The organism is uncultured Serinicoccus sp. (genome assembly GCF_947500995.1).
GTDB lineage: Bacteria > Actinomycetota > Actinomycetes > Actinomycetales > Dermatophilaceae > Ornithinicoccus.
Window position 1 is genome coordinate 343023 of record NZ_CANMUA010000001.1, and the last position, 229594, is coordinate 572616.

The window sequence follows — 229594 nt, forward strand, 5'->3', positions numbered from 1 at the left end:
GTACCGGTGGCCCTCGGGGTCGGCGCCGTCCTGGTGGTCGGGATCGGGGCGATGCAGTACTTCTTCTTCGCAGCACCGTGGGTCCGGCGCCCCGATGCGTCGGTCGAGAGGGTCGAGGTCCTCCAGTCGACCACCACCGGACATGGTGCACAGGCCGTCACGCTCGGCAACGGACGAGCGCGGGTACGGGTGGGGCTGTCACGCACGACTCCGATCTTTGGGGTGGGAGACACCGTCTTCGTCTCCCCGTGCCTGCGCCCACACGGCTCCATGGGCCTGGTGATGCCCGAGAACGTCAGCAGACTGCCGCGCGTGCTCGCCGTCAATGGCGACCCCGCCTGAACGACCTGCACGCCTACCCCTGCGCACCTCCGTCCGTGGGGCTTGCCGCTCGTCCTTGATACCCCCATGGGGTATACGATGGGGCCATGCAGCACGACAGCACGCACCACACCGCACCGGGCGAGGACGCTCCGGCCACCCAGGGCCACGACGGCCACGGTCACGGGGGTGGCCACGGCGGTCACGACGATCACGTCGGGCAGTACCGACGGCTCTTCTGGGTCATGCTGGTCCTCTCGGTGCCCACCGTGCTGGCCAGCCGTATGTTCGGGCACCTGGTGGGCTACGAGCTGCCCGACCTCCCCGGGCTGACCTGGGTCTCCCCCGTTCTCGGGACGGTGATGTACGCCTGGGGCGGGCGGCCCTTCCTCACCGGCGCGGTCTCGGAGATCCGTGACCGCCGACCGGGGATGATGCTGCTCATCGGCATGGCCATCACCGTCGCCTTCCTCGCGTCGTGGGGGTCCACCCTGGGGGTGCTCGACGAGCGGCTCGACTTCTGGTGGGAGCTGGCGCTGCTCGTCGTCATCATGCTGCTGGGCCACTGGGTCGAGATGCGGTCGCTGGCGGCCACGAGCTCGGCGCTGGACTCGCTGGCGGCGCTGCTGCCGGACGAGGCGGAGCGGGTCGAGGGCGACGGCACGGTCACCGTCGCCCCTGCCGACCTGCAGGTCGGCGATGTGGTGGTGGTCCGGCCGGGCGCCTCGGTGCCGGTCGACGGCAGCATCGTCGACGGCTCGGCGAGCATGGACGAGTCGATGGTGACCGGGGAGTCCACCCCGGTGCGTCGCGAGCAGGGCGACGACGTCGTGGCCGGCACCGTGGCGACCGACTCCGGCCTGCGGGTCGAGGTCACCGCGACCGGTGAGGAGACCACGCTCGCCGGCATCCAGAAGCTGGTCTCGCAGGCGCAGTCCTCCTCCACCCGCACCCAGCGGCTCGCCGACCGGGCGGCGGCGTGGTTGTTCTGGTTCGCCCTGGGAGCCGCGGTCGTCACCGCGGTCGTGTGGTCCTCCTTCGGTATGCCCGACGCCGCCGTGGTGCGCGCGATCACCGTCCTCGTCATCGCCTGCCCGCACGCGCTGGGTCTGGCGATCCCGCTCGTCGTCTCGATCGCCACCGAGCGCGCGGCGCGGGGCGGGGTCCTCGTCACCGACCGGATGGCGCTGGAGTCCATGCGCTCGGTGGACACGGTGCTCTTCGACAAGACGGGGACGCTCACCCGGGGTGAGCCGACCGTGACGGCTGTCGAGCCCGCCGGGAACCGCAGCGAGGAGGACGTCCTTCGCCTGGCGGCCGCCGCCGAGGCGGACAGCGAGCACCCCCTCGCCCGGGCGATCGTCGGCACCGCGGTCGAGCGCGAGCTCGACGTGCCCCGGGCGGAGGACTTCGTCTCCTCCCCGGCGGTCGGCGTCCGTGCCCTCGTCGACGGGGTGGTGGTGCAGGTGGGCGGCCCCTCGCTGCTGGAGCAGGAGGAGGTGCGCGAGCTCGACGTGGCGCAGGGGTGGCGGGCGGACGGGGCGATCATCCTCCACACCGTCGCGGACGGTGAGGTGGTCGGCGCCCTGCGGCTCGCCGACGGCATCCGGGACGAGTCCCGCGAGGCCGTCGACGCCCTGCACGCGGCGGGTGTGGACGTGGTGATGATCACCGGTGACGCGCAGGCGGTGGCCGACGCCGTGGCGCAGGAGCTGGGCGTCGACCGCGTGTTCGCCGGCGTCCGCCCCGAGGACAAGTCGGCGAAGGTCGCCGAGCTCCAGGCCGAGGGGCGCACGGTGGCCATGGTCGGCGACGGCGTCAACGACGCACCGGCGCTCGCCCAGGCCGACGTCGGCCTGGCCATCGGCGCCGGCACCGACGTGGCGATCGGGTCCGCCGGCGTCGTGCTCGCCGGCTCCGACCCCCGCTCGGTGCTGGCGGTGATGGACCTCTCCCGGGCCAGCTACCGGAGGATGAGCCAGAACCTCTGGTGGGCCGCGGGCTACAACCTGCTCGCCGTCCCCCTCGCGGCCGGCGTGCTCGCGCCCGTCGGGTTCGTGCTGCCGATGAGCGTGGGAGCCCTGCTCATGTCGGCCTCGACGGTGGTCGTCGCCCTCAACGCCCAGCTGCTGCGACGCCTCGACCTCTCCCCCGAGGCCAGCACCCGTCGCGCTCTCGGCGCCGGCTGACGCCGCTCAGCCGCGGTAGAAGATGCGGCGCATGCCCCCCAGGGCGAGCGCCACGGCGGCGACGCCGCCCAGGGCGGTGGCGAGCCGGTCATACCTCGGGTTGCCGTCGGCGTCCAGGGTGGCGCTCTCGACCTTGCCCTTGATCGTCGCGATCGTGTTGGCCTTGATGGTGTCCGGGCTGACCCGGTAGGTCAGCTCGTCGACGGTGCGCGCGAGGCGGCTGCGGGTCGCGGCGATGTCGGCCTCGATCTCCTTGACGGAGCGAGCAGGCTGCGTGTTGGCCATCAGCGGTGGGTCCCTTGGGTCGTCGGACGGTGGTCGTGCCTCCCGCAGACGATAACGCACCGGGGCACCGCGGGCGCCGCCGAACGACCCGGCACCTCACAACCATCCGGACCGGCGGAAGGCGCGGTGCAGCAGGGTGACCGCGAGCGCCATCAGCCCGAGCACCAGCGGGTAGCCGAAGGTCCAGTGCAGCTCGGGCATGTGGTCGAAGTTCATCCCGTAGATGCCCGCCACGAGGGTCGGGACGGCGATCATCGCGGCCCACGCGGAGATCCGTCGCATGTCGGCGTTCTGCTGCACCCCGATCTGCGACAGGTGCGCCCCGAGGATGTCGCTGAGCAGGGTGTCGAAGCTCTCGACGTCCTGCAGGACGGCGGCCAGGTGGTCGGCCACGTCCCGGAAGTGCAGCCGCAGCTCCCGGCTGCGCACCAGCCCGTCCTTCTGCGTCAGCGCCTCGAGCACCGGGCCCAGCGGGGTCGCCGCGCGCCGGAACTCGAGCACCTCGCGCTTGAGCCGGTAGATCGTGGTGGAGTGGGTCCGGTTGCCGCCGCCGAAGACGTCGCGCTCGATGGTCTCCAGGTCGTCCGCGACGGCGTCGTCGATGGCGCTGTAGGTGTCGACGACCGTGTCCAGGACGCCGTGCAGGACGCTGAGGGGGCCGTAGGAGAGCAGGGCCTGCCGGCGCTCCTGCTCCATCCGCTGCCGCACCCCGCGCAGCGGGGCGACCTCGCCGTGGCGCAGGGTGACGGCGACGTGCGGGCCGAGGATGACGCTGACCTCCCCGGTCTCGATGTCGGAGGTGGCGGGGTCGTAGTCCAGGGTCTTGACGACGGCGTAGATGCCGGTGTCGTAGACCTCGAGCTTGGCCCGCTGGTCGCCGTCGAGGGCGTCCTCGACCGCGAGCGGGTGCAGGTCGAGGGCGCGCCGGACCACCTCGAACTCCTCCGGCGTGGGGTCCTTGAGCCCGATCCAGAGGAAGTCGTGGTCCGGAGCCCCGTCGGCGCGCAGCCGCTCCAGCTCGTGAGCGAGCGTGTCGACGTCGCAGGACTCTCGGACGCCGTCTCGGTAGACGGCCTGGTCGACGATCACCTCGGTGGCATCCTCCCGGTCGGGGTCGCGGTCTGAGACGATCATCCAGCACGCCCGCCCCGTCCGAAAGGTCACCATGACGCGCCTCGAGCCCGGTCAGCCCGCCCCCGCCTGGACCCTGCCCACCGCCGACGGCTCGCAGCTCAGCCTCGGCGACCTGGCCGGGCGCAAGGTCGTCCTCTACGTCTACCCCGCGGCCATGACGCCCGGGTGCACGACGCAGGCCTGCGACTTCCGCGACAACGAGGCGGTCTTCACCCGCGAGGGGTATGCCGTCGTCGGGGTCTCCCCCGACCCCGTCGAGAAGCTGGCGCGCTTCGCGGAGAAGGAGGGACTCGCCTTCCCGCTCGTCTCCGACGAGGACAAGGAGATGCTCACCGCCTACGGCGCCTACGGCGAGAAGAAGAACTACGGCAAGACCGTGGTAGGCGTCATCCGGTCCACCTTCGTCCTCGACAAGCAGGGCGTCGTCGAGGTGGCGAAGTACAACGTGCGCGCCAAGGGCCACGTCGCCTCGCTGGCCACGCAGCTCGGGGTGGAGCTCCCGGGCGGCCCGGCCTGAGGCAGACCCGCACCGGGGCCGCCGCGGTGTGGTCGCTGGTGCGCCCGGCGGGACTCGAACCCGCACACCGTGAGGCACAGGAACCTAAATCCTGCGTGTCTACCAGTTCCACCACGGGCGCGCGCGAGCCAGCCTAGCGAGCGGCCCCGACCCTGCCGCGGACCCGTCGTCGGAGTAGGTTGACGGGATGAGCACCCCCACCCGGCTGGCCGTGGCCGCCCTGGGCACCGTGGCGATGGGGATGGGTCTGACCCTGGCCGCACCGGCCACGGCCGCGCCCGACGAGGTGGTCTACGACGCTCTCGGCGACTCCTACGCCGCCGGGTTCGGCGCCGGCGCGGTGCTCCAGGACACCGGCGGGTGCTCGCGCACCGACGCGGCCGCCCCGCTGCGCCTGGACGGGCGCCAGCGGATCGCGCTGGACGACTTCGTCGCCTGCAGCGGCGCCACGACCGCCGACCTCGCCGGGCAGCTGCCCGCGCTGGATGCCGACACCGACCTCGTCACCCTCACCATCGGCGGCAACGACATCGGCTGGACCCAGGCGATCGGCGCGTGCCTGCTGCTCGACGACCCGACCTGCGCGCAGGCCCTCGCCGGCTCCCGGCTGCTCGTCCAGGGGCTGCTCCCGGCCCGGTTGGACGCGGCCCTCACCGCGGTCGGGCGGGCGGCCCCGGACGCTCACGTGGTGGTCACCGGCTACCCGCACCTCTTCACCCCGGAGGCCGGCGGCTTCGTCAACGCCTCCCCCGAGGAGCAGGAGGCGCTCAACGAGGGTGCCGACCTGCTCAACGCGACGGTCGCGGCCGCCGCCCAGCGCCGGGGCTTCGACTACGTCGACGTGGTGCGCAGGTTCGACGGCCACGGCGTCAACGCCCCGGACCCGTGGGTCGACCCGACCACGTTCCACCCGACCGTGGCGGGGCAGGAGACCTACGCCGCGGCGCTGACCGCCGCGGTGGCGCCGCAGCGCCGGCGCTGAGGCGGGGTCAGCGCGGCTCCGGTGCGGCCGGGACGTGCAGGCCCCGCCCAGGTATGCCGGGGGTCAGGACCCGCCAGCCACGGCCCCACGTGCGGGCCTCGGCGACGACGGTGGGGGCCAGGTCGGTCGTGGTGAGGCAGAGCACCGTCGGACCGGCGCCGGAGACGACGGCGGCGTGGCCCAGCCCGCGCAGCGTGTCGACCGCGCCCATGGTCACCGGGTACGCCGCCCGCCGCTGCTCCTGGTGCAGCCAGTCGCTCGTCGCGTCGAGCAGCAGCGCCGGCTCGGTGGTGAGCGCGTGCACGAGCAGCGCGGCCCGACCCGCCTGGCGCACCGCGTCCGGCCGGGGCACCGTCGGGCCGAGCACCGCTCGCGCGGTGGCGGTGTCGAGCCGCTGGTCGGCGGGCACGAGCACCACCGGCACCACGTCGGGGTGCACGGCCGGCCGGGCGGTGCGCACGACCTGCGGGCCGGGCATCCACGACACGGTGAGGCCGCCCCACACCGACGCCGAGGAGTTGTCCGGGTGCCCCTCCGCGACGCCCGCGTGGGTGTTGACCAGGCCCAGGTCGGCATCGGTGAGCCCACCCTCGCGGACGAGGGCGAAGCCCAGCCCGAGGCCACCGACGATGGCCGAGGCCGAGCTGCCCATCCCCGCCGACATCGGGATGGTGTTGGCGCAGGTCAGCCGCAGCCCGTAGCCCTGCAGCCACCCCACGCCGCACGCCTCCAGGGCCTCCCGCAGCCGGGCGGCCACGAGGTGGCGCCCGTCGGTGGCCAGCTCCCCGGCACCCTGCCCGGCGAGCACGACCTCGAGGCGACCGGCCTCGGGGAGGACCTCGACGGCATACTCGTCCCAGAGGCCCAGCGCGAGCCCGACGCTGTCGAAACCGGGGCCGAGGTTGGCGCTGCTCGCGGGGACCCGCACCCGGGCGGCCGCGCCCGGGGTCAGCGCGCCCATCACTCCAGCCCGAGGGCGTCGGCGACGCTCACGACGTCGACCGACACGCGCACCGGGTCGACGTCGCTGCCGTCGGCGCCCTTGAGCGCCCACTGCGGGTCCTTGAGGCCGTGGCCGGTGACCGTGCAGACGATCGTCGCTCCGGTCGGCACCTGGCCCGCGGCGTGCCGCTTCAGCAGCCCGGCGACCGAGGCCGCCGACGCCGGCTCGACGAAGATCCCCTCGCGCGAGGACAGCAGCCGGTGCGCCGCGAGGATCTCCTCGTCGGTGACCGCCTCGATGACCCCGCCGGACTCCTCGCGCGCAGCTTCCGCCTGCGACCACGACGCCGGGTTGCCGATGCGGATGGCGGTGGCGATGGTCTCCGGGTCGTCGACCGGGTGGCCCCTGACGATCGGGGCCGCGCCCGCGGCCTGGAAGCCCCACATCCGCGGACGCCGGGTCGCGGGGGCGTGACCCCCCGCCCCGGGGGCGTGCGGGTCGGCGTACTCCCCGTAGCCCTTCCAGTAGGCGGTGATGTTGCCCGCGTTGCCGACCGGAAGGCAGTGGATGTCCGGCGCATCCCCGAGCGCGTCGACGACCTCGAAGGCGGCGGTCTTCTGCCCCTCGATGCGGGCCGGGTTGACCGAGTTGACCAGCTCGACGGGGTAGGCCTCGGCCAGCTTGCGGGCGAGGGTGAGGCAGTCGTCGAAGTTGCCGCGCACCTGGATGAGGGTCGCGCCCCCGGCGATGGCCTGGCTGAGCTTGCCCATGGCGATCTTGCCGTCCGGCACGAGGACGCCGCACTCCATCCCGGCCTTGGTGGCGTAGGCCGCGGCGCTGGCGCTGGTGTTGCCCGTCGACGCGCAGATCACCGCCTTCGCGCCCTGCCGCGCGGCGTCGCTGATGGCCGCGGTCATGCCGCGGTCCTTGAACGAGCCGGTGGGGTTGAGCCCCTCGTACTTGACGTGCACCTGCGCTCCGACGAGCTCGCTCAGGTGCTCGGCGGGGATGAGCGGGGTGCCGCCCTCGCGCAGCGTGACCACGTGCTCGGTGATCGACGCGGGCAGACGGTCGGCATACTCGGCGATCACGCCGCGCCACTGGTGGGGCATGGAGGTTTCGTTCCTTCGTCCTTGACCACGGGTCAGGGGACCAGGGTATGGGGTGGCCGGGTCGTCGCCGACCGCGGTCAGGTCAGGAGGTCGGCGAGGTCGCGGCCCAGGGCCCGGAAGGCCTCGCCGCGGTGGGAGATCGCGTGCTTCTCGGCGCTGGTGTGCTCGGCCAGGGTCCGTCCGTCGGGGCGGACCAGCAGCGGGTCGTAGCCGAAGCCGCGGGTCCCCCGGGGCTCCCGACCGATCACGCCGCGGCACCGGCCCTCCCGGACCCACTCGACGTCCGGGAGCTGCGGGGCGGTGCCACCGGCGGCGACGACGTCCTCGGGGGTGCGGGCGTCCGGGAGCACGAGCGCCGCGGCGCAGACGAACCCGGCGCCCCGGTGCTCGTCGGGCACGTCGGCGAGCTGGGCGAGCAGGAGGTCGTTGTTGGCCTCGTCCGTGGTGCGCCCGGTGGCCTTCGCGAGCGGGCCGGACCAGCGGGCCGAGAAGATCCCCGGGGCGCCGCCCAGGACGTCGACCGCGAGGCCGGAGTCGTCGGCGAGCGCGGGGAGGCCGGTGGCGGCCGCGGCGTACCGGGCCTTGAGCAGGGCGTTCTGCGCGAAGGTGACCCCCGTCTCCGCGACGTCCTCGAGGTCCGGGAAGGCGTCCAGCCCGACGAGCTCGAGCCCGGCCCGGTCGAGCGCGTCGGCGAGGATGTCGCGCAGCTCGCCGACCTTGCCCGCGTTGCGGGTCGCCAGGACGATGCGGCGGTCCGGCTCCGCAGGGGTCGTGGACCCGTTCACCACGTCGGCGGGCCCTGGTCGACGTCCGCCCCCGCGGCGTGGCTGTCGGCACCGCCGATGTCGTCGGCGCCGAACGCCGCGGCCTGGCGGGCGGTGAGCTCGGCGCAGCCCTCGGCGGCGAGGTCGAGCAGGGCGTCGAGGAGCTCCCGGTCGAAGGGGGTGCCCTCGGCGGTGCCCTGCACCTCGATGAACCGCCCGTCGCCGGTCATGACGACGTTCATGTCGGTCTCGGCGGTGGAGTCCTCGGGGTAGTCCAGGTCCAGCACCGGCTCCCCGTCGACCACCCCGACGCTGACGGCCGCGACCGAGCCGGTGATGGGCTCGGCCTTCTTGGCGATGAGGCCCTTGGCGCGGGCGGTCTCGACCGCGTCGACCAGGGCGACGTAGGCACCGGTGATCGCCGCGGTGCGGGTGCCGCCGTCGGCCTGGAGGACGTCGCAGTCGAGCTGGATGGTGTTCTCCCCCAACGCATCCAGGTCGACGACCGCCCGCAGGGAGCGGCCGATGAGCCGGCTGATCTCGTGCGTGCGGCCCCCCAGCCGGCCCTTGACCGACTCGCGGTCCGAACGGGTGTGGGTGGAGCGCGGGAGCATGGCGTACTCCGCGGTCGTCCAGCCCTTGCCGCTGCCCTTGCGCCAGCGGGGCACGCCGCCGGTGAACGACGCGGCGCACAGCACCCTGGTCCGCCCGAACTCCACCAGGACGCTGCCCTCGGCGTGGTCGAGCCAGTTGCGGGTGATGCGGATCTCGCGGAGCTGGTCGGCGCTGCGGCCGTCGTGGCGTGAGGTCATGCCAGCCAGGGTATGCCGAGCGGGGGACGCCCGGGGTCAGGCGTTGTGCTCGTCCCGCCAGGTGAGCCAGGCGTCCAGCTCGTCCAGGGGGTGGTCGGGGCCGCTGGTGTGCACCGTGAACAGGCGCGCGCCCGCGGCGTACTTCGCCTCGGCGTCCTCCCCGGGGCCCTGGTCCAGGGACCCGGCGGCCGCGACCGACACCTCGATCTCGCCCGGGTCGCGCCCGACGTCCGCGCAGTGCCGGCCCAGGACCCCCAGCTTGTGCCGCAGGGTGTCGGCGTCGCCGAAGGAGTGCCAGATCGTCGCGTGCTCGGCCACGATGCGCAGCGTCTTCTTCTCCCCGCCGCCGCCGATCATCACGGGGATCGGCCGGGTCGGCGCCGGGTTGAGCCGCGCCCAGCGCTCGCGGATGCGCGGCATCGCGGCGGCCAGGTCGTCGAGCCGCGAGCCGGCGGTGCCGAACTCGTAGCCGTACTCGTCGTAGTCCCGCTCGAACCAGCCCGAGCCGATCCCCAGGATGAGCCGCCCCTCGCTGACGTGGTCGACGGTGCGCGCCATGTCGGCGAGCAGGTCGGGGTTGCGGTAGGAGTTGCACGTGACGAGCGCGCCGATCTCCACCCGCGACGTCTGCTCCGCCCAGGCGCCGAGGGTGGTCCAGCACTCGAAGTGCAGGCCGTCCGGCTCACCGTTGAGCGGGAAGAAGTGGTCCCAGTTCATGACGACGTCGACACCCGCCTCCTCGAGGCGGGTGACGGTGTCGCGGATCTGCTGGTAGGTCGCGTGCTGCGGCTGGACCTGCACGCCGAGACGGACCGGACGGTCGGGGGTGTTCGCCATGCGACCCAGCCTGGCACGGCATACCGTCGGGCGCATGGCAGGTGAGAAGAAGACCGAGGACCCGGGCCCGAGCGTCAAGGACCCCGAGGTCTACGAGGCCGTCCGCGAGGACGGCGCCAGCAAGGAGAAGGCCGCGCGGATCGCCAACGCGGCCGCCGCGTCCTCACGCTCGGACGTCGGCGAGCGCGGCGGCGAGGCCGAGAACTACGAGGACCGGACCGTGGACGAGCTGCGCGAGCGCGCGGCCGAGCTCGACATCGAGGGTCGGTCCTCGATGACCAAGGACGAGCTCATCGACGCCCTGCGCCACCACTGAGGCAGGTCTGCCCCGGGCCGCGCCGGCCGGCGCGCCTACCGCACGTCCGGCGCAGAGAGGTCGACCGTGAACCAGGGCAGCAGCGCCTGGGTCAGCGGGCCGATCGCGACGGCGTAGAGCACCGTCCCGACGCCCACGACCCCGCCGAGCAGCCAGCCCAGGGCGATGACCGTGACCTCGATGCCCGTCCGGACCACCCGCAGCGACCAGCCGGTGCGGCGGGCCACGCCCGTCATGAGGCCGTCGCGGGGCCCGGGGCCGAGCTGGGCGCCGATATACATCGCGCTCGCCACCCCGTTGAGCAGGACCCCCCCGGCCATGAGGGCCACCCGCTCGAGCCACCCCTCCCCGGGCGGGACGAGCCACAGCGTCGCGTCGGCCGCCACCCCCACGAGCAGCGCGTTGGCCACCGTGCCCAGGCCGGGCGATTGCCGCAGCGGCACCCACAGCAGCAGCACGACGACCGACGCGACCACGATGATCGTGCCCAGGCTCAGAGGGACGTGCCGCGCGATGCCCTGGTGCAGGACGTCCCACGGCATGTTGCCCAGCACGCCACGGACCATGAAGCCGATCGACGCGCCGTAGAGCGCGAGACCGAGGAGCAGCTGGGCGACCCGTCGCCCGAGGCGACCCGCACGCAGCTGCTCCACCGGGCCGAGGGCAGCCAGCTGGCGGCGGGGGTCGCGGGCCCGGGTCCTGGCCCCCTGGAGGGCACGACGACCGGTCTGTCCCATCTTGCTGCTCGAGATGCTCACGCTCTTCAGCATGCGACCAGGTGGTCCCTCCATCCATAGCCACCTGACCCCGGGTGGACACCAAGTGGCTATGGACGAGAGGGCCACTCCACGGTCACAGTGGGGTATGCCTTCTCTCGCCCCCGCCTCCCGCGTCGCCGACCTCGTGCTGCCGGCGCTGGCCGGGGACGGCCCCGCCTACGCCCGGCTGGCGGAGGCGCTCCGGCGCACGATCGTCGACGGCCGGCTGCCGCAGGGCGTGCGGCTGCCCAGCGAGCGCGACCTCACCGGACCGGTCGGACTGAGCCGGACCACGGTGACCCGGGCGTACGCCGAGCTGCGGACCCAGGGCTATCTCGCCACCCGCCGCGGCTCGGGCAGCGTCGTCCAGGTGCCGCGGGTGCCGGGGGGCCGGGTCGACCACCTCCTCACCCCGGCGGCGCTGGACGAGGGGGCGCTGGACCTCACGATCACCGCCCCGGGCGCCCCGGCCGGCATCGCGGACGCCTACGCCCGCGCGGCGGAGGACCTGGGGGCCTACCTGTGCGGCACCGGCTACTACCCCAGCGGCCTGCCGGTGCTCCGGCAGCGCATCGCCGACCGCTTCACCACCCGGGGACTGGCCACCACACCGGACCAGGTGCTCGTCACCCCCGGCGCCCTCGCCGCGGTCGCCATCGCGCTGCGCGCGCTGATCCAGCGACGCGACCGGGTGCTCGTCGAGACTCCGACGTACCCCAACGCCATCGCCACCCTGGAGGGGGCCGGGGCGAGGATCGTCCCGCACCCGATCGACCACGTGGACCACGACTGGGAGGTCGACGCCCTGGCGCGGACGGTGCAGCAGTCGGGCGTCCGGGCCGCCTACCTCATCCCCGACTTCCACAACCCGACCGGCGCGCTCATGAGCAGCGCCCAGCGCGGGGAGGTGGGTCGGCTGCTGCGGCGCCACGGTGTCGTGCCGGTCATCGACGAGTCACCCGCCGAGCTCGCGCTGGAGGGTCAGCACATGCCGGAGCCGCTGGGGGCGCACGTGCCGACCGCGGTGACCGCCGGCAGCGCCAGCAAGTCGTTCTGGGGCGGGCTGCGGGTCGGCTGGCTGCGGGTCCCGCGCTCGCGGATGGAGGAGATGGCCGCCAGCCGGCTGCGGCTCGATCTGGGGGTCCCGGTCCTCGAGCAGCTGGTGCTCGTCCACCTGCTCGACCGCGCCGACGACATCCTGCTCGAGCACCGGGCGCGGCTGCGCGAGCGGCGGGACATCCTCCTGCTGGCCCTGCGCGCCCAGCTGCCCGACTGGCAGGTGCGGGTGCCGGCGGGTGGGATGTCGCTCTGGTGCCGGTTGCCGGAGGGGTCCTCGACCGCCCTGGCGGCCGCCGCCCGCCGCTACGACGTGGCGCTGGCAGCCGGGCCCAACTTCGCCGCCGGCGGCGGGCTGGACGGCTGGATCCGGCTGCCCTTCGTGCTGCCTCCCGAGCAGCTGGAGCAGGTGGTCCCCCGCCTCGTCCTGGCCTGGGAGGACGTGCTGGCCGGCCGTTCGGGAGGTGGAGGGGTCGACGCCTCGGACCGTGGCGGCCGGCAACGTCGGATCATCACCTGACCGCTGCGGCTCGCTCCGCCCCGTCGCACGGCGGCTCCGGGGGTCGGGGCCGGGGTAGGATGGAGGTGCTTGACAAGGGTTCTGCGCGCCGGGTGGCTGGGACGGCGCGCACGTCCGTGCAGACGGACCGATGCGAGAGGCATACCCCTTGTCCCCCGTGCAGTCCTACCGTCGTCTCTTCGCCCTGACCGGGCCCCTCTACGTCGTCATCGCCTTCCTCGGCCGGCTGCCGCTGGCCATGTCGCAGATCGCCGCCCTGCTGGCGGTGTCCGGGGCGACCGGGTCGTATGCCGCCGGCGGCGCCACCGCCGGTGCCGTCGCCGTCGCCAACGCCGTCGGCTCGCCCCTCGCGGGAGCCCTCACCGACCGGGTGGGCCAACGACCGGTCCTGCTGGTGCAGAGTCTCGTCGGCACCGTCGGGCTGCTCGTGCTGGCCGCCCAGACGTGGGCCCTGGCCCCGGGGCAGGCGTGGTGGCCGCTGCTGGTCACCGCCGCCTGGACGGGGGTGTTCCTGCCGCAGGTCGGGACGATGGCGCGGGTGCGCTGGCGGCCGATCAGCACGGCGACCCCCGGGTCGGACCCGCGCGTCATGGACGCCGCGTTCTCCTACGAGGGGTCGGCGGACGAGGCGTCCTTCGTGCTGGGCCCGGCCCTCGTCGGTGTCATCGTGGCCGTGGCGGCGCCGGTGACCTCGCTCGTCGTCGCGGCCCTGCTGCTCGGGGCGTTCGGCACGTGGTTCGCGCTCCACCCGACGGTGGCGCTCGTCGGTGCGGCCCGCTCGGCGGGGGTCCGCCCGGCCCGCCTGCTCACGCCGGCGCTGCTGGTGCTCGCCGGGACGCAGCTGGGGATCGGCATGGTGTTCGGGTCCATCCAGACGGGCACCTCGGTGCTCGCGACGCAGGCCGGTCAGCCGGGCCTGACCGGGCTGCTGCACGCGCTGCTCGGGGTCGGGAGCGTGCTCGCCGGGCTGGCCGTCGTCGCCCTGCCGGAGAGCGTCGGGCACGTGCGCCGGCTGCGCGTCTTCACCAGCGGGATGGTCCTGCTCTCCCTGCCCCTGCTGCTCGTGGGCTCGCTGGGGTCGCTGGCGCTCGCCCTGCTGTGCCTGGGGGTGGCGATCGCGCCGTCGATGATCACGACCTTCACCCTGGCCGAGCGCACCACCCCCGCCCGCCGGCTGGGCGCCGCGATGACGATCCTCGCGGCGATGACCGGGACCGGGTATGCCGTGGGCGCCGCCCTCGCCGGCCGTCTCGCCGACCTCGGCGGCCACCAGCCGGCCTTCGCGGTGACCGTCCTCGCCACCCTCGTCGCCGCCACCCTGGCCTGGGCCGGCGCCCGCCCGGTGCGTCGCGCCCTCACCACGGCCACCACCACCACACGCACCGGACGTCTCGTCGAGCCGCACGGGACGCGTCCTCAGGACGCACCGAACGCGCGGTAGGACACGACAGGACGGCCGGTCCGCGTCGACCGGACGTCCGCCACGCACACCCGACGGGTATGACGTGCCGCTGTGTGCCTGGCGCGCCCGAGGTCGGCCCGACGCGCGCCCGGAGTGCGCTGACCACGCGTCCGGTGCGGCCGGACCACGCGCCCGGAGTGCGCTGACCACGCGTCCGGTGCGGCCGGACCACGCGCCCGGAGTGCGCTGACCACGCGTCTGGTGCGGCTGGACCACGCGTCCGGAGTGCGCTGAGGGCGCGTCCGGTGCGGTCAGGCGACGGAGAAGTCGACCGTGTGCCAGCCGCTGGCGCCGTTCGGGGCCGGGGCGGCGGTCTGCTCGGTCTGGGTCTCGCCGGTCGCGTCGGTCGCGCGCACGCGCACCTGGTGGTTGCCGGGGACGGCGTCGGACCACGTGTAGGTCCACAGCCGCCAGGAGTCCACGCTCGGCTCGGCGAGCAGGGTGGCCTCCTGCCACTCCCCGTCGTCGACCTGCAGCTCGACCCGGTCGACGCCCCGGTGCTGCGCCCAGGCGACCCCGGCCAGCGTGACCGCGCCGTCGGCGTCCGGCGCGAGCTCGCCGCCGGAGCGCGGCACGTCGATGCGCGAGGCCGTCTTGATCGGGCCGCGCTCGGACCACCCTCGGGGGGTCCAGTAGCCCTCGTCCTCGTCGAAGCGGGTGACCTTGAGCTCGGTGACCCACTTGGTGGCCGAGACGTAGCCGTAGAGCCCCGGCACGACCAGCCGTACCGGGTAGCCGTGCTCGGCCGGGAGGGGCTCACCGTTCATGGCCACGGCCAGCAGGGAGTCGCGGTCATCGGTGAGCGCCTCGATCGGCGTGCCCGCGGTCCAGCCGTCGACGCTGCGCGAGAGCACCATGTCGGCCTCCGGCCGCACCCCCGCCCGGGCGAGCAGCTCACGGACCGGCCAGCCCTGCCAGCGCGAGTTGCCGACGAGGTCGCCGCCGACCTGGTTGGACACGCAGGTCAGGGTCACCAGGGCCTCGACGTGCTCCTCGGCGAGCAGGTCGTCGTAGCTGATCTCGATCTCCTCGTCGACCATGCCGGTGACCCGCAGGGTCCACCCCTGCGCGTCGACCCGCGGCACGCGCAGGGCCGTGTCGATCCGGTAGAAGTCGGCGTTGGCGGTCAGGTAGTCCGAGTGGCCGGTGATGTCGCTGGACGCGTCGGCAGGAACGCTCACCGTGCTCACGGGGGTGGGCAGGCCGATGGCCTGCGCCGTCCGGGTCGCGGCCTGCCCGACGGTGCTGAGCAGCTGCCCGGCGAGGACGCCGAGCGCCCCGACGCCGGTGACACCTCCGGTCGTCAGCAGCACCTGACGCCGGGAGGCCCCGCCCGCACGGGTGGCGGCCGGGTGGGGCGGGCTGCCGGGGGCGGCCGTCCGCAGGCCGGCCACCATGCCGGTGAGCCGGCGCAGGACTTGGATGCCGACCACGACGCCGATCGCGGTGGGGACGAGGTCGACCACCCCGGTCGCAGGGCGGCTGAGCACGGCCAGCAGCCCGACGACGCCCACCGCCGCGAAGGCGCCCACCCCGAGCGTGGGGCGGCGCCAGGCGAGCACACCCAGCAGCGCGCACGCCACGGTGAGGGTGATCGCCATACCCACCCCGAGGGCCAGCTTGTCGGCCGTGCCGAAGGTCGCGACCGCCCAGTCCTTGAGCCAGGGCGGGGTGCGGTCGACGAACGCGCCCCCGACCGCCAGCAGCGGTGAGGACGTGCCGGCCGAGCCGAGCCACCGGGTCCAGAGGGCGGCCAGCAGCTCGGCCGTGCCGAGGGTGGCGGCACCTGCGGCCACCCCGGCGAGAGCGGCGAGCGGGCCGCGCCGGACCGGTCGTCGGTCGCCGGTTCCGGTCCCCGCCTCGGGGTCGCGCGTCATGACCATGCCTCCATCATGCGCGCCGACCCCGGCGCCCGCCCGCCCGAGCCGGACATCGTCATACTCTCGTAACCACGGCCCGACGGGCCTCAGCCCGCTCCGACCTCCCACTCCTGGCCGGGGGCCGCACACGTGTCGGTGTCGCCGGTGTAGGCGAGCACGGCGTCACCGCAGGCGAGCCGCAGCCCGAAGGCGGGGACCGGGTGCCGGACGGCGTACGGCGTGACCACGAACGGCCCGATGCGCAGCGGTGATCCGTGCGACAGCTCGCCGAAGCGGAACCCGGGCAGGGGCTCCGCCTGCCGCACCCCGTGCACCCGGGCCATCCGCTCGGCCACGCCCGGAGGACCCCACACGGGGAGGTCGGTCGTCGCCGGCACCGGGCCGTGCCGGCGCAGCACGGACAGCCCGCTGAGGTCGAGGCAGTGGTCCGGGTGCAGGTGGGACAGCAGGACGGCGTCGAGGGCCAGCGGGTCGGTATGCCGTTGCAGCGGCCCGAGCGCGCCCGACCCGAGGTCGAGCAGCACCCGCCAGCGACGCTCCCCGTCGTCGGCGGTGACGAGGTAGCAGCTGGCCGCGGCCTCCGGCCCGGGCACCGACCCGGAGCAGCCCACGACGGTGAGCCTCACTGCGGCTGGCGCTCCCGGGGCAGCACGCGATGCATGATGTCCGCGATGCTCACCAGCCCGGTCAGCCGCTCGTCGCTGCGCAGCACGACGAGCTGCTCGCCCGACCCGCGCATGAGGGTGAGCGCCTCGTAGACCGGGGTGGCGGCGGGCAGGACGAACGCGGGGCGCGCCACCGGCTCGGCCGGCTCCTCGCCGCGGTGCAGGAGGGTGTCGCGGACGTGCACGACGCGCGGGTCGGTGGTGTCGTCGTCCAGCATGAGGATCCGCTTGTGCCCGGTGCGCGCCGCGACCGCCTGGACCTGCTCGACGGAGGCGTCGGAGCCGACGGCGGCCAGGTCGACGTGCTCGGGCGCCAGCTCGCCCAGGGTGAGGTCCTGCAGCTCGAGAGCATCGGAGATCTGCTCCTGGTAGCTGCTCTCCAGCGCACCCTCGGCGGCGGACTGCTCGACGAGCACCCGGATGGTGTGCGCGTCCTGGCCACCCACCATCGCGCGGTCGACCGGGGTGATGCCGCTGGCGCTGACCAGCCGGTTGGCGAGGGAGTTGACCCAGACCAGGAGCGGCCGCACGACGGCGATGAAGCCGCGCATGGGCAGCGAGACCAGCTTGGCGGCGCGCTCCGGGTGGGCGATCGCCCACGACTTCGGCGCCATCTCCCCCACCACGAGGTGCAGGAAGGTGACGAGCAGCAGGGAGATCGCGAACGACATACCTCCGGCGATCCACCCGGGCAGACCCAGGTCCGCCAGGACCGGTCCGAGCCGGTAGTCGACGGCCGGCTTGGTGACCGCGCCGAGCGCGAAGGTGCAGGCCGTGATGCCGAGCTGTGCACCGGCCAGCATGACCGTGAGCTCGTTCATGCTGCGCAGGGCGGCCCGCGCGGACGGCGAGTGCTCGGCCTCGTGCTCCAGCCGGCTGCGCCGCGCGCCGAGCAGCGAGAACTCCACGATGACGAAGATCGCGCTGAGGACGATGAGACCGATGGTGACGAGGACGACGGTGAGCGCGTTCATCGCTGCTCCTCCCTGCTCCCGGCGTCGCCGTCCCGGAGCCGGTCGTCACCGCCGTCGCCGTCGTCGTCGTCACGGTCGTTGCCGTCGTCCTCCGACGAGGGCTCGTCGGCCTCGGCCTCGTCCAGCGAGCGCTCGACCAGGCGGACCCGCAGCAGGCTCGGCACGTGGCGGTCGATCTCGAGGACCTCGATCTCGACGCAGCGCGTCACCCGCTCCTCCAGCACGAGCTCGCTCGGGTTCTCGGCGAGGTCCACGACGACGGTCTGCCCGATGTCCGGCAGGGCACCGAGCTCGGCGATGACCAGACCCGACACGGTCTCGTAGTCACCCTCGGGCAGGTCGTGGCCCAGGGCCCGCTGCAGCTCGTCCACGTGCACGTCGCCGTCCATGCGCCACACGTCCTCCCCCTCGCCGACGATGCCCTCGGGCACCTCGTCGTCGTGCTCGTCGGTGATCTCGCCGAGCAGCTCCTCCGCGAGGTCCTCCAGGGTGAGGACCCCGGCGAAGCCGCCGTACTCGTCCACGACGCAGGCCAGCTGCTGGCCCGAGCCGGTCAGCTCGGCCACCGCGTCCGGCAGCGGCATGAGCGTGGGCACGATGACGGGCTCGCGCATGATCTGGTCGGCCCGTCCGGCCGCGGGGTTGCGCAGCAGGTCCACGAGGCTGACCACGCCGACCGGTTGTCCGTCGCCGTCGACGACGGGATAGCGGGTATGCCCCTGGGCCATGAGCTGACGCAGCTCCTCCACGGGGGTCTCGGGGTCGATGACGTCGACCCGGGAGCGCGGCACCTGGGCGTGCTCCACGTCCTGGTCCGGGAAGTCGAGGATCCGGTCGAGGAGCACGGACAGCTCGGCCGGCAGGTCGCCGCTGTCGCGGGAGTCGGCCACGATCCGCTCGAGGTCCTCGGCGGTCGCGGTGGTGTCGAGGTCGTGGATGGGCTCGATCCGCACCAGCCGCAGCAGGGCGTTGGCGGACCAGTCGAAGACCTTGATGAGCCAGCCGAAGACCGCGAGGTAGAGGAGCGTGGACCGGGCCAGGGCGCGGGCCAGCGGCCCGGCGTTGGCGATGGCGAGGTTCTTGGGGTAGAGCTCGCCGAAGACCATCTGGACCACGGTCGCGATGGCCAGCGCCGCCACCGTGCCCACCGTGATGCTCAGGGCCTCGGGCACCCCGGTGCCGCCGAGGATGATCGAGAGCCCGCGGCCGACGAGCGGCTCGGCGACGTAGCCGACGAGCAGACCGGTGACGGTGATCCCCAGCTGCGCGCCGGAGAGCATGAAGGACGTGCGCCGGGTGACCTTGAGGGCCCGCGCGGCCGCCTCGTCACCGGCGTCGGCCTCGGCGGAGAGCCGCAGCCGGTCGACCGACATGTAGGCGAACTCCTGCGCGACGAAGTAGCCGTTGGCCGCGATGATGACGGCGATCGCCAGGACGCCGACGAGGAGCAGGATGATGGCGGTGGTCACGACTCACCCCTCCGCCCGGTGGAGCGTGCGGGTGAGCCGTAGGTACAGCCAGGGTCCATGGGTCCGTTTCTCTGGGTATGCAGCGGGTGGGGCACGAACCTCCAGGATACGGGACCCGGGCGAGGGGCCGGTGCGTCGCGCCGCGCGCAGGCCGCTAGACCGCGGCCTCGCGCGGGCGCGACTCGAGCGGGAAGGACTGGTCGTGGAAGAGCACGGCGCGCGCCGCAGCCCGGCCGGCGGGGGTGCGCAGCAGCGCGAACCCCGCCTCGTGGACCCAGGGCGCGCGCAGGTGCGCGAGCACGGTCCGCAGGCCCAGGCGGCCGGTGAGGCGACGGCGCAGGGCGCGTCCGTCGTAGCCGTCCAGGGACCCGCGCCCGCCGGCCCGCAGGGCGTCGTCGAGGGACTCGACCGCCCGGTCGGACAGCCGCAGGCAGGGATCGAGCCCTCCGGCGGTGAGCGGGGAGACGGCTCCGGCGGCGTCGCCGACGAGCAGCCCGTCGGGCCCGCTGATCCGACGCAGCAGACCCCCGACGGGGATGGGCCCGGCCCGCTGCTCCACCGGACCGGTCCTGCGCACGCCGGCCAGGCCCGGCGGGTCGGCCCGCAGGTCGTCCAGGGCACGCCGCAGACCACCCTCGAAGCGGGTCGGGTAGCCGGCGGTGCCGAGGTGCACGTGCTCACCGTCGTCGACCACCCAGGCGAGGTACCCCGGGGCGAGGCGCGGGTCCAGGACGCAGTGGAAGGCCGGCGTCGACCCCGGCCGCGCAGCGATCGGGTAGACCTCCTCCGCCCCGACGAGCAGCTGCCGGTTGCGGTCCAGCCCGAGGTCACGGGCGACCCGGGACCTCGCCCCGTCCGCGCCCACGACGTAACGGGCGCGGACGCGCAGGTCACCACGCGGACCCTCGAGGTGGCAGACCCCGCCGGCGCGGCCGGCATACCGGGTCGACAGCCGCAGGTCGACGCCCGCACGCAGCGCCTGCTCCCCGGCCGCCTCGTAGATCAGCCCCATGCGGCCCACGCGGAACTCCTCGCGGGCGCTGACCAGCTCGACCGGGCGCCGCCGACCGGGCGGGTAAAGGACCATCCGGCGGATCGGGGGGCCGAGGGTGCCGTCCGGGAAGCTGTAGTCCTGCAGCGTGCGGTGGACGAAGATGCCGGTCGTGCGGATGTTGGCGGACAGGCTCGGCCGGGCCTCGGCCAGGAGGACGTCGTGACCGCGCCGGGCGAGCCCTGTCGCGACCCGCAGCCCGGCCAGCCCGGCTCCCACCACGAGGACGTCGAGGTCCGGTATGCGCGCGGCGCCCACCCGTCACCCGCTCCGGGTCTGGTCGGCGGGCTGTCGTCGGTCGCCGGCGGAGTCGGTGTCGTCGGTGTCGTCGGTGTCGTCCTCCCACCGCAGCAGGTCGCCGGGCTGGCACTGCAGGACCTGGCAGAGGGCTTCCAGGGTGGTGAAGCGGACCGCCTTGGCGCGGCCGTTCTTGAGGACCGCGAGGTTGGCCGGGGTGATGCCGACGCGTTCGGCGAGCGTCCCGACCGCCATCTTGCGCCGCGCGAGCATGACGTCGATGTCGACGACGATGGGCATCAGATGACCTCGTCGAGCTCGGACTGCAGCGAGCGGGCCTCGACGCCGAGCGAGATGGCCTGCGCGAGCAGCGTTTGCATGACGTAGACCAGCAGCGCGACGCCGCCGACGACCAGACCGGCCCCGCCGATGAGGCCCACCACGCCGGGGGCGACCGCATCCCCTTCGACGGCGTGGTTGGCGTTCCTGGCGACGACGGCGAGCGCCAGGAGGAGCAGCGCACCGGTGCCGATGGCGCCGATGGCCACGTCCACCCAGCGGAACGCCGCAGGGCTGAAGACGGTGTGCCGCGACACCATGGTCAGCAGGCGCCAGACGCAGACACCGACGACCTGCAGCGTCAGCACCCCGAGCACGCCGATCACCGCGAGGCTGGTCCGGATCCCCGGAGGCGCGCCCTCCAGGTCCAGCCACAGCAGCGGCACGATCACCAGCTGCACGACGAGCGAGCCCAGCAGCGCCACGGCGATCACGCCCTGCAGCACCCGGACGACCCAGCGGTCCATGGTTCCTCCCAGATGTCGACCAACGAGAAGAATCTATCGCATATCGATACAGCGGGCAAGGACGGACCCGCAGCCCTCATCCGTCGCACCTGCACCAGCAGTCACACCGTGCGGAGAAGATGACGCATGCCGGAGATATACCGCGCGCCGGCAGACACGTCTCCGCAGTCCGTGACGGACGGGGCCTCCGGGAGAGGAGTGACCTGTCCGCGCTGGACCGTCAGCCCGCCGAGACCCGTTCCTCCGGCCGGCCGACGAAGGCCCGGTGGACCTGCTCGACCTCGGGCCCGAGGAAGCGCCGGGCGAGGTAGTGGAAGCCGTCCGGGTCGCCGGTGGTGAGCCACTGGTGCACCGGCACGTTGCCCTGGGCGGCGAGCAGCCCGCCGTCGGTGAGGACCCGGAAGAGGTCCGCCGCGGTCGCCGCGGCCGAGGAGACGAGCTGCACCTGCTCCCCCAGGACGTACTGCAGCGCCTGCGTGAGCAGCGGGTAGTGGGTGCACCCGAGGATGAGGGTGTCGATGTCGCGCTCCTGCAGCGGCGCGAGGTAGGCCTGCGCCACCTCGATGACCTCCGGCCCGCTGGTGACCCCCGCCTCGACGAGCTCGACGAAGCGCGGGCAGGGCTGGCTCGCCACCCGCACCGACGGCGGGGCGGCGACGAAGGAGTCGACGTAGGCCCGAGACTGGTGGGTCGCCGCAGTCGAGATGACGCCGATCTGGCCGTTGCGGGTCACGGCCATCGCCCGCCGGACGGCCGGCCGGATGACCTCGACGACGGGCACGGCATACCGCTCGCGCGCGTCGGCGAGCACCGCGGCGGAGGCGCTGTTGCACGCGATGACCAGCGCCTTCACCCCGTGCTCGACGAGCCGGTCCAGGCACTCGAGGGAGAACTCGCGGACCTGCGCGATCGGCCGCGGCCCGTAGGGCGTGCGCGCGGTGTCGCCGAGGTAGAGCACCGACTCGTGCGGCAACTGGTCGAGGACCTCGCGCGCGACGGTCAGCCCGCCGAAGCCGGAGTCGAAGACCCCGATGGGCGCCTCGGTCATCTCAGAGGTCGTCGTCCGCCGCCACGAACGGGTTGGCGAGCGCCCCGATCCCCTCGACCTCGACCTCGCAGCGCTGCCCGGCCGTGATCGGCCCGACGCCGGCAGGGGTGCCGGTGAGGATGACGTCCCCGGGGAGCAGGGTGAAGGCCGCGGACGCGTGCGCGATGAGCTCGGGGATCCCGAAGTGCAGGTCGGCGGTCGTGCCGTCCTGGCGCAGCTCTCCGTCCACGGTCGAGCGCACCGACAGGTCCGCGGTGTCCAGGTCGGTCTCGATCCAGGGTCCGAGCGGGGTGAACGTGTCCATCCCCTTGGCCCGCGCCCACTGCCCGTCGCCGCGCTGCAGGTCGCGCGCGGTGACGTCGTTGGCGCAGGTGTAGCCGAAGACCACCGAGCCCGCGTCCTGGGCCGGGACGTCCTTGCACATCCTCCCGATGACGACCGCGAGCTCGGCCTCGTAGGAGATCTCGGTCGCGAAGGACGGGATGACCACCGGGTCGCCGGGCCCGCAGACCGAGGTGTTGGGGATGAAGAACATCATCGGCTCGGCCGGCAGCTCGCTGCCCATCTCGCGCGCGTGGTCGGCGTAGTTGCGGCCGATGGCCACGACCTTGCTGCGCGGGATGACCGGCGCGAGCAGGCGCACGTCCGCGACGTCGAAGGTCTGCCCGGTCAGGTCGATCTTGGTATAGAGCGGGTCGCCGGAGATCTCGGCGATCCGCTCCCCGGCCCCGTCGACGAGGCCGAAGCGGGGGTCGTCACCGTCGGTGAAGCGGCAGATACGCATGGCGCCAGGGTATGCCGTGCCCCCCACCTCGTCCGAAGTGGACATCGGCTTCCGGGCCTCGGCCCCCGGAAGACGATGCCCAGGACGTCAGTGGGCGCCGCCCGAGGTGAGCTTGAGACCGACGATCCCGGCGATGATCGCGACCAGGCACAGCACGCGCGCGACCGTGGCCGGCTCCCCCAGCGCGACGATGCCGTAGGCCGCGGTGCCCACGACGCCGATCCCGACCCACACGGCATACCCGGTGCCGAGCGGGATCGTGCGCAGCGACCACCCCAGGCCGGCCATGCTGAGGGCCAGGGCCACCCCGAAGACGACGCTCGGCCACAGGCGGGTGAACCCCTCGGAGCGGGTGAGCGCCCCGGCCCACACGGCCTCGAGGACGCCGGAGACGACGAGAACGATCCATGACAGCGCAACCATGATGACGCCCTCCCTGGGGCGTGCCACGTCGTCGTCGGTGCCGGGTACGACGTGCCTCGTCCGGGGATCCGCCCCTGCCGGGCGGCCACCTCCAGGTTCTCACAGGCGGGGCGCCCGGGCCAGCCTCGCGGCAGGCGCCGGGGCGGGGGCGAGCGCGGTTAGGCTTGCTGGTCGTGCAGACCCCGGCGACCGTTCTCAAGGTGCTCGACGCACCGGTATGGCGCGCCCGCGCCGCCGCGCACGCGCGCACCGTCGAGGCGCTCACCGCGGACCGGTTGGCACGCCGGGTCGAGGGGCGCACGCACCCGGTCGACGACTTCCTGTGGGAGTACTACGCCTTCCGCCCCGCACAGCTCGCCCGCTGGCACCCCGGGCCGGGCGTCGGCCTGGCGGACGGGCACGAGCGCGAGGGGTGGAGCGGCTACCTCGTCGACGGGGCGGGCACGGCATACCTCGACCTAGAGCGGTTCGTGCAGCGGCGTGGACGCACCGTCGCCTTCGTCCGTGACCTGCTGCGTGCCACGCTGTCGCGGCCCGGCAGGTTCGGCTGCTTCGGGCTGCACGAGTGGGCGATGGTCTACCGGGCCGACCGCGAGGACGTGCGCCACGACTGGCCGTTGCGGCTCGGCGCCGAGGGCACCGACGCGGTCGTCGAGAGCCACCAGGTCGCCTGCTCGCACTTCGACGCCCACCGGTTCTTCACCCCCGAGGCCGCGCCGCGCAACACGCTGCGACCGACCAGGGAGGGCCAGCTCGACCTCGAGCAGCCGGGGTGCCTGCACGCGGGGATGGACCTCTACAAGTGGTGCTTCAAGCTCGCTCCGGCGGTGCCGAGCGACCTGACGCTGGAGGCCTTCCACCTGGCCCGCGACATCCGCGAGCTGGACATGCGCGCCGCCCCCTACGACCTGCGCGACCTCGGCTACGAGCCGGTGCGCATCGAGACGACGGAGGGCAAGCGGGAGTACGCCGAGGCCCAGCGCGCGTTCTCCCGCCGCTCCAACGCGCTGCGCCGACGGCTGCTGGAGGTGCTCGACCCGCTGGCTCAGACCAGCTGGTAGAGCCAGCCGTGGCGGTCCTCGGCCCGGCCGTACTGGATGTCGAGCAGCTCGGAGCGCAGGTCCTCGGTGACCTTGTGCTCGTCCGGCATCTCGAGCTCCCCGCCGCTCCACGCGAGCCGGCCGACGGGGGTGATGACGGCCGCGGTGCCGCAGGCGAACACCTCGGTGATCTCGCCGGAGGCCACCCCGTCGCGCCACTCGTCGATGGTGAAGCGGCGCTCCTCGACCTGGTGGCCGCGCTCGCGCAGCAGGTCGAGCAGGGAGGAGCGGGTCACGCCGGGCAGGATCGTGCCGGTCAGCTCGGGGGTGACCACCCGACCGTCGGCATACAGGAAGAAGAGGTTCATGCCGCCCAGCTCCTCGACGAACCGGTGCTCGACCGCGTCGAGGAACACGACCTGGTCGCACCCGTGCTCGATGCCCTCGGCCTGGCTGGCCAGCGACGCCGCGTAGTTGCCGCCGCACTTCGCCGCGCCGGTGCCGCCGGCGGCCGCGCGGACGTACTGGTCGCTGACCCACAGGCTGACCGGCTCGAGCCCGCCCGGGAAGTAGGAGCCGGCCGGGGAGGCGATGACGCTGAAGAGGTAGCGGTTGCTCGGGCGCACCCCCAGCGCCTCCTCCGTGGCGATCATGAAGGGCCGCAGGTAGAGCGACATCTCACCGGCGTCCGCGGGCGGCACCCACCCCTGGTCGAGGGTGACGAGCTCCTTGATCGCGTCGAGGAACAGCGTCGGCGGCAGCTCGGGCATGGCCAGACGACGGGCCGAGCTGTTGAAGCGCTCGGCGTTGCGCTCGGGGCGGAAGGTCCAGACCGTGCCGTCCGCGTGGCGGTAGGCCTTCATGCCCTCGAAGATCTCCTGGGCGTAGTGGAACACCGCGGCGGAGGGGTCGAGCGGGATGGGGCCGTAGGGCACCACCCGCGCGTCGTGCCACCCCTGCTCCTTGTCCCACTCCACCATCACCATGTGGTCGGTGAAGATGCTGCCGAAGCCGGGGTTGGCGAGCAGCTGGGCGATCTGCTCGGGGCCGCGGCGCTCGGGCGCCTCGGTGACGGCGAAGGAGGTGGACGTCGCTGTCTGGCTCATGGCCGCAGCGTAGCCGCCTGACGCCTCGTCACCGCCAGGGGTGGACCTGACGTCGTGGCAAGGACGAGGGGTATGCAGCGGCGCGCCGGCGCGAGCACGAGCACGAGCACAGAGTGGAGGCGGACCCGCGTGCCTGTGGGCCGGACGCGGGTGTGGACGGCGTGGCGCTGTTCGAACACGTGTGCTAATATGGGTCAACGACACATCACCGGGGGGTGAGGGGTAGTGAGCACGACGGAGGCCGAGGGGCGACCGAGACCTGACGAGGGGTCGGGTGGCGGTTCGGGCCTGGCGACGCTGGACGACGAGCAGCTGCTCGCCCTGACCCGCCGCGCCGCCTCCGGGACCACCGACCTCAGCCCTGAGGACTGCCTCGAGACGATCGAGGCCCTGCACCTGCTGTCCCGCCGGCTGGAGGGGATCCGGCTGCACGCCACCCGCGAGCTGGCGGCCCGGACCGGCGAGGAGCTCCTGGCGCGGCAGGACGTGGCCGATCCCGCCGAGCTGTCCCGGACCGCGCGGGACCGGTGGCGAGCCCGGGCGAAGTCGGTGACGGCGACCGAGATCTCCGTGCTCACCGGCATGGGCCGCGGGGCGGCGCGGCAGCTGGTGGCCGTGGCCCTCGCCCCCGTCAGCACGGCTGGTCCGGTGCGTGATGCCCTGGCGGCGGGCGTGGCGACGTGGGCGCAGGTGGAGCACTTCTGGCGCAAGGCGTCCCAGCTGCCGCACGAGCAGGCGGGGACCGTCTCGCAGGCGCTCTTCACGACCACACGGAGCCGGCCCAGGGAAGGCGCGGGAGCTGAGGACCAGAGTTCCGGGGACGGGGAACAGGCAGCGGGTCAGGCCGACGACGACCCGGGCGCGGCAGCGCTCGACGTCGCCGTGGAGCGCCTGGACCCCGAGGGCAGCCTGACCGACACACCGTGGCACGCCCAACAGTTCGTGCAGGCGGTCCAGCGGGAGGTCACCCGAGCCCGGGCGAGGGACCCGGAGGCCGAGGCGGCGGAGCGTGCGCAGCACCACCGCGCCCGGACCGCCTACGGCCTCGTCGACGACGACGGCACCGGTCAGATCGTCATCACCGGCGACGCCGTCTCGACCTCGGCGTGCCTCGACCGCCTCTACGTCCTGGCCAGGCGGGCGCGGGCTGCGGGCGACGAACGCTCCGAGAGCCAGCTGCGCTCCGACCTGGCCACAGCCCTGCTGCTGCACGGCACGCTGCCCCTGCCCGCCGGCCTGCGACCAGGCCCGGGCACTCCCTCGTCGGAGACCACCGTCGACGCACCGGCTCGGCCCACGACCGGCTGCTCCACGACGCCGGACGAGTTGGCCGATCTGGTCACACCCGACGACATCTCCTCCCTGGCGCAGATCCTGGCCGGGGCCCCCAGCTGCGAGCTGCAGGTCGTCGTTCCTTGGACGACGCTCATCCCGGGCACGAGCACGGGCACGGGCACGGCCACGGGCATGGGCTCGGCAGGCTCGGGGCCAGCAGACCCTCCCCTGCCCCCCGGCGTGAGTCGGGTGGTGGGCCGGGCCCCCCACTTCCTGACGCCGCAGGCGACCCGTGACCTCCTCAGGACGCCGGGGACGACGATGCACCGGCTGCTGACCGATCCGCGCGACGGCCGCTGCGTCGAGCGCTCGGTCGCGAGGTACCGGCCCGATGCGGCGATGAGGGCCCAGGTGCGGGCCGCCGACCTGCTGTCGCGCGCACCGGACGGCACCCTGCCGGTGCGGGACGCCCAGCTGGACCACGTCACCGAGTACCTCCTGGGCGGCGCGACCGCGGAGACCAACCTGCAGGGCGTCGACACCGTCTTCCACGCCCTCAAGACGCAGAAGTTCTGGGACGCCGAGATCGACGCCACCCGCACCGTCACCTGGACGTCGTTGTTCGGGCGGAGCTACCGCACCCGCCCGCACGACTACCGGCAGTACCTCGGCTACCCCGAGCCCGGTTCCACCAGTGCTACGAGCACCTCGGGGTCCGGGGCGCCCAGCGTGGCCGAGCGCCGGCACCTCGCCTCACTGCTCGTGTATGCCGCACTCGCGCACCGAGCCGTCCGGGGCCGCCTGGAGGCTCCGGACGACGACCCGGACAGCGACAGCCACCTCCTCGACGACGGTCACCGCGCCGTCTGGGTCAGGCATACCCGGCAGCGCGACGGCCGCCGGGTCACCGGAGCTCGACCCGGCACGCCCAGCCCCGACCGGCTCCTGCGTACCCCTCACGGCGCCGTGCTGAGGTCCGCCCACTGGACCGACCCGTTCACCCGCCCCGCCCCCGAGAGCGGCGCCCGGCCGCCGGTCCGCGAGGACGAGGACGATGCACCGCCGTTCTGAGCTCGACCGATCCACCCGCTCGCCGCCCGTGCCCACGCTCCCACCCGGTCGCCGCCCGTGGCCACGCTCCCACCCGGTCGCCGCCCGTGGCCACGCGTCCACCGGTCGATAGGCTGTCGACGTGAGCACCCTGGACCCGAGCAGCGCCGATCTGACCCTGCTGCAGGACCGCCAGGTGGCGGTCCTGGGCTTCGACGCCATGGGCGCCGCGCACGCGCTCAACCTGCGCGACAGCGGCGTGGACGTCTGGGTGGGCACGGACCCCGACAGCCGGCTCGCGGCCCGCGCGGAGCTCGAAGGGCTGCCCGTGTCGCCGCCGGAGGAGGCCGTCGGGCGCTGCGACATCATCCTCGTCCCGGGCACCGGCCGGGGCGAGAACGATCCCCGCCGGGTGACCGCCCTGGTCGAGGACCACACGGAGCCCGGCGATCTCGTCATCGTCACCAGCGCCACCGCCGTCCGCGAGGGCCGGCTCACCGTCCCCGAGGGCGTGGACCTGGCCATGCTGCGCAGCATCGGCAGCGGCGAGCGGGTGCGCGAGGAGTACCTCGACGGTCGCGGCTGCCCCGCCCTCGTCGCGGTCGCCCACGACCGCAGCGGCGCCGCCTGGGCGACGCTCACGGCATACGCGGCGGCGATGGGGGCCCTGCGCTCCGGTGCCGTCGTCACGACCGTCGAGCACGAGAGCACGGCCATGGCGACCGCGCGCGACCGCATCCAGGTGCCGCTGCAGAAGGCCCTGGAGACCACCTTCGAGGACCTGGTGGGCCGTGGCGTGGAGCCCGAGGTCGCCTACGTCGCCCTGGTGCACGAGCTCAAGACCCAGGTCGACCAGATCTACGCGGCGGGTTTCGCCACCCAGCACGGGCCGTCCGGCCAGGCGGGGGGCGACCCTGCGGCGAGCAGCCGTCGCGAGGCGGCGGCCGGAGCCCACGCCCTGGAGCACGCAGGACGCCAGGTCCGCGCCATGACGAGCTGGCTGCGCTGACCCGAGCCCGCCCGCTCAGCGGAGGAAGAGCGCGCGCAGCCGCAGGGTGGTCAGCACGAGGCCGACGAGCGTCATGCCGACGAAGTAGAGCGCGTGCACCCCGCTCAGGGCGTCGAGGTGGCCGACCGACAGCTGCCGCATGAGCTCCACCCCGTGCCACAGCGGCATCGCCATGATGACCCACTGGATCCACTCGGGGTAGACCGCGATCGGGTAGAGCGTCGCGGAGAAGAGGAACATCGGCAGCAGCGCGAAGTTGATGAGGTCCATCTGCTGGAAGCTGGTGAGGTAGCTCGTCACCCCCATGCCCAGCGCGGCGAACCCCAGCGCGATGAGCACCGCGGCGGGCACCATGAGCAACGACCACCACGACGTCACCAGGCCCAGGGCCGCGATGACGCCGAGGAAGCCCAGGGCGTAGAGGAACCCGCGGAAGAGCGCCATGAGGATCTCGCCGAGCGCGACGTCCAACGGCCCGAGCGAGGTCTGCAACATCGCCTGGTAGAGCTTGGCGAAGCGCAGCTTGAAGAAGACGTTCCACGTCGAGTCGTAGATCGCCCCGTTCATCGCCGAGGTCGCGAGGAGGGCGGGGGCGATGTAGGCGGCGTACTCCACCGGCTGGCCGCCCGGCCCGGTGACCGTCCCGACCAGCGACCCCATCCCCACACCCATGGCCAGCAGGTAGAACACCGGCTCGAAGAACCCGGAGGCGAGCACCATCCAGTTCTGGTTGCGGACCACGGCGAGGCCACGCTCCAGGACGGCGCCGACGTTGCCGGACGCCGACGACGAGAGCCACGCGGGCCGCGGTATGCCGTGCCTCGGCACCGCGAGGTCGCGGCCGGGCTCACCGGCACCTCCACCGCCGGGCGCGAGGCCCCGCCCCGGCGCGCTCACGAGTGCAGCCTGCGGGTGTAGGAGCGGGTCGCCCAGACGACACCGCCGACCGTGCAGGCCAGCAGGAAGGCCAGGTGCACCGCGATCATCACCGGGGACACGTCCGCGCCGTAGGACGCCACCCGGGCGAGCTGGGTGCCGTGCCACACCGGGCTGACCCACCCGATCCAGTGCAACCACACCGGCATCGCCGAGAGCGGGAAGAACGTGCCCGCGAAGAGGAACATCGGCATGACGACGAAGCGCTGGATGAAGGCGAACTGGTAGGCCTCGTCCTCGATGGTCGAGGCGTAGGCCTGCAGGGGCGTGCCGAACGCGGTCGCGGTCAGCACCCCGACCGGCACGACGAGCACGGACTGCCACCACCCGGACGGGGCGGCACCGAAGGCCTCCATGATCACCCAGAAGACGCCGCCCTGGAGGACGAAGCGCAGGACCACGGCGAGGAGGTGGCCCCTCGCGATCTGCCCCGGCTCCAGGGGCGAGGCGGCGGGGCCGTAGTAGAGCCGCTGCCACGTGAAGCCGCTCATGACGGGGTAGGTCATCTCGGCGGTCACCGACATGACGACCGTCGACACGAGCAGGGCCGGCGCGACGAAGGTGAGGTAGTCGACGCCGTCGACGGGTCCGCTGCCCCGGTCGACGAGCTCGCCGAGGCCGACCCCGAGGGCGACCATGTAGAGCAGCGGCTGGAGCACGGCATACACCGCGATCGGGAGCGCGAAGGCGCGCATGCCGCGCAGCGTCGTCTCGGCGTAGAACCAGGAGCCGGACCGCCGGGTCCGCGCCGCCATCTCGGTGTGGGGCGGCACCCGGCCCGAGGCGACGAGCCCGGCGGCGTCGAACTCCGGCGCGTCGAGGCCGGTGCCGTGGGTGGGGTCAGTCAACGAGCGACCTCCCGGTGAGCCGCAGGAAGACGTCCTCGAGGGAGGCCCGCCGCACCAGGGAGGTGACGGGATGCAGGCCCCGGGAGGTGACCTGCTCCAGGGCGGCCTCGCCGTCGTGGGCGTAGACGAGGATACGGTCGGGCAGCACCTCCTGGCGCTCGCCCACGCCCTCGAGCTGGGCCACGACGGAGGCGTTGCGGGCCGAGCCGAACCGCAGCTCCAGCACCTCCCGGGTCGAGTGCTCGCGGATGAGCGAGGCCGGGCTCCCCTGCGCCATGATCCGGCCGTGGTCGACCACGATCAGGCGGTCGCACAGCTGCTCGGCCTCGTCCATGAAGTGGGTCGTGACGACGAGGGTGGTGCCGGCCTCCTTGAGCCGGAAGAGGCGGTCCCACAGGATGTGGCGGGCCTGCGGGTCCAGGCCCGTGGTGGGCTCGTCGAGGAGCAGGATCCGCGGCTCGTTGACCAGGCCCCGGGCGATGGTCAGACGACGCTTCATGCCGCCGGAGAGCGCGCTGACCTTGTCCTTCGCCTTGGCCTCCAGCTGGGCGAAGGCGAGCAGCTCGGCCGACTTGTCCCGGAGGTAGTCGCGCGAGAGCCCGAAGTAGCGCCCGTACATGACGATGTTCTCGCGGACCCGCAGCTCCTCGTCGAGGTTGTCCTGCTGCGGCACGACGCCGAGGTGGGCACGCACCTGCGGCCCCTGGGTCCCCGGGTCGAGCCCGAGCACGGCGAGCTCGCCGCCGTCCCGGTCGAGGGTGCCGCCGATCATCCGCATGGTGGTCGACTTGCCGGCCCCGTTGGGCCCGAGCAGGCCGAAACTCTCACCCGCCTCGACCTCGAGGTCGATCCCGTCGACGGCGGTGAAGTTCCCGTAGGTCTTGCGCAGGCCTCGGGCGGTGATCACGGCAGGCACGAGCCGAGACTCTACGTCCTCGCCGAGGGCCCGCCAACGGCTTATCCGGTATGCCGTCCCCCGCCCCGTGCGGGGACGCTCAGCGTCCGCGCAGCACCGTCCCGACGGTCGCGACACCCGGCCCCATGTCGGACCAGGGCACGGCCAGGTCGAGCACGGCCGCGGCCCCGGTGGGGAGCCCTCCCTGCAGCGCCTCCCGACCCTCGTCGTGCTCCCCGGAGTCGGTCAGCTCCCACGCGGTGCTCGACAGGACCGGCTCGTGGCCGACGACCCAGAGCACCCCGACACCGTCGGGCACCTCCCGGACCGCCTCGAGGACGCCGTCGATGCCGCCGTCGTAGATGCGGCGGGTGGGCCACGTCTCGACCTCCCGACCAGCGAGCGCGTGCTCGAGGGTCTGGACGGCACGGGCCGCGGTGGAGACGAGCGCCAGGTCCGGCGCCCACCCCCCGTCGGTCAGAAGACCCCCCAGGGCCGCGGCGTCCCGGCGACCGCGCGAGCTCAGCTCACGGGCGTGGTCACCCCCCGGCCCGGGGGGAGCGACCTCGGCCTTCGCGTGCCGGACGAGCACCAGAGTGGGCATGCCTCCGACCTCCTCGTCCTCATCGACCCCGTGGCGCCGGGACGGCGTCGTGGGTCCGCGTGTCGTCAGGTGACTCCCCGAGACTAGCCGGGACGGCCGCAGGGCCGGGCGGCTCTCGCCACCACGGCCCTGCGTCCGATCTGGTCGTGCCGGTCGTGCCGACGCTCAGGGCTGGGCGTCCACCCAGTCCGGGTAGTAGTCGTTCAGCGCGTCCTCGACGTCCTGGGACACCGCGTTGGTGCCACCGAGGATGACGACCCGCTCCGGGCTGAGCCGCTCCAGCTCGGCCAACGTCGCGTCCGGCAGCTCACCGGGCTTGGTGAGCAGCACCGGGACACCCTGGTGACCGGCCAGGGCCGAGCCCGCCAGCGCGTCCGGGAAGTTGCGACCCGAGGCGATGTGCACCAGCGGGACGTCCGTCCCGTGGACCTGCGAGACCGCGACCGCGGTCTCGTAACGGTCCCCACCCGAGACCCGCTCGTCCGCGCCCAGCGCGATGAAGGTGTCACCGTCGACGGCCACGGACCCACCGAGCACCACGACCCGGTCGGGGTCCAGCTCGGCGAGCGCGTCCGCCGTGGCGCCGGGCACACCGTCCGGACGCGTCAGCAGCACCGGGGCGTTCTCCATGCCCGCGCGGGCCGACCCGGTCAGGGCGTCGGCGTAGGCGCGGTCCTGCCCGGAGGCGACGTAGACGACCTCAGGGTCCTCGAACATCATCGCCAGGTTGGCCGCCGTCTCGTAGCGGTCTGCCCCCTCGACGCGGGACACCTCGCCGTAGGCCTCCAGGTCACCCGCCACACCCGAGGACACCGCACCGGTGCCGCCCAGGATGACGATGCTGCTCGGGTCCACGGCCTCCAGGGCCTCCCGGGTGTCCTGGGGCAGCCGGTCGTTCTTCACCAGCAGCACCGGGGCCGGGTCACCCTCAGGCGTGTTCATCGTGCCGGGGAGCAGGCCGCGGGACGCGGCCGGCGAGCCGGACATGGCGTCGGCGAACCCGGTGCCCGAGGCGATGTAGACCGTCTCCACCCCGTCGGGGTAGAGGCCGGAGATCGCCGCGGCGGTGCCGTAGCGGTCCGGGCCGAACACGCGCTCGACCTCGGGCTCGGGCTCGTCGTCGGCGACCTCGCCACGGGCGAGCACCGGGATCGCGGCGACCACGTCGCCGGAGGTCCAGGCGATCTCGCCCTGCTGCCACACGTCGGTGGCGGCGCCGGTGTTGGCGACCGTGATGGTCACCTCGGCGGAGCCGCCCGCCGGGACGGTGACGCTGGCCGGCTCGACCGTCACGGACAGGGTGTCCGGGCCGGTGACGGAGGCCGCGAAGGTCGAGTCCGCCGCACCGGGGTTGGTGACGGTCCGGGTCAGCGTGGTCGGCTGGGTGCCGAGCGCCGGCACCGAGACGTAGGCCGCGTTGAGGTCGTAGCCGGTGCTCGGGTCGGCGAGGAAGGCGTCCCAGTCGGCCTCGGTCGAGTCGAACACCAGACCGGGCTCGAGGAAGGCGCGCGGCTCGACGAAGCCGGTGCCGCCGACCACGGCCTGGTTGCTCTGAGCGTCGACGTAGTCGGTCGTCGAGGTCTGCAGGGCCGACTTGATGGCCATCGGCGACCACTCCGGGTGCGCCGCGGCGAGCAGCGACCCCAGGCCGGCGACGTGCGGGGAGGCCATCGAGGTGCCGGACAGGTAGCCGTACCGCGGCTCGCCGCCCTGGCTGGCGACAGCCGCCAGGACGTTGACGCCGGGCGCGCCCAGGTCGGGCTTGAGGATGGTCTGCTCGTCGGCGTCGACGTCCACCGGGCCGCGGCCGGAGAACGGCGCGATGGAGGGCACGGGGCCGTCCTCGGGGCGGTGGAAGGAGGCGGCGACCGTGGTGTGCCAGGGGCCGATGTGGGCGACGGCGACCCCGTCCTGCGCGGAGTTGCCGGCCGACGTGGCGTTGAAGACACCAGCGGCCGCGGCGTTCTTGAAGGCCAGGTCGACCGGGTCCACGTAGGTGGAGGGGTCGCCGCTGACGGAGAAGTTGATGACGTCGACGCCGTCGACGAGGGCGGCCTCGACCGCGGCGATGGAGTCGTCGGGGTGGCACCCGCTCACGCCCTCGAAGTCGAAGCAGGCCTTGTAGGCCGCGACGTGCGCCCCCGGTGCCATCCCGGCCAGGTCGTAGGTGTTGCCCTCGCCGTCCTCCAGGGACACCTCCCGCCCGGCCGCCGTGCTGGCGACGTGCGAGCCGTGGGCGTCGGTGTCCAGCGGGCTGACGCTCTCGGCCTCGATGGGCTCGTAACCGTCGGCGCGGGCCCCCTCGACGAAGTAGCGGGCGCCGACGATCTTGTCGGTGCAGGCCGAGGCGGGGAAGTCGTCCGCGTCGTCGCCCTCACCCGTCTCGCACTCCCCGGCCCAGCCGGCCGGCGGGGCCGGCATGCCGTCCGCGGCGAAGGAGGGGCTGTCGTAGGCGATGCCGGAGTCGATGACGCCGACGACCGTGCCCTTGCCGGCCTCCATCGGCCCGCCGAGCTGGGACCAGACGCCACCGGGACCGCGCAGGCCGAGCAGGTCGGGCGACAGGTCCGTGTCCGGGTCGGCCGGCGCACCGTCGGGCTGACCGACGATGTCCGAGTCCAGCTGGCGCAGGGTGGAGCGGGTGATCGACACCACGTCGTCGCGCTGGGCGAGGGCGGAGGCCTCCGCGGCGGTGAGCTGCACCGCGAAGCCGTTGAGGGCGACCGTGTATCGGTAGGTCGGCTCGGCGGCCACCCCCTGCAGCACGCCGTCCTGCTGGGCGAGCAGCTGGTCGGTGTAGCCGAGCGCCTGCGCGGAGGTCGTGTCGACCTTCTGCAGGGCGGACCCGGCCGTGCCCGGGTGGGTGGCCAGCGGCAGCCGGTCCAGCACCACGACGTAGGCACCGTCCTGGAAGTCGCCGGTCGCGCTGACCGGTCCGGCCACCGCCGGTCCGTCGGTCGCGGAGGCGGCCACCGGCGCGAGCCCGGCCACGAGGCTGAGTCCAGCCACGGCGGCCAGGGCGCGACGAGCCCCCGATGTCGAGCGATAGGTCACGATCGATTCCCCTGATTCCCTGTGAGCACGCCCGAGGACGAGCGCGCAGATGACGCCGCACCTCCTGCAGGTCCGGCCTCTGGAGCCTATACCGAGCGCAGTAGGTTCGCGCAAGGGTGCGCGGTGTTCGTCGCCTGATGTTCACCAGGACGACGAAGCAGCAGGTCAGGCCGGATGTGCGGCTGGTCCGGCCACCTGGTGCAGGATCTGTCCCTCGTCCCGGTATGCCGTCAGCTGAGACGTCAGGTAACTTCCCATCCGCGGCAGCGAGGCGGGCGAGGCTCCCCCGACGTGCGGCACGACGAGCACCCCGGGGGTGGAGAGGGCGGGGTGCCCGTCCGGGAGCGGCTCGGGGTCGGTGACGTCCAGGGCGGCCCGCAACCGGCCGGCCGCGCACTCGGCGAGCAGGGCGTCGTTGTCGACGACCGGTCCGCGCGCGACGTTGACGACGAGCGCCTGGTCGGGCAGCGCGGCGAGCTCCGCGGCGCCCAGCAGCCCGCGGGTGCCCTCGGTGAGCGGCAGGGTGAGCACGACGGCGTCGGCCCGCGGCAGCAGCTCGGGCAGGCGGTCGACGCCGTGCACCCGCTCCACCAGGCCGTCCCCGGGGCGGTCCGCGCTGGCCACGGCGAGGACGTCGCACTCGCAGGCCAGCAGCCGCCGGGTCAGTGCCGTGCCGATGCCCCCGTAGCCCACCACCAGGACCGTGGAGTCGGCCAGCGAGCGCCACGGGCCGGGGACCGATCGGTCCCACACCCCGTCCGCCTGGCGCAGCACGTGGTGCGGCAGGTTCCGCTGCGCCGCCAGGAGCAGCGTCAGGGCCAGCTCGCTGGTGGCGGTGTCGTGCACGCCGACGGCGTTGGCCAGCCGCACCCCGTCCGGCAGGAAGGGCAGGGCGTGCTCGTAGCCCGCCGAGGCCAGGACCACCGCCCGCAGCCCCGGCACCTCCCCCATCCGGCGCAGCCACGGCCCGGCGATCATCGACAGCGCCAGGAGGTCCACGTCCCGACCCCCGCCGGGCAGGGCGTCGCCGTCGGTGTGGTCGTACGCCAGCACCTCGACCCCCTCGACCGGCCCGAGGTGCACCAGCAGCTCCTCGGGGACGGCCGCGACGGGCGCGCGGCGGGGCGCGGCCCCCTCAGGGGTGGACGACGGCATACCGGCGATCAGCCCTGCACGCCGAGCGTCTCCAGGATGAGCTCACGCGCGCGGCCGGCGTCGGCCTGGCCACGCATCTTCTTCATCACCTGGCCGATGAGGGCACCGACGGCCTGCACCTTGCCGCCGCGGATCTTCTCCACGACGTCGGGGTTCTCGGCGATGACCTCCTCGACCGCGCCCTGCAGGGCGCCGTCGTCCTGGACCAGCTCGAGGCTCCGGGCGTCGGCGACCTCGGTGGGGGTGCCCTCGCCGGCGAGCACGCCCTCCAGCGTCTGTCGGGCCATCGAGTCGTTGAGCCTTCCGCCGGTGACGAGGGAGTCCAGCTCGGCGACGTGGGCGGGGGTGACCCCGAGATCGAGCAGGTCGACCGCGCCCCCGTCCTCTCCCGCGGTCTTGGCCCGGCGGGCCAGCTCGCCCATCCACCACTTGCGGGCCGCGGCCGGCGAGGCCCCGGCCGCCACGGTCGTCTCGATGACCTCCACCGCGCCGGCGTTGACGACGTCGCGCATCTCCAGGTCGGAGTAGCCCCACTCCTCCTGCAGCCGACGGCGTCGCTCGGCGGGGTTCTCCGGCAGCGTGGCCCGCAGCCGCTCGACGTCCTCCCGGGTGGGGGCGACCGGCACGAGGTCGGGCTCGGGGAAGTAGCGGTAGTCGTCGGCGTCCGACTTGGGACGGCCCGAGGTGGTGACCCCGGTGTCCTCGTGCCAGTGCCGGGTCTCCTGCACGATGGACTCCCCCGCGTCGAGGACGGCGGCGTGCCGGGTCATCTCGTAGCGCACCGCCCGCTCGACCGAGCGCAGGCTGTTGACGTTCTTGGTCTCGGTGCGGGTGCCGAAGCGCTCGACGCCGGTCGGCATGAGCGAGACGTTGGCGTCGCAGCGCAGCGACCCCTGCTCCATCTTGACGTCCGAGACGTCGAGCGCCCGCAGCAGGTCGCGCAGCGCCGCGACGTAGGCCCGGGCCACCTCGGGTGCCCGCTCGCCGGCACCGGTGAGCGGCTTGGTGACGATCTCGATGAGGGGTATGCCGGCGCGGTTGTAGTCCACCAGGCTGTGGCTGGCCCCGTGGATCCGCCCGGTGGCGCCGCCGACGTGGGTCGACTTGCCGGTGTCCTCCTCCATGTGGGCCCGCTCGATCTCGACGCGGTAGGTGAAGGGTTCCTCGTCGACGCCCTCCCGGGGCGGCACCTCGACGTCCAGCCAGCCGTCGACGGCGATCGGCTCGTCGTACTGGCTCGTCTGGAAGTTCTTCGGCATGTCCGGGTAGAAGTAGTTCTTCCGGGCGAACCGGCACCAGTCCGCGATCCCGCAGTTCAGCGCGAGGCCGATGCGGATGGCCGACTCGACCGCCGTGCGGTTGACCACCGGCAGCGCCCCGGGCAGCCCGAGGCAGACCGGGCAGGTCTGGGTGTTGGGCTCGGCGCCGAAGCCGGTGGCGCAGCCACAGAACATCTTGGTGGCGGTGCCCAGCTCGACGTGCACCTCCAGCCCCAGCACCGGCTCGTAGCGGGTCAGCAGGTCGTCGTAGGCGACGGTCCGCTCGGGACCGGCCGTGGTCCGGGTGCTCATGCCCTCACCTCGATCTCGGGAGCCTGCTCGATGACGTAGCCGCCCTGCCGCTCGCGCAGCCGGGCCTCCAGGGCCGCGCCCACGGCATACAGGCGCTGGTCCTGCATCGCGGGGGCGAGGACCTGCAGCCCCGTGGGCAGACCGTCCTCGTCTGCGGTGCCGGACGGCACCGACATGCCGGGGACCCCGGCGAGGTTGGCCGGGATGGTGGCGATGTCGTTGAGGTACATCGCCATCGGGTCCTCGGTCTTGTCGCCGATGCGGAACGCGGTGGTCGGCGAGGTCGGGCTGACGAGCACGTCGACCTGGTCGAAGGCGGCCTCGAAGTCGCGGGCGATGAGGGTGCGGACCTTCTGCGCCTGGCCGTAGTAGGCGTCGTAGTAGCCGCTGGAGAGCGCGTAGGTGCCCAGGATGATCCGGCGCTTGACCTCGTCGCCGAAGCCCGCGTCCCGGGAGGCGCCCATGACCTGCTCGGCGCTCGGGCTGCCGTCCGGGGTGACCCGCAGGCCGTAGCGCATCGCGTCGTAGCGGGCCAGGTTGCTGCTCGCCTCGGAGGGCAGGATGAGGTAGTAGGCCGCCATCGCGTAGGCGAAGTGCGGGCAGGAGACCTCGGTGATCTCCGCGCCCAGGTCGCGCAGCGCGTCCAGCGCCTCCTCGAACCGGGCCTGCACGCCGGGCTGGAAACCCTGGTCGGAGCCGCTGATCTCGCGGACGACCCCGACGCGCAGCCCGGCGAGGTCGGTGGTCCCGGCTGCGCCCACGACGTCCGGCACCGGGGCGTCGACCGAGGTGGAGTCCATCGGGTCGTGCCCGGCGATGACCTCGTGCAGCAGCGCCGCGTCGGCGACGGTGCGCGCGCAGGGGCCGATCTGGTCCAGGCTGGAGGCGAGCGCGATGATGCCGTAGCGGCTCACCGCGCCGTAGGTCGGCTTGGTGCCGACGGTGCCGGTGACCGCGGCCGGCTGCCGGATCGACCCGCCGGTGTCGGAGCCGATGGCCAGCGGCGCGAGGTATGCCGCGACCGCCGCGCTGCTGCCGCCGCCGGACCCGCCGGGGATCCGGTCGAGGTCCCACGGGTTGCGGGTCGGCCCGAAGGCGGAGTGCTCGGTGGAGGAGCCCATGGCGAACTCGTCCATGTTGGTCTTGCCGAGGATGGGCATGCGGGCGTCCCGCAGCCGGGTGACGATCGTCGCGTCGTAGGGCGGGACGAAGTCCTCGAGCATGCGGCTGCCCGCGGTCGTCGTCAGCCCCTGCGTGCAGGCGATGTCCTTGACCGCGACCGGCACCCCGGCCAGGCGGGGCAGCTCCTCGCCGGCGGCCCGGGCGGCGTCGACCTCGCGGGCCGTCGCCAGGGCGCCCTCGGCGTCGACGAGGAGGAAGGCGTGCACGGTGGGGTCGAGCCGCTCGATCCGGTCCAGGTGGGCCTGCGTGAGCTCGACCGAGGTGAGGGTTCCGGCGGCGAGGCGGTCGGCCATCTCCACCGCGGTGAGCCGGGTGAGGTCGGCGTCGGCCGCCCCCGCGGCGGACGCGGCCTGGGTGGTGTGGTCGCTCATGTCACTCCTCGTCCAGGATGCGCGGCACCGCGAAGCGGTCGTCCTGGGCCTGCGGGGCGTTGGCCAGGGCCTGCTGCACGGTCAGGCTCTCCCGCACCTCGTCGGGGCGGGTGACGTTGGCCAGCGGCATGGGGTGGGACATGGGCGGCACGTCGGCCGAGGCGACCTCACCGACCTGGCCGACCCAGTCGACGATCTGGTCGAGCTGGGCGGCGAGCCGGTCGAGCTCGGCGTCCTCGAGCTGGATCCGGGCCAGCATGGCGACGTGCGCGACGTCCTCGCGCGAGAGGTGGGACATGGGCCCAGTCTAGGTCGCGCGCGTCGCCGTCCAGGGCATGGTGGTGCCCTGGTGCGATCACGACGAATTCGCGGGCGCCACCCCGGCGTGGACCGGTAGCGTCGCCGGGTGAGCACCGACCTGACCCACACCCCGGACGCGGAGGACTTCCGTGCCCTGGCGCGCAGCGCGCCGTGGCGCTTCGTCACGCTGCACTGGACCCACCGCGCCCACGACGGCGGGACGGCGGCTGGGCGCGAGCCGGCGCAGGCCTGGCTGGACCGGGCCGAGCCGCGGCTCACGGTGCGACAGGGGCGGGACGTCTTCACCGACACCGAGGTTCCCTACGGCGGCTCGACGCAGGTCACGCCCGCACGGGACGATGGCGTGTCCTTCCGCGCGGACGGGCTCGTCTCGGCACGGCCGCAGGGGTGGGCGTGGGACCACTCCGACCCCTTGTGGGGCGACTACCGCTGGACCGCCATGCTCGACCCGGTCGAGCTCGCCGACGGCGTGCGTCTCGACGAGGACGACGGCCTGGACGTGCGGGTGGAGGGCGTCGAGGTCACCGAGGTCACCCAGGTGGAGCTGCGGGGGCGCCGGACCTGGCAGGCGGTGTGCCGCCCGACCGTCGGCGCCTACGACCCCCGGTGCGGATGCTGCCCGCTGCTGGACAGCGTGGCCAGCCGGCTGCTGGAGTACGGCCCCGACGACCCCACCCTGGCGACCGGGCGGGAGAGCCTGCCGACGGCATACCTCGTCAGCCTCGACGTGCGCACCGGGATCGTCGTCGACGTCTCACCGCAGGACGGCGACGGGGCGGGCAGCAGCTTCGGCAACGAGATCCACGCCGTGGACGAGCCGCTCAGGCCGCCAGCGGCTCGCGCACCAGCCGGCCGATGAGCTCGGCCACCTGTCCGCGCACGTCGTCCGCGAGGTCACCGCTCTCGAGGGCTGCCGGGGCCGAGGCCAGACCGACCGTCTGCTCGAGCGGCCGCGCGCCCGCGACCTGCAGCACCCGCACCGCGTCCTCGCGCGCCCACTGTGCGGCCTTCGGCGAGGCGGAGGCACCGAGCACGGCCACCGGCTTGCCGGCCAGGGCGGCCGCCCCGCGGGGCCGGGAGGCCCAGTCGATGGCGTTCTTGAGCACGCCGGGCAGCGAGCCGTTGAACTCCGGCGTCGCCACCACGAGCGCGTCGGCGGCGGTGACCTGGTCCCGGAACGCGCGCACGGCCTCCGGAGGGCTGTCCGTGTCGAGGTCCTGGTCGTAGTGCGGCAGCGAGGGCAGCAGCGTGCTGATGTCGCCGTCGACGCCCTCGGGCAGCGCGTCGAGCGCGGCCTGGGCCAGGCGACGGTTGGTCGAGTCGGGCCGCAGGCTGCCGACGAGGACGAGCACGGTGGGACGGTCGGTGGCAGTAGTCACGTGATGCGTCAACCATCAGCGCCGTGCCGGTATTCCCCGCTCGGTCCCGTGGGACCCGGCACCGTGCCCGATCGGCACGGGACGCTCATCCGCGGGCGAGCCGCTCCTTGACCGTGCCCGGCTTCGGGTTGGTGTGGGGTATGCCGTCCATCACCACGGTGGGGACGGTCTCGTTGCCGTCGTTGACGCTGCGGACGAAGGCGGCACCCTCCTCGTCCTCCCAGATGTTGACCCAGGTGGCCCGGTCCTTCAGCCCGCCCAGCCGCGCCTTGAGCATGGCGCAGAAGCCGCACCCCGGACGCCAGTAGATGACGACGTCCCCGCGCGGGTCGTCCTGCGCCATGTCCTCGACCTCCTGCTGCGTCGTCCCGCCTCGGCGGCCACGCCAGGGGGAGGTCCACCAGGCGATGCCGAGCGCCAGCACACCGTAGCCGACCGCCCACGCCGCACGCCCGTCGAGGACGAGGTCCACGACGACCAGACCCAGGACGACGACGAGCGCTCCCCACAGCCACGGTGACCTCATACCCCCATGGTGGTGCGGGAGCGCGGCTCCCGCCTCCGCCATCCGGGGGAGATCGTGCGAGGGGGCCTACGCTGGTGCGGTGACCGCTCGTCCGCAGGAGGGATACCTGGACCGTCGCTCGCCCCGCGGGCGGACGATGCTGGCGGCCGTCACCCTCGGGTCCGGCGTCGCGATCCTCGACGGCTCCATCGTCAACGTGGCCCTGCGGACCATCGGGGAGGACCTCGGCGCCACGCTCCCGCAGCTGCAGTGGATCGTCGGCGGCTACCTGCTGTCGCTGGCCTCGCTCGTGCTCGTCGCCGGGGCGCTGGGCGACCGGCTGGGTCGACGACGCGTCTACCTCGTCGGCATGGCGTGGTTCCTCCTCGCCTCGGCGCTGTGCGCGCTCGCGCAGGACCCGGCCCAGCTCATCGCGGCCCGCCTGGTGCAGGGCGTGGGCGCGGCGCTGCTCACCCCCGGTGCGCTCGCGCTCATCCAGGCGAGCTACGCCCCCGGCGACCGGGCCCCGGCCATCGGCACCTGGGCGGGCGTCTCCGGCATCGCGGCGGCGGTCGGTCCGCTCGTCGGCGGCGCCATCGTCGACACCACCAGCTGGCGGTGGATCTTCGCCATCAACATCCCGCTGTGCATCATCGTCATCGCGCTGGCCGCCTGGTCGGCGCCGGAGAGCAAGGACGTGGAGTCGACCGGGAGGTTCGACCTCGTGGGCTCCGCGCTCGTCGTCATCGGGCTGGCGGCCTCGACCTGGGCGCTCACGACCGCCGCCGAGGCACCGAGGGCGGCGCTCGTGCTCGCCTGGGTGGTGACCGCCCTGGCGGCGGCCGGCTTCCTCTGGTGGAGCCGGCGCGCGGCGCACCCGCTCGTGCCGCTGCACCTCTTCGGCTCCCGCGTCTTCTCCGCCGCCAACGCCATGACCCTGCTGGTCTACGGCGCCCTCGGCGTGGTCATGCTCTTCGTCGTCATCCAGCTGCAGGTGACCGCGGGCTGGTCGGCGACCGCCTCCGGGCTGGCCGGGCTGCCGGTCACCGTCGCGCTGCTGCTGCTCTCCACCCGGGCCGCCGCGCTCGCCGACCGCATCGGGCCACGGGTGCCCATGACGGTGGGGCCGCTGGTGTGTGCCGTGGGCACCCTGCTCATGGTCGGGATCGGCCGGGACACCGGCTGGGGCGGGGTGCTGCCGGGCATGGTGGTCTTCGCCCTCGGGCTGGCGCTGCTGGTCTCCCCGCTCACCGCCGCGGTGCTCGCCGCCGTCGCCGACCGCTACGCCGGCCTCGCCAGCGGCATCAACAACGCCGTCGCCCGCACGGGGTCGCTGCTCGCGGTGGCCGCGCTCCCGGCGCTGGTGGGTCTGTCGGGCACCGACTACGCCGACCCGGTGGCCTTCACCGGCGGCTACCGCTGGGCGATGCTCATCTGCACCGCGCTGCTCGCCGGCGGCGGCGTCATCAGCTGGTTCGGGCTCCGGCCGGGGCCCGCGCGGGACCGAGCCGGCGTGGCCTCACCGCCCCTCGACTGAGCCGACCGCGGGACCGCCGCCCCGGCGGCAGACCCACGGTCACCTGCAGCCCGGAGCACGGTGCGGCCCGCCGGTCAGGCCTCCCCGGTGGCCAGCAGCCGCACGAACCCCTCCTCGTCGAGCACGGGCACGCCCAGCTCCTCGGCCTTGGCCGCCTTGGACCCGGCGTTGGCCCCGACGACGACGAAGTCGGTCTTCTTGCTCACCGAGCCGGAGGCCTTGCCGCCACGGCTGATGATCGCCTCCTTGGACTCGTCGCGCGAGAACCCCTCGAGCGAGCCGGTGACGACGACCGTCCGGCCCTCCAGGGTCCGCTCGATCGACGCGTCGCGCTCGTCGGCCATCCGCACCCCGTCGGCGGCCCACTGCTCCACGACCTCCCCGTGCCAGTCGACCTCGAACCATGCCACCACCGACTCCGCGATGATCTGACCCACGCCCTCGGTGGCCGCGAGCTCCTCGACGGACGCCGACCGGATCGCCTCCATCGACCCGAACTCGGTCGCCAGCGCCCGGGCGGCCGTCGGGCCGACGTGCCGGATCGACAGGGCGACGAGCACCCGCCACAGCGGCTGGTCCTTGGCCCCGCGCAGGTGGGTCAGCAGGCGCTCCCCGTTGGCCGACAGCACGCGGCCGTCCACGACGCCCTCCGGCGGGTCCGACTTCTTGGCCGTCCGGGTGAACAGCGGCACCTGAGCGAGGCGCTCGCGGTCGGCCCGCTCCTCCTCGGGCGTGGGCGGCTGCGCCGCCGTGCCGTGGGCGAGCCCGAACAGCCCCGCCTCGTTGCGGATCACCCCGGCGTCCAGCAGCGCGGTGACCCCCTCGTAGCCGAGCGCCTCGATGTCGAAGGCGCCCCGGCCGGCCAGGCTGAAGAGGCGCTCGCGCAGCTGGGCGGGGCACTCCTTGCTGTTGGGGCAGCGGATGTCCTTGTCGCCCTCCTTCTGGGCGGCCAGCTCGGTGCCGCAGGACGGGCAGTGCGTCGGCATGACGAACTCCCGCTCCTCCCCGGTGCGCAGGTCGGCCACCGGCCCCAGGATCTCGGGGATGACGTCGCCGGCCTTGCGCAGCACCACGGTGTCGCCGATGAGCACACCCTTGCGCCGGACCTCGTGCTGGTTGTGCAGGGTGGCCCGCTCGACGGTCGACCCGGCGACGAGCACCGGCTCCATCAACCCGTAGGGCGTGACGCGCCCCGTGCGACCGACGTCGACCCTGATGTCGAGCAGCCTCGTCGTGACCTCCTCGGGGGGGTACTTGTAGGCGATGGCCCACCGCGGGGCCCTCGAGGTCGCCCCGAGCTGGCGCTGCACGGCCACCTCGTCGACCTTGACGACCACCCCGTCGAGCTCGTGCTCGACGTCGTGCCGGTGCTCGCCGTAGTAGCGGACGATCTCGTGCACCTCGGTCCGGGAGGAGACGACCCGGGCGCGCGGGCTGACGGGCATCCCCCAGGCGCCGAGCACGGCATACGCCTGCGACTGGCGGGTGATGTCGAAGCCGGTGCGCGCACCGATCCCGTGCACGAGCATGCGCAGGGGGCGGCTGGCCGAGACCCGGGGGTCCTTCTGCCGCAGCGACCCGGCCGCCGAGTTGCGCGGGTTGGCGAAGGGCGCCTTGCCCGCCTCGACGAGGGAGGCGTTGAGCTCGGTGAAGCCCTCGAGCGGGAAGAAGACCTCGCCGCGGATCTCCACCAGAGCCGGTATCGGGACGTCCTCCCCCTCCGGCTGCTCGGTCGGCGGCGTCAGCCGGTGCGGGACCCCCTCGATGGTGCGGACGTTGAGGGTGACGTCCTCGCCGGTCCGGCCGTCGCCGCGGGTGAGGGCCTGGGTGAGCAGGCCGTCCTCGTAGAGCAGGTTGACCGCGAGCCCGTCGATCTTGAGCTCGCACAGGTAGTGCACCTCGGCGCCCCCGGCCTCCCGCTCGACCCGGTCGAACCACTCGTCCAGCTCCTCCGGCGAGAAGGCGTTGTCGAGGCTGAGCATCCGCTCGCGGTGGTCGACCGCGGTGAACTCGGTGGAGAAGGTGCCGCCCACCTGCTGGGTGGGACTCTCCGGGGTCCGCAGCGTGGGGTAGGCCTCCTCCAGCTCCTCCAGCTCGCGCAGCAGCCCGTCGAACTCGCCGTCGCTGACGGTGGGCGCGTCGCGGACGTAGTAGGCGAACTGGTGGCCCCGGATCTGCTCGGCCAGCTCGCCCGCCCGGCGACGGACGTCCTGCGGGGGCTCGGGCTGCTCGGCGGGGCCGTCGGGACGCGTCGAGGGGCTGGTGTCGGTCACGTGCTCATTGTGCTGCACGCCACCGACACCAGCCCCTCGTGCTGGACGGTCAGCCCCGGCTCAGCGGGTGGCCTTGAAGTAGGCCGTCGACTCCTTCTTCCACAGGAAGAACAGGACGACCGCCGCGATGACGGCGGAGACCGCGTTGAGCAGCATGACGAACGTCCCGCCGCCGGCACCCGGGATCATGCTGCTGCCGAGCAGCCCGACCAGGAAGCTGATGACGTTGAGGACACCCAGGACCGTCGCGACGATGCGCGCCCATCCCTTGCCCTTGCCGCAGAAGCGACCGATGAGGAACCAGAGCAGCGCGGCGATGAGACCGGAGACCAGGGCGCTGGCGGGCGCGGCGGCCACCTGCTGGTCGATCACGTCCTGCGACAGGGACGTCCCCATGGCGTCCGAGGCCTGGGTCAGCCGGTCACGGATGCTCTCCTCGCTCTCGAAGAAACCGACGAGCCCGGTGACGAGGGAGACCACACCCCCGGCGTACATGAGCTTCTCCGCCAGGCCCACCGGCTGCGGCTTCGTGACCGCCCCCGGGGCACCGTCGTGCGCGGCGTGGGTGTCGTAGCTCGGCGCCGCCTGGTAGCCGCCCCCGTGCTGGGGTGCGCCCGCGTCGCTCTGCGGCTGGTCGGCCTCGTGCTGCGGTGCGTTCGGATCGTGGTGCGGGTCCTCGTGACCCGGGTTCTGTGACATGTCTCCCCTTCCATGGGCGTGCTGGACGCACGCGTGACGCGGACACCCTAGCGGGGCTGGAGTGACTTATGCGACAGCCGCCTCGGCGAGCCTGAGCGCCGCCTGGGAGAGGGCCCGGGTGGTCTTCAGCGCCCCGGCCGGGCTGGCGGACGCCAGCCCGCAGGCCGGGGTCAGGCCGACGTCGGCGAGCGCGGCGGCGGGGAGTCCGGCCTCGTGCCAGCGCCGCAGCAGCGGCTCCAGCGGGTCGGTGGCTCCCGCCTCGACCCCCGCCCAGAGCCGGCGGCCGTCCTCGACGGCCGCGGCGACCTGCTCGAAGCGTGCGCGACCGACCTGCGCGAGGTCCAGCGCGAGGAACCCCGCGCCCGACTCGGCCAGCACGCCCACCGGCGGGTCGGCGGCGCAGGTGTGGACCCCGCATACCTGTGCGCCGGGCTGGTCGAGCACCTGCCGCAGCGCGGTCACCGCCTCTCCCCGTTCGGGCGTGCGCAGGACGCGGTAGCCCGACTCGGAGCGGATCCTCCCCAGGAGCACGGCGGTGAGCGACGGCTCGTCGACCTGCAGGATCAGCTCGGCGCCCGGGACCAGGCGCTGCACCCGGTCCAGGTAGGCCGCCACCCCCTCGGCGAGCGAGACCACGACGTCGCGGGTCGCGCCGGCGTCGTCCAGCACGCGGTCCCCCAGCGGTCGCCAGAGCGAGGCCGCCAGGGTCCAGGGACCGGCGACCTGCACCTTGAGCGGCCCCGCGTAGCCGTCCATGGCCTCGGCGAGCTCGTCGAGGTCCTGGGCCAGCAGCGAGGCGGCGCGCTCGGCGTCCCGACCCGGTCGGTCCACCAGGCGCCAGCCCTGCGGCTGCAGGTCCACCGGCAGGTCGACGAGCAGGTGCGCCGCGCGGCCCACCAGGTCGGCCCCCGGCCCCCGGGCGGGCAGCTCGGGCAGGTACGGGACGGCCCGCACCCCCTCGGGCGCGCCGCCGGCGAGCTCGCCACCGACCACGCGCAGCGCCTCGCGCACGTCGGTGCCGGGCCAGGATCCGATGCCGGTGACGTCGACCACGCCGCTCACTGTAGGCGGTGGCGCCGGGCGGCAGGGACGGTGCGTGGTTCAGGCCCGCCCGGTGGAGGCGATGGTGGCCGACCCGACCACGCGCGTGCCGTCGTAGAGCACGACCGACTGGCCGGGAGCGACCCCCCGGACCCGCTCGGCCAGGCGCACCGTCACCCGCTCCGGTATGCCGTCGCTGCCGCCGTCCGCGTGCACCTCCACCCGGGCCGGGTACTCCCGGCCGTGCGCCCGGATCTGGGCCCCCAGGTCCACCTCGCCGACCGGCGCCGGGCCGCACCAGCGCAGGTGGTCACCCTCGACGACGTCGACCCCGAGCAGCTCCTCCGGGCCCACCACGACGGTGTTGGAGCGGGTGTCGGTGGACACGACGTAGCGGGGCCGGCCGTCGGCGGCGGGGACCTTCAGCCCCAGCCCGCGGCGCTGCCCGACGGTGTAGCCATGGGCTCCGCCGTGCTCGCCGACGACCTCGCCGTCGCTGTCGACGATCGGGCCGGGGGCCGTCCCGAGGCGCGTCGCGAGGTAGCCGCGGGTGTCGCCGTCGGCGATGAAGCAGATGTCGTGGCTGTCCGGCTTCTTCGCGACCGAGAAGCCCCGCTCGCGCGCTTCCTCACGGATCTGCGGCTTGGTGGTGTCGCCGAGGGGGAAGAAGCTGCGGGCGAGCTGATCGGCGTCGAGCACCCCGAGCACGTAGGACTGGTCCTTGGCCGGGTCGACCGCCCGGTGCAGCTCGCGCCGCACCCCGCCGGGCGCCCCGGCGTCGGTGACCTCCTCGACCTGCGCGTAGTGGCCGGTGGCGACCGCGTCGAAGCCGAGCGCGAGCGCCTTGTCCAGCAGCGCGGCAAACTTGATCTTCTCGTTGCAGCGCAGGCACGGGTTGGGGGTGCGGCCGGCGGCGTACTCGGCGGCGAAGTCCTCGACGACGTCCTCCCGGAACCGCTGCGCCATGTCCCAGACGTAGAACGGGATGCCGAGCCGGTCGGCGACCCGGCGGGCGTCACCGGCGTCCTCGAGGGTGCAGCAGCCGCGGGCCGACTCCCGCAGGGTGGCCGCCGACTGGGCCAGCGCCAGGTGCACCCCGACCACCTCGTGGCCGGCGTCGAGCATCCGGGCGGCGGCGACCGCCGAGTCGACCCCGCCGCTCATCGCGGCGACGACGCGCATCAGGCGCTCCTGCGCGTCCGCGAGCCCGAGGCCGCGGCATGGGCGCGCTGGGCGCGCTCGAGGGCCGGCGGCAGCGCGGCGAGGACGGCGTCGACGTCGGCGCGGCTGGAGCCGTGGCCGAGGGTGAGCCGCAGCACGCCGGCCGCCTCGTCCTCGGGCACCCCCATGGCGAGCAGCACGTGGCTCGGTCGGGGCACCCCGGCCTGGCACGCCGAGCCGGTCGAGCAGGCGACCCCCGCCGCGTCCAGCAGGTAGAGCAGCGAGTCCCCCTCGCAGTCCGCGACCCGCAGGTGGACGTTGCCGGCGAGGCGGCTGGTCGTGTCGCCGGGGCTCCAGGGCCCCGAGACGGTGATGCCCGGGTCGAGCGCGAGCGCGCCGGTCACGAGGGCGTCGCGCAGCTCCCCGAGGTGTGCCGCGTGCTCGGCCTGGTGCTGCGCGGCGTGGGTGACCGCGACCGCGAGGCCGGCGATCGCCGGGGTGTCGAGGGTGCCGGAGCGCAGGCCGCGCTCCTGTCCCCCGCCGTGGGTGAGCGGCACGGGGGCCTGGTCGCGGCCGGCGGTGAGCACCCCCACCCCGAGCGGCCCGCCGACCTTGTGGCCGGTGACCACGCCCAGGTCGACCTGGGAGAGGTCCAGCGGGACCTGGCCGAGGGCCTGAACGGCGTCGGAGTGGAACGGGATGCCGTGCTCCCGGGCCACCGCGGCGAGCGCGGGGACGGGCGCCACCGTGCCCACCTCGTTGTTGGCCCACATGACGCTGACGAGGGCCACCGTGGCGGGCCCGCCGTCCGCCGCCAGCGCGGCGGCCAGCGCGTCCGGCGTGACGAGGCCGTCCCCGTCCGGCTCCACCCAGGTCACCCGCGCGCCCTCGCGGGCCACGAGGTGCTCGACGGGGTCGAGGACGGCGTGGTGCTCGGTCCCGGCGACGACGAGCCGGTCGCGCGCCGGGTCGACGGAGCGGCGAGCGGCATACGTCCCCTTGACCGCGAGGTTGTCGGCCTCGGTGCCGCCGGAGGTGAAGACGACCTCCGAGGGCCGCACCCCGAGGGCCTCGGCGACCTGCTCCCGCGACTCCTCGACGACGCGGCGCGCGCGGCGACCAGGGTCGTGCAGCGAGCTGGCGTTGCCGGTCTGCCGCATCTCGCGGGCGACCACCTCGACCACCTCGTCCAGGACGGGCGTCGTGGCGGCGTGGTCGAGGTAGACGCGGGCAGGTGCGGGCACAGACATGACGGGACCCAGTCTACGAGCGGCCCCACAGCGCTCGGGCACCGCGGACCACCGGCGGCCGGGGGCTCAGCCCTTGTTCTGCTGCACCTTGTCGGCCGCCTGCGGCAGGATCGTGAAGAGGTCGCCGACCACGCCGAAGTCGACGAGCTCGAAGATGGGCGCCTCGGCGTCCTTGTTGACCGCGACGATCGTCTTGGAGGTCTGCATGCCGGCGCGGTGCTGGATCGCGCCGGAGATGCCGGCCGCGACGTAGAGCTGCGGGCTCACCGAGACACCGGTCTGGCCGACCTGATGGGAGTGCGGGTACCACCCGGCGTCCACGGCCGCGCGCGAGGCGCCCACGGCCGCACCGAGCGCGTCGGCGAAGGCCTCGACCGGGCCGAAGTCGCCGCCCGTGCCGCGCCCGCCCGACACCACGATGGCGGCCTCGGTGAGCGAGGGGCGGCCGGACTTCTCCTTGGCCGTGCGCGAGGTCACCCGCGCCGCCCGGGCGACGTCGGAGACCTCGGTGGTCACGGTCTCCTCGGTCGGGCTGGCCGCCGACTCCTCGGCGGGGATGCTGTTGGGCTTGACGGTGATGATGGGGGTGCCGGTGCCCACCTGCGCGGCGACGGTGTAGCTGCCGGCGAAGACGGACTTGGTCACGCGCAGGCCGGCGTCGCCAGTCGCGACGTCGACGGCGTCGGTGATGAGGCCCGACCCGGTCTTGATCGCCAGCCGGCCGGCGACCTCCTTGGCGTCGTTGGTGGAGGCGACGAGGACAGCGGCGGGCGAGGTGCGCGCGACCAGGTCGGCCAGCAGCTCGGCCACGGGGGCGACGAGGTGGTCGGTGTAGACCGCGTCGTCCGCGACGTAGACCTTCGCCGCGCCGTAGCGGGCCAGCGTCTCCTTCGCCGCGGCATACCCCTGACCGACGAAGACGGCCGACGGCTCGCCGAGGCGGCGCGCCACGGTGAGCATCTCGGCGGTGGTCTTGCGGACGTCACCGTCGACGTGGTCGACCAGGACGAGGACTTCACTCATGTCTGCAGGCTCCTTGGTATGTCGTGTCGGCCGGGTCAGGCGAGCCGGCGCGCGGCCAGGAAGTCGGCGAGCGCCTCGCCACCCTGGCCCTCGTCGGTGACGACCTCGCCGGCCTCGCGCGGCGGGCGGGCCTGCGTCTCCTCGACGCGCGCCCAGGCCGCGTCCAGGCCGACCTGGGAGGGGTCGACGCCGAGGTCGGCCAGGCTCCAGGTCTGCACGGGCTTCTTCTTGGCCGCCATGATCCCCTTGAACGAGGGGTAGCGCGGCTCGTTGATCTGGTCGGTCACCGACACGACGGCCGGCAGGTCGGCCTCGACGGTCTCGGAGAAGGACTCGTTGTCGCGGCGGATGCGCACGTGGCCGCCCTCGACGGTGAGCTCGGAGGCGAAGGTCACCTGGGGCAGGCCGAGCCGCTCGGCGAGCATGGCCGGCACGACCGACATCACCCCGTCGGTGGAGGCCAGCCCGGTGAGGACGAGGTCGACCTCACCGCACTTCTTCACCGCCTCGGCCAGCACGAGCGAGGTCGCCACGGCATCGGAGCCGGCGATGGCCTCGTCCAGCACGTGGACCCCCTGGTGGGCCCCCATCTGCAGGCTCTTCTTGATCGCGGTCGCGGCGTCCTCGGGGCCCATGGTGAGCACCGTCACCTCGCCCTCGCCCGCCTCGACGATCTTCAGCGCCTCCTCGACGGCATACTCGTCCAGCTCGGAGAGCAGGCCGTCCACCCCCTCGCGGTCGGTGGTGCGGTCGGACTCGAAACCGCGCTCGCCCTGGGCGTCCGGCACGTACTTCACACAGACGACGATGTTCACTGCTCACGTCCTCGTGGTTGTGGGTGGGTCGTTGGCCCCATCTTGACACTTGACGCTCGCGTCAAGCCAACCGGGAGGGTATGCCGTCGGCCCAGCGACGGGACCGGGTCAGCCGAAGAGGCTGGGGACCCAGCCCATCAGCACCAGGAACACCAGGAGTACCGGGTAGAGGAGCGCGAGGGTCCAGCGCCGCCGGGCGGCCCCGGGGGCCGCGGCCTCGCCCGGCGCCCGGAGAGCGCCGTCGCGGAACGTGCGGTAGGCGATGACGCTGGAGGCCAGGAGCGCCGCCAGGCCCACCAGCGTCGGCCCGAGCACCGGGAGGGTGAAGAGCTCCTCGGGCCACAGCAGCTGGACCGCGACGAACCCGCCGATCATGAGGATGGGCGCCACCACGACGACCCGGCGCCTCCCGACGAGCACCCGCAGCGTGGCCTCCGGCGCGGCCAGCAGCAACGTCGTCAGGAGTCCGAGCAGGGCGGCCGAGCCGAGGTCGCCGCCGGTCACCGTCAGCCCGTCGCCGCGGAGCCAGCCGGTGAGCGCCCACGCGGTGAGCATCAGGCCGGCCAGCCCCAGGCAGATGTGCGCCACGTCGGTCCGGCGCAGACCGGTCTCGCGGTCGGCACCGACCGGCAGCTCCCGCGCGTAGGCCACCGGGTCGCCGAAGACCTCCTGGGCGCTCTCCCCGGACTCGCGGACGTGGCTCTCGACCGTCACCACGTCGTCGCCCAGCCGGTCCGGCCGCACACCGAGGAGGTTCCGCTCCAGCAGGAAGGCGTCCAGCCACCGCCGCTCCACCGTCGGCGCCAGGTGGCGCGGGTCCATGGCCTCGTCGGCGGTCCTCGTCATCGCACGCTCCTAGCGTCGGCCGGCGCACCCTCGGTGAGTCGGCGGGTGGTGGTGGTGAAGGCGGCCCAGCGGTCGGCCTGCTCGTCGGCGTGCCGCCGCCCCTGGGGGGTGAGGGCGTAGAACTTGCGCCCGGGTCCGCCCTCCCCCGGGCGCCACTCGACCTCGACGTGGCCGGCCTCCTCCAGCCGCCCGAGGAGCGGGTAGAGGGTGCCGCCCTTGACGGTGCCCAGGCCGGCCTGCGCCAACCGCTGGGTGATCGCGTAGCCGTAGCTGGGCCCCTCGAGCAGGACCCGGAGCACGCATACCCCCAGCACGCCGCGCAGCCACTCGCTGGGCCACTCGTCCGCCGTCATGACTAAATCGTATGCCTAACTAGTCAGGCACGTCAACTAGAGCGGGTGCCAGACGAGCGGGAACCCACCACAGGCGACGCCCGGTGGGGTCAGGGGCCACCGAGCGCCGTGAGTGGTTGCTCCTAGACCGACCAAGCGCCGGGTGTGGTTGCGCCAGCAACCACACCCGGCGCTCGGTCGGCGAGGAGAGCGACAGGGACGAGGGGTCAGCGGCCGGTGAACTCCGCCTTGCCGGGCCCCTGCTCGACGAAGGAGCGCATGCCGATCTCCCGGTCCTGCGTGGCGAAGACGCCGGCGAACTGCATGGCCTCGATGGCCAGGCCGGTCTCGAGGTCGCCGTCCAGACCACGGTCGATGGCCTCCTTGGCGGCCCGCAGCGCGAGGCTCGGGCCACCGACGTACCCGCGCACCATCTCCAGGGCCGTGGCGTGCGCCTGACCGGGGTCGCACACCCGGTCGACCAGGCCCATCTCGATCGCCTCGGCGGCATCGACCATGCGGCCGGTGAAGACGAGGTCCTTGGCCCGGGCCGGTCCGACGAGCCGGGCGAGCCGCTGGCTCCCTCCCGCGCCGGGGATGACGCCGAGCAGGATCTCCGGCTGCCCGAGCCGGGCGTCCGAGGCGGCGACGCGGAAGTCGGCGCAGAGCGCGAGCTCGTTGCCGGCGCCGAGGGCATACCCCTCGATCGCGGCGACCACCGGCTTGGGGATGCGCGCGACGGCGGAGAAGCACTCCTGGATGACCGGGGCGCGCCGGACCATGTCCGGGTAGGACATGTCCTGCATCTCCTTGATGTCGGCGCCGGCGGCGAAGACCTTCTCGCCGCCGTAGAGCACGACGGCCGCGACCTCCTCGTCGTCGCCGACCAGGCGCGCCGCCTCGCCGAGGGCGTCCTGCACCTCGATCGACAGCGGGTTCATGCTCGGCCGGTCGATGCGGACGGTGGCGACGCCGTCCTCGACCTCGACGCGGACGAGGTCGCTCGCCGTGGCGAGGGTGCGGCTCACGCCTGGTCTCCCGGCGCACCGCCCCCGTCGGCGTTCCCGTCGGCGTTCCCGTCGCCGGGGGCCTGCTGGCCCCGGGAGCCGACGCTCAGCCACGGGCCGACCTCGGTCCCCTCGGGGGCGCCCTCGGGGAGGTCGGGCTCCTCGCCGCGCTCGACCTGCGCCTTGGCGATGACGTTGCGGTGCCAGAGCTGCAGCGCCTGCAGCAGCAGGCCGGTGGCGATCTGGACCTTGGGCTTGGGCGGCTCGGAGCGGGCGATGATCTGCTCGACCGCCAGCACGAGGTTGCCGCTGGCGATGCCGGCCTTGACGAGGTTGACCCCCAGCGTCACGTCGTTGCACCCGTTGAGCCGGGTGAAGAGCTCCTCGGGGACGCTGCTGGCGATCTGCCACTGGCCGTAGATGCGCATGATGTCGAACTGCTCGCCCTCGATGACCTTGACGAACAGCTTCTGCCCCTGCACCTCGAAGGCGACGTCGCCGGCCTTGTCCAGGTTGGGCGACATCTGCAGGTCCTGCAGCGCGTCGAGGACGCGACCGGTCAGCGGGTGCTCCTGCGGGGGCGGCGGGAAGTTGGGCAGCGAGGTCGGATCACTCATGGCTCCAACGTAACGGCTCGGCCCAGGTCCTGCGCAGCCCCGCCCGCCGGTGGCCCTACGCTGGGCCACCGTGCCCCCTCCCTCCCGGCCCCGCCGCAGCCTCGACCGCCCGCCGCCGCTGGGCGTGACGACCACGGCGGAGGGCCCCGAGATCGCCGTGCTGGCGCGGCACGCCACCGCCGTCGAGCTCTGCCTGTCCACCCCCACCGGCGAGCGCCGGGTCCCGCTGACCCGCTCCGCCCACGGGATCTGGTGGGACCTCGTGCCCGAGCTGGTGCCGGGGACGCGCTACGGCCTGCGGGTGCACGGTCCCTGGGCGCCCGACCAGGGCCACCGGCACAACCACGACAAGCTGCTGCTCGACCCCTACGCCGGAGCCGTCGAGGGGGAGGTGACCTGGCGGCCGGAGGTCTACGGGCACGTCGCCGGCGACCACGGCTGGACCGACCCGGAGGCCCGCGACGACCGGGACTCGGCCCCGTTCGTGCCCCGCTCGGTGGTCGTCGACCACGGCACCTTCGACTGGGGCGGGGACGTCCGGCCCCAGGTGCCCTGGACCGACACGGTGCTCTACGAGGCGCACGTGCGCGGCCTGACCCGGCTGCACCCGGAGGTCCCGCCGGAGCAGCGGGGCACCTACGCGGCGCTCGGCCACCCCGCGGTGGTCGAGCACCTGACGAGCCTGGGGGTGACGACCCTCCAGCTGCTCCCCGTGCACGCCTTCACCTCCGAGCCCTCGCTGGTCCGGCGCGGCCTGACGAACTACTGGGGCTACAACTCCCTCGGCTTCTTCGCCCCGCACGCCCCCTACGCCGCCGCCCGCGACCCCCAGGGCGTCGTCGACGAGGTGAAGGGGGCCGTCCGCGCCCTGCACGGGGCGGGCATCGAGGTGGTCCTCGACGTCGTCTACAACCACACGGCCGAGCAGTCCTCCTGGGACGGCCCGACCCTCGGCCCGCGCGGCCTGGACAACCGCACCTACTACCGCCTCGACGACCGCGGGCGCGACATCGACGTCACCGGCTGCGGCAACACCCTGGACCTGCGGGACCCGCAGGTGGCGCGGCTGGTCCTGGACTCGCTGCGGCACTGGGTCCAGGAGTTCCACGTCGACGGCTTCCGGTTCGACCTCGCCCCCGCGCTGGCGCGCGGACGCGACGACGCCTACGACCGCGAGCACGCCTTCCACGTGGCGCTCGAGACCGACCCGGTCCTCTCGCGGGTCAAGCTCGTCGCGGAGCCGTGGGACGTCGGGGTGCACGGGTGGCGGACCGGGCAGTTCCCCGCCGTCTTCGCCGAGTGGAACGACCGGTTCCGCGACACGGCCCGCACCTTCTGGCTGGCCGACGTCGGCCGCCGCCTGCACGGGCACGGCGGCCACGGGGTGCGCGAGCTCGCGACCCGCCTGGCCGGCTCGGCCGACCTCTTCGGGCACGGCGGCCGGGGCCCCCTCGCCTCGGTCAACCTGGTCACCGCCCACGACGGCTTCACGCTGGCCGACCTCACGGCATACGAGCACAAGCACAACCACGCCAACGGCGAGGACAACCGGGACGGCCACGGGGACAACCGGTCGTGGAACCACGGGGTCGAGGGGCCGACCGACGACCCCGAGGTGCTGGCCCGCCGCCGGCGCTCGGTCCGCAACCTGCTCGGGACCCTGCTGCTCGCCCCCGGGGTCCCGATGCTCGTGGCCGGTGACGAGGCGGGGCGCACCCAGCAGGGCAACAACAACGCCTACTGCCAGGACTCCGAGCTGACCTGGCTGGACTGGGACCTCGAGGAGTGGCAGTCCGCGCTGCTGGCGGACACCCGGTCGCTGCTGGCCCTGCGCCGCGACCTCCCGCTGCTGCGCACGACCGACTTCCCGACCTTCGACGCCCTCCCCGGCCGCACGCGGTTGCGCTGGTTCGCCGAGGACGGCCACGTCCTGGGCGAGCACCAGTGGAACGACCCGCACCGCAGCACGCTCACGGCCCTCTTCGACACCCTGCACCACGACACCCCGGACGACGGTCGCCGCGCCGTCGCGGTGCTCCTGCACGCAGGCACCGCGCCGACCTCCCTGCGGCTGCCGGAGGTCGAGGACGTCCGGTCCTGGAACGTGCGCTTCACCAGCGGGAGCGCGGTGCCGGCAGGGTCGCGGGTGGACCCCGGCGGTGCGGTCGAGGTCGGGCCGACGAGCCTCACCGTGCTCACCGCGGCGCTCGGCGAGGCGGGCGACGGGGACCCGGCGACGCGCGTGGTTTCCGACGCGGAAGCCCGGTAGGTTGGTGCGGGTGACCGAGCACTCGACCACGCCCACCCCGTCCGCCCCTGCGTCCGGACGCCCCGCCTCCTCCTCGATCGACCGGTCGGTCCTCGCCGCCGTCGGCCAGGAGCCGCTGGGCCGGATCCCCGTCCTGGACGTCGAGCCCGTGGTCGACGGCGGACGCCGCCCCACCAAGTCCGTCGTCGGCGAGATCTTCACCGTCACCGCCACCGTCTTCCGCGAGGGGCACGACGCGGTCAACGCCACCGTGGTGCTGACCGACCCGGACGGCGGCGAGCACCACGTGCCGATGACGTGCACCAACCCGGGGCTCTCGCACTGGCAGGCGCAGGTGCACGCCGACCGCGAGGGGGTCTGGACCTTCCGGGTCGAGGGATGGTCCGACCCCTACGCCACGTGGGAGCACGACGGCACCATCAAGGTCGAGGCCGGGGTGGACGTCGAGCTCATGCTCGAGGAGGGTGCCCGCGTGCTGGAGCGCGCGCTCGACGACGGCGCGCACGACGACGCCGACCGCCAGGTCCTCGAGGAGGCCGTCGACACCCTGCGGCGCAGCGCCCTGCCGGTCCCCGAGCGGCTGCACGCCGGCACCTCGCCGCAGGTCGAGGACGTCCTGGCCCGCACCCCGCTGCGAGAGCTGGTCAGCCCGTCCCCGGCCGTCACCTGGCTGGTCGAGCGCCCGCTGGCGCTGACCGGCGCGTGGTACGAGATCTTCCCGCGCTCGGAGGGTGCCACCCGGGACCCGGACACCGGCCTGTGGACCAGCGGAACCTTCACCACCGCCCAGGAGCGGCTGCCGGCGATCGCCGACATGGGCTTCGACGTGGTCTACCTCACCCCGGTGCACCCGATCGGCAGCACCAACCGCAAGGGGCGCAACAACACCCTCGACGCCGGCGAGCACGACCCAGGCTCGCCCTACGCCATCGGCTCCGCCGAGGGGGGGCACGACGCGCTGCACCCCGACCTCGGTGACTTCGCGGACTTCGACGCCTTCGTCGACCGCGCGCAGGGCCTGGGCCTGGAGGTGGCGATGGACATCGCCCTGCAGGCGTCCCCGGACCATCCGTGGGCCACCGAGCACCCGGAGTTCTTCCAGATCCGCGCGGACGGCTCCATCGCCTACGCCGAGAACCCCCCGAAGAAGTACCAGGACATCTACCCGGTCTTCTTCGACAACACCCCGGACGAGGTGTATGCCGAGATCCGCCGGGTGGTCCAGGTGTGGATCGACCACGGCATCCGGATCTTCCGGGTCGACAACCCGCACACCAAGCCGGTGGACTTCTGGCAGTGGCTCATCGCCGACGTGGCGAAGGACCACCCCGACGTCATCTGGCTGGCCGAGGCCTTCACCAAGCCGATGATGATGCGCACCCTGGCCAAGGTCGGCTTCCAGCAGTCCTACACCTACTACGCCTGGCGCAGCACCGCCGCGGAGCTCGCGGAGTACGTCACCGAGCTCGCCACCGAGACGGCGCCCTACATGCGCCCCTCGTTCTGGCCGACGACGCACGACATCCTCACGCCGTACATGAGCAACGGCGGGGTGACCGCCCACCTGGTGCGCTCCGCGCTGGCCGCGACCCTCGTGCCGACCTACGGCATCTACGCCGGCTTCGAGCACGTCGAGGACGTGCCGCGCACCGGCGCCGAGGAGCACGTCGACAACGAGAAGTACGAGTTCAAAGACCGCCGCTGGGGCGAGCCGGTCCACGGCCGGCCCGACCTCACCGGCTGGCTGACGATGCTCAACCGGGTCCGCGCCGAGCACCCGAGCCTGCACTGGCTGCGCAACGTCACCTTCCACCACGCCGAGGACGAGAACCTCCTCGTCTTCTCCAAGCACGGCGGGGGCGCCGGGGACGGCTCGGGGCAGGACACCGTGCTCGTCGTCGCCAACCTCGACCCCTACACCGTCCGCGGGAGCCGGCTGCACCTCGACCTGCCCGCGCTCGGGCTCTCCTGGGGCGACCGCTTCCACGCGCACGACCTCGTCACCGGGTCCACCTGGACGTGGGACGACGCGCCCTACGTCGAGCTCGGCCCCGGCTACGGCCACGAGCCGGTCCACATCGTCCACGTCACCACCGCCTGAGAAGGAGCACGATGCGCGGGCTCAACCTCCATCAGCCTGGACTGAAGAACGACCCCGACTGGTTCCGCAAGGCGGTCTTCTACGAGGTCCTCGTGCGGGCCTTCGACGACTCCACGGGGTCCGGCTCGGGCGACTTCACCGGGCTGATGAACCGGCTGGACTACCTGCAGTGGCTCGGGGTGGACTGCCTGTGGATCCCGCCGTTCTACGCCTCGCCGCTGCGCGACGGCGGGTACGACGTCGCGGACTACACCGCGGTCCTGCCCGAGTTCGGCACCCTCCCGGACTTCCGTGAGCTCATCAGCCAGGCGCACGCGCGCGGCATCCGCATCATCACCGACCTCGTGATGAACCATACGAGCGACCAGCACCCGTGGTTCCAGGCCAGCCGCTCGGACCCCGAGGGCCCGTACGGCGACTTCTACGTCTGGTCCGACACCGACGAGAAGTATGCCGACGCCCGGATCATCTTCGTCGACACCGAGACGTCCAACTGGACCTTCGACCCGGTCCGGCGGCAGTTCTTCTGGCACCGCTTCTTCTCCCACCAGCCGGACCTCAACTTCGAGAACGAGGCCGTCGCGGAGGCGATGTTCGACATCGTCCGGTTCTGGATGGACCTCGGCATCGACGGCTTCCGGCTGGACGCCGTGCCCTACCTCTTCGAGGAGGAGGGCACCAACTGCGAGAACCTCCCCCGCACCCACGAGTTCCTCGCCCGGCTGCGCGCGATGGTGGACGAGGAGTACCCGGGCCGGGTCCTGCTGGCCGAGGCCAACCAGATGCCGGCCGAGGTGGTCGACTACTACGGCACCCCCGAGGCCCCGGAGTGCCACATGTGCTTCCACTTCCCGGTCATGCCGAGGCTCTACTACTCGCTGCGCGAGGAGAAGGCCGAGCCGATCGTCCGGGTCATGGAGGAGACACCACGCATCCCCGAGGGGACGCAGTGGGGCACCTTCCTGCGCAACCACGACGAGCTCACCCTGGAGATGGTCTCCGGGGAGGAGCGCTCGGCGATGTACGGCTGGTACGCCCCCGACCCGCGGATGCGCGCCAACATCGGCATCCGGCGCCGGCTGGCCCCGCTGCTCGACAACTCCCGCGAGGAGATCGAGCTCATCAATGCCCTGCTGCTCTCGCTCCCGGGGTCCCCGTGCCTCTACTACGGCGACGAGATCGGCATGGGCGACAACATCTGGCTGAGCGACCGTGACGCCGTGCGCACCCCCATGCAGTGGACCCCGGACCGCAACGCCGGTTTCTCCACGGCGGACCCGGGCAAGCTCTACCTCCCCGTCATCAGCTCGCTGGTCTACCACCACAACAGCGTCAACGTCGAGGCCGAGATGGCCAGCGGGTCCTCGCTCCTGCACTGGACCCGCGGCATGCTGCAGGTGCGGGCCGCCCACGAGGTCTTCGGCACCGGGGAGTACCTCCCCTGCGAGACGGACAACGACGCCGTGCTCGCCTTCGCCCGCGCCCTGCCGCCTGGCAGCGACGAGGAGGAGCGCGAGGGCTACCCCGCGGTGCTGTGCGTCAACAATCTGTCCTCCCGGCCGCAGGCCAGCACCATCACCCTGCCGGAGCGCCTGCACGGGGCCGATGCGCGCGACCTCTTCGGTGGGCACAACTTCCCCGACGTCGGTGCCGACGGCACCGTCACCCTCAGCATGGGCTCGCGCGGCTTCTACTGGCTGGGCCTGACCCCGAAGGAGGAGCAGCGATGACCGACCTCACCCCGTCGTTCGAGGACTTCCTGCCGGCCTGGGTGGCCCGCCAGCGCTGGTTCCGCGGCAAGCAGGCCGGCGACGCGACGCCGCGGCTGCGCCGGGTCTCCGGCATCCGCTGGCAGGACCCCTACGGCGAGGTCGGGATCGAGGACCACATCGTGCTCGACGAGTCGGCGTCGTCGTCGGGCGAGGGGCCCACCGTCTACCAGATCCCGCTCACCTACCGGGCCGAGGCGGTGCCCTTCCTCGCGCACGCGCTGGTGGCCACCGCGGAGCACCCCGAGCTGGGCACCCGCTACATCTACGACGCCACCCACGACCCGGTCTTGGCCGACGTGCTGCTCTCGGAGATGGCCGCCGACCACGAGGTGCCCGCCGCCCGCTCGCGCCGGGTGGCGCCGCAGGGGGAACGCCCGGCGCTGGCCACGGCCCGGGTCCTGTCGGGCGAGCAGTCCAACACCTCGATCATCGTCGAGACCCACCGCGGCGGACGGCCGCTCATCATCAAGCTCTTCCGCGTCCTGCACGAGGGGGACAACCCGGACGTCTCGGTGCAGACCGCCATCAGCCGCGGCGGGTCGGGCCACCGCCTCGTGCCGGAGCCCTTCGGCTACGTCGAGGGACGCTGGCCCGGCGAGGACGGCCGGGAGGTCCACGGCCACCTGGCCTTCGCGCAGGAGTTCCTCACCGGCACCGAGGACGCCTGGCGTCAGGCCCGGGTGGCCGCCGACGCCGACGACGACTTCAGCGGGCGCGCCCGCACCCTGGGGGCGGCCACTGCCGCCGTGCACGCCGCGCTGCGCGAGGCCTTCGGGGCCCGCCCGGCCGACGAGCGCCGGGCCGAGCTGCTGACCCAGATGCGCGACCGTGCCGAGCAGTCCTTCCGGGACGCGCCGGGACTCGCCGAGCACCGGGACGCCGTGCTCGGGGTGTATGCCCCGCTGGAGTCCGCGGACCTGCCCGACCTGCAGCGGGTCCACGGCGACTACCACCTGGGCCAGGTCCTCGACGCCCCGGGCCGGGGCTGGGTGCTCCTGGACTTCGAGGGCGAGCCGCTGCGGCCGCTGGCCGAGCGCACCGAGCCCGACCTCGCGCTGCGCGACGTCGCCGGCATGCTGCGCTCCTTCGACTACGCCGCCGCCGCGGCCGCCGACGACCGCAGCCGGTGGGCGGACGCCGCCCGCGAGGCGTTCCTCGAGGGGTATGCCGAGCAGGCGGGGGCCGACCCCCGCGCCGAGGCCGCCGGCACGGTGCTGGCGGCCCTGGAGCTGGACAAGGCCCTCTACGAGGTCAGCTACGAGGCCCGCAACCGCCCCGACTGGCTGCCGATCCCCCTGGGGGCCGTGCACCGGCTCCTGGGCCGCGCCTCCGCTCCCGGCGAGACCCCCGACGCCGGACCCGCCGCGCCGCCGGCCGAGGGCCGTCACCGCGACACCCCGCAGGAACAGGACCACGAGCAGGAGCACGAGGCGGGGTCCGCCGAGGAGGCGTTCCCCACCGAGGCCGGACGCCACCGCAGCGCCGCCGCGGTGCCGTCGCCGCAGTCCGAGCAGACGGGTGCGCCCGGCTCACCGCAGGACGCGCACGACACCACCGAGGAGACGACCATGGGTGACGACGACGTGCAGCAGGACGCCCCGACGGCGCAGGAGCAGACCGCCCCGGAGCCGGGCCCGGCACCGGTCGACGACGACTACGGCTCCTCGCTCATCGAGGTGGAGCGGCACGACGGCCCGCTGTCCCACCCGCCGACCGGCGACCCCCGGGCCGCCAGCGGCAGCACGGCCGGCGCCTCCGGCGGGCCGGGCGGTGCGAGCGGCGGCTACCCGCACGCCCCCATCCCCCCGCCCGAGGACATGGTCATCGAGACGGTGCCCCCCGGCCGGCGGACCGGTGAGGACGTCGAGCTCGCCCCCCGCCCCCGGGCCGCCGCCAGCGGGTGGTCCGGGCAGCCGCAGGGCGACCCGGAGGTGCTGCGCGCCACCGCGTGGGAGGACGCCAGCGAGGGCGTCGTCACGGCCCGCCCGACGGGGCCGCGGCGCTCCCTGAGCGAGCCGGCGGAGCCGGCCGGACCGCATACCCTCCCGCTGGACCTGGACGAGGCGACCGACGTCGTCGAGGGGCTGCACCGCAACCCGCACGCCCTCCTCGGCGCGCACGTCTTCGACGACCACGTCACCGTCCGGACCCTCCAGCCCGAGGCGCAGCTCGTCGAGATCGTGCTGGCGGACGGGGTCAGGGTGCCGATGACGCACGAGACCGGCGGCATCTGGGTGGCGGTGCTGCCGACCGCGACCGTCCCGGCATACCGGCTCAAGGTCGACACCGGGCGCGGCGCACACCTCGTCGACGAGGCCTACCGGCACGGACCCAGCCTGGGTCAGACCGACCTGCACCTTATCGGCGAGGGCCGTCACGAGGAGCTGTGGCGGGCCCTGGGGTCCCGGGTCATGACGGTGCGCGACGAGCTCGGCGAGGTCACCGGCACGAGGTTCGCCGTCTGGGCCCCGCACGCCTCGGCCGTCCACGTCGTCGGCGACTTCAACGGCTGGAACGGCGCGACGCACGCGCTGCGCGCCCACGACGAGGTCGGCGTCTGGGAGCTGTTCGTCCCCGGCGTCCGCGAGGGCGCCCACTACAAGTACGACATCACCGGCCCGGACGGCGTCCGGCGGGCCAAGGCCGACCCCATGGCGCGCGCCAGCGAGGTCCCCCCGTTCACCAACTCGGTGGTCACCGTCAGCACGCACCGCTGGGGGGACGCGGAGTGGATGGCGGCCCGCGCGGCCGGCGACATCCACCACGGGCCGATGAGCGTCTACGAGGTGCACCTCGGCAGCTGGCGCAAGGGGCTGGGCTACACCGAGATCGCCGACCAGCTCGTCCCCTACGTCGCGCGGATGGGCTTCACCCACGTCGAGCTCATGCCGGTCATGCACCACCCCTACGGCGGGTCGTGGGGCTACCACGTGACCGGGTACTACGCCGCGGACAGCCGGTTCGGCCACGAGGACGGCCTGCGCTACCTCATCGACCGCCTGCACCAGGCCGGGGTCGGGGTCATCCTCGACTGGGTGCCCGGGCACTTCGCCACCGACCCGTGGGCCCTCGCCCGCTTCGACGGCACCCCGATCTACGAGCACCCGGACCCGCGCAAGGGCTGGCACCCGGAGTGGGGGTCCTACATCTTCGACTTCGGCCGCCCGGAGGTCCGCAACTTCCTGGTCGCCAACGCGACCTACTGGCTGGAGGAGTTCCACGCCGACGGGCTGCGCGTCGACGGCGTCGCCTCGATGCTCTACCTCGACTACTCGCGCGACGACGGCCAGTGGATCCCGAACCAGTACGGCGGACGGGAGAACCTCGAGGCCGTCGCGCTGCTGCAGGAGGCCAACGCCACGGCATACCGCCGCTCCCCCGGCGTCGTGATGATCGCCGAGGAGAGCACCTCCTGGCCCGGCGTCACCGCGCCCACCGACGAGGGCGGGCTCGGCTTCGGCTTCAAGTGGAACATGGGCTGGATGCACGACACGCTCGGCTACCTCGGCGCCTCGCCGTTCAGCCGGGCGCACAGCCACCACACGCTGACCTTCTCGCTGGTGTACGCCTTCAGCGAGAAGTACATCCTGCCGATCAGCCACGACGAGGTCGTGCACGGCAAGGGGTCGCTGGTGCGCAAGATGTCCGGCGACGCGTGGCAGAAGTTCGCGACCACGCGGGCCTTCCTGGCCTACCAGTGGAGCCACCCCGGCAAGCAGCTGCTCTTCATGGGCAGCGAGTTCGCCCAGGCCCGGGAGTGGGCCGACGACGGGAGCCTGGACTGGGAGCTGGCCGAGCGCCCGGAGCACGCCGGCGTGCAGTCGCTGGTCGCCGACCTCAACCGGCTCTACGCCGAGCTGCCGGCGCTCTGGGAGATCGACCACCACGAGCACGGCTTCAGCTGGCTGGACGCCAACGACGCCAGCCGCAACCAGTACTCCTACCTGCGCTGGGGCAACGAGGGGCCGGACGGGCTGCGGCCGGTCGTCGCCTGCGTGGTCAACTTCAGCGGGGTCCCGCACCACCAGGTGCACATCGGCCTGCCCTACTCCGGCCGGTGGCGCGAGGTGCTCAACACCGACGCGCAGACCTACGGCGGGTCGGGCGAGGGCAACCTCGGCGCGGTCGAGGCGGTCGACGAGCCGCACCAGGGCCAGCCCTTCTCCGCGCTCGTCACGGTGCCGCCCCTGGGTGCCGTGTGGTTCGTGCCCGACCCGGTCGAGGACGACGGCACCGGCGCGACTGACACCGGGGCGGCCGAGGCGGACTCCGGCGAGGGCGGTCGCCACCCCCGCGCCGGTCAGCCGGCCCAGGAGTCGGACCTGACGGACATCGACGCGCTGGTCCGGGCCTACACCGAGGTCGTGCCGGACCCGGACGACCTCGACCAGCAGGTCGCCTTCGGGACCTCCGGGCACCGGGGCAGCTCGCTGGACGGCGCCTTCAACGAGCACCACATCCTGGCGACGACCCAGGCGATCTGCGACTACCGCGCCGAGCAGGGCACCGAGGGCCCGCTCTTCCTGGGCCGGGACACCCACGCGCTGTCCGAGCCGGCCTGGCGCAGCGCGCTCGAGGTGCTCGTCGCCAACGGCGTGGACGTGCGGGTCGACGAGGGCGACGGGTGGACCCCCACGCCGGCGGTCTCGCGGGCGATCCTGGCCCACAACAGGGAGACCGAGGGTGCGGTCGGCGAGGCCGACGGCATCGTCGTGACGCCCTCCCACAACCCGCCCCGCGACGGCGGCTTCAAGTACAACCCCCCGCACGGCGGCCCGGCCGACACCGACGCCACCGGGTGGATCGCCGACCGGGCCAACGCGCTGCTACGTGCCGGCCTGGACGGCGTGCGGAGGGTGCCGGCGGACGACGCGGTCGCCGCGGCCGGTCGCTACGACTTCATGGGCGAGTACGTCCGCGCCCTGCCCCGCGTCATCGACGTGGACGCCATCCGGGAGGCCGGCGTGCGCATCGGTGCCGACCCGCTGGGCGGGGCCGCCGTCGACTACTGGCAGGCCATCGCCGAGACCCACGGGCTCGACCTCACCGTCGTCAACCCGCGGGTGGACCCGGCGTGGTCGTTCATGACGCTGGACTGGGACGGCAAGATCCGGATGGACTGCTCGTCCGCCGACGCCATGGCCTCGCTCATCGAGGTGATGAGCGGCGGGGCCGACTACGACGTCGCCACCGGCAACGACGCGGACGCCGACCGGCACGGGGTCGTCACCCCCGACGGCGGGCTGCTCAACCCCAACCACTACCTCGCCGTCGCGATCGACTACCTCTACGGCGGAGCACGGCCGGAGTGGCCGCAGGGCACCGCCATCGGCAAGACCCTGGTGAGCTCGTCCATGATCGACCGGGTCGCCGAGGGTCTGGGCCGCGAGCTCACCGAGGTGCCGGTGGGGTTCAAGTGGTTCGTGCCCGGGCTGCTGGACGGCTCCATCGCCTTCGGCGGCGAGGAGTCGGCCGGCGCGTCCTTCCTCTGCCGCGACGGCTCGGTGTGGTCGACCGACAAGGACGGGATCATCCTGGCCCTGCTCGCCGCCGAGATCATCGCGCGGACCGGCCGCTCACCCTCGCAGCGCTATGCCGAGCTCGTGGCCGAGGTGGGCGGCGGCCAGACGCCCGCCTACGCCCGCGTCGACGCACCGGCCGGCCGCGAGCAGAAGGCGCGGCTCAAGAAACTGTCGGCGCAAGACATCAGCGCCACCGAGATCGGCGGCGAGCCGATCACGGCGATCCTCACCGAGGCCCCGGGCAACGGGGCGGCGATCGGCGGGGTCAAGGTGTGCACCGACAGCGCGTGGTTCGCGGCCCGCCCCTCGGGGACCGAGGACGTCTACAAGATCTACGCCGAGAGCTTCCGCGGCCCCGAGCACCTCGCCCAGGTGCAGGCCGAGGCCCAGCAGGTCGTGGACGCCGCCCTCGGCGGGTAGTGACTGACCTCTCCCGCACCGGACGCGCGTCCGGTGCGGGAGAGGGTCCTCAGGGGTAGAGCGCGGTCACGGGCAGGGAAGTCAGTAGAGGGCGCTCATGAGGGCCTGGCGGGCCTTGGCGACGCGGGGGTCCTGGGCGCCGACGACCTCGAAGAGCCCCAGCAGGTGGGTGCGGGCCCGGTCGCGGTCCTCCCCGGCGGTGCGGCGCACGGTCTCGACGAGCCGGCCGAAGCCGTCCTCCACGTGCCCGCCGACGAGGTCCACGTCGGCCGCATCCATCTGCGCCTGCACGTCGTCGGGCCGGTCGGCGGCAGCCTGCCGGACGGCGGCGAGGTCCATCCCGGAGGTGCGCTCCAGCAGCCTGACCTGCCCGAGGCCGAGACGGGCCAGCTCGTCGGAGGAGTCCTGGGCCAGCGCCTGCTCGTAGGCCGTGATCGCCGCGGCCCAGTCCCCGCGGTCGATCGCGTCGTAGGCCTCCTGGTGCAGCGGCGGCAGCTCGGCAGCCCCCTCGTCCTGCCCGTCGGCCTCGTCGCCCTGCTCCCCGGTGCCGTCGTCCTCGCCGACCTCGACCCGACCGGTCACGGCGTTCTGCACCGCCGCCTCGAGGAACTTCTCCAGCAGCTGGTCGACCTGCTCCATCGGCTGCACGCCGAGGTAGAACGGCATGGGCTGACCGCTGAGCAGGCCCATGACGACCGGCAGGGAGGAGACCTGTCCGAAGACCTGCTGCAGCACGGGGGTGAGGGCCTGCAGGATGCCCGGGCTGCCGGCGACGTCGACCCCGGCCACCTGGAAGCGACCCCCCATGGTGCGGGCCCGCTCAGCCAGGTCGCGCAGGTGGGTGAGCGACTCCGGCAGCTGCGGCGTCCACAGCACCAGCACGACGGGCGTGGTGAGGCTGGCGTTGACGACCGACTCGAAGGTGTCGTCGCTCACCTGGACGAGCGCACCGCTGCGGCCGGGGACACCGCCCGCGGGTGCCCCCGCGGGCGCACCACCGGGCTGCTGCCCGGCAGCCGCGGTCGGGGCACCGGGACGGGAGGACAGCGCGGAGAGGTCGACGGCACCGCGCAGGGCGGCGGAGGAGAAGGGCTGCTGGCTCATGTCTCCAGGGTATGCCGTGGGCGCCCGGGCCCCGAACGCCCCGGGGCCGACCTCACTCGCCGGAGGCGTCCACCAGCTGCTCGGTCGCGGCCAGCATCTCCGGCTTGAAGTCGACGTCCTCGGACGGCGCCCGCATCCCCACGAAGACGGAGGTCCGCAGGGTGGCCTGCTCGGTCAGCACCTCGCTGTCCTGGAAGACCCGGAACTCCTCGGGCGTGGTGAGCTCGCTGCCCTGGTTGACGACGAACTGGGTGTCGCGCAGCAGCGAGCCCATGACGAAGCCGCTGCCGTCCTCGAAGAGCAGGGTGACGACGTCGTCGGAGACCAGCCAGTTCTTCTCCCGCAGGCTCGCCTGGCCCGAGAGGGCGTCAGCCTGGTCCTCGGCGGCCTGGCGCACCGACGGCGCGTAGCCGTGGGTGCGGTAGTCCGGCACCTCGTCCGGCTGGGGCCACTCGGTGTAGGCGCCCACGGACCGGAGCAGCTCGCGCGGCTGCATGGTGAGGTCGCCCTGGTCACCGCGCAGCACCGGGCTGCCCTCGGAGCGCGGGTCGAAGGTGGGGACCTGGGTGTCCGGCAGCATCGGCGCCTCCCAAGTGATCCGGAAGTCCCCGCTCTCGCCGCTCTCGCTGGAGAGCAGGTGCAGGACGGGCGCGCCGTCCTCGGGGACGGTCTGCACGAGCAGGTATGCCGCGTCCTGGTCGTCCTCGCGGCTGATGGCCAGCACGTTCGGCTCGACCGGGGTCTCCTCGAGGTCCACCTCGGCCGGCTCACCGGTCACCGGCTCGAGCCGGTCGGCGGCCCGGTGGGCCCGCAGCACGCTGCCGGCCATGGACGCCTCCTGGGCCTCCTCGATGTCGTCACCGTCGCCCTGGTCGGCGCGGACCCGCTGGGTGAGAACCTCGGTGGCGACCTCCTCGGCCTCGTCCAGCGGCAGCGCGGCGGTCTCGGCGTCGGTGGTCATCTCCACCGTCTGGCCGGTCGCGTCGGCGGTGCCCGACCCGGCGTCGTCGGTCGACGCGGCGTCGTCGGCGGTGGCGCTGGAGTTGCCCCCGGCGGCGTCGGTGGTGGCGTCGCCGCCGGTGTCGTCACCGGAGCAAGCGGCAAGAACGAGGGCCGAGCTCAGCGTGGCGGCGGCGGTGATCCTGGAGAACTTCATAACGATATGGTAAACATCGGGGACAGGTGGGGGGAAATCAGCGATCTCCCAGGCTCGTGCCTGCGTCGGCGGCCCGACGGTCGCGCACCCGCACCCCGTCGTCGTCGGCCGGCCCGCTCACGACCCGCTCCAGGACGAGGTAGAACGCGTAGATCGCGAGCAGCGCCGCCGTGACGTGCAGCAGGAGCGCCAGCGCGACCCCGACGATCACCCCGGCCGGCCAGTACCGTCCCCAGGACACGGCGAGCACGCTCGGCACCACGACCGCGAAGAGCGCCCCGAGCGCCAGCTCGACCGGCCACGGGCGGTCCCCCATCCACGGCACGACCGAGACGAGGTCGAAGAAGTCGAGGGTCGCGGCCGTGCCGAGCAGGGTGACGAGCCCCAGCAGGCCGACCAGCTGCCCCCGCTGGCGCAGGGCGCGGCTGGCCCACAGCGTGCCGATGGTGACGGCCGCCCACATCAGCCAGGCCCGCACCCGTCCGGTGCCCAGCCCGATCATCGCCGTCCGGAACACCCGGTCCGCCTCGTGCCGACCGATCTCGGGTCCCTCGAAGCTCCCGGGGCAGACCAGGGCGTCGTGCAGGACGGCGGCCGGGAGGAAGTCACCGCTCGTGGGCACCAGCCAGGTGAAGAGGTGGGGCACCGACGCGAAGTCGGTGGTGAAGCCGGCGGGCACGACGAAGGTCGCGCCGCCCTCCTCGACGTAGCCGACCGGCTGCAGCAGCACGAAGTCGCGCCCGTCCACGCTGCGCACCTCGAGGCGCAGCGGTCCCCCGGTCTGCGGGTCGACGAACTCCCCCATGGGGTCTACCTCCTGCTGGTCGCGAACCTGTCGGTCGCCCGGACGAGGGCGTCCAGGGTGCCCGGCTCGGAGAACGCGTGCCCCGCGTCGGGGACCACCGTGAAGTCGGCGTGCGGCAGCCGCGCGGCGAGGTCGAAGGCCGTGCGCGCCGGCGTGCACATGTCCAGCCGGCCCTGGACGATCACCGTGGGGATGGGGGCCAGCGCCGGGGCCTGGTCGAGCAGCGCACCCTCCCGTAGGAAGCCGCCGTGCACGAAGTAGTGGTTCTCGATCCGGGCGAAGGCCACCGCCTGCTGCGGCTCGGTCGCCTTCCGGAAGGCCTCCTCGTCCGGCTCCACCGTGATGACCCGTGACTCCCAGCCGCTCCACGCCACGGCGGCGGGGACGTGGACCGCGGGGTCGGGGTCGAAGAGCAGCTCGTGGTAGGCCAGCTGCATCTCGTGCCGCCGCTCCGGGGCCACCGGCGCCGCGAAGTCGGCCCAGTGGTCGGGGTAGACGTGCTCGAGGTGGCCCCGCTCGTACATCCAGGACAGCTCGGACGGGCGCAGGGTGAAGATGCCGCGCAGCACCAGCTCGCTCACCCGGTCGGGGTGGGCCTGCGCGTAGGCCAGGGACAGGCAGGACCCCCACGACCCGCCGAAGACCTGCCAGGTCCCGATGCCGAGGTGCTCCCGGATGTGCTCCATGTCGGCGACGAGGTGGCCGGTCGTGTTGGTCGCCCAGACGGCGGGGTCCACCGTGGTCGACGCGTGCGGGGTGGAGCGCCCGGCCATCCGCTGGTCGACCAGGACGATGCGGTAGCGCTCGGGGTCGAACACCCGGCGCTGCTTCGGGCTCGTGCCGCTGCCCGGGCCGCCGTGCACGAAGATGACGGGCTTGCCCTCCGGGTTGCCGGACTGCTCGACGTAGACCTGGTGACCCTGCCCCACGGCCAGCATCTCGGTCCGGTAGGGCTCGATCTCGGGGTAGAAGGTCCGCCGCTCGCTCATCCCCCGACGGTAGCGCTCCCGTCGGCCTGAGCAGAGAAACAGGCCCGGCGCAGGGGTTGCAGCACCTGCCTCGGGCACGTCTCTCTGCTCAGGCGCAGGTGAGGGCGCGCTTCTCTGCTCAGGCTCAGGCGCAGGTGAGGGCGTGAGGGCGCGCTTCTGTGCTCAGGCCGGGTGGCGCACCATGCGCAGCTCGACGACCCCGTCGTGGCCGTCGAGGTTCTCCGCCCCGTCCAGGGCGAACCCCTGCCGCTCGTAGAAGCGGACGGCCCGGTGGTTGCCCCGCGCCACCCAGAGGTATGCCGACCGCTCGCCGAGGGTGCGCAGGAGCAGCTCCTGCGCGAGGCCGCTCCCCTGGTGCTCGGGGGCGACGTTGAGCGACCAGACCTGGTGCGGGACCGGCGCGTCCTCCTCGCGCGCCGGGCCGTGCATGCAGAAGCCGGCCGGCTCGCCCCCGACCAGGGCGACGAGGAAGCCGCGCCCGTCGTCGGCGACCCGCCCCTGGGCGTACGCCGCGGCGACCTGCTCCCACAGCGGCCGGAACTGCTCCGGCTCCAGCGCGTCGACGACCTCGTCGGCCATGATGCCGCGGTAGGTCTCCCGCCAGACCCGGGCGTGCAGCAGGGCGAACGGCTCGGGGTCCCCGAGCCGCGGCTCCCGGATCTCCCAGGCACCGGGCACCCCGTCCGCGACCCCGGCGTCCCGGGCGGGCGGGACGCCGTCGTCGTCTGGCCCCGTCACCGGGACGGCACGGTGACGAGGAGGGCGTCGCCCTGGCCTCCGCCCCCGCAGAGCCCGGCCGCGCCGGTGCCACCGCCGCGGCGCTGCAGCTCGAGGGCGAGGTGCAGCAGGATCCGCGCACCGGACATGCCGATGGGGTGACCCAGCGCGATGGCGCCGCCGTTGACGTTGACCCGCTCCTCGTCGAGGCCGAGCTCCTGCACGGAGGCCAGCCCGACGGCCGCGAAGGCCTCGTTGATCTCCACGAGGTCCAGGTCGGTGGGCTCGATGCCCTGCTTGGCGCAGGCCGCGGCGATGGCGCGGGCGGGTTGGCTCTGCAGGGTCGAGTCCGGCCCGGCGACCATGCCGTGCGCGCCGATCTCGGCGATCCAGTCCAGACCGAGCTCGGTGGCACGGGCCTTGCTCATGACGACCACCGCGCAGGCGCCGTCGGAGATCTGCGAGGCCGACCCGGCGGTGATGGTGCCCTCGGGCGAGAACGCCGGCCGCAGCCGGCCCAGGGACTCCACGGTCGTGTCGGCCCGGATGCCCTCGTCGGCGGAGACGGTCAGCGGCTCACCCTTGCGCTGCGGGATGTGGACGGGCACCACCTCGTCGGCGAAGACGCCGTTCTCCCAGGCGGCGGCGGCGCGCTGGTGGCTGCGCGCGGAGAAGGCGTCCTGCGCCTCCCGGGTGAAGTGCCCGGCCGCGTCGGCCTGGTTGGCCCCTTCGGTGAGCCCGCCCATCGCCTGGTCGGTGAAGGCGTCCCACAGCCCGTCGTGGGCCATGTGGTCGCGCATGGTGACGTCGCCGTACTTGAACCCCGTGCGCGAGCGCTCCAGCAGGTGCGGCGCCTGGCTCATCGACTCCTGGCCGCCGGCGACGACGACGTCGACCTCCCCGGCGCGGATGAGCTGGTCGGCCAGCGCGATGGCGTCGATGCCGGACAGGCACACCTTGTTGATGGTGAGGGCGGGGACGTCCATCGGGATCCCCCCGGCGACCGCGGCCTGACGGGCCGGGATCTGGCCGGCGCCGGCGGTGAGCACCTGGCCCATGATGACGTAGTCGACCTGGTCACCGCGCACCCCGGCCCGCTCGAGGGCGCCGGCGATGGCGGCACCGCCCAGCTGGGCGCCGGACAGCGAGGAGAGCGAGCCGAGCAGGCGTCCCATGGGCGTGCGGGCGCCGGCGACGAGGACCGAGGTGGTGGGTTCTGACATCTGCGCGGACTCCTCCAGCGACGGTGACGGGTATGCAGCCACTCGCCACTGTAGCGGCGCGGCACCCCTTCCCCGGGGTCAGCCGCCGTGCACCACCTGACCGTCCAGAACCGTCGCGCTGACCACCGTGTAGCGGAACCGTCGGGCCCGTTCGGCGCTGGTGGGCGCCGCCACGAGCGGGTCGTGGTCGAGCAGCGCCAGGTCGCCCCGGGCACCGGCCCGGACGCGCTGCCCGTCCACCGAGGCGGCGAGCGCCTCCCTCGCGCCGATCTCCTGCTCGGGGTGCCAGCTCTCCCCGTCCTCAGGACCGCGGTGCACCGCCGCCGCCATCGCCAGCCACGGGTCCAGGGGCGAGACCGGGGCGTCCGACCCCATGCTGAGCTCGATGCCGGCGTCGAGAAAGCTGCGCAGCGTGAAGGTGCGGGCGGTCCGGTCCGGCCAGCAGCGCTCGGTCACCGGGCGGTCGTCCAGGAGGTGGGCGGGCTGCACGCTCGCGACGACGCGCTGCGGCAGGGCGGCCCACCGGCGGACGTCGGCGGGGGTGATGAGCTGGGCGTGCTCGATCGACCCGGAGGCCCCGGTGGCCTCGAAGGCGTCCAGGACGGCGCCGACCGCGGCGTCGCCGATCGCGTGCAGGGCGGCCTGCAGCCCGGCCCCCCGGGCCCGCTGCAGCAGCGAGATGAGCTCGTCCACCGGGTAGTTCGCCGCGCCCGCCGGCTCCTCGAGCAGGTGGCCGTCGGCGTAGGGGTCGCAGCACCAGGCGGTCCGGGTGTTGAGCGAGCCGTCGGTGATGACCTTGAGCGGGCCCATCGTCACCAGACCGTCGGTCGCGCGGATCGGGTCGCCGGTGCGCAGCCCCGCGGCGTTGACGGTCTCCAGACCTTCGGGGTAGACCCCGGTGCGGGCGCGCAGCGGGGGCGTGCCCTCCGCGCTGCGCTCACGCCACTGCTCCCAGGGCTGCCCGAACTCTAGGTCGACGATCCCGACGACCCCCCGGGTGTGCGCGTCCTGGATGGCCCGGGCGACGGCATACTCGGACTCCTCCTGGGCGCCGTGCAGCCGCTGCAGGCGGTCGTAGAGCGGGAACCAGTCGGCCTCGGCCACGACCCCCTCGACGATCGGGCCGCCGAGCAGCCGGAGGGCCCGGGTGTTGAGCCAGCCGTGGTGGCCGTCGCCGCTGATGAGGGCCACCGGCACCTCGCCCGTCACCGCGTCCAGCTCGGCCACCGTCGGCTGCTGCAGCCACCGGCCGGTGCGGTGGCCCCACCCGACGAGCACCCCGGTGGGGCTGTCGAACCCCCAGGTCAGCCGGTCGACGACCCGGGCGAGCACCTCGGCGGGGCTGGCGGTGCCGGAGGTGTCGAGGCGGGTCTGCCCGAGACCCCACTGGACCATGTGCACGTGGGTGTCCCACAGGCCGGGGATGACGTGCCGTCCGCCGCCGTCGAGCTCGGGCACGGCCGGACCCTCGGGGCGCAGGCGTGGCCCGACCGCCTCGACCACCCCGTCCCGGACGAGCACGTCCACCGGCTCGGTGGGCGGGCCGGCGTCGATCGCGACGACGCGCACGTCGCGCAGCAGCAGGTCGCTCATGCACGGATGCTAGGCGACATACCGCAGTGGCTCCGCAGGGTGGGTCCGCGCCAGCCCTACGGTGGACCCATGAGCCCGAGCGCGCCCAGCCACGAGCCGGCGGGAGGCGAGGCCCTGGCCCCCTTCCTGCTGGCGGTCGACCACGTCGGGCTGGCGGTGCCCGACCTCGACGCCGCGATCGCCTTCCACCGCGACGTCCTCGGGCACCGTGTCGTCCACGAGGAGACCAACGCCGAGCAGGGGGTGCGGGAGGCGATGGTCGCGGTCGGACCGGCCGACCCGCACGGCGGCGACCAGCCGACCATGCTGCAGCTGCTCGCCCCCACCGACCCGGGGTCGACGATCGCCCGGTTCCTCGAGCGCCACGGCCCCGGGCTGCAGCAGCTGGCCTACCGGGTCAGCGACCTGGAGGCCGCGAGCGCCGTGCTCCGCGGCCGCGGGCTGCGGCTGCTCTACGACCAGCCGCGCCGCGGGACGGCGGGGTCGCGCATCAACTTCATCCACCCCAAGGACGCCGGCGGGGTGCTCGTGGAGCTCGTGGAGCCCGCCGGGTGACGACGCAGCGCACGCAGGACCCCACGGCCCGGGCCGCGCGGCTGCGCGCGGCCGCGCGGGCGGTCCACCCGACGGCCGTCCCCCGGGCGGGGGTGCGAGCCGTGCAGCGCTGGCGGGACTTCCGGGTGCGCCAGCGCGAGCTGCTGGACGAGAGCAACCGGCTGCAGTCCGAGCTCTGGGCGCAGATCCACGCGGACCACCCGGAGGCGGCGGCCGCCGTCCACGCGGGCCCCGCCGCCGGCCCCCAGCCGCCGCTCCCCGCCGGCGTCGAGGGACAGCCCGCCCGGGTGGGTGGGTCGCCGCGGCGACCCACGCTGCTGTCGGCCTCGGCCTTCTCCATCGGCTTCACCGGGGCGCTCGGGGTGCTGCTGGCCTGGCTGCTGCTGCAGAACCTCACTCGGCTGTCCTCGGTGCTCACCTACCTGCTGGTCGCCGTCTTCCTCACCCTCGCGCTGAACCCACTCGTCGAGTGGCTCACCCGCCGGGGGGTGAGCCGGCCGAGCAGCGTCTTCTGCGTCTTCATGAGCTTCGTCACGGTCGTGGGGGTGAGCGCGGTGACCCTGCTGCCGGGGGTGGTCGGGCAGGCGGTGACCCTCGTCGAGCGGGCCCCCGTGGTCCTGGACGAGCTGTCCGGCACGCCGTGGATGGTCGAGCTCGACCGGCGCTACGCCGTGAGCGAGCGCGCCACGACCGAGGTCGACCGGCTGCTCACCGAGAGCGACACCTGGACCGCGCTCTTCGGGGGCGTGCTGGGCGCGGCCGGGTGGGTCGCCGGCAGCCTCGTCGGGCTGCTGACCTCCGCCATCCTCACCCTCTACCTCTTGGCGACGCTGCCCTCGGTCAAGGACGCGGCCTACCGGCTCGTGCCGAGCAGCCGCCGTCCGGGTGTCGTCCGGCTCGCCGAGGAGATCATGCGCCGGGTCGGCGGGTATGCCCTCGGCCAGGCCACCGTGGCGACGATCAACGCCGTGTGCTCGTGGCTGATGATGCAGGTCCTCGGCATCCCCTACGCCGCCATCCTGGCCGTCTCGGTGGGCCTGCTGGGCCTCATCCCGCTCATCGGCGCCACCCTGGGCGCCGTCATCGTGGCCGTCTCGGCCCTGGCCGTGTCACCGACGGTGGCGCTCGTCGTGCTCGTCTACTACGTCGTCTACCAGCAGCTCGAGAACTACTGGATCGTCCCCCGCATCATGAAGCGCACCGTCTCGGTGCCGGGGGCCGTCACGGTGGTCGCGGTGCTCGCGGGCGGCACCCTGCTGGGGGTCCTCGGCGCCCTCATCGCCATCCCCGTGGCCGCGGGCCTGCTCCTCATCTACGAGGAGGTCCTGGTCCCGCGCCAGGAGCGTCTCTAGGACCCCACCGAGCGCCGCGAATGGTTGCCTGACACCCCACCGAGCGCCGCGAATGGTTGCCTGACACCCCACCGAGCGCCGCGACTGGTTGCCTGACACCCCACCGAGCGCCGCGAATGGTTGGCCTCACCAACCATCCGCGACGTCCGGTGAAGGAACGTCGGTCAGGCGAAGGAGCCGCCGAACGACGAGGGCTAGGACTGGGGCCACGAGCGGTAGCCGAGCAGCTCGGCGTCCCGCACGTAGCCGAACCCCTCGTAGAGCGCGACGGCGGGCGCGTTGGCCTCGTCCACGACGAGATTCACCGTGCCCTGCCCCGAGCGCTGCAGCAGCGCCCGTGAGATCGCGGCCAGCAGCCCCGGCGCGAGCCCCCTGCCCCGGTGGTCCGGCGCGAGGGCCAGGAAGTCGAGGTAGCCGGCGCCGTCGGCCTGGATCTCCCCCGAGGCGTAGCCGGTGAGCTCGCCGTCGTGCTCGAGCACCAGGGTGGACCGCGCCTCGTCCGCCAGCAGCTGGCGGGCGGTGGCGTAGGTGCCGGGGAAGGCCGCGTCGTGCAGCGCGGTGATCGCGGGCAGGTCGGCGGGCGTGGCGACGCGGGCGTCCGGCGCGTCGGCCGGCCAGCGGTGAGCCGTCGCAGGCGTGGCCTGGTAGGCGATGCTCATGCCCGTGGCGTGCCACCCCAGGTCAGCGGCGAGCCGCGCCATACCGATGTGGGCCGGGGCCGCGCTCAGCTCGTGCTGCTCCACCCCCGGCGGTAGCTGCTCGAGGGCCGCTCGGACGAGCGGGGCGGCATGCGCCGACCAGGTCTGCTCGTCGAGGGTCCACGGACCGTGGATCCAGCTGCGCATCGTCTCCTCGGGGTCGACGTCGTGCAGCACCGCGCCGACGACCCGGCCGGAGGGTTCGACCGCCACCCGCAGAGTCTCCTGCCAGGGCGTGTCGAGGTCGTCGAGCTCGGCCCGCACTCCGTCGGCCTCGGTGCCGAGGTAGGCGCACGCCGTCGTCGGCGAGCTCTGGGCGGTCACGATGAGCGCCAGGGCGGCATCCTGGTGGTCCGCGTCGGCCCTGGTGATGGTCATGAGGGCAGGCTAGCGACGGCCGGGGCGGCCGGGCCAACCATTTCCAACGCTCGGTCGTGCCGCAGCCAACCATTCGCGGTGCTCGGTCGGTGAGAAGCCAACCATTCACGACGCCCGGTCGGTGACAAGCCAACCATTCACGACGCCCGGTCGGTGACAAGCCAACCATTCACGACGCTCGGTCGGTGACAAGCCAACCATTCACGACGCCCGGTCGTGCCACTGCCGACCATTCACGACGCCCGGTCGGGGAACGGGGTCAGGCGAAGGAGCCGCCCGGCCGGCGGCGCTCGCGGGCGGACCAGCAGACGGTGTGCCAGTGGCGGCGGTTCTCCGCCTGCTGCATGCCCGCGGTGGGCCAGGCCACGGTGTGCGCCACGTCGGCGCGCACCTCCTGCTGGCACCCGGGGCACCGGTAGGACCGGCCGCTGTCGTTGGGCCGCACCCGACGCACCGCCCACACCTGACCGGCGTAGCGGACCTCCTCGACCCCGCGCCGCAGCGGGTCACCCACGCCGGCCGGTCCCCCGCCCTGCCGGGCCCGCGGCCGGCCGCCCCGTCGAGGGCGGTTGGACCGGGGCACCGGCTCAGGCCGTGAAGGGCCGGTCGAGCAGGACGTGCTCGATGAGCAGCGGGGAGGGCGCCACGGACTCGCGCGGCAGCCCGCCGGCCTCGGCCAGCTCCTCGCAGACCGTGAGGACCTCCTCGGCCCCGATCTGGTCGATCATGGCGAACGGCCCGGCCGGGTAGCCCAGCCCGTGCCGCAGCGCCGTGTCGATGTCGTCCACGCCCGCGTAACCCTCGTCCAGCATCCGCACCGCGTCCATGAGGTGCGGCATGAGCAGCGCGTCGACCACCAGCCCGGGGCGGTCCCGGCAGACGACCGGCTCGGCGCCGATCGTCCGGACCAGGGCGCGCAGGATCTCGACGGTCTCGTCGTCGGTGGCGCTGGAGCGCCCGATCTCGACGACCTGCCCGTGGCCCGTCGGGGCGTGCACCCGCAGCACCGCCGCCCGCTCCGGCCGGCCCGAGAGCGCGCCGATCGCCACGGCGAGGTCCTCGCCGACGGTGGTGAGGACCGTGCGCTCCCCCACGACGTCGGCCAGCAGCTCCCACAGCTCCTCCTGCACCGGCGTCACCGGCGCCGGCTCGGCGTCCGCGAGCTCGCTCTCCGGCGTCGCCGTGCCGGCCTCGACCACGACGTCGACCCCCGCCAGACCGGCCAGGTCGTCCCGGTCCGCGGGGTCGGGGACGTGGGTGACGGCATACCCTCCCTCGCGCAGGCGGGAGACCAGCTCGTCGGCGATCTCGCCGCCGCCCACGACGCCCACGGCGCCGACCTCGGGCACGCTCGCCTCCGCCCCCGGCTCGTCGACGACCTGCCCGCTCCCCGGCCGGGCGTAGGTGTAGAAGCCCGCGCCGCTCTTGCGGCCGAGCAGACCGGCGGTCACCATGCGCTCGAGCATCGGGCTCGGGGCGTGCATCGGGCTGCGGCTGTGGGCGTAGATGACGTCGCCGATGTGGTGGCAGACGTCGAGCCCGACGAGGTCCATGAGGGTGCACGGGCCCATCGGCAGCCCGGCGCCGACCCGCATGGCGGTGTCGAGGTCGGCGCGCGAGACGTGGCCCTGCTCGAGCATGCGCAGCGCGGAGACGAAGTAGCCGAAGAGCAGGTAGTTGGCGACGAACCCGGCCCGGTCCCCCACCACGACCGGCCGCTTGCCGACGCGCCCGGCCAGCTCGACGACCGCGTCGCGCACGGCGTCGTCGGTGCGCAGGGTGGTGATGACCTCGACCAGCTGCAGCACGGGGGCGGGGTTGAAGAAGTGCATCCCCACGACCCGCCCGGGGTATGCCGTGCCCGCGGCGATGGCGGTGATCGACAGGCTCGAGGTGTTGGACGCGAGCACGGCGTCGGGGGCGACGATGTCGTCGAGGGCGGAGAAGACCTGGTGCTTGAGGTCCAGCACCTCCGGGACCGCCTCGACGACGAGGTCGGCCGGGGCGAGGTCGGCCATGGCGGTGGTGATGGTGACCCGGTCCAGGATCTCCTGCTGCCCGGCCTCGTCGAGCCTGCCCTTGGCGACCGCCCGGTCGGTGGAGGCCCGCAGGATGCCGCGCCCGCGCTCGGCGAGCTCCTCGGTCGTCTCGACTCCGACGACCTGCAACCCTCCCCGGGCGAAGACCTCGACGATGCCGGCACCCATGGTGCCGAGCCCGATGACCCCGACGGTGGTGATCTGACGCATACCGGGCATCCTCTCATCACCCCCGGCTAGGGTGAGGCCCGTGCGTGTCGTGATCGCCCGGTGCTCGGTGGACTACCACGGAGCCCTCGAAGCCCACCTGCCCCTCGCCACCCGCCTGCTCATGGTCAAGGCCGACGGGTCGGTGCTCGTGCACTCCGACGGGGGGTCCTACAAGCCGCTGAACTGGATGGCCCCGCCGTGCTCGATGGCGCAGACCGACCCGGACGAGGTGGAGGCCGAGCAGGGCGTCACCCAGGTCTGGCAGGTCTCGCACGGCAGGCGGGAGGACACCCTGCGGGTGAAGATCCACGAGGTGCTCTCCGACACCAGCCACGACCTGGGGGTCGACCCGGGGCTGGTCAAGGACGGCGTCGAGGCCCAGCTGCAGGCGCTGCTGGCCGAGCACATCACCACCCTCGGCGAGGACTGGACGCTGCTGCGCCGGGAGTTCCCCACCGCCATCGGCCCCGTGGACATCCTGTGCCGAGACGCGGCCGGCACGACGGTGGCCGTGGAGATCAAGCGGCGCGGCGACATCGACGGCGTCGAGCAGCTGACCCGCTACCTCGAGCTGCTCAACCGCGACCCCCACCTCTCCCCGGTCCAGGGCGTCTTCGCCGCGCAGCTCATCAAGCCGCAGGCCAGGGTCCTCGCGACCGACCGCGGCATCCGGTGCGTCACGCTGGACTACGAGGCGCTGCGCGGCATCGACGACGCGGAGGCGCGGCTCTTCTGAGCTAGCGTGACCGCCATGCCCGCCCTGTCCGTCGTGGTCCCGTGCTTCAACGAGCAGGGCACCCTCGCCGAGCTGCACGTCCGCCTGGGCGACGTGGCCGACGAGCTGGGCGTCGGCGACTCCCTCGAGCTGGTGCTCGTCGACGACGGCTCGACCGACGACACCCTGCGGGTGGCGCGCACGCTGGCCGCGCAGGACCCTCGGGTCGTCGTGCTGCGGCTGTCCCGCAACTTCGGCAAGGAGGCGGCCATGCTCGCCGGCCTCCGGCAGGCCCGCGGACAGAGCATCGCGATCATGGACGCCGACCTGCAGCACCCCCCGGAGCTGCTGACCTCGATGTACACCCTGCTGCGGACCACCGAGGTCGAGCAGGTCGTGGCCCGCCGCGACCGCGCCGACGACCCCTTCGTCCGCTCCCAGCTCTCCCGGCTCTACTACCGGCTGGTCAACGGGCTCATCGAGACGGTCCGCGTCCAGGACGGCGTGGGCGACTTCCGCGTCATGAGCCGCGCGGTCCTCGACGCCCTGCTGGCCCTGCCCGAGCGCAACCGCTTCTCCAAGGGCCTGTTCTCCTGGGTCGGCTTCCCGACCGGCACGGTCAGCTACCGCAACGTGCAGCGCGGCAGCGGGCGCTCCGGCTGGACCCTGCGCTCCCTGCTCAACTACGGCATCGACGGGGCGCTCGCCTTCAACACCCGCCCCCTGCGACTGCTCATGCACCTGGGCGGCTGGGCGGTGCTCGCCGCGCTGGGCTACCTCCTGTGGCTGCTCGTGGGCTACCTCCTGCACGGGGTCACCCAGCCGGGCTACATCACCACCATCGCGGTCATCACCGGGTTGTCCGGCGTGCAGCTGCTCGCCGTCGGCGTCATGGGCGAGTACGTCGGCCGGATCTACCAGGAGGTCAAGGCGCGACCCAGCTATCTCGTCCACGAGGTGATCCGGGGAGGCGAGGGGGACGGACCAGGTCCTGACGGGACCGGCGCCACCGAGGCGCGATGAGGAGCCTGCTGCGCTTCGTCGTCGTCGGGGTGGCCAACACGGCCGTCTACTACCTCCTCTACCGCCTGCTGCTGCTCGGTATGCCGTACGTCCCGGCCCACCTGCTCGCCTGGTCCGGGGCGGTGGTCTTCTCCTTCTTCGCCAACAGCCTGTTCACCTTCGGGGTGCGGCCGACCTGGCGGCGCTTCCTCGCCTACCCGGCCACGACGCTGGTCAACCTGGCCTTCACGACGGTCGGCTCGGTGCTCCTCGTCGAGGCGGCCGGCCTGGACGAGCGCTACGCCACCCTCGTCATGGGCGTCGCCGCCGTGCCGGTCACGTTCCTGCTCACCCGCACCGTCCTCACCGCCGGTCGGGAGCCTGCTCCGCCGCGCGGGTGAGGGTGCGCTGCCAGGTCGTCTCGCACCCGGTCGTGGTGTCGGTGGTCCGGTCCTCGCGCCGCTCGGTGTCGGTGAGCACCACCCCGTCGGGGAGGTCGTAGAACTGGCGCAGGTCGCAGGCGTAGCGCGCGAGGTAGAAGGCGCGGTGGTAGGCATACCCCTCCTCGGGCAGCTCCGGGACGACCACCTCCCCGGCCCCCGCGACCCGGGCCGCCTCGACGTCGTCGACGAAGGTGTCGTAGGCGTCGGCGTTGCGCGCGGCGTGCTGCGACGTGACCGCCACGTAGCCGACCGACGCGACCAGGCTGGCGGCCAGGGTGGCCACGGTGAGCACGTCGGCCGCCCGCGCCTGACGCGGGCCCGCGCCGGCGAGCGCGCCCAGGACCAGCCGCAGGGCGCAGGCCACCGCGAGGACGAGCGCGGTGACCGGGAGGAAGAAGGCACGCTGCCCGCAGACGGAGGCCACGATGGGCACCCCGGCGGAGACGACGCCGGCGGCGGTGAGCGCCACGACGGGGTAGGCCGCGACCGCCCCCCACGCGTCCACGACCAGCACGAGCACGCTCACGACGAGCACGACCGCCGCGGCGACGACGGCGAGGGCGAGCAGGCTGGCCGGGACGGCGGTGTCCGGGTCGGCGCACAGGTCCGCCAGGCGCGGCCAGCGGCGGCGGGCCACCAGGAGCAGGACCCAGGCGGCTGCGCCGGCCACCACGGCGACCCGGCGGGGTGCCCGGCCGGACAGCCGGACCGCGACGACCGCCAGGACCCCCAGGGCCAGCCACCACCCCAGGGTGAGCGAGGCGAACATCAGGGTGGTGCGCGAGAGCGCCTGCAGCAGCGGCAGGGCGAGGTCCTCCTCGGTGGTCCGGCGCCACAGGCCAGGCGCCGTGGCCAGCACGACGAAGCCCAGCGCGGAGGCGCCGACAGCCGCCCAGGTGGACCGGGCGCGCCCGCCGGCCGGTCGCCGCAGGGCGAGCGCGAGCACGGTGACCACGAGGGTCGCCACCGCGGACACCTCGTGCCCGAGGTGGGCATACACGACGACGGGCAGGACCAGCCAGGTCACCCGAGGTGGGAGGGCGCCGCTGACGGCGGCGCCGGCGACGAGGAAGGCGAGCGTGGAGAGCGGGTAGTTGGCCATGCCGGACACCCAGAGCAGGCCCTCCCCGGTGAGCCAGGAGTGCGCCTGGACGGCGAGGAAGGGCACGCCCAGCCCGAGCACCGCCCAGACCAGCGGCCGGGTCCGGTGCGGGGCAACCATCCGCAGCCAGGGCCAGGTCGCGATCCCGGTCAGGACCATGAGCGCCACCCCGACGACCAGCGCCCCGGGCCGCCCGCCGAGCAGGACGAGCCGCGCGGCCGCGTCCGCGGCCCTGCCGTTGCGGTAGGTGTAGTCGAACTGCCAGGTCGCGAGCCAGCCCCGCAGCGTGCGGGCGTCCCCGGGCTGCTCCCCCGCCATGGCGTGCAGCCAGTCGTCGCCGGCGGGGAAGCCGTGCCGCAGCACGAGCCCCCAGCCCACGGCCGCCAGGGCCACCGCGAGGACGAGCACCACCGCCGCGGACCGGGAGGAGACGACCGGTCGGGGCCGGGTGGCGGCGTTCATCACCAGGACACGATGCCAGAGCAGCGCTCCGGCTCGCGCCCCAGGGCGGGCCGCTGCGGCACAATCGTCCCGTGACCCGCTCCGCCGCCATCGCCGCGCCCAACACCTACGCCACCGAGGCGGCCGCGCAGGCCCTGTCGGCGGGGGGCAACGCGGTGGACGCCGCGGTGGCCGCGATGCTCACCGCCACCGTCACCGAGCCCGGTGTCATCTCCACCCTGGGCGGGTGCTTCGTCAACGTCTGGGCGCCCGGGGAGGACCCGGTCGTCGTCGACGGCAACGTCGAGATGCCCGGCCGCGGCATGAGCGCCGACCGCCGCGGGGGCGGTCTCATCGAGGCCGCGTCGGACTACGGCGGCGGCATGGTGACCTACGTGGGGCCGGGGTCGGTCGCCACCCCCGGGATGCTCGCCGCGATGGGCTGGGCCCACCAGCGCTACGGCCGGGCGCCCTGGGCCGAGCTGCTGCAGCCCGCGGCGGACGTCGCCCGGGCGGGGTACCCGCTCAGCCGCACCGCGCAGTCCTACCTCGTCCTGGTCACCGACACCATCCTCGCGTGGGACCCGGCCACCCGGGCGCTGCTCACCGTGGACGGCGCCGCACCCTCCGTCGGCCACCGCGTCGTCGACCCGGTGCTGGCCGACACCCTCGAGCACATCGGGGCGGACGGGGCCGGCACCGCCTACCACGGCGACGTCGCGCGGGCGATCGACGCCGACATGCGCGCCCGCGGCGGGCTGCTCTCGCTGGTCGACCTCGAGGCCTACCAACCGGTCGTACGACGGGCGCTGCGCAGCCGGCTGGGCCCCTGGGACCTCGCGTGCAACCCTCCGCCCTCCATCGGCGGGCCGGTGCTCACCGCGCTGCTGCGCCTGCTGGGGGCGGTCGACGGGCCGATCGAGCCGGCGCAGGCGGCGCAGGTCATGCAGGAGGTGCTCGACATCCGCCTCGACCGGATCGACACCGCGCACGACCTCGAGGCGGCCGGCGCCGAGCTGCTGCAGACGCTGCACCACATCGGCGCCACGGGGCTGCCGACCTCCCCCTCGACGGCGCACGTCTCGGTGGTCGACGCCGACGGCCTCGCCTGCGCGCTCACCGCGTCGGCGGGCTACGGCTCGGGGATGACGATCGCGGGCACCGGCCTGGTGGCCAACAACTCCCTCGGTGAGCTGGAGCTCAACCGGCACGGGCTGCACGCCCTCGCACCGGGCACCCGGCTGGCCTCCAACATGGCGCCGACCACGGCCCGCCGGGAGGACGGTGCGGTCCTGGCCATCGGCACCCCCGGTGCCGACCGGATCACCACCGCCCTGGCGCAGGTGCTCACCCACCTGGCCCGCCACGGCGAGGACCTGCAGACGGCCGTGGACCAGCCGCGGATGCACCCGCGCCGGCTCGAGGACGGCACGACGCGCATCGACCACGAGCAGGACGCGCAGATCGCGGCCAGCCTGGACGCCGCCGGGCTGCCCCGCCACGAGCACCCGCCGAGCTCGATGTACTTCGGCGGGGTGGGCGCGGCGCTGCGCGAGCCGGACGGGACCCTGGAGGCGGCCGCGGACGCCCGTCGGGTCGCGGCGACCCTGGTCACCTGAGCGGGCGACGCCCGCGCATGGCAGCATGCAGGGCATGGTCAACCTCACGCGGATCTACACCCGGACCGGCGACGACGGCAGCACCGCCCTGGGCGACAACGGCCGGACCCGCAAGACGGATGCCCGGCTGGCGGCGTATGCCGACACCGACGAGACCAACTCGGTCATCGGGGTGGCCGTCGCCGGCGGCAACCTCCCGGTCGAGGTGCAGGAGACGCTGGCCCGGATCCAGAACGACCTCTTCGACGTCGGTGCCGACCTGTGCATGCCGCTGCGGGCGAGCTATGAGTGGGAGCCGCTAAGGGTCAAGGCCGAGTGGGTGGAGGAGCTCGAGGCCGACTGCGACCGCTACAACGCCGACCTGCCGGCCCTGCGCTCCTTCATCCTGCCCGGCGGGACCCCGGCCGCCGCGCTGCTGCACCAGGCGCGCACCGTCGCCCGTCGGGCCGAGCGCTCGACCTGGGCCGCCCTGGAGGAGTACGGCGACCAGCCCGCGGACGAGGACGCGACCAAGGGCGTCGGCGGGGTCAACCCGCTCACCGCGACCTACCTCAACCGGCTCTCCGACCTGCTGTTCATCCTGGCCCGGGTGGCCGGTCGGGCCGGCGAGGGCGACGTGCTCTGGCAGCCCGGCGGCGGCAGGGAGCAGCCCTCGCGCTGAGGGCGGGCCCTGACCCCCGGTTGGTCAGGCGACGTGGGAGTTCCAGCCGGGCGGTACCGCCTCGACCCAGGAACGCAGCGCCGTGTAGTGCTGCTCGCCCAGCGCCAGCTCGAACCGCGCCGTGCCGTAGCTCACCGGCACCCGGATGAGGGCGGCCCCGCCCAGGTCGGCGGCGTCGGCGGTCCCCAGCGGGCCGGCCACCCCCAGGTCCAGGTTGCCCCGCATCCACGGACCGACGGACGGACCGCCTCCTCCCCGCAGGGAGAGGCGGTCCTCGGTGAAGCGCAGGGTGCCCCGGCGCCAGAGGCGCTCGGCGTCCCGGTAGGCCGCGGGCATCGGTGGGCACATGCTCCCGCGGTCCCCGGCGATCCGGAACGAGAGCAGCCCGAGGCCCAGGATGACCAGGGCCCCGACCAGGGCCATGAGCACCAGGACGATCGCACCGGCGCCGGTCATGAACGGTGGCGTGCCCGTCAGCCGGCGGCGGGGGCGGACAGCGAGCCGGCGTCGACCCGGTCGGCCACCACGACGACCTTGTCCTCGTCCACGGAGAGGAAGCCCCCGTCGATGGTGACCGCCTGCGGCGTGCCCCCCGTGTAGATGGTGACGTCCCCCTCGACGAGCACCGCGAGGACCGGCGTGTGACCGGGCAGGATGCCCAGGTCACCGTCGATGCTCCGGGCGCTCACCATCGTTGCCTCGCCCTCCCAGACCTTGCGGTCCGCGGCGACCAGCTCGACCTGCAGTGCACTCACGAGATGTCCCTTCGATGACGGTTCAAGGATCGAGTCTACCGGCCCGCCCGGAGGACCCGGAACGCGACCGGTCCCGCTGCGCCGGGGCGACCTCGACCGCCCCGGTACGACGGTTGATCGCCGACATGCCGTGGTAGACGAGCAACGCCGCGCCGGTGCCGAGGGCGATCCCCTCGAAGCTCAGCGCACCCGCGTCCCACGTGTAGTTGGCGATGCCGACGACCAGGGCCACCGCCGCGGTCGCCAGGTTGATCGGGTTGCCGAAGTCGACCCGGTGCTCGACCCAGATGCGGACCCCCAGGACCCCGATCATGCCGTAGAGCACGGTGGCGGCCCCGCCGAGGACCCCGGCCGGCACGGTCTGGATGAGGGCCCCGAACTTCGGCAGGAAGGCCAGGGCGACCGCGGTGAGGGCGGCGACCCAGTAGGCCGCGGTGGAGTAGACCCGGGTGGCCGCCATGACCCCGATGTTCTCGGCGTACGTCGTGGTGCCCGAGCCACCGCCCGCCCCGGCCAGCGTGGTCGCCAGGCCGTCCGAGAGCAGCGTGCGGCCCAGCAGGTGGTCCAGGGCGTCCGCGGACTCGCCGGTCATCTGCGCCACCGACTTCACGTGCCCGATGTTCTCCGCCACGAGCACGAGCACGACGGGCAGGAAGAGCCCGACGACGCCGAGGTGGAACTCGGGCGCCATGAGCGGCGGTGCCCCCAGCCACCCCGCGTCGGCGACGACCGCCAGGTCGACCTCGCCGCGGACCAGCGCCACGGCATACCCGACGAGCACGCCGAGCAGGATCGACAGCCGGCCCAGCAGCCCGCGGAAGAGCACCGTGCAGAGCAGGATCGCGACCAGCGTCGCGAGGGCGGTGACCGGTGCCTGCTCGACGTTGCCCCACGCCGCCGGCGCGAGGTTGAGGCCGATGAGCGCCACGATCGCCCCGGTCACGGTCGGGGGCATGAGGCGGGCGATCCAGCCGTGGCCGGCGAGCTGCACCACCACACCTACCAGGGCCAGCCCGACCCCGGCGATCACCACCCCGCCCAGCGCGCCCGCGGGTCCGTGCTCGGCCTGGGCGGCGGCGATGGGGGCCAGGAAGGCGAAGCTGGAGCCGAGGTAGGAGGGGACCTGGTTGCGGGTGACGAGGAGGAACAGGACCGTCCCCAGCCCGCTGAAGAGCAGGGTCGTGCTCGGCGGGAACCCGGTGATGAGCGGGACGAGGAAGGTCGCGCCGAACATCGCGACGACGTGCTGCATGCCGATCCCGACGGTGGGCAGCCACGCGAGCCGCTCCCGGGGTCCGACGACCTCCCCCGGCGTGATCCGACGGCCGTCTCCGTGCACGGTCCACATGACTGGTCTCCTCGCTGGTCTCGCTTGGTCCTGCACCGGACGCGCGGTCAGTACGCACCGGACGGGCGGTCAGCACGCACCAGACGCGTCTGCGTCGGCGCACGCAGTCAGGCCCCGGTGCCCGCGGACGCGGGTGCCGGGGCCTGACTCAGGCGACGGGCGTGCTCAGCTGTTCTTCTCCAGCTCGGCGGCCTGGCGCTCGACGTCCTCGAGCCCACCGCACATGAAGAAGGCCTGCTCGGGCAGGTGGTCGTAGTCGCCGTCGGCCACCTTGGTGAACGCCTCGATCGTGTCGGACAGCGGGACGGTCGAGCCCTCGATGCCGGTGAACTGCTTGGCGACGTAGGTGTTCTGCGACAGGAAGCGCTGGATCCGGCGGGCGCGACCGACGAGGATCTTGTCCTCCTCGGACAGCTCGTCGATGCCGAGGATGGCGATGATGTCCTGCAGCTCCTTGTAGCGCTGCAGGATCGACTTCACCCGGACGGCCGTGTCGTAGTGCTCCCGGCTGATATAGCGCGGGTCGAGGATCCGGCTGGTCGAGGTCAGCGGGTCCACGGCCGGGTAGATGCCCATCGAGGCGATCGGGCGGGACAGCTCGGTCGTGGCGTCCAGGTGGGCGAAGGTCGTCGCCGGGGCCGGGTCGGTGTAGTCGTCGGCCGGCACGTAGATCGCCTGCATCGAGGTGATGGAGTGACCGCGGGTGGAGGTGATCCGCTCCTGCAGGGTGCCCATCTCGTCCGCCAGGTTGGGCTGGTAGCCCACGGCCGAGGGCATCCGCCCGAGCAGCGTGGACACCTCGGACCCGGCCTGGGTGAAGCGGAAGATGTTGTCGATGAAGAGCAGCACGTCCTGCTTCTGGACGTCGCGGAAGTACTCCGCCATCGTCAGCGCGGACAGCGCGACCCGCAGGCGGGTGCCCGGCGGCTCGTCCATCTGGCCGAAGACCAGGGCGGTCTGGCCGAGGACCCCGGCCTCCTCCATCTCGACGATGAGGTCGTTGCCCTCGCGGGTCCGCTCGCCGACGCCGGCGAAGACGGACACACCGCCGTGGTCGCGGGCGACACGGGCGATCATCTCCTGGATGAGCACCGTCTTGCCCACCCCGGCGCCGCCGAAGAGGCCGATCTTGCCACCCAGCACGTAGGGGGTCAGCAGGTCGATGACCTTGATGCCCGTCTCGAACATCTGGGTCTTGGGCTCCAGCTGGTCGAAGGCCGGCGCCTGGCGGTGGATGCCCCACCGCTCGTTGACCTCGAGGGTCTCGCCCTCGGGCAGGTCGAGCACGTCACCGGTGGCGTTGAAGACGTGACCGAGGGTGACGTCGCCGACCGGGACGGTGATGGGGCCGCCGGTGTCCTGCACCTTCGCGCCGCGGACGAGGCCGTCGGTCGGCTGCAGAGAGATGGCGCGCACCATGTTGTCGCCGATGTCCTGGGCGACCTCGAGGTTGACGGTCTTGGTCTCCCCGCCGATCGCGACCTCGGTCTTCAGCAGGTTGTAGAGCGAGGGCATCTGCCCCGGGGGGAACTCGACGTCGACGACGGGGCCGATGATCCGGGCCAGGCGACCCACGGCGCCCTGGGTCTGCTCCGTGGTGGGAGCCTCAGTGGTGGCAGTCATGGCTGCGTGCTTCCTCTCACTTGGCGTCGGCGAGGGCGCTCGCGCCGCCCACGATTTCGCTGATCTCTTGGGTGATCTCGGCCTGACGGGCCTGGTTGGCAAGACGCGTGTAGGTCTTGATGAGCTCCTCGGCGTTGTCCGTCGCCGACTTCATCGCCCGCTGGCGGGCGGCGAGCTCGGAGGCGGCGGACTGGAGCAGGGCGTTCCAGATCCGCGAGGTGATGTAGCGCGGGAGCAGGGCGTCGAGCACCTCGGCGGCGTCCGGCTCGAACTCGTAGAGCGGAAAACCGTTCTCCGGCGTGCGCGGAGCGGCGTCCTCGACGACCTCCAGCGGCAGCAGGCGGGTCACCTGCACCTCCTGGGTCACCATGTTGACGAACCGGGTGTAGACGAGGTGGATCTCGTCGACCCCGCCCTCGTCGGTGCCCTTGGTGAACTCGCCGATGAGCCGCTCGGAGATCTCCTGCGCGACGTCGAAGGTCGGGGAGTCGGAGAAGCCGCTCCACGAGTCCTCGAACGGCCGGTTGCGGAAGGAGTAGTAGCTCTCCGCCTTGCGTCCGGTGAGGAAGGGGACGAACTCCATCCCCGACTCCTCCACGAGCTCGCGCAGCTGCTCGCTTCGCTTGAGCACGTTGGCCGCGTAGGCACCCGCGAGCCCTCGGTCGGAGGTGACGACGAGCACCCCCGCGCGGCGCGGCTGCTCCCGCTTGGTGGTCAGCGGGTGGTCGACGTCGGCATGCGTCGCGACCGCCGAGGCGGCCCGGGTGATCGCCCGGGCGTACGGCGTGGTCTCCGCGACCCGCTGCCGGGCCTTGACCACCCGGGAGGCGGCGATGAGCTCCATCGCCCGGGTGATCTTCTTGGTCGACTGGACGGACCGGCTGCGCTGGCGGTACTCCCGCTGCTGCGCTCCCATATCTCGCCTCTCTCGTTGGCTCTGGTGGTCGGTCGGATCGCTGGGGTATGCCCGCGCTCAGCTGCGCTGGACGGTCAGCTGCTCCTGGTCGACCTCGTCGTCTCCCATGGCCTCGACGGGGTCGTCCTCGGCGGAGCCGACGCCGACCTCGGCGCTGTCGTCGGGGGCGAACTCGGACTGGAAGGCGCTCATGGCGTCGCCCAGCGCGGCGGCGGTGTCGTCGCCGAGCTTGCCGCTCTCGCGGATACCGGCGAGGAGCCCGTCGTGCTCCCGGCGCAGGTACTCGACCCACTCGTTCTCGAAGCGACGCACGTCGCTGACCGGCACCTCGTCGATGTGGCCGTTGGTGCCCGCCCAGATGATCGCGACCTGGTCCTCGACCGAGACCGGGGAGGACTGCGGCTGCTTGAGGATCTCGACCATGCGCGCACCCCGGGCCAGCTGGGCCTTGGACGCGTCGTCGAGGTCGGAGGCGAACATCGCGAAGGCCTCCATCTCGCGGAACTGCGCGAGGTCGACCTTGAGCCGGCCGGAGACCGACTTCATCGCCTTGATCTGCGCGGCGCCGCCGACCCGGGAGACCGACACACCCACGTCGATCGCCGGGCGGACGTTGGAGTTGAAGAGGTCCGCCTGCAGGTAGATCTGCCCGTCGGTGATGGAGATGACGTTGGTCGGGATGTAGGCCGAGACGTCACCCGCCTTGGTCTCGATGATCGGCAGCCCGGTCATCGAGCCGGCGCCCACCTCGTCGGACAGCTTCGCGCAGCGCTCGAGCAGCCGCGAGTGCAGGTAGAACACGTCGCCCGGGTACGCCTCGCGGCCCGGCGGGCGGCGCAGCAGCAGCGACACCGCGCGGTAGGCCTCGGCCTGCTTGGACAGGTCGTCGAAGACGATGAGCACGTGCTTGCCGTCGTACATCCAGTGCTGGCCGATGGCCGAGCCGGTGTAGGGGGCGAGGTACTTGAAGCCGGCGGCGTCCGAGGCGGGCGCCGCGACGATGGTGGTGTAGTCCAGCGCGCCGTTCTCCTCCAGCGTGGCGCGCACCGAGGCGATGGTGGAGCCCTTCTGGCCGATCGCGACGTAGATGCAGCGCACCTGCTTGTCCGGGTCGCCGGACTCCCAGTTGGACTTTTGGTTGAGGATGGTGTCGATGGCGACGGCGGTCTTGCCGGTCTGCCGGTCGCCGATGATGAGCTGGCGCTGACCGCGGCCGATGGGGATCATCGCGTCGATCGCCTTGATGCCGGTCTGCAGCGGCTCGTGGACCGACTTGCGGGCCATGACGCCCGGGGCCTGGAGCTCGAGGGCCCGACGGCCATCGGTCTCGAGCTCGCCCATGCCGTCGATCGGCTGCCCGAGGGGGTTGACGACGCGGCCGAGGTAGCCGTCACCGACCGGGACGGAGAGGACCTCACCGGTGCGCCGGACGTCCTGACCCTCCTCGATGCCGGAGAAGTCGCCCAGCACGATGACGCCGACCTCGTGCACGTCGAGGTTGAGGGCCAGGCCGAGGGTGCCGTCGGCGAACTCGAGCAGCTCGTTGGTCATCACCGAGGGCAGGCCCTCGACGTGCGCGATGCCGTCGCTGGCGTCGACCACCCGGCCGACCTCTTCGCGTGAGGCCGCACCCGGCTCGTAGGACTTGACGAACTGGTCCAGCGCGTCCCGGATCTCCTCCGGACGGATCGAAAGCTCCGTCATGATTCTTCTCCTCGTCGTGGCCCTGGGCTTGGGGTCGGGCCGGTGCTGTGGGGGTAGGTGGTGGGCTCTGGTCAGCCGGCCATGAGGCGGCGGGCCTGGTCGAGACGATGGCTGACGGTGCCGTCGATGACCTCGTCACCGATCTCGACCCGGATGCCGCCGACGACGTCGGGGTCGACGACCACGTTGGTGTGGACGGTGCGGGAGTACTGCCGGCTCAGCGTCGCGCGCAGGGCCTGCTCCTGCTCGTCCGTGAGCGGCACGGCGGTGGTCACGATCGCGGTGAGCTGGTCCTGGACCTCGGCGGCCTGCTCGAGGTATGCCGCGAGCGTGCGCTCGAGGCGGCTGCCGCGCACCCCCACGGCCGCCTGGGCGGCCAGGCTCACCGTCTCGGGGGCTGACTTCACCGACAGCAGGCGCTCCACGAGGGAGCGCTTGGCGTCGGCCGGGGCGCGCCGGTCGGCGAGGGCCGCCTGGAGCTCGGACGCGGACTGCACGATCCGGGAGAACCGGAACAGCTCGTCCTCGACCTGGCCCAGCCGGTCGTGCCGGTAGGCGTGCACCAGGTGCGCCTCGACCGAGAGCCGCTCGAGGGCGGTCGCGAGGTCACCGGTCCCCGCCCAGCGCTGCGTCACGACCGCCTTGACGACGTGCAGCGCCGGGTCGCTCACCTTGCCGCCCAGGAGCTGCTGGGCGATCGCGGCCCGCTCCTGGCCCTCGCGGGAGGGGTCGGCCAGGGTGCGGGCGAGCACCTTGTTGCCGTCCACGAGGCGGGCCACGGCCCAGACCTGGTCACCCACGCGGGCCGGGTCAACCGACCCGCCCTCGTGCTGGAGCACCTGCTCCAGGCCCTCGCGGGCCTCGTGGTAGGACCGCCGGAAGGCGCTGTCCATCAGCGGACCTCGTCGTGGGCGCCGAGCTGCTCGGGCTCGATGGCACCGGACTCCAGGTCCGCGAGGAACCGGTCGACGATCCCCCGCTGGCGTGCCTCGTCCTCGAGGGACTCCCCGACGATCTTGCTGGCCAGGGCGGTGGAGATCTGCCCCACCTCGCCGCGCAGCTGGACGAAGGCCTGCTGGCGCTCGGCCTCGACCTGCTTGTGCGCGGTCTCGGTGATCCGGTTGGCCTCGACCTGGGCCTGCTCGCGCATCTCGGCGATGATCTGCGCGCCCTGTTCCTTGGCCCGCTCGCGGATCTGGGCGGCCTCGGCCCGCGCCTCGCCGAGCTGGTCCTCGTACTTCTTCTTCGCGGCGGCTGCCTCGGCCTCGGCCTTCTCGGCACGCTCCATCCCGCCCTCGATGGCCGACGTGCGGTCGGCGTAGGCCTTCTCGAGGTTGGGGACGATCTTGCGCTTGACGAAGAAGTAGAAGATGCCGAAGACGATCAGACCGAAGATGAGCTCCGGCATGTAGGGCAGGATCGGGATGGCTCCCTCACCGGCCCCGATGGGCTCGGAGTGGTCCTCCTCGGTCGCGGCCTTCAGCGCGCCCGCAACGATCGTGGTGTAGTCCACGAGCGGCTCCTCACGTGTACGTGTCCGTCACCGGTGGACCGGTGCTGCGGACGGGTCTGGGGAAGGGGCAGGGCGGGTCAGCCGACGAAGAACGCGATGAAGAAGAGCACGAGGCCGAAGATGGCGAGGGCCTCCGCGAGCGCGAAGCCGAGGATGGCGATCGGCTGCAGCTTGCCCTGCGCCTCGGGCTGGCGGGCGACGCCGTTGATGTAGGCCGCGAAGATCAGACCCACGGCGATCGCCGGGCCGATGGTCGACACGCCGTAGCCGAGGAGGGTGATGTCACCAGACACGTCAGTTCTCTTTCCTGTTGAGGTCCCGGCAACCCGTCGGGCGCCGGAGGCTTCTAGTGCGTATTCAGTTGTGGTCGGGGATGGAACCGGGGCAGGTCAGTGCTCGTCCGCCAGGGCCCCGCCGATGTAGGACGCGGCGAGGAGGGTGAAGACGTAGGCCTGCAGGAACTGGATCAGTGCCTCGAACACCGTGAGCAGGGCGCCCAGGATCCAGGCGGGCAGGGCCACCAGCATGAGGCCCGGCTCGAAGGTCTTGAAGAGGTACCAGCCGCCGACGATGAAGACGACGAGGAGCATGTGCCCGGCGAACATGTTGCCGAACAGTCGCAGCGCCAGCGTGAGCGGACGGGTGATGAAGAAGGTGATGAGCTCGAGGAAGAGGATGAACGGCTTGATCCACCCCGGCAGGCCCGCGGGGAGCATGCCCCCGATGTAGGCGCCCAGACCGCCGGCCTTGCGCAGCCCCACCCAGTGGTAGACCACGTAGACGATGAGGGTGAGGCCGATCGGGAAGCCGATCCGCGCCATCGTGGGGTTCTGGAACGGCGGGATGATCCCGAACACGTTGTTCAGCAGGATGAAGACGAACAACGAGAACAGGAACGGCACGAAGGGCATGAAGTCCTTGCTGCCGATCATGTCGCGGGCGATGCCGTTGCGGGCGAAGTTGTAGACCTGCTCGGTCAGCCACTGACCCTTGCCCGGGACGATCGCGGCCCGGCGGGTCGTGACGAACAGCGCCACCATGAGCAGCCCCGTCGCGATGGCCATGAGCAGCATGGGCCGGGTGAAGTAGTACTCGGTCCCGGGGATCGCGAAGAGGGGCTGCCAGAAGTCGCCGGGGGTGGGGGGGAAGTGGCTCCCCTCACCGGCCGTCGGCAGGACGAGGCCAGCGGCCGTCGTGGTCGCGTTCACGCGTTCTCCTCCACACAGTCTTTGTCGGACGTCGAAGCCCCTGGGCGGACAGGGACAGGACCCGGCTCCGAGGTCATGACCTACCGTACCTGAGCCAGATGACGTACATCGACGCCACCATCCCGAGGACCACGCCGACCGGGAGGGCCACGACGGTCCCCCACCAGTGGTCCAGCGCGAACCCGACCAGCCCGAAGCCGGCCGGCCCCGCGAGGAGGTAGGCGAGGGCACCGTTGGCGACGTCGGTCTGGGCGCTCATGCCCTCGACCTCCGGCTCGTGCCCGCCGTGCGGGGACGGCACCCTCATGCCCCACCCCCCGGGGTCGGCAGGGTCAGCGCGGACCGCGACCGCAGGTAGCCGACGACCAGCCCGGCCTGGAAGACGAGGCCGACGAGCACGAAGGCGACGACCAGGGGCACGATCTGGAGCCAGGTCGTCTGGGCCAGGGCCCAGATGACCGCTCCCAGCGCCGCCATCTGCAGCACGAAGACCCCGAACGCCCCGGCCATCGTGGTCGCCGTCGGGCCGGCCAGGACACCGCGGATGCCGACGACCCCCAGGGCGAACACCACCAGCGACAGCGCGCTGCCGACGAGGGCGGAGACCGCGCCCCAGCCGCCCACGGCGGCCCACGTCAGCAGGGGCACGAGCACGGCCACCGGGACGCCCGCCACCAGGGCGCCGCGCATCATCGTGCGCGCCGCCGGGCGGGCGGTCGCGGGGGTCACGGTGGGGGTCATGGCGTCGATGCTCCGGACGGGGGAAGGAGGGTCGGTGCGCTTGTGAAAACTATCACAAGCGCTCTGGGCTGGACCAATCCGCACGTGGGCGGGGCGGACGGACCAGCCGGGGCCCCCACGCTACCGCCGTCCGCCCGCGAGGTCGGGCGCCGACCGCAGGGTGAGCGCCACGGCCAGGGCCAGCAGCCCGGCGATGCCGGTGAGCGACACCCAGGCCGGCAGGTAGGCGAAGGACACGCTCCCGGCGGCGATGAGCAGGGACCACAGGTAGAGCAGGACGACGGCCCGGCGGTGGCTGTGGCCGATGTCGAGCAGCCGGTGGTGCAGGTGCCCGCGGTCCGGCTTCCACGGCAGCTGGCCGGCCCGGGTGCGGCGCAGGATGGCGAGCACCATGTCGAGGAAGGGCAGCGCCAGGATGGCCAGGGGGATGACGACCGGCAGGAGGATGGCGGTCACGGCAGAGACGCTGGCCACCGAGGAGCTCGGGTCCACCGAGCCGGTCATGGAGATGGTCGCGGCGGCGAGGAGCAGCCCCAGGAGCAGGGCCCCCGCGTCCCCCATGAACAGCCGCGCCGGGTGGAAGTTGTGCGGCAGGAACCCGAGGCACACGCCGACGATCGCGGCGCTGATGAAGGTCGCCTCGGAGAAGACGTTGGGCGGGTCGAAGCTGCGGCTGACCAGGTAGGTCCAGCTGAAGAACGCACCGGCGGCGATGAGGACCACCCCGGCGGCCAGCCCGTCCAGGCCGTCGATGAAGTTGACCGCGTTGGTCGAGATGACGACGACGAGGATGGTGAGCGTCACCATGACCGGCTCGGGCAGGTAGGTGACCCCGAGAATGGGCAGCGAGAGCAGCCGGACGCCGTAGAACGCCATGATCCCACCGGCCAGGATCTGACCGGCCAGCTTGGTCAGCCAGTCCAGCTCCCGGACGTCGTCGACGGCGCCGAGCGCGGTGATGAGGACCGCGGCCGCGAGCACGCCGAAGAGGCGGGGCGTCGCCTCGAAGAGCTGGCCGTGGTAGGGCAGCTGCGAGCCGAGCACCACCGCCGCGGCGAAGCCCGCGAGCATGGCGACCCCGCCCAGCCGTGGGATCGGCACGGAGTGCACGTCGCGGTCGCGGACCGCCGTGATGGCGCCCATCCGCAGCGCGAGGCGACGCACCAGGGGGGTCGCGAGGTAGGTGACGACCGCTGCGGTCAGCAGCACCATGAGGAACTCGCGCACTGGTCTGTCTCACCCCTCCCGGCGGTCGGTCCCGTCGAGGTATGCCGTCGGCGGCGTCGCTGCCCCGCGGCCCGTCAGCCGGCCGTGGGCTCGGGGTAGGCGGGGTAGGCCGTGAGCAGCTCGCCGGCGGCCTCCCGGATCTCCCTCGCGACCGGGTGGTCCGGGCTGCCGTCGGTCTCGGTGACCGCCCGGTGGATGAGGTCGGCGACGACCGACATCTGCTCGGGACCCATCCCCTGGGTGGTGACCGAGGGGCTGCCCACGCGGATGCCGGAGGCCACGTTGGGCTTCTCCGGGTCGAAGGGGATGGCGTTCTTGTTGAGGACGATCCCGGCGGCGTCGCAGCGCGCCTCGGCGTCGACGCCGGTCACCCCGACGCCGCGGAGGTCGTGCAGGGACAGGTGCGTGTCGGTGCCCCCAGTGACCGGTCGGATGCCCCGCTCGTCCAGCGCTCCCGCCAGGGCGGAGGCGTTGGCCAGCACCCGCTGGGCGTAGTCCTGGTAGGCGGGGGTCATGCACTCGGCGAAGTTGACGGCCTTGGCCGCGACGCCGTGCATGAGCGGCCCGCCCTGCATCATCGGGAAGACCGCCCGGTCGATCTTCCTGGCGTGCTCCTCGGTGCAGACGATCGCGCCGCCGCGCGGCCCGCGCAGCACCTTGTGGGTCGTGAAGGAGACGACGTCGGCGTGCGGCACCGGGGAGGGGATCACCTGGCCGGCCACCAGCCCGATGAAGTGCGCCGCGTCCACCCAGAAGATCGCGCCGACCTCGTCGGCGATCGCCCGGAAGCGCGCGAAGTCGATGAGGCGGGGGATGGCCGAGCCGCCGGCCAGGATGATCTTGGGCCGGTGCTCCTTGGCGAGCGCCTCGACCTGGTCGTAGTCGATGTGCTCGGTGTCCGCGGCGACGCCGTAGTGGACGGCGTTGAACCACTTGCCGGAGAAGCTCACCTTGAAGCCGTGGGTGAGGTGACCGCCGTGGTCCAGCGACATCGCGAGGATGGTGTCGCCGGGCGAGGCGAAGGCGCCGTACACGGCCTGGTTGGCGCTGGCGCCGGAGTGCGCCTGGACGTTGGCGTGGTCGGCCCCGAAGAGCTGCTTGGCCCGCTCGATCGCGAGCTTCTCCACCTTGTCCACCTCCGAGCAGCCGCCGTAGTAGCGGGCGTCGGGGTAGCCCTCGGCGTACTTGTTGGAGAGCGTGGACCCCAGGGCGGCGAGGACCGCCGGGCTCGTCTGGTTCTCGCTGGCGATGAGCTGGATCCCGGCCCGCTGCCGGTCCAGCTCGGAGACGAGGAGCTCGGCCACCTGCGGGTCCTGCTCGAGCAGGGCCCCGAAGGACGGGCCGTAGTAGGAGTCCGGGGTCACGCGCGTCGTCATGCGGCCCACTCTATGGGGTGGGTGCGCTCTCGTCGGCCCGCGGCGCGGCGACCGTGCGCACGGCGTCGGCCGGCACCCGCACCCCGCTCGGGGTGACCGAGCCGACCAGGCTCGCCCGCTCCCCGTCCCCCGGGTCCGCGGGGCCCGGCTCGTCCGCCTCCTCGGGGGTGCTCGTGGCGGCGTCCTCGGGGGTGCTCGTGGCGGCGTCCGCCGCCTCCGGGGAGTCGTGCAGGACGGTGGTGCCCAGCACCCCGCGGATCTCCTCGGCCCGCAGCGCGCCGAGCCGCAGGACGACGGGCTCCTCCCCCGTGCAGTCCAGGATCGTCGAGGGCTGCCCACCGGTGCGCGGCCCGCCGTCGAGGTAGGCCGCGACCGCGCCGCCGAGCTGGTCCAGGGCTTCCTGAGCCGTGGTGGCGGCGGGGTGACCGGTGACGTTCGCGCTGGTCACCGCCAGGGGGCCGACCTCGGCGAGCAGCTCCAGGGCGAGCTCGTCGTCGGGCATGCGCAGCGCGACGGTCCCGTTGGTCTCGCCGAGGTCCCACTGCAGCGACGGCTGCGCCTGCAGCACGAGGGTGAGCGGCCCGGGCCAGAAGTGGCGCATGAGGATGCGGGCGTACATCGGCACGTCGGTCGCCAGCCCGTCGACCGTCCGCGGGTTGGGCACGAGGACCGGTGGAGGCATCTCCCGGCCGCGGTGCTTCGCCGCGAGCACCATCGCCACCGCGACGACGTCGAAGGCGTCGGCCCCCACGCCGTAGACCGTGTCGGTCGGCAGGACGACCACCTTGCCCTCGCGCACGACCGCTGCCGCACGCGCGAGGGCGTCCTCCCGCTGCTGCTCGTCGACGCAGTCGAGCAGGCGGTCCTGCAGCGGCGCGGTGCCGGACATGGGGCCTCCGTCGGGGTGCTCGGTGTGGGCGGGACCCATCTTCCCACGTCAGGCCGGAGGCGGTTCGACTTGCACTGCGCCTGCGGAACCAGTTGGGTGAGGTGTTGCCCACGGCGGGCGCACCCGACGCGCCCGCCTCGACACAAGGAGAGTGACCCGTATGCGCGGTAGCGGCCTGATCTGGACCATCGTGGGCGTTCTGCTCATCATCGCCCTGCTGATCTTCATCTTCTGATCACCCCCGACCTCTGACGTCGGTGCCCTTCGGGGCGCGTCCGACGATCCGCACGAGCCCCGGCGCCGACGGCGCCGGGGCTCGTGCGTGTCCGGCGCGTCCCGGGGGCCGTCAGCCTCGGCGGCGGGTCGCGGCGACGACCCGTGGGCGACCGGCGAGGTCGGCGTGGTCCGTGACGTCCGACCACCCGGCCCTGGTGAGCAGCTCGACGACCGCCCCGGACTGGACGTCGGCGTGCTCCATGAGCAGCACCCCTCCGGGGCGCAGCAGGACCATCGCCCGCGCGGCGAGCAGGCCCGGCAGCAGCAGCCCGTCGGCTCCCCCGCCGTAGAGCGCCAGCTCCGGGTCGTGGTCACGGACCTCGGCGTCCACCGGCACCGCGTCGGGCGGGATGTAGGGAGGGTTGGTCACCACCAGGTCCACCCGGCCGAGCCGGTCCTCGAAGGACTCCTGCGCGGGGCCGAGCCGCAGGTCGACCGCGAGCCCGGTGCGCCCGAGGTTGGCCTGGGCGTAGCGGTGCGCGTCCGGCGACAGCTCGACCGCCCCGATGTGGGCGTCCGGGCGTCGGTGCGCCAGCGCGAGAGCGATCGCCCCGCTGCCGGTGCAGAGGTCCACCACGGTGGGGCTCGCCAGCGGCTCCAGCGCCGCCAGCGCCAGGTGGACGAGTGTCTCGGTCTCCGGGCGGGGCACGAAGACCCCGGGTCCCACGAGCAGCTCGAGGCCGCCGAACCAGGCGGTCCCCGTGAGGTGCTGCACCGGCACCCGCTCGGCGCGGCGCACCACGAGGTCCAGGAACGCCCGGTGCGCAGCCGGCGGCACCTGCTCGCGCATCACCCTGGCCCGCCGCAGCTGCGGACCGTCCAGCCCCATGGCGTGGGCCAGCAGCAGCTCGGCGTCGACCTCCGGGCTGGCGACCCCCGCCTCGCGGAGGCGGCCGGCGGCGGCGCGGACGAGCTCGTCGACGCTCACCGCACCGCTCCCCGCCGGGCGCGGGGTGGGTGCCTGCCATCCTGACGGCCCGGGGCCGAGACGGCAGCCGGGATCCGCGTCACTGCTCCCCCGCGGCGGCCAGCCGGGCGGCCTCGTCCGCCTCGACCGCCGACCGCACGACCGGGTCGAGGTCGCCGTCCAGGACCTGGTCCAGGTTGTAGGCCTTGAAGCCCGTCCGGTGGTCGGCGATGCGGTTCTCGCCGAAGTTGTAGGTGCGGATCCGCTCGCTGCGGTCCACCGTGCGGATCTGGCTGCGCCGGGCCACGCTCGCCGCCTCCTCCGCCTGCTCGACCGCGATCTGGTGAAGACGGGCGCGCAGGACGCGCAGCGCGGACTCCTTGTTCTGGAGCTGGCTCTTCTCGTTCTGGCAGGAGACGACCAGGCCGGTCGGCAGGTGGGTGATGCGGACGGCGGAGTCGGTGGTGTTGACCGACTGGCCCCCCGGCCCCGAGGAGCGGAAGACGTCGACCTTGAGGTCGTGGGGGTCCAGCTCGACCTCCGCCGGGTCCTCGAGGTCCGGCATGACGAGCACCCCGGCGGCCGAGGTGTGCACCCGACCCTGGCTCTCGGTCACGGGCACGCGCTGCACGCGGTGGACGCCACCCTCGTACTTCAGCCGCGCCCAGGGAGCCTCGCCCGGCGCCGGCGTGCCGGCGGCCGTCACCGACAGGCGGGCCTCCTTGTAGCCGCCGAGGTCCGAGGGGGTGGCGTCCAGCAGCTCGGTGCGCCACCCGCGCCGCTCGGCGTAGCGGAGGTACATCCGCAGGAGGTCGCCGGCGAAGAGCGCGGACTCCTCACCGCCCTCCCCGGCCTTGACCTCGAGGATGACGTCACGGTCGTCGTCGGGGTCCCGGGGCACCAGCTGGCGCCGCAGCCGCTCGGCGGCGTCCCGCTCGGCGGCCTCGAGGGCGGGCAGCTCCTCGGCGAAGCCCGCGTCCTCGGCGGCGAGCTCGCGCGCCGCCGCCAGGTCGCCGGTCGCGGCCTCCCACGCCCGGTATGCCGTGACCGTGGCCGTGAGCGCGGCATACCGGGTGTTGAGGCGGCGCAGCGCCGCCGGGTCGCCGTGCACCGCCGGGTCGGCGAGCCGGCGCTCGATGTCGGCGTGCTCCTGGAGCAGCGGCCGGGCGGAGTCGAACACCGTGTCCTCCTGAGGACGAGCCGGGGCGGGACGACGAACGCCGGCCCCGCGAGCTCTCGCGGGACCGGCGGGACGTGGCTGCTAGTTGGCGGCCTTCTTGCCGTAGCGCTCCTGGAAGCGGGCGACGCGCCCACCGGTGTCCAGGATCTTCTGCTTGCCGGTGTAGAAGGGGTGGCACTGCGAGCAGACGTCGGCGCTGATGCGGCCCGACGTCGCGGTGCTGCGGGTGGTGAACGACGCACCGCAGGTGCAGGTGACCTGGGTCTCGACGTACTCCGGGTGGATGTCCTTCTGCATGTCTCTCCTTGGGTGGCGTGGTGTCCCCGGGTCGACCGCGCGGGAGCGGGGTCGTGAACCGGTGGGCCAGCGGATCAGTCTACGCGACCGAGGTCGGTGCCGTGCACCGCTCAGTCGTCGTCGTCCAGCCGGACCGAGCTGGTCTGCTGGACCTGGGTGAGGAACTCGTAGTTGTGCTTCGTCTTCTTCAACCGGTCGAGGAGCAGCTCGATTCCCTGCTGCTGGTCGAGCGCGGACAGCACCCGGCGCAGCTTCCACATGATCTTGAGCTCCTCGGAGGACATGAGGATCTCCTCGCGCCGCGTGCTCGAGGCGTTGACGTCCACGGCCGGGAAGGTCCGGCGGTCGGCCAGGTGGCGCGAGAGCTTGAGCTCCATGTTGCCGGTGCCCTTGAACTCCTCGAAGATCACCTCGTCCATCTTGGACCCGGTCTCCACCAGCGCCGTCGCGAGGATGGTCAGGGAACCGCCCTCCTCGATGTTGCGCGCGGCACCGAAGAACTTCTTCGGCGGGTAGAGCGCGGCGGAGTCGACACCACCGGACAGGATCCGGCCCGAGGCCGGGGCCGCCAGGTTGTAGGCGCGGCCCAGGCGGGTGATGCCGTCGAGCAGCACCACGACGTCCTGGCCCAGCTCGACGAGGCGCTTGGCCCGCTCGATCGCCAGCTCGGCCACCATCGTGTGGTCGCTCGCCGGGCGGTCGAAGGTCGAGGAGATGACCTCGCCCTTGACGCTGCGCTGGAAGTCGGTGACCTCCTCCGGACGCTCGTCCACCAGGACGATCATCAGGTGGACCTCGGGGTTGTTGGTGGTGATGGCGTTGGCGATGGACTGCATGACCATCGTCTTGCCCGCCTTGGGCGGGCTGACGATGAGACCGCGCTGCCCCTTGCCGATCGGCGTCACCAGGTCGATGACCCGGGTGGTGAGGTTCTTCTGCTCGGTCTCCAGCCGCAGCCGCTGCTGCGGGTAGAGCGGGGTCAGGCTGGAGAAGTCGGGCCGACGGCGGCCCTGGTCGGGCTCCTGGCCGTTGATGCTGTCCAGCCGCACGAGCGCGCTGAACTTGCCCTTGTCCCGCTTGTTGCCGGTCGAGGAGACGGTGTGCTGCCCGACGTCGCTGCCGTCCTGCGGGGCCTTGATGGCCCCCGTGACCGCGTCGCCCTTGCGCAGCCCGTGCTTCTTGACCAGGCCCATCGGGACGTAGACGTCGGTCGGGCCCGGGAGGTAGCCGGTGGTCCGGATGAAGGCGTAGTTGTCGAGCAGGTCCACGACGCCGCCGACGGGGACGAGCACGTCCTCCTCGGAGTAGCTCTCGGGGGAGTCCTGCTGCTGCTGGCCACCGGACGTGGGCTGGGCGCCACGGCCCCGCTTGCGGTCGCGGTTGCGGTTGCGGCTGCGCCGACGTCCGCGCCGGCCTCCCTCGTCGTCGCCCCAGTCGCCGTCGTTGTCGCGACGCTGCTGCTGCTGGTCGCCCTGCTGGCCGTCCCGGTCGGGCTGGCGGCGGTCGTCCTGCCGGCCCTCGCGGGTCTGCTGGCCCTGGCGGTCGTCCTGGCCGCGCTGACCGCCCTCGCGGCGGTCGTCCTGGCCGCGCTCGCGGCCCTGCTGACCCTGACGGTCGTCCTGACCGCGCTGACCGCCCTCGCGGCGGTCGTCCTGGCCGCCCTCGCGGGCCTGCTGACCCTGACGGTCGTCCTGGCCGCGCTGGGTGTCCTCACGGCGGTCCTCGCCGTTCTGCGCGGAGCCACCGCCGGACGGGTCGCCCCCGGAGCGCTCCTGCCCCTGAGCAGCCTCCTGCTGGTCGGCCTGCCGGTCCTGCTCGCTGCGGGGCGCGCCGGCGCTGGAGCCGCCGCGGCGGCTGCGCCGCGTGCGCGAGCCCCCGGCGGTGCCGGTGGTCTCCTCGCGCTCGGCCTGCGCGCGGTCCAGGGCTGCCTCGATGGCGTCCTGACGACCGGCGGAGCCGTTGGTGCTGGCAGCGCCCCCGCGCTGCTCCCGGATGGCGGAGACCAGGTCGGCCTTGCGCATCTTGTTGTTCACGGTGATGCCCATGCCCGACGCGAGCTCCTGGAGCTCGGCCAGACGAAGGGTGCTCAGCGCGCCCGTGCGGGTCGCGCCGGCGTCGGTGATCTCAGTCACGTGGGATTCCTTCCCCCTCGGTCGCAACCGGTTCGGGGCCTAGGGTGTCGCGGTGCACGGAAGGTGGCACCGCTGTCGGACTCGGCACGGGGACGACCGGTGCAGCGGCCTCAGTATCAGGACACGTCGCGAAGCCGACGGCCCGTGCGTGGAGTGCCTCGGAGCCGTTCACCGATGTGTCCGGCCGTGTCACGAGGCGCCCTCACGATAACACGGGGGCGGGCCCGGACCATACCCGCCGCGGGGCCCTCACCCCACCCGCGTCGCCCGGGACGCCCGGACCAGGTCCCCCAGCACGGCCGAGGCGGTCTGGTCGCCGCCGGCACCCGCGCCGGTGAGCCGCACGGTCCCCGCCAGCACGGCCTCGACCTCCACGACGTTGGTGCCGCCGCGGGCCTGCGCCAGCGGGTCGGCGGCGGGGAGCGCGGTGGGGGCGACCCGGGCCCGGACCCGGCCGTCGGCGTCCCTCCTCGCGTCCGCCACGAGCTTGAGCACCTCGCCCCGACCGGCGGCGCCCGCGAAGTCGGCGTCGGTCAGTCCCGAGATCCCCGTCGTCCCGACCTCCTCCAGGGGCACCGGCACCCCCCAGGCCGTCCGGGCCAGGATGGCGACCTTGGCGGCGGCGTCCAGACCCTCGAGGTCCTCGGTGGGGTCCGCCTCGAGGTAGCCCAGCTCGCCGGCCTGCCGGACGGCGTCGGCGAAGGGCACGCCCGCGCGGGCCACCAGGTCGAGCACGTAGTTGGTGGAGCCGTTGACGATCCCCCGGATCGCCGTGATCTCGTCGCCGGCCAGCGACTCGCGCACGACCGCCAGGACCGGCACCGCAGCCATGACCGCGGCCTCGTAGTGCAGCCCTCCCCCGTGCTCCCGGGCGAGCGCGTGCAGGCCCTCGCCCCGGCGCGCCACGAGCTGCTTGTTGGCCGTGACCACCTGCGCACCCCGTCGGAGCGCGGCCTCGACGAGCGACCCGGCCGGCTCGATCCCGCCCATGAGCTCCACGACCACCTCGGCGTCCGGGTCCGCGGCGAGCGCGGCGGCGTCGGTGGTGAGCAGCTGCGCCGGTATGCCGTCACGCACCCTGGTGGCGTCGCGCACCGCGACCCCGGTGAGCTCGGGGCGCCGACCCAGCGTCGCGGCATACCGGTCGGCGTGCTCCAGCAGGTGACGGGCGACGGCGGCACCCACGGTGCCGCCACCGAGCAGGGCGACGCGCAGGACGGAGGAGGGGGCGGGAGAGGGCACGGGCGGCTCCAGGGGTCGGGGGCGGGGCGGTCCGGCGCCGGCACGGAGGTGCCCGGCGCCCTCGGTCACATGCGCTCGGGCGCGCTGACGCCGAGCAGCGTCAGGCCGTTGGCCAGCACCTGGCGGGTGGCGTCGTTGAGCCACAGGCGGGAGCGGTGCAGGTCGGTGATCTCCTCCTCGGCGCTCATCGGTCGGACCCGGCACTCGTCGTACCACTTGTGGAAGTGGCTCGACAGGTCCTCCAGGTAGCGCGCCACCCGGTGCGGCTCGCGCAGCTGGGCGGACTGGGCGACGACCCGGGGGAAGTCACCGAGGGCGGCGAGGAGGACCGACTCGGTGGGGTGGTCCAGCAGACCGGGGGCGAAGCCGTCCTCGCGGCGCACCCCGTCCTCGCCGGAGAGCCGGGCCACGTTGCACGTGCGGGCGTGGGCGTACTGCACGTAGAAGACCGGGTTGTCGTTGGACCGCCGGCGCAGCTCCTCGCCGTCCAGGTCGAGCGGGGTGTCCGCGGGGAACCGGCCCAGGCTGTAGCGGATGGGGTCGGCGCCGATCCACTCCAGCAGGTCGGAGAGGTAGACCGCGTTGCCACGCCGCCGCCCCATCCGCTCCCCGCTGATGTTGATGAGCTGGCCGATGAGGACCTCGATGTTGATCTCCGGGTCGTCCCCCGCGCAGGCGGCGATGGCCTTGAGCCGCCCGACGTAGCCGTGGTGGTCCGCCCCGAGCATGTAGACCTTCTCGGTGAACCCGCGGTCCTTCTTGGACAGGTAGTAGGCGCAGTCGGCCGCGAAGTAGGTCGGCTCGCCGTTCGCCCGGATGAGGACACGGTCCTTGTCGTCGCCGAAGTCGGTCGTGCGCAGCCACACCGCGCCGTCGGCGTCGAAGACGTGGCCCTGCTCGCGCAGCCGGTCCACGGCCTGCCCGACCGCACCCGCGTCGTGCAGGCTCTTCTCGCTGAACCACACGTCGAAGGTCACGTGGAAGGCGGTCAGCGTCTGCTCGTTGGCCGCGATCTGCAGCGCCATGCCGGTCTCCCGGCACACCTCGAGCGCCTCCTGCTCGGGCAGCGACAGCAGGTCCGGACGCGCCCGCTGCACCTGGGCGGCGAGCGCGTCGACGTAGTCCCCGGCGTAGCCGCCCTCCGGGACCTCCTCGCCCCGGGCGCGGGCCAGGACCGAGGACGCCAGCCGCACCGTCTGCGCGCCCGCGTCGTTGGTGTAGTGCTCGGCGGTGACGTCCGCGCCGCTGGCCGCGAGCAGCCGGTGCAGCGCGTCACCCAGGGCGGCCCACCGGGTGTGGCCGATGTGCAGCGGCCCGGTCGGGTTGGCCGACACGAACTCGAGGTTGATGGTGCGCCCGGCCATGGTGTCGTTGTGGCCGTAGACGGCGCCGGCCTCGACGATGTCCCGGGCGAGCGCGGCCGCGCTCGCGGCGTCGAGGGTGATGTTGAGGAAGCCCGGCCCGGCGACCTCGACCCCGGCGACCCCCTCGACGGCGCCCAGCCCGCCGGCCACGACCTCGGCGACCTGGCGCGGCGGCATACCCGCGCGCTTGGCCAGCTGCAGCGCGACGTTGCTCGCCCAGTCGCCGTGCTCGCGGCTGCGCGGCCGCTCGACGCGCAGCGCCTCCACGGCCGGCAGGTCACCCTGCGCCAGGGACAGGTCGCCGGCCTCCACGGCCTCGGTGAGCACGGCATGGATCGCTGCAGCGAGCTGTTCGGGGGTCACCCGCTCCAGTCTAGGGCCGCCGCCGACCGCGCCAGCACGGGGATTTCAGCCACCCCTGCGACGCTGCTAGAGTTGTCCGCTGTTGCCCCCGTAGCTCAGGGGATAGAGCACCGCCCTCCGGAGGCGGGTGCGCAGGTTCGAATCCTGCCGGGGGCGCTCCCCTCCTTCGGGAGGAGGCGCAGGCAACACTCCTGCGAGGGAGGTGTCAGGGTTCCTGGTGGGCCCCCCGGGTTTCAAACCCGTGGAACGGCGACTCGTCGTCGTTGGCAGGTTCGATTCCTGTCCGCCTCCGCCGAGGCCCAGGGTCTGCGCCGGGCCCACCACCTCCGAGCGACCGGGGAGGCCCGCCATGGCCGGTGACCCACCCCGCCCCGCACCCGACCCGCGCCGCGGCATACCCCCCGTCGACACGGTCCTGCGCGATCCCGAGGTGGTGGACCACGTCGCCCGGCTCGGCCGGCAGCGGGCGCTGGGGGTGGCGCAGGAGGTGCTGGGCCTGGCCCGCCACGGCGCCCTCCCTCCCGCGGCGGTGGTCGACGAGGTCGCGGCCCGGCTGGGCGACCTCGACGCGCCCCGCGGCACCCGGCCGGTCCTCAACGCCACCGGCGTCGTCGTGCACACCAACCTCGGCCGGGCCCCGCTCGGCGAGGCGGCCACCGCGGCGCTCGTCGCCGCCGCGGGGTATGCCGACGTCGAGCTCGACCTCACCACCGGGCGGCGGGGACGCCGGGGCGGGTCCGTGGTCGACGCCCTGCTGCGGGCCGTGCCCGAGGCCGAGGACGCCCTGGTCGTCAACAACGGCGCGGCCGCTCTCCTGCTCGCCATGACCGCGCTCGCAGCGGGCCGCGAGGTGCTCGTGAGCCGCGGCGAGCTCGTCGAGATCGGCGACGGCTTCCGGCTCCCGGACCTCGTCGGGTCGAGCGGTGCCCGCCTGCTCGAGGTCGGAACCACCAACCGGACGCACCGGGCCGACTACGAACGCGCCCTGGCCGACAGGGCTCCGGCGGGCGGGGCGGGCCAGGACCGGGGTCCCGGTGCGCGCCCCGACGTGGCTGCCGTGCTCAAGGTGCACCCGGGCAACTACCGCGTCACCGGCTTCACCTCCGCCGTGCCGGTGGCCGAGCTGGCGCCGGTGGCGCGCGGGGCCGGCCTGCCGCTCGTCGTGGACACCGGGAGCGGCCTGCTGGAGCCGGACCCTGCACTGCCCGACGAGCCGGACGCCCGCTCGGCCCTGCGTGACGGGGCCGGCCTCGTGGTCGCCAGCGCCGACAAGCTGCTCGGCGGCCCGCAGGCCGGGCTCGTGCTCGGTGACGCCGTCCTCGTCGAGCGGCTGCGCCGGCACCCGATGGCCCGGGCCCTGCGCGTGGACAAGCTCACCCTGGCCGCGCTCGGGGCGACCCTGCGTGACCCGGCCTCGGCCCCGGTCAGCGTGGCCCGACGGGCCCCGGCGGACGAGCTGCTCGCCAGGGCGGAGGCCCTGCGGGCGACGCTGGCCCGGCGTGGCCTCGCCGCCGAGGTGGTGCCGCACGACGGCCGGGTCGGCGGCGGCGGGGCCCCCGGGGTGCCGCTGCCCGGCTGGGCGCTGGCGCTGCCCGAGGGCCTGGCCGGCCCGTTGCGCCTCGGCGACCCCGCCGTGCTCGCGCGGGTGCACGACGGGCGCTGCCTGCTGGACCCACGCTGCGTGCCGTCCGCGCAGGACGCCGTGCTGGCCGGGGCCGTCCTCGCCGCGGCCGGCCGGGCCGGTGACGTCGCCAGCGGGGTGCCGCCGACGGGTGGGCGCCCGGCGCGATGAGCGTCGTCGCCACCGCCGGTCACGTCGACCACGGCAAGTCGGCCCTGGTCCGCGCGCTCACCGGCATGGAGCCGGACCGCTGGGAGGCCGAGCGCCGGCGGGGCCTCACCATCGACCTGGGGTATGCCTGGACCACCCTCCCCGAGGTCGGTCCGGTGGCCTTCGTGGACGTCCCGGGGCACCGCCGGTTCATTGGCAACATGCTCAGCGGCATCGGGCCGGCGGCGGGGGTGCTGCTCGTCGTGGCCGCCGACGGGGGCTGGAGCGCGCAGTCCGAGGAGCACCTGCGGGCCGTCCACGCCCTGCGGCTGCGGCACGGCGTGCTCGCGGTCACCCGCACCGACCTCGCCGACCCCGGGCCGACGCTCGCCACGACCCGCGACCGCCTGCGCGGGACCAGCCTGGAGGGCATACCGGCGGTCACGGTGTCGGCACGCACCGGTGCCGGTGTCCCGCGGCTGCGCGAGGAGCTCACCGCGCTCGTCCGCCGGATGCCCGCGCCCCCGGCCGACGCCCCCGTGCGGCTGTGGGTGGACCGCAGCTTCAGCGTGCCCGGCGCCGGGACCGTGGTCACCGGCACCCTGGCCGCCGGACGGGTGGGCAGCGGCGACACCCTGGTCCTCGTCCCCGCCCGGGGTGGGCGCGGACGGCCGGTGGTGGTGCGTGGCGTGCACAGCATGGACCGCGCCGTCCCGGCGGCCCGGGGCCCCGCCCGGGTGGCGCTCAACCTGCGTGGCGTGGAGGTCGCCGAGGTGGGCCGGGGGCAGGCGCTGCTCTCGCCCGAGCACCCCTGGTGGCCCTCGACCGGGGTCGACGTGCTCCTCGACGACGACCGGCTGCCGGCCGAGGTGAGCCTGCACGTCGGCACGGCCGCGGTCCCCGCCCGCGTGCGGACGCTCGCCGGGCCCCACGCGCGCCTCTCCTGGGACCCGCACCTGCCCCTCGCGCCGGGCGACCGGCTCATCCTGCGCGAGCCCGGTCGGGAGGGCGCGCTGGTGGGTGCGCTGGTCCTCGACGCCGTCACCCCGCCGCTGCGCCGCACGGGGGCGGCGCGGCACCGCGCGGCCGCCCTCGGTGCGGCAGCGGGCCGGTCCGTCGTGGTCGCGGGCCGGGCCGTCTCGTCGGCCACCGCGGGCGCCTGGCGGGAGGCGCTGGTCGAGCTGGTCTCCCGCCAGGCCGCCCGCGACCCGCTCACCCCGTGGGTGGACGCCGACGCCGCGCTGGCCGAGCTGCGCCGCCGCGTCGGTATGCCGGACCTCGCCACCCTGCGCGCCGTCGCGGCGGGCGCCGGGCTCACCGCGGAGGGCGGGCGCCTCCTCCGCGACGGACCGGCGCAGGGGACACCGGACGGGCTGGCCGTGGTGCTGGCCCGGCTGCGGGCGGACCCGCTGGACTCCCCCACCCGACCCGAGCTGGCGCAGCTCGGGCTGGGCCCGCGCGAGGTCGCGGCCGCGGCGCGCGCGGCCGGCGTGCTGCGGCTGCCGGGTGACGTGCTGCTGGGCGCCGACGCGGTCGAGGAGACCCTGCGCCGGCTGGACGGGCTGCCGCAGCCCTTCACCCCCGCCCAGGCGCGGGCCACCCTCGGCACCAGCCGTCGCGTGCTCATCCCGCTGCTGGAGCACCTCGACGCGCGCGGGTTCACCCACCGGGGGGCCGACGGCCGCCGCCGGGTCACCGGCCGCCCGGGCGCCCAGGGGTGACCCCGGGCGCGGGCCCGGCTGGCTACGCTGCCGGGATGACGGGGAGCACCAGCACGGCACGACCGCGCCTCACCACCCTGGCAGCCGGTGGGGGCTGCGCCTGCAAGATCCCGGCCGAGCGGCTCGAGCGCCTCGTCGCGGGTCTGGAGGCACCGACCGAGGACTCCCTCGTCGTGGGGCTGGAGCACGGTGACGACGCCGCCGCCGTGCGCCTCGACGAGGCCTCCGGCGTCGCGGTGCTCTCCACCGCCGACTTCTTCACCCCGGTCGTGGACGACCCCTTCGACTGGGGGCGCATCGCGGCCGCCAACGCGTTGTCCGACATCTACGCCATGGGCGGCCGGCCGGTCCTCGCGATCAACCTGCTCGGCTGGCCGGCCGGGCTCGACGACGACCTGGCCCGCGAGGTGCTCCGCGGCGGCGCGGCCGTGGCCGCAGAGGCGGGGTGCCCGCTGGCGGGGGGCCACTCCATCACCGCCCCCGAGCCGACCTACGGCCTCGCCGTCACCGGCACCGCCCGCCTCGACGCGCTCGTCCGCAACGACGCCGCGACCCCCGGCCTGCCGATCACCCTCACCAAACCACTGGGCACCGGGATCCTCAACAACCGGCACGGGCGCACCGGTGAGGTGCACGCGGAGGCGGTCGCGACGATGACCGCCCTCAACCGAGCGGCCTCCGAGGCCGCGGTGGACGCCGGCGTCCGAGCCGGGACCGACGTCACCGGCTTCGGCCTGCTCGGCCACCTGTGGAAGCTGTGCCGCGCCTCCGGCGTCGGTGCCGAGCTCGAGGTCGAGGTCGTCCCGACCCTCACGGGCGCCCGCGAGAGCCTCGCAGCGGGCTACCTGCCCGGCGGCAGCCGCCGCAACCTGGAGTGGGTGCGTCCGCACCTGCAGGTGGGGCCCGGCGTGACCGAGGACGACCTGCACCTGCTCGCCGACGCCCAGACCAGCGGTGGCCTGCTGCTCGTGGGCGAGCTCCCGCCCGGGGTCGGCACGGTCGTCGGCCGCACCCTGCCCTCCCCCCGCCCGACACTCACCCTGCGCTGACGGCAAGGCCCGCCCCGGAGGGGCGCGACTGCACCGGGTATGTCGTGAGATCGCCCTGGCGGGCGACATAGCCGCTGCAGTCGCGCACCTCCGGACGCGCGACCCGGCCGCGTCGGGCGCCGCGCCCTACGGTGGGGGTATGCCCGAGCTCACCCTCCCCCTCGTCGCCGGATCCTCCCTCGCGGTCGGCGACACCTACGACAACGTGGACCCGGCCGACGGCTCGGTCATCGGGCAGGTCGCCCGCGCGGGCGCCGCCGAGGTGGACCAGGCCGTCAGGGCCGCGGCGCGGGCCCAGCCCGGGTGGGCGGCGACCCCCACCGAGCAGCGGGCCGACGCCCTGACCCGCCTGGCCGCCCTCGTCGACCGGGACCGCGAGCAGCTCGCCCGCACCGAGTCCCAGGACACCGGCAAGCCGCTGTCCCAGGCCCGCGCCGACGCCACCGTCGCCGCCCGCTACTTCCGCTACTACGGCCGTGTCGTCGAGGCGGTCTACGGCGACACCATCCCGCTCGGCCCGGACACCCACGTCTACACCCGGCGCGAGCCCTACGGCGTCGTCGGCAGCATCGTGGCCTGGAACTACCCGCTCCAGCTCGCGTCCCGGTCCATCGCCGCCGCCACCGCCACCGGCAACGCCGTCGTGCTCAAGCCCGCCGACGAGACCCCGAGGACGGCGGTGGCGCTGGCCGCCCTGGCCCTGGAGGCGGGGCTGCCGGCGGGCGTCGTCAACGTCGTCCCGGGTCTGGGCGCCGAGGCGGGCGCGGCCCTGACCGCCCATCCCCAGGTGGCCCACCTCGGCTTCGTGGGGTCCACGCAGACCGGGCGGCAGGTGGCGCACGCCGCCGCGGAGCGGGTGGTCCCCGCGGTGCTGGAGCTGGGCGGCAAGTCGGCGCACGTCGTCTTCCCGGACGCCGACCTCGACGCCGCCGCCGAGGCCATCACCCGCAGCATCCTGCAGAACGCGGGCCAGACCTGCTCCGCCGGGTCCCGGCTCGTCGTGCACGAGGACGTCCGGGCGGAGCTGGTCGCCGCGGTCGCGGACCGCTTCCGGGCGACCACCCTCGGCTCCGGCCTGGACGACCCCGACCTCGGGCCCCTCGTGTCCCGGCGCCAGCAGGAACGCGTGCGCGGCTACGTCGAGGGCGCCTCCAGCGGCGACGTCGTCGTGGGCGGCACGGCCCCGACGCAGGACGACGCCCTCGCCGGCGGGGCGTTCTGGCTCCCCACGCTCATCGACGGGGTCGACCCGCGCGACCCGATCGCCCAGGAGGAGGTCTTCGGGCCGGTGCTCGTGACCCTGCCCTTCGAGGACGAGACCCAGGCGCTCGCGCTCGCCAACGGCACGGCATACGGGCTCATCGCCGCGTTGTGGACCCGCGACCTGTCGCGGGCGCACCGCCTGGCGGGTGCGCTCGAGGCCGGTCAGGTCTTCGTCAACACCTTCGGTGCCGGCGGCGGCGTCGAGCTGCCGTTCGGCGGGGTCAAGGCGTCCGGCTACGGCCGAGAGAAGGGGATCGAGGCGCTGGCCGGCTTCACCCACACCAAGACCGTGGTGGTCCGGCTGGGCTGAGCCCTCCCCCCGCAGGATGAGTCGGCGGTCCGCACGGATCCCTCCACCGGTGGATGTCCGGGCGGGCGTCGGCTGGTTGACTGACGCCCATGACGACACCACCTGCGCCGTCGCCGTCGGGGACCGGCATCAGCGTCCGCGGCCTCACCAAGACCTTCGGCTCCTTCACCGCCGTCGACGACCTCAGCTTCGAGGTCGCGCCCGCCCGGGTGACCGGTTTCCTCGGTCCCAACGGCGCCGGCAAGACGACCACCCTGCGCATGCTGCTCGGCCTGGTGCGCCCCACCTCCGGTGAGGCGCTCATCGGCGGCCGGAGGTATGCCGACCTGTCCGCACCCATGGTCACCGTCGGCGCGGCCCTGGAGGCCACCGGCTTCCACCCCGGCCGCAGCGGCCGCAACCACCTGCGGGTGCTCGCGGCGAGCCACGGGATCCCCGACCGCCGGGTCGACGAGCTGCTCGAGCTGGTGGGCATCCCCGCCGCCGCCCGCAAGAAGGCCGGGGGCTACTCGATGGGGATGCGCCAGCGTCTCGGTCTCGCGGCCGCGTTGCTCGGCGACCCGGACGTGCTGCTGCTCGACGAGCCGGCCAACGGCCTGGACCCCGAGGGGATCCGCTGGATGCGGGGCTTCATGCGTCACCTGGCCCAGGAGCAGGGCAAGACGGTGCTGGTCAGCTCCCACCTGCTCGGCGAGGTGGAGCAGACCGTCGAGGACGTCGTCATCATCGCCAACGGGCGGATGGCCCGCCAGGGCACCATCGACGAGCTGCGGGGCGAGCCGGCGGTGCTGGTCCGGGTGGCCGACCCGGCCGGGCTGGCCGGGGTGCTGCAGGAGGCAGGGCTCGAGGTGCAGCCCGAGGACGGCGGCCTGCGGGTGTCCGGGGCCGACGGTGCCCGCATCGGGGAGGCCGCGCACGCCGCCGGGCACGCGGTGCACGAGCTGCGCCCGCTCCGCACGGACCTGGAGCGCCTCTTCCTCGAGCTCACCGAGTCGCCCGAGCACCGCAACCGCAACCTCGCCACCGGGACGGAGGCCGCCTGATGATCTCGCTCGTGCGCGCCGAGCTGCGCAAATACTTCACCACCCGCCTGTCCTGGTCGATGCCGCTGGCCATGGCCGTGCTGGGCGGCCTCTTCGCCGCCCTCCAGGGCCTGTTCCTCGCCGTCATCGGTGAGTTCCCCGGCCCGGACGGCTCGATGATCGTGCCGTCCGAGATGTTCGGCGAGGACGTCGTGGCGCGCCTCGTCTACACCGGCGGCGTGCAGATCGGCTACCTGCTCGCGCTCGTGCTCGGCATCCTGTCGATGAGCGGTGAGTTCCGGCACAAGACGATCACCGCCACCCTGCTCGCCGCCCCCCGGCGCGGCCGGCTCATCGCCGCCAAGCTCGCCTCGGTCGCCGTGATCGTCGCCGTCAACGCCGTGGCCTTCACCCTCGGCAGCGTCGTGGGCGGCGGTCTCACCCTCGCGCTCGGTGACGTCAGCCTCTTCCCGGACCTGGCCGGCCTGCTCGCGACCTTCGCCCGGATGATCCTCGTCCTCGTGCTCTGGGGGCTCATGGGCTTCGGGTTGGGGGTGCTCATCACCAACCAGGTGGTGGCCCTCTTCGTCGGCGTCGGCGTCACCCTCCTCGTCGAGCCCCTGCTCGGGTTCGGCCTCACCTTCGTCGAGCGGCTGGCGGACGCCTCCAAGTTCTTCCCCAGCCAGGCGAGCACGAGCGCCCTCGACCTCTTCGCCGGGGTCGACCCCGGCATGGCCCAGTCGCTGGGCGGTGCACCGGACGCCCTGTCGTGGGGCTGGGGGACGCTGGTGCTGCTCGGGTACGCCGCGTTCATGGCCGCCCTGGGCTGGCTGCTCACCTCCCGGCGCGACGTCGCCTGACCTCGCCCCTGCCCCTGCGGCCGGAGGGGCAGGGCGATAGGCTGGGCGGCGCACATGCAGCGGACGCATGCTGGTGATCCCCGGACGTGAGATGAGGCGCTAACCCCGTGGCCAACCCGCCGAGCAGCGACACCACCACCGACTTCGGAGCCAACGAGTGGCTCGTGGAGGAGATGCGTGAGCAGTTCGACCAGGATCCGGGATCGGTCGAACCGTCCTGGAGACGCTACTTCGAGAAGGGCGAGACGGGCCCTGGCAGCAACGGCTCGGGGCCGTCCGACCGCGCGCAGGACGGCGCGTCCGGCGCGCGGGACCGGGCGGGCAGCAATGGCTCGGACCCGGCACGCGGCTCCACCGAGACCCGCCCGGCCCCCTCCTCCGGACCGAAGGTGGCGCCGGCGCCACCCCGCAGGTCCTCCGGTGCCCGCGGGACCGGCACGACGTCCGGGAGCGGCACCAGCGGCGCCGACGGGCCCGGGAAGAAGGACACGTCCGGCAGCACGACGGACGAGGCGTCCGGCACCGCGGACGCGACCGGGGGCACGCAGCACAAGAGCGCCCCGTCGACGGAGGGGTCGGGCGAGTCCGGCGCCACGGACGAGAGCACCAGCACCAACCAGAAGGCACCGATGTCCCGCGAGGCACCCGCCCCGAAGAAGACCGGCCCCCAGGAGGAGGTCACCCTCACGCCGTTGCGGGGAGCCGCGGCCCGGGTGGTCTCCAACATGAACAGCTCGCTGGAGGTGCCGACCGCCACGAGCGCCCGCAACCTGCCGGCCAAGCTGCTCATCGACAACCGGACGGTCATCAACAACCACCTCGCCCGCAGCCGCGGCGGCAAGGTGAGCTTCACCCACATCATCGGTTACGCCATGGTCCGGGCGCTGCGCGCGATGCCGGCCATGAACAACGGCTTCGCGCAGGAGAACGGCAAGCCCCAGCTCGTCGAGCCCGCCCACATCAACCTCGGCCTGGCCATCGACGTGCCGAAGCCGGACGGCACCCGGCAGCTCCTCGTGCCCAGCATCAAGAGCGCCGAGGAGATGAGCTTCTACGAGTTCTGGAGCGCCTACGAGAAGGTGGTGCGCAAGGCCCGCGACGGCAAGCTCACCCTCGAGGACTTCCAGGGCACCACGATCAGCCTGACCAACCCCGGCGGGATCGGCACCCTGCACTCGGTGCCGCGGCTCATGCAGGGGCAGGGGGCCATCATCGGCGTCGGGTCGCTGGACTACCCGGCCGAGTGGCAGGGCGCCGCGACCGAGCGCATCCTGGCCAACGGGGTCAGCAAGATCCTCACGCTGACCTCCACCTACGACCACCGCATCATCCAGGGTGCCCAGTCGGGGGAGTTCCTCAAGATCATGCACCAGCTGCTGCTGGGGCAGGAGGGCTTCTACGACGACATCTTCACCTCGCTGCGGATCCCCTACGAGCCGATCCGCTGGAACCCGGACATCGCGGCCACGCACGACGACGACATCTCCAAGCCGAGCCGGATCCAGGAGCTCATCCACGCCTACCGGGTCCGGGGCCACCTCATGGCCGACACCGACCCGCTGGAGTACCGGCAGCGCCGGCACCCCGACCTCGCCATCGAGAACCACGGCCTCACCCTGTGGGACCTCGACCGCGAGGTCCCCACCGGCGGGTTCGGGGGCAAGCCACGGCTGAGCCTGCGCCGCATCCTCGGGATCCTGCGCGACACGTACTGCCGCACGGTCGGCATCGAGTACATGCACATCCAGGACCCCGAGCAGCGTGAGTGGTTCCAGAAGAAGCTCGAGGTGCCCTTCGAGAAGCCGGCCCCGGCCGAGCAGCTGCGCATCCTGCGCCGCCTCAACGCGGCGGAGGCCTTCGAGACCTTCCTGCAGACCAAGTTCGTGGGGCAGAAGAGGTTCAGCCTCGAGGGTGGCGAGTCGGTCATCGCCCTGCTGGACAAGGTGCTCAACCGTGCGGCGGACGACGGCCTCACCGAGGTGACGATCGGTATGCCGCACCGCGGCCGGCTCAACGTCCTCGCCAACCTCGCGGGCAAGTCCTACGGGCAGATCTTCCGCGAGTTCGAGGGCAAGCAGGCGGCCGGCTCGGTCCAGGGGTCCGGCGACGTGAAGTACCACCTCGGCACCGAGGGCGAGTTCACCACCGAGGACGGCAAGACCACGCGCGTCTACCTCGCGGCCAACCCCTCGCACCTGGAGGCGGTGAACCCGGTCCTGGAGGGCATCACCCGGGCCAAGCAGGACCGTCTGGTGCGCGAGACCGACGCCGACCTCAGCACCGTGATGCCGGTGCTCATGCACGGTGACGCGGCCTTCGCCGGACAGGGGGTCGTGCTGGAGACCATGCAGATGTCCGAGCTGCCGGCCTACCGGACCGGCGGGACGCTGCACGTCGTCATCAACAACCAGGTCGGCTTCACCACCGCCCCGCAGCACTCCCGCTCCTCGGTCTACTGCACCGACCTGGCGCGGACCGTGCAGGCACCGATCTTCCACGTCAACGGGGACGACCCCGAGGCCGTGGTCCGGGTCGCCGAGCTCGCCTACGAGTTCCGTCAGAAGTTCGGCAAGGACGTCGTCATCGACCTGGTGTGCTACCGGCGCCGCGGTCACAACGAGGGGGACGACCCCTCGATGACGCAGCCGCTGATGTACGACCTCATCGAGGCCAAGCGCTCGGTCCGCAAGCTCTACACCGAGTCGCTCATCGGTCGCGGCGACATCTCGGTCGAGGACGCCGAGGCGGCGCTGCGGGACTACCAGCGCCAGCTCGAGAACGTCTTCACCGAGACCAAGAAGGCGCTCAAGGGTGAGAGCGACGACGGCGGGGGCGGGCTGGAGCGACCGCACGCCCAGGAGGAGGGCGACGCGGCGGCCCGGCCGCGACCCACCGCGATCTCCGACCAGGCCGTCCGGGACATCGGGGACGCCCTGGCCTCCCCGCCGGAGGACTTCACCGTCCACAGCAAGCTCGGCAAGCTGCTGTCCTCCCGTCAGCAGATGACCCGCGAGGGCGGGATCGACTGGGCCATGGCCGAGCTCATCGCGTTCGGCTCCCTGGTCACGGAGGGCACCCCGGTCAGGCTGGTCGGCCAGGACAGCCGACGCGGCACCTTCGTGCAGCGGCACGCCGTGCTGACCGACAAGGACACCGCCTCCACCTGGACGCCGCTGGACCATCTCACCGACGACCAGGCCCCCTTCGAGGTCTACGACTCCCTCCTGTCCGAGTTCGCGGCCATGGGCTTCGAGTACGGCTACTCGGTGGAGAAGACCGACGCGCTGGTGCTCTGGGAGGCGCAGTTCGGCGACTTCGCCAACGGCGCGCAGACGGTCATCGACGAGTTCATCAGCTCCTCGGAGCAGAAGTGGGACCAGCGCAGCTCGGTCGTGCTGCTCCTGCCGCACGGCTACGAGGGGCAGGGGCCGGACCACTCCTCCGCCCGCATCGAGCGCTTCCTGCAGCAGTGCGCCGAGGACAACATGAGGGTGGCCTACCCCTCCACCCCCGCGTCCTACTTCCACCTGCTGCGCTCGCACGCCGTCGCGCGGCCGCGCCGTCCGCTCGTGGTCTTCACCCCGAAGGCCATGCTGCGCCTCAAGGCGGCCGCGAGCGCGGTCGAGGACTTCACCGAGGGCACCTTCGAGCCGGTGCTGCCGGACCGGGTGGAGCTCGACAAGGCCGCCGTGGACCGGGTGCTCATCGCCTCCAGCAAGCTCGTCTACGACCTGGAGGACGAGCGCACCAAGCGGGAGGACCAGCGGACCGCGATCCTGCGGGTGGAGCAGCTCTACCCCGTCCCCGGCAAGCAGCTGGCGGCGCTCACCGAGCAGTACCCCGACGCCGAGCTCGTCTGGGTGCAGAACGAGCCGAAGAATCAGGGGGCGTGGCCGTTCATGGCCCTCAACCTGCCGGAGGCGCTGCACCAGCACGGTGAGGAACGCCCGTTGCGGGTGGTCAGCCGCCCGGCCTCCGCCTCGCCCGCGACCGGGTCGGCCAAGGTCCACGCCGTCGAGCAGGCTGCCCTGCACGACGAGGCCTTCTCCCGGCGCGCATGAGCACGGCCACGCACGTCCCGGCACCCCTCCCCGAGGGCATGTCGGCGTCGACACCGACCGAGACGGACCTGGACGACCTGGTCCGGCTGTTGCGCCGGCACGAGCGCGAGGCCCGGGGGTGGCCCGGGGCGCAGAGCGACTCGGTCCGCGCCGAGGTGAGCGGTCGGGGCGCGAGCACCCACCGTCACGAGATGGTGCGGGACGCCGACGGCACCGCCCGCGCGTGGCTGAGCCTGCACGACCGGGCCGCCGGGCGGGTCCTGGTGGGGGTCACGATCGACCCCGACCTGCCGGACGAGCAGGCGGACCCGCTCGCGGACTGGGCCTTCGACCGCGTCCAGGAGCTGGGACGCGAGCTGCTGGAGGAGCGCGGTATGCAGCGCACCCAGCTCGACTCCGGCGCCTTCGCCGACGACGAGCGCCAGCAGCGGTGGTTGCGGGCGGCCGGTTACGAGCACGTCCGGGACTGGTGGCAGATGACCCGTCCGGTCGACCCGGCCGCGGACGACGAGGCCCCCGAGCTGCGTGAGGGCGTCCAGATCTTCCGGGTGCGCCAGGACGAGGGCGCCGGGATGCCCGACGAGGACGACCTGCGGGCGGTGCACCTGGTCCTGGAGGAGTCCTTCGCCGACCACTTCAACTCCTACCGGGAGACCTTCGAGGAGTTCGTGTCGCGGTTGCGCGAGGACCCCGGCCACCGCTGGGACCACTGGTGGCTGGCCACGGTGGACGGTGAGCCCGCCGGAGCGGTCGTCGCCTCCATCAGCCGAGGCAGCATCGGTGCGGACGGCACGGCGTCACCGGACAGCTCCTACATCGACTACATCGGGGTGCACCGCCGGGCCCGCGGCCGCGGGGTCGCCAAGGGCCTCCTGCGGACCGTCGTCGCGGATGCCGCGGCCCGGGGCCGAACCTCGGTGGGCCTAGAGGTGGACGCCGACTCCCCCACCGGCGCCGACGGGCTCTACCGGTCGATGGGCTGGGAGACCCGCTACGTCACGCAGTCCTGGCACCGCATGGTCACCCTCGACGCGGAGGCAGAGCAGTGAGCCCGGCCGACCAGGGCGGACGCGTCGAGCTGGAGTACGCCCCCAGCGCCGACTTCCAGGTCGCCGACGGACCTCGTGACATCGGCCTGTGCTTCATCGGCGACGGGTTCGTCGCCGGCTACGGCGACCCCAAGGCCCTCGGCTGGGTCAACCGCGTGGTGGGCCGGACCGACCGGGGCGGGACGGACACCGACATCACCAGCTACAACCTCGGGGTCCGGGGCGCCAGCTCGGCCGACGTGATGAACCGGTGGCGGGGCGAGTGCCCCGCCCGGTGGCAGGGTCGCGGTGAGCGGCGCCTCGTCATCGGCGTCGGGGCGGAGGACGTCGACCAGGGGATCACCACCGCACGCTCCCGGCTCAACCTGGCCAACGTGCTCGACGAGGCGAGCTCGACGGGCATCGCGACCTTCGTCGTCGGGCCCACCCCCACCCTGGACGCCGAGGTCAACGCCCGGCTCCAGACGCTCGCCGATGCGCTGGCCGACGTGTGCTCGCGGCGGGGGGTGCCGTTCGTCGACTGCTTCACCCCGCTGCTCGGTCACGACCAGTGGCAGTCCGACCTCGCCGCCGGCGACACCGTCCACCCCGGCCAGGCGGGGTACGGGCTCATGGCCTGGCTCGTCCTCAACGGTGGCTGGGCCACCTGGCTGCAGCTGGACGGCTGAGCCCCGGACGCGCCGCCGGTCCTCGGGCGGTGCCGCGCCGGAGGGCGGAGGGGGTCAGAGCCCCTCGAGCCAGGAGCGCGCCTCTGCGTAGGCCTGCTCGTCGGCGTGGACGGGCACCGGTCGGGTCTGGCCGTCGGCCCGGGGGTAGGACCCCAGGAACCGCACGTCCCGGCAGGTGCGACGCAGCCCCAGCAGGGCCTCGCCCATCCGGGGCTCGGAGAGGTGGCCATCGGCGTCGATCCAGAAGCAGTACTCCCCCAGTCCTTCCCCGGTCGGACGGGACTCCAGCCGGGTGAGGTCGATCCCCCGCACGGCGAACTGCTCGAGCAGCTCCAGCAGGGCCCCGGGCCGGTTCTGCCAGATGAGCGCGACGAGGGTCGTGCGGTCGGCGCCCGTGGGCGCGGCCGCCGGGGCCTCGTGCCGCAGCACGACGAAGCGGGTGAGCGCACCGGCCCGGTCGGCGATGTGCTCGGCCAACCGGTCCAGGCCGTAGGACCGGGCGGCCTCGGCGGAGGCGATGGCCGCGTCGTAGGTCCCCTCGGCCACGGCCTGCGCGGCCCGGGCCGTCGACGACTCCGGCACGAGCTGCACCTGTGGCAGGTGCCGGGCCGTCCAGTCCCGCGTCTGGGCGGCCGCGTGGGGGTGCGTGGCCACGACCCGCACCTCGTCCCGCGTCGTCCCGGGGCGGGCCAGCAGGTCGAACTGCACCTCGACGAGCACCTCCTCGACGATGCGCACCCGGTCCTGGTCGAGGAGGGCCTGCAGGGTCGCGGGGACCGACCCCTCGACGGAGTTCTCGAACGGCACGACGGCGGCCTGGGCCTGCCCCGACACCAGTCGCTGCACGGCCTCGGCCACCGTCGGCACCGGCGTCGCCTCGTGCTCCTGGCGGACGTCCCACTGCCGCACCGCCTGCTCGGTGAAGGTGCCGGCCGGGCCGAGGTAGGCGATGCGCGAGGTCACCCCCGGAACCCTAGCCGAGCGCCGGTCAGTAGGCCCCGCTGTCCGTGCTCACCACCACGCGCGCCGTGCGCCACATGATCATGAGGTCCAGGATGGGGTTCCAGTTCTCGACGTAGTAGAGGTCGAGGCGGACGGCCTCGTCCCAGGACAGGTCGCTGCGCCCGCTGATCTGCCACAGCCCGGTCATGCCCGGTCGGACCAGCAGCCTGCGGTGCGTGTCCTCGGCGTACTCCGCCACCTCCCGCGGCAGCGGCGGCCGCGGCCCGACGAGGCTCATCTCGCCGCGCAGCACGTTGAGCAGCTGCGGCAGCTCGTCCAGGGAGTAGCGACGGATGAAGGCGCCGACCTTGGTCACCCGCGGGTCGTGCTGCATCTTGAACAGCGGACCCGCACCCTCGTTGGAGGCGGTCAGGTCGGCGAGGCGCTCCTCGGCGTCCAGCACCATGCTGCGGAACTTGAACATCGAGAAGCTGCGGCCGTCCTGGCCCACCCGCTCCTGCCGGAACAGCACCGGGCCGCGGTCCTCGATCTTGACGGCCAGCGCCACGGCCAGCATGACCGGGCCGAGGAGCAGCGTGACGGCCAGCGCGGCCAGCCGGTCCATGACGTTCTTGAGCACCCGCTCGGGGCCCACGAAGCGTGGAGCCTCGACGTGGATGAGGGGCAGCCCCTGCACCGGGCGGGTGAGCACCCGCGGGCCGGCGACGTCCATGATGCCCGGCGCGACGACGAGGTCGATGTCGGTGGCCTCCAGGGCCCATCCGAGCTGGCGCAGACCGGTCGTGCCCAGCCCCGCCGAGGAGGAGACGGCGACGACGTCCACGTGGTGCTCGAACGCCTTGAGCAGCACGTCCGACTCCGGCCCCAGCACCGGCACCCCGGCGACCTCGCCGCTGGCGTCGTCGACGCAGGCGCCGAGCACCTGGTACCCGGCGTCCGGTGCGCGTCGCAGCGCGCCGACGAGCCCGGCGACGTGGTCGGCATCCCCCACGAGGATGACCCGGTCGGAGAGCTCGCCGCTCTTGCGCCGCGCGACGAGCCAGCGCCGCGCACCCCAGCGGCCGGTCAGCAGGAGCAGCGTGCCCAGGGGGTAGGCGAGCAGCACGAAGCCGCGGGCGAACTCGATCTGGAAGGCGAACCCGAGGATCGCCAGCACGGCGAACACCCAGGTCGACCCCTGGAACACCTGGCGGTACTCCTGCACCCCGTGCCCCACCGTGCGCCCGTCGTAGGCGCGTTGAATGTTCAACGACAGCACCCACGCGACGACCAGCCCCAGCGCGACATAGCCGTAGCCGATGCTGAGCCCGCCCACCGACTGCTCGTCCAGCCCGAAACGGGTGACGTAGGCGACCAGCACCGCCGACGTCACCAGCACGAGGTCGAGCGCCTTGAGGGTGCTGAGGTAGCCGCTGAGGTAGCGGCGTGCCCGGTGCGGAGCCTTGCGGCCGCCGTTCGGGAGGTTCTCGGAGTGCCTGAGGGCGTCCGGGATGACGAACGGTCGCGCCTCGAACACACGGGACACCGCGGTGTCCTGCGAGTCCCTGAAAGTTGTCCCTGATGCTGTGCCTGTGATCACGGTCACGGGAGATTTCCGTCCTGTCCCTGCGCGAAGAATGCTCTCCCCAGAGCAAATCTCCTTGCCAAATCTTTACCTACTTCACAGTTAAGCACTGAACTGGCAGAACGTCTACCCCTAGGGCCCCCGATGTTTGCCTCCCCGACCACCGCAGGTCGCCTGCGGGTAGAGGGGGCACCCCCTCGTGCGTCCCCTCCGTGGCCTAGGTTAGCGCCCGTGCCCACGACCCGGAAGCGTCCTCGCCGGCTCGGCCTGGCCCGCGTCTCGGGCAGCTCGATGTCGCCCACCCTCGACGCCGGGGACACCCTCCTCGTCCTGCACGGGGCGCGACCCCGCGTCGGCGCGGTCGTCGTCGTCACGCTGCCGGCCGACGTGCGGGGCACGCCCCGGCCGATCGCGGTCAAGCGCCTCACCTCGGTGCGCCCGGACGGCGCGCTCTGGGTCAGCTCCGACGGCACCGGCACCGACTCCCGCCAGCTGGGGCACCTGACTCCCGGCGCGCTCCTCGCGGTGGCCCTGCTGCGGCTGCCCCGGTGGCGGCCGCCGCGACCACCACGGCTGCTGCGGCGGGCCGCTCAGTCCTGACCGAGCGCCCTGGTCAGCGCGGGGAGGACGTCGCGGACCTGCTGCTCGAGCGCGGCATACACCTCGTCGGACCGGCGGTAGGGGTCCACGAGACCGGCGGACGAGGGGCGTCCCACGACCCCTCGCTGCGCCCGGGCCGAGCGGGCGAGCCCCGCCAGCGCCTCCGCCGGGTCCTCCCACCGCGGCCGGTCCTCGGCCGGGACGGCGTCCGCCAGGGCGGCGAACTCGTGGACCGTGAAGGTCCGCCGCAGCGCCCTCGGGTCGAGCCGCACCACGTCCGAGCGGTGCTCGGGCGTCGCCGTGAGGACGAGGTCCGCCCCGGCCACGACCTGGTCGGTGAGGGACCGTGCCGCGAAGCCCTCGGGGTCGCCCCCCAGCCGCCGGAGCAGCTGCGCGGATCGGTCGTCCATGGCGGAGCCCACCAGCGCCCGGGTGCCGGCCGAGCGGACCGCCACGGCACCCGGCCCGTGGGCCGCGTCGACCTCCCGCTGGAGCAGCCGCTCGAGCAGGGGGGATCGGCAGACGTTGCCGGTGCAGACCACGAGGACGGTCGGGGGCGGGGCCGCGGTCACGGGCCCTCCAGCACGCCGCCGGCCCACCGGGGACCTCGGCCCCGCATGACCGCCCGGCGCGCCTGGTCGTGCGCCGCCTCGCTGCCGGACCGCTGCAGGAGCACCTCCAGCCGGTCCTGGGTCAGCACCTCGGCGAGTCCCTCGCCCCACTCGACCACGGTGACCGAGTCCTCCAGGGAGGCGTCGAGGTCGAGGTCGTCGAGCTCGGCGCCGTCTCCGAGCCGGTAGGCGTCGACGTGCACCAGGTCCGGCCCCCCGCTCGTGGAGGGGTGCACGCGGGCGATGACGAAGGTCGGCGAGGTCACCGGGCCCCTCACCCCCAGACCCTCCCCCAGGCCCTGGGTGAGGGTGGTCTTCCCGGCGCCGAGGTCCCCGGTGAGGACGACGAGGTCGCCGGCCCGCAGCAGGGCGCCCAGGCGGCGGCCGAGCGCACGGGTGTCCTCGGCGTCGGGCAGCTCGACCTCCTCGCTCACCGTCCGGCCTCCCCGACGTGCCGGCGCGGCAGCCGGGGCCCGAACCTGCTGACGATCTCGTAGCTGATCGTGCCGGCCGCGTCCGCCCACTCCTGCGCCGTCGGTGCCCCGTCGGCGTCGCCGAGGAGGAGAACCTCGTCGCCGGCCGCCACCGGGACGTCGCCGACGTCGACGACGAACTGGTCCATGCAGACGCGCCCGGAGACCCGGAAGCGCCGCCCGGCCAGCTGCACCGGCCCGGTGCCGGAGGCGTGGCGGGGCACCCCGTCGGCGTACCCGAGGGGGACGTCGACCACGGTGGTCGCGTGGTCCGGGGCGTAGGTGTGCCCGTAGGACACGCCCTGCCCGGCGGGGATCCGCTTGACCACCGCCACCCGCGCGCTGACGCTCATGGCCGGACGCAGCCCCAGGTCGGCCGCGGAGGCCAGCTCGGGGACCGGCGACAGGCCGTAGACCGCCAGTCCGGGGCGGACCATGTCCCAGGCCGCGGCCGGCGTGGTGAGGGTGGCCGCCGAGTTGCTCAGGTGGCGGACCTCGAGGTCCAGCCCGGCCCGTTCGGCGAGCCGCACGGCGTCGGCGAAGGCCTCCTGCTGCGCCCGCACGGTGGGGTGCTCCGGGGCATCGGCGTAGGCGAAGTGGGAGAAGACCCCCACCACCCGGATCGCCCCCTCCGCGCTCAGCGCCGCCGCGTGCCGGACGAGCGCCTCGAAGTCCGTGCGGGGGTCACCGGGCTCGACGGGGAGGGCGAAGGCCCCGCCCCGGGAGAGACCAGTGTCGGCCTTGAGCTGCACCTGCGCGGTCCGGCCCGAGCGGCGGGCCGCCGCCGCGAGCAGGTCGAGGGCCCAGGGCGCCGAGGCCGCCACCTGGACGTCGGCCGCCAGCAGCGCGTCCGCGTCCACCGAGGGCGTCAGCAACCAGCACAGCAGCGGCGCCGCCACCCCCGCCTCCCGCAGGGCCAGCGCCTCGGCCGGCTGCGCGACCCCCAGGGCCACCGCTCCTCCGGCGAGCGCCGCACGGGCGCAGGGCACCAGGCCGTGGCCGTAGGCATCCGCCTTGACCACCGCCATGACGCCCGCGGACCCGGCGTGGCCGCGCAGGACCCCCACGTTGTGCGCGACGGCGTCCAGGTCGACCGTGACCTGCGCCGGCCACGGGGAGGGGCCCGCGTCGCTCACGGGGACATCACCTGGGCGAGCTGGCTCATCAGGCTGCCCTCCACGGCGGGGGCGGGGCGCTGCGCCACGGCGGCGGCGATCCGCCCGCCCAGCTCGCCGGTGCTCGCCCCCATCCCCGCACCGGCCAGGGCCGGAAGGTCGCCGAGCACCTGCGCCGTCGCCCCCTCGACGGCGGCGGCAGCCTCCCCCTCGCCCAGGTGGCCCAGCATCATGGCGAGCGAGAGGCAGGCACCGGCCGGGTTGGCCCAGCCGCGCCCGGCGATGTCGGGGGCCGAGCCGTGCACGGGCTCGAACATGCTCGGCGCCTGGCTCCCGAGGTGCAGGTTGCCGCTGGCGGCCACCCCCAGACCTCCCTGCAGGACCGCCCCGAGGTCGGTGACGATGTCCCCGAAGAGGTTGTCGGTGACGACCACGTCGAACCGCTCCGGGCTGACCGGGAGGTACATGCACATGGCGTCCACGTGCACGTAGTCGGTCTCGACGTCCGGGTAGCGCCGCCCGACCTCCTCGACGGCCGTTGACCACAGGGCACCGGCCTCCACGAGGACGTTGGTCTTGTGGCACAAGGTCAGCCGGCCCCGACGGACCGAGGCCAGGCGGAAGGCGAAGTCGACCGCCCGCTCCACGGCGTACCAGGTGTTGACCGACTCCTGCACGGCCGTCCAGGCGGGCGTCCCGCGGTGCACCGCGCTGCCCTGGGCGACGTAGGAGCCCTCGGTGTTCTCCCGGACGACGACGAGGTCGCACCGCTGCGGCGTGAGCCCGGCGACCGGCGTCGGCACCCCGGGGTAGAGCCGGACCGGGCGCAGGTTGACCGCCTGCTGCATCGCGCCGCGCAGCGCGAGGATGATCCCGCGCTCGAGGACCCCCGGGGGCACCTGGGGGCTGCCGATGGCGCCGAAGAGGATGGCGTCGTGGGCCCGCAGCCGCTCGACCATGTCCGGCGTCAGCAGCTCACCCGTCCGCAGGTAGTGCTCGGCCCCGAGCGGCACGTCGGTGCGCTCGGTGGTGAAGCCGAAGGCCTCCTGCGCCGCGTCGAGGACCTCCAGGGCCGCGGCGGTCACCTCGGGGCCGACCCCGTCACCGGGCAGGACTGCGATGGAGTGGGTGCGCATGAGTCGTCGGACCTCCGTGACGTCACGTCAAGGGATGGGCTTACAGTGGCGTCATTGTCTCGCACCGCCCCCACCAGCGAAACGGAAGGGTCGACCCATGTCCGCGTCATCCGGGCTGACGATGGCCGAGAAGCTCTGGGCCCAGCACGTCGTGCGCTCCGCCGACGGCGAGCCCGACCTGCTCTACATCGACCTGCACCTGGTCCACGAGGTGACCAGCCCGCAGGCCTTCGACGGGCTCCGGGAGAAGGGGCGACCCGTGCGTCGGCCCGACCTCACCCTGGCGACCGAGGACCACAACGTGCCGACGACGCTGGGCCCGGTCACCGACCTCACCTCCCGCACCCAGCTGGAGGCCCTGCGCACCAACTGCGCGGAGTTCGGGATCGTCCACCACGAGCGGGGGCACCGGGGGCAGGGCATCGTCCACGTCATCGGGCCCGAGCTGGGGCTCACCCAGCCCGGGATGACGATCGTCTGCGGCGACAGCCACACCTCCACCCACGGCGCCTTCGGTGCGCTCGCCTTCGGGATCGGCACCTCCGAGGTCGAGCACGTGCTGGCCACCCAGACCCTGCCGCTGCGGCCGTTCCGCACCATGGCGATCACCGTCGACGGGCAGCTCCCCGAGGGCGTGGGGGCCAAGGACATCATCCTGGCCGTCATCCACCGGATCGGGACGGGTGGGGGCCAGGGCTACGTCCTGGAGTACCGCGGGTCGGCCATCGAGGCGCTGTCGATGGAGGGCCGCATGACGATCTGCAACATGTCCATCGAGGCGGGAGCCCGGGCCGGCATGGTGGCCCCGGACGAGACGACCTTCGCCTACCTGCGGGGACGGCCGCACGCCCCGTCGGGCTCCGACTGGGACGCCGCCGTGGCCGCGTGGCGGGACCTGCGCACCGACGACGACGCCGTGTTCGACGCGGAGGTCGTCATCGACGCGGCCTCGCTCACCCCCTACGTGACCTGGGGGACCAACCCCGGACAGTCCGTGCAGCTCGGTGAGGCCGTGCCCGACCCGGCCGCGGCCGGGGACGACGACGCGCAGGACAGCGCCCGCCGCGCCCTCGACTACATGGGCCTCGAGGCCGGCACGCCCATGCGCGAGATCGCCGTGGATGTCGTCTTCCTGGGCTCCTGCACCAACGGGCGCATCGAGGACCTGCGCCTGGCCGCCGACGTCCTGCACGGCCGCCGGGTCGCCGAGGGGGTCCGCATGCTCGTCGTGCCCGGCTCGCACGCCGTGCGCCAGCAGGCCGAGGAGGAGGGCCTCGACACGGTCTTCACCGACGCCGGGGCCGAGTGGCGGTTGGCCGGGTGCTCGATGTGCCTCGGCATGAACCCCGACCAGCTCGCGCCCGAGGAGCGGTGCGCCTCCACGTCCAACCGCAACTTCGAGGGGCGTCAGGGGGCCCGTGGCCGGACCCACCTCGTCTCGCCCGCGGTGGCGGCGGCGACCGCGGTCCGCGGCACCCTGTCCTCCCCGGCCGACCTCGACCCCGCCCGCGAGCCGCAGGAGGTGACGGTCTGATGGACCCCTTCACCACGCATACCGGGATCGGCGTGCCGCTGCGCCGCTCCGACGTCGACACCGACCAGATCATCCCCGCCCAGTGGCTCAAGCAGGTCTCCCGCACCGGCTTCGACCAGGGCCTCTTCTCGCGCTGGCGCGAGGACCCCTCCTTCGTCCTCAACACCGAGCCCTACGCCCGCGGCTCGGTCCTCGTCGCCGGCCCGGACTTCGGCACCGGGTCCAGCCGCGAGCACGCGGTGTGGGCGCTGCAGCAGTACGGCTTCCGCGCCGTGCTGTCCAGCAGGTTCGGGGACATCTTCCGCGGCAACTCCGGCAAGCAGGGGCTGCTCACCGCCCAGCTCGACCAGGGTGACATCGAGCTCATCTGGAAGATCCTCGAGGCCGAGCCCGGCACCGAGATCACCGTCGACCTGCCCGCCCGCTCGGTCACCTGCGGGGACCTGGTGACGACCTTCGAGGTCGACGACTACGTCGCCTGGCGGCTGGAGAACGGCCTGGACGACATCTCCCTGACCCTCGGGCACGAGGAGGACATCTCGGCCTTCGAACGTGGCCGACCCTCCTGGAAGCCGACCGTCACGTCGGCCGTCGGCTGACCGACCGCGGGCGACGTCGGGCCCTCCGGTCCCCGTCCCCGAGGGCGGGCGGCGACGCGCCAGTCGCGTTGACACCCCGACCCCGGCGTTCCTAAGGTGGTCACACCTCGAGGGGAGTATTTCCCGAATGTCGCGTCGGTCATGACGCGGGGCCCATGCCCCGCTCGGCGTGCGCCCTGCCTCCCAGGGTGAAAGAGACCTCGATCCGCGCCGTCGTGATCGAAAGGTCCCCCATGACGCCCGTCCCCCTGGCTGCCGCCGCCTCCACCTCGTCCACCAGCATCGCCGACCCGATGCTGTGGGCGCTGACGCTCGGCGGCGTCGTGCTGCTGCTGGCCTTCGACATGGTCCTCACCCGTCGGCCGCACGCGGTGTCGATGAAGGAGGCCCTGGCGTGGTCGGCGTTCTACCTGGCGCTGCCGCTGCTGTTCGGGCTGTACGTCTGGCAGCAGTTCGGGAGCCAGACCGGGCTGGAGTACTACACCGGCTACCTCGTGGAGAAGTCGTTGTCGGTGGACAACCTCTTCGTCTTCATCCTCATCCTCACCGCCTTCGCCGTGCCCCGCGAGCTGCAGCAGCGGGTCCTGCTCATCGGCATCATCGGCGCGCTGGTGCTGCGCGGCGTCTTCATCGCGCTGGGCGCCGCGCTCATCGCCAACTTCGCCATCACCTTCCTCGTCTTCGGCCTCATCCTGCTGGCGACGGCGTGGAAGGTCCTCAAGGACGCCCGCGAGGACAGCCACGTGGAGGTGGCCAAGCTGCCCGCCGTCCGCCTCACCCGTCGCTTCTTCGCCGTCACCGACGACTACCGCGGCACCCGCTTCACGGTGCGCGAGGGTGGGCGCCGGGCGCTCACCCCCTTCGCCCTGGTGGCCCTGGCGATCCTCGGGACCGACGTCGTCTTCGCCGTCGACTCCGTCCCCGCGGTCTACGGCATCACCGGCGACCCCTACCTGGTCTTCGTCACCAACGCCTTCGCCCTGCTGGGGCTGCGCGCCCTCTACTTCGTCCTCGAGGGGGCCCTGGGCCAGCTGCGCCACCTCGGCTACGGGCTCTCGCTCATCCTCGCCTTCATCGGGGTCAAGCTGGTGCTGCACTGGGCGCACGGCGTCTGGGAGGGTGTCCCCACCGTCCCCACGCTGGCCTCGCTACTGGTCATCGTGGGCATCCTCGCGGTCACCGTGCTCACCAGCATCCTCGCCGAGCGCCGCGACGCGCGGAAGCGGGTTGACGCCGCGTCATCGTCATGAGCTAGAGTTCGGGACGATGACTCACCTGCTCCTCCTCGGCTGCCGCAGCGAGACCTCCTAGGTCCGGCCCTCGCTGCGGAGTCGCCGCTGTCCCGGACACCCAGCGCCCCAGCGAGAAGAGCCACCGATGAGCATCAGCACCGCCCCCTCACCCAGCGCCACGCGCTACCCCAACCCCCAGCAGCCGAGCGGGATGCCGGTCGGCCGCTACACGGCATACCCCGCCGTCGACCTGCCGGACCGCACCTGGCCGGGACGGACCATCACCGAGGCCCCGCGCTGGTGCGCGGTCGACCTGCGGGACGGCAACCAGGCCCTCATCGACCCGATGACACCGGACCGCAAGCGGCGGATGTTCGAGCTGCTGGTCCGCATGGGCTACAAGGAGATCGAGGTCGGCTTCCCGGCCGCGAGCCAGACCGACTTCGACTTCGTGCGCATGCTCATCGACGACGGCCTCATCCCCGACGACGTCGTCATCCAGGTCCTGACCCAGGCCCGGGAGCACCTCATCGAGCGCACCTACGAGGCCATCGCCGGCGCGCGGCAGGCCATCGTGCACCTCTACAACTCCACCTCCACCCTGCAGCGCCGCGTCGTCTTCGACGCCTCCGAGGACGAGATCGTCGACATCGCCGTGCGCGGCGCCCGGGCCTGCAAGAAGTACGAGGAGCAGCTGCCCCCGGGCACGGAGGTGTTCTACGAGTACTCGCCGGAGTCCTACACCGGCACCGAGCTGGAGTTCGCGGCGCGCATCTGCAACGCGGTCATGGAGGTCTTCGTCCCGAACGCGCAGGCCCCGGTCATCATCAACCTGCCCGCGACCGTGGAGATGGCGACGCCCAACGTGTATGCCGACTCCATCGAGTGGATGAACCGTCACCTGGACCACCGCGAGCACGTCGTGCTCTCGCTGCACCCGCACAACGACCGGGGCACCGGGGTGGCCGCGGCCGAGCTGGGCTACCTCGCCGGGGCCGACCGGATCGAGGGCTGCCTGTTCGGCAACGGCGAGCGCACCGGCAACGTGTGCCTGGTGACCCTGGGGATGAACCTCGTCAGCCAGGGCGTCGACCCGATGATCGACTTCTCCGACATCGACGAGATCCGGCGCACCGTCGAGCACTGCAACCAGCTGCCCGTCCCCGAGCGCCACCCCTACGGTGGCGACCTCGTCTTCACCGCCTTCTCCGGCAGCCACCAGGACGCCATCAAGAAGGGCCTGGAGGCCATGGAGCGCGACGCCGGCGCGGCCGGCACCGCGGTCGACGACTTCCGCTGGGAGGTCCCCTACCTGCCGGTCGACCCCAAGGACATCGGCCGCACCTACGAGGCCGTCATCCGGGTCAACAGCCAGTCCGGCAAGGGCGGCGTGGCCTACGTCATGAAGACCGAGCGCAAGCTGGACCTGCCGCGCCGCCTGCAGATCGAGTTCAGCCGGGCCGTGCAACGGCATACCGACTCCGCCGGTGGGGAGATGACCCCCGCCCAGATCTGGGAGTCCTTCACCCACGAGTACCTCGAGCAGAGCGGCCCCGTGGTGCTGCACGACTTCACCAGCACCCACGTCGAGGGCGAGGACGCCGACGTCCGGCTGGACGCCCGGGTGACCGCGGCCGGGCAGGACCACACGATCAGCGGCCACGGCAACGGCCCGATCTCGGCCTTCGTCGCCGGGCTCAACGGCCTGGGCATCGACATCCGGGTGCTGGACTACGCCGAGCACGCGCTGTCGGCGGGCGAGGACGCGCTGGCCGCGGCCTACGTGGAGTGCGCGGTGGACGGCGAGGTGCGCTGGGGGGTCGGCATCGACCCCTCGACGGTCCGGGCCTCCCTGCACGCGGTCTGCAGCGCGCTCAACCGGCCCCAGGCGTGAGGGCCTCCCGACGCCCGTGACGGCCCACGCCGCGCGCGGTCCTGGTCAGCCTCTGGCGGTCGGTCGGGCACGGTCCTGAATCCACGACGGGTCGGTCGTGCGCGGTCGTGGACCCCAGCGGGCCATGGGTGCGCACGGTAGGGGCCGCGACGGGTCGGTCGTGCGCGGTTGTGGCCCTCAGAGGGCCACCGGCGCACGGCCGTGGCGGTGAGCCCCTTGGCCGCCGAGCAGTGGCCCTCGGGACCGCCCCCAGCCGAGAGGGCCCCCGCAGGGTATGCCGTGCGCGGTCGTGGCCCCCAGAGGGCCAAAAGTGCGCACGGTGCTGGGCGGTAAGCCAGCCGATGCGTCGGTCGTGCGCGGTCGTGGCCCGTAGAAGGCCAAAGGTGCGCACGGTGCTGCGCGGTAAGCCGGCCGATAGGTCTCTCGTGCGCTGTCGTGACCCTCAGAGGGCCAAAGGTGCGCACGGTGCCGAACGGTGAGCCCCCTAGCCGCTGAGCAGTGGCCCTCGGGACCGCCCCCAGCCGAGAGGGCCCCGCAGCGTATGCCGTGCGCGGTCGTGGCCCCCAGAGGGCCACCGGCGCGCACGGTCCTGGGCGGTGCGACTCAGCCGCGGCCGTCGCCGAGGAGGGTCTGACCGTCCTCGGTGACGGTCCAGAAGGGGTTGTGGGCGATCTCCCACACGTGGCCGTCGGGATCGGTGAAGACACCGGAGTAGCCACCCCAGAAGCGGGTGCTCGCGGGGCGCAGCACCGTGGCCCCCGCAGCCTCGGCGTCCTTCATCTGCTCGTCGACGTCGGCGGTGGTGGGCAGGTTGACCCCGACGACCTTGCCGCCCCAGGAGTCGCCGCTGCCCGGCGTGTCCTCGGTGTCGGAGTCGACGTCGATGCCGGAGTCGACCGCGAGGGCGGCCCGCTCCCACAGCGCGACGACCATGCCGCCGGCCTGGAAAAAGGTGATGTGGTCGGGCGAGGGACCGGGCTCCCAGCCCAGGGCCTGGTAGAAGGCGCGAGCGCGCTCGAGGTCGCTCACCCCCAGGGTGACGAGGGACACACGCTGATCCATGACCTCAACCTAGCAACGTGGCCGACCCGGGCGGCAGCCCGCATCAGGCACACTGGAGGTATGCCGACGCCCGAGCCCGCGCAGGCCGCGCCCCGCGGGGACGTGTGCGCCGCCGTCGCCCTGCTCCGTGAGCGCGGGGACCGGCTGACGGGTCCGCGCCGCCGCGTACTGGAGGCGATGGCTGACCTGCCGGGCCACCCGGACGTCGCCGAGGTCCACGCGGCCGTCCAGGAGCGGGGGGCGACACACCTGGCGACGACATACCGGGCGCTGGAGCACCTGTGCGCCGCGGGCATCCTCACCCACGTGCACCTCGACCACGCCCCGCCGCGCTACCACTTCTCCGCGCGGGTCACCGGCACCGGACGCGAGCACGCCCACGCCGCCTGCCGCGGCTGCGGGGCGGTGCTCGACCTGCCGGCCGAGGTCCTCGAGCCGGCGCACCGGCACCTCGCGGAGCGGGGCTACCGGCCGCACCTGGGGCACACGGCGCTGTCGGTCACCTGCCCGGACTGCGTCCCGGGCTAGTCCCGCAGCAGAGCCGCGACGACGGGGGCGACCGCGTCGGCGACCGACGTGGCGCGCACCGGCCCGCCGGGGTTCGCGTGGGCGGCCGCGAGCCCGTGGACGAGCGCTCCGACGGAGCCGGCCTCGCGCGGCGGCAGCCCGGAGGCCAGCAGCGCGCCGCAGATCCCGGCCAGCACGTCACCGGCGCCGGCGGTCGCGAGCCACGGCGGTGCGTCGGCCTGGGTGCGGACCGGCACCGTGGGGTCGGGGTCGGCGACGACCGTGGTGGCCCCCTTGAGGAGCACGGCGGCACCGGTGGCCCGGGCCGCGCGCCGCGCGTGGCGGACGGGGTCGGCCTCCACCTGCTCCCGGTCCACGGGGTGCCCACCCAGCTCGGTGAGCAACGTCGCCAGCTCCCCGGCGTGCGGGGTGAGCAGCGTCGGTGCCTCGCAGCGCAGGTGCCCGGTGCGCTGCCAGTGCGCGAGCAGCTCCAGCGCCCCGGCGTCGACGACGAGGGGCACGTCACTGGCCAGCGCCTGCCGGAACCACTGGACCTGGCGGCGGTCCGAGGTCTCCCCGTCGCGCAGCGGCACCCCCGGCCCCACGACCATCGCCTGGATCCGGCCCTCGCCGGGCACCACCTCCGGGCACGCCGCGAGGACGAGGTCCTCCGCGCGCCCCGGCCCGAGGTAGCGCACCATCCCCACCCCGGTCTCCAGGGCCGCGGTGGTGCACAGGACGGCGGCGCCGGGGTACTCCGCGCTGCCCGCGACGACACCCAGGACGCCGCGGCGGTACTTGTCGTCGCCCGCGCCGGGGACCGGCCAGAGGCCGGAGACGTCGGCGGCCTCGAGCCGCTCCACCACCGGCGTCGCCCCCACCACGACCCCGATGTCGACCAGGGTCACCGCGCCGACCACCGCGGCGGTCGGCGGCAGCAGGTGGACCGGCTTCAGCATGCCGAGGGCCACCGTCTCGTCGGCGACCACGCAGTGCTCCGCCGCGACGACGCCGTCCGGGTCGGCGCCGCTGGGCAGGTCCACCGCGACGACGTATGCCGTCCCCGGCACCGCCTCCGCGGCCGCCCGCATGGCTCCGCGCAGGCCGGCACGACCCCCGATGCCGAGCAGGCCGTCCACCACCAGGGCGGCCGAGGACAACAGCTCGTGCACGGTCCGGGGCAGCTGCGCCGCGTCGGGGTCGACGTCGTGGACGGTCAGCCCGGCGGCCCGGGCCGCCTCCAGACCACCCGCGTGCAGCTGCCCGGCGATGCCGACCACGTGCACGTCCCGGTCCCCGCCGCCGGCGAGCAGCGCCGCGGCGTGCAGCGCGTCGCCGCCGTTGTCGCCCGGACCCGCGAGGACCACGAGCGTCCCTGCGCCGCGCTCCTCGTGGCGGGCCGCGACCACCTCGGCCAGACCGTGGGCGGCGCGCCGCATGAGCTCGCCGTCCGCGAGCCCTGCGCGCACCTCGTCCTCGGCCGCGCGGACGTCAGGGACGGCATACGCCCGGAGCATGTCAGTCTCCTCCCGGGAGCGGGGACGGGTGGGCCTCGGCGACGACCACGGCCGAGGCGACCCCGGCGTCGTGCGAGAGCGAGACGTGCAGGTGGGTGATGCCGAGCCGGTCGGCGCGCTCGCGCACCGTGCCCTGGGTGCGCAGGTGGGGTCGGCCGCTGCCGTCGCGCTCGACCCAGGCGTCGGTCCACCGCAGCCCCACCGGCGCACCGAGCGCCTTGGCCAGCGCCTCCTTGGCCGCGAAGCGCGCGGCCAGGGACTCCGCCCGCAGCCCGAGCTCGTCGGCCGTGAAGAGCCGCTCACCCAGGCGGGGATTGGCCTCGATGCGTGCGGAGAAGCGCGCGATGTCGACGACGTCGATCCCGACGCCGACGATCACCGGGCACCTCGCGCGGCGCGGACCGGCACGCCCCTCACCGGCCTACTCGACCGTGACCGACTTGGCGAGGTTGCGCGGCTGGTCGACGTCCAGGCCCTTGGCGGTGGACAGGTGCAGCGCGAAGACCTGCAGGGGGACCACCGTCAGCAGCGGCGCCAGCAGCGGGGAGGTGCGCGGGACGCGGATGACCTCGTCGGCGAAGGGCACGACGTCCTCGTCCCCCTCCTCGGCGATGACCAGGGTGCGGGCCCCCCGGGCCCGGATCTCCTGGATGTTGGAGACCACCTTGCCGTGCAGCCCGTGCTCGCTGTCCGGGGAGGGGACGACGATGAAGACCGGCTGGCCGGGCTCGATGAGCGCGATCGGACCGTGCTTGAGCTCGCCCGCGGCGAAGCCCTCGGCGTGGATGTAGGCCAGCTCCTTGAGCTTGAGCGCGCCCTCCATCGCGACGGGGTAGCCGACGTGGCGGCCGAGGAAGAGCACCGAGCGGGAGTCGGCCATGAAGTGGGCGATCTCCTCGACCCGGTCCATCGTCCCGAGCAGCGCCTCGATGTGGTCGGGGATGCCCTGCAGCTCGGCCATGACCTCGGCGGCGCTGCGGCCGTAGGACTCCCCGCGCAGGGCGCTGAGGTAGAGGCCGAGGATGTAGGACGCGGTGATCTGGGCGAGGAATGCCTTCGTCGAGGCGACCGCGATCTCGGGGCCGGCGTGGGTGTAGAGGACGGCGTCGGACTCCCGCGGGATCGTCGAGCCGTGGGTGTTGCAGATCGACACGGTCCGGGCGCCGAGCTCCTTGGCGTGCCGGACGGCCATGAGCGTGTCCATCGTCTCGCCGGACTGCGAGATCGACACCACCAGCGTCCGCTCGTCGACCACCGGGTCGCGGTAGCGGAACTCGTGCGCGAGCTCGACCTCGACGGGGATGCGGGTCCACCGCTCGATGGCGTACTTCGCGACCATCCCGGCGTAGGAGGCCGTGCCGCACGCGACGATGACGATCTTGGTCACGGCCCGCAGGTCCTCGACCGGGATGTGCAACTCGTCCAGCACGAGGTCGCCGTTCGCGTCGGTGCGCCCCAGCAGGGTGTCGGCGACGGCGCGCGGCTGCTCGTGGATCTCCTTCTCCATGAAGGTGTCGTAGCCGCCCTTCTCCGCGGCGGCGGCGTCCCAGGTGACCTCGTAGGTCTTGCCGTCGCTCGGCGAGCCGTCGAAGTTGATGACCGTGTAGGTGTCCGGGGAGATGGTGACGATCTGGTCCTGCCCGAGCTCCAGGGCCTGCCGGGTGTGCCCGATGAAGGCGGCGACGTCGGAGCCGAGGTAGTTCTCCCCCTCCCCCAGGCCGACGACGAGCGGGCTGTTGCGCCGGGCGCCGACGACGACCTCGGGCTGGTCGGCGTGCACCGCCAGCAGGGTGAAGGCACCCTCCAGGGTGCCGACGACCTCGCGCATCGCGTCGGTGAGGTCGCCGGTGCGGCCGAAGGACCGCTCGACCAGGTGCGCCACGACCTCGGTGTCGGTCTCGGAGGTGAAGCTCACCCCGTCCTCGAGCAGTCCGCTCTTGAGGGCGTGGAAGTTCTCGATGATGCCGTTGTGGACCAGCGCGAGCTTGCCGTCGGCACCGCCTCGGTGCGGGTGCGCGTTGGCGTCGGTGGGCCCGCCGTGGGTGGCCCACCGGGTGTGCCCGATCGCGGTGGCCGTCGGTGGCAGGGGCGCGTCGGCCAGCGCCTGCTGGAGGTTGGCCAGCTTGCCGGCCCGCTTGCGGGTCTGCACGCCGTCGTCCTCGACGACCGCCACCCCCGCCGAGTCGTAGCCGCGGTACTCGAGCCTGCCGAGCCCCTCCATGACCACGCCGAGGGCCTTCTCGCTGGTCCGTGGCCCGACGTATCCGACGATTCCGCACATGGGCTCCAGCCTACGTGCCCCGGCCCCCGCAGCCGGCATCCCCGGGCTCCGGCACGTCATACCGTCCGCCTTGGCAGAATGCCCCCATGGGTTCGCCGGGCAGCAGCGCCATCCCCTCCCCCTACGTGGAGCTCGACCGTGACGACTGGGCCCGGCTGCGCGAGGAGCATCCCATGCAGCTCGACGCCGCCGACGTCGAGCGCCTGCGGGGCCTGGGTGAGCGCCTGGACCTGGCCGAGATCGAGCAGGTCTACCTGCCCATCAGCCGGCTGCTGTCCTTCTACGAGCGCGCCACCGGGCGGCTGCACCAGGTCACCAGCGACTTCCTCGACGAGGGCCACGAGCGCACCCCCTTCGTCATCGGGGTGGCGGGGTCGGTGGCCGTGGGCAAGTCCACGACGGCGCGCATCCTCCAGGAGCTCATCTCCCGGTGGGAGTCCCGGCCCCAGGTCGACCTGGTGACGACCGACGGGTTCCTCTTCCCCAACGACGTGCTGGCCCGCCGCAACCTCATGCCACGCAAGGGCTTCCCCGAGTCCTACGACCGCCGGGCCCTGCTGCGCTTCGTCAGCGAGGTCAAGGCCGGGAAGGCCGAGGTGACCGCGCCGGTCTACAGCCACCTCGTCTACGACATCGTGCCGGGTGAGCGGACCGTCGTCCGGCGCCCGGACGTCCTCATCGTGGAGGGGCTCAACGTCCTGCAGCCGCCGCGCTCGCACGACAACGGCCGGGCCGGCCTGGCCGTGAGCGACTTCTTCGACTTCTCGGTCTACGTCGACGCGCACGCCGGGGACATCAAGCGGTGGTACGTCGAGCGCTTCCTCGAGCTGCGCCGGACCGCCTTCGCCGACCCCGACTCCCACTTCCACCGGTACGCCACGCTCTCCGACGACGCGGCCGTGGACATCGCCGAGAACATCTGGGACACCATCAACGCCCCCAACCTCGTCGACAACATCCTGCCGACCCGCAGCAGGGCCAGGCTGGTGCTGCTCAAGGGGGCCGACCACAGCGTCGACCGGGTCCGGCTGCGTCGTCTGTGACCTCCGCGCGCGAGCCCCGACCCACCGGTTTCGCCGGCTTCTGGACCGCCAGTACCCTCGGGTTCGTCGCCCTGTCGACCGCCACCCTGGGTCTCGACGTCCTGGTGATCCGCGACCTGGGCGCCGACGAGGTCGAGGTGGGCGTGGTCCGGGCGGCGCAGTTCGCCCCCTACCTGCTGGTGGGGCTCCTCGCCGGTGCGCTGGTGGACCGCTGGAGGCGCCGACCGACCCTGGTCGTCGCGCACCTCGCCCAGGGTGCGGTCCTGCTGCTGCTCGCGCTCCTGTGGTGGCTGGACGTCCTGACGGTATGGCGCGTGGTCGCCCTCGTCCTGGTGGCCGGGACCTTCGCCGTCTTCGGTGCCGCCGCGGAGCAGTCCGTGCTGCCCGACCTCGTGCCCCACCACGCCCTGGTCCTCGCCAACGCCCGGCTCGGCCAGTCCATGACCGTCGCGCAGTCGGCCGGTCCACCGGCGGCGGGTGCGCTGGTCGCCGCGCTCGGCGCCGGGTCGGCCCTGCTCCTCGGCGGTGCGGCCAGGGTGGCCGCGGGCGTGATCGTCGGCCGCATCCCCCTCCTGGAGTCCCCGCCGGAGCCGGCACCACGCCGCGCGATCGGGCGGGAGATCCGCACCGGCCTGCGCTTCGTCTACGGCCACCGCACCCTGGCCCCGCTCGCGGTCTCGACCCACCTGTGGTTCCTGGCCAACAGCGTCGCGGTCACCGTGCTCGGGCTGTTCGCCCTGCGGGCCCTGGACCTCGGCGCCGTCGGCTACGGCTTCGTGCTGGCCGCGGCGGGGGTCGGTGGCCTCGCCGGGGCCCTCCTCGCCCCGGCGGTCGGCGCCCGGATCGGCGAGGGTGACGCGATGATCGTGGGGCGGCTGCTCTGCACCCTGGCCTGGGTCCTCGCGCTGCTCACCCCGGGGGACCGCGGTGCGGTCGCCGCACTCGTGGTGCTGGGCGCGGCGCAGGCCCTCTACGGGTTCGCGATGGGGCTCGAGGACCCCAACGAGATGGGCTACTGGCAGGCCCTGACGCCCCGCGAGCTCCTCGGGCGGGTGAACGCCTCGCGGCGCACGGTGAACCGGTCGGTCGCCGTCGCCGGGGCGCTGCTGGGAGGCCTGCTCGCCGCCGGACTCGGCCACCGCGGTGCGCTCGCCCTGGCGGCCCTCGTCTTCCTCGGCGCCGCGGTCGTCGCGATCCTGTCCCCGTTCCGGGGCGCCCGGGTCGGCGACGCACCCGCCTGACCTCGCGGACCCGGGTCCCACGACGGGTGGTCGTCGGATCGAGCGGGTATGCCGCGTGGTCGGCTACGATCCGCCGCGGGGGGACGACGAGCGGCCCTCCGCCGAGAGGAGAGCCCCTCATGCCTGCTGCGCACCGTCGCGCCCTGCTCGCACTGTCCCTGGTGGCCCTGCTGGGCGCCACCCCGGCGGTCGCGGCCCCCGACCCGGAGGACGCCGTCGTGGTGGACCGGCTCGCGGGGGGTGACCGGTTCGCCACCGCCGCGCTCATCGCCGCGCAGCTCGCCCAGGGCACGGACACGGTCTTCCTGGCCAACGGGCAGGACTACGCCCAGGGGGCCGACGCCGTGGCGGCCGGGGCCACCGCGGCCAGCGGCGTCTTCCCCGACCTCGTCTCGGGTGGTCCGAGCGGACCGGCCCCCGTCCTGCTCGTGCGGGGCATCGGCATCCCCGAGGCCACCCGGGCAGCCCTGCAGGAGCTGGCCCCGACGCAGGCGGTCATCCTCGGCGGACCCGCCGTCATCCTCCCGACCGTCGACGAGGAGCTCCTCGAGATGGGGATCCAGCCGGTGCGCGCCTTCGGGCGCAACCGCTACGGCACCGCGGCCGTCCTGGCCGCGACCTTCGGGCCGGGTGTCGACACCGTCTTCGTCGCCTCGGGCGAGGCGATCTTCCACAAGCCCCCCGTCCCGCCGATGATGCCCGACGCCCTGGCCGCGTCGGCGCGGGCCGGTGCGGAGGGCGCCCCCGTGCTCCTCACCCGGCACGGCGAGCTGCCGCTGGAGACCCGCGCGGTGCTGGAGGCCCTCGCCCCCGGCTCCATCACGATCGTGGGCGGTGAGAACGGCGTCTCCCGACGCGTGGCCCTCGAGCTCGAGGCGATCGCCCCCGTCACCCGCATCAAGGGCAGCACGAGGTACGAGACGGCCGCCGCGCTCTTCGAGGGGCAGGGGACCGGGGTGCCGGCCTACCTCGCCTCGGGAGAGGGCTTCGCCGACTCGCTCTCGGTCTCGGCGCTGGCGGCGACCCAGCAGGCCCCGCTGCTGCTCTCGCGACGGTATGAGGTGCCCCCGGTCACCGAGCAGGCCCTGCTCGACGCCGGGCCGACGAGCGTGCACCTCGTGGGCGGACCCACGGCCCTCGACGACGCCGTCCTCACCGACGTCCGGGCCCTGCTCGGTCCGTGACGCGGGGCTCGGCTCAGTCCATCCGGGCGTAGCGGGCGCGGGCGAGGCTGTAGACCCCGTAGAGCGCCAGCCCGACGGCGACGGCCAGCAGCAGCGCGGTGCCCAGGGGCTGCTGGGCGAGCGTCTTGAGCGCGTCGTCCATGCCCTGGGCCTCCTGCGGGTCGGCCTGCCACGCGGCGAGCCCGAAGAGCCCACCGACGACGAGGAGCGCGACGCCCTTGGCGGTGTAGCCCACGGTGCCGGCGACCGTCACCCCCGTCCCGAGGCTGCCGCCACCGGTGGCGGCGAGGTCCTCCAGGAACTTCTGGCTCAGACCCTTGTAGACGTGGTAGCCCGCGACCCCGAGGACGCCGAGCGCGACGGCCCCGACGATCAGCCGACCACCGGGCACCTCCATGAGGCGCTGGGTCAGGTCGGCGCTGGACTCCCCGCCTCCCGAGCTGCCGCCCCCGGTCGCGAAGCGCACCGAGATCACCCCGAGGACGGCATACAGGACCCCCTTGCCGACCGCCTTGACCCGGTCACCGAGCTCACCGCCCGCGACCGTCCCCTCGAGGACCTGGAAGAGGGCCAGGGCGAGGAAGCCCACCACGCAGAACCACAGCAGCACCGGCCCGGCCGGCGCCTCCCGCACGGTCGCCATGGCACCACTGGTGTCGGCCTCGCCGCCACCACCGAGGGCCACCCGACCGGCGATCCACCCCAGCGCCAGGTGGATGAGACCGCTCGCCGCGAAGCCGACCCGGGCGAGCGTCTCCAGCCATGGATGGTCCGCGACCTGGCGCGCGCGGCGGGAACCCTCGTCCACGATGTCGTTGCTCACGCCGGCGAGCATGACAGCACCCCCGTCGCGGCGCGAGCGGGGGTGCTGTCAGGAGGTGCCGGTGGCCGGCGAGCCTGCGGGTCTCAGTACCAGTTCACGGCCTGGGAGTGGGCCCACGCGGCGCACGGCGAGCCGTAGCGGCCGGAGATGTAGCCCAGGCCCCACTCGATCTGGGTCGCCGGGTTGGTCTGCCAGTCGGCGCCGGCGGTGGCCATCTTGCTGCCGGGCAGCGACTGCGGGATGCCGTAGGCACCCGAGCTGGCGTTCATGGCCGTGTGGTTCCAGCCCGACTCCTTCTGCCACAGCGAGTCCAGGCAGCCCCACTGGTCCATGCCCCAGCCGTAGCTGCCGAGCATCGACTGCGCGATGCCCCGGGCGTCACCGCTGTAGACCGGGGCGGGCTCCGGCTCCGGCTGCGGCTGCGGCTCGGGCTGCGCCTGCGCCTGCGGCTCGGGCTGGGCGGCACGCTCCTGGCTACGGGAGGCGGCCTGCTCCTGCTCGGCGCGCTCGGCGGCGGCCCGCTCGGCGGCCGCGGCCTCGGCGGCGGCCTGTTCGGCGGCCGCGGCCTCGGCGGCAGCCTGCTCCGCGGCGGCCTTCTCGGCGGCCTCGCGGGCGGCCTTCTCCGCCGCGGCGCGCTTCTCCTCGGCCCGCTCCTGCGAGATGCGCTCGGCCTGGTCCTGGACCGTCTGCAGGCTCTCGTCACGCACGCCGGTGGACACCCCGAGGGCGGCCGCCTGGTCCTCGCGCATCTGCTTCATCTGCGCGAACATGCCGGTGGACTCCTCCGCCGCGGTGTCGCTCAGCGCGGCGACCGCGTCCGCGGCGACCGTCGGCGAGAACTGCCCGACCGACGCGCGCAGCGTCTCCTGCGAGTCCGCGGACTGCGAGGTGCCGGCGCCGGCCGTGGCGGCGTAGGTCGCCAGGCCGAGCGAACCGGCGGCGATGGATGCGGTGACGGCGATGGCCGCCGGGCTCATCCGTCGGCCGCGCTTGTCGCGGGCCTGCTGGTCGTCGGTCAGGGGGGCATGGGGCATGGGCACAACTTCCTCGGTCGGGTTGGCGCCGTCGCTGTCGCAGGGATGCAGGGGGCCCGGCAGAGGGATCATGGACGATCGGGGGCCGGACGGCGTTACCAAAACGTGATGTACCCCTCTACCGTGCCGGTTCGAGGGGGTCGCGTCAAACCCTGGTGCGCAGACGTGGCGAAGGTCACACCGGCCTGTGGCCGGTGTGACTGCCGTGGTGACTACGCTACGCCGCGTGCGTCACAGGAGCGCGTCCGGCCCCTCCAGCATCTCGGTCACCAGGGCGGCGATCGGGCTGCGCTCGCTGCGGTGCAGCGTGATGTGGGCGAAGAGCGGGTGACCCTTGAGCGCCTCGATCACGGCGGCCACCCCGTCGTGCCGACCGACGCGCAGGTTGTCGCGCTGCGCCACGTCGTGGGTGAGGACGACCCGGGAGCTTTGGCCGATGCGGGACAGGACCGTGAGCAGGACGTTGCGCTCCAGGCTCTGCGCCTCGTCCACGATGACGAACGCGTCGTGCAGGGACCGGCCACGGATGTGGGTGAGCGGGAGCACCTCGAGCATGTCGCGGTCGAGGATCTCCTCCACCACCTCCTTGGAGACCACGGCCCCCAGGGTGTCGAACACCGCCTGCGCCCAGGGCCCCATCTTGTCGTTCTCGCTGCCGGGGAGGTAGCCCAGCTCCTGCCCCCCCACGGCGTAGAGCGGGCGGAAGACGATGACCTTCCGGTGCTGGCGACGCTCCATCACCGCCTCGAGCCCGGCGCACAGGGCCAGGGCGCTCTTGCCCGTGCCGGCGCGGCCGCCGAGGCTGATGATGCCCACGTCGGGGTCGAGCAGCAGGTCCAGCGCGATGCGCTGCTCCGCGGACCGTCCGTGCAGCCCGAAGGCGTCACGGTCGCCGCGCACCAGCTTGACCGAACGGTCCGGGGTGACGCGGCCGAGGGCGCTGCCCGAGGCCCCCAGGATCGTCAGGCCGGTGTGGATGCGCAGGTCCGCCGCCTCGGGGTGCTGCAGCCGGCCGCCGTCGTAGAGCTGGCGCATCTGCTCGTCGTCGACCTCGATCTCGGCCATGCCGGTCCACCCGCTGTCGACGGCCAGCTCCGCGCGGTACTCCTGGGCGTCCAGCCCGACGGCCGAGGCCTTCACCCGCATCGGCAGGTCCTTGCTCACCACGGTGACGTCCTGCCCCTCGGCGGACAGGTTGGCCGCCACGGCGAGGATGCGCGAGTCGTTGTCCCCCAACCGGAAGCCGGCCGGCAGGGCCGCGGGGTCGGTGTGGTTGAGCTCGACCCGCAGGCTCCCCCCGGCCTGCCCGACCGGCACCGCCTCGCTCAGGGTGCCGTGGGCCACCCGGAGGTCGTCGAGCATGCGCAGCGCCTGCCGGGCGAAGTAGCCCAGCTCCGGGTGGTGCCGCTTGCCCTCCAGCTCGGTGATGACCACCACCGGGACCACGACCTCGTGCTCGGCGAAGCGCAGCAGCGCGCGCGGGTCGGACAGCAGCACCGAGGTGTCGAGGACGTAGGTCTTGCGACCCACCTCGGGCAGGGCGTCGAAGGGGGTGACGTTGGTGTCGAGGACGTCGACGGTGGGCGTGCCGGGGCGCTGGCTCATGCGGGCTCCTTCGGCGACGCGCGCCGGTCGGCAGCGCGTCGGCGGCGATGGGCGGTCCGGGACCGGGCCACGCCACGGCGTGGGCCGGAACCGGCCCTCCGCCTGAGCCAGAGCTCCATGTGGTGGGCCTCCCGAGAGGCGGGGCGGGAGTGCCCCGCGTCTGCTCCGACGGTATGCCGCGCCCCGCCCGGCGGGCGCACGTGCGCGCGGCGTGTCGCTCAGCCGCCGAAGCGCCGCTCGCGCTCGGCGTAGGCGCGCAGCGCCCGGAGGAAGTCGACCTTGCGGAAGTCGGGCCAGAAGGCCTCGCAGAAGTAGAACTCGCTGTGCGCGCTCTGCCACAGCAGGAAACCGCCGAGCCGCTGCTCGCCGGACGTGCGGATCACCAGGTCGGGGTCCGGCAGGCCACGGGTGTAGAGGTGGCCGGCGATGTCCTCGACGGTCACCGTGTCGGCGAGCTCCTCCAGGGTGGTGCCGGACTCCGCCGCGTCCCGCAGCAGCGACCGCACGGCGTCGGCGATCTCGCGCCGGCCCCCGTAGCCGATCGCCACGTTGACGAGCATCCCGTCCACCGCCCCGGTGCTCCGGGCGGCCCCGGTCAGCCGGTCCGCGGTCGCGGCGGGCAGGAGGTCCAGAGCGCCGACCACCCGGACCGGCCAGCGGCCCGTCAGGGCGAGCTGCTCTACGACCCCCTCGATGATGGCGAGCAGCGGCCCCAGCTCCTGGGTCGGTCGGTTGAGGTTGTCCGTGGACAGCAGCCAGAGCGTGACCACCTCGACCCCGGCCTCCTCGCACCACCCGAGGAAGGGGGCGATGTTCTCGGCACCCGCGCGGTGGCCGTCGGCGGTCTCGGCGCCCCGGAGCCTCGCCCACCGCCGGTTGCCGTCCAGCATCACCCCGATGTGCCGCGGGAGCCGCTCGCTGGGCAGGTGCCGGCGCAGCGAGGAGTTGTAGGCCCGGTAGACCAGGTCCCTCGGCGTCGGCATGCGCCCAACCTACCCGCAGCCCCTGAGCACCGTCTGCACCCGGCCGAGGGTCGGACGGGGGCCCGCCCCGCAACCTACGGTTTCGTAACCTACGGTTGCGTAGGTTAGCCTGGGCGCATGTCCTCCCCCCCGACCCGGAGCCCCGCCACCGGCCCGCTGGGCTCGGTCGTCGACCACGTCAAGCCGCACCTGCGCGGGTGGCTGCACCTGGGGATGGTCCCGGTCGCGCTGGCCGCCGGCGCGGTGCTCGTCGCCGTGGCGCCGACGCCCGCCGCCGGGGCGGCCGCGCTCGTCTTCGCGATCACCGGGGTCCTGCTGTTCGGGACCTCCGCGCTCTACCACCGCGGACGCTGGAGCCCCCGCACGGCGCAGATCCTCAAGCGCTGGGACCACGCCAACATCTTCCTCATCATCGCGGGCACCTACACCCCCTTCGCGGTGGTGCTGCTGCCCCCCGCGCAGGGACGGGTCCTGCTGTGGGTGGTGTGGTCCGGCGCGATCGCCGGGGTGCTCTTCCGGGTGTTCTGGCTCGGCGCCCCACGCTGGCTCTACACCGGCGTCTACATCGCGCTGGGGTGGGTGGCCGTCTTCTACCTCGTCCCCATGTGGCGCAGCGGCGGCCCGCTCGTCGTCGCCCTCATCGCCCTCGGTGGCCTGTGCTACACCCTGGGTGCCGTCGTCTACGGGCTGCGCCGGCCGGACCCCTCGCCCAGGTGGTTCGGCTTCCACGAGGTGTTCCACGCCTTCACCGTCGCGGCCTTCGCCGCGCACTGGACGGCGGCCTACCTCAGCCTCACCGCCCTCGCCCCCGCGTCCTGAGCCTCCAGGCGCCCGGTGCCGCGGCCGGCGGCCACCACGGGAGCCGAGGTCAGCCGATCGGGTCCTCGTCGGCGCGCGCCCCGTCGGGCTGCCCGCCCTCGTGGCGCTCGGTGGGGGCGCCGTCCTGCTCCGCCGGGCGCCGGGCCTCATGCTCCTGCTGCAGCCGGACGTCCTCCGCGCGGCGCATCCGGCGCAGCCGGCGCGTGAGGTCGCGCCCGAGGAACCACAGGGCCAGGCACAGGCCGAAGAGGACGAGGAAGCCCCCCAGCCCCGCCGTGATCTGGACGCCGGTCTCGTTCACTGCTCGTGCCCCTCCTCACGGCGCACGTCGTCCACCCCGTCACCGTCCGCGTCGCCGTCGATGTCGTCGTCGCCGGGCACCTCGTCCAGCGGCGGCAGCGGCGGGTCGCCGCGGTGCACCAGCGTCAGGGAGCCGTCCGGGTCGCGGTCGTGCACCTGGAGGCACAGCCCGTCCACCTCGGCGACCGGGCGGTCGCGCAGACCGCCGAAGAGGTCCTCCTCGGGGAGCTCGACGGCCACCAGGGAGCGCGCGAGCTCGTAGTCCTCCGTGGGCCAGACCCGCTGCTGGATCTCCAGGGGCACCCGGAACCACGGCCCGTCGGGGTCCACCTGCGTCGCGTGCGCGCGCAGGGCGTCGTCGCGCACCGAGAACTGCTCGCCGCACGGCACCCGCGTGGTGAGGACGCGCCGCGGCCGGCTGCCCAGGTGCTTGCGCCAGTCCGCGAAGGGGGGCTCGTGGCCGGCCTCGACCATCGCCTCGTCCAGGCGGATCATGCGCTGCGGGTCCCAGCCGCTGTAGTAGACCTTGAGGGGCTGCCAGGGCTGCCCCGCGTGCGGGTACGCCTCGGGGTCGCCGGCCGCCTCGAAGGCCGCCATGGTCACGGTGTGGGTCATGATGTGGTCGGGGTGGGGGTAACCGCCGTTCTCGTCGTACGTCGTGAGGACGTGCGGGCGGAACTCCCGGATGACGCGCACCAGCGCCTCGGTCGTCACCTCGAGCGGCTCCAGGGCGAAGCAGCCCTCCGGCAGCGGCGGCAGGGGGTCCCCCTCGGGAAGACCGCTGTCGACGAAGCCGAGCCAGGTGTGGCTGACCCCGAGGATCTGAGCGGCGCGGGCCATCTCGTCCCGGCGCACCTGGCTGATGTCCCGCACGATGTGCGGGTCGTCCTTGAGCTTCTCGTTCAGGACGTCCCCCCGCTCGCCGCCCGTGCACGAGACCACGCGCACGTCGACCCCCTGCGAGACGTAGTGGGCCACCGTGGCGGCGCCCTTGCTCGACTCGTCGTCGGGGTGGGCGTGCACGGCCATGAGGCGCAGGCCCGATCCGCTCGTGGGCATGGCGGTCCTTTCCGCGTCAGGTCAGTCCAGGGCCGACGTCACGGTCGACCCCGGGGTGACGGACAATGGTGGTCGTGCCGCCGATCGGCACCGTCTCATCCTCTCACCACCCGGGAAGGCAGCCGCACGTGACCGCCCGCAGTCCTGAGCCGCCCGAGCCGCGGGCCGGTGGCGCCGACGACGTGGACTGGGACCTCGTGGAGGAGCAGGCCGAGGCCGCGCAGCGCTCGGCGCCGCGCGACCGACGGTGGTGGACGGTGGGGCTCATCGCCGTGGTGGCCATGAGCCTCGTGGCGGTCGTCTGGGGGCTCGGGGCGACACGGGGCCGGGTGCACTGGGTGAACACCGGCTTCGACGTCGTCACCGACGGCCGGGTCGACGTGCGCTTCGACCTGCGGCGCGACCCCGCCCGGGAGGCCGTCTGCACCCTCGAGGCCCAGTCGGCCGCGCACGTCGTCGTCGGACGCACACAGGTGCGGGTCGCCGGGTCGTCGGCGTCGCCCAGCCGCCATGTCGAGAGCGTCGCGACGGCGTCCCCGGCGATCACCGGCTACGTCGACCAGTGCTGGTACGCCGACGAGGCGCCGCGCGAACGCTGAGCCGCGACCCCGGTCGGGCCCTCCTGGGCCGGAGGGGCCTCAGGCCTGGTAGGGCGCGGCCTCCACGATCTTGACCTCGATGGTCTTGCCGTTGGGGGCCTCGTAGCTGACCGTGTCACCGGTCCTGGCGCCCAGCAGGGCCGCCCCCAGCGGCGACTGCTCGCTGTAGACGTCGAGGGCGCTGTCGTCCCCGAGGATCTCGCGGGAGCCGAGCAGGAAGGTCTCGGTGTCGCCGAACATCTCGACCGTGACCACGGTCCCGGGCTGCACGACGCCCGCCTCGGTCGGAGCGGATCCGACCACGGCGTTCTGCAGCAGGTGCTCGAGCTGGCGGATGCGGGCCTCCATCTTGCCCTGCTCCTCCTTGGCGGCGTGGTAGCCGCCGTTCTCCTTGAGGTCGCCCTCCTCGCGCGCGGCCTCGATGCGCTTGCTGATCTCCGAGCGCCCCTCCTCCTTGAGCTGGGTCAGCTCGGCGTCGAGGCGGTCGTACGCCTCCTGCGTCAGGTAGCTGGCTGCTGCGGTGTCGGTCACTGCTTTCTCCTCGTGTCGTCTCGCGTGGTCGGGCGGCAGGCCCGACCGCGCCCGGCGATCGTGCGTCCGGACGGGTGCGGTGACGCACCGCCGCCCAAACACAAGGTCCGGGCCACCGAAGGGCCCGGACCGTGGATCGACGCACCAGTCTAGCCCGCAGCATCCCAGGAGTCGACCCGCGCGGCCTGCGCTGGCACGGCTGGGGGGCGGGTGCGACACTCGAAGGATGCATCGCGAGAGCAGCCTGCCCGGACGCCCCACCCCCCTGCCGGACATCCCGGAGCGCCATGTCGTCCTCGGGTCCTCGATGCACGGACCGTGGCCGGAGGGCACCGAGGTGATGACCGTGGCCATGGGGTGCTTCTGGGGTGCCGAGCGCATCTTCTGGCAGCTGCCCGGGGTCGTGACGACGGCAGCCGGCTACCAGGGGGGCAGCACGCCGAACCCCACCTACCGCGAGGTGTGCACGGGGCGCACGGGCCACACGGAGTCCGTCCTGGTCGCCTACGACCGTGCCCGCACCGATCCCGAGCAGCTGCTCAAGGCGTTCTGGGAGAACCACGACCCGACGACCGCGGACCGCCAGGGCAACGACATCGGGACCCAGTACCGCTCGGCGATCTACTGGACCACCGCCGAGCAGGAGGAGGCGGCGCGGGCCACGGCCGCGGCCTTCGGCGAGGTCCTGGCGCGGGCCGGGCACGGGCCGATCGTCACCGAGCTGCTCCCCGCGGCGGAGGCCGGCCCGTTCTACTACGCCGAGGAGGCGCACCAGCAGTACCTCCACAAGAACCCGGGCGGGTACTGCAACCACGGGCCCAACGGCTACACCTGCCCGGTCGGTCTCGTGTCGCAGGACCAGCTCCCGGCGCAGACCTCGATCGCCCCGCCCGACTGAGGCCGGGGGCTCCCCGCACGTTTCCCCCTCGGACATCCGGCGTCCACCGTCTAGACTCCAGCGGGTCGGACTGCCGGTCGAGCGAGGGAGTTGGTCCATGGCTGACCCGTCGGCCGGTGACGGCCTGCGGCCCCCCAGGCCCACCCTCGCCCAGGTGCGGGCCGTCGCGCAGCCGCCGGAGGTCCTGGCCCGCGGGAACGCCGAGCACTGGACGGGTGACCTCTACCTGCGGCGGCTCTCGCCGCACCTGACCCGGGCCCTCATCCCCACCCCGCTCTCGGCGAACGGCGTCACCGCCCTCATGATGGTGGCCGGCTGGGCAGCCGCGGGAGCGCTGCTCGTCCCCGGCCTGCCGGGGGCGGTGCTCGGCGCGCTGCTGGCGCAGCTGCAGATGCTGCTCGACTGCTCGGACGGGGAGGTCGCCCGGTGGAAGGGGCTGTCCGGCCCGGTCGGCATCTTCCTCGACAAGGTGGGGCACTACACGGTCGAGGCCGCCATCGCGCTCGCCCTCGGGTGGCGGGCCGCGGGCCTCGTGGGCGGCGCGGAGCAGGACCCGGCCCAGTGGTTCGGGTATGCCTTCGCCGGGGCCGTCCTCGCCACCTTCCTCGTCCTCAACAAGGCGCTCAACGAGATGGTGCACGCCTCCCGGGCCGCCGTCAGGCTCGGGCCGCTCCCGGACACCGCGGCCGCGCGCGCCGTGCCGCCACGCACGGTCCTCGGGACCCTGCGCCGGACGGCCCGCCTGCTGCCCGTGCACCGGATGTTCCACTCCATCGAGATGACCCTCGTCACGGTCGTGGTGGCCCTCGTGGGCGCGCTGCTGGGCGAGGAGCTGGCCGCCGCCCGGGTCCAGGTCGTGGCCATGGCCGTCCTCGTCGTGCCGGTGACGGTGGGGCACGCGAGCGCCATCCTCGCCTCGGGGCGGCTTCGCCGGGAGGGCTCGTGAGCACCCCCCGGTTCGGCGTCGTGGTCCTCACCCAGGGCCGTCGCCCGCAGGAGCTGCGGCGGGGTCTGGACTCGCTCCTGCGCCAGCGCGGGGTCGAGCTGGACGTGGTGGTGGTGGGCAACGCGTGGAACCCCTCGGGCCTGCCCGACCACGTCAAGACGGTGGCGCTGCCCACCAACGTCGGGATCCCGGCCGGGCGCAACGCCGGTGTCCCGCACGTCGAGGGCGACGTCCTCTTCTTCCTCGACGACGACGCCTGGCTCATCGACGACGACGTGCTGCTGCGGACGGCCCGCTACCTCGAGGAGCATCCCGAGGTGGGGCTCGTCCAGCCGCTCATCGAGGACCCGGACGCCGGCGAGGCTCCCCTGCCGGGTCGGTGGATCCCTCGCCTCGGGGCACGGCAGCGGCATACCGAGGCCGACGTCTTCAGCGTCGTGGAGATGACCGTCGCCATGCGCCGCGAGGCCTTCGAGGCGACGGGGGGCTGGCCCGGCATCTTCTTCTACGCCCACGAGGGCATCGAGCTGGCCTGGCGGGTGTGGGCGGCGGGCTACACGGTGCGCTACGTCCCCTCGCTGCGCACGGGTCACCCGGTCATCGACCCGCGCCGCCACTCCGACTACTTCTACAAGAACGCCCGCAACCGGGTCTGGCTGGCCCGTCGGAACCTCCCCGGTCCGCTGGCCCTGGCCTACGTCACCAGCTGGACGGGCATCCAGCTCGTGCGCTGGACGACCCAGCGGGACGGCCTGCAGTCGTGGTGGACGGGCTGGTGGGACGGGTGGCGCCAGGACCCGTTCGAGCCCGGCGAGGACCGCTCGCGGCTGCGCTGGCGGGACGTGGCGCGGATGGCGCGCCACGGCCGCTTCCTCGTCATCTGACCGTGGGCTGCTGCGCGTGCCAGGCCTCCTGGCGCGCTGTCACCAGGTCCGACCACGGCCGTGCGCCGACCCGGTAGGTGACCACCTCGGCGTCCGCCGACGGCGTCTGCAGGTGTGCCGCGGTCGCCCACCGGGTCGACAGCACGGTCCAGCGGCCGCCGAGGACGATGTTGAGGGCCTCCCGGAAGGTCGCGCCGTAGCGCAGCATGAGGGGGACGACCCGCTCCAGGCCGGCGGCGCGCAGGGCGGCGGGGTCCGCGACGAGGACCACCGGGTCGAAGGGCACCCGGAGCACGTCCGCGTCGCGGGACGCGGCGGCGACCAGCTCGAGGGCGCCGGCCGCGTCGTCGCCCTGCCTCGAGCTGAGCGACCGGATCAGTCCGGCCAGCTGTCGACGCCCGCGTCGCGGGTCCGCCGGAGCCGCGACGGGCATCCCGCCGAGGTCGACGTCGAACAGCGCCGACAGGTCGTCCGGCAGCAGCACCGCGGCGGGCAGCACCACCACGCGACGGGCGTCCGGCGCGCTCTGCACCGCCAGGGCCAGCAGCACCTCCCGGCGCATCGTGCTGTCACGCAGGCGCGCGCCGTGCTCCCCGAGCTCTGCGAGCTCTGCGGTGGTCCGGTTCACCAGGGTCACCGGCACCCCGACCTCGGGCAGCGGACCGGCCTGGAGCGTCTCGTCGCCCGACACCAGGATGCACGAGGCGGGGGGCAGCCGGTCGGCCAGCGCCCGGAGCAGACCGGGGAGGTGCGCAGCCTCGCCCGGCCCCAGGTCCACCACCACCACGTGCTGCGCCGCACCCGGCCACCCAGGGACCGGGACGGGCTCGGCGAGGTCGAGGTGCATCGCACCGAGGGTCGTACGGGCCACCTCCACGTCGGCGGCGCAGACCTCCTGCCACCGCGCGTAGACCTCGTCCTCGTGCGCTCCGGCCAGGACGAGCCCCATCATCGCCGCCAGCTTGTCCAGGATGCCGCGACGGATGGCCTCGAACGCCTCGTCGTCGATGTCGATGAGACCACCGAAGCGCACGTCGGACCGGTTCTTCGGCGTGAACTCGACCGTGCACCCCACCGACCGGGACGGCAGGTTGGAGTGCAGCCTGGAGGTCCGCACGGTGTGGTAGCGCCTCGCGTAGTCGTCGACCCACTGCCGCGCCAGCTCCAGGTTCTGCGCGAAGCTGAGGCTGCGCAGGCCCGTGATCGACTGCTCGACGACCGCGTCGTCCGAGCCGCCCGGGACGTCGATGTGGGCGACCTCCGTGCGGTCCTCGGCGGGCCCCGGCGGCACCACGGTGTCGACCGTCGTGGTCATGCACCCGGAGAAGAACGCCGGGACGTCCACGGCCTGCAGCAGCGCCACGGTCTGCCAGTCGCGGCACCCCACCGGTCCGTAGCGGCGGAGGTAGTCGATCGCGGCCGGCGTGAGCATGTCCGGCTTGTTGACGTGGAAGGAGATGAAGATCGGGCGGACGGCGTCCGCGAACGGGAAGAGGTGGTCCTGCCCGGTGACGGGGTGGAGGAACCAGCCGAAGGTCGGCACCCACGTCGGCTGCGGGAGGTCCTGGAGCGCCATGCCGTCCCGGTGCACCTCGACGACCTGGACCGTCGCACGGGGGGTGTCGTGCAGCACGCGCTCCGAGCGCACCCCGGCGGCCAGGTCCTGCACGAGGCGCAGCAGCTCGGGGTCGTCGGCGACGTAGGAGAGGTTCGCGTGGCGGACCAGGTGGCCGGTGGAGGCCAGGGTCTGGATCCAGTCCCCGACGTTGCGGGACCCCGGCCCGGGGGCCCGGTAGTTCATCAGCCCGATCCGGACCGTGGACTCCAGCGTCGGGGTCGCGGCGCGGTACCGCCCGCCCGGGAGCCACTCCAGCAGGTCGAGCAGCTCGTGGCGACGGCTCGCCGCCACGTGGGGGGTCTCCCCGGCCGTCACCGACGCCACGACCGCACGGACGGCCTCCCCGTCCTGCGCGGCGAAGGCGGCCCGGGCGACGAGGAGCAGCTGGGTGCCGGTCCACTCCCGGTGGCGCTGCTCGTCCAGGACCCGGCGGAGCATGTCGCCCGCGACCTGCGGGTCGAACTCGAAGGCAGGGACGAACCAGTCCTCCGCAGCGAGGGCGGCCAGCTCCGCCTGCCCGACCTGGCTGAGGTCCTGCCACGCGATCTCGGCGTCCGAGACGGACCGGCGGGCGATCCCGAGCACGAGGTGCCCGAGCGGCCTGCCGACCGGGTCGGCCAGGAGGGCATACCCCGTCGCCACGGCCTCCCCGACGCGCGCCTCGCCCAGCAGCTGACGGACGGAGGTCACCACGCGCTCGCTGAGGGTGGGGCCCCGGCTGCCGAGCCTGGCCTCCACCGCCGGGGCGTGGTCCGGTCGCGCAGGAGGCGCCGCCGGGACGGGCGTGCGGGCCGGACCCCGGCCGGGGCCGTCGGTCACCACCGGTCCGCCCGGGCGCCCGGGCGTGCGCGGGGCGGGGCCCCTCCGGCGGACCACCCGGCGCAGGACACGACGGGCGGAGGACAGTGGGCGCGGCCTGCTCATGACACGGCCTCCTGACGACTCGTGGACAGCTCCGTGGACAGCTCCCGGAAGAGGTGGACCCACCTGGTGACGAAGGCCTCTCGGCCGTACTGCTCGGCGACCTGGACGCACCCGGCGCTCAGCCGGTGCGCCAGCCCGGGGTCCTGCAGCACCCGGAGCGTAGCCTCGGCGACCGCGCCGACGTCACCGGGGGCGACGAGGAAGCCGTTCACCCCGTCGGTGATCATGTCCGAGGGACCGTACCGGATGTCGTAGCTGACGACCGGGCACCCGTTGACCATCGCCTCGCCCAGGACCATGGGGGCCCCCTCGTACTTGCTGGTCAGCAGACAGAGGCTCGCTCGTCGGAAGACCTCCTGCGGGTCGGTGGTGAAGCCCATGAGGCGCACCGAGCCGCTCAGTCCGCGACGGTCGATCAGCTCCTGCAGCCGGGGCCGCAGCTCGCCGTCCCCGTAGATCTCCAGCCGGGCCCGCGGGTGCTTCCTGAGCACCTTGGCGAAGGCCTTCACCCCGTGGCCCGTCTGCTTGACGTCACTGAGCCGACCCACCATGACGACCAGGTCGGGGTCCCGGTCGGGCGCCCGGCCATGGTCCGGGGTCGGTGCCGCGTGCGGGATCACCCGGAAGCGCGCCTGCTCCCCCAGGTATGCCTCGGCCTCGGCGCGCTGGCGCTCGGTGAGGAAGACCACCGGGTCCGGCCGCGTGCTCCGCAGCACCCGCGCGAAGCTCGGCCGCAGCCGGCTCACGTCGTCGCCCGGCGCCGCGAGGTGCGAGCTGTGCAGGACCGCGCACCGCGCCACGTGCGGCCGGTCGTAGCCGTCCAGCTCCCGGTCCAGGATGCGAGCCTCGACGGACAGGATGGTGGGGCGGCCCGCCGTGATCGCGTCGAGGGCGCGGTGCAGCAGCGGCGCGAACGACTCGTGCTCGCCCTCGGGGACGCCCGCCTCGTCGAAGGTGGTGACCGCGAGGTCGGCGGCCCAGCCCTTGCCGGTCTCGGGCTGCCGCAGGACGTGCGCGAACAGGGGCCGCCCGTCCCGCCGGTAGGCCACGTGCTGCCTGCGCTGACCGGGGCCGTCGTCACCGAACGTGGACCGGACCAGACGGCCGTCCTCGGCGAACTCGTCGCGGCGCACCCGCACCCGGACCTCGTCGAAGTGGTCCTCCAGCAGCAGCCGCCCTTGCGCATACCGCCGCCTGGCCACCAGCCGGCCCTCCTCGAAGCACGAGTAGACCGAGCTCGTGGCGCCCACGTCGGTCCATCCCTGCGCGAGGAGCTCCTCGCCGGTGAGGCCCGCCCGGTCGTCGGCGGCCCCTGGGTCGCTGGCGTCGGGGAGGGCGTCCAGGACGCTCATCACCTGCACCCCGTCCGAGAGGTGGCCGCGGCGGCGCATCGAGGCCACGGCACGCGGGAGGAAGGGCGAGTGGTTGCGGACGAGCACCACCGAGTGCACGCCCGCCACGTCGTAGAGGTGGCGGCACTTGGCGAGGATCGAGGCGGTGCGCCCGCCGTACTCGACGGGGATCCCCTCGACGGCGACCACGTGCAGCACGTCGGGGGCCGGAGCCGGCTGGGGCAGGGGGTCGTGCCGGACCCGCAGCGGCTCTCCGCCCTGCGGCCCGTCCTCGACCGTCGTCTCCTGCGCCGGTCCGGCACCGGCGGCCTCCCCCGGGTCGGCGCCCGTCGCGTCGTGCGTCCGCTCGCGTGCGGTGCCGATCGCCCGGCGCGCGGCGCGGGTCACCCTGCCTATCATGACCACCGATCCTCTCACCCGCGCACCCAGCGAGGGACCTGACCATGCCCGCGAGCCACGAGCCCGCCCGGCCACGACTGGCCGCGCTCGACGGGCTGCGCCTGCTCGCGGCGCTGGCGGTCCTCGCCTACCACTACACCGCCATCGACCAGGAGTTCTGGGGCCACGCCGCCACGCAGGAGTTCCCCCAGCTCAGCCTGCTCACCCGCTACGGGTACCTCGGCGTCGAGCTGTTCTTCGTCATCTCCGGCTTCGTCATCCTCATGACGGCCTACGGCCGCAGCCTCCCCGCCTTCGTGGCCTCCCGCATCTCCCGCCTGTACCCGGCCTACTGGGCGGCGGTCCTGCTCACGGTGGCGCTGCAGGCCCTCTGGGACGGAGGGCGGCGCGTCGACCCGGTCGAGGCGCTGGTCAACCTGACCATGCTGCAGGAGGCCTGGGGCATCACCAACGTCCAGGGCGCCTTCTGGACCCTGTGGGTCGAGCTGAAGTTCTACCTGCTCATCGGCGTCCTCCTCGCCCTGGGCGAGGTGACCCGCCACCGGGCCCTCGCCTTCGCCCTGCTCTGGCCGGTCCTGGCGCAGCTCGCGCGGGCGACCGACACCGCTCTGCTCGAGTCCCTGCTCATCACCAGCTGGGCGCCCTACTTCGCCGGCGGGATGCTGCTCTACCTGCTGCACCGCGAGGGCCCGGACCTGCTGGTCCTCCTCGGGATAGGTCTCAACGTCGTCCTGGCCGTCCACCAGGCCACCCGGTACGCCGAGACGGTCGCGCCCCGGCACAGCGACGCACCGGCCTCGGAGGCCGTCGTCGCCCTGCTGGTCGTCCTCCTGTTCGCCCTCGTCCACGCGTGCTCGACCGGTCCGCTGGCCCGGCTGGACTGGGCCTGGCTCACCACGGCCGGCGCCCTCACCTACCCCCTCTACCTCGTGCACGGCCAGTTCGGGTTCTTCGTCATCGACACCCTCGGCGGTCGCGTCGACAGCCACCTCGTCCTGGCGCTGGCGACCTCGCTGTCGCTCCTGCTGGCCTGGGCCATCCACCGACTCGTCGAACGGCCCCTCCACGGGCCGATGCGCCGCGCCGTCCAGAGCTCGCTGTCGACACGCTGAGCCCCTGGCAGGGGCTCGACGCTCACCCCCGGGCCGTGGCCGGCAGGTCCGGGAAGAGGGTGCGGAACAGGTGGAACCAGCGGGCGGCGAAGGCCTCCTGGCCGAAGCGTTCGTCCACCCCCGCGCACCCCTGGCTCAGCCGGCGCGCCAGGTCCGGGTCCTGCAGGACCTGCACCGTCCGGGCCGCCAGCCCGTCGATGTCGCCGTCCGGGACGAGGAACCCGTTGACCCCGTGGTCGACGATGTCGGCGGGGCCGTAGCGGATGTCGTAGCTGACGATCGGGCACGCCTGCCGCAACGCCTCCACGAAGACCATGGGCGCGCCCTCGAAGAGACTCGACTGCAGGCACAGGCTGGCCCGGCGGTACTCCCGCCCCGGCTGCTGGGTGAACCCCGCGAGGGTCACCGATCCACCCACCCCGAGCTCGTCGACGAGCTGCTGCAGCTCGGCCCGGCGGACGCCCTCCCCGTAGATCTCCAGGCGCGCGTCGGGCACCTGCTCCAGCACCTGCGCGAAGGCCCGGATGCCGTGGTCGGTGCGCTTCTGCCCGGCCAGCCGGCCCATCATGATGACCAACCGGGGGTCCCGCTCCACGTCGGTGTGCGTGGCCGCCCCGGGCGCCGCGTGCGGCATCACCCAGAAGGTGTCGCGACGGCCGAGCAGCGCCTCGGCGTCGGCGCGCTGGCTGTCGGTGAGGAAGACCATGGCGTCCACGGCGTCGAGGTGCCGGAAGAGGCGGCGGAAGGACCCGCGCAGGTCGTCCGTCGCGCTGGAGGCCGTCCGCAGGTGGGAGTTGTGCGCCACGAAGCACGTCCGCACGTGGTCGCGGCGGTAGCCGAAGACGTCACGGTCCACCTGACGCGCCTCGACCGCGAGCACGGTCGGCCGACCCGCGGTGAGCTCGTCCAGCGCCCGGTGCACCACCGGGGCCAGTGATCCCTCGTGCGTCGACTCCACCTCGCCGGTGTCGTCGAAGAGGGTGACCGAGACCTCCCGGGGCCGCCCTCCGGAGTCGGGTGGTGGAGCGAGGCTCAGGGCATACATCGGCGCGCCGCTGCGGCGGTGGAGGACCTGCTCCACGGGCGTGCTCACGTCCGGTTCCCACCGCAGCGTCCGACGCAGACGGCCGGTGGCGTCGTACTCCTCGCGGCGCACCCGGCGCCCGTCGGTGTCGTAGGAGTCCACGTGCTCCAGCGCCCCGTCCCGGAAGCGGCGCACCTCCTGGCGGACGCCATCGGCCCGCAGGACGAGGGCACGGCCCTGACGGACCCACCCGAGGGCCTCGAGGTCGGCAGGGGTCTCCCGGGTGGGCGGGGGCGGGTCGACCTGCTCCGTGCCGTCCGGGTAGGCGTCCATGAGCCACCGGATCTCCACGCCCTCACCCAGCTGGCCGCGGCGGCGCATGCCCTCGACGGCCCGCGGCAGGGTGTGCGCGTGGTTGCGCACCAGGACGACCGAGCGGACGCCACCCTGCTCGTAGAGGGTGCGGCACTTGGCCAGGATGGAGGCGGTGCGACCCCCGAACTCCATGGGTATGCCCTCCACCAGGACGACGTGCAGGACGTCCGGCGGCGGCGACAGCTCGGGGACCGGGTCGCGGCGCCTGACGGGCGGCTCCGGCGCGGGCTCCGGGGCCGTCGCGCGGTCAGGGGCGCGGTCACCGGGCCGCAGCGAGCGCCGCACCCGGTCGAGGACGCGGCGCGGCGTGGATCTCGGTGTTCCTGCCATCAGCAGGCATACTCGCATGAGTCCATCACGAGGAGGATACCGAGAGTGCGCGTCATCACCTACGGCACCTACGACCTGTTCCACGAGGGTCATCGGCGGCTCCTGGAGCGCGCCAAGGCGCTCGGCGACTACCTCATCGTCGGCGTGACGACGGAGAACTACGACGACGCCCGCGGCAAGCTCAACGTCCAGCAGAGCCTCATGACGCGGATCAAGAACGTCGAGGACAGCGGGCTCGCGGACAAGATCATCATCGAGGAGTACGAGGGCCAGAAGGTCCAGGACATCCAGAAGCACCAGGTCGACGTCTTCGCGATCGGGTCCGACTGGCTGGGCCGGTTCGACTACCTCAAGGACTACTGCGACGTCGTCTACCTCGAGCGCACCAAGGGCGTGTCCAGCACCCAGCTGCGCAACGAGGCGGGAGTCATCAAGCTCGGCGTCGTCGGGGCGGGCCGGATCGCCCACCGGTTCGTCCAGGAGGCCCGCTTCGTCAGCGGCATCAGCGTCGAGGGGGTGCACAACCGCACCCACCGCACCGCCGAGGCGTTCGCGGCCGAGCACGAGCTCAACCAGGCCTTCGAGGACTACGACGCCCTGCTCGAGGCGGTCGACGCGGTCTACGTCGCCACCCCGCACGACACGCACGCCGACTTCACCCGTCGGGCGCTCGACACGGGGGTCCACGTGCTCTGCGAGAAGCCGATGACCCTGTCGCGGACGGACACCGAGGAGCTCTTCGCCCGGGCGCGCGAGCGCGGGCTGGTGCTGGTCGAGGCGATCAAGACGGCCTTCGCGCCCGGGTTCCAGCGGATGGTCGCCCTGGCCCGCAGCGGGGCCATCGGCCAGGTGCGCTCGGTCGACGCCACCTTCACCAAGCTGGTCGACGAGGGTCGTGAGCTGGAGGCACCGGCCGGCGGCAGCATCTCCGAGCTCGCCAGCTACCCCCTCGTGGCGGTGGTCAAGCTGCTGGGCACGGAGGTCACCGACGTCCGGACCACCTCGCTGCGCCCCGAGGGGACGGCCGTCGAGGTCTACTCCAAGATCGACCTCACCTTCCGGCACGGGGAGGCCACCGCGCGGACGGGTCTGGGCGTCAAGGCCGAGGGTGACCTCGTGGTGGCGGGCAGCGCCGGCTACCTCTACGTCCCCGCGCCGTGGTGGAAGACGGAGTACTTCGAGGCGCGCTTCGAGGACAGCCGGGAGAACAAGAAGTACTACTACAAGTTCGACGGTGACGGCCTGCGCTACGAGCTCGCGGAGTTCGCCTGGCTGATCCGCAACGAGACGGCCGAGTCCTACAAGCTCCGGGCCGCCGAGTCCGTGGCGATCGCCGACATCATCGAGCGGGGACGGGCGGACGCCCGGGTGATCGCCTGATGACCTCCGCACCGCCGCCGCAGCACCCACCCTCGGTGCCGGGCGGTGCGCGGGTGCGGTCCGCCGTCCGTGACGCCCGCTTCCACCTCGTCCGACAGACACGACGGGTGCTGCGCCGACGGCTCGTGGCCGCGCGCGGCTCCGACAACGCCGTGCTCCAGCGGGCCTACGTGCTGGGCCGGCAGACCGCCCGCCGCACCCTCAACACGGTCACCGACCGGCAGGTCGGCTGGGTCGCCACCCTCTGGTCCGCGCGCTGGCTGGACGGCACGACCTACGAGATCACCGGGTGGGCCTACGAGCGCGGGTACGGCCACGAGCAGCCACCACGCATCGAGGTGGAGCTGCGCCGGCGGGGCTCCTCGACCCCGGTCCGGGCCCAGGTGGAGCCGGTCACCGAGATGGAGATCAACGGCCTGGCCCGGCGCGCCGAGTTCGACTACGCCAACACGGCCTTCGTCGCCCGGTTCGACCTCGCGCCCCTCCTGGCCGGTACGGACCCACGCCCGTGGCGGGTGCACCTGCGGGTCACGGGAGCGGACGGCAGGTCCTCCTCCGGCACGCTGAAGACGCGGCACCGCGCGGGGTCGGCCCGGGTCCTGGGGGTGCGCACCTTCTCCGGCGGGGTCCAGCTCGTCCCGCGCTGGGTCCGCCGCCGCGGGCTGTCGCTCGAGCGCCACCTGCCGGTCGCGACGGCCGGCCAGGTGGAGGTCGTCGGCCGTGAGGTGGCTGCCCGGGTCGAGCTGCGGGGACGCCGCGCCGCACGGGCGGAGCTGGTGTCGCGTGACGCGCGTCGCGCCATGACGCTCGAGCCGGTGGACGGCGCGCCGGGCGTCGTCCGGGTCCGCGCGCAGGTGCCCGAGACGTGGACCACGACCTGGCTGGAGAGCGACCTCCTGGGGTCGGACACCGACGAGACCTCGGCGCAGGGCATCCAGGAGGCCGGTGCGGACGAGGGCCTGGAGGAGGTGTCCGCGGAGCAGTCGGCCCCGACGGCCCCGGCGCCGCAGGGGGACGAGCACGAGGGCCAGCGTCGGGTCGCGCAGACCTACCGCCTGGTCGTCGTCGACGCACAGGGCGCGGAGCACGTGGCCGCCACGTCGCTGGACCAGTCCGACCCTGTGCAGGACCCCGGTTCCGGGCTGCTGGCCTACTCCGGCGACGGCGGCAGCCTGCTCGTCGGGGAGACCGGCTCCCAGCTGGTGGTGACCGACGCGACCCTGGAGCCCGGCCCGAGCCCACGGCTGCTCTTCGAGGGGTCCTGGGGCGGGCCGGGCGACCAGCTGTCGCTCAGCCTGGTCGGTCGGCGGCAGACGCTGGCCGCCCACCTGGACCTCCGGCCGGACGGCACCTGGTCGGCCCGGGCCGACCTCCGGCAGGGCCAGTGGGGCGGGCCGGCGCAGCTGCCCCGGACGGGCAGCTACGTGCTGCGGGCCCTCGACCCCACCGGGGGGACGGTACGGGTCATGGCGGCCCCGTCCCTGGTCGCCCGGACCCCGGAGAAGCTGGACCTCCCCGAGGCACGCCTGCGCTGGGAGACCGGCCGTGGCCGGTCGTTGCGGCTGCGGGTGGGACTGACCCGCGCTCCCGACGAGCTCGGCTCCTTCCACCAGCGGCGCATGGACGCGGCATACCTGCGTGGTCCCCACGAGCCGCAGCAGTCGGTCTACCTCGAGTCGTTCTACGGCCGGCTGGCCACCTGCAACCCGTTCGCGATCGACGCGGTGATCGCCCGGGAGCACCCCGACTGGGTGCGCTACTGGGGCGTCACCGACCTGTCGGTGCCGGTGCCCGAGGGCGCGGTCGCCGTCGTGGAGGGCACGCAGGCGTGGTTCGACGCGCGGGCGCGGTCGCGCTACGTCGTCGCCAACGACTGGCTGCGCAGCCGGTTCGTCCCGCAGCCGTTCCAGACGGTCCTGCAGACCTGGCACGGCTCGATGTTCAAGCGCATCGGCCTCGACCGGCCGACGTCGGGCGCCTCCACCCGCGCCGCTCTCCTGGTCGAGCGGGACAAGTGGGACGTCCTGCTGAGCCAGAACCACCACAGCACGCAGATCTTCCGGAGCGCCTACGCCTGGGAGGGCACGTTCTACGAGGAGGGCTACCCCCGCAACGACGCCCTGGTGGACGGGTCGGGGGAGCACGTCCGCGAGCGGCTCGGCATCCGCCCGGACCAGAAGGCGGTCCTCTACGCGCCGACCTGGCGGGACAACACGGCCGGGATGGTGCTCTTCCTCGACCTGGAGCGGCTCGCCGCCGACCTCGGCGACGACTACGTCGTGCTGCTGCGCGGCCACTCGCGCACCGTCGGGCACGGTCGCAGCGTCGAGCTGCCCGGCGTCATCGACGTCACCACCTACCCCAGCATCACCGAGCTCTTCCTGGCCGCCGACGCGATGATCACCGACTACTCCTCGGTGATGTTCGACTTCTCGGTCACCCGCCGACCGATGATCTTCTACGTCCCCGACCTCGACGAGTACCGCGACGACGTGCGCGGGGTCTACTTCGACCTCGCCGAGCAGGCCCCCGGCCCGGTGGTGAGCACCCAGGAGGCGGTGGTCGAGGCGATCCGGGCGATGGACGACGGCGACCGGTACGCCCGGCGCTACGACGAGTGGGTCGAGCGCTTCAACCACCTGGACGACGGGCACAGCGCCGAGCGGGTCGTGCGGCGGCTCTTCGCCGAGGGCTGAGGCCCGCCCTCAGAGCAGGGCGGCGACCGTGCCCACGAGCGAGCGGTGGCGGCGCAGGGGCCGAGCACCCCGGCCAGCGGCCGGGACCCAGGCGGGTCGTGGCTGGTCGGCGCGCGGGCGCCGCGTCGGTCGCCAGGCCAGCTCGTCCACCGCCGCGGCGACCGCCTCCTCGCCCGCCGTGGCGGGCAGGACCGCTTCCGCGGGGCCCGGTGGCGGCAGCGGCGCTCCCCCGGCGACCAGCAGGAGGCAGGGCAGGGACCGCTCGGCGCACCACGCACGGTCCTCCTGCTGCGCGGGCCAGCGGACCACCCGCACAGGAACCCACCCAGTGGTCATGACCGTTCCTTCCGTCTCGACGTGCCGACACGGTCAGTCTGCCCGGGTCGACGGGGCCCCGAGCGCCAGATCGGCCCGGATCGGCAAGGGTTCACGGCACGTTCACGCGCCCGTCCCCGGCCCGTCGCGCGGACGCCCCGCACACGCCGACGGGCCGCCCCCCGGGAGGAGCGGCCCGTCGGGCGGTGCGGTGCGAGGTCAGCCGTCGCTGCCCGGCGTGGTGCCGAGGTCCTCCATGTCCATCACCTGGTCGGACGCGGGGGCCTCGATCTCCTGCGGCTCGCCCCAGTTGTCCATCATCATCTCCGCGGTCATGCCCTCCAGCTCGAAGCTCAGCTGGCGCATGAGGTTGTCGTCGTCCAGCCACACGTCGTAGGTGACCATCTCGTCGCCCACCGCCTCGGTCATCGCCGCCGCGTCCTCGCCGCCGGCCTCCGCGATCGCCTGCGGGTCGACCGTGACCTGGTAGTGACCCATCTCGGTGCCGTCGACGTCCTCGTCGCCGAGAAAGACGACCTGCTGGGCGCCCTCCTCCCACGCCTCCCACTGCGTGGAGACGTCGATGTCCTCCATCGCCGCGGCCTGGCCGAGGACGTCCTCGCCGGCCTGCATGTACATCCCCTCCGGGGTGACGCCGGGCATGGCGAGGTAGAGCTGGCCGTCGGTGGTGATCATCTCCAGCTCACCCATCTCCGGCATCGTCATCATCATCTGCATGGCGGCCTCGTCCCCGCTGAGGTCCACCGCGCCCTCCGCCTGGATGCTCTGCCCGTCGGCCTGCATGTCCATGGTGAGCGTGTAGCTCGACAGCGTCTCCTCACCGGGCTCCTGCAGCATCGCCAGGAACTCCTCGACCGGGATCTCCTCCCCCTCGGCGGCCTCGCCACCGGAGTCCTCCTCCTCGGACGCCTCCGTGGTGTCCTCGGCGGTGGTCTGCTCCTCGTCGGCCTGCGTGCTCTCGCTCTCCTGGGTCGCGGCCTCGGTCGGGTCCGCGCCACCCCCGTCGGAGTCCCCGCCGCACCCGGTGAGCCCGAGGCCCAGGATCCCTGCGCTGACGACCGCGCCGAGGCGCATCCTCGTGGTGCTCATGTCTGTGTGCCCTTCCCTGCGGTGCCGGCCCGACGGCCGTCGTGGTGGAACCATCGTGGCACAACGCACCTGTCGGTTCTGCCCAGCCTGCGGTGCTGTGGTCGAATGGGTCGTCTGAAACCATCCCTCCAGCAGAACGCAGGAACCACCACGTGACCGGCAACGCCACCTTCCGGCACCGCGACACCGCCGTGCTGTCCGTCACCGCTGTCGACGCCCCGGTCGTCAAGACCTCGGCCGAGTTCGACGAGGTGATCGGTGACTCCTACATCCGCAACGGGCTGCGCCCGGGCATGCTGGCCAAGCTCGCCGGCATCTCGGAGCGACGGTGGTGGCGCGAGGACCAGACCTTCGTCGACGGGGCCGTCCAGGCGGCGCAGGAGGCGCTCGCCGAGGCGGGGGTCGACGCCGGCCGGGTCGGTCTGCTCATCAACACCTCGGTCAGCCGCGAGCACCTCGAGCCCTCGATCGCGGTGTCGATCCACCAGGCGCTCGGGCTCCCGACGGCCTGCCTGAACTTCGACCTCACCAACGCCTGCCTCGGGTTCGTCAACGGTATGCAGCTCGCTGCCACGATGATCGACGCCGGCCAGATCGACTACGCCCTCGTCGTGTGCGGCGAGGGGTCGCGCACCCCGCAGGAGCGGACCCTGGAGCGGCTCTCCGGGGAGGACGCCACGGCGCAGGACATCGTCAGCCAGTTCGCCACCCTCACGCTGGGCTCGGGCGCTGCCGCGATGCTGCTCGGACGGGCCAGCGAGCACCCCGAGGGCCACCGCGTCGTCGGCGGCGTGACCAGGGCGGCCACCGAGCACCACGAGCTGTGCATCGGGGACTTCACCGAGATGCGGACCGACGCCCAGGGGCTGCTCGTCGCCGGCATGGGGCTGGCCAAGGAGCTGTGGGCGGACGCGGCGCAGGAGTTCGACTGGAGCGACATGGACCGTTACATCGTCCACCAGGTCTCCCAGGTGCACACGAGCAAGACGGCGGAGTCGCTGGGGCTGGACCAGTCGCGCATCCCGCTGACCTTCCCGACCTACGGCAACGTCGGCCCGGCCGCGGTGGCCATCACCCTCGCCAAGGAGACCGGCTCGCTGGAGCGTGGTGACCGCGTCCTCATGATGGGCATCGGCTCGGGGCTCAACATGACCTGTCTCGAGCTCGACTGGTGAGCTGAGCGACACCGTCGTGCCCACCCCTCCCCTCACCCCCCGCCAGTCCGTCCACGACCCCGCCCGCCGGTCGGCGCACGAGGAGGTCGGACTGCCGCCGAGCAGCTTCCCCGGCCTGGACCGCGGATGGTCCCGGGTGGTCCTCGCGGCCGACGCCGACGGGCTGACCCGTCGCTGGCACCTGCTCGACAACGGACCTCAGCTGGAGGCGGCCGGTGTCCCCGTGCGCGGCACCGTGCTCGCGGTGCACGGCAACCCCACCTGGTCCTACCTCTGGCGGCGGGTGCTGGAGCAGGCGCCACCCGGGTGGCGGGTGGTGGCGGTCGACCAGCTCGGGATGGGCTGGTCCGAGCGCCCGGGACGGCCGCGGACGCTGGCCCAGCGGGTGGACGACCTCGCCGGCCTCACCGACGCCCTCGGCCTCCGGGGGCCCGTCGTCGCCCTGGCGCACGACTGGGGCGGCCCGGTCGCCCTGGGCTGGGCGCTGGCGCACCCCGACCTGGTGGCAGGAGTGGTCCTCACCAACACCGCCGTCCACCAGCCGGTCGAGCACGCCGCGCCGTCGGTCATCCGGCTCGCCCGCGCCCCCGTGCTGCTCGCGCAGGTGTGCCGGACCACACCGGCCTTCGTGCGGGCGACCACCGCCCTCTCCCGGCCCTCGCTGCCCCGCGGGGTCCGCGACGCCTTCGCCGCGCCCTACGCGGGCGCGCACCGCCGGGACGCCGTCGCGGACTTCGTGCGCGACATCCCCTTCGAGGACGACCACCCGAGCCGGGCCGCCCTCGACCGGATCGCCGACGGCGTCCGCCGGCTCGACGTGCCCGCCCTGCTCGTCTGGGGTCCCCGGGACCCGGTGTTCTCCCAGCGCTACCTGGAGGACCTGCTGGGCCGCCTCCCGCACGCCGACGTCCACCTCTGTCCCAGCGCCTCCCACCTCGTGCTCGAGGACAGCCCCGAGGCGGTCGGCGTCGTCTGGGACTGGGTGCAGCAGCACGCCCCGGGTGGGTCGACCGCGCCGGAGGGCCAGGACGACCCCGCACCGGCGGTGGGGTCCCCTCCCCGGGTGGCGACCGTCCCGGTGGCCGTGGACGTCAGCCGCCCGGAGGAGACGGCGGTGGTGGAGCTCGGGGGCGCGCAGCCGCGGCGGGTGAGCTTCGCCGAGCTGGACGGCCGGGTGGAGGCTCTCGCGCGGGGTCTCGCCGCCCGCGGCGTGCGGCCGGGCGACCGGGTGGCCGTGCTCGTCCCGCCCGGCATCGACCTGACCACGGTCGTGTATGCCGTGTGGCGCCTCGGCGCGGTCGTCGTCATCGCCGACGCGGGTCTCGGGCTCGGCCGGCTGGGTGCGGCCCTGCGGGGAGCCGGTCCCCGGCACGTCATCGGGATCACCCCGGCCCTGGCGCTCGCCGCGACGACCCGGGTGCCGGGCCGGCGGATCCGCGTGGACCGCTCCGGGTCCACGCTGGCCGACCTGGCCGCCGAGGGGCTCCGGCACGACGCCCCGCTGCCGGAGGGCCTGGACGAGGACGCCGACGGCGCGGTCCTGTTCACCTCCGGCGCCACCGGACCGCCCAAGGGCGTGGTCTACACCCGGCGCGGCCTCGGGGCCCAGGTGGCGCTGCTGCGCGACACCTTCGGCTTCGGGCCCGGCGAGCGCTTCGTGGCGGCCTTCGCCCCCTTCGCGCTCTACGGCCCGGCGCTGGGCCTGACCAGCGCCGTGCCGGACATGGACGTGACGGCCCCGCACACCCTCACCGCCGACGCGCTGGCGCAGGCGGTCGAGGCGGTCGAGGCGACCATGGTCTTCGCCGCCCCCGCGGCGCTGCGCAACGTCGTCGCGACCGCCGGCTCGCTCACCGCTCACCAGCGCGAGGTGCTCGCCGGACCGCGGCTGGTGCTCTCCGCGGGTGCCCCGGTGCCGACCTCCCTGCTGCACGAGGTGCGCGCCGTCCTCCCCGGGGCGCAGACGCAGACGCCCTACGGCATGACCGAGGCGCTGCCGGTGGCGACCCACGACCCGACCGCGTCGGGCGAGGGCCCGGGCGCCGAGCAGCCCGGTGCAGGGGTCTGCGTCGGCCACCCGGTGCCGGGCGTGGAGGTCGGCATCGCGGCCCTGGACCCGCTGGGGGTGCCGGCCGACGACCTGCAGGCCGGGCCGGGGGTGGTCGGAGAGATCGTGGTGCGGGGGCCGCACGTGAAGGACCGCTACGACCGACGCTGGGGCGCGCAGCGGCGCAGCGCCCGCCCCGTGGGCTGGCACCGGACCGGCGACGTCGGACGGCTGGACGACCAGGGTCGGCTCTGGGTGGAGGGGCGGCTGGCGCACGTCGTCCCGACCGCTGACGGGCCGGTGACGCCCTACCCCGTCGAGGACCGGGTCAGAGGGCTGGACGGGATCGCCGACGTGGCGGTCGTGGGCGTGGGCCCCGTCGGGACCCAGCTGGTGGTCCTCGTGCTCGTGCCCACCCGGAGGGCCGGTGCGCTGGCTCGCGCCACCGGTGCGCCCCGGGGCGCGCGCGCCCTGGCGGGACCGGAGCTGGCTGCCCGGGCGCGCGCCGCGGCCGCGGTGCCCGTGGCGGCCGTGCTCGTCCGGGACTGGCTGCCGGTCGACGTCCGGCACGCGAGCAAGGTGGACCGCACCGCGCTGGCGCACTGGGCCGAGGCCGTCCTGCACGGCGCCCGGCCTCGGCGCCGCGGCGGGGCGCCCCGCACGAGGAGCCGCTGATGGCGGGGCGGGTGCTGGTCACCGGGGCGAGCGGCATGCTGGGCGGTGCCGTGGCCGACCTGCTCGCCGACCGCGGCTGGGACGTGACCGTCATGCAGCGGCGACCGGCGGGGGGACGGCACCGTGAGCTGCTCGGCGACATCCGCGACCCCGACGCCGTCCACCGGGCGGTGACCGGTCAGGACGCCGTGGTGCACCTGGCCGCCAAGGTCGACGTCGTCGGCCCGTGGCGCGACTTCGTGGACATCAACGTGCGCGGCACCCGCCGCGTGATCGAGGCCCTGCGCGCCCAGGGCGGCGGCCGGCTGGTGCAGGTCAGCTCGCCCTCGGTGGCCCACACCGGCCGGTCCCTCGCCGGGGCCGGGGCCGGGCCGGCCACGCCGATGCGGGCGCGGGGCCACTACGCGCGCACCAAGGCGGCGGCCGAGCTGTTCGCGCTGGAGGCCGACTCCGCGGACCTCCTGACCACGGCGGTCCGCCCCCACCTCGTGTGGGGGCCGGGCGACACCCAGCTCGTGGGCCGGATCGCCGAGCGCGCCCGGCAGGGTCGGCTCGCGCTGGTCGGCGCGGGCACGGTCCTGGTGGACACGACCTACGTCGACAACGCGGCCTCCGCCCTGGTCGCCGCGCTGGACCGGATCGAGGTCGCCCACGGCCAGGCCTACGTGGTCACCAACGGCGAGCCGCGGCCGATCGGTGAGCTCATCGGCGACATCTGCCGGGCGGTGGGCGCCCCCGCCCCACGCCTGCACCTGCCCACACCCCTCGCGTGGGGGCTGGGGGCCGCCGTGGAGGGGGCGACGGCGCTGTCCGAGCGGGTCCCCGGCCTGCCCACCATCACCCAGCCGCCGATGACCCGCTTCCTCGCCGAGCAGCTCTCGACCGCGCACTGGTTCGACCAGCGCCGCACCCGCGAGGCCCTGGGCTGGCAGCCGACGGTGACCGTCGACGAGGGCCTCACCCGCCTCTGACCGGCGCGCGACTGCAGCGGTCCTGTCGCCTCCGCGGCCGTTATCGGGGCACGACCGGTGCACTCGACGGCAACCACTCACGGCGCTCGGTGGGGCGTGCGCAGTTCCGGGCCGAGGCACGCCCCGACCTCTCCCCCGGCGGCGCCGCAGCGCTCACCTAGACTCACGGCATACCGCTCACGTCAAGGAGGACACCATGGCCGAGGCCGTCATCGTCGCCGCCGCCCGCACCCCGATCGGCCGCGCGTTCAAGGGGTCGCTGACCACCGTGCGGCCGGACGACCTGGCCGTCGGGGTGATCCGCGCGGCCCTGGAGCAGGTGCCCGGGCTCGACCCGACGACGGTGGACGACCTCTACCTCGGGTGCGCCGAGCCCTGGGGCGAGCACGGCTTCAACATGGCCCGGGTGGTGAGCGTGCTGCTCGGCCTCGACACGGTGCCCGGCGCCACGGTGAACCGCTTCTGCGCCAGCTCGGTGCAGACCACCCGCCAGGCGATGCACGCGATCAAGGCGGGTGAGGGCGACGTCTTCATCAGCGCCGGGGTCGAGTGCGTGTCGCGGTATGCCGACTTCTCCGGCGCCGGGGGCGGCAAGGAGTCCTGGCGCAACCCGCTGTTCGCGGACGCGGTCGCGCGCACCGAGGCGATGGCCGCCTCCAACGAGACCTGGACCGACCCGCGCGAGGACGGCCGGCTGCCGGACGCCTACATCGCCATGGGCCAGACCGCCGAGAACGTCGCCACCTCCCTCGGGATCTCCCGGGAGCGGCAGGACGAGTGGGGGGTCCGCAGCCAGAACCGCGCCGAGCAGGCCATCGCCGACGGCGTCTTCGCCCGCGAGATCGCGCCGGTCACCCTCGCCGACGGCACCGTCGTCAGCACCGACGACGGGCCCCGCCCCGGGGTGACCCTGGAGAAGGTCAGCCAGCTGCAGCCCGTGTTCCGCGAGGGCGGCACCGTCACCGCGGGCAACTGCTGCCCGCTCAACGACGGGGCCGCCGCGCTGGTCGTCATGAGCGACACCCGCGCCGCCGAGCTCGGGCTGACGCCGCTGGCCCGGGTCGTCTCCACCGGGGTGTCTGCCCTCTCCCCCGAGATCATGGGGCTCGGCCCGGTCGAGGCCTCCCGGCAGGCGCTGGCGCGCGCGGGCATGAGCATCTCCGACATGGACCTCTACGAGATCAACGAGGCCTTCGCGGTCCAGGTGCTGGGCTCGGCCGACGCGCTGGGCATGGACGAGGACCGGCTCAACGTCCACGGCGGCGCGATCGCCCTCGGCCACCCCTTCGGCTCGACCGGCGCCCGCATCTCCACCACCCTCGTCAACGCCCTGCAGACCCGCGACGGCCAGTACGGCCTGGAGACCATGTGCGTCGGTGGCGGCCAGGGCATGGCGATGGTCATAGAGCGGCTCTCCTGACGGCCTGAGCGCGGCCTCGTCGCGGCCTGGGCAGAGAAAGGCCCCCCGGACAGCGGCTGCCACCCCCGGGTCGAGCACCTTTCTCTGCTCAGGCGCAGGTATGCCGACGCCCAGCGGGTGGGCGCGTGACCGCATACCTCGCGATCGACCGGTAGCCTGACGCCGATCTGTCCGTCCCCGCCCACCTGAGGTGACCCCATGGCTGCTGGTCTGGCTGCCCTGCTCGACGACATCGCGGCGATCGCCCGCATCGCCGCCGCGTCCGTCGACGACATCGGCGCCGCCGCAGGTCGGGCGGGCGCCAAGGCCGCCGGCGTCATCGTCGACGACGCCGCCGTGACCCCGCGCTACGTCACCGGCGTCGACCCCAGCCGCGAGCTGCCGATGATCAAGACCATCGCCCTCGGGTCGATCCGCAACAAGCTGCTCTTCATCGTCCCCGCGGTCCTGCTGCTGAGCATCTTCGTGCCGTGGCTGCTCACCCCGATCCTCATGCTCGGCGGGTGCTACCTGTCCTACGAGGGCGCCCACAAGGTGCTGGAGTGGCTCGGCGTGGGGCACGACGCCGCCCACGACGAGCCGGCGGTGGAGCAGGGCCCGGAGGCGGAGAAGAAGGTCACCAGCGGGGCGATCCGGACCGACTTCATCCTCTCGGCGGAGATCATGGTCATCGCGCTCAACGAGGTGACCGACGAGCCGGTGCTCAACCGGGCCATCATCCTCGTCGTCGTCGCTCTCGCCATCACCGCGCTCATCTACGGCGCGGTGGCGCTCATCGTCAAGATGGACGACATCGGCCTCCGCCTCGCCCAGCGCGAGTCCGAGGGGACGCAGAGGTTCGGCCGCGGGCTGGTCAAGGCGATGCCGATCGTGCTGCGGACGCTGTCCATCGTGGGCGTCGTCGCCATGCTGTGGGTCGGTGGCCACATCCTGCTCGTCGGCATGGACGACCTCGGCTTCCACCCGATCTACGAGTTCGTCCACCACGCCGAGGAGGTCGTGGGCGGGCTCGTCCCCGGGCTGCACGGCCTGCTCGCCTGGCTGACCAACACCTTCTTCTCCGCGGTGCTCGGCCTCTCCGTCGGGCTGCTCCTCGTCGGCGTCGTGTCGGTCCTGCCGATCGGCAAGGACGACGACCACGCGGAGGCCGGCGCCCACTGAGGACCGGCGCCGCCCGTCGGCTCAGGGCAGGCTGCGGCGCAGGGCGAGGAGCTGCTCGGCGAGGTCGGCCTCGGGCAGGTCGGTCTGCCGCCAGTCGTAGGTCATGACCCGAAGCTGGTCCATGACCACGCCCGGGCCGAGGTCGGGCACCGTCTCCCGCCGCTGCCCCGTCCGGTCGGCCACCGCGTCCGCGAGCTCCTGCACCACCCCCCGCACCCCGGGGTATGCCGCCTGCGCCCGGTCCAGCGGCAGCTGCTGCCAGCGTCGGACGACCCGCTCGGTCTCGGTGTCGACGACAGCGGACGGCCCGCCAGCAGACGAGCTGCCGGCGGGCCGTGTGCCGCTCACGTCGCGCGGGGTGCTCAGTCGCTGCTCTGCAGGATCGCGAAGAGCCGCAGGAACTCGATGTAGAGCCACACGAGGCTGGCGACGAGGCCGTGGCCCAGCAGCCAGGAGTACTTCTCCGGAGCGCCGCCGCTGACCGCACGGTCGACCGAGTCGAAGTCGACGGCCAGGCTGTAGGACGCGAGCCCCACACCGAGCAGCGAGATGAGGATGCCGAGCGGGCCGCCGTAGATGCCCCAGCCGTCGCCGAAACCGAGGAACGAGGCGCCCAGGTTGACGAGCAGGAAGACCAGGTATCCCATGGCGAACATGCCGAAGATGCGCCGCGACTTGCTCGTCACCTTGATGAAGCCGGCCTTCCAGCCGATGAACATTCCGACGAAGGTGGCCAGGGTCGCGACGACGGCGGTCGACACCACCCCGGGGTAGCGGGCCTCGAAGGTCACGCTGATCGCCCCGAGGAAGAGACCCTGGAGCACGGCGTGACTGACGATCAGGCCGACGTTGACCTTCTTGCTGAAGGCGATGGCGAAGCTCAGGCCGAGGGAGCCGAGCATCCCCAGCAGCCACACGGGCGTGGCGATGTCCGGCTGCGCACCGACGACGAACCAGGTGACGGCGCTGCTGGCCAGGACCAGGCCGAACAGCACCAGCGTCTTCACGACGACGTCGTCCAGCGTGAGCCGGCCGGTCTGCGCCGGGCCGGCGGGCGGCTGGTCGTAGAGGTCGCGCAGCTGCTGGTCGGACATGCTCTCGCTCGGGCCGGGCTGGTAGCCGGCGGGGAACGTGGGCTGACCCTGGGGCGGGGCGTAGCCCTGCTGGGCGTATCCGCCCTGCTGCTGGGTGCCGAAACCGGCATACCCGCCCTGGGCGGCCTCCTTGTCGATGCGGTTGAAGACCGGGTTGACGGCCATGGATCCTCCAAGTAGGTCGGCACCGGGGTCGTGCGACCCCGATGTCTGGTGTCACCAGGATAAACGTGCGAGGCCACCGGAGGATTCCGGTCCTCGGGGCGAGCCTGGTGCGTGTCGGTGGGCCGGGCTATCCTGGCCTGCGCCCCACGACGAGGAGATGCATGTCGCACCGCACCGGCCCGCCCGCGCTCACCGGCGTCCTGGCCCTGGCCCTGAGCGCCGGCCTGACCGCCGCGCCGGTAGCGGCCGTGCCCTCCGTTCCCTCTGCGCAGGTCACCGCGGCCCCGCTGGCCGCCCACCCGGTCAGCGACGCGGCCTACCCGCGCCAGGAGCCGCTGCCGGAGCCGCCGGTGGAGGAGTCCGACGCCGCCCTCAAGCCGGGGCTGACGGCATACCACGACATCGCGCGACAACTCAACGCCGCGATGGAGCGCTCGGACCGCGTCTCCGCGGAGGTCCTCACGCAGACCGCCGGGGGCCGCCAGGTCTACCTCGTGACCCTGACCGCCAAGGAGAACGCCAACCAGGCACGGCGCCAGGCCGCCTACCGCGACCTCATCACCGAGGACCCGGCGACGGCCGCCCGGGACCGGCGGCTGGCCCAGCAGTACAAGACGCCGATCTTCGTCAACGCCAACATCCACGGCAACGAGTTCGAGGGCACCGACGCCGCGCTGCGGCTCGTGGAGGACTACGCGACGAGCAACGACGCCGCGGTGAAGAAGCTGCTCAAGCGCTCCCGCATCCACCTGGTCATCTCGGCGAACCCCGACGGACGGCACGACAACACCCGCCGCAACGCGGCCGGCTTCGACCTCAACCGCGACTTCGTGACCGCCACCCAGCCCGAGACCGTCGCCGTCCGCGACGCCCTGATCCACACCCAGCCGCTGCTCATGCTGGACCTGCACGGCTACGTCAACGGCACCCTCGTCGAGCCCACGACGCCGCCGCACGGGGAGAACTACGAGTACGACCTCTTCATCAAGCACGCCTACCCCAACGGGCTGGGGATGGAGGAGGCCGTCAACGGGCTCGGCTACGACGAGGGCGACGGCGTGCGTCCGGTCCAGGTCCCGCTGCGCGACTGGGACGAGGGCTGGGACGACTGGCCGCCGATCTTCACCCCGCAGTACGCCGCGCTGCACGGTGCCGTCGCGCACACCATCGAGATCCCGCTGCGGGTCAACAACGCGTCCTACGACCTGCCCGCGGAGGAGCTGCGGCGCCGCTCCGCGATCAACACCGACATCGCCTCCGCGGCGATCTCCGGGACGCTGGAGTATGCCGCGGCGCACCGCGAGGAGCTCCTCGCCGACCACATCGAGATCTTCCGGCGCGGCGAGGCCGGCGAGCCGCAGACGCCGGTGGAGGAGGGTCTCTTCGACGGCGTGATCGGTCCGGAGGACGTCTACACCACCTCCTACCCGCGGGCCTACGTCATCCCGGTGGGAGACGGACAGCGGTCCGCCCCGGCCGCGGCCCGGCTCGTGGACTTCCTCGTCGCCAACGACGTCGAGGTGACCCGGCTCGAGCGGGACCGGCTCCTGGCCGGACGCTCCTACCCCGCCGGCAGCTACGTCGTGGACCTGCACCAGGCCAAGCGCGGCATGGCCAACACCATCCTCGGCCGGGGCACGGACATCTCGGACCGGGTCGACGCGATGTACGACATCTCCGGGTGGAGCCACGCCCTGCTCTGGGGCGCCGACGTCGACACGGTGCCCGACGGCGACCCGCTGCGCATCGGTGGCGGGCTGGTCGAGGGCGCCGACCCCACCGGGTCGTTGGCCGACAGCAGCTCGGGGTGGCTGCTGCCGATGCAGGACCCGGCGGACGTGCAGGCCGCCAGCCTGCTCCTGGAGCAGGGCGTGCCGGTCGAGCTGCTGGCCGACGGCTCGGTGCTGGTCCCGGCCGACTACCCCTGGGCGGCGGGCAACGTCGTCGACACCTTCGGCGTCGAGCTGGCCGCCGCCCCCGAGGGAGCCGCCGGCGAGGCGCTCGAGGCCTCCGACCGCGTCGTCGGGGTCTCCGGGACCGCGGAGGAGCGCTGGGCCCTCACCGAGATGGGCCTGACCGTCCGCGAGGTCAGCACGGCCGCGCTCAACGACGGGTTGGACCTGTCCGACCTGGATGCGCTCTACGTCTCCAGCGGCCTCGACTGGGCCGACCTGTCCGACGAGGCCCGCTCGGAGGTGCAGGACTTCCTCGGCGACGGCGGCGGCGTCGTGGGACGGGGTGTCGCCGGCGCCCGGCTGAACGACGCCGTGGACCTCGTCGAGGCCACCGCCGTGCGCGGCCGCAGCGACGCCAACGGCGTCGTCAGCGTGGACAACGCCACGGACAGCCCGATCACGGCGGCGGCGACCGGCGAGACCTTCGTCTACTCGCCCGTGTGGTTCACGGGACTCGGCGACGACGTGCGGGTCGACCAGCGCCTGGGCGAGAAGCCCCTCGTCAGCGGCCACTGGCGGGCCACCTCGGCCGGTGAGGGTGGCCCGGAGGACGCCGCCGGGCAGGCGGTCGTCGTCAGCGCCGAGACGGACGGCTCGCGCGGTGTCCTCTTCGGCACCGAGCCGCTCTTCCGGGCGCACCCGAAGGGCCAGTTCGCCCTCGTCGCCCGGGCGCTGCTCTGGGTCGGGTCGGACGCCCGCTAGGCCCCGGCCCCCGTAGCCCAATCGGCAGAGGCAGCCCACTTAAAATGGGTTCAGTGCGGGTTCGAGTCCCGCCGGGGGCACCCAGGCCGGCCTGAGGCGTCTCGTGCCGGGCAGGATGGGGGTATGCCGCAGCGCCCCTCCCCGGACCCCGTCCCCCCGGTCGCCGGCGACCCGCACCCGCTCACCGGAGAGGTGTTCCCCTCCCCCGTGCCGCCCGGGTCGGGATGGCCGCAGGACCCGGCCCCCGCCGGCCTGCGGGCGGCGCGCAGCGAGGGCGGGGTCCGCAGGCAGGCGGCCGGGTCCCGCGACCTGCACACCCTCGACGCGCGGGTGAGCGTCTGCTCCGCATGCCCCCGGCTGGTGGACTGGCGCGAGGAGGTCGCGAGCACCCGCCGGGCCGCCTACGCCGACCAGCCGTACTGGGGCCGCCCCGCCCCCGGCTACGGCGACCCCGCTCCCGAGATCCTGGTCGTCGGCCTCGCCCCGGCCGCCCACGGGGCCAACCGGACCGGGCGCATCTTCACCGGCGACCGGTCCGGCGACTGGATCTACGCCGCCCTCCACCGCGCCGGCTACGCCTCCCAGGCGTCCTCCACGCACGCCGGGGACGGCCTGTCGCTCACGTCGGTGCGCATCACCGCAGCCGTCCACTGCGCGCCGCCCGGCAACGCCCCGACGGCGGCCGAACGGCATACCTGCGGGGTGTGGCTGGAGCGTGAGCTGGCCCTGGTGGAACCGACGCTGCGCTCCGTGCTCGCCCTCGGCGGCATCGGCTGGGACGCCTTCCTGGCCGGGGCGCGGTCCGCCGGCTGGGAGGTGCCCCGGCCGCGGCCCCGCTTCGGCCACGGCGCCGAGGCCCGCCTGCGCAGCGCGTCGGGACGACCGGTGCGGCTCCTGGGGAGCTACCACGTCAGCCAGCAGAACACCTTCACCGGCCGGCTCACCGAGGCGATGCTGGACGAGGTGATCGCCCGGCTCTGAGCCGGGCGGCCCCTCACGCCTGGGACAGGGCGATCCCGTCGAGGATGTCGGACTCCGAGGCCCGCACGGTCCGCAGGCCGGAGTCGTGCGCCACCCGCTGGACGACCGTGCGCCACACGAGGGCACCGGCGCCGATGACGTCCACGCGACCCTCGTGCATGAACGGCAGCTCCCGGCGGCGCGAGCGTGGGCTGAGCAGCAGGTCGCTGCAGGCGTCGACCACCTGGTCGACGTCCAGCTCGGCGCCGTGGATCCGGTCCCGCTGGTATGCCGGCAGCCCCAGCGCGTGGGCGGTCACCGTGGTGACCGAGCCGGCGAGCCCGACGAGGGTGCCGACCCCGGAGAGGTCCACCGTCCCGGCCACGTCGTCGACGGCGCGGACGATGTCGGACAGCGCCGCCCACACCTGGTCCTCGCCCGGCGGGTCGTCGTGCAGGTGGCGCTCGGTCAGCCGGACGCAGCCGATGTCCACCGAGCGGGACGCCGCCACCGCGGTGCCCGTCCCGTCCCCCAGCACCAGCTCGGTCGAGCCCCCGCCGATGTCGACGACCAGGTAGGGGCCCGGGGCCCCGGCATCGCGCAGGGGCCCGGTCGCGCCCGCGAAGGAGAGCGCCGCCTCCTCCTGCCCGGTCACCACCTCGGGGGTGACGTCGAAGGCGCCGAAGGCGTCCTGGACCCCGGCGACGAAGTCCGCCGCGTTGGAGGCGTCACGGGAGGCCGAGGTGGCCACGAAGCGGACCCGCTCGCAGCCGAGGTCCCGGCACTGCTCGGCATACCCCTGCGCCACGGCCAGGGTGCGCGCCATGGCCGCCTCGCCGATCGCCCCGGTCGCGTCGATGCCCTCGCCCAGCCGGACGATCTGCATCTGCCGGGTGACCTCGCGCAGCACCGGGGCGGCGCCGTCACCGGGCTCGAGGTCGGCCACGAGCAGCCGGATCGAGTTGGTGCCGCAGTCGACGGCACCCACACGCGTCATGCCGCGGACCCGCCTGCCTCGGGTCCTTCGTCCCCGGGGTCGCCCTCGGTGCGGGGCTCGGGCAGCGGGTGGTGCTTGGGGCAGGAGTCGCAGCGCTCGTCGTCGACGGCGGAGACCCCCGAGCAGCAGCCGCCCTCCCACCAGTCCGGGAGGGCCGCGACGGCCTCGTCCCCCAGCGGGTTGACCCCCGGCCCCGCGGCCAGGCTGTGCGCGACGAGCACGTGGAGGCACTTGACCCGGTTGGGCATGCCGCCGGCGCTGATGCCGGCGATCTCCGGCACGTGGGCCAGCTCCTCGCGGCGACGCAGGTAGTCGTCGTGCGCCTGGGCATACCCCCAGCGCAGACCCTCGTCCTCGGCGAGCCGCTTCGACATCGACTTCATGAGCCCCTCGCTCTCCAGCGTCGAGATCGCGCCGGTGAGCTTGGGGCAGGTGGCGTAGAAGCTCGTGGGGAAGGGGGTGCCGTCCGGCAGGCGCGGCTCGGTGCGGATCACCGTGGGGCAGCCGCACGGGCAGCGGTGCACGATGGAGACGACCCCGCGCGGCTCACGGCCGAGCTGACGGGTGATGACCTCGAGATCCTCCTCGGTGGGAGTCTCGTCGAGCGTGGTGCGGTCGAGTTCGCTCATGTCCTTCTCTGCGGGCCGTGCTCCTACGGCTCCGTGGTCTCGGGGAGCCCCTCGTTCGCGATCGTGACCGACTCCCAGACCTGGGAGTACCACGGGCTGTCGGCCATCACGTCATCGCTCACCGGGGCCATTCCTGGCAGCGCCTCAGTGTAGTCGCTCCCGGTGTCGTCGATGACGGTGAAGGCCGTCTCGCCCTCCTTGACGAAGCGCAGCCGCTCGCGGGCCTGCTGCTCCACGTAGTCCGGGTCCTCCCACCGGGCCAGCTCGCGCTCGAGCGCGGCGATCTCCTCCTGCTCGGCGGCGATCTCCTGGTGCAGGGCGCCGATGTCGGCCCGCTGCCGGAGGAAGCCGGACAGCGCAGGGGCCAGGACGAGGGCCATGACGACGAGCAGGACCCCGAGCGTGATGAGCCGGCGGACGTGCACCGGCGCCTGCCGCTGCGTCGCCGTCGTCGCCGGGCGCGACCGGCCGCCGGGCCGACGGGCCGGGGTCCGCCGGGTCGGGCCGGTGGGGCGGCTGCCGGCGCGCGAGGTGCGCCGGTCGCGCGGGCCACGGGCCGTGCTCATCGGGGCTCCTCGACACTCGGGTGGGGTGGCTGGGACGGGTGTGGCCAGGGTATGCCGTCCGCCCGGCCGCTCGCCGCACGCCGCGCCGCGACCCGGGGGGACCTCGGCAGATCCCCCCGGGCGCGGACGCGGTGGCTCAGCCGCGGAAGCGCGGGAAGGCGCCGACGCCGGCATACACCGCCGCGTCGTCCAGCTCCTCCTCGATGCGCAGCAGCTGGTTGTACTTCGCGACGCGCTCGGAACGGGCCGGCGCGCCGGTCTTGATCTGGCCGCAGTTGGTGGCCACCGCAAGGTCGGCGATGGTGACGTCCTCGGTCTCGCCGGAGCGGTGGCTCATCATGCAGCGGAAGCCGTTGCTCTGCGCCAGCGCCACGGCGTCCAGGGTCTCGGTGAGCGAGCCGATCTGGTTGACCTTGACCAGCAGCGCGTTGGCCGCCCGCTCGGTGATGCCCCGCTGCAGCCGCTCGGGGTTGGTGACGAAGAGGTCGTCGCCCACCAGCTGGACCTGGTCGCCCAGCTGCGCGGTCATCTGCGCCCAGCCCTCCCAGTCGTCCTCGTCCAGGGGGTCCTCGATGGACACGAGGGGGTAGGCGTCGACCAGCTCGGCGTAGTACTTGACCATGTCGGCGGCCTTGCGCTTCTTGCCCTCGAAGGTGTACTTCCCCTTCTCGAAGAACTCGCTGGCGGCGACGTCCAGCGCCAGGGCGATGTCGGAGCCGGGCGTGTAGCCGGCCGCGGTGATCGCCTCGACGATGAGGTCGAGGGCGGCCCGGTTGGAGGCGAGGTCGGGGGCGAAACCGCCCTCGTCGCCCAGGCCGGTCGACAGCCCGCGCTTCTTGAGCACGGCCTTGAGCGCGTGGTAGACCTCGGTGCCCCAGCGCAGCGCCTCGCGGAAGCTCGGGGCCCCGACCGGGGCGATCATGAACTCCTGGATGTCGACGTTGGAGTCGGCGTGCGAGCCGCCGTTGAGGATGTTCATCATCGGCACCGGCAGGACGTGCGCGTTGGGGCCCCCGACGTAGCGGAACAGCGGCAGCCCGGCGGAGTCCGCGGCGGCCTTGGCCACGGCCAGGGAGACGCCGAGGATGGCGTTGGCCCCGATCTCCCCCTTGTTGGCCGTGCCGTCGGCGGCCAGCATCTCGTTGTCGACCAGACGCTGCTCGGAGGCGTCGAAGCCCAGCAGCCGCGGCTCGAGGTCGTCCATCACGGCGGCGACGGCGTTCTCGACGCCCTTGCCGAGGTAGCGGGTGGCGTCGCCGTCGCGGCGCTCGACCGCTTCGAAGGCGCCGGTGGAGGCGCCGGAGGGGACGGCGGCGCGGGCGACGGTGCCGTCGTCCAGGCCGACCTCCACCTCGACGGTGGGGTTGCCTCGGGAGTCGAGGATCTCGCGGGCGATGATGGCGTCGATGGCAGCCATGTGCGCTCCTTTCGGTAGGGCGTCTCGGGGTCGTCCGGCAGCACTGGCGGGCTCTGTCGCGCCTCAGCCTAGCGCCGGGGGCGGGCCGCGGCAGGCTCGCGCCCCGGGGCCGGCCGCGTCAGCGGCTCCGCTCGCGCGCGGCCGCCTCCACCGTCCGGAGGGTATGCCGCAGCGCCCGGTCGGGGTCGACCCCCCGGGCGCGCAGGTCGAGGACGGCGCGCAGCAGCGCCGCGCCGGCGTCGCCGTCGGTCTCCAGCCCGGCCGCCGCGTCGTCCAGCCACGCGCCCTGCCCGTCACGACCCAGCCGGGAGACGACCTTGGCGGCGCGGGCGAGCGAGGGCATACCGGCGGGGATGCCGTCCAGGGGGTGCTCGCGGGCGGCCGCCCCGGCGTCGGCGCGCTCCTGCTCCTTGATCTGCTCCCAGGCGCGGGCCACGTCGTCGGGCCCCTCGACCTCGCTGCCGCCGAAGACGTGCGGGTGGCGCCGGACCAGCTTGGCGACCAGCCCGGCCGCGACGTCGTCGACGTCGAACGGCTCCTCCCCGTGCTCGGCCCCGACCCGGGCGTGGAAGAGCACCTGCAGCAGGACGTCCCCGAGCTCCTCGATGGCGTGCTCCCGGGCCGGGCCGGTGGCCTCGTCGAGGTGGTCGAGCGCCTCCACGGCCTCGTGCGCCTCCTCCACGAGGTAGGGGGTGAGGCTGGCGTGCGTCTGCTGCGCGTCCCACGGGCAGCCGCCGGGCGATCGGAGCCGGTCCATGACGGCCACGGCGTCCAGCAGCCGGGAGCCCGGGGTGTCCCAGGACCCGACGAGCAGCTCCAGGCTCGGTGGGTCCTCCTCGGGGAGCTGCACCGCGAGCGCCTCGGCCAGCCCGGGGTCCCCGTCGGGCGAGCCGACCCACACCACGCGTCCGGGCAGCCCCAGCAGCTCCTCGGCGCGCTGCGCCGGGGTGCCCCCGCCCGCCCGGGTCACCTCGACACCGGCCGCCGCCAGCGCGCCCGGGGTGGGCTCGGAGGGGTCGGCGGCGAGCACGTGGTCGGCCGCTCCCAGGGCCTGCCAGGCCGCGGCCGACAACAGCCCCGGCGCCACCCGGGGGGAGGTCAGCAGCAGGCTCAGCTCTCGGGCTGGACGATCCACTCGGGCACCTGCGGCAGGACGCCGTCACCGGCCGGGCTCCACGCACCGAAGCGCGGGTTGACCTCGACCGGGAGGGCCCCGAGGTCCTCCTGGGTCAGGGTCTGCAGCTCGGCCACGACCGGCGCGAGCTCCTCGTCGGACATCGCGGCCTGGTCGTTGATGACGGCGAGGTAGCGCTGGGCGCTGACGGCCTGCACGGTGAGGTCGCCCGCGTCCCCCTCGAGGCCGGCGTCGGAGAGCGAGGTGCGGACCTCGCTCTCGGTCACCTCGTAGCTCGTGCCCTCGAACCAGCCGCCGAGGAGCGGGGCGATGCCCGCCTGGTAGATGACCGTCGCCGTGTCGACCGGCTCGGGCGACACCTCGCTGAGCTGCTCGGTCGCCTCCTGCACCTCCCCCACGGAGTAGCCGGTGCCGTCGATGACGACACCCTCGGTCATGCCGACCCCGCTGCACCCGGACAGGACGACCGCGGTGACCGAGGCGGCGAGGGGGAAGGAGTATGCGCGCTTCACGGTCCCCATCATCGCACGCACCCCCCGGACCACCGGCCGTGCCATGCTCGGGCCATGACCACGAGCACCCTGAGCGACGCCGTCCTCGACCCCGCCACCCGACCCCGCGTGGTCGACGCGCTGCTCGTCCTGGCCGACGCGGAGGTCTCGACCAAGAAGGGCATCTCCGGCACGATGCTCAAGACCGCCTTCGGCGGGGCGCGCAGGGCCAGCGAGAGCAACGTCCGCAAGGGGGTGGACCGGCTGCTCCCGGGCATGGCCCGCGCGCTCGACCCGCACTACGAGGCCAAGGGCGAGGTGCCCTTCGGGACCTACCTCTCCGACCCGGCACGGTCCGGCCAGGTGGCGGACGAGCTGCTGGCCGTCGCCGACTCGGCGGCCGCCCGGGTCCAGGGCAACCCGCTGGGCCGGGTGTATGCCTCCTTCCGCGGGAAGGCGAAGGAGCACGTCGTCGCGGCCCTGCCCCGGCTCGGCACCACCCTGGAGACCTTCGTCCACTGACAGCCCCGCACCGGGGCGCGCGACTGCACCACCTGTGCTCGCTCATCCAGGCATCTGGCGGCACGACCGGTGCAGTCGCGCATACCGGCTAAATGAGTGGGTGACGGAGTCCCGACCTGGCCGCGGCGGCCTCAGGTGGCGCTGGCGGCGGCGAAATCGTCGAGCAGGATGCCGCGGACCAGCTGGCTCGCCCAGTCCAGGATGTCCTGGTCGCGCAGCGGCTTCCCGCCGACCGCCGCGGTCTTGGGCACGGGCACGAGGATCTGGCGCAGCGCCGGCTTGATGATCGTGCCCCTGTAGACCCGGGTGAGGCGCAGCTGCTGGCTCTCCCTGAGGTTCTCCACCGGTGCGAACCGGACCATCTGGCCCTGCAGGGCGATGTCGCTGATCCCCGCCGCGCGGGCGACGGTGCGCAGCCGCGCCACCTCCAGCAGCGTCTGCACCGGGGGCGGTGGTGCGCCGTAGCGGTCCACGAGCTCCTCGCGGATGAGCTCGAGCCCCTGCTCGTCGCCGACCTGCGCCAGCTTGCGGTAGGCCTCGAGCCGCAGCCGCTCCCCCGGGACGTAGTCGTGCGGCAGGTGGGCGTCGACCGGCAGCTCGATCTTGACCTCGGCGGGCGCCGCCTGGCTCTCGCCCTTGAAGGCGGACACGGCCTCGCCGACGAGCCGGACGTAGAGGTCGAAGCCGACGCCCTCGATGTGCCCGGACTGCTCGCCGCCGAGCAGGTTGCCGGCTCCGCGGATCTCGAGGTCCTTCATCGCGACCGCCATGCCGGCGCCCAGGTCGGTGTGGGAGGCGATGGTCTGCAGCCGGTCCACCGCCGTCTCGGTGAGCGGCTTCTCCGGGGGGTAGAGGAAGTAGGCGTAGGCCCGCTCCCGACCGCGGCCGACCCGCCCGCGCAGCTGGTGCAGCTGGGAGAGGCCGAAGGTGTCGGCCCGGTCCACGACGAGCGTGTTGGCGTTGGAGATGTCCAGGCCGGTCTCGACGATGGTCGTGCAGACGAGCACGTCGAAGCGGCGCTCCCAGAAGTCGACCACGACCTGCTCCAGCCGGTGCTCGCCCATCTGCCCGTGGGCCGTCTCGATGCGCGCCTCCGGCACGAGGTCGCGCAGCCGGGAGGCGACCTTCTCGATGGAGCTCACCTTGTTGTGCACGAAGAACACCTGCCCCTCGCGCAGGAGCTCGCGGCGGATCGCGGCGGCGATCTGCCTCTCGTCGTAGCCGCCGACGAAGGTCAGCACCGGGTGGCGCTCCTCCGGCGGCGTCGCCAGCGTCGACATCTCCCGGATGCCGGTAATCGCCATCTCCAGGGTGCGCGGGATGGGCGTGGCCGACATGGCCAGCACGTCGACGTTGGTGCGCAGGGCCTTGAGCTGCTCCTTGTGCTCGACGCCGAAGCGCTGCTCCTCGTCGATGATGACCAGGCCGAGGTCCTTGAAGCGCACCGTCGAGCCGAGCAGCCGGTGGGTGCCGATGACGAGGTCGACCGAGCCGTCCTTGATCCCGTCGACGACCTCCTTGGCCTGCTTGTCGCTCTGGAAGCGTGACAGCGCGCGCACGGTGACGGGGAACTGCGCATACCGCTCGGAGAAGGTCTGGAAGTGCTGCTGGACGAGCAGGGTCGTCGGCACGAGCACCGCGACCTGCTTGCCGTCCTGGATCGCCTTGAAGGCCGCGCGCACCGCGATCTCGGTCTTGCCGTAGCCGACGTCACCGCTGATGAGGCGGTCCATGGGCACGGTCTTCTCCATGTCCTCCTTCACCTCGTCGATGGAGACCAGCTGGTCCGGGGTCTCGGTGAAGGCGAAGGCGTCCTCCAGCTCGCGCTGCCAGGGGCTGTCCGGGCCGAAGGCGTGCCCCTGCGTGGCCTGGCGCGCGGAGTAGAGCCGGATGAGCTCGGCGGCGATCTGCCGGACGTGCTTGCGGGCCCGGGACTTGGTCTTCTGCCAGTCCGCCCCGCCCAGGCGGTGCAGCGTGGGCGCCTCCCCGCCGACGTACTTCGTCAGCTGGTCCAGCTGGTCGGTCGGCAGGTAGAGGCGGTCCCCCGGCTGGCCCCGCTTCGACGGGGCGTACTCCAGGACGACGTACTCGCGGGTCGCCCCCTGCACCTGACGCTGCGCCATCTCGACGAAGCGGCCCACACCGTGCTGCTCGTGCACGACGTAGTCGTCCGGGCGCAGCTGCAGCGGGTCGACCTGGTGGCGGCGGCGCGAGGGCATCCGCCGCATGTCCTTGGTGCTGCCCCCGGTGCCCTGCTGGCCGGTGAGGTCGGACTCCCCGAGGAGGACGAGCCCGGCCTCGGCGAGCAGGAAGCCGCGACCCACCCGGCCGGTGGTCACGGTGACGCGGTCGGTCGGCAGCGGGGCGTCCCCGAGCGCCTCGAGGCGCTCCACCACCTGATGGGCCACCTCGTGCTCGGTCAGCACCTCCCCCACGCGCCGGGCCAGGCCGGGACCGTCCAGCGCGAGGACGACCGGGCGTCCCGCGGCGAGCCACCCGCGGGCGTCCGCGACGATGGCCCCGACGTCGCTGCGGTATGCCGTCGCCGGGGCGGACGGCACGTCCAGGGTGTGCAGGGCGGGCTCGTCGTCGGTCGCGGACGGCTCGTCCGCCCCCGCCTGCTCCACGAACTCCTCGAGGGTCTCGTCGGCGGCGAAGGCCGACAGCGACCACCAGGGGCGGCCGGTCCCCAGGGCGTGGCTGCGCATCTCGGCGAGCGACCACGAGGACGCGGTGCCGAGCACCTGCTGCAGGTCGATGGGCACGGCCGCGCCACCCCCGGCCGCGGCGGCCCACCCGGCCTGCATGAACTCCTCGCTGGTGCGCACCAGGTCGTGGGCGCGGGTCCGCACCCGCTCCGGGTCGAGCACCACCACGCCGGACCCCTCCGGCAGGACGTCGACCAGGGTCTCCATGCCGTCGACGAGCGCCGGGGCGAGCGACTCCATCCCCTCCACCGCGATGCCCTCGGCGATCTTGGCGAGCAGGTCCTCGGCGCCCGGCAGGACGTCGACGAGCTCGGCGGCCCGGGCCCGCACCGCCTCGGTGATGAGCACCTCCCGGCACGGCGGGGCGTAGAGGCCGTGGCTCGCGATCTCCAGGCTGCGCTGGTCGGCGACCTTGAACCAGCGCACCTCCTCGACCGTGTCCCCCCAGAACTCCACCCGGACCGGGTGCTCCTCGGTGGGCGGGAAGACGTCGAGGATCCCGCCGCGCACCGCGAACTCGCCGCGCCGCTCGACCATGTCGACCCGGGTGTACGCCGCTGCCGCCAGGGCCTCGACGACCTCGGTGAGCGGGCGGTCCTCGCCCGCGCGCAGCGCGACGGGGACGAGCTCGCCCAGGCCCTGCACCAGCGGCTGCAGGAGGGCCCGGACGCTGGCGACCACGACGCGGGCCGGACCGGTCGCCGGGTCCTGCCCGGTGAGGTCCGGGTGCGCGAGCCGGCGCAGCGTGGCCAGCCGGTGGCCGACGGTGTCAGAGCGCGGGCTGAGCCGCTCGTGCGGCAGCGTCTCCCAGCTGGGGAATCCGGCCACCACGTCGGGCCCGCCGGGCAGCAGCTCGCCCAGCATCCCGACCAGGTCGTCGGCCTCGCGGCCGGTCGCCGTGACCGCCAGCAGCGGGGCGGGGGTCTCGTCCTCGTCCGACGCAGCCTCGTCCTCGCGGGTCGCGAGCAGCGCCACCAGCGCCGGGTGCAGCCCCGGCGCGGCGGAGACCTCCACGGCCTGCTCGCCGCGGGCCCGTGCCTCGAGCACGGCGGCGACCTCCGCCTGGGTGCGCAGGGCGGCGAGGAGGGGGGCGAGCGGCATACCGGGAGACCTCACGGGAGAGACGGGGGACGACGGTCCAGTCTAGGTCCGGTGACCGACGGACCCGGCCCCAGCGGGAGGCGACCACCCCAGGGTGGCGGCGCGCACCCCCGTCGGGCAGGATCGGGAGGTGTGAGCCACTCGACACATCGCTCCAGGACGCTGCGCCCGGGAGCGGCGGGGCTCCTCGCCGTGGGGGCCGCGCTGACCCTGGTCCCGGTGGTCGTGGACACCGCCGCCGCGGAGCAGCCCAGCTCCCTCGAGGACGCGGTCCACGACCCCGCCGACGTGCTCACCGACGCCGAGGAGGCCGCCGCCACCGAGCAGATCGAGGCGCTGCGCGAGGAGACCGGGCTGCAGCTCTTCGTGGCCTACGTCGACACCTTCGAGGACTCCTCCGGGGCCACGGTGGGCGGCGAGGAGTGGGCCACCCTCACCGCCGAGGAGTCCGCGATGGGCACCGGCGACCTGCTGCTGGCCGTCGCCGTGGACCAGCGTGCCTACGGGGTCGGCGACGCCGGCGGCACCCTGTCGCAGGAGCAGGTCCAGGCCGTGCAGCTGCAGGACATCGAGCCGCGCCTGGCCGAGGACGACTGGGCGGGCGCCGTGGAGGGGGCCACCGAGGGCTTCGCCCGGGAGTATGCCGGCGCCTCCTCGGGCGGCGGTGTCAGCGTGCCCGACGGGGACGAGGTCTACCCCACCTCCTCCGGGGGTCTGGGCGGCGCCTTCCCGCTCCTCTTCTTCGCGCCCCTGGTGGTGGGCGGGGTCGCCATGGCCGTCCGGAGCCGGCAGCGGCGGCGCCCCGACCCCGGCGCCCCGGTGCCGCCCCACGCGCAGGGCCGGAGCCTGTCCGAGCTGCACCGCGAGGCCGCGGAGGCACTCGTGGCCATGGACGACGCCGTGCGCTCGGCGGGCGAGGAGCTCGACTTCGCGAGGGCGCAGTTCGGCACCCAGCGGACCGAGGCCTTCGGCGCCGCGCTGGACCGGGCCCGTCAGGCGGCCCGGGAGGCCTTCGGCCTGCGCCAGCAGCTGGACGACGACACCGAGGAGCCGGAGAGCGTGCAGCGCGGCATGCTGGGCCGCATCCTGGAGCTGGCCGGGACCGCGCGGGCCGAGCTGGACGCCCGGACCCAGGAGTTCGCGCGGCTGCGCTCGCTGCAGGACCAGGCCCCGCAGTTCCTCGCCGAGCTCGCCACCCGGGCCCGGGAGACGCGGGAGCGGCTGCCCGCCGCCGAGCAGGAGCTGCGCGGTCTGGCGGCGCGCCACCCGGCGGCCGCGCTGGCGACGGTGCGCGGCAACCTCGCCCAGGCCACCAACCTGCTGGACTCGGCGGACGGGTTCGTCACGGCCGGCCGGCAGTCCCTGGAGCGGGACGACCGCGCCTCGGCGGTCGCGGCGGCGCGGGCCGCGGAGGAGTCCGTCGGGCAGGCGGCGACCCTGCTCGACCAGGTCTCCACCGCCGACGCCGAGCTGCGGGGGGCCGGGGAGGCCATCACGGCCGGCATCGCCTCGCTGTCCGCCGACCTCCAGGACGCCCGTCGGCTGGGGGCGGGCGAGCCCACGGTGGCGCAGGCGGTCCAGCGGGCCCGGGCCGCCATCGAGCAGGCCCAGGCCAGCCGGGACGGCGGCGACCCGCTGCGTGCCCTCACCGAGCTCGACGCCGCCGAGCACGACCTCGACGCCCTGCTCGAGCCGCTGCGCGAGTCGGACCGCCACCAGGCCAAGCTGCGCGGTGACTTCGAGGCGCGGGTGAGCCGGGTCGGGGCACGCCTGCGCAGCATCGACCAGACCGTCGCCACCCGGCGCGGCGCCGTGGGCAGCGGCCCCCGCACCCGCATCTCGGAGGCGCTGCGGCTCTACGACGACGCGGTGGCCCAGGCCACCGAGTCGCCCACGGCGGCCATGCAGCTGCTCACCCGGGCCGAGCAGCTCGGCGAGCAGGCGCTCACCGAGGCGCAGCGCGACGCCGACCAGTGGGGCGGCCCCGGCGGGTTCGGCGGCCCGTCCTCGGGGCGCGGGCACCGGGGCATCGACCCCTGGTCGCTCGTGCTCGGCGGCATCCTCTCCGGCATGGGCAGCTCGCACCGGCACCGGGGCGGCTGGGGCGGGGGCGGGTCCTTCGGCGGCGGTGGTGGCGGGGGCGGCGGCTTCGGCGGGGGCTCCTTCGGTGGCGGCTCCTTCGGTGGCGGCGGCGGAGGGGGGACGTTCTCGGGCGGCCGGTTCTGAGCCAGACCCGACCACGCACCGGGCCGAGCGCAACCGGGGGTGGGGCGGGCACGTCATACCCTCGACATCTGACCAGCGTGACCCGCGACGACGCGGGCGGAGAAAGGATGGGACCACATGACCCAGAAGCAGACGATCCTCGGGCGGGTGGGGCAGCTCGCCCGCGCCAACATCAACGCGTTGCTGGACCGCGCGGAGGACCCCGAGAAGATGCTGGACCAGCTCGTCCGGGACTACACCAACTCCATCGCCGAGGCCGAGGAGGCGGTCGCGCAGACCATCGCCAACGTGCGGATGGCCGAGGGCGACCTGCAGACCGACCGCGAGGCCGCCGCCGAGTGGGGCCGCAAGGCCGCCGCCGCCTCGGCCAAGGCCGAGCAGATGCGCGGGGCGGGCGACCCGGACGGCGCCTACAAGTTCGACAACCTCGCCCGCGTGGCGCTGGGCCGTCAGATCCAGCACGAGGAGGACGTGCGCAACGCCGAGCCCACCATCGCCCAGCAGAACCAGACCGTCGAGCAGCTCAAGGCCGGCCTCGTCACCATGAAGACCAAGCTCGAGGACCTCAAGTCGCGGCGCAGCACCCTCGTCGCCCGGGCCCGCTCGGTGGAGGCGCAGGAGAAGGTCCAGGAGGCGATGTCCTCCATCGACGTCATGGACCCCAGCAGCGACCTGTCCCGCTGGGAGGACAGCATCCGCAAGCAGGAGGCCATGGTCGCCGGTCGCGCCGAGGCGCAGTCGGCCAGCCTGGAGGACCAGTTCGCCGAGCTGGAGACCAGCAGCGGCGACGCCGAGATCGAGGCCCGCCTCGCCCAGCTGAAGAACCAGGGCGGCTGAGGCCCGACGGGGCCGCGAACCCTGCCGGGCGCGCGCCCGGCCCGTGGCCCCGTCCACTCGCACCACAGCAGCCGCACGCGTCCCAGGGTGCGGGGACATGTCCGTCTGCACGAGGTATATCGCCGGCAGACGGACCTGTCCCCGCAGCCGGTGACGGGAGTGTCCGGCGGTGCCGGTGTGACGAGCCTCGTCGCGCCCGGGCGAGCCCTCACCGCACCGTGCGACCCGCGGGTCGTACGGCGGCGGTGCGGGCCCGGCTGGGCGGGCGGGGCACCCGCCCGATGGCCCGTCTGCTCAGCGGGCCGTCTGCTCAGCGGGCGTGGAAGCGCTGCTGGGTGGCCTCCAGGCCGAGCTGGGCGAGGTCGACGACCGCGTCGGCACCGTCTCCGACGAGCAGCTCGGTCTCGACCCGGTCCTTGGTCGGGAAGTCGGACAGGACCCAGTCCGCCGGGTCCTGCCGGCCCGGGGGCCGCCCGATCCCCAGCCGCACCCGCAGGTAGTCCTTGCTCCCCAGCGACTGGCTGATCGAGCGCAGCCCGTTGTGACCACCCTCGCCGCCACCGCGCTTGAGCCGCACCTGGCCGGGCTCGATGTCGAGCTCGTCGTGCACCACGACCACCCGCTCGACGGGGACCTTGTAGAAGGACGCCAGACCCGAGACCGGCCCGCCCGAGACGTTCATGTAGGTCATGGGTCGGGCCAGGACGGCCCGGGGGCCGGGGAGCCCGCCGGCCGCCGTGCCCAGGCGCACCTCGGCGGCCCACGCACGGCCGGCCTTGTGCTGCCGCAGGCCCGCCCCCGCCTGCCGCGCCAGCTCCTCGACCACCATGGCGCCCACGTTGTGCCGGTTGCCGGCATACCTCGTCCCGGGGTTGCCCAGGCCGACCACCAGCCACGGTGCCTCAGTCATCGTTTCCTCGTTCCTGCTCCGACGCGGCGTGGCCGCGCCCGGACGACACCGGCGCGGCCACGATCACGCGGGTGCGGGCCGGAGCCCGCGACGGATCACTCGTCCTTGGCCTCGGCGTCCTCGCCGGAGTCGCCCTCGGCGGAGCCGCCCTCGGCAGCCTCGTCGTCGGACTCCTCCTGCTCGATGCCGGCCTCGGCCTCGGCCTCGGCGAGCTCGGCCTCCGCGGCCTCCTCGGACAGCTGCTGGGACACGTTGACGACCAGCGCCTCCGGGTCGGTGACCAGGGTGACGCCCGCCGGCAGCTCGACCTCGCCGGCCAGCACCTGGGTGCCGGCCTCCAGGCCCTCGACGGACACCATGAGCCACTCGGGGATGCTGGTGATGGGGGCCTCGACCTCGAGCACGGAGTGGTCGGTGGTGACCAGGGTCTCCGGCGCGGCCTCGCCCTCCAGGTGCACGCCGACCTCGACGGTCACCTTCTCGCCCTTGCGCACCACGACCAGGTCGACGTGCTCGATGAAGCGCTTGATCGGGTCGCGCTGCACGTCCTTAGCCAGGGCCATGTGCGTCTCGCCCTCGACGTCCAGGGTGAGGACCGCGTTGGAGTGACGCAGCGCGAGCATGGCCTCGTGGCCGGGCAGCGACAGGTGCAGCGGCGGGGTGCCGTGGCCGTAGAGCACGGCGGGCACCTTGTCGGCGCGACGGATGCGGCGGGCAGCGCCCTTGCCGAACTCGGTGCGCTTCTCGGCGGGAAGCTTCAGCTGGTCAGCCATGGGTGAGACCTCGTTCAGGGGGTATGCGGTGGGATGGGGTCAGGCCTCGACGCGGGACACGGCGCGGGGCAGCGATCACCGTGAGCTCTTCGTCGATGACGGACACCGCGCAGCATCCCTCGCCGAGGCAACGCCGACCAGTCTATCGCCCGTCCGGGCCGCTCACGAAATCCCCCGCGCTCGCCGTTCTGGACATCGCCTTCTGGGGAGCGGGCACCAGAAGCGTAGGTCCAGAACGACCGGTCAGGCGCGACCCTCGAACATCGAGGTCACCGAGCCGTCCTCGAAGACCTCGCGGATGGCCCGGCTCAGCAGCGGCGCGATGGACAGCTCGGTGAGCTTGTCCATGGCCAGGGCCTCCTCGGACAGCGGCAGCGTGTTGGTGACGACGACCTCGGTGGCGACCGAGTTGGTCAGCCGCTCGATGGCCGGGTCCGAGAAGATGGCGTGGGTCGCGGCGATGACGACCTCCGCGGCGCCGTCCTTCATGAGCGCCTCGGCGGCCTGGCAGATGGTGCCCCCGGAGTCGATCATGTCGTCGACGAGGATGCAGGTCCGTCCCTGGACCTCACCGACGACGCGGTTGGCGACGGACTGGTTGGGCCGCTCGACGTCGCGGGTCTTGTGGATGAACGCCAGCGGCACCCCGCCCAGCTTGTTGCTCCACCACTCGGCGACCTTGATCCGGCCGGCGTCCGGCGAGACCACGGCGAGCTTGCGGTCGCCGTACTTCTCCCGGACGTGCTCGGACAGGATCGGCGTGGCCATGAGGTGGTCCACCGGGCCGTCGAAGAAGCCCTGGATCTGGGCGGTGTGCAGGTCGACGGTGAGCAGCCGGTCGGCCCCGGCGGTCTTGAACATGTCGGCGATCAGCCGGGCGGAGATCGGCTCGCGGCCGCGGTGCTTCTTGTCCTGGCGGGCGTAGCCGTAGAAGGGCAGCACGACGGTGATCCGCTTGGCCGACCCGCGCTTGAGCGCGTCGACCATGATGAGGTGCTCCATGATCCACTCGTTGACCGGCGCCGTGTGGCTCTGGATGACGAAGGCGTCGCAGCCGCGCACCGACTCGTCGAAGCGGACGTAGATCTCGCTGTTGGCGAAGGTGTAGGACTGCATCGGCACGAGGTGCGTCTCGAGCGCGTCGGCCACCTCCTCCGCGAGCTGGGGGTGCGCCCGGCCCGAGAAGACCATGAGGTTCTTCTCGGTCGTCTTGTGGATGCCCATCAGCTCTCCTGTGCGCTCTGCTCGGGGTGGGTGTCGTCGCCGCCCTGCGGGGGTATGCCGTCGGCCCTCGCGGCCTCGGCGGCGGCGGCGGTCGCGGTGCCGGCCCGGCGCCGGGCGACCCAGCCGTCGACGTTGCGCTGCCGCGAGCGGGCGACCGCGATCTGCCCGGGCTCGACCCGGCCCTCGATCGTGGAGCCGGCCGCGACGTAGGCACCGTCGGCGATCTCGACCGGCGCCACGAGCACCGAGTCGGACCCGACGAAGCTGTGCCGGCCGACGATGGTGTGGTGCTTGGCGACGCCGTCGTAGTTGGCGAAGATGGTGCCGGCGCCGATGTTGGCGCCCTCGCCGATCGTGGCGTCGCCGCAGTAGGTGAGGTGCGGGACCTTGGCCCCCGGGCCGATGTCGGCGTTCTTGGTCTCGACGAAGCCGCCGATCTTGCCGCCCTCGCCCAGCACGGTGCCGGGCCGGAGGTAGGAGAACGGGCCGACCGTGGCGCGCGGTCCGATGAGCGCGTGCTCGGCCTGGGTGCGGACGACGCTGGCCCCGTCACCCACCTCGCAGTCGGTCAGCGTCGTGTCCGGTCCGACCGCGGCCTCGGTGCCCACGGTCGTGGCGCCCAGGAGCTGGCTGCCCGGGCGGATGACGGTGTCCTGGCCGATGGTGACGTCGGCGTCGATCCAGGTGGTGTCCGGGTCCACGACGATGACCCCGTCGCGCATGTGCCGGGTGACCACCCGGCGGTTGAGCTCCTTGCCGAGCGCCGCGAGCTGCACCTTGTCGTTGACGCCCTCGGTCTGCATGAGGTCCTCGAGGGGGTGCGCGACGACGGTGCGGCCCTCCTCGCGGGCGATGCGGATGACGTCGGTGAGGTACTTCTCGCCCTGCTCGTTGGCCTGCCCCACCTGCGTCAGCGCGCGCCGCAGGACCTCGACGTCGAAGGCGTAGATGCCGGAGTTGAACTCCCGGATGTCCACGACGTGCGCGTAGTCGGGGTCGCCCTCCTCGCGACGCCGGCGGGCGTCCTTGAACTCCATGATCTCGGCGAGCTCGCCGTCGGCGTCGCGGACCACGCGGCCGTAGGTGCCGGCGTCGTCGACGACCGCGGAGAGCAGGGTGACGGCGGAGCCGCGCTCCTCGTGCACGCGGGTCAGCTCGAGCAGCGTCTCCCCGGACAGCAGCGGCACGTCGCCCATGGTCACCAGGACGGTGCCGGTGAGGTCGGCGGGCAGGGCGTCCAGACCGCACTCGCAGGCCCGCCCCGTGCCGGGCACCTCGTCCTGGTCGGCGACCAGCGCGTCGCCGTCCAGCTCGGCGACGTGGGAGGCGACGCGCTCCCGCTCGTGCCGCACGACCACGGCGAGGTGCTGCGGCCCGGCCTGGCGGGCGGCATACATCGCGTGACCGACGAGAGAGCGTCCACCGATGCGGTGCAGCACCTTGGGGATCGAGCTCTTCATACGGGTGCCCTGACCGGCGGCGAGGATGATGACGGCAGCGGGGTGGTGGGTCGTCACGGCACCGACTGTACCTCTGCCCCGCACGCCCACGATCCGGCGCTTGGCATGATGGGGGCCGTGACCCCGAGCCCGAAGACCTCCCGACACCGGATGACCGGCCCCCAGCGACGCCAGCAGCTCATCGAGGTCGGGCGCGCGCTGTTCGCCGAGCGCGGCTTCGAGGGCACGAGCGTGGAGCAGATCTCCGAGGCGGCGGACGTGTCCAAACCGGTGATCTACGAGCACTTCGGCGGCAAGGAGGGGCTGTACGCCGTCGTCGTCGACCGCGAGATCCAGGCCCTGCTCGGTCAGATCACCGACGCCCTCACCGAGCACGAGGGCAACGCGCGGGCGCTGCTGGAGGCGGCGGCGATGGCGCTGCTCGACTACATCGAGACCTCCACCGACGGGTTCCGGATCCTCGTGCGGGACAGCCCGCCCGGCCAGTCGACCGGGTCGTTCGCCTCGCTCATCAGCGACATCGCGACCCAGGTCGAGCACATCCTCGCTGCCGAGTTCAAGCGTCGCCGGCTGGACCCCAAGACCGCGCCGCTCTACGCGCAGATGCTCGTGGGGATGGTCGCGATCCCGGGCGGCTGGTGGCTGGACTCGCGCCGCATGAAGAAGGAGGACGTCGCCGCGCACCTCGTCAACCTCGCGTGGAACGGCCTCGCCGGGATGGAGGCCCGCCCCACCCTGCGCAGCCGGGCCAAGGGCTGATCCCGCCGCCCTGAGCAGCCGGGCCACAGGCTGACCCCGCCGCCCTGAGCAGCCGGGGCGAGGGCCTGGTGCGCATTGTTAGGCTGGCCGGTGCTTTCCCCGGTTGCTCTGCTGGTAGGGGCCGCCTGACTTTGAATCAGGATTAGCGACGTAGGTTCGATTCCTACCCGGGGAGCCCTCCACCCCACCGAGCGCCGCACATGGTTGCCCTCCACCCCACCGAGCGCCGCATATGGTTGCCCTCCACCCCACCGAGCGCCGCGAATGGTTGTCCAGCGCCGGACCAGCGGCCCGGGCGGTCGCCTACTGTGGTCCCCATGAGCCAGGCGCCGGACGACGAGGTCGACCGCATCGTCGCCGCCTGGGGCCGTGAGCGTCCCGACCTGGACGTCAGCCCGCTCGAGGTGCTCTCGCGGGTCTCCCGGCTCGCGCGTCACCTCGACCTGGCCCGCCGAGCGGTCTTCGACGCGCACGGCCTGGAGTCCTGGGAGTTCGACGTCCTCTCGGCCCTGCGCCGTGCCGGTGACCCCTACGAGCTCACACCGACCCAGCTGGTCCGGCAGACCCTGGTCACGAGCGGCACGATGACCAACCGCATCAGCCGGCTGGTGGAGCGCTCGCTCGTCGAGCGGGCCGCCTCCGAGGCCGACCACCGGTCCACGCTGGTGCGGCTGACCGCGACCGGTCGCGACGTCGTGGACGCCGCGCTGGCCGACCTGGTGGCCGACGAGCGCCGGCTGCTGCTCGGCCTGCCCCCGGAGCGGCAGGCCGAGCTGGCCCAGCTCCTCAAGGGTCTGCTCACCCCCTTCGACGGGAGCTGACCCACCGGCGCGTGCGCGGCACGAGCGCGCGCGCCGACCGCTCAGCCCTCGGCAGCCTCCGACGCCTCGAGCCACTCGAGCTCCAGGGCGTCCTCCTGGGCGACGAGGTCGGCGTCCTGCGCCGTCAACCGGCCCAGCTCCTCCGGGTCGGTCGCCGCGGCGGCCATCTGCTCGTGCAGCCGCGACTGCTGGGTTTGCAGCCGGTCCAGCGCCTTCTCCACCCTCGCCAGCGTCTTGCGAGCCTCCCGCACCTGCGCCGGCGAGTATGCCGACGCCCCGGCGACCGGAGCCGCGGCGGACCCGCCGCCGGCAGCACCGGCACCGCCACGCGCGGGCGCGGCGGACGGCATCCCCGACCCACCGCGGCCGCCCACCCCGCCCCGGGGTCGCTCGCGGCGCAGCCGGAGGTACTCCTCGACCCCACCGGGCAGGTCCCGCAGGGAGCGGTCCCCGAGCAGCGCCACCTGCCGGTCGGTCATCCGCTCCAGCAGGTAGCGGTCGTGCGAGACGACGAGCAGCGTGCCGGCCCACCCGTCGAGCACGTCCTCCATCGCGGTGAGGGTGTCGATGTCGAGGTCGTTGGTCGGCTCGTCGAGCAGGAGGACGTTGGGCTCGTCCATGAGCAGCCGGACGAACTGCAGCCGCCGCCGCTCACCACCGGACAGGTCACCGACCCGCGACTGCTGACGCCCGCCGGAGAAGCCCAGCCGCTTGGCCAGCGAGCTCGCCGAGACCTCCTTGCCGCCGATGACGGTGAACGAGCGCACCTCGGTGATGGCGTCGATGACGCTCCACCCGGCCACCCGGTCGAGCTCGCGCAGCTCCTGGGTGAGGCACGCCATCCGCACCGTCTTGCCCGTCTTGAGCTTGCCGGCGACCAGCGGGTGCTCGCCCTGCAGCACGCGCAGCAGCGTGGACTTGCCGGCGCCGTTGACCCCCACCACCCCGAACCGGTCCCCCGGCCCGATCCGCCAGGTCACCTCGGTCAGCAGGTCGCGCTCCCCGACCCGGATCGTCGCGCCGAGCAGGTCGAGCACGTCCTTGCCGAGCCGGGTCGTCGCGAAGCGCACCAGCTCGACGCTGTCCCGGGGCGGCGGCTCGCCCTCGATGAGCTCGGTCGCGGCGTCGATCCGGAACTTCGGCTTGCTCGTCCGCGCCGGCGCCCCGCGGCGCAGCCAGGCCAGCTCCTTGCGGGCGAGGTTGGCGCGGCGCTCCTCGGTCACCCGCGCGATGCGTTGCCGCTCGACCTTGGCGAGCACGTAGGCGGCGTAGCCCCCCTCGTAGACGTGGACCTCGCCGTCGGACACCTCCCAGGTCAGGGTGGACACGGCGTCGAGGAACCACCGGTCGTGGGTGACGACCACCAACGCGTTGCCCGGCTGCGGCCTCCGGCCCGAGAGGTATGCCGCCAGCCACGCGACCCCCTCGACGTCCAGGTGGTTGGTGGGCTCGTCGAGGACGAGCAGGTCCGGGTCAGCCACGAGCAGCGAGGCGAGCGCGAGGCGGCGCCGCTCGCCCCCGGAGAGCGGCCCGACGACCGCGTCCCACCCGCCGACGGCCGGCGCGTCGGTGCCGCCCAGCAAGCCCTCGAGCACCTCCCGCACCCGCGCGTCCCCCGCCCACTCGTGCTCGTCCAGGTCGCCCAGCACGACCTCGCGCACCGTGGCCTCCGGGTCGAGGACGTCGGTCTGGCTGAGCATGCCGACGGTGACGTCACCGGTCCGGATGACCCGGCCGGCGTCCAGCGTGCGTCGCCCGGTGAGGACCGACAGCAGCGAGGTCTTGCCGCCGCCGTTGCGGCCCACCACCCCGATGCGGTCACCGTCGAGCACCCCGACCGACACCTGGTCCAGCAGCACCTGGGTGCCGGCGAGCAGGTGCGCGCGGTCGAGGGTGACGAGGCTGGCGCGCGCGGGCGCCATCAGCCGACCACCGGGCCCAGCGGCCCGGGGCGGTCGGGGTCGCTGCGCGGGCGGGTCGGCTCGGGGCCCGGGCGGTGGTGGACGATCTGCGCCCCTGGCACCGGACCGACGGCGCGCACGATGTCGCCGGTCGGCCCGTTGGCCGCCAGCCCGACCGACAGGTCGATGGCCTCCGTCTGCGAGCCGACGAGGAAGGCGACGGTCGGTCCGGACCCGGACACGAGCGCCCCACGGGCACCCAGGTCCAGCCCGGTGGCCAACGCCTCGGCCAGCGCCGGCTGCAGCGAGACGGCCGCCTCCTGGAGGTCGTTGCGCAGCGCGTCGGCGACCTCGTCGGTGTCCATGCGCCGCAGCGCGGTCATGAGCGCGCCGGACGGCTCCGGCGCCGGCACCTCGACCCCGGCCTCGGCACGGAGGCGGTCGCACTCGGCATACACCTCGGGGGTGGACAGCGAGAGCCCCTCCCCCGCCCAGAGCACCCAGTGCAGCTCGCCCCGCGCGAGCACCGGGGTGATCTGCTCCCCGCGGCCGCTGCCGATCGCGGTGCCGCCGTGCAGCAGGAACGGGATGTCCGAGCCCAGGCTGGCGGCGACGAGCTCGAGCAGGTCGTTCTCGAAGTGGTCCAGGCCCCACAGCTCCCGGCAGGCCACGAGCGCCGCGGCGGCGTCGGCGCTGCCGCCGGCCATCCCCCCGGCCACCGGGATGTGCTTGTCGATGTCGATGCGCACCGGGTCGACCTTGGCCCGGCGGCCACGGCGCTTGGCCAGGGTCTTGGCCGCGACGAGGGCCAGGTTGCTCTCGTCGGTCGGCACCCGCTCGCCCCAGGGGCCGGTGACGTGCACCGACCAGCGCTCGGCGGGCTGCACGGTCACGGTGTCGTAGAGGCTCACGGCGTGGTAGATCGTCGACAGCTCGTGGTAGCCGTCCTCACGCAGCGGCCCGACCGAGAGCCCGAGGTTGATCTTGCCGGGCACCCGGACGGTGACGGAGTGCGCCTGCGTGCCCGTGGTCATGACCTCACCCTATGGTGTCGCTCCCCGGGCGGCGCCCCGGGCGTCAGCCCGCCGCCCCAGCGTCCTGACCTGCGGCGGCGTCGGCGATGCGGGTGAAGTCCGCGACGGTCAGCACCTCGCCGCGGGCCCGGGGGTCGACCCCGGCCGAGGTGAGGTGGGCCTCGGCCTGCGCGGCGGAGCCCGCCCACCCGGCGAGCGCCGCCCGCAGCGTCTTGCGACGCTGGGCGAAGGCGGCGTCGACGACCGCGAAGACCTGCTGGCGGGTCGCCACGGAGGGCGGCGGCTCGCGCCGGACCATGCGCACGAGGCCGGAGTCGACGTTGGGCGCCGGCCAGAAGACGTGCCGGCCGATGCGTCCGGCACCGGTGACGTCGGCATACCACGCGGCCTTGACGCTGGGCACGCCGTAGACCTTGCTGCCGGGGCGGGCGGCGAGCCGCTCGGCGACCTCCAGCTGGACCATGACGAGCACGCTGCGCAGGGTCGGGACGGTCGCGAGCAGGTGCAGCACGACCGGGACGGCGACGTTGTAGGGCAGGTTGGCGACCAGGGCGGTCGGCTGCGGGTCGGGCAGCTCGGTGACCCGCAGGGCGTCGGTATGCCGCACCGTCAGCCGGTCGGCGAGGTCCGGGGCGACGTCGGCCACCGTCTGCGGCAGCTGGGTCGCGAGGGCGGGGTCGATCTCGAGCGCCGTGACGTGCCGGACCTGCGGCAGCAGCGCCAGGGTCAGCGAGCCCAGGCCGGGGCCGACCTCGAGCACGACGTCCCCCGGCCCGACCCCGGCGGCGCGCACGATGCGGCGCACCGTGCCCTTGTCGATGACGAAGTTCTGCCCCCAGTGCTTCGTGGGGCGCAGGCCCAGCCGGTCGGCGAGCTCCCGGACCTGCGCGGGCCCGAGGAGCGCGGCCCCCGGCGGGTCGGTCGGCTCGACGTCGGGGTCCGCACTCACGAACGGCATCCTCCCACGCGCCCGGACGGGTCGACGGTCACCAGGGCCCGTAGACCGCCTCGCTGGTGGCCGAGAGGGCCTCGCACAGCTGCGGCACCGAGGTGTTGAGGGTGGCGGCCATGGCGCGGACCGTCAGCGGCACGAGGTAGGGCGCGTTGGCGCGCCCGCGGTGCGGCGTCGGCGTGAGGTAGGGCGCGTCGGTCTCCACGAGCAGGTGCTCCAGCGGGGTGACCGCCAGCGCGTTGCGCAGGCCCTGCGCGTTCTTGAAGGTCACCGTCCCGGCGAAGGAGAGGTAGTAGCCCCTCCGCACGCACTCCCGGGCCATCTGCATGTCGCCGGAGAAGCAGTGCAGCACGGTCTTCTCCGGCGCCCCCTCCTCGGCGAGGATCCGCAGCACGTCGTCGTGGGCGTCGCGGTCATGGATCTGCAGGGCCAGCCCGAGCTCCTTGGCCAGCGCGATGTGCCGGCGGAAGGCGTGGTGCTGCGCCGCGACGCCCTCGGGCCCGGTGCGGAAGTAGTCCAGCCCGCTCTCGCCGATGACCCGCACGCGCGGGTGCCGGGCGAGCTCGCCGATCTCGTCGATGACCGCGTCGAGGTCGCCGGCGGCCTCGTGGCCGGGCGCCTCGTTGGGGTGGATCGCGACCCCGCCCAGCACGGCGGGGTGCTCGACCGCGACCTGCGCCGTCCACCGGGCGGCGTCGAGGTCGCTGCCGATCTGCACCAGCCGGTCCACCCCCACCGCGCGGGCCTGGGCCACGACCTCCTCGAGGGGCTGCACGGCGGCGTCGTCCCGGGAGATGTCCAGGTGGCAGTGGTTGTCCACGACGGGGATCGGCAACGGGTCGGGAGCCGGCGGACGCCCGGCCTCGCGGTCGCCGCTCATCGGACGCCGGTGAGCGACGTCATACCGCGGCACCTGACGTGTCCTCCACCAGCCCGAGGCGCGCGCGCTCCTCCTCGACCACCAAGGGGTCGAGCTTGGTGAAGATCGGCGAGGGCTTGGCGACCGGCGCCCCCACCGTGACCGGCCGGTGCTCCCACCGCGGCGCCGTGGAGTAGTCGCCGGTGATGACCGGGTAGTCCGGCCGCGTCGGGTCGTCGAGGTCCGCGACCGTCTCCAGCCGGGGCATGGGCTGGAAGTCGCCGTCACCGCCGAGCGCCTGGTGCACCGCGGTCGAGGAGTGCGGCAGGTAGGGCGAGAGGATGGTGTTGAGGTCGACCACCGCCTGCGCCAGGGTATGCAGCACGGTCGCGAGGCGCTCCCGCTGGTCCTCGCCCTTGAGCTTGAACGGCTCGGTGGTGGAGACGTAGGCGTTGGCCTCGCCGACCAGGCGCATCGCCTCGGCGAGCGCGGCCTTCTGCTTGTGCGTCGCGATGAGCCGGCCGACGGTGTCGAACCCGGCCGTGACCTGCTGCAGGAGCGCGCGGTCGACGTCCTGCAGCTCGGCCGGCCGCGGGATCTCCCCGAAGTTCTTGGCGATCATCGAGGCGGTGCGGTTGACGAGGTTGCCCCAGCCGGCGACGAGCTCGGTGTTGGTGCGCTTGACGAACTCCGGCCAGGAGAAGTCGGAGTCGGCCGTCTCCGGCGCGGCCGCGGAGAGGAAGTAGCGCAGGGCGTCCGGCTGGTAGCGCTCGAGCACGTCGCGGACGTAGATGACGACGCCGCGGGAGGTCGAGAACTGCTTGCCCTCCATGGTGAGGAACTCGCTGGAGACCACCTCGGTGGGCAGCGCGAGCTCGCCGAACGGCCCGACCTCGCCGCCCCTGCTGCCCCGGCCGTTGTGCGCCAGCAGCTCGGCGGGCCAGATCTGGGAGTGGAAGGTGATGTTGTCCTTGCCCATGAAGTAGTAGGTCAGCGCGTCGTCGCCGTTCCACCACTCGCGCCAGCGCTCCCCCTGCTCGCCGGGCAGCCGCCGCGCCCACTCGACCGAGGCCGAGAGATAGCCGATGACCGCGTCGAACCAGACGTAGAGCTTCTTCGTCGGGTTCTCGGCCCAGCCCTCCAGCGGGATGGTGATGCCCCAGTCGATGTCACGGGTGATGGGCCGCGGCCGGATCTCGGCGAGGATGTTCTGGGAGAAGCGGATGACGTTGGGCCGCCACAGCCCGCTCGCCTCGCGGCCGTCGAGCCACTCGCCGAGGGCCTCGGCGAGCGCGGGGAGGTCGAGGAAGAAGTGCTCGGTGTCGCGGAACTCCGGCGTCTCGCCGTTGATCTTCGAGCGCGGGTCCTGCAGGTCGGCCGGGTCGAGCTGGTTGCCGCAGTTGTCGCACTGGTCGCCGCGCGCCTCGGCATACCCGCAGATGGGGCAGGTGCCCTCGATGTAGCGGTCCGGCAGGGTGCGCCCGGTGGACGGGCTGATCGCCACCTGCTGGGCCTGCTCGAGCAGGTAGCCGTTGCGCCAGCAGGCGAGGAACATCTGCTGGACGACCTCGTCGTGGTTGGCGGTGGTGGTGCGGGTGTAGAGGTCGTAGGACACCCCCAGCGCCGCGAGGTCGGTGGCGATGAGCGCGTGGTTGGTGTCGATGAACTCCTGCGGGCTCTGCCCGGCCGCGTCGGCCTGCACGAGGATCGGGGTCCCGTGCTCGTCCGACCCGGACACCATGAGCACGTCGTGACCGGCCATCCGCATGTAGCGGCTGAAGACGTCGGAGGGGACGCCGAACCCGGCGACGTGGCCGATGTGGCGCGGGCCGTTGGCATACGGCCAGGCGACCGCGGACAGGACATGACTCATGGGTCACCAGTCTAGGTGCGCCCCGGCGGCCGCCCTCCCCGTCCCGGCGTCGGCCCGGGGCGCGGGCGACGATCGGCCCGGGCACGGGCGGCGACCGGCCCGGGGCGCGGGCCGCGATCGGCCGGGTCGCGGGCCGCGATCGTTCGGGGCGTGAGCGGCGATCGTCCTCCGTGGCTCACGCAGGCCACGTGAGCCACACCCGTCGCAGGATGCGGAGAAAGTTACCGATGCCGCCGTTATTTCTCCGTCATCCGTGCAGATCCCCGCACGGGGGTGCGCGAGTGACGGCTGGGACCTGCGTGACGTGCCGGAGCCCGGTATGCCGTCGCGCCGCTACTACCGCCCCGCCGCCTCAGGGCGTCGGCGCGTCGGTGAACGGCAGGTCGACGCTTCCGTCACCGTCGGTGTCGAGACCGGCGAAGGCGTCCCGCAGGTCGCCACGGCCGGGTACCTGCACGGGGAGTGACCACCATCGGACGCCTCCGCTCTCGGTGACCTCCCCGAGCGGTTGTTGCACGGTGAGGCTGTCGTCCGCGGGCACGAGCACCGGGTCCGCGGCGCCCTCCGGCAGCCGGGCGACGAGGCTCCACATGTCGTCCTCGGTCCGCGTCGCCCGGAGGCCGGGGCCGTCCACCACGACAGGACTCTCGGCGTCAGCCCAAACCGCCCAGAGCTCCACCCCCACCGCGGCTGAGACCTGCACCCCGCCGAGATCTGGCAGCGCGGGATCGCTCGGACTGCCGCCCAGCACCCGGACGGTCGGCTCGTCCGCGAGGGGGTCCACCGTCAGTGCGCCCACCAGCTCCTCCCCGTCCAGGTCGAGCCTCAGGGCCGGAAGCAGGTCGTCGGCCAGCTCGAGCTCACCCTCGTCCGTGACGAGCTGCGGAGCCACCGACACCGGCCTGGCGTCCATCGAGGTCCACCGAACCACGGGGTGCAGGTCGGCCGTCGGCTGCGTCTCGGTCGTGTCCGACACCAGCACGACGCCACCGTCGAGATCACGCCAGGCCCACAGACCGTCACCGACATCGGGGATCTCCTGCAGCCGCCTACCGTCACGGGAGGCCCACACGTCCGCACCGGAACGGTGGAGGTCGATACCCCCCAGCCCGGCCGGGTCGACCGTGCCCGCATCCCGATCCCGCCAGCTCTCTCCGTCGACGGACCACTGCAGGTCCGGTGCGTACTGCGACCCCTCGCCGACCTCGGAGTACTCCCGCGCGGCGAGGGCGTACGTGCTGTCCCCCAGAGCCACGGTGTCGACAACCGGCTCGCCGGACAGGTGCTGCCCCGGCGCCGTGCTGACCAGCCGTGCCCTCGTGGCCTCCTGGGGCAGCCGGGCCAGCACCCACTCCACCGATCCTCCTCCGCGCCACCAGGGCCGCGGTTGGTCGCCGACGACCGACCACCCCGGGTCCAGGATCGTCACTCCCTGGTCGAGCACACCCGCAAGCCCACGATCCTCCAGCCAGAAGACGCGCTTCCGCACCGGCCCGTCCTCGACCATCCTCGTCTCCACCACCTGTCCGCTCGCGGTCCACACGCTGCGCGAGTCACTGAAGAGCAGGTCTCGCGGCGGCCGGTCGGGCTCGGGCAGCACGGCATACCAGAGGTCGTCGTCGCTGCGCGCCGGCCCCATCTCACCGGAGTCCTCCTGCACCGGCACCACCTCGACGGAGTCCACCCCCGCCGGCTGGTCCCAGACCAGCACGGTGACCTCGCTCCCGACGAAGGCCTGGGCTCCGAAGCTCGTCCGCTGCCCGACGACGCTCTCTTCCCGCCCGTCCACGACGAGCGTGGCCGTCGGTCCGGCCGGTGTCCGGGTCACCACCGCGGAGGACACACCCCCCTCGGAAGTACGGTCCAGCAGCGTCAGGGTCTCGCCGTCGTCGATCTCCCAGGTCAAGGAGGCAGGCGAGACCTCCGGGGGCCCGAGCGGACCTGCTCCCAGTCCGGCCCACAGGATGCCGGCCAGCGCCAGTCCCCCGACGGCCGAGCCCACACCGACGGCCCGTCGCCGTCGCACCCGCGTGCGGCCAGCCATCACCATCTGCTCACCCGTCACCCGCGCCCCGGGTGCGTCGCGCACCGCGCGTTCCAGCAGGGTGCTCAGCTCCTCAGACATGGCGCTCCTCCCGCAGCAGTGGCCGCAACGCGGCCAGCCCTGCCGACGTGTAGCTCTTGACCGAACCGACGCTCACCCCGAGCGCTGCGGCGGTGTCCTTCTCCGACTGGTCGAGGTAGTGCCGCAGCACCACGCACTCCCGCTGCCGTGGGGAGAGCTGCTGGAGCGCACGGACCAGGTCCGTGGTGGCCGGGCCGTCCCGGTATGCCGTCTCCGGCACCTCGTCCGTGATGCGTTCCCGCCTCCCCTTGCGCCACCGGTCGGTGTGGAGGTTCGACATGGTCCGGCGCGCGTAGGCCAGTGGCCGACCGGACCGGACGCGACGCCACCGCACGTAGAGACGGACGTAGGTCTCCTGCAGCAGGTCCTCGGCGGCGTGCGCGTCGGCGGTCAGGAGCCAGGCATAGCCGTGCAGCGTCGCCCGGCTGGCGTCGACGAACTCGACGTAGGCCGCCTCCTCGCTGCTGCGCACGCGTCACTCTCCTCGCCGGTCTGGTCCAGTGTCGTGTCGGTAACGGGCCGGGGACCGGAAAGGTTGGGGCTTGGGCATGGCGACGCTCAGTCGCCGAGCGGGACCACCTGGACGCCAGTGAGCCCCAGGGGCTCGGGGTCGCGCGCTCCTCCTGGCACCGTGCCGACATCGGTGACCTGCGCCTGCTCGGTCGGCGACAGCTCGGGAAGTCCAAGGAAGGTCACCGGCCGGCCGTCGACGAGCTCGCGCACCCGTACCGAGGTGGCGGCCTCCCAGCGACCACCCGCGCCGTCGCCGATGCGGACGGCAGCCTCCTCCGCAGGGGCCGCCCAGCCGCCGACCACGACGAGGGTGCCGCCGGTCACCGGGACCACGACGGCTCGCCCGTCCGACAGCTCCTCCTCGAAGGACAGCGCCTCGGTGCTGGGCCCCTGGTCCAGCCAGAGGAAACCCGCGGCGGTGGACCTCCAGGTCACCGGCGGCTCGCCCACGCCGACCTCCGTCGCCTGGGCCTGGACGTACGACGTGAGCGCCTGCCGCTCCCCGTCGATGACCACCTTGACCTCGGGCGTCGCGGTCCCGTCGCCGACGCCGACCAGGACCTGGTGCCCTGCCAGCTCCGCCGACGCACCCTCGACCCCGCCCTCTCCCAGGGCGGCCTCGGCCTCGGTCGGCGCCAAGGACACCACCCACGGGGCCGATGGCTCGCCGCCGCTCGTCGTACCGGCGCCGCCATGGGCCGGCATGACCTCGATGCGGCCGTCGTCCTCCGGCCCCCGGACGCCCCACAGGCCCGCCCGCTCGTCCAGGAAGACCACGAAGCGACGCTCCTCCACCGCGAGATCCAGGGACGGGACATCGCGTCCATCCAGGGTGGTGACCGCACCCTCGGTCATCACGTACAGCTCCGCCGGGTCGGCCGACCCCACCCCTGCCGACGCGGCATACCCGATCCTCGTTCCGCCTCTCTCGGCAGCGCCGCCGGTGCACAGGAGGCACTGGCCTCCCCACGCCACCTGACCACCCTGCTCTTCGGGCTCGGCGCGCAGCCAGACCGCGACCGTCAGCCCGTCGGTACGGAACACCTGGATGTCTCCCGGCCCGTCCTGCGCCGCGAGCGGCTCGGGCAGGACCTCCCCGTCGCGCGAGACGACGAGCTCCGGCTGCTCTTCCCCCTCCACCGTCCGCAGCTCGGCGTTCCAGGAGGTCTCGCCCGACAGCCCGAAGAGGCGGCCCTCCAGGTCGAGGTCCGACCAGGTGACCTCGGCCGGGGCAGTGGTGGGGTCCTCACCGAGGGGCGCGACCGCCCAGCCGAACCACAGCACCCCCGCGACGGCGAGCGCCGACACGGCGGCGGCGATCCGACGACCACGACGGATCGTGCTGCCGCGCCGCACCACGTCCACGCGAGACACGTGCAGCGGCGGGGTGTGGCCACCGGCCCGGTCGAGCAGCGCCACGACCTCGTCGATGTCCTCGCGGGCCTCAGTCATGGGACTCCACTCCCTCCAGCAGCTCGCGCAGCGCGCGGCGACCGTTCATCGCATACTTCTTGACGCTGCCGACACCCACACCGAGCGTGCGCGCCGTCTCGGCCTCGGAGAGGTCGAGGTAGTGACGCAGCACGACGCACTCGCGCTCACGCCGGGGCAGCCGGGCCAGGGCACGGACGAGGTCGACCGACATCGGGTCGTCGGACGTGGCCCGCTCGGGCACCGCGTCGGTGAGCACCTCGCGGCGCCGCTTGCGCCAGCGGTCGGTGTGCAGGTTGACGATGGTCCGCCGGGTGTAGGCGGCAGGGTTCCCGCGGCGCACCCTGGACCATCGGGCGTACGTCCGTGCCATCGCCTCCTGGACGAGCTCCTCGGCGACGTGGCCGTCCCCGGTGAGCATCCAGGCCGCGCTGAGCAGCCGCGAGGAGCTGGAGTCGAAGAACTCCACGAACTCCTGCTCGTGCGTGGACCGCATACCGCCTCCTGCTCGACACCCTGTCATCCCCTCAACGGGCCGGCAGGTCAGGAGGTGGGGTCGGGCCCGGTATGCCGTCGCGCCGCTACTCCCCCTTCGGCACCGTGAACGCGCGCCAGGTCAGGGGCCCGACGACGCCGTCGACCGGCGGGGCGAACATGCCCTGGAACTCCCGGACCGCGGCGTCGGTGAGCGGTCCGAAGGCGCCGTCCTCGGCGAGCCCGGGCAGCATCGACTGCACCGCCCGCACGTGGTCGCCGGTGTCGCCGAGCCGTGCGGTGGCGATGAGCCCGGGCCAGTCGAGCTGCCCGCACGTCGTGGAGATGAAGGTCGCCCGCTGCGTCTGCTGCCAGGAGCGCACCGCCTCCCCCGTCACCGGGCCGTACGCGCCGTCCACGACCAGAGAGGCGCCGTGGTGGCGGAGCAGGTGCTGCACCGCCCGGACCCGCCAGTTCACCGCCTGGGTGTGCCCGACCTTGGCCATGCCCCAGACCTGGCTGCCGGCGCGCATCGTCGACAGGAACGACCAGGTCTCCCGGCCGGCGAGCCCGTCGATGCTCAGGCCCCAGCGCCGCTGGAACTCGGCGACGGCCGCGGCGGTGTCCGGCCCGTACACCCCGTCCACCGCGAGCGCGGGCACGCCGACCCGCCCGCCGGGGTCGAAGCCCTGCACCCCGCGCACCGCCTCACCGACCGCCCCTGGACCGGTGGGGACGACGAGCGCGACCCAGGTCGCGGTGTCGACGTCCCCGGTCGGCGGCAGCCCCTGGTCGGACTGGACCGCCGCGACGGCCGCCGCGGTGAGGGGCCCGAAGAGCCCGTCGACGACGAGGGACGCGCCGCGCTCCCGCAGGAGGAACTGCATACCTCGCACGACGAGCAGGGCCGCGTCCCCCGGGGACAGGTCCCTCCACGGTTCGACGTTCATGATCGCTGCCTCTCCGGCCGGGCACGGTGCGACGGCCTCTGCCGGTCGGAGGACCCTGCCGCCCCCTGGATACCTCCTCGACCCGACCGGTCCTCGGCCGGCAGGAGGGGACCCGCTCGTATGCCGCGTGGTTCACTGGTGACGACGGCTCCCGCCGGGCGCCGCGCGAGTCAGGAGGCCACGACGTGCTCGCTGCCCTCACCGGTGCCGGCCTGTCGGCCGCGGCAGGGCTGAACGCCTACATCCCGTTCATCCTCGTCGCGCTCATCGCGCGGTTCACCGACGTCATCAACCTGCCGCACCAGTACGCCTGGATCGAGTCCAACTGGGCCATCGGCATCGCCGCCGTGCTCCTGCTCTCCGAGGTCGTGCTGGACAAGGTCGCCATCGTCGACCATCTCAACGACGCGGTGGGCACCTTCGTCCGCCCGGCGACGGGCGGGCTCATCTACGCCGCCAGCACGGCCGCCGAGGACTTCGAGCAGGGCTCGAACTTCATGCAGGACAACCCGTGGGTGGGCGTGCTGCTCGGCATCATCACGGCCGGAATCGTCCACACCGGCAAGGCCGTGACCCGGCCGGTCGTCAACACGACCACCGGCGGCCTGGGCACCCCCGTGGTCTCCGCCGCCGAGGACGGGGCCGCGCTGACCCTCTCGCTGGTGGCGATCTTCCTGCCGGTGCTCGTCATCTTCCTGCTGCTGCTCCTGCTGTGGGGCGCGTTCGTCCTGTGGCGCCGCAAGCGCCGCCGCAGGGCCCACCGCGACCAGCTCATGGCCGACGCCGGTTACAGCTGAGCGGCGAGGACCTCGCTACGGCCGGGCGCCGGCCTCGCCGGCGGGTGACTGCACCCGCAGCAGGGCCGCCGTGAGCCCGCACACGGCCGCCAGCATGATGAGCCCCCCGCCGAGCATGAGGATCGACCCCACGAGGAAGAGCCCGGTCTCGTCGAGCGCGCTCACGACGCGGGCCCAGGCATACGTGCCGATGACCGAACCCAGCAGGCTCGTGATGGCGGCGATCCCTCCCAGCCCGCGCGCCCGGCGGGCGTTGACCAGCCAGCCGGCAGCCACCCCCAGCACCCCGCCGACGCACGCGACCACCGTGGCCCACAGCATCTCCGCCACGCCGTAGCCGGGCTCCGCGGCGGGCAGCACCTGCGTGGTGGCGTAGGCGGCGACGAGACCGGCGAGGACGCCGCCCACCAGACCGCCGAGGATCGCCTGCCAGTTGATGGTCATCTGCCTGTCCTCCGTCACGGGTGCGCCACCACGGTGCGGCGCCGGGCACAGTCAACCACGGGCCCGCCCCGCCCTCCAGCGTCCTCGCCGGGGTCGGCAGGGTTGCCGCGGCGGTCGGTCAGCGGGAGCGGATCGCCTCGTCGTACAGCTCCTTGGCCGACAGCCCCGTGGTGCGCGCGAGGTCCTTGGTGACGTCCTTGAGCCGCTCGCCCGCGGCCACCCGCTCCAGCACCCGGGGTATGACGTCCCCCACGTCCACCGTCGACGCGTGCGCGGCGCTGGCGCCGGCGACGACGACGGTGATCTCCCCCCTGACCCCGTCGGCAGCCCACGCGGCCAGCTCGGCCAGCCCCCCGCGGCGCACCTCCTCGTAGGTCTTGGTCAGCTCCCGGCACACCGCGGCCGGACGGTCCTCACCCAGGGTCGCGGCCATCGAGCCGAGGGTGGCCGCCAGCCGGTGCGGCGCCTCGAAGAAGACCATGGTGCGCGCCTCGTCGGCGAGCCCGGCGAGGGCCCGCTCGCGCTCGCCGGTCTTGCGCGGCAGGAAGCCCTCGAAGCAGAAGCGGTCCACCGGCAGGCCGCTGACCGCGAGCGCCATGAGCACCGCCGAGGGTCCGGGGACGCAGGTCACCGGCAGGTCGGCGGCGACGCAGGCCTGGACGAGCCGGTAGCCGGGGTCGGAGACCGAGGGCATCCCGGCGTCGGTGACCAGGAGCACGCGGTCCCCGCCGGCGATGCGCTCGACCAGGTCGGGGGTCCGGGAGGCCTCGTTGTGCTCGTGGTAGCTGACGACCTCGCCCGTGACGGTGATCCCGAGGCGGTCGGTCAGCCGGCGCAGCCGGCGGGTGTCCTCCGCCGCCACCACCCGTGCGTCAGCCAGCTCGGCGAGCAGCCGGGGGCTGGCGTCGCGGCTGTCGCCGATGGGGGTGGCGGCGAGGACGAGCGCGGCGTCAGGCATACCCCTCAGTCGCGTCCGCCGTAACCCGCGCGGCGGTAGTCGCCGTTGAGCTGGCTGATGACGTTGAGCGGGATGCCCTTGGGGCAGGCGCGCGAGCACTCGCCGAGGTTGGTGCACCCGCCGAAGCCCTCGAGGTCGTGCTGCGCGGTCATCTGCAGCACCCGCGCCTCACGCTCGGGCTGGCCCTGCGGCAGCTCGCCCAGGTGGGTGACCTTGGAGCCCATGAAGAGCATGGCCGAGGCGTTGGGGCAGGCGGCGACGCAGGCACCGCAGCCGATGCACTCGGCGGCCATGAAGGCGCGGTCGGCGTCCTCCTTCGGCACGGCCGTGGCGTGGGCGTCCGGGGCGGAGCCGGTGTTGGCGGAGATGAAGCCGCCCGCCTGGATGATCCGGTCGAAGGAGCTGCGGTCGACGCAGAGGTCCTTGATAACCGGGAACGGGTCGGCCCGCCAGGGCTCGATGACGATCTCGTCGCCGTCGTTGAAGCTGCGCATGTGCAGCTGGCAGGTCGTGGTCCGCTCCGGGCCGTGGGCCTCGCCGTTGATGACGACCCCGCACATGCCACAGATGCCCTCGCGGCAGTCGGAGTCGAAGGCGACCGGCTCCTCGCCCTTGTCGATGAGCTGCTCGTTGAGCAGGTCCAGCATCTCCAGGAACGAGCTGTCCTCGCTGACGTCCGGCAGCTGGTAGTCGACCATCCGGCCGTCGTCGGCGGGGCCGTCCTGGCGCCAGATCTTGAGCGCGATCCTCACTTGTAGCTCCTCTGCTTCAGCTCGATGAAGTCGTAGACGAGGTCCTCCTTGTGGAGCACCGGGGCCTCGCCGTCACCGCCCCACTCCCAGGCGGCCACGTAGGCGTACTCGTCGTCGTGCCGCAGCGCCTCGCCGTCCTCGGTCTGGCTCTCGGCGCGGAAGTGCCCGCCGCAGGACTCGTTGCGGTGCAGGGCGTCGATGCACATGAGCTCGCCCAGCTCCAGGAAGTCCGCGACCCGGCCGGCCTTCTCCAGGCTCTGGTTGAGCCCCTCGGCCGAGCCGAGGACGCGCACGTTGCTCCAGAAGTCCTCGCGCAGGGCGCGGATCTCCTCGATCGCCTCGCGCAGACCCTCCTCGGTGCGCTCCATGCCGCACTTCTCCCACATGATCTTGCCGAGGGCCTTGTGGTAGGAGTCGACGCTGCGCGTGCCGTTGATCGACAGGAAGGTGTCGATGCGCTCCTGCACGCCCTGGACGGCCTCGGCCACCGCCGGGTCGTCACCGGCGATCGTGGTGAACGGGCCCTGGGCGAGGTAGTCGCGGATGGTGTTGGGGAGCACGAAGTAGCCGTCCGCGAGGCCCTGCATGAGCGCCGAGGCACCGAGGCGGTTGGCCCCGTGGTCGGAGAAGTTGGCCTCGCCGGTGACGAAGAGCCCGGGGATGGAGGACTGCAGGTCGTAGTCGACCCACAGCCCGCCCATCGTGTAGTGCACGGCCGGGTAGATGCGCATCGGCACCTGGTAGGGGTTCTCCCCGGTGATCTGCTGGTACATGTCGAAGAGGTTGCCGTACTTGGACCGGACGGCGTCCTCGCCCAGCCGCTCGATCGCGTCGCCGAAGTCGAGGTAGACACCGCGCCGGACCCCGTCCACGGCGGGGCCGACCCCGCGGCCCTCGTCGCACATGTTCTTGGCCTGCCGCGAGGCGATGTCGCGGGGCACGAGGTTGCCGAAGCCCGGGTAGATCCGCTCCAGGTAGTAGTCGCGGTCGTCCTCGGCGATCTCGCGCGGGTCCTTGTCGCAGTCCTCGGCGTTCTTGGGCACCCAGATGCGGCCGTCGTTGCGCAGCGACTCGCTCATGAGGGTGAGCTTGGACTGGTGCTCGCCGGTCTGCGGGATGCAGGTCGGGTGGATCTGGGTGTAGCAGGGGTTGGCGAAGTGGGCGCCCTTGCGGTGGGCCCGCCACGACGCGGTGACGTTGCAGCCCATGGCGTTGGTGGAGAGGAAGAACACGTTGCCGTAGCCGCCGGAGGCCAGGACGACGGCGTCGGCCAGGTGGGTCTCGATCTCGCCGGTGACCATGTCGCGGGCGATGATGCCCCGCGCCTTGCCGTCCACGACGACCAGCTCGAGCATCTCGTGCCGGGCGAACATCTCGACCGTCCCGGCGGCGATCTGCCGCTCCAACGCCTGGTATGCCCCGATGAGCAGCTGCTGGCCCGTCTGGCCGCGCGCGTAGAAGGTCCGCGACACCTGGACCCCGCCGAAGCTGCGGTTGTCCAGCAGCCCGCCGTACTCGCGGGCGAAGGGGACGCCCTGGGCCACGCACTGGTCGATGATGTCGGCGCTCACCTCGGCGAGGCGGTAGACGTTGGTCTCGCGCGAGCGGTAGTCGCCGCCCTTGACGGTGTCGTAGAAGAGGCGGTGCACCGAGTCGCCGTCGCCCTTGTAGTTCTTCGCGGCGTTGATGCCGCCCTGGGCGGCGATGGAGTGGGCCCGGCGGGGGCTGTCCTGGTAGCAGAAGGACTTCACCCGGTATCCGGCCTCACCCAGCGTCGCCCCCGCCGACGCACCGGCCAGGCCGGTGCCGACGATGATGACCGACAGCTTGCGCCGGTTGGCCGGGTTGACGAGCGCCGCCTCGAACTTGCGGGTGGTCCACTTGTCGGCGATGTCGCCGCTCGGGGCCTTGGTGTCGGTGATGGGGGCACCTTCGCGGTAGATGCCGTCGACGAGGTCGGTGCCGCGGGTCACAGTGTCAGTCATGGGGTGGGGTCCACTCACTCGATGATGCCGGAGAAGATGGCGAAGGGCGGGATGAGGAAGCCGACGACGATGATGGTCGACAGGGCGATGGAGACGAACCTGATCTGCTCGGCCCGCTGCAGCGAGGTGTTGAGGCCCAGGGTCATGGCCGCGCCCCAGATGCCGTGCAGCAGGTGCATCCCCAGGAAGATCATCGCGACGGTGTAGATGAGCACGGCCCACCAGACGCCGAAGCTGCTGATGACCCGCTCCGCCGGGCTCGGGTACTCGCCGGCGACGGTGATCGTCTGCGTCGTGAAGTGCAGGATGTGGAAGACGACGAAGGCCAGCAGGGCCAGGCCGCCCCAGCGCATGGCCTTGGCGTAGAACCGGCCGTAGGAGGTCTTCTTCTTCCCGGCGTACCGCGTCGACCGTGCCTGGCCCGCCCGGCGCCACAGCGACATGGACGCCCACACGTGCGCCGCGACGGAGACGAGGAGCAGGATCCGGGCCACCCAGAGGAAGGACTTCTCGGGGAGCATCGGCTCACCGAAGGTCCGCAGGTGGTGGGCGTACTCGTCGAAGGCCTCAGGGCTGATGAGGATCTGCAGGTTGCCGTACATGTGCACGAGCACGAACAGCACGAAGAACACCCCGCTGGCCGCCACGACGGTCTTCAGCAGGATGGTCGGCGGCCCCTTGCGGGCCGCAGGCGCGGGAGCGGTTGAGGTGGCCACGAGGCTGATTCTAGCCCCCGACCTGCGTCATCTCCCGCTGGCCCCGCTCCGGCCGCTGCCCGGTCGGGGCCAGGGCGAACACCTACGATGACCGGTATGGAGTCACTGCGGGCGCGCCTGCTCGGCCCGGCGCCCGCGGAGCTCGCCGGGCAGCGGCGCGTCGCCGCGCTCGGCATCCTGGTGGTGACGCTCGTCGGGGGCGCGCTGCGGTTCTGGCGCCTCGGTCACCCCGACCGGTTGGTCTTCGACGAGACCTACTACGTCAAGCAGGCCTGGTCCCTCGTCCGCTTCGGGCACGAGCGGGAGACCAAGGCCGGCCTGGAGGAGCCGGACGAGCTCTGGAACGCCGGCAACCCCGACGTCTTCGGCAACCAGCCCGACCTCGTCGTGCACCCGCCGGTGGGCAAGTGGATGATCGCCCTGGGCGAGCTCGTCACCGGGCCCGGGTCCGCGACCGGCTGGCGGCTGTCCGCGGCGACCATCGGGACGCTGTCCATCGCGCTCCTCGGGCTGTGCGCCTGGCTCATCTGGAAGAACGCGCTCCTGGCGATCAGCGCCTCGACCCTGCTCGCGGTCGACGGGCACCACTTCGCCTCCTCACGCATCGGTCTGCTCGACCTCTTCCTCATGTGGTGGGTCCTGCTCGCCTTCCTCTTCCTCCTGCTGGACCGGGAGCAGGGCCGGCGCAGGCTGGCGGCCCGGTGGGGGCCGTGGTGGCAGGCGCGGCACGGCCCCGACGTGCCGGTCCCCCGCTCGGCCTGGGCCCGCGCCGCCCGGTGGTGGGGGCCGTCGCTGGGGGTCCGGTGGTGGCGGCTGGCCGCGGGGGTCAGCCTCGGCCTGGCCATCGGCACCAAGTGGTCGGGGCTGTACTTCCTCGCCGTCTTCGGGCTCATGACCGTGGCCTGGGACCTCGGCGCCCGCCGGGCCGTCGGCGCGCGCGACTGGCTCACCGGCACGGTGGTGCGCGACGGCATACCCGCGTTCCTGCTCATGGTGCCCACGGCGCTGGTGACCTACGTCGCCGGCTGGGCCGGGTGGTTCGCGACCCGCGGCGGGTGGAAGCGGGACTGGGCGGCCGACCACCCCGCCCCGCCCGGGTCGCTCGCGGCGCTGGTGCCCGACCCGCTGCGCTCGCTGTGGGCTTACCACGTCGAGCAGTGGAACTTCCACATCGGCCTCGCCAACGAGCACGCCTGGAGCTCCAACCCGTGGAGCTGGACGGTGCAGTGGCGCCCGACCCTGTTCTACGCCGAGTGGCCGGAGCGGGGCGAGCAGGGCTGCGGGGCCGCCGAGTGCGTGGAGTACATCGCCTCCCTGGGCAACATCGTCCTCTGGTGGGGTGCGACGATCGGGCTGCTGGTCGTCCTCTTCCTGTGGCTGCTGGGCCGCGACTGGCGGGCGGGGGCGGCCCTGGCCGGCATCGCGGCCGGCTGGCTGCCGTGGTTCCTCTACCAGACGCGGACGATCTACAGCTTCTACGCCGTCGCCTTCGTCCCGTGGCTCGTGCTCGTCGTCGTCACGTGCCTGGCGCTGGTGCTCGGCCCGGCGGACGCGCCGGCGCAGCGGCGACGATGGGGTGCCGTCGCGGTCATCGGCTACCTCACCCTGGCGGCCGCCTTCTTCGCGTGGTACTGGCCGGTCTACACGGCCATCACCATCCCGCGCGAGGCGTGGAACCTGCGGATGTGGTTCGACTTCTGGACCTGAGCGGGGCTCGCACGAGGCACCGCCATCGGCCGCCGACGTCAGGTAGGCCCTCGGCTCAGGCCTCCAGGCCCATGGCCTCGGCGATCTTGAGGTGCGGCGCACCCTCCTCGGCGCGGCCGGCCCGCTGCAGGGTCCGGGCCAGGACGAGGTGGGCGTAGGCGTCGCTCGGCCACCGCTCGACCATGGCCCGCAGCTCGGTCTCGGCGCGTCCCAGCCGGGCGGAGTGGTAGTAGCTGCGGGCGAGCAGGAGCCGCACCTGGGCGTTGCCCGGGTCGGCCTGGGCGAGCGGCTCGAGGAGGCCGGCGGCGCGGACGTAGTCCCTGGTCTCGAAGGCGAAGGTGGCCCGGTCGTAGCGGGCGTGGTCGTCCACCGTCGCGTCGTCGGGAAGGTCCACGAAGTCACCCATGCCCTGCACTACGCCCGCCAGCCCTCCAGCATTCCCGGGGTCGCCGCGTCGGCGAGGTCCAGCGCCATGCCCAGGGGGATGTTGGGTGCAACGACCCGCTCGGCCCCGGCGGCGGTGGTCGCGGTGAGGTCGGCCAGCCCGAGCCGGCGCTGGAACAGCCCCTGGTGGACGACCCAGCCGATGACGCCACCGCGTTCCAGGACCTCCCTGGTGCGGATGACCGCCCCGGTCTGGACCACGAGGTGCCGGTCGGTGAGGGCATGCCCGAGGTTGCGCCAGGCGTTCTCGGCGACGACGGCGTTGAGCAGGCCGACCCCGACGAGCACGGCGAGCGGCACCCACCAGGGCCAGGTCGCGAACCAGCCGACGTCCAGCCACCAGGTCGGCACGGCCGCCAGGCCGGCGAGGAACAGCGTCCCCCACTGCCCGCTCACGTGGATGCGGCGGCGGGCCCGCGGACCGTGCCCGGTGAGGGTCATCGTCAGCGGTCCGTCCTCCTCCAGCAGCGCGTGCCCGACCTCCTGCACCACCCGGCGCGGGGCCGGCGGCAGCAGACGGGTCGTGCCGTCGCTGCCGACCCCGGTGGCCAGCGCGGTCAGCTCGGCGCCGCGCACGAAGCGCAGGAGGAACTGCTCGGTCATCCGGACCCCCCGGATCTTGGCCTCCTCGATGGTCTGGCTGCGGGTGGTGAGCAGGCCCCGGGTGGTGCGGATCTTGCCCCCGGCCTCGCGCACGAGGCTGAGGTTCCACCAGTTCAGCACGTAGGAGGCCGTGGACACGACCACCCAGCCGAGGACCACCACGACGGTCGCGCCGGCGACGAGGACGAGCAGGGCCTGCGCCGCCACCCAGCCCCACGCGTCCTGCGCGACCTCGGTCTCGTCGAGCGGCAGGTCGTCGCCGAACTGGCCGAGCACACCGACGGCGCCGGCGACCACGACGAGGCTGGACAGGCTGAACGGCGCGTACCGGAGCCACCCCCAGTCGATCCGGGCCAGCTCGGTGTCCTCACCGCGGCGCGGCCCGCCCGTCCGGGCGGCGTCCTCGGACCCGCCCGCCGCACCCGGCTCCTCGGTCTCGTCCACCTCGGCGGCGCTGGATCGCTGCAGCAGGTAGACCCGCAGCGAGGAGGCCTGGTCGCGGGTGAGCCCGTCGAGCTCGATCTGCGAGTCGTCGACCCCGGTCCCGACCTTGGCCTTGGTGAGCCCGAGGACGCGGTGGATCGGGGTGGACTCCAGGTCGACGCTGCGGATGCGGTCCAGCGGGGCCGTCACCACCTTGCGGCTCAGCACCCCGGTGCGCAGCTGCAGCTGCTCCTGGGTGAACCGGTAGCGGGTGAAGAACCAGGCGAGGACCCCGAACAGCACGGCCAGGACGGCGAAGACCGGGGCGGCCCAGAACCAGAAGCTGTTCCCGTCGCCACGGGTCACGCCGAAGACGACCAGGACGAGCGGCACGATCATCGAGCGGATGGCTCGCACCGGGTGGACGAGCAGCATGCGCGGGCTCAGGCGCTGCCAGTCCTGCGCCCCGCCCACCCCCGGCGGTGGTGGCGGGGTGCCCGGGTCGGCCGGGGCGAGGGGCTCGCCCGTGGGGGGCGGCAGCGCGGTCACGTCGCGTCGCCGCGCGTCTGCCCGGTCACCCGCGCGAGCTCGGCGGTGACCCGGTCGGCGACGTCGGTGTCCAGGCAGGTGAGCCGGATCGGCCCGGCCGCCGAGGCGGTGGTGACGGTGACGTTGGCCAGCCGGAAGATCCGCATGAGCGGACCCCGCTCGGTGTCGACGGTCTGCACCCGCGACAGCGGGGCGATGCGCTGGTCCCGGGACAGCCACCCGGTCTGGGCGAAGACCCGCTCCCCGGTGACCTCCCACCGGGTGCGGCGGTAGCGGATGATCGGCTCCAGCGCCTGCTCCACGACCGTGTAGACGAGGATGGCCACGAAGACCGGCCCGAGCCACCGCTGCACCCCGTCGGGCACGAACCAGTAGACCGCGAACAGGACGCCCCAGACGACGACGGCGCCGAGGAAGCCCTGGAGGGCCCAGTAGCGCACCGCCCGCGGGCTCACCTGGTGCGCCGGCTCGTGCAGCGGCGCGGCGTCGGGCACGGAGGAGGGCTGCGTCACGGTCATGCGAGCGTCGCCACCAGGAGCGCCTTGATGGTGTGCAGGCGGTTCTCCGCCTGGTCGAAGACGATGCTGGCACCGGACTCGAAGACCTCGTCGGTGACCTCCAGCCCGTCCGCGAGCTCTGGATGGATGCTCATGAGCTGCTCCCCCACCTCGGTGTCCGTGTCGTGGAACGCCGGCAGGCAGTGCATGAACACGGCCTGCGGGTTCCCGGTCGCCTCCATCATCGCGCGGTCCACCCGGAAGGGCAGCAGCAGGTCGATCCGCTCCTGCCAGGCGCTGGCCGGCTCCCCCATGGAGACCCAGACATCGGTATGCACGGCGTCCACCCCGGCGACCGCCTCGCGGGGGTCCTCGGTCACCGTCAGCCGGGCGCGGGTGCCTCCGGCGACCTCCTCGCACAGGGCGACCACCTCGGGCGCGGGCTGCAGGCCCGCGGGGGCACCAATCCGCACGTCGCACCCCAGCTTGGCCCCGAGGAGCAGCAGCGAGTGGCCGGTGTTGTTGCGGGCGTCGCCCAGGTAGGCGAAGGACGTCTCGGACCACGGCTTGGCCACGTGCTCGCGCATGGTGAGGGCGTCGGCGAGCATCTGCGTGGGGTGCCACTCGTCGGTGAGGCCGTTGTAGACCGGCACCCCGGCATACCGGTGCAGCTGCTCGACGGTCGCCTGTGCCGACCCGCGGTACTGGATCGCGTCGTACATCCGGCCCAGCACGCGCGCGGTGTCCTTGATCGACTCCTTGTGCCCGATCTGGCTGCTGCGGGGGTCGAGGAAGGTGGTGGCCGCGCCCTGGTCGGCGGCGGCGACCTCGAAGGCGCTGCGGGTGCGGGTGGAGGTCTTCTCGAAGACGAGGGCGATGGACCGGCCGACCAGGCGTCGCTGCTCGGTGCGGGACCGCTTGGCCGCCTTGAGCTCGGCGGCGAGGTCCAGCAGCGCGAGGATCTCCTCGGGGGTCTCCTCGACCAGGGACAGCAGGCTGCGTCCCCGCAGGTCGACGGCCATGGCAGGCTCCCTTCGTGGGTCGGGCACGCACCGCGCCGGGGGTGCGCTGGTGCGGGGTCAGCGTAGTCCGGACGCGGGTCCGCGTGGCCCCGGGGGACGAGAAACGGCCCCGCCCGTGGGCGGGGCCGTTTCTCGGTCACCGGGTGGAGCTGAGGGGAATCGAACCCCTGACCTTCTCATTGCGAACGAGACGCGCTACCAACTGCGCCACAGCCCCGTGTGCGTGTCCAGACTATACAGACCAGCCCGGCGCCGACCCAAACGCCGGTGGCACCGGTCAGCCCACGCGGTCGATGCGGGGGAGGTCCTCGAACTCCTCCTCCAGCGCCATCTCCGTGCCGTCCGCCGGGAGCTGGCCGGAACCGCTGCTGGGCTGGGGAGCACCGCGGTAGGCGCGGGCCTTGAGGGTGTAGGTCGGCGGCGGCACCGGGGTCGGGCTCCACGAGCCCGGTTCGGCCGGCGCGGGCTCGTCGGCCACCGCGGTCCGGGTCGGTGCCGGAGCCAGTCCGGCCTCGACCTCGTCGATGTCGAATAGGGCGGGTCGGGCCGGTTCGAGGTCCACCGCGCGGCGGGCCGGACGCGCGGCGGCGACCGCTCCGGCGGCGGCCCGGGCCTGCGCCGCGAGCGGGGAGTCCTGCGCCTGCGGCGTCGTGCTGACCGGTGCGCCGGCGTCGTCGGCGGCCGGTCGTCCGGCGCGCGCGGGAGCGCTGTCGGCACGACGACCGGGACCGTCGCCGACCGCGGCACGGCCGGCGGCCGGACGGCCGGGGGCGGCCGAGCGAGGGCGCCTGCGGCCCGCGCGGGCCGAGCGGCGCACGAGCAGGAGGGTCACGCCGAGCACCCCGACACCGGCGAAGCTCCACCACCACCCCAGCACGGGGCTGACCCCGAGCGAGACCAGGGCGACCATGACGACCGACGCGCCGAGCAGCGCCACGGCGCGCAGCCGGGCGGCTCGGCGGGCCCGGCGCACGGCAGGGCTCGGACCCACGGCGGTCGCGCCCGCGGGCTGTCGGGCGGCTGCCGGGCGCCCGCCGCGCTTGACCGTGACCTCGGGGCGGGCCGGTCGCAGCGGCGAGACGGTGTAGGCGGCGGGGGCCTGGTCGGCCACGTCCGGGCGGGGCAGCGCGCGTCGCCGTTCCAGGACGCGCATGGCCTCGGAGAATCGGTCGACCGACCGGGCCGTCGCGAGGTGCTCGCGGCGGCGCACCCAGTGCTGGACCAGGTAGACAGCCCACACCGCCAGGATGACGACGAAGATGAGACTGCTGACCGGGGGCACGAGACCACGGTAGGCGTCCCGCCGGGACGATCCGCTGAGGTCGCCGGAGTGTCGCCGGAGTTTCTCCTGTGCCTGGTGGGGGCGGCCGTGTGCGCAGCCGTGCGCGTCCGTGGCCCGACGAGGGCCACGAGGGCACACGGTCGGGTGCGCGCTCAGCCGGCGCGGCCGTGCAGGCTCGCGACCAGGCCCCCCGGGGCGTACCCGCCCGGGCGCAGGTCCTCGGCGAGGACCGCGAAGGAACGGTGGTCGGCCCATCCGCCGTCGACGTGCATGAGCCCCCGCTGCCGCCCCTCCTCGGGGATGCCGAGGCGGGCCACGACCGCGAGGGACGCGGCGTTCTCGGGCCGGATGGCGACCTCGACGCGGTGCAGGCCCACCTCGAGCAGCGCGTGGTCGACCAGGGCGGCCAGCGCCCAGGTCGCCACCCCCCGGCCGGTGGCCCCCCGGTCCAGCCAGTAGCCCGCCCACCCCGAGCGCCGGGCCCCCCAGAGCACGTCGAAGAGCTGCATCTGGCCCAGGACGCGGCCGTCCACGTCGATGACGAAGGGCAGGGTCAACCCGTCGCGGGCCGCACGGTCGTTGACCCGGCGCATCTGGTGGAAGGGCAGACCCCCCGAGCGGTCCTGCGGTGCCGTCGACTCCCAGGGCCGCAGCCAGGCGGCGTTGCGGCGGCGCAGGTCCTCCCACCCCGCGCGGTCGGCGCGGCTCAGCCCGCGCAGGGTGAGCTGCCGACCGTCCGGGAGCTCCTGGCTCACCCGCACCGGCCACGCCCAGCTCACTCCTGGCGCACCCAGTCCCCGGAGCGCCCGCCGGACTTGGCGACCACCCTGACGCCGGTCACGACGGCCAGCCGGTCGACCGCCTTGACCATGTCGATGAGCGCGAGCGCGGCCACGCTGACGCAGGTCAGCGCCTCCATCTCGATGCCGGTCCGGTCCGCGGTGCGCACGGTCGCGGTGATCTCCACGCCGCCGTCGTCGACCTCGAGGTCCACCGTGACGCCGTGGATGGCCACCGGGTGGCACAACGGCACCAGGTCGGGCGTGCGCTTGGCGGCCTGGATGCCCGCGACGCGCGCGACACCGAGGGCGTCACCCTTGGGCACCGTCCCACCGCGGAGCGCCGCGACGGCCTCCTCCGAGAGGTCGACGCGCCCGCGCGCGGTCGCCGTGCGCGCGGTGACCTCCTTGCCGCTGACGTCGACCATGTGGGCCGTCCCGTCGGCCCGCAGGTGGGTGAGCGGGTCATTCATCGCCGTCGCCCCGTTCGGCCCCGGCCCGCCCGGACTCCTCCTGCTCGCGCTGGCTCCTCAGCCGCGCGTCGATCTCCGCGCGCGGCCGCAGCAGCAGCAGCTCCACCTCGGACCCGGGGGCGACCTCCGTGGCCTCGGGGTCGGAGATCGCCAGCGCGTCGGCCCGGGCGAGCGCGGCCACGAGGTGCGATCCGGCACCGCCCGCCGGGGACACGGCATACGCGCCGGTGGGGTCGCGGTCGATCCGGACCCGGGTGTAGGTCCGCCGGTCCGGCGAGCTGCGCCACCCGGTCGTCGCGAGACCGGTGGTCCGCCGGCCACCCTCGTCCCTCCCCGCGCGCCGCTGCAGCGCCGGGCGCACGAAGACCTCGAAGCTGACGAGGGTGCTCACCGGGTTGCCCGGCAGCGTGAAGACCGGCACGTCGCGCCGTCCCAGCACCCCGAAGCCCTGCGGCTTGCCCGGCTGCATCGCCACCTCGACGAACTCCATCGTCCCCTGCCCGCTGAGCACCTTCTTGACGATGTCGAACTCGCCCTTGCTCACCCCGCCGGTGGTGATGACGACGTCGGCGTGGTCGAGCTGGCGGTGCAGCTGGCGGCGGGTCGCGCCCTCCTCGTCCGGCAGGTGGCCGAGGTGCACGACGTGGGCGCCGGCCCCGCGCACGAGGGCCTCCAGCATGGGACCGTTGGAGTCGACGATCTGCCCCGGCCCGACCGGCTCGCCCGGGCGCACCAGCTCGTCCCCGGTGGACAGGATCGCCACCCGCACCGGCCTGATCACCTCCACCTCCTGGACCCCCGCCGAGAGCAGCGCCGCGATCTCACCGGCCCCGATGCGGCTGCCCGCCGGCAGCACGAGGTCACCGGCGCGGATGTCCTCGCCCGCCCGCCGGATGTGGGCACCCTCCTCGGGGTGCACCCGCAGCTGCGGCTCGTGCGGGTGCCCGTCGGTGTCCTCGACCTTGACGACGGCGTCGGCCCCGTCCGGCATGGGGGCGCCGGTCATGATGCGCCACACCTGGCCCGGCACCATCTCGTGGCGTGCCTGGTCGCCCGCCGCCACGTCCCCGGTGACCGGCAGCACGACCGGGCTCTCGGAGGAGGCGCCCTCGAGATCGGCCCGGCGCACGGCATACCCGTCCATCGAGGAGTTGTCGAAGCGCGGCAGGTCGGCCAGGCTGCGGACGTCCGCCGTGGTGACCAGGCCCAGCGTGCGGCGGACCGGCAGGGTGACGGCGGGGACCGGCTCGATCTGAGCCAGCACGGCGTCCAGGTGCTCGTCGACGGATCTCATGGCCCCACCCTAGGAGCATGGGCCACAATCGGGCCGTATGAGTGGTGCGCTGCCGGACTACCGCCCCTCGGGCGACGTGGCCGCCGACAAGGCGACCTGGCGCACCGCGGTGCGGGCCGCCCGCCGCGGGCTCGTCGACGGGTGGTCCGAGCAGGAGCGCGACACCGCGACGCGGGCGCTCGCGGAGGCGGGGCTCGAGCACCTGCGGAGGTATGCCGTCGCGCACGGTCGCGACGGTCTCGCCGGGGCGACCGTCACCGCCTACGAGCCGATGCGCACCGAGCCACCGGTCCGGGGGCTGACCGATGCGCTGCGGCAGGCGGGGGTGCGGGTGCTCGTGCCGGTCACGCTGCAGCGGCCCCGGCTGGACTGGGTCGACCTCGACGACCCGGGACGCGTCCGCCTGGGCGAGGGGGTGCTGCGGGAGGTCGACCTGGCGTTCGTGCCCGGGCTCGCGGCCTCCCGGGCCGGGGTCCGGCTCGGTCAGGGTGGGGGGTACTACGACACCGTCCTCCCCCGGCTGCGCCGGCTCTCCGGAGGTGCGCCGGTCGTCCTCGTCCTGCACGACCACGAGGTCGTCCCCCAGGTGCCGGCCGCCGGTCACGACGCGGTCGTGGACGCCGTGCTGCGACCCGCGACGGGGGTGCTGCGCCTGCCCCTGCCCTGATCAGCCCTCGTCGGGCACCAGGGTCAGCGTCTGCGTCCCGGCCTCGTCCACCGCGGCCCGGGTGAAGGCCCACGGGTAGGTGTCGCCCTCGATCCAGGCCCGCGTCTGGTCGTCGTAGTTGGGGTGGAAGGGGTGGCCGGAGGTGCCGGTCTGGTTGACCCAGGTGGAGGCGTCGAGGTCGGCGAGGTCGACGACCATGCGCATGGACGGGGCCGAGGTGACGTCGAAGCTGCCGGTGCTGGCGTCCCAGTTCATGGCGTTGACCATGGCGCTGCTGCCCGGCACCGGGAAGGGGCCGCGGTTGACGAGGTCCTGCACCACCCCGGGCACGCCCTCCTCGCCGAGCACCTGGTGGCGCAGGTGGGCGCGGTGCAGCTCCCCCCAGCTCCAGTCCGCGGGGTCCTTGGAGATCTGCCGGGTGAGGTCGAGCCGCGCGTCCACCATGGCGGTGCGCAGCACCTCGTCGCGCGACTCGATGACGCCGGGGGTGCGTTGGTCGTCCCACCACACGCTCTCGGGGGAGGCCATGAGGTCGACCACGATCTGCATGGACCGGGAGTTGCCGGTCGCGCCGAGGTCCGGCGGCAGCTCGTCGTCGAAGACCGCCTCGAGCAGGTTGTCGTAGACGGCGTAGAAGTAGGCCGCGGCAGCGGTCTGGTCGCCGTCGGCCGGGCTGCTGCCGTCCCAGTCCCGCAGCAGGTCCTGCGGCGCGGTGTAGAAGTCGCCCTCGAGGTCGACCTCGGTGAGGTAGGGCACCATGTCGAGCGCGAAGGTGCTGACGTCGTCGAGCTGGATCTCGCTCATGTCCGCCCCCGTGAGCGGCCCCTGCTCGAGCCGTGAGCGCAGCAGCTCCAGGATGCGGGTGGAGCGGTATCCCTTGTCGTACTCCGTGGTGAGGAACGGCGTGGACCCTCGCACGACAGCCTGGTTGGCGGCGACGACGATGCCGTCCTCGGGGTTGTAGGCCGTGGGGAGGTCCTCGAAGTCCACCCACCCGCGCCAGGTGTACTGGTCGTCCCAGCCGGGGGCCGGGTAGTAACCGGGCGGGGTCGAGTAGGTCGCGCTGCGGCGGACCGGGACCAGGCCCGGGGCCTGGTAGCCGATGTTGCCCTCGGTGTCGGCGTAGAGGAGGTTCTGGGAGGGCACGGCGAACAGCTGCGCCGCGGAGCGGAACTCGTCCCAGTCACCGGCCGCGTTGAGGGCGAAGACGGCGTCGGCGGTGCGGGCGGGCTCCAGGCCGGTCCACCGCAGCGCCACCTCGAAGTCCCGGGAGGTCGCGACCCCGTCGAGCGGTCCGTTGTCCCCCATCAGGCCGACGTCCTCCAGCACGTCGGAGACGATCGGGCCGTGCGAGGTCTCCCGCACGGTGAGCTCGACGTCGTCGCCTCCGGCCACCCGGATCGTCTCGGTGCGCACGTCCATGGGGACGTAGTCCTCGTCGCGCAGCACCGTGTCGTCCACGGTGTCCTCGAGGTAGAAGTCGGTGACGTCGGGGTCGAGGTTGGTGAAGCCCCAGGCGATGGAACGGTTGTGGCCGATGACCACCCCCGGGAGCCCGGCGAAGGTGAAGCCGGTGACGTCGAAGGGGCACTCCTCGCTCAGCTCCCGGCAGTGCAGACCGCTCTGCATCCAGATCCCGGGCTGGGAGATCGCGAGGTGCGGGTCGTTGGCGAGCAACGGCATACCCGTCTCGGTGTGGTCCCCGGAGACGACCCAGGAGTTGGAACCGATCCCCTCGCCGGAGCCCATGAGCTCGGGCACGGCCGCCAGGGCGGACGCGGTGTCCGCGAAGGCGTCCTGCGCCGGCCCGGCGAGCCACTGGCGCGTCTCGTCCGAGATCGGGCCGTCCGGGGCCACCGGGTCGCCGCGACCCACGAGGTCGGCGGCGTCGGACTGCCCCGGCACCGGGGCGAGCACCGTGCCCCTGGTCCCGCTCCGGCTGTCGGTGACCCCCGTCGGCGAGGTCTGCGGCGGCCTCCACTCGCTGCGGTCCAGGATGGGCGGGTGCTGGTCGAAGGGGTAGTCGGGGTAGAGGGTCTCGAGCTGGTCCAACGACAGCTGGCCGACGAGACGTCCGCGGGCGAGCTCGTCGGCGTAGTTGCCCCGCAGGTCCCAGGCCATCGCCTTCAGCCAGGCGAGCGAGTCCACCTCGTCCCACGGACGCACCATGTAGCCCGGGGCGTTGGAGGAGAGCAGGACGTACTCGATGCCCATGGCCGAGGGACCGCTGCGGCTGTCGATGTAGGCGTTGACCCCGGCGGCGTAGGCGGCGAGGTAGGTGCGCGCCTCCGGCGAGAGCAGCGACAGCTCCTGCTCGGCGACCCGGCGCCAGCCGAGGGTGCGGATGACCCGGTCCGTCTCCAGGCCCCCCTCTCCCACCAGCTCGCTGAGCCGGCCGCTGACGATGTGCCGCCGCAGGTCCATCTGGAAGAAGCGGTCCTGGGCAGCCACGAAGCCCTGCGCCCGGAAGAGGTCCTCGGCGGTGTCGGCGTAGATGTGCGCCACCCCCAGGTCGTCCCGCACCACCTCCACCTGCGCACCGAGCCCGGCCAGCTCCTGCTCCCCCGAGACCTGCGGGAAACCGCGCCGGGTCAGACCGACCGCGATGACGGCGGTGGCCACCACCACGACCACGAGGATCGCCGCGATCGGCACGGCCAGACGCTGCCAGAGGGGACGGGACACGGCCCCCAGCCTAGGTGACGGTGCACGGTGCGGTCAGGAGGCGACGTAGAATCCGGGCTCGTGCCCACGTATTCATACGCCTGCAAGGACTGCGGTCACGCCTTCGACATCCAGCAGGCGTTCACCGACGACGCCCTGACCGTCTGCCCCCAGTGCGAGGGGCGGCTGCGCAAGGTCTTCAGCGCGGTCGGGGTCGTCTTCAAGGGCTCCGGCTTCTACCGCACGGACTCGCGGGGCTCGGGGTCCGGGAGCGGCGGCTCGACCTCCGGTGGGTCCGAGCGGAGCTCGGGCGACAAGGGCGGGTCCGGGGGGTCGGGGTCCGGCGAGTCCGGGGGGTCCGGCAGCTCGGCCGGCGGATCCGGCGGGTCAGGGTCGGGCTCGTCCGGCAGCGGCGGATCCTCCCCCAAGGGCAGCTCCGGCACCACGACGACGTCCACATCCTCCGGGGGCTCGGGCCCGTCGTCCACAGGCTCCGCCTGAGCCCTGGCCGGCGAGGTCAGCGGCGCCTAGAGTCGCCGGGGTGACCCCAGCAGCAGGACCCTCCCCCGGCCGACCGCGCAGCAGGCGCACCGTGCGCCCCTCGCTCGCGCTGCCCGCCCGTCGGTGGGTGGCCGCGGGCCTGGCCGCGCTGGTCGTCGGCGGAGGTCTCCACCTCGTCGTCTCCCAGCCCCGGCCCGAGGACGTGGCCGCCGTGGTGGCGGCCCGAACCCTCCCGGTGGGTGCACCGCTGGGCGAGGGGGACACCGAGCTGCGCCACCTGCCGGAGTCGGCCCTGCCGGCCGGGGCGCTCCGGGAGCTCCCCGCCGGCGACGCCCGGGCGGCCGTCCCGCTGCAGGCCGGCGAGATCCTCAGCGTCGCCGACCTGCGCACCTCTGCCCTGCTCGAGGGCCTCCCCGGCCGGGTGGCGGTCTTCGTGCCCCTGGGTGAGGCGGCCCTCGCCGAGGCGATGGGCTCCGGCGACGTGGTCGACGTGCACTCGCCGGTCGAGGGGTCCGTGGTCGCCCGGGAGGCGCTCGTCCTGCAGGTGCGGGGCGGGGAGGCTGCGGGACTGTGGCTGGCCGTGGAGGAGGACACGGCGGTCGGGCTGGCCGCGGCACGCGGTGCCGACCCGGTGGGCGCGGCCCTGAGCGTGGCCCTGCGGCCGCCTCCTCCGTAGGGGTGGGCGGGTCGCCCGGCTCCGCCTATACTCCTGCCGTGGCGCCAGGGGCGAGTCACGGCGCGGGCCACCCACATCCGACACCACCATGTGCGCACCGTCCTGCCCTGCGCGCGACCCGAGAGGAGAGGCCATGCTCAGCGGCTTCAAGGACTTCATCTTGCGCGGCAACGTCATCGAGCTGGCCGTCGCGGTCGTCGTCGGCTCCGCCTTCGCGGCCGTCGTCGACACCATCGTCTCCAACATCATCACCCCCCTGCTCAACGCCGCCGGCGGCGCGCAGGTCGAGGGGCTGAAGCTCGAGATCATCAGCGGTCGACCCGACACCGCGATGGACTTCGCGGCCATCATCAACGCGGTCATCGTCTTCCTCATCACCGCGGCGGTCGTCTACTTCGTGCTCGTCGGCCCCATGAACCGGATCACCGAGCGCATCAACCGCACCAAGGCGGTCGAGGAGGAGGTCATCTCCGAGGAGGTGGCCACCCTCCGCGAGATCCGCGACCTGCTGGCCCAGCGCCGCCCCGACGCCACCACCTGACTCACCGGACGGACGTCTGACCGCACCGGACGCGCGTTCCGACCACGCGTCCGGTGCGGTGGTGAGCGCCGTCAGTCCCAGTGCGGGGGGCGCTGCTCGAGGATCCAGCTGTCCCGGGGGTCGAGCCGGGTCGCGGCCGCCCCGTCGCCCGCGCGGCGCGCCTCGCGCTCGCGCCGACCGGGCGTCGGGGGGTCGTCGGTCTGGTCGGCGGCCGGGTTGGTCGGGGGTGCGACCACGCGCCCACGGGTATGCCGTCGGCCGGGTCGCCGCGCGCCACCACCGGGTGCTCCGCCGGTCCCGACGTCCTCGCCCTCGCCCTCGCCCTCGCCCTGGAGCGTGACCCGGGCGTCATGGGCGTCCTGGCGTCGCTCGTCGGTGCCGGCGGACATCAGCGTCTCGGTTGCTCGCGCAGGGCGTGCAGGACCCGGGCCACCTCGCGGGCGGGGTCGGTGAACACGTCGGTGGTGCGGACCCGCACCGGGGTCCACCCCATCCGGGTGAGCTGCTCGTGCCGCAACCGCACGTCGTCCCTGCCGGGTGCTCCCGCGGCGGACCGCCCGTCACCGTCGACGGCGACGGCATAGCGGTGCGGGTCGTCCTCGGCGACCACCGCGAGGTCGACGGCGTGCGGGCCGTGGCCGACGCCCTCGCGCACGTCCAGACCCTCGGCGCGCAGCCGGCGGACGAGCTCGGCGAGCACGGCCGAGCCGTGCCCGTGCTCCTCGGCGTCGGGGACGAGCGCGCGGGCCACGATGCGGGCGCCGTGGGTGGCCGCCTCGGGCCAGGTCTCGACCGGGGCCTCGGTCACCAGGTCGACGCTGCGCCGCGCCGCCGCGAGCACGGCACCGGCGGTCTCCGGTGTCGTGACGCCCTCCGGGGACCCGAGCCACACCACCCGGTCCCTGGTCTGCCCGGCGACACGGTGCACCGGCAGCACGAGGAAGGCCTCGCTGTCCTGCTCGTCGTCCGAGAGCGAGGCGGGGAGCTCGCCGCCCCGCATGGCCTGCCGCAGCGCGATCCCCGCGTCCTCGGCGCCGGCCTCGTCGTCGGTGACGAGCAGGAGGCTCTCGGGTCCGGACCGGGCGTGCTTGAGCACGAGCCGGACGGCTGCCTCCACCCGGATGCTGACGTGCCCCTGCACGACGTGCTCGCGCACGCTCGGGACCCGGTCGACCCCGGGGAAGGAGTGCACGGGCCGGGGCATGAGCGGGGCCAGGGGCGCCACCAGCCCCTGGTCGAGGGCGCGGTAGTGCACCGCCAGGTGGCGCACCGGCAGCACGGCCGACGCGTCGCGCAGCAGGGAGGGCACCGTGGCCGCACCCGGGGCCGCCTCGGCCCGAGGGTCGGCCACGACGGAGAAGTCGCGGGGCCCGGGGCCGCCGCTGTCTCCGACGACGAGCACCCGTCGCCCCCGGGCCAGCGCGGGTGCCGAGCGCGCCGTCGTCGTGCGCCCGGCGTGGTCCACGACCACGAGGTCGACCGTGAGGTCGGGTGGCAGCACGGCCGGCACCGCGAGCGGGCTGGTGAGCAGCACGGGGGCCGCGGCCAGCACGACGTCCGGCGCACGGCTGATGATGTCGCGCGAGTCGACGGCACCCACCCGGCTCGCGTCCAGGGCACGCTGCCAGGCACCGAGCTGGGAGGCGTGCCCGGTGAGGGTCCGGCGCAGCCGCCGCAGCACGGCTCGTCGCGCACGCAGGGCGTTGCGGTGCAGGTGCGCGCGGTCGGCGGACCGGAAGGACCGCTCGGCCTCGCGCACCGCCTCGCCGCCGACCTGCTGCGGCACCGAGTCGGAGGTGAGGTGGTCCAGCACCGAGCTGCGGTGCACGAAACGCACCTCGGGGGTGACCCGATCGGCGGGCACCCCGCGCCGGGCGAGGTCGTCGACCAGCTCGCCGAGACCGCGCTCACGCAGCGGCGCCAGCAGCGGGTGCGCCTGCGCCGCGACGGCCGCGCGCTCGGCACGGGCGTCGAGGCGCACGAGCCGCTCCAGCACCGTGTCGAGATGGGTGGTCGACAGCTCGTGCCCGGCGGAGGTCCCGGTGAGGACCTGCTCCAGCCAGGCGAGGTCCTCCCCGAGCGGGGCGTGCGCGGCCAGCGCCTCGTCCCAGCCCTCGGGGGCCGTGGGCCGGGCGGCCTTGCCGGCCACCTCCTCCCACTCCCGATGCTCGTCCCGCGCCATGCGGACCCGGTGGGCGAGCTCGGGCGGGGGCGTCCCCGGGCGCAGCTGCTGCCGCACCTGGCGCCGCAGCCGGGCCCGGGCCACCGCTCCGGGGCGTTGCTCCACGTCGTCCCGGTCCGCGGTGGCCGCGACCATGTCGTCCAGCGGTGCGTCGTAGATCCCGGGGGAGAAGTGGTCGAGGGTCTCGCTCGCCCGGGCGATCAGGCCCAGCCGGTGCGCCCACTGGGCGAGGGTCGCCGGCGCCGGCATCCCGGCGGCGCGGCAGACGGCGTCGGCCTGCTCGCGGGCCGTGCTGAACTCGCCGGTGACCAGACGCCCGACGATCTCGGTGGCTCGGGCGGCCTCGTCCTCGCTGGCCAGGCGCGCGGCATACCAGGGGTCCTCGGTGCGCGCCGCCGACCAGGCCCCGCAGTCGGCGGCCTCGATGAGGGCGTCGGTGACGGCGGAGAGCTCCTCCTCGGTGAGCTCGCCGAGGACGTCCAGCGGCAGCCGGACGCGGGACGCCGGCGGGTGCGCCAGGGTGGCCAGCGCCGCGAGGTCGTCCTCGGTCCGGGCCAGGCTGAGCGACCAGGGCGCGTGCTCGCGGTGCAGCACCTCCTGCTCCCGACGGAGCACGGAGAGGGCGTCGGCACGGGCCGGAAGGGGGTCCGGGCCGAGGTCCGGCTCGTCCTCGGCGGGCAGGCGGTCCAGGGTGTGCCGCACCCGCGCCAGCGTCTGGCGCATGGAGGCGGGGTCCTCGGCCAGGTGGAGGCACAGGTCACCCAGCCCCACGTGGTCCAGGCGTCGGCGCAGCGCCTCGAGGGAGGTGCGGTCCTCCGAGCACACCATGACCGTGCGGCCCTCGGAGAGCGCACCGACGACGACGTTGGCGATGGTCTGGGTGGCGCCGGTGCCGGACGGGGTGTCGAGGACGAGGTCGCCACCGTGGGAGACCTCGTCCACGACGAGACGCTGGGAGGCGTCGGCGTCCAGGGCGCTGAGCTCC

At 73.7% G+C, this 229594-nt stretch carries 201 protein-coding genes, 6 tRNA genes and 1 riboswitch (2 of these 208 only partly in view); of the genes, 71 read left to right on the top strand and 136 right to left on the bottom strand.

What is annotated here, in order from left to right:
• Both Q0967_RS01460 and Q0967_RS01465 read left to right on the top strand, forming a co-directional pair.
• A protein-coding gene (locus Q0967_RS01460; protein WP_298747264.1) for a hypothetical protein crosses the window boundary here: on the top strand, positions 1–342 show its 3' portion. The gene continues 129 nt to the left of window position 1, outside the view; 342 of the gene's 471 nt are visible here — the last part of the coding sequence; its start codon lies off the left edge, out of view; it ends in the stop codon at positions 340–342.
• Between the two features lie 86 nt (positions 343–428).
• Positions 429–2510: a heavy metal translocating P-type ATPase gene (locus tag Q0967_RS01465; RefSeq protein ID WP_298747261.1), complete on the top strand. Its 2082-nt coding sequence runs from the start codon at positions 429–431 to the stop codon at positions 2508–2510.
• Between the two features lie 6 nt (positions 2511–2516).
• On the opposite strand, the gene Q0967_RS01470 is transcribed toward Q0967_RS01465, so the two are convergent.
• On the bottom strand, positions 2517–2795 hold the full coding sequence (locus Q0967_RS01470; protein WP_298747258.1) for a DUF3618 domain-containing protein: 279 nt from the start codon (positions 2793–2795) through the stop codon (positions 2517–2519).
• 96 nt (positions 2796–2891) lie between these two features.
• Positions 2892–3929: a magnesium/cobalt transporter CorA gene (corA, locus tag Q0967_RS01475; RefSeq protein WP_298747251.1), complete on the bottom strand. Its 1038-nt coding sequence runs from the start codon at positions 3927–3929 to the stop codon at positions 2892–2894.
• 31 nt (positions 3930–3960) lie between these two features.
• On the opposite strand from corA, the gene bcp reads away from it, so the two are divergent.
• The gene (gene bcp / locus Q0967_RS01480; protein ID WP_298747248.1) at positions 3961–4446 is read left to right on the top strand and encodes a thioredoxin-dependent thiol peroxidase; all 486 of its coding nucleotides are present in this window, start codon (positions 3961–3963) and stop codon (positions 4444–4446) included.
• Positions 4447–4482: 36 nt separating this feature from the next.
• Here the strand turns inward: bcp and Q0967_RS01485 are convergent.
• A tRNA-Leu gene (locus Q0967_RS01485) sits at positions 4483–4567 on the bottom strand.
• Positions 4568–4633: 66 nt separating this feature from the next.
• Between Q0967_RS01485 and Q0967_RS01490 the strand changes: the two genes are divergently transcribed.
• Positions 4634–5428, top strand: coding sequence for an SGNH/GDSL hydrolase family protein (locus Q0967_RS01490; RefSeq protein ID WP_298747245.1), 795 nt, complete (start codon positions 4634–4636; stop codon positions 5426–5428).
• Positions 5429–5435: 7 nt separating this feature from the next.
• Here Q0967_RS01490 and Q0967_RS01495 read toward each other — a convergent pair whose 3' ends face one another.
• From Q0967_RS01495 to Q0967_RS01515, 5 genes are all read right to left on the bottom strand, one after another.
• Positions 5436–6389 carry a homoserine kinase gene (locus Q0967_RS01495; RefSeq protein WP_298747242.1) on the bottom strand — a complete coding sequence of 318 codons (954 nt, stop codon included), beginning with the start codon at positions 6387–6389 and terminating at the stop codon, positions 5436–5438.
• On the bottom strand, positions 6389–7483 hold the full coding sequence (gene thrC, locus Q0967_RS01500) for a threonine synthase (RefSeq protein WP_298747239.1): 1095 nt from the start codon (positions 7481–7483) through the stop codon (positions 6389–6391). The genes Q0967_RS01495 and thrC overlap by 1 nt, the downstream gene beginning before the upstream one ends.
• Positions 7484–7560: 77 nt before the next feature.
• Entirely contained in the window at positions 7561–8268 is a 708-nt protein-coding gene (locus tag Q0967_RS01505; RefSeq protein WP_299448875.1) for a non-canonical purine NTP pyrophosphatase, read from the bottom strand.
• Positions 8265–9059: a ribonuclease PH gene (rph, locus tag Q0967_RS01510; protein WP_298747233.1), complete on the bottom strand. Its 795-nt coding sequence runs from the start codon at positions 9057–9059 to the stop codon at positions 8265–8267. Before rph ends, Q0967_RS01505 begins: the two co-directional genes overlap by 4 nt.
• A gap of 36 nt (positions 9060–9095) precedes the next feature.
• Positions 9096–9896 (bottom strand): LLM class F420-dependent oxidoreductase, encoded by an 801-nt coding sequence (locus Q0967_RS01515; RefSeq protein ID WP_298747230.1) that lies wholly within the window; start codon positions 9894–9896, stop codon positions 9096–9098.
• A gap of 34 nt (positions 9897–9930) precedes the next feature.
• Here Q0967_RS01515 and Q0967_RS01520 point away from each other — a divergent pair, with 34 nt between their 5' ends.
• Positions 9931–10212, top strand: coding sequence for a Rho termination factor N-terminal domain-containing protein (locus tag Q0967_RS01520; protein ID WP_058890757.1), 282 nt, complete (start codon positions 9931–9933; stop codon positions 10210–10212).
• A gap of 35 nt (positions 10213–10247) precedes the next feature.
• On the opposite strand, the gene Q0967_RS01525 is transcribed toward Q0967_RS01520, so the two are convergent.
• Entirely contained in the window at positions 10248–10949 is a 702-nt protein-coding gene (locus Q0967_RS01525; RefSeq protein ID WP_298748179.1) for a YitT family protein, read from the bottom strand.
• A gap of 127 nt (positions 10950–11076) precedes the next feature.
• Here Q0967_RS01525 and Q0967_RS01530 point away from each other — a divergent pair, with 127 nt between their 5' ends.
• Positions 11077–12546 (top strand): PLP-dependent aminotransferase family protein, encoded by a 1470-nt coding sequence (locus Q0967_RS01530; protein WP_298747217.1) that lies wholly within the window; start codon positions 11077–11079, stop codon positions 12544–12546.
• Between the two features lie 130 nt (positions 12547–12676).
• Positions 12677–13987: an MFS transporter gene (locus Q0967_RS01535; RefSeq protein ID WP_299448879.1), complete on the top strand. Its 1311-nt coding sequence runs from the start codon at positions 12677–12679 to the stop codon at positions 13985–13987.
• A gap of 272 nt (positions 13988–14259) precedes the next feature.
• Here Q0967_RS01535 and Q0967_RS01540 read toward each other — a convergent pair whose 3' ends face one another.
• From Q0967_RS01540 to Q0967_RS01585, 10 genes are all read right to left on the bottom strand, one after another.
• Positions 14260–15885 (bottom strand): molybdopterin-dependent oxidoreductase, encoded by a 1626-nt coding sequence (locus Q0967_RS01540; protein WP_363321974.1) that lies wholly within the window; start codon positions 15883–15885, stop codon positions 14260–14262.
• A gap of 89 nt (positions 15886–15974) precedes the next feature.
• Positions 15975–16514, bottom strand: a complete 540-nt coding sequence (locus Q0967_RS01545; RefSeq protein ID WP_298747212.1) for an MBL fold metallo-hydrolase — start codon at positions 16512–16514, stop codon at positions 15975–15977.
• A complete protein-coding gene (locus Q0967_RS01550; protein ID WP_298747209.1) occupies positions 16511–17527 on the bottom strand; it encodes a hemolysin family protein in 1017 nt (338 codons plus the stop codon). Before Q0967_RS01550 ends, Q0967_RS01545 begins: the two co-directional genes overlap by 4 nt.
• Positions 17524–18996, bottom strand: a complete 1473-nt coding sequence (locus tag Q0967_RS01555; protein WP_298747206.1) for a hemolysin family protein — start codon at positions 18994–18996, stop codon at positions 17524–17526. Before Q0967_RS01555 ends, Q0967_RS01550 begins: the two co-directional genes overlap by 4 nt.
• 154 nt (positions 18997–19150) lie before the next feature.
• Positions 19151–20305: an NAD(P)/FAD-dependent oxidoreductase gene (locus tag Q0967_RS01560; protein WP_298747203.1), complete on the bottom strand. Its 1155-nt coding sequence runs from the start codon at positions 20303–20305 to the stop codon at positions 19151–19153.
• Positions 20306–20308: 3 nt separating this feature from the next.
• Positions 20309–20584 (bottom strand): helix-turn-helix transcriptional regulator, encoded by a 276-nt coding sequence (locus Q0967_RS01565; protein ID WP_298747200.1) that lies wholly within the window; start codon positions 20582–20584, stop codon positions 20309–20311.
• On the bottom strand, positions 20584–21090 hold the full coding sequence (locus tag Q0967_RS01570; protein WP_298747197.1) for a DUF2975 domain-containing protein: 507 nt from the start codon (positions 21088–21090) through the stop codon (positions 20584–20586). Before Q0967_RS01570 ends, Q0967_RS01565 begins: the two co-directional genes overlap by 1 nt.
• A gap of 220 nt (positions 21091–21310) precedes the next feature.
• Positions 21311–22138 carry a glutamate racemase gene (gene murI, locus Q0967_RS01575; RefSeq protein ID WP_298747194.1) on the bottom strand — a complete coding sequence of 276 codons (828 nt, stop codon included), beginning with the start codon at positions 22136–22138 and terminating at the stop codon, positions 21311–21313.
• Position 22139: 1 nt separating this feature from the next.
• Positions 22140–22922, bottom strand: a complete 783-nt coding sequence (locus Q0967_RS01580) for a fumarylacetoacetate hydrolase family protein (protein ID WP_298747191.1) — start codon at positions 22920–22922, stop codon at positions 22140–22142.
• 87 nt (positions 22923–23009) lie between these two features.
• Positions 23010–23336: a multidrug efflux SMR transporter gene (locus Q0967_RS01585; RefSeq protein ID WP_298748173.1), complete on the bottom strand. Its 327-nt coding sequence runs from the start codon at positions 23334–23336 to the stop codon at positions 23010–23012.
• A 31-nt stretch (positions 23337–23367) separates the two neighbouring features.
• Positions 23368–23434: riboswitch (guanidine-III (ykkC-III) riboswitch) on the bottom strand.
• An 84-nt stretch (positions 23435–23518) separates the two neighbouring features.
• On the opposite strand from Q0967_RS01585, the gene Q0967_RS01590 reads away from it, so the two are divergent.
• Positions 23519–24406: a 3-methyladenine DNA glycosylase gene (locus Q0967_RS01590; RefSeq protein WP_298747189.1), complete on the top strand. Its 888-nt coding sequence runs from the start codon at positions 23519–23521 to the stop codon at positions 24404–24406.
• Here Q0967_RS01590 and Q0967_RS01595 read toward each other — a convergent pair.
• Positions 24391–25491, bottom strand: a complete 1101-nt coding sequence (locus Q0967_RS01595; RefSeq protein WP_298747186.1) for a branched-chain amino acid aminotransferase — start codon at positions 25489–25491, stop codon at positions 24391–24393. The genes Q0967_RS01590 and Q0967_RS01595 overlap by 16 nt on opposite strands.
• A gap of 225 nt (positions 25492–25716) precedes the next feature.
• On the opposite strand from Q0967_RS01595, the gene Q0967_RS01600 reads away from it, so the two are divergent.
• Both Q0967_RS01600 and Q0967_RS01605 read left to right on the top strand, forming a co-directional pair.
• Positions 25717–27837 (top strand): hypothetical protein, encoded by a 2121-nt coding sequence (locus Q0967_RS01600; protein ID WP_298747183.1) that lies wholly within the window; start codon positions 25717–25719, stop codon positions 27835–27837.
• A 121-nt stretch (positions 27838–27958) separates the two neighbouring features.
• Positions 27959–28825 (top strand): hypothetical protein, encoded by an 867-nt coding sequence (locus tag Q0967_RS01605; protein WP_298747181.1) that lies wholly within the window; start codon positions 27959–27961, stop codon positions 28823–28825.
• Between the two features lie 15 nt (positions 28826–28840).
• On the opposite strand, the gene Q0967_RS01610 is transcribed toward Q0967_RS01605, so the two are convergent.
• From Q0967_RS01610 to gatC, 9 genes are all read right to left on the bottom strand, one after another.
• Positions 28841–29638: an ABC transporter permease gene (locus Q0967_RS01610; protein ID WP_298748170.1), complete on the bottom strand. Its 798-nt coding sequence runs from the start codon at positions 29636–29638 to the stop codon at positions 28841–28843.
• A gap of 80 nt (positions 29639–29718) precedes the next feature.
• A complete protein-coding gene (locus Q0967_RS01615) occupies positions 29719–30609 on the bottom strand; it encodes an ABC transporter permease (protein ID WP_298747179.1) in 891 nt (296 codons plus the stop codon).
• Positions 30602–31525 carry an ABC transporter ATP-binding protein gene (locus Q0967_RS01620; RefSeq protein ID WP_298747176.1) on the bottom strand — a complete coding sequence of 308 codons (924 nt, stop codon included), beginning with the start codon at positions 31523–31525 and terminating at the stop codon, positions 30602–30604. The genes Q0967_RS01615 and Q0967_RS01620 overlap by 8 nt, the downstream gene beginning before the upstream one ends.
• A 79-nt stretch (positions 31526–31604) precedes the next feature.
• Entirely contained in the window at positions 31605–32108 is a 504-nt protein-coding gene (locus tag Q0967_RS01625) for a histidine phosphatase family protein (protein WP_298747174.1), read from the bottom strand.
• 165 nt (positions 32109–32273) lie between these two features.
• The gene (locus tag Q0967_RS01630; protein ID WP_298747171.1) at positions 32274–35117 is read right to left on the bottom strand and encodes a cell wall-binding repeat-containing protein; all 2844 of its coding nucleotides are present in this window, start codon (positions 35115–35117) and stop codon (positions 32274–32276) included.
• A gap of 210 nt (positions 35118–35327) precedes the next feature.
• The gene (locus Q0967_RS01635; RefSeq protein ID WP_298747169.1) at positions 35328–36317 is read right to left on the bottom strand and encodes an NAD(P)-dependent oxidoreductase; all 990 of its coding nucleotides are present in this window, start codon (positions 36315–36317) and stop codon (positions 35328–35330) included.
• A gap of 8 nt (positions 36318–36325) precedes the next feature.
• Positions 36326–37888, bottom strand: coding sequence for an Asp-tRNA(Asn)/Glu-tRNA(Gln) amidotransferase subunit GatB (gene gatB, locus Q0967_RS01640; protein WP_298747167.1), 1563 nt, complete (start codon positions 37886–37888; stop codon positions 36326–36328).
• Complete coding sequence (gatA, locus tag Q0967_RS01645) at positions 37885–39441, bottom strand: Asp-tRNA(Asn)/Glu-tRNA(Gln) amidotransferase subunit GatA (protein WP_298747165.1); 1557 nt, start codon at positions 39439–39441, stop codon at positions 37885–37887. Before gatA ends, gatB begins: the two co-directional genes overlap by 4 nt.
• A gap of 1 nt (position 39442) precedes the next feature.
• Positions 39443–39739: an Asp-tRNA(Asn)/Glu-tRNA(Gln) amidotransferase subunit GatC gene (gene gatC, locus Q0967_RS01650; protein WP_298747162.1), complete on the bottom strand. Its 297-nt coding sequence runs from the start codon at positions 39737–39739 to the stop codon at positions 39443–39445.
• A 108-nt stretch (positions 39740–39847) separates the two neighbouring features.
• Here gatC and Q0967_RS01655 point away from each other — a divergent pair, with 108 nt between their 5' ends.
• Positions 39848–40621 carry a hypothetical protein gene (locus tag Q0967_RS01655; protein WP_298747158.1) on the top strand — a complete coding sequence of 258 codons (774 nt, stop codon included), beginning with the start codon at positions 39848–39850 and terminating at the stop codon, positions 40619–40621.
• Here Q0967_RS01655 and Q0967_RS01660 read toward each other — a convergent pair.
• Both Q0967_RS01660 and Q0967_RS17385 read right to left on the bottom strand, forming a co-directional pair.
• Complete coding sequence (locus tag Q0967_RS01660; protein WP_298747155.1) at positions 40584–41141, bottom strand: NADPH-dependent FMN reductase; 558 nt, start codon at positions 41139–41141, stop codon at positions 40584–40586. The two genes, Q0967_RS01655 and Q0967_RS01660, sit on opposite strands and share 38 nt — an antisense overlap.
• An 85-nt stretch (positions 41142–41226) precedes the next feature.
• On the bottom strand, positions 41227–41667 hold the full coding sequence (locus Q0967_RS17385; RefSeq protein ID WP_363321973.1) for a glutaredoxin domain-containing protein: 441 nt from the start codon (positions 41665–41667) through the stop codon (positions 41227–41229).
• 79 nt (positions 41668–41746) lie between these two features.
• Here Q0967_RS17385 and Q0967_RS01670 point away from each other — a divergent pair, with 79 nt between their 5' ends.
• Entirely contained in the window at positions 41747–43183 is a 1437-nt protein-coding gene (locus Q0967_RS01670) for an MFS transporter (protein ID WP_298747152.1), read from the top strand.
• Between the two features lie 74 nt (positions 43184–43257).
• Here the strand turns inward: Q0967_RS01670 and ligA are convergent, their stop codons facing one another.
• From ligA to Q0967_RS01725, 11 genes are all read right to left on the bottom strand, one after another.
• On the bottom strand, positions 43258–45456 hold the full coding sequence (ligA, locus tag Q0967_RS01675; protein WP_298747147.1) for an NAD-dependent DNA ligase LigA: 2199 nt from the start codon (positions 45454–45456) through the stop codon (positions 43258–43260).
• 60 nt (positions 45457–45516) lie between these two features.
• Positions 45517–46155: a hypothetical protein gene (locus Q0967_RS01680; protein WP_298747144.1), complete on the bottom strand. Its 639-nt coding sequence runs from the start codon at positions 46153–46155 to the stop codon at positions 45517–45519.
• Positions 46156–46221: 66 nt separating this feature from the next.
• Positions 46222–47208 carry a methionine synthase gene (locus tag Q0967_RS01685; protein ID WP_298747141.1) on the bottom strand — a complete coding sequence of 329 codons (987 nt, stop codon included), beginning with the start codon at positions 47206–47208 and terminating at the stop codon, positions 46222–46224.
• 48 nt (positions 47209–47256) lie between these two features.
• Entirely contained in the window at positions 47257–48378 is a 1122-nt protein-coding gene (mnmA, locus tag Q0967_RS01690; protein ID WP_298747139.1) for a tRNA 2-thiouridine(34) synthase MnmA, read from the bottom strand.
• Complete coding sequence (locus Q0967_RS01695; RefSeq protein ID WP_298747136.1) at positions 48378–49607, bottom strand: cysteine desulfurase family protein; 1230 nt, start codon at positions 49605–49607, stop codon at positions 48378–48380. The genes mnmA and Q0967_RS01695 overlap by 1 nt, the downstream gene beginning before the upstream one ends.
• Before the next feature lie 66 nt (positions 49608–49673).
• Positions 49674–50630, bottom strand: coding sequence for an electron transfer flavoprotein subunit alpha/FixB family protein (locus Q0967_RS01700; RefSeq protein ID WP_299448890.1), 957 nt, complete (start codon positions 50628–50630; stop codon positions 49674–49676).
• A gap of 35 nt (positions 50631–50665) precedes the next feature.
• Positions 50666–51445: an electron transfer flavoprotein subunit beta/FixA family protein gene (locus Q0967_RS01705; RefSeq protein ID WP_299448892.1), complete on the bottom strand. Its 780-nt coding sequence runs from the start codon at positions 51443–51445 to the stop codon at positions 50666–50668.
• A gap of 108 nt (positions 51446–51553) precedes the next feature.
• Complete coding sequence (locus tag Q0967_RS01710) at positions 51554–52291, bottom strand: hypothetical protein (RefSeq protein ID WP_298748791.1); 738 nt, start codon at positions 52289–52291, stop codon at positions 51554–51556.
• Complete coding sequence (locus Q0967_RS01715) at positions 52288–52644, bottom strand: PadR family transcriptional regulator (RefSeq protein WP_298748793.1); 357 nt, start codon at positions 52642–52644, stop codon at positions 52288–52290. Before Q0967_RS01715 ends, Q0967_RS01710 begins: the two co-directional genes overlap by 4 nt.
• A 206-nt stretch (positions 52645–52850) precedes the next feature.
• Positions 52851–53651, bottom strand: a complete 801-nt coding sequence (locus Q0967_RS01720) for an enoyl-CoA hydratase/isomerase family protein (RefSeq protein ID WP_298748795.1) — start codon at positions 53649–53651, stop codon at positions 52851–52853.
• The gene (locus Q0967_RS01725; RefSeq protein ID WP_298748797.1) at positions 53648–54247 is read right to left on the bottom strand and encodes a hypothetical protein; all 600 of its coding nucleotides are present in this window, start codon (positions 54245–54247) and stop codon (positions 53648–53650) included. The genes Q0967_RS01720 and Q0967_RS01725 overlap by 4 nt, the downstream gene beginning before the upstream one ends.
• Positions 54248–54317: 70 nt before the next feature.
• Here Q0967_RS01725 and glgX point away from each other — a divergent pair, with 70 nt between their 5' ends.
• Genes glgX through glgB form a run of 4 tightly spaced genes read left to right on the top strand, consistent with a single transcriptional unit; the run spans position 54318 to position 66331 of the window.
• Positions 54318–56516 carry a glycogen debranching protein GlgX gene (gene glgX / locus Q0967_RS01730; protein WP_298748798.1) on the top strand — a complete coding sequence of 733 codons (2199 nt, stop codon included), beginning with the start codon at positions 54318–54320 and terminating at the stop codon, positions 56514–56516.
• A gap of 10 nt (positions 56517–56526) precedes the next feature.
• Positions 56527–58617 (top strand): maltotransferase domain-containing protein, encoded by a 2091-nt coding sequence (locus tag Q0967_RS01735; RefSeq protein ID WP_298748799.1) that lies wholly within the window; start codon positions 56527–56529, stop codon positions 58615–58617.
• Between the two features lie 11 nt (positions 58618–58628).
• Positions 58629–60347: a maltose alpha-D-glucosyltransferase gene (gene treS / locus Q0967_RS01740; protein WP_298748802.1), complete on the top strand. Its 1719-nt coding sequence runs from the start codon at positions 58629–58631 to the stop codon at positions 60345–60347.
• Entirely contained in the window at positions 60344–66331 is a 5988-nt protein-coding gene (gene glgB, locus Q0967_RS01745; RefSeq protein ID WP_298748804.1) for a 1,4-alpha-glucan branching protein GlgB, read from the top strand. The genes treS and glgB overlap by 4 nt, the downstream gene beginning before the upstream one ends.
• Positions 66332–66412: 81 nt before the next feature.
• On the opposite strand, the gene Q0967_RS01750 is transcribed toward glgB, so the two are convergent.
• The 7 genes from Q0967_RS01750 to Q0967_RS01780 form a co-directional block, all read right to left on the bottom strand.
• A complete protein-coding gene (locus tag Q0967_RS01750; protein WP_298748806.1) occupies positions 66413–67435 on the bottom strand; it encodes a tetratricopeptide repeat protein in 1023 nt (340 codons plus the stop codon).
• Positions 67436–67487: 52 nt separating this feature from the next.
• Positions 67488–68591 (bottom strand): hypothetical protein, encoded by a 1104-nt coding sequence (locus Q0967_RS01755; protein WP_298748808.1) that lies wholly within the window; start codon positions 68589–68591, stop codon positions 67488–67490.
• 37 nt (positions 68592–68628) lie between these two features.
• Positions 68629–69396, bottom strand: coding sequence for a DUF1353 domain-containing protein (locus Q0967_RS01760; protein WP_298748809.1), 768 nt, complete (start codon positions 69394–69396; stop codon positions 68629–68631).
• Positions 69397–69401: 5 nt separating this feature from the next.
• On the bottom strand, positions 69402–70385 hold the full coding sequence (gene pip / locus Q0967_RS01765) for a prolyl aminopeptidase (RefSeq protein WP_298748810.1): 984 nt from the start codon (positions 70383–70385) through the stop codon (positions 69402–69404).
• A gap of 162 nt (positions 70386–70547) precedes the next feature.
• Complete coding sequence (locus Q0967_RS01770) at positions 70548–71123, bottom strand: GNAT family N-acetyltransferase (RefSeq protein ID WP_298748812.1); 576 nt, start codon at positions 71121–71123, stop codon at positions 70548–70550.
• A complete protein-coding gene (locus Q0967_RS01775; RefSeq protein ID WP_298748814.1) occupies positions 71120–72325 on the bottom strand; it encodes an acetyl-CoA C-acetyltransferase in 1206 nt (401 codons plus the stop codon). The genes Q0967_RS01770 and Q0967_RS01775 overlap by 4 nt, the downstream gene beginning before the upstream one ends.
• Positions 72326–72403: 78 nt before the next feature.
• Positions 72404–73918, bottom strand: coding sequence for an amidohydrolase (locus Q0967_RS01780; RefSeq protein ID WP_298748816.1), 1515 nt, complete (start codon positions 73916–73918; stop codon positions 72404–72406).
• Positions 73919–73987: 69 nt separating this feature from the next.
• Here Q0967_RS01780 and mce point away from each other — a divergent pair, with 69 nt between their 5' ends.
• Both mce and Q0967_RS01790 read left to right on the top strand, forming a co-directional pair.
• A complete protein-coding gene (gene mce, locus Q0967_RS01785) occupies positions 73988–74473 on the top strand; it encodes a methylmalonyl-CoA epimerase (RefSeq protein WP_298748817.1) in 486 nt (161 codons plus the stop codon).
• Positions 74470–75825, top strand: a complete 1356-nt coding sequence (locus Q0967_RS01790) for an AI-2E family transporter (protein ID WP_298748818.1) — start codon at positions 74470–74472, stop codon at positions 75823–75825. The genes mce and Q0967_RS01790 overlap by 4 nt, the downstream gene beginning before the upstream one ends.
• Positions 75826–76019: 194 nt before the next feature.
• On the opposite strand, the gene Q0967_RS01795 is transcribed toward Q0967_RS01790, so the two are convergent.
• The 3 genes from Q0967_RS01795 to Q0967_RS01805 form a co-directional block, all read right to left on the bottom strand.
• Positions 76020–76901 (bottom strand): GNAT family N-acetyltransferase, encoded by an 882-nt coding sequence (locus Q0967_RS01795; protein ID WP_298748819.1) that lies wholly within the window; start codon positions 76899–76901, stop codon positions 76020–76022.
• Positions 76902–77160: 259 nt separating this feature from the next.
• Positions 77161–77484 carry a hypothetical protein gene (locus tag Q0967_RS01800; RefSeq protein ID WP_299448897.1) on the bottom strand — a complete coding sequence of 108 codons (324 nt, stop codon included), beginning with the start codon at positions 77482–77484 and terminating at the stop codon, positions 77161–77163.
• A gap of 4 nt (positions 77485–77488) precedes the next feature.
• A complete protein-coding gene (locus Q0967_RS01805; RefSeq protein WP_298748821.1) occupies positions 77489–79150 on the bottom strand; it encodes a 3-hydroxyacyl-CoA dehydrogenase family protein in 1662 nt (553 codons plus the stop codon).
• Positions 79151–79190: 40 nt separating this feature from the next.
• Between Q0967_RS01805 and nucS the strand changes: the two genes are divergently transcribed.
• The 3 genes from nucS to Q0967_RS01820 are packed head-to-tail and all read left to right on the top strand — an operon-like array spanning position 79191 to position 81268.
• Positions 79191–79886 carry an endonuclease NucS gene (gene nucS / locus Q0967_RS01810; RefSeq protein ID WP_298748822.1) on the top strand — a complete coding sequence of 232 codons (696 nt, stop codon included), beginning with the start codon at positions 79191–79193 and terminating at the stop codon, positions 79884–79886.
• 15 nt (positions 79887–79901) lie between these two features.
• Positions 79902–80888 (top strand): glycosyltransferase family 2 protein, encoded by a 987-nt coding sequence (locus Q0967_RS01815; RefSeq protein ID WP_298748824.1) that lies wholly within the window; start codon positions 79902–79904, stop codon positions 80886–80888.
• Positions 80885–81268 (top strand): GtrA family protein, encoded by a 384-nt coding sequence (locus tag Q0967_RS01820; protein WP_298748825.1) that lies wholly within the window; start codon positions 80885–80887, stop codon positions 81266–81268. The genes Q0967_RS01815 and Q0967_RS01820 overlap by 4 nt, the downstream gene beginning before the upstream one ends.
• Here the strand turns inward: Q0967_RS01820 and Q0967_RS01825 are convergent.
• Positions 81231–82874 (bottom strand): DUF6056 family protein, encoded by a 1644-nt coding sequence (locus Q0967_RS01825; protein WP_298749105.1) that lies wholly within the window; start codon positions 82872–82874, stop codon positions 81231–81233. The two genes, Q0967_RS01820 and Q0967_RS01825, sit on opposite strands and share 38 nt — an antisense overlap.
• A gap of 71 nt (positions 82875–82945) precedes the next feature.
• On the opposite strand from Q0967_RS01825, the gene Q0967_RS01830 reads away from it, so the two are divergent.
• Both Q0967_RS01830 and Q0967_RS01835 read left to right on the top strand, forming a co-directional pair.
• Entirely contained in the window at positions 82946–84472 is a 1527-nt protein-coding gene (locus Q0967_RS01830) for a gamma-glutamyltransferase (protein ID WP_298748826.1), read from the top strand.
• A 34-nt stretch (positions 84473–84506) separates the two neighbouring features.
• Positions 84507–85133 carry a cob(I)yrinic acid a,c-diamide adenosyltransferase gene (locus tag Q0967_RS01835; protein ID WP_298748827.1) on the top strand — a complete coding sequence of 209 codons (627 nt, stop codon included), beginning with the start codon at positions 84507–84509 and terminating at the stop codon, positions 85131–85133.
• A 24-nt stretch (positions 85134–85157) separates the two neighbouring features.
• On the opposite strand, the gene Q0967_RS01840 is transcribed toward Q0967_RS01835, so the two are convergent.
• The 21 genes from Q0967_RS01840 to argS form a co-directional block, all read right to left on the bottom strand.
• Positions 85158–85589 (bottom strand): DUF2550 family protein, encoded by a 432-nt coding sequence (locus Q0967_RS01840; protein ID WP_298748828.1) that lies wholly within the window; start codon positions 85587–85589, stop codon positions 85158–85160.
• Positions 85590–85606: 17 nt separating this feature from the next.
• Positions 85607–85888 carry a F0F1 ATP synthase subunit epsilon gene (locus tag Q0967_RS01845; RefSeq protein ID WP_298748829.1) on the bottom strand — a complete coding sequence of 94 codons (282 nt, stop codon included), beginning with the start codon at positions 85886–85888 and terminating at the stop codon, positions 85607–85609.
• Positions 85889–85910: 22 nt separating this feature from the next.
• Positions 85911–87236 (bottom strand): uracil-xanthine permease family protein, encoded by a 1326-nt coding sequence (locus Q0967_RS01850; protein ID WP_298748831.1) that lies wholly within the window; start codon positions 87234–87236, stop codon positions 85911–85913.
• Between the two features lie 165 nt (positions 87237–87401).
• Entirely contained in the window at positions 87402–88859 is a 1458-nt protein-coding gene (gene atpD / locus Q0967_RS01855; protein WP_298748832.1) for a F0F1 ATP synthase subunit beta, read from the bottom strand.
• Between the two features lie 16 nt (positions 88860–88875).
• Positions 88876–89775 carry a F0F1 ATP synthase subunit gamma gene (locus tag Q0967_RS01860; protein ID WP_298748833.1) on the bottom strand — a complete coding sequence of 300 codons (900 nt, stop codon included), beginning with the start codon at positions 89773–89775 and terminating at the stop codon, positions 88876–88878.
• A gap of 57 nt (positions 89776–89832) precedes the next feature.
• On the bottom strand, positions 89833–91479 hold the full coding sequence (gene atpA, locus Q0967_RS01865; RefSeq protein WP_298748834.1) for a F0F1 ATP synthase subunit alpha: 1647 nt from the start codon (positions 91477–91479) through the stop codon (positions 89833–89835).
• Between the two features lie 71 nt (positions 91480–91550).
• The gene (locus tag Q0967_RS01870; protein WP_298748835.1) at positions 91551–92372 is read right to left on the bottom strand and encodes a F0F1 ATP synthase subunit delta; all 822 of its coding nucleotides are present in this window, start codon (positions 92370–92372) and stop codon (positions 91551–91553) included.
• A complete protein-coding gene (locus tag Q0967_RS01875; RefSeq protein ID WP_298749106.1) occupies positions 92372–92926 on the bottom strand; it encodes a F0F1 ATP synthase subunit B in 555 nt (184 codons plus the stop codon). The genes Q0967_RS01870 and Q0967_RS01875 overlap by 1 nt, the downstream gene beginning before the upstream one ends.
• A 143-nt stretch (positions 92927–93069) precedes the next feature.
• A complete protein-coding gene (locus Q0967_RS01880) occupies positions 93070–93285 on the bottom strand; it encodes an ATP synthase F0 subunit C (protein ID WP_058890803.1) in 216 nt (71 codons plus the stop codon).
• 96 nt (positions 93286–93381) lie between these two features.
• The gene (gene atpB / locus Q0967_RS01885) at positions 93382–94200 is read right to left on the bottom strand and encodes a F0F1 ATP synthase subunit A (RefSeq protein WP_298748837.1); all 819 of its coding nucleotides are present in this window, start codon (positions 94198–94200) and stop codon (positions 93382–93384) included.
• A gap of 73 nt (positions 94201–94273) precedes the next feature.
• Entirely contained in the window at positions 94274–94507 is a 234-nt protein-coding gene (locus Q0967_RS01890) for a hypothetical protein (protein WP_202978407.1), read from the bottom strand.
• Complete coding sequence (locus Q0967_RS01895; RefSeq protein ID WP_299448904.1) at positions 94504–94941, bottom strand: hypothetical protein; 438 nt, start codon at positions 94939–94941, stop codon at positions 94504–94506. Before Q0967_RS01895 ends, Q0967_RS01890 begins: the two co-directional genes overlap by 4 nt.
• A gap of 120 nt (positions 94942–95061) precedes the next feature.
• Positions 95062–96168, bottom strand: coding sequence for a glycosyltransferase family 4 protein (locus Q0967_RS01900; RefSeq protein ID WP_298748840.1), 1107 nt, complete (start codon positions 96166–96168; stop codon positions 95062–95064).
• 74 nt (positions 96169–96242) lie between these two features.
• A complete protein-coding gene (gene glyA, locus Q0967_RS01905) occupies positions 96243–97544 on the bottom strand; it encodes a serine hydroxymethyltransferase (protein ID WP_298748841.1) in 1302 nt (433 codons plus the stop codon).
• A gap of 10 nt (positions 97545–97554) precedes the next feature.
• On the bottom strand, positions 97555–98472 hold the full coding sequence (locus tag Q0967_RS01910) for an L-threonylcarbamoyladenylate synthase (protein ID WP_363321982.1): 918 nt from the start codon (positions 98470–98472) through the stop codon (positions 97555–97557).
• A gap of 307 nt (positions 98473–98779) precedes the next feature.
• Entirely contained in the window at positions 98780–99637 is an 858-nt protein-coding gene (prmC, locus tag Q0967_RS01915; RefSeq protein WP_298748842.1) for a peptide chain release factor N(5)-glutamine methyltransferase, read from the bottom strand.
• Between the two features lie 79 nt (positions 99638–99716).
• Entirely contained in the window at positions 99717–100796 is a 1080-nt protein-coding gene (gene prfA / locus Q0967_RS01920; RefSeq protein WP_298748843.1) for a peptide chain release factor 1, read from the bottom strand.
• Positions 100797–100877: 81 nt separating this feature from the next.
• Positions 100878–101093 carry a 50S ribosomal protein L31 gene (rpmE, locus tag Q0967_RS01925; RefSeq protein ID WP_058890808.1) on the bottom strand — a complete coding sequence of 72 codons (216 nt, stop codon included), beginning with the start codon at positions 101091–101093 and terminating at the stop codon, positions 100878–100880.
• A 110-nt stretch (positions 101094–101203) separates the two neighbouring features.
• Positions 101204–103225: a transcription termination factor Rho gene (gene rho / locus Q0967_RS01930; protein WP_298748845.1), complete on the bottom strand. Its 2022-nt coding sequence runs from the start codon at positions 103223–103225 to the stop codon at positions 101204–101206.
• Between the two features lie 249 nt (positions 103226–103474).
• Positions 103475–104467, bottom strand: a complete 993-nt coding sequence (locus tag Q0967_RS01935; RefSeq protein ID WP_298748846.1) for a homoserine dehydrogenase — start codon at positions 104465–104467, stop codon at positions 103475–103477.
• A 65-nt stretch (positions 104468–104532) separates the two neighbouring features.
• Positions 104533–106194 (bottom strand): arginine--tRNA ligase, encoded by a 1662-nt coding sequence (argS, locus tag Q0967_RS01940; protein WP_298748847.1) that lies wholly within the window; start codon positions 106192–106194, stop codon positions 104533–104535.
• A gap of 84 nt (positions 106195–106278) precedes the next feature.
• Here argS and Q0967_RS01945 point away from each other — a divergent pair.
• From Q0967_RS01945 to Q0967_RS01995, 11 genes are all read left to right on the top strand, one after another.
• Positions 106279–106350 (top strand) — tRNA-Arg (locus tag Q0967_RS01945).
• Positions 106351–106392: 42 nt separating this feature from the next.
• Positions 106393–106486, top strand: a tRNA-Sec gene (locus tag Q0967_RS01950).
• A gap of 57 nt (positions 106487–106543) precedes the next feature.
• Entirely contained in the window at positions 106544–107986 is a 1443-nt protein-coding gene (gene selA / locus Q0967_RS01955; RefSeq protein ID WP_298748848.1) for an L-seryl-tRNA(Sec) selenium transferase, read from the top strand.
• The gene (locus Q0967_RS01960) at positions 107983–109686 is read left to right on the top strand and encodes a selenocysteine-specific translation elongation factor (protein WP_298748849.1); all 1704 of its coding nucleotides are present in this window, start codon (positions 107983–107985) and stop codon (positions 109684–109686) included. The genes selA and Q0967_RS01960 overlap by 4 nt, the downstream gene beginning before the upstream one ends.
• A 35-nt stretch (positions 109687–109721) precedes the next feature.
• On the top strand, positions 109722–110735 hold the full coding sequence (gene selD / locus Q0967_RS01965; protein WP_298748850.1) for a selenide, water dikinase SelD: 1014 nt from the start codon (positions 109722–109724) through the stop codon (positions 110733–110735).
• Between the two features lie 139 nt (positions 110736–110874).
• Complete coding sequence (locus Q0967_RS01970) at positions 110875–112308, top strand: aldehyde dehydrogenase family protein (protein ID WP_298748851.1); 1434 nt, start codon at positions 110875–110877, stop codon at positions 112306–112308.
• 89 nt (positions 112309–112397) lie between these two features.
• Positions 112398–113351, top strand: a complete 954-nt coding sequence (locus Q0967_RS01975) for an ABC transporter ATP-binding protein (RefSeq protein WP_298748853.1) — start codon at positions 112398–112400, stop codon at positions 113349–113351.
• The gene (locus Q0967_RS01980) at positions 113351–114190 is read left to right on the top strand and encodes an ABC transporter permease (protein ID WP_298748854.1); all 840 of its coding nucleotides are present in this window, start codon (positions 113351–113353) and stop codon (positions 114188–114190) included. Before Q0967_RS01975 ends, Q0967_RS01980 begins: the two co-directional genes overlap by 1 nt.
• 107 nt (positions 114191–114297) lie before the next feature.
• Positions 114298–118251: a multifunctional oxoglutarate decarboxylase/oxoglutarate dehydrogenase thiamine pyrophosphate-binding subunit/dihydrolipoyllysine-residue succinyltransferase subunit gene (locus Q0967_RS01985; RefSeq protein WP_298748855.1), complete on the top strand. Its 3954-nt coding sequence runs from the start codon at positions 114298–114300 to the stop codon at positions 118249–118251.
• Positions 118248–119300 carry a GNAT family N-acetyltransferase gene (locus tag Q0967_RS01990; RefSeq protein ID WP_298748856.1) on the top strand — a complete coding sequence of 351 codons (1053 nt, stop codon included), beginning with the start codon at positions 118248–118250 and terminating at the stop codon, positions 119298–119300. The genes Q0967_RS01985 and Q0967_RS01990 overlap by 4 nt, the downstream gene beginning before the upstream one ends.
• Positions 119297–119968, top strand: coding sequence for a GDSL-type esterase/lipase family protein (locus Q0967_RS01995; RefSeq protein ID WP_298748857.1), 672 nt, complete (start codon positions 119297–119299; stop codon positions 119966–119968). The genes Q0967_RS01990 and Q0967_RS01995 overlap by 4 nt, the downstream gene beginning before the upstream one ends.
• A gap of 54 nt (positions 119969–120022) precedes the next feature.
• Here Q0967_RS01995 and pheA read toward each other — a convergent pair whose 3' ends face one another.
• Both pheA and Q0967_RS02005 read right to left on the bottom strand, forming a co-directional pair.
• Positions 120023–120931, bottom strand: a complete 909-nt coding sequence (gene pheA / locus Q0967_RS02000) for a prephenate dehydratase (protein ID WP_298748859.1) — start codon at positions 120929–120931, stop codon at positions 120023–120025.
• Positions 120932–120956: 25 nt separating this feature from the next.
• Positions 120957–122456, bottom strand: coding sequence for a sugar transferase (locus tag Q0967_RS02005; RefSeq protein WP_298748860.1), 1500 nt, complete (start codon positions 122454–122456; stop codon positions 120957–120959).
• A gap of 270 nt (positions 122457–122726) precedes the next feature.
• Here Q0967_RS02005 and Q0967_RS02010 point away from each other — a divergent pair, with 270 nt between their 5' ends.
• On the top strand, positions 122727–123095 hold the full coding sequence (locus tag Q0967_RS02010; protein ID WP_298748861.1) for a S24/S26 family peptidase: 369 nt from the start codon (positions 122727–122729) through the stop codon (positions 123093–123095).
• On the opposite strand, the gene Q0967_RS02015 is transcribed toward Q0967_RS02010, so the two are convergent.
• From Q0967_RS02015 to Q0967_RS02030, 4 genes are read right to left on the bottom strand one after another with little or no spacing between them, the layout of a single operon-like run.
• Positions 123086–123667 carry a low molecular weight phosphatase family protein gene (locus tag Q0967_RS02015; protein ID WP_298748862.1) on the bottom strand — a complete coding sequence of 194 codons (582 nt, stop codon included), beginning with the start codon at positions 123665–123667 and terminating at the stop codon, positions 123086–123088. The two genes, Q0967_RS02010 and Q0967_RS02015, sit on opposite strands and share 10 nt — an antisense overlap.
• Positions 123664–124140 (bottom strand): tRNA (adenosine(37)-N6)-threonylcarbamoyltransferase complex ATPase subunit type 1 TsaE, encoded by a 477-nt coding sequence (tsaE, locus tag Q0967_RS02020; RefSeq protein ID WP_298748863.1) that lies wholly within the window; start codon positions 124138–124140, stop codon positions 123664–123666. Before tsaE ends, Q0967_RS02015 begins: the two co-directional genes overlap by 4 nt.
• Positions 124137–125315, bottom strand: a complete 1179-nt coding sequence (gene alr, locus Q0967_RS02025) for an alanine racemase (RefSeq protein WP_299448913.1) — start codon at positions 125313–125315, stop codon at positions 124137–124139. Before alr ends, tsaE begins: the two co-directional genes overlap by 4 nt.
• Positions 125312–126430: a 3-isopropylmalate dehydrogenase gene (locus Q0967_RS02030; RefSeq protein ID WP_298748865.1), complete on the bottom strand. Its 1119-nt coding sequence runs from the start codon at positions 126428–126430 to the stop codon at positions 125312–125314. Before Q0967_RS02030 ends, alr begins: the two co-directional genes overlap by 4 nt.
• Positions 126431–126527: 97 nt before the next feature.
• On the opposite strand from Q0967_RS02030, the gene leuC reads away from it, so the two are divergent.
• From leuC to leuA, 4 genes are all read left to right on the top strand, one after another.
• Positions 126528–127964 carry a 3-isopropylmalate dehydratase large subunit gene (gene leuC / locus Q0967_RS02035; RefSeq protein WP_298748867.1) on the top strand — a complete coding sequence of 479 codons (1437 nt, stop codon included), beginning with the start codon at positions 126528–126530 and terminating at the stop codon, positions 127962–127964.
• Positions 127964–128563, top strand: a complete 600-nt coding sequence (gene leuD, locus Q0967_RS02040) for a 3-isopropylmalate dehydratase small subunit (RefSeq protein ID WP_298748868.1) — start codon at positions 127964–127966, stop codon at positions 128561–128563. The genes leuC and leuD overlap by 1 nt, the downstream gene beginning before the upstream one ends.
• 233 nt (positions 128564–128796) lie before the next feature.
• Entirely contained in the window at positions 128797–129813 is a 1017-nt protein-coding gene (locus Q0967_RS02045) for a TerC/Alx family metal homeostasis membrane protein (RefSeq protein ID WP_298748869.1), read from the top strand.
• A 127-nt stretch (positions 129814–129940) separates the two neighbouring features.
• Positions 129941–131689 (top strand): 2-isopropylmalate synthase, encoded by a 1749-nt coding sequence (gene leuA / locus Q0967_RS02050; protein WP_298748870.1) that lies wholly within the window; start codon positions 129941–129943, stop codon positions 131687–131689.
• A gap of 603 nt (positions 131690–132292) precedes the next feature.
• On the opposite strand, the gene Q0967_RS02055 is transcribed toward leuA, so the two are convergent.
• A complete protein-coding gene (locus tag Q0967_RS02055; protein WP_298748871.1) occupies positions 132293–132751 on the bottom strand; it encodes a VOC family protein in 459 nt (152 codons plus the stop codon).
• Between the two features lie 60 nt (positions 132752–132811).
• Here Q0967_RS02055 and Q0967_RS02060 point away from each other — a divergent pair, with 60 nt between their 5' ends.
• Positions 132812–133279, top strand: a complete 468-nt coding sequence (locus Q0967_RS02060) for a Fur family transcriptional regulator (RefSeq protein ID WP_298748872.1) — start codon at positions 132812–132814, stop codon at positions 133277–133279.
• On the opposite strand, the gene Q0967_RS02065 is transcribed toward Q0967_RS02060, so the two are convergent.
• The 3 genes from Q0967_RS02065 to glmS are packed head-to-tail and all read right to left on the bottom strand — an operon-like array spanning position 133276 to position 137056.
• Positions 133276–134775: a bifunctional ADP-dependent NAD(P)H-hydrate dehydratase/NAD(P)H-hydrate epimerase gene (locus Q0967_RS02065; protein WP_298748873.1), complete on the bottom strand. Its 1500-nt coding sequence runs from the start codon at positions 134773–134775 to the stop codon at positions 133276–133278. The genes Q0967_RS02060 and Q0967_RS02065 overlap by 4 nt on opposite strands.
• 1 nt (position 134776) lies before the next feature.
• On the bottom strand, positions 134777–135154 hold the full coding sequence (locus tag Q0967_RS02070) for a holo-ACP synthase (RefSeq protein WP_298748875.1): 378 nt from the start codon (positions 135152–135154) through the stop codon (positions 134777–134779).
• Positions 135155–135196: 42 nt separating this feature from the next.
• Positions 135197–137056: a glutamine--fructose-6-phosphate transaminase (isomerizing) gene (gene glmS / locus Q0967_RS02075; protein WP_298748876.1), complete on the bottom strand. Its 1860-nt coding sequence runs from the start codon at positions 137054–137056 to the stop codon at positions 135197–135199.
• Between the two features lie 86 nt (positions 137057–137142).
• Here glmS and coaA point away from each other — a divergent pair, with 86 nt between their 5' ends.
• From coaA to Q0967_RS02090, 3 genes are all read left to right on the top strand, one after another.
• Positions 137143–138099 (top strand): type I pantothenate kinase, encoded by a 957-nt coding sequence (gene coaA, locus Q0967_RS02080; RefSeq protein WP_298748877.1) that lies wholly within the window; start codon positions 137143–137145, stop codon positions 138097–138099.
• Positions 138096–139340 (top strand): MFS transporter, encoded by a 1245-nt coding sequence (locus tag Q0967_RS02085; RefSeq protein ID WP_298748878.1) that lies wholly within the window; start codon positions 138096–138098, stop codon positions 139338–139340. Before coaA ends, Q0967_RS02085 begins: the two co-directional genes overlap by 4 nt.
• Before the next feature lie 119 nt (positions 139341–139459).
• Complete coding sequence (locus tag Q0967_RS02090; protein ID WP_298748879.1) at positions 139460–140524, top strand: cell wall-binding repeat-containing protein; 1065 nt, start codon at positions 139460–139462, stop codon at positions 140522–140524.
• Positions 140525–140537: 13 nt separating this feature from the next.
• Here Q0967_RS02090 and Q0967_RS02095 read toward each other — a convergent pair whose 3' ends face one another.
• The 4 genes from Q0967_RS02095 to Q0967_RS02110 form a co-directional block, all read right to left on the bottom strand.
• On the bottom strand, positions 140538–141347 hold the full coding sequence (locus Q0967_RS02095; RefSeq protein ID WP_298748880.1) for a DUF1206 domain-containing protein: 810 nt from the start codon (positions 141345–141347) through the stop codon (positions 140538–140540).
• 83 nt (positions 141348–141430) lie between these two features.
• Positions 141431–142381 (bottom strand): lytic transglycosylase domain-containing protein, encoded by a 951-nt coding sequence (locus Q0967_RS02100; protein WP_298748881.1) that lies wholly within the window; start codon positions 142379–142381, stop codon positions 141431–141433.
• Between the two features lie 231 nt (positions 142382–142612).
• Positions 142613–143986, bottom strand: coding sequence for a PhoH family protein (locus Q0967_RS02105; RefSeq protein WP_298748883.1), 1374 nt, complete (start codon positions 143984–143986; stop codon positions 142613–142615).
• A gap of 218 nt (positions 143987–144204) precedes the next feature.
• Positions 144205–144969: an isoprenyl transferase gene (locus Q0967_RS02110; RefSeq protein ID WP_298748884.1), complete on the bottom strand. Its 765-nt coding sequence runs from the start codon at positions 144967–144969 to the stop codon at positions 144205–144207.
• Between the two features lie 117 nt (positions 144970–145086).
• Here Q0967_RS02110 and Q0967_RS02115 point away from each other — a divergent pair, with 117 nt between their 5' ends.
• Positions 145087–145788: a hemolysin III family protein gene (locus tag Q0967_RS02115; RefSeq protein ID WP_298748885.1), complete on the top strand. Its 702-nt coding sequence runs from the start codon at positions 145087–145089 to the stop codon at positions 145786–145788.
• A gap of 49 nt (positions 145789–145837) precedes the next feature.
• Here the strand turns inward: Q0967_RS02115 and Q0967_RS02120 are convergent, their stop codons facing one another.
• Both Q0967_RS02120 and mca read right to left on the bottom strand, forming a co-directional pair.
• Complete coding sequence (locus tag Q0967_RS02120) at positions 145838–146089, bottom strand: hypothetical protein (protein WP_298748886.1); 252 nt, start codon at positions 146087–146089, stop codon at positions 145838–145840.
• On the bottom strand, positions 146086–147147 hold the full coding sequence (mca, locus tag Q0967_RS02125) for a mycothiol conjugate amidase Mca (protein WP_298748887.1): 1062 nt from the start codon (positions 147145–147147) through the stop codon (positions 146086–146088). The genes Q0967_RS02120 and mca overlap by 4 nt, the downstream gene beginning before the upstream one ends.
• 128 nt (positions 147148–147275) lie before the next feature.
• Between mca and Q0967_RS02130 the strand changes: the two genes are divergently transcribed.
• Positions 147276–147746, top strand: a complete 471-nt coding sequence (locus Q0967_RS02130; RefSeq protein WP_298748888.1) for a DUF4307 domain-containing protein — start codon at positions 147276–147278, stop codon at positions 147744–147746.
• Between the two features lie 39 nt (positions 147747–147785).
• Here Q0967_RS02130 and greA read toward each other — a convergent pair whose 3' ends face one another.
• Positions 147786–148277, bottom strand: a complete 492-nt coding sequence (gene greA, locus Q0967_RS02135) for a transcription elongation factor GreA (RefSeq protein ID WP_298748889.1) — start codon at positions 148275–148277, stop codon at positions 147786–147788.
• Between the two features lie 226 nt (positions 148278–148503).
• Here greA and msrA point away from each other — a divergent pair, with 226 nt between their 5' ends.
• From msrA to Q0967_RS02150, 3 genes are all read left to right on the top strand, one after another.
• The gene (gene msrA / locus Q0967_RS02140) at positions 148504–149175 is read left to right on the top strand and encodes a peptide-methionine (S)-S-oxide reductase MsrA (RefSeq protein ID WP_298748890.1); all 672 of its coding nucleotides are present in this window, start codon (positions 148504–148506) and stop codon (positions 149173–149175) included.
• Between the two features lie 97 nt (positions 149176–149272).
• Entirely contained in the window at positions 149273–150121 is an 849-nt protein-coding gene (locus Q0967_RS02145; protein ID WP_298748891.1) for a CDP-alcohol phosphatidyltransferase family protein, read from the top strand.
• Positions 150118–151005 (top strand): glycosyltransferase family 2 protein, encoded by an 888-nt coding sequence (locus Q0967_RS02150; protein ID WP_298748893.1) that lies wholly within the window; start codon positions 150118–150120, stop codon positions 151003–151005. Before Q0967_RS02145 ends, Q0967_RS02150 begins: the two co-directional genes overlap by 4 nt.
• Here the strand turns inward: Q0967_RS02150 and Q0967_RS02155 are convergent.
• Positions 150998–153547 carry a hypothetical protein gene (locus Q0967_RS02155; RefSeq protein WP_298748894.1) on the bottom strand — a complete coding sequence of 850 codons (2550 nt, stop codon included), beginning with the start codon at positions 153545–153547 and terminating at the stop codon, positions 150998–151000. The two genes, Q0967_RS02150 and Q0967_RS02155, sit on opposite strands and share 8 nt — an antisense overlap.
• Entirely contained in the window at positions 153544–155298 is a 1755-nt protein-coding gene (locus Q0967_RS02160; protein ID WP_298748895.1) for a glycosyltransferase, read from the bottom strand. The genes Q0967_RS02155 and Q0967_RS02160 overlap by 4 nt, the downstream gene beginning before the upstream one ends.
• Positions 155299–155342: 44 nt before the next feature.
• Here Q0967_RS02160 and Q0967_RS02165 point away from each other — a divergent pair, with 44 nt between their 5' ends.
• Positions 155343–156410 carry an acyltransferase gene (locus Q0967_RS02165; protein ID WP_298748896.1) on the top strand — a complete coding sequence of 356 codons (1068 nt, stop codon included), beginning with the start codon at positions 155343–155345 and terminating at the stop codon, positions 156408–156410.
• Positions 156411–156432: 22 nt separating this feature from the next.
• Here Q0967_RS02165 and Q0967_RS02170 read toward each other — a convergent pair whose 3' ends face one another.
• The gene (locus Q0967_RS02170) at positions 156433–158139 is read right to left on the bottom strand and encodes a glycosyltransferase (protein WP_298748897.1); all 1707 of its coding nucleotides are present in this window, start codon (positions 158137–158139) and stop codon (positions 156433–156435) included.
• 45 nt (positions 158140–158184) lie between these two features.
• Here Q0967_RS02170 and Q0967_RS02175 point away from each other — a divergent pair, with 45 nt between their 5' ends.
• The gene (locus tag Q0967_RS02175) at positions 158185–159519 is read left to right on the top strand and encodes a Gfo/Idh/MocA family oxidoreductase (RefSeq protein ID WP_298748898.1); all 1335 of its coding nucleotides are present in this window, start codon (positions 158185–158187) and stop codon (positions 159517–159519) included.
• Entirely contained in the window at positions 159519–162215 is a 2697-nt protein-coding gene (locus Q0967_RS02180; RefSeq protein WP_298748899.1) for a CDP-glycerol glycerophosphotransferase family protein, read from the top strand. Before Q0967_RS02175 ends, Q0967_RS02180 begins: the two co-directional genes overlap by 1 nt.
• 9 nt (positions 162216–162224) lie before the next feature.
• Here Q0967_RS02180 and Q0967_RS02185 read toward each other — a convergent pair whose 3' ends face one another.
• Both Q0967_RS02185 and Q0967_RS02190 read right to left on the bottom strand, forming a co-directional pair.
• Positions 162225–162551, bottom strand: coding sequence for a hypothetical protein (locus Q0967_RS02185; RefSeq protein ID WP_298748900.1), 327 nt, complete (start codon positions 162549–162551; stop codon positions 162225–162227).
• 198 nt (positions 162552–162749) lie between these two features.
• Positions 162750–163640, bottom strand: a complete 891-nt coding sequence (locus Q0967_RS02190; protein WP_298748902.1) for a hypothetical protein — start codon at positions 163638–163640, stop codon at positions 162750–162752.
• Positions 163641–163792: 152 nt separating this feature from the next.
• Between Q0967_RS02190 and Q0967_RS02195 the strand changes: the two genes are divergently transcribed.
• The 5 genes from Q0967_RS02195 to Q0967_RS02215 all read left to right on the top strand — a co-directional run bounded on the left by Q0967_RS02195 (position 163793) and on the right by Q0967_RS02215 (position 171089).
• Positions 163793–164815 carry a 3-oxoacyl-ACP synthase III gene (locus Q0967_RS02195; protein WP_298748903.1) on the top strand — a complete coding sequence of 341 codons (1023 nt, stop codon included), beginning with the start codon at positions 163793–163795 and terminating at the stop codon, positions 164813–164815.
• A gap of 16 nt (positions 164816–164831) precedes the next feature.
• Positions 164832–167537 carry an alpha/beta fold hydrolase gene (locus Q0967_RS02200; RefSeq protein WP_298748904.1) on the top strand — a complete coding sequence of 902 codons (2706 nt, stop codon included), beginning with the start codon at positions 164832–164834 and terminating at the stop codon, positions 167535–167537.
• Complete coding sequence (locus Q0967_RS02205) at positions 167537–168508, top strand: NAD(P)-dependent oxidoreductase (RefSeq protein ID WP_298748905.1); 972 nt, start codon at positions 167537–167539, stop codon at positions 168506–168508. Before Q0967_RS02200 ends, Q0967_RS02205 begins: the two co-directional genes overlap by 1 nt.
• A gap of 196 nt (positions 168509–168704) precedes the next feature.
• On the top strand, positions 168705–169928 hold the full coding sequence (locus Q0967_RS02210) for an acetyl-CoA C-acetyltransferase (RefSeq protein WP_298748906.1): 1224 nt from the start codon (positions 168705–168707) through the stop codon (positions 169926–169928).
• Positions 169929–170126: 198 nt separating this feature from the next.
• Positions 170127–171089: a DUF808 domain-containing protein gene (locus Q0967_RS02215; protein ID WP_298748907.1), complete on the top strand. Its 963-nt coding sequence runs from the start codon at positions 170127–170129 to the stop codon at positions 171087–171089.
• A gap of 21 nt (positions 171090–171110) precedes the next feature.
• On the opposite strand, the gene Q0967_RS02220 is transcribed toward Q0967_RS02215, so the two are convergent.
• Positions 171111–171437 carry a hypothetical protein gene (locus tag Q0967_RS02220; protein ID WP_298748909.1) on the bottom strand — a complete coding sequence of 109 codons (327 nt, stop codon included), beginning with the start codon at positions 171435–171437 and terminating at the stop codon, positions 171111–171113.
• 14 nt (positions 171438–171451) lie between these two features.
• Positions 171452–172348, bottom strand: a complete 897-nt coding sequence (locus Q0967_RS02225; protein WP_298748910.1) for a Bax inhibitor-1/YccA family protein — start codon at positions 172346–172348, stop codon at positions 171452–171454.
• 161 nt (positions 172349–172509) lie between these two features.
• Between Q0967_RS02225 and Q0967_RS02230 the strand changes: the two genes are divergently transcribed.
• From Q0967_RS02230 to Q0967_RS02240, 3 genes are all read left to right on the top strand, one after another.
• The gene (locus tag Q0967_RS02230) at positions 172510–175005 is read left to right on the top strand and encodes a M14 family zinc carboxypeptidase (RefSeq protein WP_298748911.1); all 2496 of its coding nucleotides are present in this window, start codon (positions 172510–172512) and stop codon (positions 175003–175005) included.
• Positions 175006–175011: 6 nt separating this feature from the next.
• A tRNA-Leu gene (locus tag Q0967_RS02235) sits at positions 175012–175085 on the top strand.
• 43 nt (positions 175086–175128) lie between these two features.
• Positions 175129–175986: a uracil-DNA glycosylase gene (locus Q0967_RS02240; protein WP_298748912.1), complete on the top strand. Its 858-nt coding sequence runs from the start codon at positions 175129–175131 to the stop codon at positions 175984–175986.
• A gap of 13 nt (positions 175987–175999) precedes the next feature.
• Here Q0967_RS02240 and Q0967_RS02245 read toward each other — a convergent pair whose 3' ends face one another.
• The 6 genes from Q0967_RS02245 to Q0967_RS02270 all read right to left on the bottom strand — a co-directional run bounded on the left by Q0967_RS02245 (position 176000) and on the right by Q0967_RS02270 (position 181221).
• Positions 176000–176962, bottom strand: a complete 963-nt coding sequence (locus Q0967_RS02245) for a Ppx/GppA phosphatase family protein (protein ID WP_298748913.1) — start codon at positions 176960–176962, stop codon at positions 176000–176002.
• Positions 176959–177591: a DUF501 domain-containing protein gene (locus Q0967_RS02250; RefSeq protein WP_298748914.1), complete on the bottom strand. Its 633-nt coding sequence runs from the start codon at positions 177589–177591 to the stop codon at positions 176959–176961. Before Q0967_RS02250 ends, Q0967_RS02245 begins: the two co-directional genes overlap by 4 nt.
• Before the next feature lie 23 nt (positions 177592–177614).
• Complete coding sequence (locus Q0967_RS02255; RefSeq protein WP_298748915.1) at positions 177615–178157, bottom strand: septum formation initiator family protein; 543 nt, start codon at positions 178155–178157, stop codon at positions 177615–177617.
• Positions 178158–178293: 136 nt separating this feature from the next.
• Entirely contained in the window at positions 178294–179574 is a 1281-nt protein-coding gene (eno, locus tag Q0967_RS02260; protein ID WP_298748916.1) for a phosphopyruvate hydratase, read from the bottom strand.
• A gap of 118 nt (positions 179575–179692) precedes the next feature.
• Entirely contained in the window at positions 179693–180709 is a 1017-nt protein-coding gene (locus Q0967_RS02265; RefSeq protein WP_298748918.1) for a MazG family protein, read from the bottom strand.
• Positions 180685–181221 carry a hypothetical protein gene (locus tag Q0967_RS02270; protein WP_298748919.1) on the bottom strand — a complete coding sequence of 179 codons (537 nt, stop codon included), beginning with the start codon at positions 181219–181221 and terminating at the stop codon, positions 180685–180687. The genes Q0967_RS02265 and Q0967_RS02270 overlap by 25 nt, the downstream gene beginning before the upstream one ends.
• 54 nt (positions 181222–181275) lie before the next feature.
• Between Q0967_RS02270 and Q0967_RS02275 the strand changes: the two genes are divergently transcribed.
• Complete coding sequence (locus tag Q0967_RS02275; protein ID WP_298748920.1) at positions 181276–181722, top strand: DUF6918 family protein; 447 nt, start codon at positions 181276–181278, stop codon at positions 181720–181722.
• A 131-nt stretch (positions 181723–181853) separates the two neighbouring features.
• Here the strand turns inward: Q0967_RS02275 and mfd are convergent, their stop codons facing one another.
• Entirely contained in the window at positions 181854–185531 is a 3678-nt protein-coding gene (mfd, locus tag Q0967_RS02280) for a transcription-repair coupling factor (protein ID WP_298748921.1), read from the bottom strand.
• Positions 185532–185663: 132 nt separating this feature from the next.
• Between mfd and Q0967_RS02285 the strand changes: the two genes are divergently transcribed.
• Positions 185664–187757, top strand: a complete 2094-nt coding sequence (locus Q0967_RS02285) for a TPM domain-containing protein (protein ID WP_298748922.1) — start codon at positions 185664–185666, stop codon at positions 187755–187757.
• 117 nt (positions 187758–187874) lie between these two features.
• Complete coding sequence (locus Q0967_RS02290; RefSeq protein ID WP_298748923.1) at positions 187875–188594, top strand: PspA/IM30 family protein; 720 nt, start codon at positions 187875–187877, stop codon at positions 188592–188594.
• 310 nt (positions 188595–188904) lie between these two features.
• Here Q0967_RS02290 and pth read toward each other — a convergent pair whose 3' ends face one another.
• The 4 genes from pth to glmU all read right to left on the bottom strand — a co-directional run bounded on the left by pth (position 188905) and on the right by glmU (position 193018).
• A complete protein-coding gene (gene pth / locus Q0967_RS02295) occupies positions 188905–189504 on the bottom strand; it encodes an aminoacyl-tRNA hydrolase (protein WP_298748924.1) in 600 nt (199 codons plus the stop codon).
• A gap of 95 nt (positions 189505–189599) precedes the next feature.
• A complete protein-coding gene (locus tag Q0967_RS02300) occupies positions 189600–190277 on the bottom strand; it encodes a 50S ribosomal protein L25/general stress protein Ctc (protein ID WP_298748925.1) in 678 nt (225 codons plus the stop codon).
• 243 nt (positions 190278–190520) lie between these two features.
• Positions 190521–191504: a ribose-phosphate diphosphokinase gene (locus Q0967_RS02305; protein ID WP_298749108.1), complete on the bottom strand. Its 984-nt coding sequence runs from the start codon at positions 191502–191504 to the stop codon at positions 190521–190523.
• The gene (glmU, locus tag Q0967_RS02310; protein WP_298748927.1) at positions 191501–193018 is read right to left on the bottom strand and encodes a bifunctional UDP-N-acetylglucosamine diphosphorylase/glucosamine-1-phosphate N-acetyltransferase GlmU; all 1518 of its coding nucleotides are present in this window, start codon (positions 193016–193018) and stop codon (positions 191501–191503) included. Before glmU ends, Q0967_RS02305 begins: the two co-directional genes overlap by 4 nt.
• 93 nt (positions 193019–193111) lie before the next feature.
• On the opposite strand from glmU, the gene Q0967_RS02315 reads away from it, so the two are divergent.
• The 3 genes from Q0967_RS02315 (at position 193112) to Q0967_RS02325 (ending at position 194541) form a co-directional block, all read left to right on the top strand.
• Entirely contained in the window at positions 193112–193720 is a 609-nt protein-coding gene (locus tag Q0967_RS02315) for a TetR/AcrR family transcriptional regulator (protein ID WP_174964962.1), read from the top strand.
• A gap of 96 nt (positions 193721–193816) precedes the next feature.
• A tRNA-Gln gene (locus Q0967_RS02320) sits at positions 193817–193895 on the top strand.
• A 142-nt stretch (positions 193896–194037) separates the two neighbouring features.
• The gene (locus tag Q0967_RS02325) at positions 194038–194541 is read left to right on the top strand and encodes a MarR family winged helix-turn-helix transcriptional regulator (RefSeq protein WP_298748928.1); all 504 of its coding nucleotides are present in this window, start codon (positions 194038–194040) and stop codon (positions 194539–194541) included.
• A gap of 41 nt (positions 194542–194582) precedes the next feature.
• On the opposite strand, the gene Q0967_RS02330 is transcribed toward Q0967_RS02325, so the two are convergent.
• The 10 genes from Q0967_RS02330 to Q0967_RS02375 all read right to left on the bottom strand — a co-directional run bounded on the left by Q0967_RS02330 (position 194583) and on the right by Q0967_RS02375 (position 206653).
• On the bottom strand, positions 194583–196463 hold the full coding sequence (locus tag Q0967_RS02330) for an ABC-F family ATP-binding cassette domain-containing protein (RefSeq protein WP_298748929.1): 1881 nt from the start codon (positions 196461–196463) through the stop codon (positions 194583–194585).
• Complete coding sequence (locus Q0967_RS02335) at positions 196463–197476, bottom strand: 4-(cytidine 5'-diphospho)-2-C-methyl-D-erythritol kinase (protein WP_298748930.1); 1014 nt, start codon at positions 197474–197476, stop codon at positions 196463–196465. Before Q0967_RS02335 ends, Q0967_RS02330 begins: the two co-directional genes overlap by 1 nt.
• A gap of 43 nt (positions 197477–197519) precedes the next feature.
• On the bottom strand, positions 197520–198425 hold the full coding sequence (rsmA, locus tag Q0967_RS02340; protein WP_298748931.1) for a 16S rRNA (adenine(1518)-N(6)/adenine(1519)-N(6))-dimethyltransferase RsmA: 906 nt from the start codon (positions 198423–198425) through the stop codon (positions 197520–197522).
• Positions 198426–198462: 37 nt separating this feature from the next.
• Complete coding sequence (locus Q0967_RS02345) at positions 198463–199308, bottom strand: TatD family hydrolase (protein WP_298748932.1); 846 nt, start codon at positions 199306–199308, stop codon at positions 198463–198465.
• Positions 199309–199327: 19 nt separating this feature from the next.
• Positions 199328–201160, bottom strand: coding sequence for a methionine--tRNA ligase (gene metG, locus Q0967_RS02350; protein ID WP_298748933.1), 1833 nt, complete (start codon positions 201158–201160; stop codon positions 199328–199330).
• A 352-nt stretch (positions 201161–201512) separates the two neighbouring features.
• The gene (locus Q0967_RS02355) at positions 201513–203285 is read right to left on the bottom strand and encodes a hypothetical protein (protein WP_298748934.1); all 1773 of its coding nucleotides are present in this window, start codon (positions 203283–203285) and stop codon (positions 201513–201515) included.
• Positions 203278–203757, bottom strand: coding sequence for a SigE family RNA polymerase sigma factor (locus Q0967_RS02360; protein WP_298748935.1), 480 nt, complete (start codon positions 203755–203757; stop codon positions 203278–203280). Before Q0967_RS02360 ends, Q0967_RS02355 begins: the two co-directional genes overlap by 8 nt.
• An 86-nt stretch (positions 203758–203843) precedes the next feature.
• A complete protein-coding gene (locus Q0967_RS02365; RefSeq protein WP_298748937.1) occupies positions 203844–205250 on the bottom strand; it encodes a hypothetical protein in 1407 nt (468 codons plus the stop codon).
• Entirely contained in the window at positions 205243–205725 is a 483-nt protein-coding gene (locus Q0967_RS02370) for a SigE family RNA polymerase sigma factor (protein ID WP_298748938.1), read from the bottom strand. Before Q0967_RS02370 ends, Q0967_RS02365 begins: the two co-directional genes overlap by 8 nt.
• An 85-nt stretch (positions 205726–205810) precedes the next feature.
• Positions 205811–206653 carry a peptidoglycan-binding protein gene (locus tag Q0967_RS02375; RefSeq protein WP_298748939.1) on the bottom strand — a complete coding sequence of 281 codons (843 nt, stop codon included), beginning with the start codon at positions 206651–206653 and terminating at the stop codon, positions 205811–205813.
• A gap of 185 nt (positions 206654–206838) precedes the next feature.
• Between Q0967_RS02375 and Q0967_RS02380 the strand changes: the two genes are divergently transcribed.
• Positions 206839–207450 (top strand): DUF4126 domain-containing protein, encoded by a 612-nt coding sequence (locus tag Q0967_RS02380; protein ID WP_298748940.1) that lies wholly within the window; start codon positions 206839–206841, stop codon positions 207448–207450.
• Positions 207451–207465: 15 nt separating this feature from the next.
• Here the strand turns inward: Q0967_RS02380 and Q0967_RS02385 are convergent, their stop codons facing one another.
• The 5 genes from Q0967_RS02385 to Q0967_RS02405 all read right to left on the bottom strand — a co-directional run bounded on the left by Q0967_RS02385 (position 207466) and on the right by Q0967_RS02405 (position 212305).
• On the bottom strand, positions 207466–207894 hold the full coding sequence (locus tag Q0967_RS02385; RefSeq protein ID WP_298748941.1) for a hypothetical protein: 429 nt from the start codon (positions 207892–207894) through the stop codon (positions 207466–207468).
• A 118-nt stretch (positions 207895–208012) separates the two neighbouring features.
• On the bottom strand, positions 208013–208852 hold the full coding sequence (gene rsmI, locus Q0967_RS02390) for a 16S rRNA (cytidine(1402)-2'-O)-methyltransferase (RefSeq protein WP_298748942.1): 840 nt from the start codon (positions 208850–208852) through the stop codon (positions 208013–208015).
• Between the two features lie 5 nt (positions 208853–208857).
• Complete coding sequence (locus tag Q0967_RS02395) at positions 208858–209604, bottom strand: succinate dehydrogenase/fumarate reductase iron-sulfur subunit (RefSeq protein ID WP_298748943.1); 747 nt, start codon at positions 209602–209604, stop codon at positions 208858–208860.
• Positions 209601–211589, bottom strand: coding sequence for a fumarate reductase/succinate dehydrogenase flavoprotein subunit (locus tag Q0967_RS02400; protein ID WP_298748944.1), 1989 nt, complete (start codon positions 211587–211589; stop codon positions 209601–209603). Before Q0967_RS02400 ends, Q0967_RS02395 begins: the two co-directional genes overlap by 4 nt.
• A gap of 14 nt (positions 211590–211603) precedes the next feature.
• A complete protein-coding gene (locus Q0967_RS02405; protein WP_298748946.1) occupies positions 211604–212305 on the bottom strand; it encodes a succinate dehydrogenase cytochrome b subunit in 702 nt (233 codons plus the stop codon).
• Positions 212306–212401: 96 nt separating this feature from the next.
• Between Q0967_RS02405 and Q0967_RS02410 the strand changes: the two genes are divergently transcribed.
• Positions 212402–214012, top strand: a complete 1611-nt coding sequence (locus Q0967_RS02410; RefSeq protein WP_298748947.1) for a dolichyl-phosphate-mannose--protein mannosyltransferase — start codon at positions 212402–212404, stop codon at positions 214010–214012.
• Positions 214013–214067: 55 nt separating this feature from the next.
• Here Q0967_RS02410 and Q0967_RS02415 read toward each other — a convergent pair whose 3' ends face one another.
• The 9 genes from Q0967_RS02415 to glp form a co-directional block, all read right to left on the bottom strand.
• Positions 214068–214418: a tetratricopeptide repeat protein gene (locus Q0967_RS02415; RefSeq protein WP_298748948.1), complete on the bottom strand. Its 351-nt coding sequence runs from the start codon at positions 214416–214418 to the stop codon at positions 214068–214070.
• Between the two features lie 8 nt (positions 214419–214426).
• Positions 214427–216031, bottom strand: a complete 1605-nt coding sequence (locus tag Q0967_RS02420) for a PH domain-containing protein (RefSeq protein ID WP_298748949.1) — start codon at positions 216029–216031, stop codon at positions 214427–214429.
• Entirely contained in the window at positions 216028–216549 is a 522-nt protein-coding gene (locus Q0967_RS02425; protein WP_298748950.1) for a PH domain-containing protein, read from the bottom strand. Before Q0967_RS02425 ends, Q0967_RS02420 begins: the two co-directional genes overlap by 4 nt.
• The gene (gene argF, locus Q0967_RS02430; RefSeq protein WP_298748951.1) at positions 216546–217550 is read right to left on the bottom strand and encodes an ornithine carbamoyltransferase; all 1005 of its coding nucleotides are present in this window, start codon (positions 217548–217550) and stop codon (positions 216546–216548) included. Before argF ends, Q0967_RS02425 begins: the two co-directional genes overlap by 4 nt.
• A gap of 144 nt (positions 217551–217694) precedes the next feature.
• A tRNA-Ala gene (locus Q0967_RS02435) sits at positions 217695–217767 on the bottom strand.
• A 60-nt stretch (positions 217768–217827) separates the two neighbouring features.
• Positions 217828–218832, bottom strand: a complete 1005-nt coding sequence (locus Q0967_RS02440) for a hypothetical protein (protein ID WP_298748952.1) — start codon at positions 218830–218832, stop codon at positions 217828–217830.
• 152 nt (positions 218833–218984) lie between these two features.
• On the bottom strand, positions 218985–219587 hold the full coding sequence (locus Q0967_RS02445) for a GNAT family N-acetyltransferase (RefSeq protein WP_298748953.1): 603 nt from the start codon (positions 219585–219587) through the stop codon (positions 218985–218987).
• Positions 219588–219607: 20 nt separating this feature from the next.
• Positions 219608–220084: a cyclic pyranopterin monophosphate synthase MoaC gene (moaC, locus tag Q0967_RS02450; protein ID WP_298748955.1), complete on the bottom strand. Its 477-nt coding sequence runs from the start codon at positions 220082–220084 to the stop codon at positions 219608–219610.
• The gene (gene glp, locus Q0967_RS02455; RefSeq protein WP_298748956.1) at positions 220077–221378 is read right to left on the bottom strand and encodes a gephyrin-like molybdotransferase Glp; all 1302 of its coding nucleotides are present in this window, start codon (positions 221376–221378) and stop codon (positions 220077–220079) included. Before glp ends, moaC begins: the two co-directional genes overlap by 8 nt.
• Before the next feature lie 37 nt (positions 221379–221415).
• Here glp and Q0967_RS02460 point away from each other — a divergent pair, with 37 nt between their 5' ends.
• Positions 221416–222045, top strand: coding sequence for a 5-formyltetrahydrofolate cyclo-ligase (locus tag Q0967_RS02460; RefSeq protein ID WP_298748957.1), 630 nt, complete (start codon positions 221416–221418; stop codon positions 222043–222045).
• Here Q0967_RS02460 and Q0967_RS02465 read toward each other — a convergent pair whose 3' ends face one another.
• Entirely contained in the window at positions 222046–224730 is a 2685-nt protein-coding gene (locus tag Q0967_RS02465) for a penicillin acylase family protein (RefSeq protein WP_298748958.1), read from the bottom strand. It abuts the gene before it with no gap.
• Between the two features lie 60 nt (positions 224731–224790).
• Here Q0967_RS02465 and Q0967_RS02470 point away from each other — a divergent pair, with 60 nt between their 5' ends.
• From Q0967_RS02470 to mscL, 3 genes are all read left to right on the top strand, one after another.
• Positions 224791–225210, top strand: coding sequence for an FmdB family zinc ribbon protein (locus Q0967_RS02470; protein WP_298748959.1), 420 nt, complete (start codon positions 224791–224793; stop codon positions 225208–225210).
• 40 nt (positions 225211–225250) lie between these two features.
• Positions 225251–225886 carry an SAF domain-containing protein gene (locus Q0967_RS02475; protein ID WP_299448940.1) on the top strand — a complete coding sequence of 212 codons (636 nt, stop codon included), beginning with the start codon at positions 225251–225253 and terminating at the stop codon, positions 225884–225886.
• Positions 225887–226019: 133 nt separating this feature from the next.
• Positions 226020–226427, top strand: coding sequence for a large conductance mechanosensitive channel protein MscL (gene mscL, locus Q0967_RS02480; RefSeq protein WP_298748961.1), 408 nt, complete (start codon positions 226020–226022; stop codon positions 226425–226427).
• 71 nt (positions 226428–226498) lie between these two features.
• Here mscL and Q0967_RS02485 read toward each other — a convergent pair whose 3' ends face one another.
• A complete protein-coding gene (locus Q0967_RS02485; RefSeq protein ID WP_298748962.1) occupies positions 226499–226816 on the bottom strand; it encodes a hypothetical protein in 318 nt (105 codons plus the stop codon).
• Positions 226816–229594, bottom strand: partial view of a DUF4011 domain-containing protein gene (locus Q0967_RS02490; RefSeq protein WP_298748964.1) — the 3' portion only. 794 nt of this gene lie beyond the right edge of the window; 2779 of the gene's 3573 nt are visible here — the last part of the coding sequence; its start codon lies off the right edge, out of view; the stop codon is at positions 226816–226818. Before Q0967_RS02490 ends, Q0967_RS02485 begins: the two co-directional genes overlap by 1 nt.

Excerpts from the sequence above, each read along its gene's own strand:
- Q0967_RS02385 (WP_298748941.1), bottom strand. The coding sequence starts at position 207,894 with ATGACCATCAACTGGCAGGCGATCCTCGGCGGTCTGGTGGGCGGCGTC.
- Q0967_RS01550 (WP_298747209.1), bottom strand. The coding sequence starts at position 17,527 with ATGAACGCGCTCACCGTCGTCCTCGTCACCATCGGTCTCATCGTCCTC.
- Q0967_RS01725 (WP_298748797.1), bottom strand. The coding sequence starts at position 54,247 with ATGAGTGATCCGACCTCGCTGCCCAACTTCCCGCCGCCCCCGCAGGAG.
- corA (WP_298747251.1), bottom strand. The coding sequence starts at position 3,929 with ATGATCGTCTCAGACCGCGACCCCGACCGGGAGGATGCCACCGAGGTG.
- gatC (WP_298747162.1), bottom strand. The coding sequence starts at position 39,739 with ATGTCCCACCTCTCGCGCGAGGACGTCGCGCACGTCGCCATGCTGGCC.
- Q0967_RS01820 (WP_298748825.1), top strand. The coding sequence starts at position 80,885 with ATGAGGAGCCTGCTGCGCTTCGTCGTCGTCGGGGTGGCCAACACGGCC.
- Q0967_RS02090 (WP_298748879.1), top strand. The coding sequence starts at position 139,460 with ATGCCTGCTGCGCACCGTCGCGCCCTGCTCGCACTGTCCCTGGTGGCC.
- Q0967_RS01700 (WP_299448890.1), bottom strand. The coding sequence starts at position 50,630 with ATGAGTGAAGTCCTCGTCCTGGTCGACCACGTCGACGGTGACGTCCGC.
- pip (WP_298748810.1), bottom strand. The coding sequence starts at position 70,385 with ATGAGCGAGCGGCGGACCTTCTACCCCGAGATCGAGCCCTACCGGACC.
- Q0967_RS01525 (WP_298748179.1), bottom strand. The coding sequence starts at position 10,949 with ATGGGACAGACCGGTCGTCGTGCCCTCCAGGGGGCCAGGACCCGGGCC.
- Q0967_RS01860 (WP_298748833.1), bottom strand. The coding sequence starts at position 89,775 with ATGGGAGCGCAGCAGCGGGAGTACCGCCAGCGCAGCCGGTCCGTCCAG.
- Q0967_RS02210 (WP_298748906.1), top strand. The coding sequence starts at position 168,705 with ATGGCCGAGGCCGTCATCGTCGCCGCCGCCCGCACCCCGATCGGCCGC.
- Q0967_RS02460 (WP_298748957.1), top strand. The coding sequence starts at position 221,416 with ATGAGTGGTGCGCTGCCGGACTACCGCCCCTCGGGCGACGTGGCCGCC.
- Q0967_RS02180 (WP_298748899.1), top strand. The coding sequence starts at position 159,519 with ATGACCTCCGCACCGCCGCCGCAGCACCCACCCTCGGTGCCGGGCGGT.
- Q0967_RS02315 (WP_174964962.1), top strand. The coding sequence starts at position 193,112 with ATGACCGGCCCCCAGCGACGCCAGCAGCTCATCGAGGTCGGGCGCGCG.
- Q0967_RS02245 (WP_298748913.1), bottom strand. The coding sequence starts at position 176,962 with ATGACGCGTGTGGGTGCCGTCGACTGCGGCACCAACTCGATCCGGCTG.
- rph (WP_298747233.1), bottom strand. The coding sequence starts at position 9,059 with ATGACCTCACGCCACGACGGCCGCAGCGCCGACCAGCTCCGCGAGATC.
- Q0967_RS02415 (WP_298748948.1), bottom strand. The coding sequence starts at position 214,418 with ATGGGTGACTTCGTGGACCTTCCCGACGACGCGACGGTGGACGACCAC.
- Q0967_RS02410 (WP_298748947.1), top strand. The coding sequence starts at position 212,402 with ATGGAGTCACTGCGGGCGCGCCTGCTCGGCCCGGCGCCCGCGGAGCTC.
- gatA (WP_298747165.1), bottom strand. The coding sequence starts at position 39,441 with ATGAGCGACCACACCACCCAGGCCGCGTCCGCCGCGGGGGCGGCCGAC.
- Q0967_RS01625 (WP_298747174.1), bottom strand. The coding sequence starts at position 32,108 with ATGCCCACTCTGGTGCTCGTCCGGCACGCGAAGGCCGAGGTCGCTCCC.
- Q0967_RS01805 (WP_298748821.1), bottom strand. The coding sequence starts at position 79,150 with ATGCGTCAGATCACCACCGTCGGGGTCATCGGGCTCGGCACCATGGGT.
- mce (WP_298748817.1), top strand. The coding sequence starts at position 73,988 with ATGAGCCCGAGCGCGCCCAGCCACGAGCCGGCGGGAGGCGAGGCCCTG.
- Q0967_RS01755 (WP_298748808.1), bottom strand. The coding sequence starts at position 68,591 with ATGAAGTTCTCCAGGATCACCGCCGCCGCCACGCTGAGCTCGGCCCTC.
- Q0967_RS01530 (WP_298747217.1), top strand. The coding sequence starts at position 11,077 with ATGCCTTCTCTCGCCCCCGCCTCCCGCGTCGCCGACCTCGTGCTGCCG.
- Q0967_RS01780 (WP_298748816.1), bottom strand. The coding sequence starts at position 73,918 with ATGAGCGACCTGCTGCTGCGCGACGTGCGCGTCGTCGCGATCGACGCC.
- Q0967_RS02185 (WP_298748900.1), bottom strand. The coding sequence starts at position 162,551 with ATGACCACTGGGTGGGTTCCTGTGCGGGTGGTCCGCTGGCCCGCGCAG.
- gatB (WP_298747167.1), bottom strand. The coding sequence starts at position 37,888 with ATGAGCACCCGGACCACGGCCGGTCCCGAGCGGACCGTCGCCTACGAC.
- Q0967_RS02345 (WP_298748932.1), bottom strand. The coding sequence starts at position 199,308 with ATGAGCGGCGACCGCGAGGCCGGGCGTCCGCCGGCTCCCGACCCGTTG.
- Q0967_RS01850 (WP_298748831.1), bottom strand. The coding sequence starts at position 87,236 with ATGTGGACCGTGCACGGAGACGGCCGTCGGATCACGCCGGGGGAGGTC.
- Q0967_RS02325 (WP_298748928.1), top strand. The coding sequence starts at position 194,038 with ATGAGCCAGGCGCCGGACGACGAGGTCGACCGCATCGTCGCCGCCTGG.
- Q0967_RS02170 (WP_298748897.1), bottom strand. The coding sequence starts at position 158,139 with ATGGCAGGAACACCGAGATCCACGCCGCGCCGCGTCCTCGACCGGGTG.
- Q0967_RS01540 (WP_363321974.1), bottom strand. The coding sequence starts at position 15,885 with ATGACGCGCGACCCCGAGGCGGGGACCGGAACCGGCGACCGACGACCG.
- mca (WP_298748887.1), bottom strand. The coding sequence starts at position 147,147 with ATGCCCACGAGCGGATCGGGCCTGCGCCTCATGGCCGTGCACGCCCAC.
- Q0967_RS02355 (WP_298748934.1), bottom strand. The coding sequence starts at position 203,285 with ATGTCTGAGGAGCTGAGCACCCTGCTGGAACGCGCGGTGCGCGACGCA.
- moaC (WP_298748955.1), bottom strand. The coding sequence starts at position 220,084 with ATGAATGACCCGCTCACCCACCTGCGGGCCGACGGGACGGCCCACATG.
- Q0967_RS01960 (WP_298748849.1), top strand. The coding sequence starts at position 107,983 with ATGAGCGTCGTCGCCACCGCCGGTCACGTCGACCACGGCAAGTCGGCC.
- Q0967_RS02375 (WP_298748939.1), bottom strand. The coding sequence starts at position 206,653 with ATGAACGTCGAACCGTGGAGGGACCTGTCCCCGGGGGACGCGGCCCTG.
- Q0967_RS01635 (WP_298747169.1), bottom strand. The coding sequence starts at position 36,317 with ATGCCGTCGTCCACCCCTGAGGGGGCCGCGCCCCGCCGCGCGCCCGTC.
- Q0967_RS02160 (WP_298748895.1), bottom strand. The coding sequence starts at position 155,298 with ATGATAGGCAGGGTGACCCGCGCCGCGCGCCGGGCGATCGGCACCGCA.
- Q0967_RS01515 (WP_298747230.1), bottom strand. The coding sequence starts at position 9,896 with ATGGCGAACACCCCCGACCGTCCGGTCCGTCTCGGCGTGCAGGTCCAG.
- Q0967_RS01535 (WP_299448879.1), top strand. The coding sequence starts at position 12,677 with ATGCGAGAGGCATACCCCTTGTCCCCCGTGCAGTCCTACCGTCGTCTC.
- eno (WP_298748916.1), bottom strand. The coding sequence starts at position 179,574 with ATGGCTGCCATCGACGCCATCATCGCCCGCGAGATCCTCGACTCCCGA.
- Q0967_RS01840 (WP_298748828.1), bottom strand. The coding sequence starts at position 85,589 with ATGACCGGCGCCGGTGCGATCGTCCTGGTGCTCATGGCCCTGGTCGGG.
- bcp (WP_298747248.1), top strand. The coding sequence starts at position 3,961 with ATGACGCGCCTCGAGCCCGGTCAGCCCGCCCCCGCCTGGACCCTGCCC.
- Q0967_RS01495 (WP_298747242.1), bottom strand. The coding sequence starts at position 6,389 with ATGGGCGCGCTGACCCCGGGCGCGGCCGCCCGGGTGCGGGTCCCCGCG.
- glgB (WP_298748804.1), top strand. The coding sequence starts at position 60,344 with ATGACCGACCTCACCCCGTCGTTCGAGGACTTCCTGCCGGCCTGGGTG.
- Q0967_RS01595 (WP_298747186.1), bottom strand. The coding sequence starts at position 25,491 with ATGAGCCAGACAGCGACGTCCACCTCCTTCGCCGTCACCGAGGCGCCC.
- Q0967_RS02205 (WP_298748905.1), top strand. The coding sequence starts at position 167,537 with ATGGCGGGGCGGGTGCTGGTCACCGGGGCGAGCGGCATGCTGGGCGGT.
- Q0967_RS02485 (WP_298748962.1), bottom strand. The coding sequence starts at position 226,816 with ATGTCCGCCGGCACCGACGAGCGACGCCAGGACGCCCATGACGCCCGG.
- Q0967_RS02165 (WP_298748896.1), top strand. The coding sequence starts at position 155,343 with ATGCCCGCGAGCCACGAGCCCGCCCGGCCACGACTGGCCGCGCTCGAC.
- Q0967_RS01580 (WP_298747191.1), bottom strand. The coding sequence starts at position 22,922 with ATGCGTATCTGCCGCTTCACCGACGGTGACGACCCCCGCTTCGGCCTC.
- thrC (WP_298747239.1), bottom strand. The coding sequence starts at position 7,483 with ATGCCCCACCAGTGGCGCGGCGTGATCGCCGAGTATGCCGACCGTCTG.
- Q0967_RS01870 (WP_298748835.1), bottom strand. The coding sequence starts at position 92,372 with ATGGACAGCGCCTTCCGGCGGTCCTACCACGAGGCCCGCGAGGGCCTG.
- glp (WP_298748956.1), bottom strand. The coding sequence starts at position 221,378 with ATGAGATCCGTCGACGAGCACCTGGACGCCGTGCTGGCTCAGATCGAG.
- glmS (WP_298748876.1), bottom strand. The coding sequence starts at position 137,056 with ATGTGCGGAATCGTCGGATACGTCGGGCCACGGACCAGCGAGAAGGCC.
- Q0967_RS01465 (WP_298747261.1), top strand. The coding sequence starts at position 429 with ATGCAGCACGACAGCACGCACCACACCGCACCGGGCGAGGACGCTCCG.
- argF (WP_298748951.1), bottom strand. The coding sequence starts at position 217,550 with ATGGCCGTCGACCTGCGGGGACGCAGCCTGCTGTCCCTGGTCGAGGAG.
- Q0967_RS01970 (WP_298748851.1), top strand. The coding sequence starts at position 110,875 with ATGCCCGAGCTCACCCTCCCCCTCGTCGCCGGATCCTCCCTCGCGGTC.
- Q0967_RS02055 (WP_298748871.1), bottom strand. The coding sequence starts at position 132,751 with ATGGATCAGCGTGTGTCCCTCGTCACCCTGGGGGTGAGCGACCTCGAG.
- Q0967_RS01895 (WP_299448904.1), bottom strand. The coding sequence starts at position 94,941 with ATGACCCCCACCGTGACCCCCGCGACCGCCCGCCCGGCGGCGCGCACG.
- Q0967_RS02045 (WP_298748869.1), top strand. The coding sequence starts at position 128,797 with ATGACGCCCGTCCCCCTGGCTGCCGCCGCCTCCACCTCGTCCACCAGC.
- Q0967_RS02300 (WP_298748925.1), bottom strand. The coding sequence starts at position 190,277 with ATGGCTGACCAGCTGAAGCTTCCCGCCGAGAAGCGCACCGAGTTCGGC.
- metG (WP_298748933.1), bottom strand. The coding sequence starts at position 201,160 with ATGAGTCATGTCCTGTCCGCGGTCGCCTGGCCGTATGCCAACGGCCCG.
- Q0967_RS02230 (WP_298748911.1), top strand. The coding sequence starts at position 172,510 with ATGTCGCACCGCACCGGCCCGCCCGCGCTCACCGGCGTCCTGGCCCTG.
- Q0967_RS01890 (WP_202978407.1), bottom strand. The coding sequence starts at position 94,507 with ATGAGGGTGCCGTCCCCGCACGGCGGGCACGAGCCGGAGGTCGAGGGC.
- pth (WP_298748924.1), bottom strand. The coding sequence starts at position 189,504 with ATGACTGAGGCACCGTGGCTGGTGGTCGGCCTGGGCAACCCCGGGACG.
- msrA (WP_298748890.1), top strand. The coding sequence starts at position 148,504 with ATGCATCGCGAGAGCAGCCTGCCCGGACGCCCCACCCCCCTGCCGGAC.
- Q0967_RS02275 (WP_298748920.1), top strand. The coding sequence starts at position 181,276 with ATGACCACGAGCACCCTGAGCGACGCCGTCCTCGACCCCGCCACCCGA.
- Q0967_RS02105 (WP_298748883.1), bottom strand. The coding sequence starts at position 143,986 with ATGAGCCAGCGCCCCGGCACGCCCACCGTCGACGTCCTCGACACCAAC.
- atpA (WP_298748834.1), bottom strand. The coding sequence starts at position 91,479 with ATGACGGAGCTTTCGATCCGTCCGGAGGAGATCCGGGACGCGCTGGAC.
- Q0967_RS02225 (WP_298748910.1), bottom strand. The coding sequence starts at position 172,348 with ATGGCCGTCAACCCGGTCTTCAACCGCATCGACAAGGAGGCCGCCCAG.
- Q0967_RS01990 (WP_298748856.1), top strand. The coding sequence starts at position 118,248 with ATGAGCACGGCCACGCACGTCCCGGCACCCCTCCCCGAGGGCATGTCG.
- Q0967_RS01775 (WP_298748814.1), bottom strand. The coding sequence starts at position 72,325 with ATGTCAGAACCCACCACCTCGGTCCTCGTCGCCGGCGCCCGCACGCCC.
- Q0967_RS01760 (WP_298748809.1), bottom strand. The coding sequence starts at position 69,396 with ATGGGGGAGTTCGTCGACCCGCAGACCGGGGGACCGCTGCGCCTCGAG.
- treS (WP_298748802.1), top strand. The coding sequence starts at position 58,629 with ATGCGCGGGCTCAACCTCCATCAGCCTGGACTGAAGAACGACCCCGAC.
- leuA (WP_298748870.1), top strand. The coding sequence starts at position 129,941 with ATGAGCATCAGCACCGCCCCCTCACCCAGCGCCACGCGCTACCCCAAC.
- rpmE (WP_058890808.1), bottom strand. The coding sequence starts at position 101,093 with ATGCAGAAGGACATCCACCCGGAGTACGTCGAGACCCAGGTCACCTGC.
- Q0967_RS02215 (WP_298748907.1), top strand. The coding sequence starts at position 170,127 with ATGGCTGCTGGTCTGGCTGCCCTGCTCGACGACATCGCGGCGATCGCC.
- Q0967_RS01910 (WP_363321982.1), bottom strand. The coding sequence starts at position 98,472 with ATGGGTCCCGCCCACACCGAGCACCCCGACGGAGGCCCCATGTCCGGC.
- Q0967_RS01815 (WP_298748824.1), top strand. The coding sequence starts at position 79,902 with ATGCCCGCCCTGTCCGTCGTGGTCCCGTGCTTCAACGAGCAGGGCACC.
- Q0967_RS02255 (WP_298748915.1), bottom strand. The coding sequence starts at position 178,157 with ATGAGCACGGCCCGTGGCCCGCGCGACCGGCGCACCTCGCGCGCCGGC.
- Q0967_RS01980 (WP_298748854.1), top strand. The coding sequence starts at position 113,351 with ATGATCTCGCTCGTGCGCGCCGAGCTGCGCAAATACTTCACCACCCGC.
- Q0967_RS01825 (WP_298749105.1), bottom strand. The coding sequence starts at position 82,874 with ATGAACGCCGCCACCCGGCCCCGACCGGTCGTCTCCTCCCGGTCCGCG.
- Q0967_RS02115 (WP_298748885.1), top strand. The coding sequence starts at position 145,087 with ATGTCCTCCCCCCCGACCCGGAGCCCCGCCACCGGCCCGCTGGGCTCG.
- selD (WP_298748850.1), top strand. The coding sequence starts at position 109,722 with ATGACGGGGAGCACCAGCACGGCACGACCGCGCCTCACCACCCTGGCA.
- Q0967_RS02365 (WP_298748937.1), bottom strand. The coding sequence starts at position 205,250 with ATGACTGAGGCCCGCGAGGACATCGACGAGGTCGTGGCGCTGCTCGAC.
- Q0967_RS02155 (WP_298748894.1), bottom strand. The coding sequence starts at position 153,547 with ATGAGCAGGCCGCGCCCACTGTCCTCCGCCCGTCGTGTCCTGCGCCGG.
- Q0967_RS01835 (WP_298748827.1), top strand. The coding sequence starts at position 84,507 with ATGGTCAACCTCACGCGGATCTACACCCGGACCGGCGACGACGGCAGC.
- Q0967_RS02100 (WP_298748881.1), bottom strand. The coding sequence starts at position 142,381 with ATGCCCCATGCCCCCCTGACCGACGACCAGCAGGCCCGCGACAAGCGC.
- Q0967_RS02330 (WP_298748929.1), bottom strand. The coding sequence starts at position 196,463 with ATGGCGCCCGCGCGCGCCAGCCTCGTCACCCTCGACCGCGCGCACCTG.
- Q0967_RS02030 (WP_298748865.1), bottom strand. The coding sequence starts at position 126,430 with ATGCGCACCCACTCCATCGCAGTCCTGCCCGGTGACGGGGTCGGCCCC.
- mscL (WP_298748961.1), top strand. The coding sequence starts at position 226,020 with ATGCTCAGCGGCTTCAAGGACTTCATCTTGCGCGGCAACGTCATCGAG.
- Q0967_RS02110 (WP_298748884.1), bottom strand. The coding sequence starts at position 144,969 with ATGCCGACGCCGAGGGACCTGGTCTACCGGGCCTACAACTCCTCGCTG.
- Q0967_RS02190 (WP_298748902.1), bottom strand. The coding sequence starts at position 163,640 with ATGAGCACCACGAGGATGCGCCTCGGCGCGGTCGTCAGCGCAGGGATC.
- mfd (WP_298748921.1), bottom strand. The coding sequence starts at position 185,531 with ATGCCGCTCGCCCCCCTCCTCGCCGCCCTGCGCACCCAGGCGGAGGTC.
- Q0967_RS01470 (WP_298747258.1), bottom strand. The coding sequence starts at position 2,795 with ATGGCCAACACGCAGCCTGCTCGCTCCGTCAAGGAGATCGAGGCCGAC.
- Q0967_RS02400 (WP_298748944.1), bottom strand. The coding sequence starts at position 211,589 with ATGACTGACACTGTGACCCGCGGCACCGACCTCGTCGACGGCATCTAC.
- atpD (WP_298748832.1), bottom strand. The coding sequence starts at position 88,859 with ATGACTGCCACCACTGAGGCTCCCACCACGGAGCAGACCCAGGGCGCC.
- Q0967_RS01715 (WP_298748793.1), bottom strand. The coding sequence starts at position 52,644 with ATGACGGCGGACGAGTGGCCCAGCGAGTGGCTGCGCGGCGTGCTGGGG.
- Q0967_RS01710 (WP_298748791.1), bottom strand. The coding sequence starts at position 52,291 with ATGACGAGGACCGCCGACGAGGCCATGGACCCGCGCCACCTGGCGCCG.
- Q0967_RS02250 (WP_298748914.1), bottom strand. The coding sequence starts at position 177,591 with ATGAGCGAACTCGACCGCACCACGCTCGACGAGACTCCCACCGAGGAG.
- leuC (WP_298748867.1), top strand. The coding sequence starts at position 126,528 with ATGTCCGCGTCATCCGGGCTGACGATGGCCGAGAAGCTCTGGGCCCAG.
- Q0967_RS01490 (WP_298747245.1), top strand. The coding sequence starts at position 4,634 with ATGAGCACCCCCACCCGGCTGGCCGTGGCCGCCCTGGGCACCGTGGCG.
- Q0967_RS02425 (WP_298748950.1), bottom strand. The coding sequence starts at position 216,549 with ATGACCGTGACGCAGCCCTCCTCCGTGCCCGACGCCGCGCCGCTGCAC.
- mnmA (WP_298747139.1), bottom strand. The coding sequence starts at position 48,378 with ATGCGCGTCGTCGCCGCGATGAGCGGCGGGGTCGACTCGGCGGTCGCC.
- Q0967_RS02145 (WP_298748891.1), top strand. The coding sequence starts at position 149,273 with ATGGCTGACCCGTCGGCCGGTGACGGCCTGCGGCCCCCCAGGCCCACC.
- Q0967_RS01565 (WP_298747200.1), bottom strand. The coding sequence starts at position 20,584 with ATGCCCATCGTCGTCGACATCGACGTCATGCTCGCGCGGCGCAAGATG.
- Q0967_RS02060 (WP_298748872.1), top strand. The coding sequence starts at position 132,812 with ATGCCGACGCCCGAGCCCGCGCAGGCCGCGCCCCGCGGGGACGTGTGC.
- Q0967_RS01520 (WP_058890757.1), top strand. The coding sequence starts at position 9,931 with ATGGCAGGTGAGAAGAAGACCGAGGACCCGGGCCCGAGCGTCAAGGAC.
- Q0967_RS02370 (WP_298748938.1), bottom strand. The coding sequence starts at position 205,725 with ATGCGGTCCACGCACGAGCAGGAGTTCGTGGAGTTCTTCGACTCCAGC.
- Q0967_RS01975 (WP_298748853.1), top strand. The coding sequence starts at position 112,398 with ATGACGACACCACCTGCGCCGTCGCCGTCGGGGACCGGCATCAGCGTC.
- glyA (WP_298748841.1), bottom strand. The coding sequence starts at position 97,544 with ATGACGACGCGCGTGACCCCGGACTCCTACTACGGCCCGTCCTTCGGG.
- Q0967_RS02240 (WP_298748912.1), top strand. The coding sequence starts at position 175,129 with ATGCCGCAGCGCCCCTCCCCGGACCCCGTCCCCCCGGTCGCCGGCGAC.
- Q0967_RS01680 (WP_298747144.1), bottom strand. The coding sequence starts at position 46,155 with ATGTCACAGAACCCGGGTCACGAGGACCCGCACCACGATCCGAACGCA.
- Q0967_RS02290 (WP_298748923.1), top strand. The coding sequence starts at position 187,875 with ATGACCCAGAAGCAGACGATCCTCGGGCGGGTGGGGCAGCTCGCCCGC.
- Q0967_RS01570 (WP_298747197.1), bottom strand. The coding sequence starts at position 21,090 with ATGGACCGCTGGGTCGTCCGGGTGCTGCAGGGCGTGATCGCCGTGGCG.
- murI (WP_298747194.1), bottom strand. The coding sequence starts at position 22,138 with ATGACCGAGGCGCCCATCGGGGTCTTCGACTCCGGCTTCGGCGGGCTG.
- leuD (WP_298748868.1), top strand. The coding sequence starts at position 127,964 with ATGGACCCCTTCACCACGCATACCGGGATCGGCGTGCCGCTGCGCCGC.
- coaA (WP_298748877.1), top strand. The coding sequence starts at position 137,143 with ATGGGTTCGCCGGGCAGCAGCGCCATCCCCTCCCCCTACGTGGAGCTC.
- Q0967_RS01795 (WP_298748819.1), bottom strand. The coding sequence starts at position 76,901 with ATGACCATCACCAGGGCCGACGCGGACCACCAGGATGCCGCCCTGGCG.
- rsmI (WP_298748942.1), bottom strand. The coding sequence starts at position 208,852 with ATGCCTGACGCCGCGCTCGTCCTCGCCGCCACCCCCATCGGCGACAGC.
- Q0967_RS02335 (WP_298748930.1), bottom strand. The coding sequence starts at position 197,476 with ATGACCACGGGCACGCAGGCGCACTCCGTCACCGTCCGGGTGCCCGGC.
- Q0967_RS02065 (WP_298748873.1), bottom strand. The coding sequence starts at position 134,775 with ATGCTCCGGGCGTATGCCGTCCCTGACGTCCGCGCGGCCGAGGACGAG.
- Q0967_RS17385 (WP_363321973.1), bottom strand. The coding sequence starts at position 41,667 with ATGAGGTCACCGTGGCTGTGGGGAGCGCTCGTCGTCGTCCTGGGTCTG.
- selA (WP_298748848.1), top strand. The coding sequence starts at position 106,544 with ATGGCCGGTGACCCACCCCGCCCCGCACCCGACCCGCGCCGCGGCATA.
- Q0967_RS01695 (WP_298747136.1), bottom strand. The coding sequence starts at position 49,607 with ATGTCTGTGCCCGCACCTGCCCGCGTCTACCTCGACCACGCCGCCACG.
- Q0967_RS01750 (WP_298748806.1), bottom strand. The coding sequence starts at position 67,435 with ATGAGCCAGCAGCCCTTCTCCTCCGCCGCCCTGCGCGGTGCCGTCGAC.